At 55.5% G+C, this 230,686-nt stretch carries 195 protein-coding genes, 1 tRNA gene, 1 other RNA gene, 1 pseudogene and 6 riboswitches (2 of these 204 running past the window's edge); of the genes and pseudogenes, 86 read left to right on the top strand and 112 right to left on the bottom strand.

Annotation, left to right across the window (positions count from 1 at the left end; genetic code table 11):
* From GN112_RS28530 to GN112_RS28490, 9 genes are all read right to left on the bottom strand, one after another.
* Nucleotides 1–1,397, bottom strand: partial view of a sodium-translocating pyrophosphatase gene (locus GN112_RS28530; RefSeq protein ID WP_162459162.1) — the 5' portion only. It extends 604 nt beyond the left edge of the window; the window shows 1,397 of its 2,001 coding nt (coding positions 1–1,397); it begins with the start codon at nt 1,395–1,397; the stop codon falls past the left edge of the window.
* 40 nt (nt 1,398–1,437) lie between these two features.
* Nucleotides 1,438–2,019 carry an aminoacyl-tRNA hydrolase gene (gene pth / locus GN112_RS28525; protein WP_155313272.1) on the bottom strand — a complete coding sequence of 194 codons (582 nt, stop codon included), beginning with the start codon at nt 2,017–2,019 and terminating at the stop codon, nt 1,438–1,440.
* A gap of 169 nt (nt 2,020–2,188) precedes the next feature.
* Entirely contained in the window at nt 2,189–2,815 is a 627-nt protein-coding gene (locus GN112_RS28520) for a 50S ribosomal protein L25/general stress protein Ctc (protein WP_155313271.1), read from the bottom strand.
* Nucleotides 2,816–2,849: 34 nt separating this feature from the next.
* Nucleotides 2,850–3,803 (bottom strand): ribose-phosphate diphosphokinase, encoded by a 954-nt coding sequence (locus GN112_RS28515; RefSeq protein ID WP_155313270.1) that lies wholly within the window; start codon nt 3,801–3,803, stop codon nt 2,850–2,852.
* A gap of 30 nt (nt 3,804–3,833) precedes the next feature.
* Nucleotides 3,834–3,908: transfer RNA gene (locus GN112_RS28510), tRNA-Gln, on the bottom strand.
* Between the two features lie 48 nt (nt 3,909–3,956).
* Entirely contained in the window at nt 3,957–4,829 is an 873-nt protein-coding gene (gene ispE, locus GN112_RS28505) for a 4-(cytidine 5'-diphospho)-2-C-methyl-D-erythritol kinase (RefSeq protein ID WP_155313269.1), read from the bottom strand.
* Nucleotides 4,830–4,854: 25 nt separating this feature from the next.
* Complete coding sequence (locus GN112_RS28500) at nt 4,855–5,169, bottom strand: DUF1844 domain-containing protein (protein WP_155313268.1); 315 nt, start codon at nt 5,167–5,169, stop codon at nt 4,855–4,857.
* A gap of 58 nt (nt 5,170–5,227) precedes the next feature.
* A complete protein-coding gene (gene serA, locus GN112_RS28495; RefSeq protein WP_155313267.1) occupies nt 5,228–6,808 on the bottom strand; it encodes a phosphoglycerate dehydrogenase in 1,581 nt (526 codons plus the stop codon).
* 264 nt (nt 6,809–7,072) lie between these two features.
* Nucleotides 7,073–7,474 (bottom strand): hypothetical protein, encoded by a 402-nt coding sequence (locus tag GN112_RS28490; protein WP_155313266.1) that lies wholly within the window; start codon nt 7,472–7,474, stop codon nt 7,073–7,075.
* 191 nt (nt 7,475–7,665) lie between these two features.
* Between GN112_RS28490 and GN112_RS28485 the strand changes: the two genes are divergently transcribed.
* Nucleotides 7,666–9,240 carry a class I adenylate-forming enzyme family protein gene (locus GN112_RS28485; RefSeq protein WP_155313265.1) on the top strand — a complete coding sequence of 525 codons (1,575 nt, stop codon included), beginning with the start codon at nt 7,666–7,668 and terminating at the stop codon, nt 9,238–9,240.
* 108 nt (nt 9,241–9,348) lie between these two features.
* Here GN112_RS28485 and dnaK read toward each other — a convergent pair whose 3' ends face one another.
* The 3 genes from dnaK to ffs form a co-directional block, all read right to left on the bottom strand.
* A complete protein-coding gene (gene dnaK, locus GN112_RS28480; protein WP_155313264.1) occupies nt 9,349–11,277 on the bottom strand; it encodes a molecular chaperone DnaK in 1,929 nt (642 codons plus the stop codon).
* A gap of 45 nt (nt 11,278–11,322) precedes the next feature.
* Complete coding sequence (grpE, locus tag GN112_RS28475) at nt 11,323–11,940, bottom strand: nucleotide exchange factor GrpE (protein WP_155313263.1); 618 nt, start codon at nt 11,938–11,940, stop codon at nt 11,323–11,325.
* A gap of 389 nt (nt 11,941–12,329) precedes the next feature.
* An RNA gene (gene ffs, locus GN112_RS28470) (signal recognition particle sRNA large type) lies at nt 12,330–12,574 on the bottom strand.
* Nucleotides 12,575–12,942: 368 nt separating this feature from the next.
* Between ffs and GN112_RS28465 the strand changes: the two genes are divergently transcribed.
* The 4 genes from GN112_RS28465 (at nt 12,943) to folP (ending at nt 17,843) form a co-directional block, all read left to right on the top strand.
* Nucleotides 12,943–13,332 carry a DUF3568 family protein gene (locus GN112_RS28465; protein ID WP_162459161.1) on the top strand — a complete coding sequence of 130 codons (390 nt, stop codon included), beginning with the start codon at nt 12,943–12,945 and terminating at the stop codon, nt 13,330–13,332.
* On the top strand, nt 13,307–14,779 hold the full coding sequence (gene tilS / locus GN112_RS28460; RefSeq protein ID WP_155313261.1) for a tRNA lysidine(34) synthetase TilS: 1,473 nt from the start codon (nt 13,307–13,309) through the stop codon (nt 14,777–14,779). The genes GN112_RS28465 and tilS overlap by 26 nt, the downstream gene beginning before the upstream one ends.
* A gap of 70 nt (nt 14,780–14,849) precedes the next feature.
* Entirely contained in the window at nt 14,850–16,814 is a 1,965-nt protein-coding gene (gene ftsH / locus GN112_RS28455; protein WP_155313260.1) for an ATP-dependent zinc metalloprotease FtsH, read from the top strand.
* A 162-nt stretch (nt 16,815–16,976) separates the two neighbouring features.
* A complete protein-coding gene (folP, locus tag GN112_RS28450) occupies nt 16,977–17,843 on the top strand; it encodes a dihydropteroate synthase (RefSeq protein WP_155313259.1) in 867 nt (288 codons plus the stop codon).
* 230 nt (nt 17,844–18,073) lie between these two features.
* Here folP and GN112_RS28440 read toward each other — a convergent pair whose 3' ends face one another.
* The 8 genes from GN112_RS28440 to GN112_RS28405 all read right to left on the bottom strand — a co-directional run bounded on the left by GN112_RS28440 (nt 18,074) and on the right by GN112_RS28405 (nt 26,335).
* Complete coding sequence (locus GN112_RS28440; RefSeq protein ID WP_155313257.1) at nt 18,074–18,988, bottom strand: MBL fold metallo-hydrolase; 915 nt, start codon at nt 18,986–18,988, stop codon at nt 18,074–18,076.
* 357 nt (nt 18,989–19,345) lie between these two features.
* Nucleotides 19,346–20,002, bottom strand: a complete 657-nt coding sequence (locus GN112_RS28435) for a zinc-ribbon domain-containing protein (RefSeq protein ID WP_155313256.1) — start codon at nt 20,000–20,002, stop codon at nt 19,346–19,348.
* A 194-nt stretch (nt 20,003–20,196) separates the two neighbouring features.
* Nucleotides 20,197–21,360, bottom strand: a complete 1,164-nt coding sequence (locus GN112_RS28430; protein ID WP_155313255.1) for a type IV pilus twitching motility protein PilT — start codon at nt 21,358–21,360, stop codon at nt 20,197–20,199.
* A gap of 125 nt (nt 21,361–21,485) precedes the next feature.
* A complete protein-coding gene (locus tag GN112_RS28425; RefSeq protein WP_155313254.1) occupies nt 21,486–22,568 on the bottom strand; it encodes a type IV pilus twitching motility protein PilT in 1,083 nt (360 codons plus the stop codon).
* Nucleotides 22,569–22,645: 77 nt separating this feature from the next.
* Nucleotides 22,646–23,143 carry a DivIVA domain-containing protein gene (locus tag GN112_RS28420; protein ID WP_155313253.1) on the bottom strand — a complete coding sequence of 166 codons (498 nt, stop codon included), beginning with the start codon at nt 23,141–23,143 and terminating at the stop codon, nt 22,646–22,648.
* A gap of 176 nt (nt 23,144–23,319) precedes the next feature.
* The gene (locus GN112_RS28415; RefSeq protein ID WP_155313252.1) at nt 23,320–23,619 is read right to left on the bottom strand and encodes a YggT family protein; all 300 of its coding nucleotides are present in this window, start codon (nt 23,617–23,619) and stop codon (nt 23,320–23,322) included.
* 272 nt (nt 23,620–23,891) lie between these two features.
* Nucleotides 23,892–24,122: a sulfur carrier protein ThiS gene (gene thiS, locus GN112_RS28410; RefSeq protein WP_155313251.1), complete on the bottom strand. Its 231-nt coding sequence runs from the start codon at nt 24,120–24,122 to the stop codon at nt 23,892–23,894.
* A gap of 74 nt (nt 24,123–24,196) precedes the next feature.
* The gene (locus GN112_RS28405; RefSeq protein ID WP_155313250.1) at nt 24,197–26,335 is read right to left on the bottom strand and encodes an aldehyde ferredoxin oxidoreductase family protein; all 2,139 of its coding nucleotides are present in this window, start codon (nt 26,333–26,335) and stop codon (nt 24,197–24,199) included.
* Between the two features lie 269 nt (nt 26,336–26,604).
* Between GN112_RS28405 and proC the strand changes: the two genes are divergently transcribed.
* From proC to GN112_RS28385, 4 genes are all read left to right on the top strand, one after another.
* Nucleotides 26,605–27,459, top strand: a complete 855-nt coding sequence (gene proC, locus GN112_RS28400) for a pyrroline-5-carboxylate reductase (RefSeq protein ID WP_155313249.1) — start codon at nt 26,605–26,607, stop codon at nt 27,457–27,459.
* Nucleotides 27,460–27,788: 329 nt separating this feature from the next.
* Nucleotides 27,789–28,259 carry a MauE/DoxX family redox-associated membrane protein gene (locus GN112_RS28395; protein WP_162459160.1) on the top strand — a complete coding sequence of 157 codons (471 nt, stop codon included), beginning with the start codon at nt 27,789–27,791 and terminating at the stop codon, nt 28,257–28,259.
* 84 nt (nt 28,260–28,343) lie between these two features.
* Entirely contained in the window at nt 28,344–29,042 is a 699-nt protein-coding gene (locus GN112_RS28390) for a cytochrome c biogenesis CcdA family protein (RefSeq protein ID WP_155313247.1), read from the top strand.
* A gap of 13 nt (nt 29,043–29,055) precedes the next feature.
* Nucleotides 29,056–29,532, top strand: a complete 477-nt coding sequence (locus tag GN112_RS28385) for a thioredoxin family protein (protein WP_155313246.1) — start codon at nt 29,056–29,058, stop codon at nt 29,530–29,532.
* A 34-nt stretch (nt 29,533–29,566) separates the two neighbouring features.
* On the opposite strand, the gene GN112_RS28380 is transcribed toward GN112_RS28385, so the two are convergent.
* Nucleotides 29,567–29,827, bottom strand: a complete 261-nt coding sequence (locus GN112_RS28380; RefSeq protein ID WP_155313245.1) for a hypothetical protein — start codon at nt 29,825–29,827, stop codon at nt 29,567–29,569.
* A gap of 47 nt (nt 29,828–29,874) precedes the next feature.
* On the opposite strand from GN112_RS28380, the gene GN112_RS28375 reads away from it, so the two are divergent.
* On the top strand, nt 29,875–30,834 hold the full coding sequence (locus GN112_RS28375; RefSeq protein ID WP_162459159.1) for a ChaN family lipoprotein: 960 nt from the start codon (nt 29,875–29,877) through the stop codon (nt 30,832–30,834).
* 14 nt (nt 30,835–30,848) lie between these two features.
* Here the strand turns inward: GN112_RS28375 and GN112_RS28370 are convergent, their stop codons facing one another.
* Nucleotides 30,849–33,329 carry a vitamin B12-dependent ribonucleotide reductase gene (locus GN112_RS28370; protein ID WP_155313243.1) on the bottom strand — a complete coding sequence of 827 codons (2,481 nt, stop codon included), beginning with the start codon at nt 33,327–33,329 and terminating at the stop codon, nt 30,849–30,851.
* A 478-nt stretch (nt 33,330–33,807) separates the two neighbouring features.
* On the opposite strand from GN112_RS28370, the gene GN112_RS28365 reads away from it, so the two are divergent.
* From GN112_RS28365 to GN112_RS28350, 4 genes are all read left to right on the top strand, one after another.
* A complete protein-coding gene (locus tag GN112_RS28365) occupies nt 33,808–36,036 on the top strand; it encodes a ribonucleoside triphosphate reductase (RefSeq protein ID WP_155313242.1) in 2,229 nt (742 codons plus the stop codon).
* Between the two features lie 129 nt (nt 36,037–36,165).
* Nucleotides 36,166–36,861, top strand: a complete 696-nt coding sequence (locus GN112_RS28360; RefSeq protein WP_155313241.1) for an anaerobic ribonucleoside-triphosphate reductase activating protein — start codon at nt 36,166–36,168, stop codon at nt 36,859–36,861.
* 280 nt (nt 36,862–37,141) lie between these two features.
* On the top strand, nt 37,142–38,998 hold the full coding sequence (locus GN112_RS28355) for a choice-of-anchor U domain-containing protein (protein WP_162459158.1): 1,857 nt from the start codon (nt 37,142–37,144) through the stop codon (nt 38,996–38,998).
* A 65-nt stretch (nt 38,999–39,063) separates the two neighbouring features.
* Nucleotides 39,064–39,252 (top strand): hypothetical protein, encoded by a 189-nt coding sequence (locus tag GN112_RS28350; protein WP_155313239.1) that lies wholly within the window; start codon nt 39,064–39,066, stop codon nt 39,250–39,252.
* A 56-nt stretch (nt 39,253–39,308) separates the two neighbouring features.
* On the opposite strand, the gene thiD is transcribed toward GN112_RS28350, so the two are convergent.
* Complete coding sequence (gene thiD / locus GN112_RS28345; RefSeq protein WP_197743426.1) at nt 39,309–40,139, bottom strand: bifunctional hydroxymethylpyrimidine kinase/phosphomethylpyrimidine kinase; 831 nt, start codon at nt 40,137–40,139, stop codon at nt 39,309–39,311.
* A gap of 157 nt (nt 40,140–40,296) precedes the next feature.
* Here thiD and GN112_RS28340 point away from each other — a divergent pair, with 157 nt between their 5' ends.
* Nucleotides 40,297–40,857: a hypothetical protein gene (locus GN112_RS28340; protein ID WP_155313238.1), complete on the top strand. Its 561-nt coding sequence runs from the start codon at nt 40,297–40,299 to the stop codon at nt 40,855–40,857.
* A gap of 23 nt (nt 40,858–40,880) precedes the next feature.
* Here GN112_RS28340 and nifA read toward each other — a convergent pair whose 3' ends face one another.
* Nucleotides 40,881–42,404 carry a nif-specific transcriptional activator NifA gene (nifA, locus tag GN112_RS28335; protein ID WP_155313237.1) on the bottom strand — a complete coding sequence of 508 codons (1,524 nt, stop codon included), beginning with the start codon at nt 42,402–42,404 and terminating at the stop codon, nt 40,881–40,883.
* 393 nt (nt 42,405–42,797) lie between these two features.
* Here nifA and dinB point away from each other — a divergent pair, with 393 nt between their 5' ends.
* Nucleotides 42,798–43,973: a DNA polymerase IV gene (gene dinB, locus GN112_RS28330; protein ID WP_197743425.1), complete on the top strand. Its 1,176-nt coding sequence runs from the start codon at nt 42,798–42,800 to the stop codon at nt 43,971–43,973.
* Between the two features lie 372 nt (nt 43,974–44,345).
* Nucleotides 44,346–49,307, top strand: coding sequence for a diguanylate cyclase domain-containing protein (locus GN112_RS28325; RefSeq protein WP_162459157.1), 4,962 nt, complete (start codon nt 44,346–44,348; stop codon nt 49,305–49,307).
* 271 nt (nt 49,308–49,578) lie between these two features.
* On the opposite strand, the gene GN112_RS28320 is transcribed toward GN112_RS28325, so the two are convergent.
* The 5 genes from GN112_RS28320 to GN112_RS35460 all read right to left on the bottom strand — a co-directional run bounded on the left by GN112_RS28320 (nt 49,579) and on the right by GN112_RS35460 (nt 53,048).
* Nucleotides 49,579–49,866 carry an EthD family reductase gene (locus GN112_RS28320; RefSeq protein ID WP_197743424.1) on the bottom strand — a complete coding sequence of 96 codons (288 nt, stop codon included), beginning with the start codon at nt 49,864–49,866 and terminating at the stop codon, nt 49,579–49,581.
* Nucleotides 49,867–49,874: 8 nt separating this feature from the next.
* Nucleotides 49,875–50,273 carry a rhodanese-like domain-containing protein gene (locus GN112_RS28315; protein ID WP_155313235.1) on the bottom strand — a complete coding sequence of 133 codons (399 nt, stop codon included), beginning with the start codon at nt 50,271–50,273 and terminating at the stop codon, nt 49,875–49,877.
* Nucleotides 50,274–50,297: 24 nt separating this feature from the next.
* A complete protein-coding gene (locus tag GN112_RS28310) occupies nt 50,298–50,651 on the bottom strand; it encodes a rhodanese-like domain-containing protein (RefSeq protein ID WP_155313234.1) in 354 nt (117 codons plus the stop codon).
* Nucleotides 50,652–50,927: 276 nt separating this feature from the next.
* Nucleotides 50,928–52,238, bottom strand: a complete 1,311-nt coding sequence (locus GN112_RS28305) for an ISL3 family transposase (protein WP_155310574.1) — start codon at nt 52,236–52,238, stop codon at nt 50,928–50,930.
* Nucleotides 52,239–52,814: 576 nt separating this feature from the next.
* Nucleotides 52,815–53,048, bottom strand: a complete 234-nt coding sequence (locus tag GN112_RS35460) for a helix-turn-helix domain-containing protein (protein WP_414736132.1) — start codon at nt 53,046–53,048, stop codon at nt 52,815–52,817.
* On the opposite strand from GN112_RS35460, the gene GN112_RS28295 reads away from it, so the two are divergent.
* The 14 genes from GN112_RS28295 to GN112_RS28230 all read left to right on the top strand — a co-directional run bounded on the left by GN112_RS28295 (nt 53,011) and on the right by GN112_RS28230 (nt 69,593).
* Nucleotides 53,011–54,558: a TonB-dependent receptor plug domain-containing protein gene (locus GN112_RS28295; RefSeq protein WP_231717161.1), complete on the top strand. Its 1,548-nt coding sequence runs from the start codon at nt 53,011–53,013 to the stop codon at nt 54,556–54,558. The genes GN112_RS35460 and GN112_RS28295 overlap by 38 nt on opposite strands.
* Nucleotides 54,559–54,617: 59 nt before the next feature.
* The gene (locus GN112_RS28290; protein ID WP_155313231.1) at nt 54,618–56,414 is read left to right on the top strand and encodes an IS1634 family transposase; all 1,797 of its coding nucleotides are present in this window, start codon (nt 54,618–54,620) and stop codon (nt 56,412–56,414) included.
* Between the two features lie 405 nt (nt 56,415–56,819).
* Nucleotides 56,820–57,689 (top strand): hypothetical protein, encoded by an 870-nt coding sequence (locus GN112_RS28285; RefSeq protein ID WP_155310211.1) that lies wholly within the window; start codon nt 56,820–56,822, stop codon nt 57,687–57,689.
* Nucleotides 57,647–59,209, top strand: a complete 1,563-nt coding sequence (locus tag GN112_RS28280; protein ID WP_162458929.1) for a DDE-type integrase/transposase/recombinase — start codon at nt 57,647–57,649, stop codon at nt 59,207–59,209. The genes GN112_RS28285 and GN112_RS28280 overlap by 43 nt, the downstream gene beginning before the upstream one ends.
* Nucleotides 59,206–59,940, top strand: a complete 735-nt coding sequence (locus tag GN112_RS28275; RefSeq protein WP_155310208.1) for an ATP-binding protein — start codon at nt 59,206–59,208, stop codon at nt 59,938–59,940. The genes GN112_RS28280 and GN112_RS28275 overlap by 4 nt, the downstream gene beginning before the upstream one ends.
* 13 nt (nt 59,941–59,953) lie before the next feature.
* Nucleotides 59,954–60,412, top strand: a complete 459-nt coding sequence (locus tag GN112_RS28270) for a hypothetical protein (protein ID WP_155310207.1) — start codon at nt 59,954–59,956, stop codon at nt 60,410–60,412.
* 343 nt (nt 60,413–60,755) lie between these two features.
* The gene (locus GN112_RS28265) at nt 60,756–60,980 is read left to right on the top strand and encodes a hypothetical protein (RefSeq protein WP_155308746.1); all 225 of its coding nucleotides are present in this window, start codon (nt 60,756–60,758) and stop codon (nt 60,978–60,980) included.
* A 47-nt stretch (nt 60,981–61,027) separates the two neighbouring features.
* Complete coding sequence (locus tag GN112_RS34625) at nt 61,028–62,254, top strand: hypothetical protein (protein ID WP_231716912.1); 1,227 nt, start codon at nt 61,028–61,030, stop codon at nt 62,252–62,254.
* A gap of 277 nt (nt 62,255–62,531) precedes the next feature.
* Nucleotides 62,532–62,867: a TonB-dependent receptor domain-containing protein gene (locus tag GN112_RS28255; protein WP_155313230.1), complete on the top strand. Its 336-nt coding sequence runs from the start codon at nt 62,532–62,534 to the stop codon at nt 62,865–62,867.
* Between the two features lie 9 nt (nt 62,868–62,876).
* Nucleotides 62,877–63,623 (top strand): DUF2162 domain-containing protein, encoded by a 747-nt coding sequence (locus GN112_RS28250; RefSeq protein ID WP_155313229.1) that lies wholly within the window; start codon nt 62,877–62,879, stop codon nt 63,621–63,623.
* Nucleotides 63,620–64,348 (top strand): MotA/TolQ/ExbB proton channel family protein, encoded by a 729-nt coding sequence (locus GN112_RS28245; protein ID WP_155313228.1) that lies wholly within the window; start codon nt 63,620–63,622, stop codon nt 64,346–64,348. The genes GN112_RS28250 and GN112_RS28245 overlap by 4 nt, the downstream gene beginning before the upstream one ends.
* Nucleotides 64,349–64,353: 5 nt before the next feature.
* Complete coding sequence (locus tag GN112_RS28240; RefSeq protein WP_155313227.1) at nt 64,354–64,710, top strand: DUF2149 domain-containing protein; 357 nt, start codon at nt 64,354–64,356, stop codon at nt 64,708–64,710.
* Between the two features lie 187 nt (nt 64,711–64,897).
* Nucleotides 64,898–69,085, top strand: a complete 4,188-nt coding sequence (locus tag GN112_RS28235; RefSeq protein ID WP_155313226.1) for a cobaltochelatase subunit CobN — start codon at nt 64,898–64,900, stop codon at nt 69,083–69,085.
* Between the two features lie 43 nt (nt 69,086–69,128).
* Entirely contained in the window at nt 69,129–69,593 is a 465-nt protein-coding gene (locus GN112_RS28230; RefSeq protein WP_155313225.1) for a methyltransferase family protein, read from the top strand.
* Between the two features lie 177 nt (nt 69,594–69,770).
* Here the strand turns inward: GN112_RS28230 and GN112_RS28225 are convergent, their stop codons facing one another.
* Nucleotides 69,771–70,949, bottom strand: a complete 1,179-nt coding sequence (locus GN112_RS28225; RefSeq protein WP_155313224.1) for an ATP-binding protein — start codon at nt 70,947–70,949, stop codon at nt 69,771–69,773.
* A gap of 115 nt (nt 70,950–71,064) precedes the next feature.
* On the opposite strand from GN112_RS28225, the gene GN112_RS34945 reads away from it, so the two are divergent.
* From GN112_RS34945 to GN112_RS28195, 7 genes are all read left to right on the top strand, one after another.
* Nucleotides 71,065–71,187, top strand: coding sequence for a hypothetical protein (locus GN112_RS34945; protein WP_269434956.1), 123 nt, complete (start codon nt 71,065–71,067; stop codon nt 71,185–71,187).
* Between the two features lie 138 nt (nt 71,188–71,325).
* Nucleotides 71,326–71,542, top strand: a riboswitch (cobalamin riboswitch).
* A 113-nt stretch (nt 71,543–71,655) separates the two neighbouring features.
* Nucleotides 71,656–72,684, top strand: a complete 1,029-nt coding sequence (locus GN112_RS28220) for a helix-turn-helix domain-containing protein (protein ID WP_155313223.1) — start codon at nt 71,656–71,658, stop codon at nt 72,682–72,684.
* Between the two features lie 325 nt (nt 72,685–73,009).
* On the top strand, nt 73,010–75,070 hold the full coding sequence (locus tag GN112_RS28215; protein WP_155313222.1) for a TonB-dependent receptor: 2,061 nt from the start codon (nt 73,010–73,012) through the stop codon (nt 75,068–75,070).
* Entirely contained in the window at nt 75,071–76,351 is a 1,281-nt protein-coding gene (locus tag GN112_RS28210) for an MFS transporter (protein ID WP_155313221.1), read from the top strand. It begins immediately after the preceding gene.
* Nucleotides 76,352–76,480: 129 nt separating this feature from the next.
* Nucleotides 76,481–77,494, top strand: a complete 1,014-nt coding sequence (locus GN112_RS28205; RefSeq protein ID WP_162459154.1) for a methyltransferase — start codon at nt 76,481–76,483, stop codon at nt 77,492–77,494.
* A gap of 195 nt (nt 77,495–77,689) precedes the next feature.
* Nucleotides 77,690–78,142, top strand: a complete 453-nt coding sequence (locus GN112_RS28200; protein WP_155313219.1) for a hypothetical protein — start codon at nt 77,690–77,692, stop codon at nt 78,140–78,142.
* 17 nt (nt 78,143–78,159) lie between these two features.
* Nucleotides 78,160–78,702, top strand: a complete 543-nt coding sequence (locus GN112_RS28195; protein WP_231717264.1) for a helix-turn-helix transcriptional regulator — start codon at nt 78,160–78,162, stop codon at nt 78,700–78,702.
* Nucleotides 78,703–78,830: 128 nt separating this feature from the next.
* Here GN112_RS28195 and GN112_RS28190 read toward each other — a convergent pair whose 3' ends face one another.
* Complete coding sequence (locus tag GN112_RS28190; protein WP_155313217.1) at nt 78,831–79,085, bottom strand: DUF5615 family PIN-like protein; 255 nt, start codon at nt 79,083–79,085, stop codon at nt 78,831–78,833.
* A 200-nt stretch (nt 79,086–79,285) separates the two neighbouring features.
* On the opposite strand from GN112_RS28190, the gene GN112_RS28185 reads away from it, so the two are divergent.
* Genes GN112_RS28185 through GN112_RS28175 form a run of 3 tightly spaced genes read left to right on the top strand, consistent with a single transcriptional unit; the run spans nt 79,286 to nt 84,445 of the window.
* Nucleotides 79,286–82,975 carry a cobaltochelatase subunit CobN gene (locus GN112_RS28185; RefSeq protein ID WP_155313216.1) on the top strand — a complete coding sequence of 1,230 codons (3,690 nt, stop codon included), beginning with the start codon at nt 79,286–79,288 and terminating at the stop codon, nt 82,973–82,975.
* Nucleotides 82,976–83,007: 32 nt separating this feature from the next.
* On the top strand, nt 83,008–83,187 hold the full coding sequence (locus GN112_RS28180; protein WP_155313215.1) for a hypothetical protein: 180 nt from the start codon (nt 83,008–83,010) through the stop codon (nt 83,185–83,187).
* Between the two features lie 46 nt (nt 83,188–83,233).
* On the top strand, nt 83,234–84,445 hold the full coding sequence (locus tag GN112_RS28175) for an ATP-binding protein (protein WP_155313214.1): 1,212 nt from the start codon (nt 83,234–83,236) through the stop codon (nt 84,443–84,445).
* Between the two features lie 19 nt (nt 84,446–84,464).
* Here the strand turns inward: GN112_RS28175 and GN112_RS28170 are convergent, their stop codons facing one another.
* The 4 genes from GN112_RS28170 to GN112_RS28155 are packed head-to-tail and all read right to left on the bottom strand — an operon-like array spanning nt 84,465 to nt 88,349.
* Complete coding sequence (locus GN112_RS28170; protein WP_162459153.1) at nt 84,465–85,205, bottom strand: TIGR03943 family putative permease subunit; 741 nt, start codon at nt 85,203–85,205, stop codon at nt 84,465–84,467.
* Nucleotides 85,202–86,251 (bottom strand): permease, encoded by a 1,050-nt coding sequence (locus GN112_RS28165; RefSeq protein WP_155313212.1) that lies wholly within the window; start codon nt 86,249–86,251, stop codon nt 85,202–85,204. Before GN112_RS28165 ends, GN112_RS28170 begins: the two co-directional genes overlap by 4 nt.
* Nucleotides 86,211–86,597: a hypothetical protein gene (locus GN112_RS28160; RefSeq protein WP_155313211.1), complete on the bottom strand. Its 387-nt coding sequence runs from the start codon at nt 86,595–86,597 to the stop codon at nt 86,211–86,213. Before GN112_RS28160 ends, GN112_RS28165 begins: the two co-directional genes overlap by 41 nt.
* Nucleotides 86,598–86,606: 9 nt before the next feature.
* Nucleotides 86,607–88,349, bottom strand: coding sequence for a hydantoinase/oxoprolinase N-terminal domain-containing protein (locus GN112_RS28155; protein ID WP_155313210.1), 1,743 nt, complete (start codon nt 88,347–88,349; stop codon nt 86,607–86,609).
* A gap of 272 nt (nt 88,350–88,621) precedes the next feature.
* Here GN112_RS28155 and GN112_RS28150 point away from each other — a divergent pair, with 272 nt between their 5' ends.
* A complete protein-coding gene (locus GN112_RS28150; protein WP_155313209.1) occupies nt 88,622–89,590 on the top strand; it encodes a metal ABC transporter solute-binding protein, Zn/Mn family in 969 nt (322 codons plus the stop codon).
* A gap of 127 nt (nt 89,591–89,717) precedes the next feature.
* Here GN112_RS28150 and GN112_RS33710 read toward each other — a convergent pair whose 3' ends face one another.
* The 37 genes from GN112_RS33710 to GN112_RS27975 all read right to left on the bottom strand — a co-directional run bounded on the left by GN112_RS33710 (nt 89,718) and on the right by GN112_RS27975 (nt 131,093).
* On the bottom strand, nt 89,718–90,356 hold the full coding sequence (locus tag GN112_RS33710; RefSeq protein ID WP_162459152.1) for a cobaltochelatase subunit CobN: 639 nt from the start codon (nt 90,354–90,356) through the stop codon (nt 89,718–89,720).
* Entirely contained in the window at nt 90,347–90,691 is a 345-nt protein-coding gene (locus GN112_RS33705) for a hypothetical protein (protein WP_162459151.1), read from the bottom strand. Before GN112_RS33705 ends, GN112_RS33710 begins: the two co-directional genes overlap by 10 nt.
* Before the next feature lie 24 nt (nt 90,692–90,715).
* The gene (locus GN112_RS34940; protein ID WP_269434955.1) at nt 90,716–90,847 is read right to left on the bottom strand and encodes a hypothetical protein; all 132 of its coding nucleotides are present in this window, start codon (nt 90,845–90,847) and stop codon (nt 90,716–90,718) included.
* A 138-nt stretch (nt 90,848–90,985) separates the two neighbouring features.
* A riboswitch (cobalamin riboswitch) is annotated at nt 90,986–91,185 on the bottom strand.
* Between the two features lie 69 nt (nt 91,186–91,254).
* Nucleotides 91,255–92,910, bottom strand: coding sequence for a TolC family protein (locus tag GN112_RS28140; RefSeq protein WP_155313207.1), 1,656 nt, complete (start codon nt 92,908–92,910; stop codon nt 91,255–91,257).
* A 162-nt stretch (nt 92,911–93,072) separates the two neighbouring features.
* Entirely contained in the window at nt 93,073–94,287 is a 1,215-nt protein-coding gene (locus GN112_RS28135) for an ABC transporter permease (RefSeq protein WP_155313206.1), read from the bottom strand.
* Complete coding sequence (locus GN112_RS28130; RefSeq protein WP_155313205.1) at nt 94,284–95,498, bottom strand: ABC transporter permease; 1,215 nt, start codon at nt 95,496–95,498, stop codon at nt 94,284–94,286. The genes GN112_RS28135 and GN112_RS28130 overlap by 4 nt, the downstream gene beginning before the upstream one ends.
* Entirely contained in the window at nt 95,495–96,196 is a 702-nt protein-coding gene (locus GN112_RS28125) for an ABC transporter ATP-binding protein (RefSeq protein WP_231717160.1), read from the bottom strand. Before GN112_RS28125 ends, GN112_RS28130 begins: the two co-directional genes overlap by 4 nt.
* Before the next feature lie 36 nt (nt 96,197–96,232).
* The gene (locus tag GN112_RS28120; protein WP_155313204.1) at nt 96,233–97,456 is read right to left on the bottom strand and encodes an efflux RND transporter periplasmic adaptor subunit; all 1,224 of its coding nucleotides are present in this window, start codon (nt 97,454–97,456) and stop codon (nt 96,233–96,235) included.
* 28 nt (nt 97,457–97,484) lie between these two features.
* Nucleotides 97,485–97,769 (bottom strand): hypothetical protein, encoded by a 285-nt coding sequence (locus GN112_RS28115; protein ID WP_155313203.1) that lies wholly within the window; start codon nt 97,767–97,769, stop codon nt 97,485–97,487.
* Between the two features lie 8 nt (nt 97,770–97,777).
* Nucleotides 97,778–98,011 carry a hypothetical protein gene (locus tag GN112_RS28110; RefSeq protein ID WP_155313202.1) on the bottom strand — a complete coding sequence of 78 codons (234 nt, stop codon included), beginning with the start codon at nt 98,009–98,011 and terminating at the stop codon, nt 97,778–97,780.
* 341 nt (nt 98,012–98,352) lie between these two features.
* Nucleotides 98,353–98,553, bottom strand: a riboswitch (cobalamin riboswitch).
* A 109-nt stretch (nt 98,554–98,662) separates the two neighbouring features.
* On the bottom strand, nt 98,663–100,816 hold the full coding sequence (locus GN112_RS28105) for a TonB-dependent receptor (RefSeq protein ID WP_155313201.1): 2,154 nt from the start codon (nt 100,814–100,816) through the stop codon (nt 98,663–98,665).
* A gap of 203 nt (nt 100,817–101,019) precedes the next feature.
* A riboswitch (cobalamin riboswitch) is annotated at nt 101,020–101,201 on the bottom strand.
* A 235-nt stretch (nt 101,202–101,436) separates the two neighbouring features.
* Nucleotides 101,437–101,958, bottom strand: coding sequence for a cob(I)yrinic acid a,c-diamide adenosyltransferase (gene cobO / locus GN112_RS28100; protein WP_155313200.1), 522 nt, complete (start codon nt 101,956–101,958; stop codon nt 101,437–101,439).
* Between the two features lie 186 nt (nt 101,959–102,144).
* The gene (locus GN112_RS28095) at nt 102,145–102,498 is read right to left on the bottom strand and encodes a hypothetical protein (RefSeq protein WP_155313199.1); all 354 of its coding nucleotides are present in this window, start codon (nt 102,496–102,498) and stop codon (nt 102,145–102,147) included.
* 146 nt (nt 102,499–102,644) lie between these two features.
* A complete protein-coding gene (locus GN112_RS28090) occupies nt 102,645–104,819 on the bottom strand; it encodes a TonB-dependent receptor (protein ID WP_155313198.1) in 2,175 nt (724 codons plus the stop codon).
* Nucleotides 104,820–104,993: 174 nt separating this feature from the next.
* A riboswitch (cobalamin riboswitch) is annotated at nt 104,994–105,178 on the bottom strand.
* 42 nt (nt 105,179–105,220) lie between these two features.
* Entirely contained in the window at nt 105,221–105,391 is a 171-nt protein-coding gene (locus tag GN112_RS28085; protein ID WP_155313197.1) for a hypothetical protein, read from the bottom strand.
* The gene (locus GN112_RS28080; RefSeq protein WP_155313196.1) at nt 105,388–106,005 is read right to left on the bottom strand and encodes a MotA/TolQ/ExbB proton channel family protein; all 618 of its coding nucleotides are present in this window, start codon (nt 106,003–106,005) and stop codon (nt 105,388–105,390) included. Before GN112_RS28080 ends, GN112_RS28085 begins: the two co-directional genes overlap by 4 nt.
* A 12-nt stretch (nt 106,006–106,017) precedes the next feature.
* Nucleotides 106,018–106,719 (bottom strand): cobaltochelatase subunit CobN, encoded by a 702-nt coding sequence (locus GN112_RS28075; RefSeq protein WP_155313195.1) that lies wholly within the window; start codon nt 106,717–106,719, stop codon nt 106,018–106,020.
* Between the two features lie 70 nt (nt 106,720–106,789).
* Nucleotides 106,790–107,008, bottom strand: a complete 219-nt coding sequence (locus tag GN112_RS28070) for a cobaltochelatase subunit CobN (RefSeq protein WP_155313194.1) — start codon at nt 107,006–107,008, stop codon at nt 106,790–106,792.
* The gene (locus GN112_RS28065) at nt 106,957–108,249 is read right to left on the bottom strand and encodes a cobaltochelatase subunit CobN (RefSeq protein ID WP_155313193.1); all 1,293 of its coding nucleotides are present in this window, start codon (nt 108,247–108,249) and stop codon (nt 106,957–106,959) included. The genes GN112_RS28070 and GN112_RS28065 overlap by 52 nt, the downstream gene beginning before the upstream one ends.
* Before the next feature lie 124 nt (nt 108,250–108,373).
* On the bottom strand, nt 108,374–109,108 hold the full coding sequence (locus GN112_RS28060) for an ABC transporter permease (RefSeq protein ID WP_155313192.1): 735 nt from the start codon (nt 109,106–109,108) through the stop codon (nt 108,374–108,376).
* Nucleotides 109,109–109,178: 70 nt separating this feature from the next.
* Nucleotides 109,179–110,132, bottom strand: a complete 954-nt coding sequence (locus GN112_RS28055; protein WP_155313191.1) for an ABC transporter ATP-binding protein — start codon at nt 110,130–110,132, stop codon at nt 109,179–109,181.
* A gap of 182 nt (nt 110,133–110,314) precedes the next feature.
* Nucleotides 110,315–111,346, bottom strand: coding sequence for a magnesium chelatase ATPase subunit I (locus GN112_RS28050; RefSeq protein ID WP_155313190.1), 1,032 nt, complete (start codon nt 111,344–111,346; stop codon nt 110,315–110,317).
* Nucleotides 111,343–113,463 carry a putative cobaltochelatase gene (locus tag GN112_RS28045; protein WP_155313189.1) on the bottom strand — a complete coding sequence of 707 codons (2,121 nt, stop codon included), beginning with the start codon at nt 113,461–113,463 and terminating at the stop codon, nt 111,343–111,345. Before GN112_RS28045 ends, GN112_RS28050 begins: the two co-directional genes overlap by 4 nt.
* A gap of 60 nt (nt 113,464–113,523) precedes the next feature.
* A complete protein-coding gene (locus GN112_RS28040) occupies nt 113,524–115,293 on the bottom strand; it encodes a TonB-dependent receptor plug domain-containing protein (protein ID WP_155313188.1) in 1,770 nt (589 codons plus the stop codon).
* Between the two features lie 122 nt (nt 115,294–115,415).
* A complete protein-coding gene (gene cobN / locus GN112_RS28035; protein WP_231717159.1) occupies nt 115,416–119,225 on the bottom strand; it encodes a cobaltochelatase subunit CobN in 3,810 nt (1,269 codons plus the stop codon).
* A 9-nt stretch (nt 119,226–119,234) separates the two neighbouring features.
* The gene (locus GN112_RS28030; protein ID WP_155313187.1) at nt 119,235–120,503 is read right to left on the bottom strand and encodes an ABC transporter ATP-binding protein; all 1,269 of its coding nucleotides are present in this window, start codon (nt 120,501–120,503) and stop codon (nt 119,235–119,237) included.
* Nucleotides 120,504–120,679: 176 nt separating this feature from the next.
* The gene (locus tag GN112_RS28025; protein ID WP_155313186.1) at nt 120,680–121,729 is read right to left on the bottom strand and encodes a FecCD family ABC transporter permease; all 1,050 of its coding nucleotides are present in this window, start codon (nt 121,727–121,729) and stop codon (nt 120,680–120,682) included.
* A complete protein-coding gene (locus GN112_RS28020) occupies nt 121,726–122,844 on the bottom strand; it encodes an ABC transporter substrate-binding protein (protein ID WP_155313185.1) in 1,119 nt (372 codons plus the stop codon). Before GN112_RS28020 ends, GN112_RS28025 begins: the two co-directional genes overlap by 4 nt.
* Nucleotides 122,845–122,856: 12 nt before the next feature.
* Nucleotides 122,857–123,675, bottom strand: coding sequence for a hypothetical protein (locus tag GN112_RS28015; protein ID WP_231717158.1), 819 nt, complete (start codon nt 123,673–123,675; stop codon nt 122,857–122,859).
* The gene (gene ccsA / locus GN112_RS28010) at nt 123,663–124,460 is read right to left on the bottom strand and encodes a cytochrome c biogenesis protein CcsA (protein WP_155313183.1); all 798 of its coding nucleotides are present in this window, start codon (nt 124,458–124,460) and stop codon (nt 123,663–123,665) included. The genes GN112_RS28015 and ccsA overlap by 13 nt, the downstream gene beginning before the upstream one ends.
* A gap of 251 nt (nt 124,461–124,711) precedes the next feature.
* On the bottom strand, nt 124,712–126,034 hold the full coding sequence (locus tag GN112_RS28005; RefSeq protein ID WP_155313182.1) for a tetratricopeptide repeat protein: 1,323 nt from the start codon (nt 126,032–126,034) through the stop codon (nt 124,712–124,714).
* On the bottom strand, nt 126,031–126,753 hold the full coding sequence (locus GN112_RS28000) for an energy transducer TonB (RefSeq protein ID WP_162459150.1): 723 nt from the start codon (nt 126,751–126,753) through the stop codon (nt 126,031–126,033). Before GN112_RS28000 ends, GN112_RS28005 begins: the two co-directional genes overlap by 4 nt.
* A 37-nt stretch (nt 126,754–126,790) precedes the next feature.
* Nucleotides 126,791–127,210 (bottom strand): ExbD/TolR family protein, encoded by a 420-nt coding sequence (locus GN112_RS27995; protein ID WP_155313180.1) that lies wholly within the window; start codon nt 127,208–127,210, stop codon nt 126,791–126,793.
* A 10-nt stretch (nt 127,211–127,220) separates the two neighbouring features.
* The gene (locus GN112_RS27990) at nt 127,221–127,787 is read right to left on the bottom strand and encodes a MotA/TolQ/ExbB proton channel family protein (protein ID WP_197743503.1); all 567 of its coding nucleotides are present in this window, start codon (nt 127,785–127,787) and stop codon (nt 127,221–127,223) included.
* A 41-nt stretch (nt 127,788–127,828) separates the two neighbouring features.
* Entirely contained in the window at nt 127,829–129,265 is a 1,437-nt protein-coding gene (locus GN112_RS27985) for a MotA/TolQ/ExbB proton channel family protein (RefSeq protein ID WP_155313179.1), read from the bottom strand.
* Nucleotides 129,262–130,035, bottom strand: coding sequence for a DUF3450 domain-containing protein (locus GN112_RS27980; protein ID WP_155313178.1), 774 nt, complete (start codon nt 130,033–130,035; stop codon nt 129,262–129,264). Before GN112_RS27980 ends, GN112_RS27985 begins: the two co-directional genes overlap by 4 nt.
* Before the next feature lie 280 nt (nt 130,036–130,315).
* Nucleotides 130,316–130,500, bottom strand: a riboswitch (cobalamin riboswitch).
* Nucleotides 130,501–130,595: 95 nt separating this feature from the next.
* On the bottom strand, nt 130,596–131,093 hold the full coding sequence (locus GN112_RS27975; RefSeq protein WP_155313177.1) for a ferritin-like domain-containing protein: 498 nt from the start codon (nt 131,091–131,093) through the stop codon (nt 130,596–130,598).
* Nucleotides 131,094–131,341: 248 nt separating this feature from the next.
* On the opposite strand from GN112_RS27975, the gene GN112_RS27970 reads away from it, so the two are divergent.
* Entirely contained in the window at nt 131,342–132,109 is a 768-nt protein-coding gene (locus tag GN112_RS27970; protein WP_155313176.1) for a metal-dependent transcriptional regulator, read from the top strand.
* A 58-nt stretch (nt 132,110–132,167) separates the two neighbouring features.
* Here GN112_RS27970 and GN112_RS27965 read toward each other — a convergent pair whose 3' ends face one another.
* The gene (locus GN112_RS27965; protein WP_162459149.1) at nt 132,168–132,953 is read right to left on the bottom strand and encodes an AMP nucleosidase; all 786 of its coding nucleotides are present in this window, start codon (nt 132,951–132,953) and stop codon (nt 132,168–132,170) included.
* A 171-nt stretch (nt 132,954–133,124) separates the two neighbouring features.
* Here GN112_RS27965 and GN112_RS27960 point away from each other — a divergent pair, with 171 nt between their 5' ends.
* The gene (locus tag GN112_RS27960; RefSeq protein WP_155313174.1) at nt 133,125–133,709 is read left to right on the top strand and encodes a glycerol-3-phosphate acyltransferase; all 585 of its coding nucleotides are present in this window, start codon (nt 133,125–133,127) and stop codon (nt 133,707–133,709) included.
* A 45-nt stretch (nt 133,710–133,754) separates the two neighbouring features.
* Here GN112_RS27960 and GN112_RS27955 read toward each other — a convergent pair whose 3' ends face one another.
* Nucleotides 133,755–134,669 carry a DMT family transporter gene (locus GN112_RS27955; protein WP_231717157.1) on the bottom strand — a complete coding sequence of 305 codons (915 nt, stop codon included), beginning with the start codon at nt 134,667–134,669 and terminating at the stop codon, nt 133,755–133,757.
* Nucleotides 134,659–135,711, bottom strand: a complete 1,053-nt coding sequence (locus tag GN112_RS27950; RefSeq protein ID WP_155313173.1) for a radical SAM/SPASM domain-containing protein — start codon at nt 135,709–135,711, stop codon at nt 134,659–134,661. The genes GN112_RS27955 and GN112_RS27950 overlap by 11 nt, the downstream gene beginning before the upstream one ends.
* Before the next feature lie 424 nt (nt 135,712–136,135).
* On the opposite strand from GN112_RS27950, the gene GN112_RS27945 reads away from it, so the two are divergent.
* Nucleotides 136,136–139,111 carry an ASKHA domain-containing protein gene (locus tag GN112_RS27945; RefSeq protein WP_155313172.1) on the top strand — a complete coding sequence of 992 codons (2,976 nt, stop codon included), beginning with the start codon at nt 136,136–136,138 and terminating at the stop codon, nt 139,109–139,111.
* 79 nt (nt 139,112–139,190) lie between these two features.
* Here GN112_RS27945 and GN112_RS27940 read toward each other — a convergent pair whose 3' ends face one another.
* From GN112_RS27940 to GN112_RS27925, 4 genes are all read right to left on the bottom strand, one after another.
* Nucleotides 139,191–139,574, bottom strand: coding sequence for a RidA family protein (locus GN112_RS27940; protein ID WP_155313171.1), 384 nt, complete (start codon nt 139,572–139,574; stop codon nt 139,191–139,193).
* 221 nt (nt 139,575–139,795) lie between these two features.
* Entirely contained in the window at nt 139,796–140,389 is a 594-nt protein-coding gene (locus GN112_RS27935; RefSeq protein ID WP_155313170.1) for a flavodoxin family protein, read from the bottom strand.
* Nucleotides 140,390–140,618: 229 nt separating this feature from the next.
* Entirely contained in the window at nt 140,619–141,230 is a 612-nt protein-coding gene (gene wrbA / locus GN112_RS27930; RefSeq protein WP_155313169.1) for an NAD(P)H:quinone oxidoreductase, read from the bottom strand.
* Nucleotides 141,231–141,327: 97 nt separating this feature from the next.
* Complete coding sequence (locus tag GN112_RS27925) at nt 141,328–141,762, bottom strand: MarR family winged helix-turn-helix transcriptional regulator (protein WP_155313168.1); 435 nt, start codon at nt 141,760–141,762, stop codon at nt 141,328–141,330.
* A gap of 377 nt (nt 141,763–142,139) precedes the next feature.
* Here GN112_RS27925 and GN112_RS27920 point away from each other — a divergent pair, with 377 nt between their 5' ends.
* From GN112_RS27920 to GN112_RS27910, 3 genes are all read left to right on the top strand, one after another.
* Nucleotides 142,140–143,258, top strand: coding sequence for an IS110 family RNA-guided transposase (locus GN112_RS27920; protein ID WP_155309156.1), 1,119 nt, complete (start codon nt 142,140–142,142; stop codon nt 143,256–143,258).
* Nucleotides 143,259–143,919: 661 nt separating this feature from the next.
* The gene (locus GN112_RS27915) at nt 143,920–145,056 is read left to right on the top strand and encodes a beta-ketoacyl-ACP synthase III (RefSeq protein ID WP_155313167.1); all 1,137 of its coding nucleotides are present in this window, start codon (nt 143,920–143,922) and stop codon (nt 145,054–145,056) included.
* A gap of 9 nt (nt 145,057–145,065) precedes the next feature.
* Nucleotides 145,066–145,302 carry a septal ring lytic transglycosylase RlpA family protein gene (locus tag GN112_RS27910; RefSeq protein WP_155313166.1) on the top strand — a complete coding sequence of 79 codons (237 nt, stop codon included), beginning with the start codon at nt 145,066–145,068 and terminating at the stop codon, nt 145,300–145,302.
* Nucleotides 145,303–145,349: 47 nt separating this feature from the next.
* Here the strand turns inward: GN112_RS27910 and GN112_RS27905 are convergent, their stop codons facing one another.
* Genes GN112_RS27905 through GN112_RS27890 form a run of 4 tightly spaced genes read right to left on the bottom strand, consistent with a single transcriptional unit; the run spans nt 145,350 to nt 146,945 of the window.
* On the bottom strand, nt 145,350–145,592 hold the full coding sequence (locus GN112_RS27905) for a DUF922 domain-containing protein (protein WP_155313165.1): 243 nt from the start codon (nt 145,590–145,592) through the stop codon (nt 145,350–145,352).
* On the bottom strand, nt 145,555–146,193 hold the full coding sequence (locus tag GN112_RS27900) for a cyclase family protein (RefSeq protein WP_162459148.1): 639 nt from the start codon (nt 146,191–146,193) through the stop codon (nt 145,555–145,557). Before GN112_RS27900 ends, GN112_RS27905 begins: the two co-directional genes overlap by 38 nt.
* Nucleotides 146,194–146,239: 46 nt before the next feature.
* A complete protein-coding gene (locus GN112_RS27895) occupies nt 146,240–146,530 on the bottom strand; it encodes a 3,4-dihydroxy-2-butanone-4-phosphate synthase (protein WP_231717156.1) in 291 nt (96 codons plus the stop codon).
* A 22-nt stretch (nt 146,531–146,552) separates the two neighbouring features.
* A complete protein-coding gene (locus GN112_RS27890) occupies nt 146,553–146,945 on the bottom strand; it encodes a hypothetical protein (protein WP_155313162.1) in 393 nt (130 codons plus the stop codon).
* A 146-nt stretch (nt 146,946–147,091) separates the two neighbouring features.
* On the opposite strand from GN112_RS27890, the gene GN112_RS27885 reads away from it, so the two are divergent.
* The gene (locus tag GN112_RS27885; RefSeq protein WP_155313161.1) at nt 147,092–147,529 is read left to right on the top strand and encodes a hypothetical protein; all 438 of its coding nucleotides are present in this window, start codon (nt 147,092–147,094) and stop codon (nt 147,527–147,529) included.
* Between the two features lie 21 nt (nt 147,530–147,550).
* Here the strand turns inward: GN112_RS27885 and GN112_RS27880 are convergent, their stop codons facing one another.
* From GN112_RS27880 to GN112_RS27850, 7 genes are all read right to left on the bottom strand, one after another.
* Entirely contained in the window at nt 147,551–147,922 is a 372-nt protein-coding gene (locus GN112_RS27880) for a response regulator (RefSeq protein ID WP_155313160.1), read from the bottom strand.
* Nucleotides 147,923–147,925: 3 nt separating this feature from the next.
* Complete coding sequence (locus GN112_RS27875; RefSeq protein ID WP_155313159.1) at nt 147,926–148,579, bottom strand: 2Fe-2S iron-sulfur cluster-binding protein; 654 nt, start codon at nt 148,577–148,579, stop codon at nt 147,926–147,928.
* Nucleotides 148,580–148,655: 76 nt separating this feature from the next.
* Nucleotides 148,656–150,593, bottom strand: a complete 1,938-nt coding sequence (locus GN112_RS27870) for an NADH-ubiquinone oxidoreductase-F iron-sulfur binding region domain-containing protein (RefSeq protein ID WP_155313158.1) — start codon at nt 150,591–150,593, stop codon at nt 148,656–148,658.
* Entirely contained in the window at nt 150,590–151,114 is a 525-nt protein-coding gene (gene nuoE / locus GN112_RS27865; protein WP_155313157.1) for an NADH-quinone oxidoreductase subunit NuoE, read from the bottom strand. Before nuoE ends, GN112_RS27870 begins: the two co-directional genes overlap by 4 nt.
* A gap of 178 nt (nt 151,115–151,292) precedes the next feature.
* A complete protein-coding gene (locus GN112_RS27860; protein WP_155313156.1) occupies nt 151,293–151,760 on the bottom strand; it encodes a Crp/Fnr family transcriptional regulator in 468 nt (155 codons plus the stop codon).
* A 22-nt stretch (nt 151,761–151,782) separates the two neighbouring features.
* Nucleotides 151,783–152,211: a Crp/Fnr family transcriptional regulator gene (locus GN112_RS27855; protein WP_155313155.1), complete on the bottom strand. Its 429-nt coding sequence runs from the start codon at nt 152,209–152,211 to the stop codon at nt 151,783–151,785.
* A 158-nt stretch (nt 152,212–152,369) separates the two neighbouring features.
* The gene (locus GN112_RS27850; protein WP_155313154.1) at nt 152,370–154,841 is read right to left on the bottom strand and encodes a DNA internalization-related competence protein ComEC/Rec2; all 2,472 of its coding nucleotides are present in this window, start codon (nt 154,839–154,841) and stop codon (nt 152,370–152,372) included.
* Between the two features lie 155 nt (nt 154,842–154,996).
* Here GN112_RS27850 and GN112_RS27845 point away from each other — a divergent pair, with 155 nt between their 5' ends.
* The gene (locus GN112_RS27845; RefSeq protein WP_155313153.1) at nt 154,997–155,635 is read left to right on the top strand and encodes a hypothetical protein; all 639 of its coding nucleotides are present in this window, start codon (nt 154,997–154,999) and stop codon (nt 155,633–155,635) included.
* A 381-nt stretch (nt 155,636–156,016) separates the two neighbouring features.
* Here GN112_RS27845 and GN112_RS27840 read toward each other — a convergent pair.
* A pseudogene (locus GN112_RS27840) lies at nt 156,017–156,215 on the bottom strand (IS1 family transposase); the annotation flags it as partial.
* 38 nt (nt 156,216–156,253) lie between these two features.
* Nucleotides 156,254–156,682: a secondary thiamine-phosphate synthase enzyme YjbQ gene (locus tag GN112_RS27835; RefSeq protein ID WP_155313152.1), complete on the bottom strand. Its 429-nt coding sequence runs from the start codon at nt 156,680–156,682 to the stop codon at nt 156,254–156,256.
* A 344-nt stretch (nt 156,683–157,026) separates the two neighbouring features.
* Between GN112_RS27835 and GN112_RS27830 the strand changes: the two genes are divergently transcribed.
* Complete coding sequence (locus GN112_RS27830) at nt 157,027–158,271, top strand: tetratricopeptide repeat protein (protein ID WP_155313151.1); 1,245 nt, start codon at nt 157,027–157,029, stop codon at nt 158,269–158,271.
* A gap of 35 nt (nt 158,272–158,306) precedes the next feature.
* On the opposite strand, the gene GN112_RS27825 is transcribed toward GN112_RS27830, so the two are convergent.
* Nucleotides 158,307–160,277, bottom strand: a complete 1,971-nt coding sequence (locus GN112_RS27825; RefSeq protein ID WP_155313150.1) for a peptidase U32 family protein — start codon at nt 160,275–160,277, stop codon at nt 158,307–158,309.
* A gap of 372 nt (nt 160,278–160,649) precedes the next feature.
* On the opposite strand from GN112_RS27825, the gene GN112_RS27820 reads away from it, so the two are divergent.
* The 7 genes from GN112_RS27820 to GN112_RS27790 all read left to right on the top strand — a co-directional run bounded on the left by GN112_RS27820 (nt 160,650) and on the right by GN112_RS27790 (nt 170,194).
* A complete protein-coding gene (locus GN112_RS27820; protein ID WP_155313149.1) occupies nt 160,650–161,405 on the top strand; it encodes an ATP-binding protein in 756 nt (251 codons plus the stop codon).
* A gap of 7 nt (nt 161,406–161,412) precedes the next feature.
* Nucleotides 161,413–163,569 (top strand): DEAD/DEAH box helicase, encoded by a 2,157-nt coding sequence (locus GN112_RS27815; protein WP_155313148.1) that lies wholly within the window; start codon nt 161,413–161,415, stop codon nt 163,567–163,569.
* A 28-nt stretch (nt 163,570–163,597) separates the two neighbouring features.
* A complete protein-coding gene (gene asnA / locus GN112_RS27810) occupies nt 163,598–164,728 on the top strand; it encodes an aspartate--ammonia ligase (protein ID WP_155313147.1) in 1,131 nt (376 codons plus the stop codon).
* Between the two features lie 361 nt (nt 164,729–165,089).
* Entirely contained in the window at nt 165,090–166,046 is a 957-nt protein-coding gene (locus GN112_RS27805) for a substrate-binding domain-containing protein (protein ID WP_197743423.1), read from the top strand.
* An 11-nt stretch (nt 166,047–166,057) separates the two neighbouring features.
* A complete protein-coding gene (locus GN112_RS27800) occupies nt 166,058–168,340 on the top strand; it encodes a hybrid sensor histidine kinase/response regulator (protein WP_155313146.1) in 2,283 nt (760 codons plus the stop codon).
* Nucleotides 168,341–168,487: 147 nt separating this feature from the next.
* Nucleotides 168,488–169,717: a M24 family metallopeptidase gene (locus tag GN112_RS27795; RefSeq protein ID WP_155313145.1), complete on the top strand. Its 1,230-nt coding sequence runs from the start codon at nt 168,488–168,490 to the stop codon at nt 169,715–169,717.
* Between the two features lie 3 nt (nt 169,718–169,720).
* Entirely contained in the window at nt 169,721–170,194 is a 474-nt protein-coding gene (locus GN112_RS27790; protein ID WP_155313144.1) for a flavin reductase family protein, read from the top strand.
* A 13-nt stretch (nt 170,195–170,207) separates the two neighbouring features.
* Here the strand turns inward: GN112_RS27790 and GN112_RS27785 are convergent, their stop codons facing one another.
* The 7 genes from GN112_RS27785 to GN112_RS27755 form a co-directional block, all read right to left on the bottom strand.
* Nucleotides 170,208–172,751 (bottom strand): helix-turn-helix domain-containing protein, encoded by a 2,544-nt coding sequence (locus GN112_RS27785; protein ID WP_155313143.1) that lies wholly within the window; start codon nt 172,749–172,751, stop codon nt 170,208–170,210.
* A gap of 89 nt (nt 172,752–172,840) precedes the next feature.
* Complete coding sequence (gene ispH, locus GN112_RS27780) at nt 172,841–174,565, bottom strand: 4-hydroxy-3-methylbut-2-enyl diphosphate reductase (protein ID WP_155313142.1); 1,725 nt, start codon at nt 174,563–174,565, stop codon at nt 172,841–172,843.
* A gap of 6 nt (nt 174,566–174,571) precedes the next feature.
* A complete protein-coding gene (locus tag GN112_RS27775; RefSeq protein WP_155313141.1) occupies nt 174,572–174,766 on the bottom strand; it encodes a CooT family nickel-binding protein in 195 nt (64 codons plus the stop codon).
* A gap of 51 nt (nt 174,767–174,817) precedes the next feature.
* Nucleotides 174,818–175,258, bottom strand: a complete 441-nt coding sequence (locus GN112_RS27770) for a DUF3842 family protein (RefSeq protein WP_155313140.1) — start codon at nt 175,256–175,258, stop codon at nt 174,818–174,820.
* A gap of 97 nt (nt 175,259–175,355) precedes the next feature.
* Entirely contained in the window at nt 175,356–175,880 is a 525-nt protein-coding gene (locus tag GN112_RS27765) for an NYN domain-containing protein (protein WP_155313139.1), read from the bottom strand.
* A gap of 62 nt (nt 175,881–175,942) precedes the next feature.
* Nucleotides 175,943–176,866 carry a ParB/RepB/Spo0J family partition protein gene (locus GN112_RS27760; protein WP_155313138.1) on the bottom strand — a complete coding sequence of 308 codons (924 nt, stop codon included), beginning with the start codon at nt 176,864–176,866 and terminating at the stop codon, nt 175,943–175,945.
* A gap of 77 nt (nt 176,867–176,943) precedes the next feature.
* On the bottom strand, nt 176,944–177,720 hold the full coding sequence (locus GN112_RS27755; protein ID WP_155313137.1) for a ParA family protein: 777 nt from the start codon (nt 177,718–177,720) through the stop codon (nt 176,944–176,946).
* Nucleotides 177,721–177,834: 114 nt separating this feature from the next.
* Between GN112_RS27755 and GN112_RS27750 the strand changes: the two genes are divergently transcribed.
* On the top strand, nt 177,835–179,253 hold the full coding sequence (locus tag GN112_RS27750; protein ID WP_155313136.1) for a M48 family metallopeptidase: 1,419 nt from the start codon (nt 177,835–177,837) through the stop codon (nt 179,251–179,253).
* 106 nt (nt 179,254–179,359) lie between these two features.
* On the opposite strand, the gene fusA is transcribed toward GN112_RS27750, so the two are convergent.
* From fusA to GN112_RS27725, 4 genes are all read right to left on the bottom strand, one after another.
* Nucleotides 179,360–181,393, bottom strand: a complete 2,034-nt coding sequence (fusA, locus tag GN112_RS27745; RefSeq protein WP_155313135.1) for an elongation factor G — start codon at nt 181,391–181,393, stop codon at nt 179,360–179,362.
* 311 nt (nt 181,394–181,704) lie between these two features.
* The gene (locus GN112_RS27735; RefSeq protein WP_155313133.1) at nt 181,705–182,673 is read right to left on the bottom strand and encodes an electron transfer flavoprotein subunit alpha/FixB family protein; all 969 of its coding nucleotides are present in this window, start codon (nt 182,671–182,673) and stop codon (nt 181,705–181,707) included.
* Nucleotides 182,673–183,461, bottom strand: coding sequence for an electron transfer flavoprotein subunit beta/FixA family protein (locus tag GN112_RS27730; protein ID WP_155313132.1), 789 nt, complete (start codon nt 183,459–183,461; stop codon nt 182,673–182,675). Before GN112_RS27730 ends, GN112_RS27735 begins: the two co-directional genes overlap by 1 nt.
* 130 nt (nt 183,462–183,591) lie before the next feature.
* Nucleotides 183,592–185,658 carry a (Fe-S)-binding protein gene (locus GN112_RS27725; RefSeq protein ID WP_155313131.1) on the bottom strand — a complete coding sequence of 689 codons (2,067 nt, stop codon included), beginning with the start codon at nt 185,656–185,658 and terminating at the stop codon, nt 183,592–183,594.
* Nucleotides 185,659–185,903: 245 nt separating this feature from the next.
* On the opposite strand from GN112_RS27725, the gene GN112_RS27720 reads away from it, so the two are divergent.
* Nucleotides 185,904–187,592, top strand: a complete 1,689-nt coding sequence (locus GN112_RS27720; protein WP_155313130.1) for a long-chain-fatty-acid--CoA ligase — start codon at nt 185,904–185,906, stop codon at nt 187,590–187,592.
* A 72-nt stretch (nt 187,593–187,664) separates the two neighbouring features.
* Here GN112_RS27720 and GN112_RS27715 read toward each other — a convergent pair whose 3' ends face one another.
* Both GN112_RS27715 and GN112_RS27710 read right to left on the bottom strand, forming a co-directional pair.
* Complete coding sequence (locus tag GN112_RS27715; protein WP_155313129.1) at nt 187,665–189,482, bottom strand: acyl-CoA dehydrogenase; 1,818 nt, start codon at nt 189,480–189,482, stop codon at nt 187,665–187,667.
* A gap of 68 nt (nt 189,483–189,550) precedes the next feature.
* Nucleotides 189,551–190,213, bottom strand: coding sequence for a TetR/AcrR family transcriptional regulator (locus tag GN112_RS27710; protein ID WP_155313128.1), 663 nt, complete (start codon nt 190,211–190,213; stop codon nt 189,551–189,553).
* A 393-nt stretch (nt 190,214–190,606) separates the two neighbouring features.
* Here GN112_RS27710 and GN112_RS27705 point away from each other — a divergent pair, with 393 nt between their 5' ends.
* The 5 genes from GN112_RS27705 (at nt 190,607) to GN112_RS27685 (ending at nt 196,886) form a co-directional block, all read left to right on the top strand.
* Nucleotides 190,607–191,290, top strand: a complete 684-nt coding sequence (locus GN112_RS27705) for a methylenetetrahydrofolate reductase C-terminal domain-containing protein (RefSeq protein WP_155313127.1) — start codon at nt 190,607–190,609, stop codon at nt 191,288–191,290.
* Nucleotides 191,291–191,355: 65 nt separating this feature from the next.
* Nucleotides 191,356–192,279, top strand: a complete 924-nt coding sequence (locus tag GN112_RS27700; RefSeq protein WP_155313126.1) for a methylenetetrahydrofolate reductase — start codon at nt 191,356–191,358, stop codon at nt 192,277–192,279.
* Nucleotides 192,216–193,514: an FAD-dependent oxidoreductase gene (locus tag GN112_RS27695; RefSeq protein ID WP_331457548.1), complete on the top strand. Its 1,299-nt coding sequence runs from the start codon at nt 192,216–192,218 to the stop codon at nt 193,512–193,514. Before GN112_RS27700 ends, GN112_RS27695 begins: the two co-directional genes overlap by 64 nt.
* Nucleotides 193,511–195,142 carry a hydrogenase iron-sulfur subunit gene (locus GN112_RS27690; RefSeq protein WP_155313124.1) on the top strand — a complete coding sequence of 544 codons (1,632 nt, stop codon included), beginning with the start codon at nt 193,511–193,513 and terminating at the stop codon, nt 195,140–195,142. Before GN112_RS27695 ends, GN112_RS27690 begins: the two co-directional genes overlap by 4 nt.
* A gap of 421 nt (nt 195,143–195,563) precedes the next feature.
* Nucleotides 195,564–196,886: a (Fe-S)-binding protein gene (locus GN112_RS27685; protein WP_155313123.1), complete on the top strand. Its 1,323-nt coding sequence runs from the start codon at nt 195,564–195,566 to the stop codon at nt 196,884–196,886.
* Nucleotides 196,887–197,014: 128 nt separating this feature from the next.
* Here the strand turns inward: GN112_RS27685 and fdhF are convergent, their stop codons facing one another.
* Nucleotides 197,015–199,780, bottom strand: coding sequence for a formate dehydrogenase subunit alpha (gene fdhF, locus GN112_RS27680; RefSeq protein WP_155313122.1), 2,766 nt, complete (start codon nt 199,778–199,780; stop codon nt 197,015–197,017).
* Between the two features lie 231 nt (nt 199,781–200,011).
* On the opposite strand from fdhF, the gene GN112_RS27675 reads away from it, so the two are divergent.
* On the top strand, nt 200,012–201,418 hold the full coding sequence (locus GN112_RS27675) for a sigma-54 interaction domain-containing protein (protein ID WP_155313121.1): 1,407 nt from the start codon (nt 200,012–200,014) through the stop codon (nt 201,416–201,418).
* Between the two features lie 38 nt (nt 201,419–201,456).
* Here GN112_RS27675 and GN112_RS27670 read toward each other — a convergent pair whose 3' ends face one another.
* From GN112_RS27670 to thrS, 4 genes are all read right to left on the bottom strand, one after another.
* Nucleotides 201,457–203,424 (bottom strand): acyl CoA:acetate/3-ketoacid CoA transferase, encoded by a 1,968-nt coding sequence (locus GN112_RS27670; protein ID WP_231717155.1) that lies wholly within the window; start codon nt 203,422–203,424, stop codon nt 201,457–201,459.
* Nucleotides 203,425–203,954: 530 nt separating this feature from the next.
* On the bottom strand, nt 203,955–204,797 hold the full coding sequence (locus tag GN112_RS27665; protein WP_155313120.1) for a rhomboid family intramembrane serine protease: 843 nt from the start codon (nt 204,795–204,797) through the stop codon (nt 203,955–203,957).
* Nucleotides 204,794–205,204 (bottom strand): VanZ family protein, encoded by a 411-nt coding sequence (locus GN112_RS27660; protein ID WP_155313119.1) that lies wholly within the window; start codon nt 205,202–205,204, stop codon nt 204,794–204,796. The genes GN112_RS27665 and GN112_RS27660 overlap by 4 nt, the downstream gene beginning before the upstream one ends.
* Nucleotides 205,205–205,359: 155 nt before the next feature.
* Nucleotides 205,360–207,276, bottom strand: a complete 1,917-nt coding sequence (gene thrS / locus GN112_RS27655; RefSeq protein ID WP_155313118.1) for a threonine--tRNA ligase — start codon at nt 207,274–207,276, stop codon at nt 205,360–205,362.
* Nucleotides 207,277–207,401: 125 nt separating this feature from the next.
* Between thrS and GN112_RS27650 the strand changes: the two genes are divergently transcribed.
* The gene (locus tag GN112_RS27650) at nt 207,402–208,550 is read left to right on the top strand and encodes a ribonuclease D (RefSeq protein ID WP_162459147.1); all 1,149 of its coding nucleotides are present in this window, start codon (nt 207,402–207,404) and stop codon (nt 208,548–208,550) included.
* Nucleotides 208,551–208,656: 106 nt separating this feature from the next.
* Nucleotides 208,657–208,905 (top strand): calcium-binding protein, encoded by a 249-nt coding sequence (locus GN112_RS27645; RefSeq protein WP_162459146.1) that lies wholly within the window; start codon nt 208,657–208,659, stop codon nt 208,903–208,905.
* Nucleotides 208,906–209,097: 192 nt separating this feature from the next.
* Here the strand turns inward: GN112_RS27645 and GN112_RS35455 are convergent, their stop codons facing one another.
* Nucleotides 209,098–209,286 carry a BrnA antitoxin family protein gene (locus tag GN112_RS35455; protein ID WP_155313115.1) on the bottom strand — a complete coding sequence of 63 codons (189 nt, stop codon included), beginning with the start codon at nt 209,284–209,286 and terminating at the stop codon, nt 209,098–209,100.
* Nucleotides 209,287–209,460: 174 nt separating this feature from the next.
* Between GN112_RS35455 and cooS the strand changes: the two genes are divergently transcribed.
* The 18 genes from cooS to GN112_RS27550 all read left to right on the top strand — a co-directional run.
* The gene (gene cooS, locus GN112_RS27635; RefSeq protein WP_155313114.1) at nt 209,461–211,341 is read left to right on the top strand and encodes an anaerobic carbon-monoxide dehydrogenase catalytic subunit; all 1,881 of its coding nucleotides are present in this window, start codon (nt 209,461–209,463) and stop codon (nt 211,339–211,341) included.
* Between the two features lie 32 nt (nt 211,342–211,373).
* Complete coding sequence (locus tag GN112_RS27630; protein WP_155313113.1) at nt 211,374–211,880, top strand: 4Fe-4S dicluster domain-containing protein; 507 nt, start codon at nt 211,374–211,376, stop codon at nt 211,878–211,880.
* Nucleotide 211,881: 1 nt separating this feature from the next.
* A complete protein-coding gene (locus tag GN112_RS27625; protein ID WP_231717154.1) occupies nt 211,882–213,132 on the top strand; it encodes an NAD(P)/FAD-dependent oxidoreductase in 1,251 nt (416 codons plus the stop codon).
* A gap of 618 nt (nt 213,133–213,750) precedes the next feature.
* Nucleotides 213,751–214,023, top strand: a complete 273-nt coding sequence (locus GN112_RS27620; protein ID WP_155313111.1) for an AMP-binding protein — start codon at nt 213,751–213,753, stop codon at nt 214,021–214,023.
* Between the two features lie 405 nt (nt 214,024–214,428).
* On the top strand, nt 214,429–215,298 hold the full coding sequence (locus GN112_RS27615) for a hypothetical protein (RefSeq protein ID WP_155310211.1): 870 nt from the start codon (nt 214,429–214,431) through the stop codon (nt 215,296–215,298).
* Nucleotides 215,256–216,818 carry a DDE-type integrase/transposase/recombinase gene (locus GN112_RS27610; RefSeq protein ID WP_162458929.1) on the top strand — a complete coding sequence of 521 codons (1,563 nt, stop codon included), beginning with the start codon at nt 215,256–215,258 and terminating at the stop codon, nt 216,816–216,818. Before GN112_RS27615 ends, GN112_RS27610 begins: the two co-directional genes overlap by 43 nt.
* A complete protein-coding gene (locus GN112_RS27605; protein ID WP_155310208.1) occupies nt 216,815–217,549 on the top strand; it encodes an ATP-binding protein in 735 nt (244 codons plus the stop codon). Before GN112_RS27610 ends, GN112_RS27605 begins: the two co-directional genes overlap by 4 nt.
* A gap of 13 nt (nt 217,550–217,562) precedes the next feature.
* Entirely contained in the window at nt 217,563–218,021 is a 459-nt protein-coding gene (locus tag GN112_RS27600) for a hypothetical protein (protein WP_155310207.1), read from the top strand.
* Between the two features lie 191 nt (nt 218,022–218,212).
* On the top strand, nt 218,213–219,661 hold the full coding sequence (locus tag GN112_RS27595) for a class I adenylate-forming enzyme family protein (RefSeq protein WP_231717153.1): 1,449 nt from the start codon (nt 218,213–218,215) through the stop codon (nt 219,659–219,661).
* Between the two features lie 336 nt (nt 219,662–219,997).
* Complete coding sequence (locus GN112_RS27590) at nt 219,998–221,674, top strand: IS1634 family transposase (RefSeq protein ID WP_155310853.1); 1,677 nt, start codon at nt 219,998–220,000, stop codon at nt 221,672–221,674.
* A 70-nt stretch (nt 221,675–221,744) separates the two neighbouring features.
* Nucleotides 221,745–222,809 (top strand): acyl-CoA dehydrogenase family protein, encoded by a 1,065-nt coding sequence (locus GN112_RS27585; protein WP_269434954.1) that lies wholly within the window; start codon nt 221,745–221,747, stop codon nt 222,807–222,809.
* A 381-nt stretch (nt 222,810–223,190) separates the two neighbouring features.
* A complete protein-coding gene (had, locus tag GN112_RS27580; RefSeq protein ID WP_155313108.1) occupies nt 223,191–224,264 on the top strand; it encodes a 6-hydroxycyclohex-1-ene-1-carbonyl-CoA dehydrogenase in 1,074 nt (357 codons plus the stop codon).
* A gap of 26 nt (nt 224,265–224,290) precedes the next feature.
* Nucleotides 224,291–226,078, top strand: a complete 1,788-nt coding sequence (locus GN112_RS27575) for an acyl-CoA dehydrogenase family protein (RefSeq protein WP_155313107.1) — start codon at nt 224,291–224,293, stop codon at nt 226,076–226,078.
* 10 nt (nt 226,079–226,088) lie between these two features.
* A complete protein-coding gene (locus GN112_RS27570) occupies nt 226,089–226,844 on the top strand; it encodes an enoyl-CoA hydratase-related protein (protein ID WP_155313106.1) in 756 nt (251 codons plus the stop codon).
* Nucleotides 226,845–226,971: 127 nt separating this feature from the next.
* Nucleotides 226,972–227,412: an IclR family transcriptional regulator gene (locus tag GN112_RS27565; RefSeq protein ID WP_462477457.1), complete on the top strand. Its 441-nt coding sequence runs from the start codon at nt 226,972–226,974 to the stop codon at nt 227,410–227,412.
* A gap of 163 nt (nt 227,413–227,575) precedes the next feature.
* Complete coding sequence (locus tag GN112_RS27560) at nt 227,576–228,574, top strand: transposase (protein ID WP_155309800.1); 999 nt, start codon at nt 227,576–227,578, stop codon at nt 228,572–228,574.
* Nucleotides 228,575–229,198: 624 nt separating this feature from the next.
* Nucleotides 229,199–230,368 carry an acyl-CoA dehydrogenase family protein gene (locus tag GN112_RS27555; RefSeq protein ID WP_155313104.1) on the top strand — a complete coding sequence of 390 codons (1,170 nt, stop codon included), beginning with the start codon at nt 229,199–229,201 and terminating at the stop codon, nt 230,366–230,368.
* A 73-nt stretch (nt 230,369–230,441) separates the two neighbouring features.
* Nucleotides 230,442–230,686: the 5' end (the start) of an enoyl-CoA hydratase-related protein gene (locus GN112_RS27550; protein ID WP_155313103.1), read on the top strand. The gene runs 550 nt beyond the window's last position; the window shows 245 of its 795 coding nt (coding positions 1–245); it begins with the start codon at nt 230,442–230,444; the stop codon falls past the right edge of the window.

The raw sequence follows: 230,686 nt of genomic DNA, 5'->3' as shown, positions 1-230,686 counted from the left end.
GCGAACAGCACCAACGCGGCCAGACCGGCAGAACCGATGGCGTACCCTTTGGTGACGGCCTTGGTGGTGTTGCCGACGGCATCCAGCGGATCGGTGACGGCGCGCACACTCTCGTCCATCTCGGCCATTTCAGCGATACCACCGGCGTTATCGGTGATCGGACCGTAAGCGTCAATGGCGATGACCATACCGGTCATGGAAAGCATGGACATGGCGGCCATGGCGATACCGTAAAGACCGGCGAATTTGAAAGCCAGCAGAATGGCAATACAAATGGACAGGACCGGCAATGCGGTGGCCTGCATGGAGACGGCCAGGCCGGCAATGATGTTGGTGCCGTGACCAGTGGTGGAGGCCTCTGCAATGCTCTTCACCGGGCTGTAGATACCGGTGTAGAACTCAGTAATGATAACGATGACGACGGTCAGCACCAGGCCGATCAGCGTGCAGTAGTAAATCTGCATGGCGGTGATGTCACCCAGGCCGCCCATGTACTTGGTTGCCGCATAGTAGAAGGCGACGGCAGCCAAAATGGCGGAACCGAACATGCCTTTGTACAGGGCACCCATAATGTAACCACCACTGCCCAGACGGACAAAGAAAACAGCGATCATGGAAGCGATGATGGAGATCGCACCAAGGATCAGCGGAAACTCGGTGGCCATGGGGACTTTGGGGTAGAGCAGGTGGCCGATCAGCATGGCGGCTACGGCGGTAACGGCATAGGTCTCGAAAAGGTCTGCGGCCATACCGGCGCAGTCACCCACGTTATCACCCACGTTGTCAGCGATGGTAGCGGGGTTACGGGGGTCGTCTTCGGGGATACCCGCTTCAACCTTACCCACCAAGTCGGCACCGACGTCAGCACCCTTGGTGAAGATGCCGCCGCCCAGACGGGCAAAGATGGAAATCAGGCTGCCACCAAAGCCGAGGGCGACCAGGGCGATAACATCATGAGTAGCCGTGTAGTAACCGGCAACGGAGGTCAGAGCCAGGCCGGCGACGATCATACCGGTCACGCTGCCGCCTTTAAAGGCCATGGAAAGGCCGGCAGCCATGCCTTTTTTAGCCGCTTCGGCGGTCCGCACGTTAGCCAGAACGGATACGCGCATTCCGATATAACCGGCCATGAAAGAGGCGACCGCACCAATCATGAAACCAAAGGCGGTCTTGGCGCCCATGGTCGCAAAAATCACTGCAAAGATAATGATACCGGCAATGCCCATGCTCTTCAGCTGACGGTTCAAATAAGCGACGGCACCTTCTTGAATGGCACCAGCGATGGCCTGCATCTTCTCATCTCCAGCAGGAGCACCTTTGACGATGCCGGCAAGGATAATCGCGAAGAGAACACCAGCAACACCGACCAACGTACAAGCGAGCGGTAAGTTACTCATTACAACTTCCATTCTTTCCTCCATTCCGTGTTGGGTTAAATCAAGGTTTCCGATTAAACCGATTCATGGCCTCCTTTGCTCCTTGGCAAAGGATCACTTCCGCAGCCTCGACAGCCTGTGACAGAAATCGTTCGAGCGTTAATCGCTGGTCGGCGTCAAACTCACCGAGAACGTAGTCCACCACCCCAATGCCGGCGTCAGGCCGCCCGACGCCCATTCGCACCCTTACAAATGCAGCGGTCCCCAGGGCGTCTGCCAGGGACCTTAATCCATTGTGTCCTCCATCCCCCCCTTTCTCTTTGATTTTCAATCTTTCGTAAGCAAGGTCAATGTCATCGTGGATGACGACCACATCCTCGCATTGAAGCCCATACATGCGAATGATATCACCCACCGGGTCACCGGAACGGTTCATGTAAGCCTGCGGTTTGGCCACCATAACCATCCTTCCGGCAATGGCCCCCTCGGCCAGTTCCGCTTGAATCCGGCTGGTGCGAGCGATCAGCCCGTACTTGTCCTTCAGCCGGTCAATGACCATAAATCCAATATTGTGGCGGGTTGATGCATACGCCGGTCCCGGATTTCCGAGGCCGACGATCAGATGCTGTATTTTTTCTGGCATGATGGTGATGGTTCCCGTCTGGAGGAATCGGGATGGCCATCGGTCCCCAATCGCCGTGGGCGGATCGGTACTTGCACGGCAGGCTGATTTTCCGGTGCTGATCAGCCGTTAACGTCAACCTGCCGATGGTTTCCGAGCATGGCCGCTGCCGGCGTATAGGGTTGAAAAATTATTCTTCGGCCGATGCTTCAGCCGTCTCTTCACCCTCTTCTTCGCCCTCTTCTTCGCCTTCCTCTTCCTCCTGCTTGCTGGCGCCCAGGATGGTCAGAATCGTGAAGTTGACTTCAGCCGGCACTTCAATATCGCCCTCCAGTTGGAGCTCTTCGACGTGGAACGAATCGCCGACATCAAGGTCGGTCACGTCAATGGTGATCATTTCCGGAATCTGGTCGGGCAGGCAGAGGACTTCCAACTCCCGGCGGATAATCTGAAGCATTCCGCCCATTTCAACGCCCTTGCTTTTGCCCGTGGTGGCAACCGGAACCATGACCTTGATTTTCTGGCCCATGGACACTTCGTAGAGGTCAAGATGCAAAAGCGTATTGGAAACCGGATGGCGCTGCATATCCTTGACCATCACGTTGCGGCCTTGATCGGCCCCGCTGATTTCCAATTTCAGAAGCTTCTGAGCCACCGCACCACTTTTGAATATCGGTTCGAGCTCGAGGTTTTCGATGGTCAGTTTGATCGGATCGGTTTTGGGTCCATACAAAATGGCAGGAATTTTGCCATCTCTGCGAAGCACCCGTGAGGGTCCGTTGCCCACGGCTTCCCGCAGGGTTGCTTTAAGATTCATGATTTCCAACGATCTGTTCCTCCTTGAAAAAATATTACACAAACAGGGATGTTACCGAATCCCCGGTGTAGCTTCGAATAATCGCCTCCCCCACCAGGTTGGCGATGGAAAGCACTTTAATTTTATTACATTCTTGCTGTTTTTCACCCAGAGGGATGGTATCCGTGCAAACGACACTGGTAATCGGCGACGTATTGATCCGATCCAGCGCCGGACCGGAAAGCACCGCATGGGCACAGCAGGCATGCACCTCCCGGGCGCCCCTGTCCATGATGGCATTCACGGCCTCGGTGAGAGTTCCGGCGGTATCGATCATGTCGTCCTGGATAATCACCGTTTTGTCCGTTACATCGCCAATCACCGCCATGGCCTTGGCTTTGTTGGGTGACGAACGCCGTTTATCGATGATGGCCAGTCCGGCATTGAGCCGTTTGGCGAAAGCGCGCGCCCGTTCCACACCGCCGGCATCCGGTGAAACGACCACCAGATCGCCATTATCAAATTCGTTTTTTATGGATTCCAGCAGCACCGGTGCCGCATAGAGGTTGTCAACGGGGATGTTGAAAAAGCCCTGAATCTGTCCGGCATGCAGGTCCATGGTGATCACGCGGGTCACACCGGCGGTAGTCAACAGGTCAGCCACCAGCTTTGCGCTGATGGGAACCCGGGGCGCCACTTTCCGATCCTGGCGGGCATAACCGTAGTAGGGAATGACGGCGGTAATCCGGCGCGCCGAGGCCCGTTTGAGGGCATCGACCATCAGCAGCATTTCAACAAGATTATCGTTTACCGGTTCACAAGTCGACTGGACAATAAAAACGTCCTTCTGACGAACGTTTTCTTCGATCTCAATCTGGATTTCTCCGTCGCTGAAACGCTTGACGACGGCGCCGCAAAGCGGCATCTCCAGGTAGCGTCCAATCTTATCCGCCAAATCCGGATTGGAATTTCCAGTAAAAATACAGAAATTGTGTTTTTTCGTGGTCACTGTCTGAACGCTACTCCTGTTTGATAATATTGGCTGGGGCGGGAGGATTCGAACCTCCGAATGCAGGAACCAAAATCCTGTGTCTTGCCACTTGACGACGCCCCAGTAAAAAATGCCGGTGCCCCAATAACCATGGTTGGCAACAACCGGCCCTTAGATCAAAAGGTCTGCAATGTAAAGCGTCCAGTTTTGACGTTGCTGATTGCCACACAAGACCTTGTACGCTGATTCGGCTCGATCGCGATCGGCATACAACCCGAACACCGCTGAACCACTGCCGGACATCATGGCCCCCTTTGCGCCATGCGCTTGCAGCAAACGCTTTATCTCCGTTATGACCGGAAAAGCGCTTTCAGTCACCGGCTCCAAGTCATTGACCAAATGCTCGTCAAGCCTGAAAAATCGGCCGTTAAAGTGGAATTTACTAAGTTTTTTTTCGTCTTTTGTCAATCGTAAATTCAGATTTTTGTATACCCAGGCCGTGGAGATGGCCACCCCGGGATAGACCAGCAGGGCCGTCCAGGGGGCCAGGTAGGGAAAAGCAGCCAGCTGCTCACCGATTCCCGTTGCCAGCGCGGGGGCACCAAAAATAAAGAAGGGAACATCCGCACCGATGCGGGCACCCACCGCCTGGAGGGTGGTGTGGGTCAACGGCAATCCAAAATGGCGATTGAGTGCCACCAGGACGGCGGCGGCGTCACTGCTGCCGCCGCCCAACCCGGCGCCAACGGGAATGCGCTTTTCGATGTGGATCCGCATCCCTCCCCCAAGCGGCGGGCATCCGGCAAACGCCGTTTCGAAAAAAAGGGCGGCAGCCCGGGCCACCAGGTTGGAGGAATCCTCGGGAACCGCCGGATGCGCACAGGCAACCTGGATTCCGTCATCATCGCCAAAAGTGATGGTCACCGTGTCGTACAGGGCGACCGGGCACATGACCGAACTGAGCTCGTGGTAACCGTCGGAACGCTTGCCGGTAATCCGCAAAAACAGGTTGATCTTGGCTGGCGCGTGAACCGTAACGGTCACTGGGGTCGATGGCGGTCGCGTCGGCCTACCCCTTCTCTTTCACGTAGAGAATCCGCAAGTCATAGAGAATGTTCTTGATCATTGCCGCTTCATCACCATCCAGATTGCCGCGGGTCTTCTCTTCCAGCATCGAGATGACATCGATGGTCTGCTTGGCCATCGGCAGGTTCTTGGTCTTCTGGCCGGTCATGGGATCTTCCATCATGCCCAGTTGAACCAGTGCCGATGAATTGAGCGAAAAGATGAAAGTAGCAAAATTAATGGTCGGCAGCGGCGGGGATCCCGATGTCTGCGGTTTCCCTCCGGCGTCTTCCGTGTGCGCCTTTTTATCGTCTGTCATCGATAGATGCTCCTTATTGCCGTGCCGCCCCTGATACCGGGGTCGCCGGCCGGAAAATTTAAAACTCCAACGGGGTAACGGTTTTGACCAGGGCCAACTGGCGCATTTCGTCAACCACAGCTTCGGGTATCGGCGTATCCGTGGTCAGGAAAATAATATTGCGGTCACCCTCCTCTTCCTGTCCCACCTGCATCCGGCCAATGTTGATCTTGTGTTTCCCGAGGGTGGTACCGATTTCACCGATGGAGCCGGGTTTATCAATATTCTGAATCAGGGCCATATGGCCGTGGGGGATCATCTCCAGACGGAATTTGTCAATCTTGACGATCCGCGGATCCTTTTTCCCGAAAATCGTACCGGAAACCACGCTGGTCATTTCGGTGGTGATGGCCCGGACGGTAAACTGGTTGACATAGTAGTCCGACTCGGCGCTGCTGGTTTCGGTAACCTTGATGCCCCGTTGCTGGGCCATGACCTGAGCGTTGACGAAGTTGACGTCGTCCTTGACCACCGGGGTGAGGATCCCCTTCAGCACCGCCGTGGAAACCGGTGAAAGGTCAAGGTCCTTGAAATCGCCATGGAACTCGACCACAACCTCTTTGATCGGGCCCTGGACCAGTTGTGCCTGCAGGCATCCCATGCGCTCGGCCAGGGTCAGGTAGGGACCAATTTTTTCCAGGGCCTCTCCGGTCACCGACGGCATGTTCACTGCATTGGCCACGGTGCCGGCGGTAAGGAAGTCGATGATCTGCCGGGCGACGGCGACGGCCACGTTGGTCTGAGCCTCCCGGGTAGAGGCGCCCAAGTGGGGCGTACAGATCACCCGTTCATGGGCTACCAGCGGGCTCTCTACTGGCGGTTCGGTTTCGAAAACGTCCAGGGCCGCACCGGCCACCTTGCCGGAGACAAGGGCATCGTAAAGATCGTTTTCCGCCACGATACCGCCGCGGGCACAGTTGATGATCATCACCCCGTCCTTCATCTTTCCGAATGCATCCGCATTGATCATCCCAAGGGTGTTTTTCAGTTTGGGTACATGTACGGAAATGTAATCGGCCTGCTGGTAGAGCGTGTCCAGATCCACAGGCGTAAAACCGGCCTTCTGGATCTGTTCCGGAGTGACAAAGGGATCGTGGATAACCACGTTCATCTTCAGGCCGCGGGCCCGGTCGGCCACAATGGCGCCGATCTTTCCGAACCCGATCACCCCCAGCACCTTATTGAAAATCTCCCGACCCTGCAGTTTCTTCTTTTCCCAACGTCCGTCCCGCAGGGACGCCGTACCGGTGGGGATGTTGCGGGTCAGGGCCAGCATCATGGCAATGGCGTGCTCCGCCGTGGTGACCACATTGCCCGTGGGCGTATTCATCACCACCACCCCACGTTGGGTGGCTGCCGGAATATCCACATTGTCCAGACCAATACCAGCCCGTCCGACAACCTTCAGCCGGGTGGCCGCCTGAAGCAATTCTTCGGTCACTTTGGTGGCGCTACGAATCACCAACGCATCATAGTCGGCGATAATCGCCTTAAGCGCCTCCGGTGCCAGACCGGTTTTCACATCTACATCAATATTCGATGCATCCTGAAACATGCGGATGCCATCCTCCCCCAGATTGTCACTGACCAGCACCTTCATCGTGTGCGTCCTCGATTTGTAGGTTGATGATTCGCCTTATAGCTTGTGTCTCCCCGACCGATGGGACGGCGGCCCCTCACTTTCCGCCATCGGCGGGGAAAATGGTATCGGTGAAAAAATGACGGGAAAACCTTCGGGTCCGGAAAGACGTCCGAAGTTTAGCAGCGTATTTTAGAAAAAAGCGATTCAACATTCAACCCATATTTTGGGCGGATTGCCGCCGCCGGCATCTGGCGGGGGTGGATTCGGAAACGCAAGGATCGTCTATTCCGACGCCTGGAACCAGGGCGCCACGGCGTTTTGCTCGTTTTCCAGAATGGGCCGCCAGGTGATGGTATAATGAATGCCGGCATCGCCATAGCGGGGGGTGAAGACAGCCACAAAAAGCTGTTGGGGGACGTCGGGAAACGATTCAACCCAAAGCAGGTCGTCAACCTTGAGATCAAAGTCCTTGACGATCCGCTTTCCCAGGCTTTCGGCACAACTGGACTTGAAAATCCCACCGGCCTGTCGAACCGCCAGGACGGCGCAGGGCCGGATATGCGGGTGAGACGGATCGGACGACGAAAAATCGATAACCTTTACATTCCAGCTGCAGGCATAGGCGTGACTCGATCCGGGATCTTCCTTGCGTGCCAATGTATAGGTGCCGTCAAAACGAAGCATGTCCACCATCCTTAAAGTGAATCGTTTAATTTTTTTCAGTTTAAAGAATCCATCGTCCCCGGGCAAACTTTTTTTCACCGAATAGGGCGGTACCCGGCCATCGCCATGCTCAGCACCTTGACCCCTGCCGGCCATTTTGTTATTGCCCCTTTCGAAATCACCTCCGCTATCACTAACTAAGGACAAGCGCTATGCTGATTACCGAGATTCTTGCCCGCAACGCAAGAATGTATGGTCAGGAAACCGCCCTCATCGAACGGGAACCGGCGTTGGAGCGCCGCAGGGAAATCACCTGGAAAGCCTTTGACGAACAGGCCAGCACCATTGCTCAGGTATTGATCGCCCGAGGGGTCCGCAAAGGGGATCGCGTGATTCACCTGATGATGAACTGCCTTGAGTGGCTGCCCGCCTATTTCGGTATCTTGCGGACCGGTGCCTGGGCGGTGCCCCTCAATTTCCGGTTTGTGGCCGAAACGATCGCCAATTGCAGCCTCACTGCAGAGGCCAGGGTTTTTATCTTCGGTGAGGAGTTCATCGACCGGGTGGACCAGATCCGCGAACAAATCCAATCCTGCGTGCAGCACTTCATTTTCACCGGACCGGAAGAAAAGCGTCCCGACTGGGCCGAATCCCTGAAAACGCTGATGGCTACCCATCCGGCCGAGCCCCCCAGCGTTAAGATCGATATTTGCGACGATGCGGCGCTTTACTTCACCTCCGGCACCACCGGAACCCCAAAGGCCACCCGGCTGACCCATCGCAACCTTGAGCATGCCTGCTACGTGGAAAACCGTCACCACAACCAGGTCCACACGGACAATTTCCTGTGCATGCCGCCCCTGTACCACACTGGAGCCAAAATGCATTGGTTCGGCAACTTTATCGTGGGCGCCCGGGCGGTTATCTTAAAAGGCATCGATCCCCACTGGATCATCGAGGCGATCTCCGAGGAGCAGGTCACCATCGTCTGGCTGCTGGTGCCCTGGGCACTGGATCTTCTCTTCGCCATTGAAAGCGGCGAGTTGAAATTAACGAACTATCAGCTGGACCAGTGGCGGCTGATGCACATTGGCGCCCAGCCGGTTCCCTCGAGCCTGATCCGGGAGTGGCAAAAAATCTTTCCCAACCACCAGTACGATACCAATTACGGCCTGACCGAATGCACAGGGCCCGGCTGTATCCACCTGGGTCTGGAAAACATGCACAAAGTGGGTGCCATCGGCGTCCCCGGTTTCGACTGGGAGTATCAGATTGTCGACGACGACCACCAGCCGGTCATGCCGGGAAACCCGGGCGAGCTGATTCTGAAGGGGCCCGGTGTGATGAAAGAGTATTATCAAAACCCCGAAGCCACCGCCGCCACGATTGTCGACGGGTGGCTGCTTACCGGCGATGTGGCCCGGCAGGACGAGGATGGCTTCATCTGGCTGGTGGATCGGAAAAAGGACGTTATCATCACTGGCGGGGAGAACATCTATCCGGTGGAAATCGAAGCGTTTCTCATGGGGCATCCGCGCATTCAGGATGTTGCGGTCATCGGCTTGCCGAGCCTGCGACTGGGCGAGATCGCCACAGCCATCATCAAGGTTAAAAATGGCGCCGTATTGACCAAGGAGGAGGTGGACGATTTTTGCAGTGGCCTGGCGCGCTACAAGCGCCCCAGGAAAATCATTTTCGCGGATGTGCCCAGGAACCCCACCGGCAAAATTGAAAAGCCCAGACTGCGCGAGCAGTATGCCGGGAAAAAGGAGAGTTTCCAGGTCTGACCGCCGCAGAGGAACTTAAAACAACAGACAAAAAACCCGCGCCATTCACCTGACGCGGGTTTTTTAATGGCAATGCGAAAAGCACCGCCATCTTCAGGAAATTTCGATCTATTTTTTGTCTTTGACCTCTTCAAAGTCGGCGTCAACCACATCATCGTCGGCCGCCCCAGCACCCGCACCGGATTCCGCGCCGGCATCGGCACCGGGCGCCGCGCCGGCAGCGCCGGACTCGGAGGCCTGTTTGTACATGGCCTCGGCGACTTTGTGGGATGCCTGGGTGAGTTCCTCGCTCAGGCGCTGAATTTCCTGAAGATCTTCGCCCTCCATGGCTTTTTTCAGCGCTGCAGAGGCGGTTTCGATGTTGCTGCGGGTCTCGGCGTCCACTTTCTCCCCAAGATCCTTAAGGGATTTTTCGGTACTGTAAATCAGGGTATCGGCATGGTTGCGGGCCTCAACCAGTTCCTTTTTCTTTTTATCATCATCGGCATGCAACTCGGCATCCTTGACCAGTTTGTCAATCTCCTCTTTGGATAGGCCGCTGGACGCCGTAATCTGGATAGACTGCTCTTTCCCAGTGGCCGTATCCTTGGCAGAAACATTGACAATACCATTGGCATCGATATCGAAGGTGACCTCGATCTGGGGCACGCCCCGGGGGGCAGGCGGGATACCGACCAGTTCAAACCGGCCGAGAGTTTTGTTGTTGGCCGCCATTTCACGCTCACCCTGGAGCACATGGATGGAGACGGCCGGCTGATTGTCCGCCGCGGTGGAGAAAACTTGGCTTTTGCGGGTCGGGATGGTGGTGTTCTTGTCGATGAGTTTGGTCATCACCCCACCCAGGGTCTCGATGCCCAGGGAAAGCGGGGTCACGTCCAGAAGAAGCACGTCCTTGACATCCCCCTTGAGAACACCGCCTTGAATGGCGGCCCCCACGGCCACGACTTCGTCAGGATTGACCCCCCGGTGGGGATCCTTGCCGAAAATCCGCTTCACCCGCTCCTGAACGGCCGGCATACGGGTCATGCCCCCCACGAGGATAACCTCGTTGATGTCTCCCGTGGAAAGGCCGGCATCCTTCAGCGCGGTCCGGCAGGGTGCCTCCATATTATCCAACAGGTCGGCGACCAGCGCCTCCAGCTTGGCCCGGGTAATTTTAACATTGAGATGTTTGGGGCCACTGGCGTCCGCAGTGATGAACGGCAGGTTCACATCGGTTTCCATGGATGAGGAGAGTTCCATTTTGGCCTTCTCAGCCGCCTCTTTGAGCCGCTGCAGGGCCATTTTGTCGTTTCTCAGATCAATGCCCTGATCCTTCTTGAACTCGTCGGCCAGGTAGTCGATCAGCCGCAGGTCGAAATCCTCACCACCCAGATGGGTGTCGCCGTTGGTGGCCTTGACTTCGAAAACCCCTTCCCCTATCTCCAGGATCGAAATATCGAATGTCCCGCCACCCAGATCGAAGACGGCGATCTTTTCTTCAGCACGCTTGTCCAGTCCGTAAGCCAGGGACGCCGCGGTGGGCTCGTTGATAATCCGCAGCACGTTAAGCCCGGCGATCTTGCCGGCATCCTTGGTGGATTGACGCTGGCTGTCGTTGAAGTAGGCCGGAACGGTGATGACCGCATCGGTAACCGGCTCGCCCAGGTAGTCCTCGGCATATTTTTTGATATGCGCCAGGATAAACGAGGAAATCTCAGCGGGGCTGTGCAGTTTCCCTCGCAGATCGATGCGGACATCGCCATTTTCTGCCTGTTTGACGTGGTAAGGGAGGATTTTGACGTCCTTTTGGACTTCGGGAGAAGAGAACTTTCTGCCGATCAGCCGCTTGACGGCAAATACGGTGTTTTCCGGATTGGTGATGGCCTGACGCTTGGCAATCTGGCCGACCATGCGCTCACCGCTTTCGCTGACGGCCACGATGGATGGCGTGGTCCGCCCTCCCTCGGCGTTGGTGATGACTTTGGCATCGCCGCCGTCCATGATGGCCACACATGAGTTGGTGGTCCCGAGGTCAATTCCGATAATCTTGCCCATATGCTGTTCCTCCTTACCTTCGACAATATTCCTTGTAGTAATTCGTTATGCGTTCGTATCGACCGCGTTTTCGTTATCTTTTCCGTTCGTTGCCCCCGTTGAGACCACAACCATGGCCGGACGAAGCAGCCGGTCATGAATCAGATAGCCTTTCTGATACTCCTGAACCACCGTATTGGGCGGCTGGTCACTGCACGGTTCCTGACACATGGCCTGATGAAAGGCCGGATCAAAAGGCTGCCCCAAAGAATCGATGGGCGTTACGTGATTCTGTTCAAGGATTTTCTTGACTTCAGCCAGTGTCAGGACGACCCCGTCGACGACGCTTTGGCCGTTTTGTGGTTGACTGTCGTCGGTTGCCGATGCGACGGCCCGTTCAAGGTTGTCCACGACGGTCAGCAACTGGCTGATCAGTTTCTCCGTGGCAAACTTCCTTAAGTCATCCTGCTCCCGCGCCGCCCGTTTTTTGTAGTTTTCCAGCTCTGCCGCCATGCGCAGCATGCGGTCACGGTGATCGTTGGCATCCGCCTGGGCTGCCGCCAGTTGTGCTTCCAGATCAGCTTGCGAATCAGCGGCATCGGCCACCTCATTTTCCGTCGTCGATGCGGCCTCTGATTCCTGTTCGATTTCGTCGTCAATTACAATCTTCTTCTCTGGTGCCATCAGCGCCTGTTTCTCCTAGTTTGCCTGGATTTCATTTTGTTTGGCCGGTGGGCACCCGATCGCTGACAGCATTAATATCAAGCTGTTGAAGACGACCGGGACTGCAAAGTTGACAAAAAATAAGACCAGATGGTGGCTTGTCAAGGACGAGCGCGACCTTGTCGAAGACATGATAATTATTTGTAAATCTGATAGGTTGTATTGGCGTAAGACAAATTTCAGAACAACCGGTCATTCGCCGGCCGGGATGGAAAGCGATGAGCGAATGCCGGAAAACGCACGTCGACAATGGCGCCTGGGCATCCGATGACAACAAAGGATCAAAAAAAGAAACCGCCGGTGGGGTGGCGGGTCAGCAATGGCAGGGCCAGAACTGAAAGGAGAAATGGTTGTGCACCCCCCGTTGAACTGATCCTGAAAATCGAAGTCATCGTCTGACCGGGATCGATCCACGACACAGACCGCATCTCTTATCGCTGCTTCCTTCCGGACCTGACGAGGTTCGAGACCGTCTGTTGCGCGGCGGCCGGTCAAAATGACCCAATATTTTCGGGATCAATCCTATGGGGGGAATTCAGCCCCGCATGAAGCGGATTTCGGGTACAGGGCACCGCTGGCTCCCCACCTAGCACAACCGGGGCACCTATAGTATACTTGTTACCGCTTTTTCAAGGGTTAAGTGAGCCATCTTTAGCACTCATATGGTCAGACAAACGGCAGGACGATGGCGACCGCAAGGCCGTTCAATATCAAATGCTCAATGACAAATGGTGGAATCCTGTCCAATTTAAATCGATTTCATCCTTCAATTGACATTTGGATTTTGGTATTTGGCATTCATCGCTCCGAAACCGTGGGGAACCCATAACGCCACTCTCCGGATTCCCATTCAAATGCGGCCACCCTGACCAGTGATGGCTGCGGTATTGACTTCCCCGCTGTCATGCAATAGAGGGAATTGAACTGAGAGCCAATCCCATCTTCAACATGGAGGAACCCATAATGCACCGTACTGTTAATACAATACTGTTGCTGTCTGTCCTTGTTCTCACCACGGGCTGTGCCGCCCTGGTTGTCGGCGCAGGAACGGGTGCCGGGGTCTATACCTGGGTCAAGGGAGAGTTGATCCGCTCCTACGCCAGTGATCTCAAGCGTACCGAAAATGCCGTTCTCCAGAGTCTGGAATACCTGAAGATCCCCGTTGAGGAAAAAACCCAGACGGCCAGTGAGACCACCATCAAGGCACGCCAGAACGATGGCTCCCCGGTAAAAGTAAGGATCACCACCGTACAATACGACATGACCGAGGTCGCCATCCGGTGCGGCTATGTCGGCTATTGGGATCGTAAAGACGCTGAACTGATTCATGCCACCATCCTCGGCAACCTCTGATTCGCATCCGCTGATGGCCACCGTCCGACAGACGCTGGCCAGGCATCAAATGATTAATGCCGGCGATCGGATTCTGGTCGGTGTCTCGGGCGGCCCCGACTCCATGGCGCTTTTGCATCTGCTCCACCATCTGGCGCCCTCACTGGATATCCATTTGGGTGTGGCCCATTTAAACCATTGTTTGCGTGGCCTGGCGGCGGACGCCGATGCCGCCCTGGTACGCCGGGCATCCAGCGCCTTGAACCATCCCTGCCATGAGGGACGCGCCCATGTATCCAGGGTCAAACAAGGGTTGCACCTCTCCCCCGAAGAGGCTGCCCGGCGGGTCCGTTACGCCTTTTTCAACAAGACCATGCGGGATGGGGGGTATAACAAACTGGCCCTCGGCCACCATCTGGATGACAACGCTGAGCAGATGCTGCTCGCCCTTTTGCGCGGCAGCGGACCACGGGGGCTTTCCGGAATTGCACCGGTAAGGGACCGGCGAATCATCCGTCCGCTCATCAACGTCCGCCGCAAAATGATTGAGGACTATATCGCCACATCAGAAATTGCCTGCGCCTCCGATGAATCCAACACCGATCTTCGTTTTCTGCGCAATCGAATCCGACACCGGCTACTGCCGCTTCTGGCCGATGAATACAACTCGCGCATTCACCACCATCTGAGTCGGCTGGCCAATATCATGCGTTGTGAGGAGGCGTGGACCGAAGCGCTGACCGATGCCCCATACGCCGCAGCCGTGGTGAAACGGGATAACAATCATCTCGTCCTTTGCGTGAAACGCCTTCATCGGGCGCATCCCGCCCTGGCCCGCCGCTTGGTGCGTCGAGCCTTGGAAGTGTTGTGCGGTACGTTGCGACGGATCACGTTCGCCCATGTCATCGCCGTCCTCCGCCTTCTGGCCGAATCTGCCGATGGAAAGGAAGTTCATCTGCCCGGCGGCGTTCGGGTCCGGCGAAACGGTGATCGATTGGATCTTCAACGCTGTAGTGTCCATCGGCGGTGGCGGACGGACGGCCCCGCAACCATACCTCAGGGGTTGCCGATGCGGATCGATGCCCCCTTCCCGGAAACCATCCAGATGACCTCACTGGGATTCGGGCTGCGCTTTTCAACCTGCCGTGCCGACGCATTGCCCGATTGGAAAACCGTGGGGCCCCACCAGGCCTTTTTCGATCTGAAACGGATTTCAGCCCCGCTGACCCTGCGCCCCGTGCGACCGGGTGACCGTTTTACCCCACTGGGCGCTTCAGGATCGCAAAAGCTTAAAAAATTCTTCATCGATCACCATGTTCCCCAAAACGATCGGGCCATCGCCCCCGTGCTCACCGACAGCAATCGGATTATCTGGCTGGTGGGCCGGCGCATGGACGATTTCGTCAAGGTAACCCATGCCACCACCTGCGTTCTGGTGGTTGAATTTTTCTTGATTGACACCCGATGATGGTTAATATGATCCTATCAAAAATCGATATACCCCCGAAGCCCATATACGATAAAGGAGGACCCTGCATTTGAACCCATTTTATAAAAACCTGGCGCTGTGGCTGGTCATCACCCTGATGATGGTCATGCTGTACAACCTGTTCAACCAACAGCAATTGTCGCAAAATGACATCAGCTACTCCGAATTTCTGGCCATGGTGGAAGCGGACCGGGTTTCGGAAGTCACGATTCAGGGCCAGGAAATCCGGGTCACCGATCTTAATCGCAGCCATTTCAAAATTTACGCGCCCCAGGATCCGGCGTTGATTCAGCGCCTCAAGGACAAAGGCGTCACCATCATTGCCAAACCACCGGCGGAGTCCCCCTGGTACATGTCCGTGCTGGTCTCCTGGTTCCCCATGATCGTTCTCATCGGAGTGTGGATTTTCTTCATGCGTCAGATGCAAAGTGGCGGCGGCAAAGCCATGTCTTTCGGAAAAAGCCGGGCGCGGCTGCTCTCGGACCAGCAAGAGAAAGTCACGTTCGAGGACGTGGCCGGCATCGATGAGGCCAAGGAGGAATTGGAGGAGATCGTCAGTTTTTTACGCGACCCGAAAAAATTCACCCGCTTGGGTGGGCGCATTCCCAAGGGCGTTCTGCTCATGGGCCCTCCGGGTACGGGGAAAACGCTTTTGGCGCGGGCCATCGCCGGAGAAGCCGGAGTTCCCTTCTTCAGCATCAGCGGTTCTGATTTTGTTGAGATGTTTGTCGGTGTGGGTGCCTCCCGGGTGCGCGACCTTTTCGTCCAGGGAAAGAAAAATGCACCGTGTATCATCTTCATTGATGAGATCGATGCGGTGGGGCGTCATCGCGGCGCGGGACTGGGCGGCGGGCATGATGAACGCGAACAGACCCTCAACCAGCTCCTGGTGGAGATGGACGGTTTCGAATCCAACGAGGGAGTAATTCTCATCTCGGCCACCAACCGGCCCGACGTACTCGATCCGGCCTTGCTTCGGCCCGGCCGTTTCGACCGCCAGGTGGTGGTCTCCCTGCCCGACATCAAGGGCCGCGAAAAAATTCTGCGCGTCCACATGAAACGGACACCCATCGCCACGGATGTCAATCCGGTGGTGCTGGCCAAGGGCACACCGGGATTTTCCGGCGCCGATCTTGAGAACCTGGTCAACGAAGCGGCCCTGCTTGCGGCCAAACGCAACAAGGAACGCCTGGACATGGTCGATTTCGAAGACTCGAAAGATAAGGTTTACATGGGTCTTGAGAGGAAATCGAAAGTCATCAAGGAAGAAGACCGGCTGACCACGGCCTATCACGAAGGCGGCCACGCTCTGGTGGCACGCCTCATTCCCGGCACGGATGCAGTGAACAAAATCACCATCATCCCCCGGGGCCGGGCCGCCGGCGTCACCTGGTTTCTGCCCGAAGAGCGCGATTTCCGGTACAAAGATCAACTCGAAGCCGAACTGGCCATCGCGTTCGGCGGACGGGTCGCCGAAGAAATCGTTTTCAACCGCATCAGCACCGGTGCGTCCAACGACATCAAGAACGCCACCGAACTGGCCCAGCAGATGATTCGCAGTTGGGGCATGAGCGAGGCCCTTGGTCCGCTTTCCTACGCCAAGGAGGAGGAGCAGGTCTTTCTGGGACGCGAGATCGCCCAGCATCGGGACTACTCGGAGGAGACCGCAAGAAAAATTGACGCCGAAATCAACGCCCTGGTCATCGGCGCCTATGAACGGGCCCGGTCCGTGTTGACCGAACATATCGATGTGCTGCACAAACTGGCCAAGGAACTGATTGAGAAAGAGACCGTTCTGGGCAGCGAGCTGGATGAAATTATCCGCACGGTGAGACCAGACATTGATCTTCCGGAAAGGGCCGAAAACAAAGAGGAACCTTTTGAGGCGGCCGAACCGGAAAATTTACAGGCGGCCGAGGAGACTGAATCGAAAATCGAATCGGATGGTCCGCCGGAAGCACCGGACTCGGCTTCGCAAGCGGGTCCCGGCGAAACCGACGACAGGCGCGATTGACCCCCATTGCCGGACAGAACCGGAAAACGTCACCAACGCTGAACAACCGGCCTTTCATTCCGGCCGGCAAAAACCAGGCAGACTTAAGGGGCATGGATACCGATCATCTGTTCACGCCTCCTCAACGCCTAATACCCTTCACCCTTGAAATGAGTATATTCGATGCCGATTTACACCCTTGCCTGCGGCTCGCAATCACTGGAACTGGGACAACGTACCCTGATCATGGGCATTGTCAACATCACCCCGGACTCGTTTTCCGACGGAGGTCATTTTTTCTCCACCGATCGGGCGGTCGCCCAGGCCCTGCAACTGGTCGCCGACGGCGCCGACATTCTCGATATCGGCGGTGAATCCACCCGCCCCTATTCCGAACCGGTGAGTTCAGAAGAAGAACTGGAACGGGTGATCCCGGTGATCGAGCGTTTGGCCACAAAGGTCAACGTGCCCATCTCCGTTGACACCACCAAAGCCGCGGTGGCGAAAGCGGCGGTGGCCGCCGGTGCCACCATCATCAACGATATCGCCGCCCTTCGCATGGATCCCGAAATGGCCGCCACAGCCGCCCAATGCCAGGTGCCGCTGATTCTGATGCACATGAAAGGCACGCCAAAAACCATGCAGGCAGCCCCGACCTACACCGACCTGATCGGCGAGGTGAAGCGGTTTCTCGAAGATGCCGTGGCAGTGGCGATCAACGCCGGTGTGGCGCGGGAAGCCATCATCCTGGACCCGGGTATCGGGTTCGGCAAAACCATTGCCCACAACCTACAGATTTTGCGGGAACTGGACCGATTTCATGACCTGGGTGCGCCGCTGCTGGTGGGATCTTCCCGCAAGATGTTCGTTCGCCAGTTGGTCAAGGATCCGGCTGAAAAAGACATCGACCCACTTTCCCCCGAAGTGGCCTGGGGAACCCAGGCGACGGTGGCGGCGGCGGCCATGAAAGGGGCGCACATCGTCCGGGTTCATGATGTGGCCCGCACGCGTGCCACGCTTTCCGTGATCGACGCCATTCAATCCGCGTAAGCGCCCATGCGCATCATCGCTTTCCTATAGCATTCAAGATAATGTTTTTGGACGGCGTTATCGGTCGTCGCGGTATGATTGATACAGCTTCCTCCCTCTGGCCTTGCCAAAAACATTATCTTAAAAACTATAAAAATAGGCTATCGTAACTTCGTTATTGTGGCGTTTGGGGGAAAACCAACGGCGTGGCGGGCAAAGATATTCGGTCTGTGCCGTCGTGGATGCGGATTTTACGGCAGCCCGGCCAGATAACCGGCAAATCCCTTCACACTGTTCGTCAGGAAACTGCGTTCTCGCTGCTGGACGGCGGGGGGCAGTTGATGAAACCCGCCCATCAGCGGATCCGCTTCTATCATCAAATCCACCCACGAGGTGAAATCATCGATCGATTCCAGGGGCTTCCCCTGAATTTCAGCAGCCAGGGTGCGGTTCCAGAAAAGCAGCTGCTCACGATGCCGGACCAGCAGCGCCAAACCATCCCGGCGCATTCCGAAATGGCCGTAGCAAAGCATATCCGGTTTGGTCGCGATGAGGCGATCGAGGCTGGCCAAGGAGATATCCAGAAAAAAACGGGGCGGTGTCGCCGGTCGCAGGTAAATTTCTCCCGAAGGAAGCGGCAGACACACGCCACCGGCTTCACCGGCAAAAAGATAGCCATTTGCCGCAATGGCGAAATGGTGCGGAGAATGACCGGGGGTGTCCAGCAAATGGAAAGGGGCCTTTTTCAGCTGTTCGGGACCGGCAATGGCCAACGGATCCAATGGCAGCATGGGGCCATAGGCACGTCCGGTTTCCCCCAACGTCTTCAGCGTCCCCTGCCATAAATGCTCGGGATCCACAATATGAGCCACGCCTTTGGGATGACAGACAATCGACGCATCCGGAAAGCGGCGGCTCAGATGCCCCACGGCACCGGCATGATCCACATGGATGTGGGTCAGGCAGATGTAATCGAGGTGGTCGACACCCAACGTGCCGATCGCCGCGATCAGATGGTCGGCCGTGGCCGCCGGCCCCACATCCACCAGGCAGGTCGCATCCGGTCCCTTCCACAACCAGGCAGCGATAAAATTATCAAAGCCATCGATGGGGGGCACCAATCCAATCAGAAACAAATCCGGAGCGATCCGCTCAATCGTAGACACGCTTCAATCCATTCCCATCTGTTGCTCAAGCTCACGGACGCGCTCGGCCAGACGGATTCGTTCCGCATCCGACAGCTGCGGGTCGGCCAATTGACGTTTCAGACCCAGCAAGATCATCTCCTGGCGGTATTCCGTGCAAGTATATTTACTTTTGGGTGACATGCTTTCCCTTAAAGGCAGTTTGAAAAGCCCGGATTAGGTTGCCGGAAATAAATAATTCCCCCAGATCGCGATGGATTTGGGGTCGTCAACAAGGCGCCGTCACCGGTGCATATCGGGAATATGTGCCGGTGGCGGCCACGCGGTAGACGGGCACAAAGACAAGCAGGATGGAGGAATTATTTATTTCCGGCAACCTTACTCAAGACAATCTTTGTACGTTTGATAAAACAGGCCGAAATCAGCCAGACCGCGTCTCAGGATTTTATCGAAATCGATGATGTTGTCCACATTGATAATCATGTTGACACTCTTCTGAAAGGCCACCATGTGGTCCATGGTACGAAAACGGTTGGTCACCATGACCACAAAAATATTCCGTCGCACCACCATGTTGAGCCGTTCCAGATAAATCAGCACACCGTTGGCATCCGGATTTTTGGTGTCAAAAAACTCGTTGACCGCAATGAGGTCATAGCTGTGATAACGCATGGACTTCAGCGCTTCACGGCTGTTTTTCACCTCCGTAATATGGTATTCGAGGACTTCCAGCACCGGCACCAGTGCTTTTTTGATCGCCGGATCCAATTCGCAAAGCAGGGCGGTCTTGCCCTCCTCTTCCACAAAATCAAAGGGTTTCTCCGTCGCATCATAGCCGTCGTCTTCATCTTCATCAAAAGAAAAGAAATCCTCTTCAATGTCCGGTTCGCTGGCGGGTGGCGGAGGGCTGCCCACCGGCGGGACACTGATCCGGTGGCTGCATTTGGGGCATTTCAGGAAAGCGGTCTTGTCCTTGGGAAGCTTTTCGTCGGCAATCCTGAATTTGCTCTGGCAGCTTTCACAAATGATTTCCATGGGTTTGCAACCGATCCTTTCCCTGTCGCATCCTTCGGTGGTATTAGTTAGTGTCCATCCAGAAATAGGCAAATTGGGTTGAGATCAAGGCGCCCGAAAAATTTTACCACAGGCATATGGTTGATATTCCGAGGATAAAATTTTTCGCGCAACGCCGATATCGGGCAAATTGGTCATTTCTGGATGGACACTAGTTAGGCCTTGTCATAACTGCGGTCAATCTCAAGCTTGTCAATGTCGGTGGTGGATTCGCCGCGCGCACTTTTGACCCGGTCGATTCCGCGTCCAGCCACACCCTTGTGGGAGGCATAGGTCATGGCGGTCTCCTGAGTGATCAGGCCTTGCTCGTAAAGGCCGACGATATGCTCGTCAAATGTGGTCATCCCGAATGGCCGGCCGGCCTGCATGATCTCGTAAAAGGTTTTGCCTTCGCTCTCGCCGTGCAGGATGGCATCCTTGACCCGCAGGTTGGTGCCAAGTATTTCGAATGCCGCCACCCGTCCACCGCCAATCTTGGGCAGCAGACGCTGCCCGACAATCCAGCGCATCGTGTCGGCCAGCCGGATCCGGATCTGTCGTTCCTCCTCATTGGGAAACATGCCCAGGATACGGTTGATCGTCTGGCCGGCATCCACGGTATGCAGGGTGGTCAGCACCAGGTGGCCGGTTTCGGCCGCATTGAGGCCAATCTCAACGGTCTCGCGATCGCGCATTTCCCCCACCAGGATCACCTTGGGGGCCTGGCGCAAGGCGGCCCGCAACCCATTGGGGAAATTATCGAAATCGGCACCCAACTCCCGCTGGTTGAAGGTGGCCTTTTTATGGGGGTGCTGGTATTCAATGGGATCCTCCAGGGTCACCACATGCACTGAACGGGCCTCATTGACCTCCTCCAGAACCGCAGCCAACGACGTCGACTTTCCCGAACCGGTGGAGCCGGTGACAAAAACAATCCCGTTGAGTTCCTTGGCGATCGTATAGAAGGTATCCGGAAGATTGAGTTCGCGAATCGTGGGGATCTTGGATTCGAGCTTCCGAAGAACGATCGAGTAATGCCCTGTCTGCGAAAAAATGTTGACCCGAAAACGGGCTTTGCCGGGCAGTGAGTAAGAGAGGTCACAGGAACCGGTCTCGATCAGCATTTCGGTCAAACGGCGATCCTGGTTGATCAGGTTAAGGGCAAAGGTTTCCGTCTGAAACGGGCTCAGTTCCCTGATTTCCGGTTTGATGTCCACCGGCACCAGTTCCCCGCTGCTCTCCACCTGCAACGGTTTGCCCACGGTAATGTTGAGGTCGGACACGTTGCTGTGGGAATCGAGCATGCGTGTCAGAATATGGTCGACTTCCTGCTTTTTCATGGCTCCCCTTTGATTGCGGCCACGGGTCACATCGTCATGGTCTGAATCGTTTCACACCGCTTTCGGCGTCCCCCCGTGAATTTCTCAGCGGTGCCCAATCGGTCCGGACCGAAGGCACAAGCGCGTCAGGCTTCGGTAAAATCGGTGGGCGGAGACTTGAGCAGCGGCCGGAAGCGGGATTTGTCATTGGCCTTGGTATAGGCATCATCGGCAGAAATGCGCCCTTTGTTGTAGAGATCCATGATGGCATCGTCAAGCAGTTGCATGCCGTACTTCTTGCCGGTCTGCATCATGGACGGCAGCTGGTGGGATTTGGCCTCGCGGATCAGGTTGCGCACCGCTGGCGTGGCAATGAGAATCTCCAGGGCCGGCACCCGTCCTTTTTTGTCAATCCGCTTGAACAGGGTCTGGGAGATAATCGCCCGGATACCATCTGCCAGGGTGGAACGAATCTGGGCCTGCTCCTGGGCGGGAAAAACCTCCACGATACGGTCCACGGTCTTGGGTGCACTGGTGGTGTGCAGCGTACCGAACACCAAGTGTCCGGTGGCACTGGCTTCGATGGCCAGTGAAATGGTCTCCAGATCACGCATTTCGCCCACCAGAATGATATCCGGGTCCTCGCGCAGGGCACCACGCAGGGCTGCGCTAAATGACTTGGTATGTAGGCCCACCTCGCGGTGGTTGACCAGACAGCCACGGCTTTTGTGAACAAATTCGATGGGGTCCTCGATGGTAATGATATGATCGCTGCGGGTGCGGTTGGCCACATCAAGGATTGCCGCCAGGGTGGTGGATTTACCGGACCCGGTGGGCCCGGTAACAATAACCAGCCCCCTGGGAAGCGACGCCAGCTTGGACATGACCGGCGGCAACCCCAGCTGCTCGGCGGTCAGAATCGCACTGGGAATTTCCCGGAAAACGGCTCCGAGGCCATTTTTTTGCATGAAATAATTGGCCCGGTAACGGGCCAGGCCGGGAATTTCATAACCGAAATCCACATCGCCGGTCTCTTCAAAGTGTTTGATCTTGTCTTCAGGCGTGATCTCGTAAAGCATCTTGCGCAAGTCGTCGTTATCCAGCACTTTGTACTTTACCCGCTCGATGTCACCGTGAATCCGCAGGGCCGGTGGCTGGCCCGATAGCAAATGGAGGTCAGATGCATTCTGCTCGTGCATGAGTTTGAAAAAGGCATCGATTTTGGCCATACAGTTCTCCTGATGGGGGACACAAATGTGGATTGCCGCTGGAATCCGGTACACGCCCTTGACGGCCGACGCCGCTGCTATTGATTGAGCAGCTTGATTTTGGTGTCTTCGGCGTCCATGGCATCCATTCCTTCCTTGCCGATCTCAAGCAGCTTGGTATGCGCATCAATGATGGACTGGATCTGAACCTCGATCTGGACGCGCTGACGTTTGAGTTCAGCGATATCCTCATGGAGCTGGGAGAGCCGGCCATGGGCGCGATTGAGGATTTTCTCCGCTTTGACCTCAGCATCGGCAATAATAATCTCCGCCGATTTGCGGGCGTTGTCCTTCATCTGTTCGAGTACCTTCTGGGAATTGAGCATGGCCCGTTTGAAGGTCTCCTCGCGCTCCTTGTACCCCTGTTTTTCCAACTTGAGCCGACGAATCTCCTCCTCCTGGCGTTTGGCGGTTTCCTGGAGTGACGCAAAAGCATCGGCCGTCTGTTCGAGGAACCGATCCACCTCACGTACGTCAAAGCCGCGGAAACGGACCTTGAATTGCTGCTGCTGAATGTCCAAAGGCGTAAGTTTCATGACAACGATCCTGTTATCGGCAGGTTAGGGTGATGGAATAACAAAAAAATGCAATTTTAATGATTACCGGATATGGTGAAGCTCGGAGAACACCGACGATCTCGGGTTATTTCGGCGAAAGCGCCGTGGCCGGAACTATTGAAAAATAATGGGACCCATCCCGTTTTTGGTCGCCCTCAGATCAGTGAGGCCGCCATACGCAACAGGCTGTTGACCACAAATGTCCGTAAAAAAATAATCACCAGAAAAACGACGACGGGCGAAAAATCGATCCCGCCATAGTTTATCGGCAGCTTGGCGCGGATTGGATAGAGCACCGGTTCGGTGGCATTGTGAATAAAGCGTACGATGGCATTATAAGGGTCCGGATTGACCCAGGACAAAATGGCACGAAAAATCACCAGCCACATGAAAAAAAGCAGCACCACATCCATGACTTTGGCCGCGGCCATAAAAAAGTAGCCCACAATATACATCAAATATCATCCTCATCGGTAAGGGAAATCGGTGCTGCATGGCAGACCGCATGCATTGACGAATTAACAGCATGCAAAAAATACGACCTTTTGTTCCGATACGTCAAGTTTTTTCATAGGGTTGGATCGGAGCAACCGCAATTGGACCGTTTTTCTGTTTTTCGCGGGCATAGTCCGCTCTTACAACCGTCAATGACCTATCCATGGATGGCTTCCTGCAACCGCCGGCAGCATCGTTCGCACGGGCGATCCGGCGTTGATTCAAATCTGTGTCAGCCACCGGCAATCATGGGAATGAGATCGATTCGGGCGCCATCGGGTACCTGGGTTCCGGCAAACCGGGGCCGGCCGATCAGCCGGCCGTCCATCTTTACCACGGCGTAAAGGTGACCATCGGGCAGGCCGGCCAGCAGATCGGCCACACACATCCCGGCATGCCAGGGCATCGGTCTGTCATCGACGGTAATCATCTCGGCACCATCCCAAAACTTTACCACAGGCATATGGTTGATATTCCGAGGATAAAATTTTTCGCGCAACAAAGATATCGGGCAAATTGGCCATTTCTGGATGGGCACTAGGTCACGCCGTTTTCCGCCAGTACCGCCAGGACATCCGGGAAATCGATTCCTAGGCGTTTGACCGTAGCCACCGTGGGGATTCCCCGATCGGTCCAGCCGCGGCGCTTGTAAACCGCATCCTTGAGGGTCTCGTAGCGGGCCTCACGCCGGCTGCGCAACGCGGCCACTTTCCAGGGAGTGTCCTTACCGGCGATATCCACCTGATGGGTTTCGGTCAGCTGGCGGTCATAGCGCTCCTGGCGGGACTCGTACTCTTCAACGGTAACCGGGCCGACGGCGCGATAGGGCAATGTATCGTGTTCACGGGTGCCATACCCCATTTTAAGGCTGAAGATGCGCTGATAATTGTAAACCGTCTCGCTCATGGTGATGAGATCTTCCGGAGTGGCGTTGTTGCCGGTCACCGCTGTATAGTAGTCGGCATACCAACCGACGTGCTTCATGACCTTGGCCGGTTCCGGGGTCGCTTTGTTGTCTTCGGGAACAATGTCGTTCCAGGGCAGCTTGCACAGGCCGCACAGACCGAACCAGGTTCGGACCATGGGGAACCAATGCAGGGCCTCGGCCTTCTGTTCGAAGGTAGGCATGAAATTATGCACCATATCCAGAAAAATCAGCCAGGCTTCGTCGTGTTGAGGGCCTTTGAGGGCCAATCCGTACCCCCCCTGCTGGGCCAGCGATTCCTTGGTCATATATTCGGAAAACTCCAACCCCTTGGATTCCATGCCGATGTCCTTCAGCATGGCCGGATCGGCACCGAAGCGCTCGGCAAAGATGGCCTTCATGCGGCGGACGCCCTGCCCCACAATGGTGCCGAACCCCGTGCCGGCGGCCATCTGGTGAACCAGTTCCAAAGCGTTCAACCGGTTGCCGAAGGAGAGATCCATGCCTCCGGTGTGGTCACGGTTGATCAGCCCCCGTTCGAAACACTCCATGGCAAAGGCAATCGCCGTGCCCACACTGATCGTATCCAGCCCATAGGTATCGCAGTAAAAATTCATCTCCAGAATCGTGAAGGGATCGAAAATGCCCAGGTTGGAACCGCAACCAGCGATGGTTTCGTACTCCGGTCCGTCCACAAAGACCTTGCATCCTTTGTAGGCACCGGTAAAGGGCACAAAATCCCGGACCCCATGGGCACAGGCCACGGTGCACCCCTTCCAGCAACCGTCGAATCCCGGGTCGAAGAGTTTTTCAAACGCTTCGCGGCCGATCAGCGCCGCAGCCGGATGGGAGCCGTACTGGAAGTTATTGGTCGGCAGCAAATCAAAGTCGTTCATGATCGGCACCAGATGCGTGGTACCGATACGGGCCATTTCATTCTGCTTGGGATCCAACTCGACAATCTCACGGGCGTACCTCTTGGCCACGGCCCTGACCGCTTCCAGGTCGGCCGGCCGGTTCGTTTTCAGCGAGACCTGCTCCCAGCGGGCGACCACGGCCTTAAGTCCCTTGTCGGCGAATACCGTTCCAATCCCCCCGCGACCGGCCTGTTTATACCGCACCCGGCCGCGGCCATTGTCATACCAGGAAAAATTGAGGCAGCCGATCCGGGTGTTCGCCGCCCCCGGTCCACTGGAGACCACCGAGACACCGGTCTTCTTGTCCGCTGCGAAATGCTGCGAAAGCATGTCGGAAAGGGCATAGGCGTCGGATGGCAACCCGGTCATGGAGAGGATCTCGATTTTACCGGCCACTCCGTCGATAAAAATGACCGTGTCGCCTGCGGACTTGCCGGTGATCCGCAGGGCATCGAACCCCGAAAACTTCAAGTAGGGACCGAAATAACCGCCCACATTGGAATCAATCACCGACCCGGTAAGCGGCGAAATGGCCGTCACGATGCTTTTGCCGGAACCGGGGAAGGAAGGGGTTCCGCCCATGGGACCGGAAGCGATGCAGATGGCATTTTGAGGGTCATTCCAACGGGTCTGGCCGCTGACCGCCTGCCAGAGCAGCCACAGATCGAATCCTTTGCCGCCGATAAATGTCTGTTTGATTTTGGTATCGATGGTACCGATGGCAATCGTCGGCACGGACAGATCGATGTCAAGAAAGTGATCCGTGTATCCCCGGTGGGTTTCAGGGCGTTGATAGTTCAATGCCTTTAATGAAATGGGTTTTGGTGCAACCATGATGCCCTCCTTATGGGTACGAGGTGGTCATTATTTTCATTAAAATGGAATTAAAGGCTATTTTCAAGGGCTTTTCCAGGCAAGGGAAGAATTGGGAACAAACACCCCGCTTACCACTTCTTACAGCTGGGAGCGATTTCCTGAAATAATCACGGCCCATGAAACAGAAATCGTAGCCATTACCCGACGTGTGGATTTCCCTTGACAGGCAGAAGGGCGAAAACGTACTTGATCGTTTTACGCAACACAATCCAAAGGAGAATGCATTCATGCTGAGCAACAAAAAAATCGGGATGATCGGTGCCGGAAATATGGGCAATGCCTTAATTGACGGACTGATCGGTTCCGGTGCGACCGGGCCGGAAAATATTATCTGCTCCGATGCGAACGAGAGCCAGCTGGAGGTGGTGCAACAAAAATTCCATGTCGCCACCACCACCGACAATATCAAGGTCGTCAACGCGTCTGACATCATCATCTATGCGGTCAAGCCGCAGATCATCGCCAGTGTGCTCCGGGAAACGGCCGACCATCTGGATATGAGCAAGTTGATCATATCAATTGCCGCCGGCGTTCCCATGGCGGCCATCGAAGCCGTTCTCAACAAGGATCTGCGCCTGATCCGGGTCATGCCCAACGTTGCCGTGGCGGTGCGGGAAGGGGCCACGGCCGTGGCAGCCGGTGGACACGCCAGCAAGGATGACGTCCGGCTGGCCATGGCCATTTTCGACTCGGTCGGCAAATCGATCTTCCTCAAGGAAAACTACCTGATGGATGCCATCACAGGACTCAGCGGCAGTGGACCGGCGTACATTTTCCTGATCGCGGATGCCCTGGCCGATGCCGGTGTCAAGGTTGGCCTTTCCAGGAAAGATGCCCTGTTTCTGGCATCCCAGACCATCCTCGGATCGGCCAAGCTGCTCTTGGAGACCGGCTCCCATCCCGGCCCGCTCAAAGATTCGGTCACCTCGCCGGGCGGAACGGCCATCGCCGGTTTGCACACATTGGAAAAAGGAGGACTGCGAACCACCCTGATCAATGCCGTGGAGGCGGCCACCAACCGATCCAAGGAACTTGGGGAAATCGTAATTAAAAATTTTGCCAACGGGGAAACCAAAACCTGAGCGCCTGCCTCAGACACCGACAGGGTAACCGCACTTGGATGTATTGTTGTTGATGGTGTGATCAGAAACCCACCGCTCCAATTCAATCAATGCCAAATGTAAAAATCCAAATGTCAATTGAAGGATCGGATCGATTATAAATGGATAGAATATCACCAGTTGTCATTTTTCATTGGACATTTGGCATTTTCAACCAGTCACTACCGGGGAAAAAAGCAACAAAAAGTTAAATGCGGTTACCCTGCCTGCCACTGGCCGACGTGCTTGCCCGATGGACATCACGTGGTTATGGTAGGGGGAATCAGGATGAAAACCAATGGGACAGCGTCATGACATTACCATTGACAACCGGACGGGTACCGGTCTCCAGGGCCGTCAAGATCATTCTGGGTATTGTCTTCCTGTTCTCCAGCGCAGGAAAAATTATTGATCCCGGCGCCTTTGCAGCCATCGTGGCCAACTACCAGTTGCTTCCCCCGCAACTGGTCACCGCAACGGCAGTCGTCTTTCCTTGGGTCGAGGCGCTGTGCGGGCTGGCGCTGGTCTGTGGATGGCTTGACGAGGGAGCGGCGCTGTTGATCGGTCTGATGATGGTGGCCTTTATCGGCATCACCATCTATAACGGGTATCGGGGACTTGACATTGCCTGCGGCTGTTTTTCCCTCTCCGCCCGGGAGCCGTCCAGCATCTTGTGGAACACGCTGCGCGATCTGGCGATTCTGGCCGCTGCCGTGTGGGTCCTGGCCGACTCGGCACACCGGCACCCCGGCGTCGCATCTCGCCCCTCACGCCGGGTGTAACCATTTCGGGCGTCTGCGGATCACCAGTAAAGGCGGTCCCGTGCGGGGCCCGGCAACCGATACCAGGGAGTTGATCAAACACGCATGTTCACCGAAACGATCTCTTATCCGGCCGCGCTGCTGGCAGGCCTGCTATCTTTTTTCTCCCCCTGCATCCTGCCGCTGATACCGGCCTATTTTACCTTTATCACCGGGCTTTCCCTGGAGGAACTGACCCAGGCAAAAAGCTCTGCGGTTCGGATTCGGGTGGTTCTGGCCACCTTGTGTTATGTCCTCGGATTCTCGCTGGTTTTCATTCTCATGGGAGCATCGGCCTCCTACATGGGCGGTCTTATTTTTCAATATCGGGACTGGATACGGGTCATCGGCGGAATTCTGATCATCGTACTGGGGATTCACATGACCGGGCTGCTGCGGTTCAAGGCCCTGGAATTCGAACACCGCTTCCAGGTTCAGAAAAAGCCGCTCCATTTTCTGGGCACGTTTATGGTAGGAATGGCTTTTGGTGCCGGATGGAGCCCGTGCATCGGACCACTTCTGGGATCGATATTGATCGTTGCCGGCAACCAGGCAACCGTTGCCAATGGCATCGGCCTGCTGGCGGTCTACGCCGGCGGTCTGGCACTCCCTTTTTTGATGCTTTCCATCTTTGTGGATTCTCTGTTAACCTTGATAAAAAAGGCCGCCTGGTCGATAAAGTATATCAACATCACAGCCGGCGGGCTGCTTTTTATCATTGGCCTGCTGCTGGTAACCAACAACCTGAGCCTGATGAGCGTATAGGAAACAACTTGTTATGAATAAAAAACAGATATTGACCGCCGTTGTCCTCATCCTGGTGACCGCCGTGTTGGGCGGCAGATTCCCCGTGGAGGCGGCCCAGGCGGGTGACGGCATCCAGTGGATGTCTTACGATGAAGGCCGCCGGAAAGGCGAAGATGAAAACAAGAAAGTGTTTATGGTCTTCAGCGCAGACTGGTGCCGCTACTGTCATCAGATGGAAAAGGAGACCTTCCAAAACCCGGCGGTCATCGCCTACGTCAACCGCAAGTTCGTACCGGTCAGCGTCAACTCGGACCGGCAGCAGGATATCGCGACCCGATACAGAGTGCAGGGCCTGCCCAGCACCTGGTTCATTTCTGAGAACGGTGAACGGATTGGCAGCCGGCCCGGCTACATTCCTGCCGACGAAATGCTGAAAATCCTCAAATACGTCGGTTCCGACAGCTACCTGACGATGAGTTTCCAGGCCTTTCTGGAAAAAAGTCCCTGATCCGTGTGGCTGCCGGTCGACGGCCAAACGGCGGTCAGTCTCCCCCGATCGACCACCGCCGCATCAGGCGGATGAGCGTGGAAATAGTAATGATCATGGAAAAGCTTCCCAGCAGGCAGGGAACCCAGATATGGGATTGAAAGCGCGGATCATCCAGAGCTGCGGCAACACCGACCATACTGAAAAGCAGGACCACGACGGAAAAAACCAGGGTCATCAGCATGACCAGTTCGGTATCGTACCAGGGGATAAACGCCTTGCGGAAGAGCAGTTCGTTTCTGAATTTGATTTTCACCGAAACCTCATAAGCCACCGATGATACGATCGAAAAAACCAGGCCCATTGCAACGCACAGCGCCAGGCCGGCGTTACCGGTGTGGGACGCTGTTTTTTCTTTTGTTGCTGCTGGTCAACACCGGTTGTGCCGTGAAACCCCGGACATTGGCCATCCGCGACAACCCCACCCGACTGATGAAAAACACCATCCTAAAAACGGCCACCGGTACGGTTGTATCACCAGAGCAACTGATCGCCGAACTGTCCGATACGCGGGTCATCTATGTGGGCGAAAGCCACACCAATCCGGCGCACCATGCCATTCAGCTCCAGATCATTAAGGCCCTGTCCGCACAGACACCGGATCTGGCTATCGGCATGGAGATGATCGACCACACCTACCAGCCGGTACTGGACCGGTGGCGTGCCGGCCGGTTGGACGAGACCACGTTTCTGGAGCAGACTCACTGGTATGCCAACTGGCGTTATGACTTCGGTCTGTATCGCGATATCCTTGAATATGCAAAAGAAAAAAAGCTGCGCCTCATTGCGCTGAACATTCCCTTTTGGATTCCGCCCAAAATCAGTGTCGGCGGTATCGAAAGCCTTTCCGAAGCGGATCGTCGGCAGCTGCCCCACCATATCGACCTGACCCATGCCGCACACCGCCGCTATGTCGAAGCGATTTTCAAAATGCACGCCATTTTGGGGCGCACGAACTTTGAATTCTTCTACGAAGCCCAATGCACCTGGGAGGATGGGATGGCCGCCGCCGTGGCCGCCAATCTCGGTTCGGGAAAGATGGTCGTTCTGGCGGGCAACGGTCACATCATCCACAAATTCGGTATCCCCGACCGCGCCTTCGACCGCAACGCCGTCCCTTTCAAAACCATCTACCTGGCACCGGTGGGCGAAGAGGCCGAGTTGGACTGGGCCGACTACCTGTGGGTGACGCCGCAGACGCCCATGCCGCGGATGCCGCATGGCATGGCCAAAATGAAAATGCCGCCTCCTGCCTCGGATTGATTCAGGCCAGGTCATTACCCGCATTTGGTATAGCCGCAGAAGTGGCAGGTCATGCATCCCTCTTCGAAACTGATCGTCTGACCGCATTCCGGGCAGACCTCACCCATCAGGCTGCTCGCCCCCCTGCGCTTTTCCGCATCTTTGAGGTAGCGCTCCTCCAGCACCCGCGCAATGGCATCGGGGATGGACAGCACCAGCCCGCCGTTTTGAAAAATCGGATGCTCGCCGCCGATCCCCTTGAGCTGTTCGACCACCGTGTCCACCGTCACCCCGGACCGGAACGCCAGGGAGACCAGGCGACCGATGGCCTCGGTTTTGGCAGTGGTCGAACGCCCCGACTTGCCGATGGTGGCAAACACCTCGAACGGTTTGCCATGGTACTCGGTGACGGTGACGTACAGCTGGCCCAGCCCGGTCTTGACCCGGGTGGTGAAGCCTTCCAGGGTGGCGGGCCGCTTGCGCACGGCGGTCATAAAGGCATCCTCCGCCTTTTTGGCCGACAAGAAGGAGAGCACCTGATTTTCCTTGCTGCCGTCACGGTAAATGGTCACCCCCTTGCATCCCAGCTTCCAGGCCAGGTCGTAGATTTTGCGGACATCGGTAACCGTGGCATCCCGGGATAGGTTAACGGTTTTCGAAACAGCGTTATCGGTATGTTTTTGAAACGCCGCCTGCATGCGCAGGTGCCATTCGGGGGAAATATCGTGGGCCGTGACAAACACCTGTTTCACGGCATCGGGGATATCGTCGATATGGGCGATGCTCCCCGTGCCGGCAACCGTTTCCATCAATGCCCGGGAATAAAAGCCCTGCTGTTTGGCCACGGCTTCAAAATGGGGGTTGACTTCCATCAGTTTGTCGTCGTCCATGACCGTGCGCACGAAACTGAGCGCAAAGAGCGGTTCGATCCCCGACGAACAGTTGCTGATGATGCTCAGCGTGCCGGTGGGCGCGATGGTGGTGGTGGTGGCGTTGCGATAGGCCGCATTGCGGTCACCACTGAAACGGCTCTGTTCATAATTGGGAAAAGGTCCGCGCGCCTGGGCCAGGGCCAGCGACGCCTGGTGGGATTCACGCTGGATGAATGCCATGAGTTCTTCGGCGACCTCCAGGGCCTTTTCGCTGTTGTAGGGGATCTGCAACTGAAACAGCAGGTCGGCAAAGCCCATGATTCCCAGGCCGATCTTGCGGTTCCCCTTGACCATCCGATCAATGGCCTCGAGGGGATAACGGGACATGTCGATGGTGTTGTCCAGAAACCGCACGGCGGTCGAGATGGTGGTTTTAAGGGCCGTGTAATCGACACGCGGTCCGGCGTCATCGGCAACCACGAATTTGGACAGATTGATGGATCCCAGGTTGCAGGCCTCCATGGGCAACAGCGGCTGCTCGCCACAGGGGTTGGTGCTTTCGATATCCCCCAGGGCGGGGGTCGGGTTGTCCCGGTTGATCCGGTCCAAAAAGACAATCCCGGGGTCCCCGTTTTTCCAGGCCTGTTCCACCAGGGCTTCATACACGTCCCGGGCCTTGAGCGCACCCACGGCCTGGTGGTCCCGGGGGTCCATCAGATCATATTCGACATCGTCCTTGACCGCGTTCATAAAGGTTTCGGTGATGCCCACCGAGATGTTGAAATTGTTCAGTTCGGTGTTGGTGGTTTTGCAGTGAATAAACTCCATGATGTCGGGATGGTCGACCCGCAAGATGGCCATGTTGGCGCCGCGGCGGGTTCCTCCCTGTTTCACCTGTTCGGTGGCCGTATTGAAAATTTTCATGAACGAAATCGGACCGGAGGCAATGCCGCCGGTGGTCCCCACCATAGAATTTTTGGGCCGCAGCCGGGAAAAGGAAAACCCCGTGCCGCCGCCGGATTTATGAATAATGGCTGCATTTTTCAAGGAATCGAAAATCCCTTCCATGCTGTCATCGATGGGCAGAACAAAACAGGCCGCCAGCTGTCCCAACCGCCTTCCCGCATTCATCAGGGTTGGCGAGTTGGGCAGAAACCGAAAATCCGTCATCAGAGCGTAAAATGTTTCGGTGAAATGCCTCACATCGGCGTCCTTGTCATAATTGAGCTCCGCCCGGGCGATGTGCCGGGCAACCCGGTGGAACATCTCGGCCGGCGTTTCCTGGATGGTGCCGTCCCGATCCTTTTTCAGGTAACGCCGCTCAAGAACGGTATGGGCGTTGTCGGCAAGATCCAGTCCATTGCGCACGAACATGTCACAGGTCAGCCGGATGGGATTTCCGGCATCCAGCCCATATTCGGCCAGCTTGGCCTTGACCATCTCATCCACCATGGGAGAAGTGATGTGCCGCAGGTCCATGCGATCAATGGTCGAGCGGATAAATGCGACGATTTCCTTGGCCTGGCGATGATCCACCGCTTTGGCGCCAACCAGATTCTGACAGAAAACCGGGTCATTCCAAACGTGGGTATTCAGGTTCACATGGCCATCGTCGACAATAAGGATTTTCTCTTTCTGTGCCATCGAGCAAAGACTCCAGTATAAGCCGTGTAGGTTGATTTGTAGTTATTTGGGTGCTGCTACGGGATCAGGATAGTCGGTTCCGGTTGCAGGTATTCTGAGTGTTTAAACAAATTCCCACACAACATCTTGTATGTCAACAAGCTTTTATCCCTACATATGCCAAATAACAAAAAGATTGAAACCAGACCGAGTTTATCGGCCGAATCCAATCGCCCCAACGGTTTTACATGCAAACACAACGGGTTGCCGATTGTCTGGCTCCCTCGGGCGAATCTACCATATATGGAAAAAGTGGCTTGACAGACAACAACATCTTGATGTATCTATGGGTTCAACATCCAACTTTGCCATAAAGTTGAAATTACACCATATCCTGAAAATACCCGTTGTGTTGCACCCCCTGGAAAAATGCCGGCAATGGCATTTTTTCGTCGCTTCGAATCGTCGCAACCTGACAGTCATACCCGAGGAGAGCCCTGTGATAGAAGAGATCAGAAAACGTGATGGTCGTATTGTCGAATTCGATTCCTCAAAGATTACCGCAGCCATTACCAAGGCCGGGCTGGCAACCGGAGAGTTTGGTGAACGGGAAGCCAGGAAAATGACCCTGCGGGTGTTGACCCTGGCCCATGAACTCCGCCTGGGCCCCACCCCGGAGGTGGAGGAGGTTCAGGATATTGTTGAGCGGGTGCTTCTGGATTCTCCCTACTACAAAACCGCCAAAGCTTACATTATCTACCGTGAGCAGCATGCCCAGATCCGCCGCATCGCCACCAAGGCAAACGTGGATCTGGTCGAGCACTACATTCGCAAGCTGGACTGGAAAATCAAAGAGAACAGCAACATGTGCTACTCGCTGCAGGGACTCAACAATTACATCTCATCGGACGTCACCTCGGAATACTGGCTCAACAAAATCTACCCCCCGGAAATCCGGCGCGCCCATGCCGACGGCGACCTGCACATTCACGATCTGAGCCTCCTGTCGGTTTATTGTGTGGGATGGGATCTCACCGATCTTTTGCGCAACGGATTCAAAGGGGTGGAAGGCAAGGTGGAAAGCGCGCCGCCCAAACACCTACGCTCGGCCCTGGGACAAATCGTCAATTTTTTCTACACCCTCCAGGGAGAAGCGGCCGGCGCTCAGGCCCTTTCCAATTTCGACACCCTGCTGGCGCCATTCATCCGTTACGACAAGCTGAGTTACAACAAGGTCAAACAGGCCCTGCAGGAATTCGTCTTCAACATCAACATCCCCACACGGGTGGGTTTCCAGACGCCCTTTACCAACATCACCATGGATCTTTACGTGCCCCACACCCTGAAAGACCACCCGGCGATCATCGGCGGCAAAGAAAAAAAGGCCACCTACAGCGACTTTCAGGCGGAGATGGACATTTTCAACCGGGCCTTTGCCGAAGTGATGATCGAGGGTGACGCCAAAGGCCGCGTCTTCACCTTTCCCATCCCCACATACAACATCACTCGGGATTTTGACTGGGACAACCCCAATCTGGAGACCGTCTGGCAGATGACCGGCAAATACGGAATCCCCTACTTCTCCAACTTTGTCAATTCGGACATGTCGCCCGAAGACGCCCGCTCCATGTGCTGTCGCCTGCGACTGGACAACCGCGAACTGCTTAAACGCGGCGGGGGTCTGTTTGGCGCCAACCCGCTCACCGGCTCCATCGGCGTGGTCACCATCAATCTGCCGCGCATCGGCCATGTGGCCAAGGATGAGGCGGAATTTTTCGATCTTCTCCAGGAGCGCGTGAACCTGGCCATTGAAAGCCTGGCCATCAAACGCAAGGTGCTGGAGCAGTTTACCGACAAGCACCTCTACCCGTATTCCAAATTCTACCTGCGCGACATCAAAAACCGTTCGGGTGTCTACTGGAAAAACCACTTCTCGACCATCGGCATCGTAGGTATGAACGAGGCCTGCCTCAATTTTCTCTCCGACGATATTACCACCGCCCAGGGTCAAGTGTTTTCCGTCAAGGTCATGGACACGCTGCGCAACATGCTCGCGGAAATTCAGGACCGCACCGGCGATATTTTCAACCTGGAGGCCACACCGGCCGAAGGAACCTCCTACCGCCTGGCCATGATCGACAAAAAGCGTTATCCGGATATCCGGTGCGCCAACGAAGAGGATGTCCGTAAGGGAGCCGTGCCCTACTACACCAACTCGACGCAACTGCCGGTCAATTACACTGACGATATCTTCGACACCCTGACGCTTCAGGACAACCTGCAGACCAAATATACCGGCGGCACGGTCCTGCATCTCTTCCTCGGTGAGCAGGTCAGTGATATCGAAACGGTAAAATCGATCATCCGCAAGGTTTCGGGCAGTTATCACCTGCCCTATTTCACCCTGACGCCCACCTTTTCGGTCTGCCCGTCCCACGGCTACCTCAATGGCGAGCAGAGCCGCTGCCCCCACTGTGACCGCGAAACGGAAGTTTACTCCCGGGTGGTTGGATACCTGCGGCCGGTCAAGCAGTGGAACGACGGCAAACAGGCCGAGTACCGTCGGAGGCAAACCTTCAAGATTTCCCAGGAAGCGGCACCGGGGGTGACGGCCGCCATTGCCGTCAAAGAAGCGGTCCCCTGCCCCCTGCCCATCGATGAGGGCGTCGGAACCGATCTGCCGCTTCCGCCAGAAAATGACCTGCAGCGCCGGGCCGGGTCGGTGTAACAAGACTGTTGATCAAGGGTGCCCGCCAATGGCAATGAAACGCCGCGCCGGGCGGGCACCGGGAAGTCGCTCAACTCATCCATCAAGACGTCATTTCCCTTAACCATCGCCGAAAACAGAAAAACGTCCATGATCTTGGCGGGCTTTCAGAAAAATTCGTTTATCGATTATCCCGGGAAAATCAGCTGCGTCCTGTTCGTCACCGGGTGCAATTTTATCTGCCCCTACTGCCACAATGCTGACCTTGCCCGGGGTGAATACCCGGAGCGGATCGAGCTGGAAACCGTGCTGGATTTTTTAGCATCCCGCCAGGGCATGCTCGAGGGCGTGGTGATTACCGGCGGTGAGCCCAGCCTCAACAAACGCATTGCCGATCTGTGCGGATTGATCAAGACCCTTGGATATCCGGTCAAACTGGACACCAACGGCAGCCGGCCCGATGTGCTGGGCCGGCTGCTCGACGAGCATCTGGTGGATTTTGTAGCCATGGACATCAAAGCTCCCCTTGACCGCTACCACCCGTTTTGTGTTCAGCCGCAGATCGCCGACCGGCTGATGGAGAGCATCCGCTTGATCATGGCCTCTGCCCCGGCCTATGAATTTCGCACCACCTGTGTCAAACCGTTTGTTGACGCGGCGGCCATGGCAACCATTGCCCAAACGATTCAAGGGGCCGACCGCTATGTGCTTCAGCCGTTCAACCGCCGGGCGGCATGCCTCGATCCGGCATTCAACGGGGAACCGGATCCGACCCTGCTTCCCGACGCCATGGGTGAGTTAAAGGTGGTCGCCGAACCGTTTGTCGGCCACTGCGCCATCCGCTGATCAACCGCCGCGAACCACCTGCCCCTGCCCTGCCGGTTACGTTTTTTGCACAACCCGGTTACCACCCTTACCCGTCATCTTTTCCCAATGCCCGGACACAGCATCGCTATTTCTTTGAAATAGAAGTTATCATCTTCAATATCAGTCAGATATCAGAGATTCTCCGTATTGCTGATCAACTGGCAGAACAATTGCTTTGCTTTTTGTTACCCGAACTCTTCGGGAAGGTGGTGGTATGCACCAACACAAAAAAAATCGATCCGGAAAACCACCCTTGCCCATGCAAAAAAAGCCACTCCATTTGACAGGTATTGCCCTCGGCCATATCGCCTTTATCCTGGCCGTATTTCTCAGCCCACTTTCCGCCATTGCCGCCAACGTCACCTTGGCGTGGGATGCCAATGACCCCGAACCCGAAGGCTATCGGGTTTTTGCACGCGAAGAAGGGCAGAGCTATGATTATCAGTCCCCCCTCTGGGAAGGTGACGAGACCACCTGCACCTTGACCGGACTCGTCGAAGGAACCACGTATTACTTTGTCGTTCGTGCCTATGACGGAACGCTCGAAAGTGCGGATTCCGAAGAAGTTTCCTACACGCCGGCCGCAACAGTTACCAATCAGGCCCCCAGCGCCTCCGCCGGTGATTCCCAGACGGTTTACGAAGGCGATGCGGTAACGCTGGACGGAACCGCTTCCAGTGACAGCGACGGTTCGATTGCCAGCTATTTGTGGGAACAGACCGGTGGAACCAGCATCACCATCAGCGGAACAGCGCAGGCTCAGGCCACGTTCACCGCCCCGGTCGTCGACACCGATGGGGAAAGCCTGACCTTCAGCCTGACGGTAACCGACGATGACGGCAGCACGTCTGTTGCGACCACCACGGTCAACGTCCTTAAATCCGACAGCACCGACAGGGATGGCGACAATGTCCCCGACGTTCTGGACGCGTTTCCCGAAGATCCGACGGAGTGGGCGGATAACGACAGTGACGGCATTGGCGACAATGCAGACAGTGACGATGATAATGATGGGATGCCCGACCAGTGGGAATCGGAATATGGCCTGGATCCGTACACGGATGATGCCGGGCTGGATGCGGACGGGGACGGCGTGAGCAATCTGGAGGAATACGAAGCCCAGACCGATCCTGTGGCCTCAATGGCCAACACGGTTCCGGATACACCGACCATCGAGTCCGTCTACGCGGATGAATTCGTCGGTCTTACCCCGGTACTGATCTCGGGCGCGTACTTTGATCCGGACAGCGATGATCACTATCAGTCCCAATGGCAGATCAGTACCGAAAACGATTTTTCCGAGTTGGTTCTGGATGAAACCAGCACCACCCAGTTAACCGCCTACCAGGTGGGAGACATGGTCCTGGATTACGATACCGTCTACTACTGGCGGGTACGGTTTATCGACACGCGCAGCGGCGAATCGGAATGGTCGGAGGTGTCGAGCTTCATCACTGCGGAAAGCTCGGACGACACGGATACCGACGGTGTTCCGGACGATCAGGAAGTCAGCGAAAGCGTTGATCTCAATGAGAACGGGATCGACGATGCTCTGGAAGACGACCTCAAACCGATCAATACAGTGGAGGGACAAACCGTTGTCGGGGTCAAGGCGGTTTCCGGCAACATTACTCTGTTCTCGGTCAAATCCATCTCTTCGGAGACCGTTCCGGACCAGAGCGTGGATATGATATTCGGACTGATCGGCTTTAAGCTCTATCTTGACGAAGTGGGCGCGGCAGCGACGGTGACCATCTACTTCTCAACCACTGTGGATGAGAGTTCACAGCTTTACAAATACGACAGCGATACCGGATGGGAAGTTTACGAGGATTCGGTTTTCGCGGAGGACCGCAAAAGTGTGACCTTGACGCTGGTCGATGGCGGTACCGGCGACGAAGATGGCGTCGCCAACGGCATCATCGTCGACCCCTCTGGAATCTCTTCTGTGGGTTCGGACACCGCTTCGGTTTCTTCCTCAAGCGAATCTTCTTCCTCCTCTGGTGGAGGCGGTGGCGGTGGGGGATGCTTCATCACCACCATCACCCAGGAAAACGGTCCATGGATCGACATGGCCTGGCAGTGGCTGAAAAGAAAATTCCGTGCATGGCACTAACCAATTCGACGCGATCGTCTCTTAACATAATTGAGCGTGAAAAAGATAAACCAGGAGAACCGAAGATGCTCACCAAGAAGAATCATCGCCAGCAATTGAAACCGGTCATCAACGAACGGCGGGCAGGGATTGACCGCCGGGTATTGACTTACGACTGGTATATTCCCGAACGCCGGACCACCACTGACCGCCGTCAGGGCCAGTGCGAGGATGACAGCCATGGAGAGTGGCGCGACAGGCGGCGTTATGCCTGATTAATGGGTGCGCTCTTTGCGCAGTGCTGGTGGTGGGGGCGGCTGGCCCTCACCATTCAGCCGATCTCCATTCCTGCCCGCCGGTATAGATCGTAAAAATGGTGGGTGGGTCCACATCCCCGGCCCAGCGGCAGGGCATGGGCGATGGCGCCGGTGATATAGGTTTTGGCCCGGGCCACCGCATCGAAAAACGGCACCCCGCGGGCCATATGGGCGGCAATGGCCGAGGAAAAGGTGCATCCGGTGCCGTGAGTATTGACCGTATCGATCCGTCGGCTATCGAGCAACTTGAAGGCCGTCCCGTCGAAAAGCACATCCGTCGCGTCCTGATCGCCCAGGTGCCCCCCCTTAACGACAACGTTCCCGCCCCCCAGGGATGCAATTTCCCGGGCCGCATCCTTCATCGCTGAAATATCGGAAATGGTTCTGCCGAGCAGGGCTTCGGCTTCAGGCAGGTTGGGGGTCACCACCCGGGCCAATGGAAACAGGTGCCGAACCAGAGCGGTCCGGGCGTCGGGCTGCAGCAGAGCGTAACCGCTTTTTGAAACCATTACCGGGTCCAGAATCACCGGTGGCAGGGTGCCGACCGATCGCAAGGCCCGGGCAATGGCCTCGATCAACGCTACGCTGGCCACCATCCCGATTTTCACCGCATGGATGGGCAAATCGTCGAATAGGCAGGTGATCTGGTCATGAACGATCTCCGGCCGCACCTCCTGAATGGCAAAAACTTTCTGTGTATTCTGCACCGTTACTGCCGTGACAGCACTCATACCGAACACCCCCAGGGCCTGGAAGGTCTTCAGATCCGCCTGAATTCCCGCCCCGCCCGACGAATCGGAACCGGCAATGGTCAGGGCCACACGCAATGACGTTCTCCTTTTCATATCCCCTTTTGCAATCCAAGGCGCAAAAGCAATTCAGGTTTCCGGCCACCGACCGATAATTGTTGTGAACCCCGGTTCGGGCAACACGGATCTTTCGGATTTTTTAACATTACCGGTTGGATAAAAAACCAGCCATCAGCTATCATCGAAAACGATCATGCGAAACGACATATGCAATGCACGTAAATTGATCAATAACGCCCGCGGCGGAGCCGCCGGGGTTCTCATCGCCCTGGTGCTGGTCCTCGCCATCGCCGCCGGTGGGGGATATTACGCCTATACCAAGTATTATAAAAAGGAGCCGCTGCGCACCAAACTCGGCGCCGTAAAAATGAAGCCGGAAATTATCCGTTTCGTCCATGACGCCGTATCACCGGCCCTGTACCACAATCTGATCACGCTGGACGATATCGTGGTGATGATGAACAAAGAAATGGATCGGCTGAAACGCATCGCCAAGCAGTTCCCCGACCAGCGCGGAATTATCGATCCGCAGACCCAGTCCCTTACCGAAGCCCATGCCCGCCTGGCAAAGTCACTGACCGAAACGGGCGCACAAATCGAGAAAATGTTTGTGTCCTGGCTGGTGGACCGGAAAAACAGCATCGCCAAAATCAATTCACAAAAAGGGACCCTCACCCGACAGCTGGCCAACGCCATCCGCGGCGAAAACGAACTGGTCAGCCGTATCCGCGCGAATCCGGACAGCGCGTCCTGAAGCGTCCCTCAAAAACATCTTCCTTATCTATAGGTCCGATAATCCACGCCGAACTTTTTTGCCTTGTAGGCGAACTTGCGCACCGTCGTTTTCAACACTTCGGCGGATAGGGTGATATTGCCACGGGTATTTTTCAGGGCATCGATGATCATCTCTTTCTCCAGGGCAGCCACGGCGTCTTCCAGGGAGAGGTCCGGCAACGTCCCGCTCTCCTTGCCCGTCTGCAGGGAAGGCGGCAGGTGATAACTGTGGATGGCGCCTTCCTCACAAAGCAGCACAGCCCGTTCGACACAATTTTCCAGCTCGCGCACATTGCCGGGCCAGTGATAGGCCATCAGCATGTCGATGGCCGGGGTGGAAAGCCGTTTGACCTCGCGCCCGTTCTCCTCGGCGTAGCGTTCCAGAAAAAAATCCGCCAGCAGCAGGATGTCGGTCTTGCGCTCCCTTAAGGGCGGCATATAAATGGGAAACACGTTCAAGCGGTAATACAGATCGCCGCGAAAAGAGTCCTCATCAACCGCCTGTTCCAGGTTCTTGTTGGTCGCCGCAATAATGCGCACGTCCACCTTTATGGTCTTGTGTCCACCGACCCGTTCGAACTCCCGCTCCTGCAGAACCCGAAGCAGGCGCACCTGCACGTCGGGTTCGATACTGCCGATCTCATCCAGGAAAATGGTGCCCTTATGGGCCAGTTCAAAACGCCCCGGCTTCTGTTTGACCGCTCCGGTAAAGGCCCCCTTTTCATGGCCGAACAGCTCGCTCTCGATCAGATTATTGGGGATCGCCGCACAGTTGACCTTAACAAACGGCCCCTTGGAGCGGGTGGAGCTGTAATGAATCGAGTTGGCCACCAGTTCCTTTCCGGTGCCGCTCTCTCCACGGATCAACACGGTGGCATTGCTGCGCGACACCTGGCTGATCATCTGGAACACCTCCCGCATCTTGTTGCTGTTACCGATGATGTTGTTGATGCGGTACTTGTTTTCCAACTCGTCACGCAGCCGTTTGTTCTCGTCCCGCAGGGCCTCCTTCTCCAGTTGGATGGTCTCCAGATTGATGGCATGGCGGGCCAGCATGGTGGCCACGACCGACAGCAGCTTGGTGCCGTCTTCCAGGGAATAGTCCGGATCAAAAGTACGGTCCACGCTCAAGGCACCCACCACGTGGGTGCCTTTTTGAACCGGTACGCAGATAAAGGAGATCTCTCCCATGCCCTTGATTTTACGTGACGCCGTCCGGTTGAGAAACAGCGGTTCCTGACTGATCTTGGGAATCGCAACCGCCTCGCCGGTTTCGATGACCCGGCCGATAATTCCCTCACCCAGTTTGTACTTGACCCGCTCCATGGCACTTTTGGAGAGACTGTGGGCCACCTCGATACTGATTTCGTTTCTCAGCGGATTGAGGATAGAGATGGTGCCACGCTCCATCTGCAAGGCTGTGGAGAGAATGTCCAGCACCTTGTACATCGATTTTTTCAGGTCCAGATGTTCGTTCAGAGCATTGGAAATCTCGTAAAGCAGGGTAACCTGTTCAATGGCTTTCATCGCATGTCCTTTTTCACGATCTTACGCAGCAACTCGCAAATTGTACAATCGCATGCTGCTTACAACATTTTTGTAAACTCTGGCAAGTCCGGAAAACCATCGGCCCCCATATATTTCTGTGGGCGTCATGCCGTTGACCAACCCAGTGGTGATTGAAATGCGCGCCAGGCATTTGATGAACAACGGTATTATATATTTTTTCAGTATATTAAAATATTCCCAGCCGGATCGGCGTCGAATCCCGGTCCCGATGGCGGATGCACCAGGATGGCGGTGGTCAACATACAGAAATGAAAAAACGATGCCCCCCAGGGGCGGAGTCCGTTGAAGCACGGTACCACTCTCCCAGGCTGCTGTCTTGAAAGCCGGCAATGAACACGATAGAGTATCGCCATGATCATGCACATCGATATGGATGCCTTTTTTGCCGCTGTGGAGCAGCTCGACCATCCCGAATTGGCGGGCAAGGTCCTGGTGGTCGGTGGCGCTTCGGGTCGCGGCGTGGTGGCGGCGGCCAGTTATGCCGCCCGCCGATATGGCATTCACAGCGCCATGCCCATGTTCATGGCCAAGCAGCGCTGCCCGCACCTGACCATCGTGCCGCCGCGCAAAGCCCGCTACGGCGAGGTTTCCCGAGCGGTCATGGCCATTTTGCACCGCTATTCACCGGTGGTGGAACAGGTTTCCATCGATGAAGCCTATCTGGATGCCGCTGGCTGCGGGCGCCTCTTCGGACCACCGAAGACCATGGCCCGATTGATCAAATCCGAAATCCGGAACCAGGTATCCCTGACTTGCTCCATCGGCGTAGCCCCGCTTAAATTCCTGGCCAAGGTTGCCTCCGACCTGAACAAGCCGGACGGTCTGACGGTCATCCCCCCCGAACGGGTAACCGGACTGATAGGTAGCCTGCCGGTGGAAAAGGTGCCCGGAGTGGGCCGCCAGGCCCTGGGACAGCTCAACCGTCTGGGGATCGTCCACCTTGGTGATGTGTGCCGGTATGCCCCTGCCCTGCTGGTTGAACGGCTGGGCAAATTCGGTCACCGGCTGGTGGATCTGGCCCATGGTCGGGACGACACCCATGTGATTGCCCATGCCCCCGCCAAATCCATTTCCAGTGAGCGGACCCTGCCGGCCGATACCCAACATCGCGACCGGTTGCGCCAGCACCTGCTGGCCCAAAGCCAGGACGTGGGACGCCAGTTGCGCCGCCAGGGATATCTGGCCCGCACCATCACCCTCAAATTGAAGCAGTCCGATTTCAAACAGATCACCCGCAGCACCACCCTTGAGCACCCCAGCCAGTCATCGGAAACGATTTTCCGTACCGGCGTGGGCCTGCTGGATCGCCAGCCCTTAGGCACCCCAATCCGATTGATCGGCATCGGCGCCTCGACGCTTATCGCCGACACCACGCCCCAACAAGTCAGTCTATTTGAAACGGCCGATCCCACGGCCAAAGGATGGGAAACCGTCGATCGGGTGGTGGATCGCATCGCCGACCGGTTCGGTCAGTCCGCCGTTCACCGGGGCAGCCTGCAGCCACCGGACGATATGGCAATGGACTGAAGAAACCAATCAAGAACAATCTGCATACCAACCAAATTGCTTGACGATGGCAGCATTTAGCGCCTTATGGCCGAATGAAAATCCTGCGCATCCTGGTATATTCTTTTCCGCCAATCGCCTAATCAAAAGACAGGCCAGCAGTTTTTTTGCGGCGCTTCATTTTCTTTACCGTCTGTTCTTTCAGCATCGCACCCAATTTTTGAATATTCCGGGACAATACTGCCAGCCCAACTTGTTCACTGTGAAACGATAGTAACAGAACCTTGTCGTAAAAATTACTTGCAGAAGATCGTATGGTCGTCTATCGAGATAGATGAATCGATCATGGGTCGAAGACGACGACATCGGCGCCGAGAGAGGGATGCATTGAGTATGGACGTACTGTTTCAGGGTGACCGCACGCTGGTGTCACGGATCTCGACGACAACCGGTAACGTGATCCGTAAGGAGATGCGTGGGCCGGGGAGGACGGCACGGCGCAGGCACGAAATGTCGATTTTACGCCGATTGACCGACGTCGAGCGAATTCCGCAGATAATGGTTGGGGCAGATGAGAAGGATGCCGTTCTCCTTGAGGACTCCGGCGGTGTCATATTACCGGAGTTGGTGGAGACCGGCCCGATGCGGGTGGACGACCTGCTCGCGTTCGCCGAGGATCTATCCGGGATCGTCGAGGCAATCCACCGTCATGGCGTGATTCACAAGGACATTAACCCGAACAACATCGTGGTAGCCGGCGACCCTGCAAGGCCGATTCTCATTGACTTCGATCTGGCGACCACCTTCGCACTGGAGCGTCCGGCGTTTACTCACGTGAAGGATATCGTCGGCACCCTGCCTTACCTGGCACCCGAACAGACCGGACGCACCGGGTGGGCAGTGGATCAGAGAGCCGACCTCTATTCGCTGGGCGCCACTTTGTACGAGCTGGCCACCGGAGAACCGCCCTTTGGTGACGGGGATCTGTTGCAACTGGTCCACGATCATCTGACCCGGGTTCCGACCCCGGCCTGGGAGCGCAACCCGCAGGTGCCGCCGGCGTTGTCGCGCATCATCGGCAAATTGTTGGAGAAGGAGCCGGACAACCGCTACCAGAGCGCCGTGGGGGTGCTATACGATCTGCGCCGGCTACGCCGGGCCCTGGTGCGGGAAGAGGACACAAACTTCATTCTCGGGGAGCGGGACTTCCCGTGGCGGCTGGCTGCGCCCTCCCACTTGGTCGGCCGCGCGCCGGAGATCGAAATCCTGCGCGCGGCCCTGGATGACGCGATCGCAGGACGTTGTCGGGGGCTGCTGATCGGTGGCGCACCCGGCGTCGGCAAGACGTCGCTCATCGACGAGTTACGGCCGCTGATCACCGCTGCCGGTGGCTGGTTCGTCAGCGGCAAGTCCGATCAGTACCGCCAGGATGCCGCCTCGGATGCGCTGTGCCAGGCCCTGCGAGGCGTGGGCCGACTGCTTCTGGCCGAGCCCGAGAATGAGCTGACAGCGCTTCGGCCGCGTCTGCTCGAGGCGCTGGACGCCAACGCCGGCCTGATCGCGGCGATGGTACCGGAGATGGCCACGGTACTCGGTGTGCCGGCGGAGGCCGACGACGACCCCGTGCGTGTCCAGGCCCGGCTGCAGCAGGCTGCTCTGAGCATGCTTCGAGCGCTGGCCCGGGCGGAACTACCGATCGTTGTGGTTCTGGACGATCTGCAATGGGCCGGGTCGATACTGATGGGCTTCATGGACGCCGTGATCGCCGACCACGGCCTGCACGGGATTCTGCTGGTGGGGGCCTACCGCGACAACGAGGTGGACGCGACGCACCCACTGTCCGCGGTACTCCAGCGGTGGCAAAGCCTGGAGGACGGTCCGAGGTATGTGCGCCTGACCAACCTGCCGGCAGCGGACCTCGGGACGCTCCTGGGCGACATGTTACGCATCACCGGGCCCGCAGCCGCGGCACTGGCGGACGCAATCCAACCCCACTCGGGGGGGAACCCGTTCGACACGGTGGAGTTCGTCAACGCTTTGCGCCGGGAAGGTGTGCTCACTCTTGAGGACGATGGCTGGACCTGGGACGCTGCCGCGATCCGTCAGCACATCGACCTTGGCGACGTGGTGACGCTGCTCACCCAGCGGATTCTGGCGCTGCCGGAGCCGTCCCAGGATATCCTGCGCCTCATGGCCTGCCTGGGCGGCGATGTCGAGTTGTCCCTGCTGCAGGCCGCCGCAGGAACCGGGCCGATCGAGACGGACGCATCGGCGGCCCGGGTCGAGGCCGCACTCACCCCGGCGCTCGAAGACGGTCTGCTGGTCATGGAGCAAGGGGGGACGGTGCGCTTTCGCCACGATCGGATTCAACAGGCCACCTACGGGGGGCTGACGCCTTCGGATCGGCGAGTCCGGCACCTTGCTGTGGCCCGCCAACTTGCCGATGTGCCCGGATTCAGGGTGGTCGCGGCCGAGCAGTACCTGGCGGCGCTGGCGCTCCTGACTGACCCGGCGGAGCGAATCCGCGCCGCGCTGTTGTTTCGCCAGGCCGCCGGTCACGCCCGGCGGCTGGCCAACTACGCGCTCACCGAGCGCTTCCTTGCCGCAGCCATCGACCTGGTCGAGGACACCGACGCGTCGCAGAGCGAGCGTGCCCGGCTGCGCGTCGAGCTGACGGTCGAACGGCATGCCGCGCTGCTCGGTCTCAGCCGGTTCGAGGAGTTGGACCGTCTCTGGGAAATCATCGAGGCGATCTGCGACGATCCGCTGCTACGGGCTGAGGCGGCCAGCGCGCAGATGATGAGTCTGATGAACCGCGCCCGGCCGGAGGAGGCCACGGAACTCGGTCTGAGCGTTCTTGCGGAGCTCGGGAACCCGGCCCCGGCCGCCGGCGACCTCCTGCCGGAGATTGAACAGGGACTGGACGCTCTGCGGGACTGGGTGTCCAGCGGGAGCGTCGACGAGGATGTGCGGCGGGGCCCGAACCCCGATCCGTGTACCAAGGCTGTGGCGAAGATCATCGACAAGCTGGTACCGCCCGCCTTCTTCGCTGGCGCCCCGGTAATGCCATGGATAGTGACCTCGGCCGCGCAGTTATGGGCGCACGGCGGACCCTTGCCCGGGCTGGTCACCCCCCTGTCCCACGCCAGCTTCGTGACCGTCGCCCTGCGCAGTGACTACCGGACCGGATTCGCCACCGTCAGCCGGGTGCTGGCGGTTGGCAAGGCGCTTGGCTTCGAACCGCAGACCTCGACGGCGCGCATGCTCTACGGTCTGAGTGCGGGGCACTGGTTCGAGCCGCTGGAGGACTGCCTGCGGACGCTCCGCCGCGGCTTCGAGGGCCTGGTACGGGGCGGCGAGATGATGTACTCCGGGCTCAGTTTTTACGGCTCGATCTGGGAGGCCCTGGAGTGGGGCCCCACGCTCGACGACGCTTTAGCGGAGATCGAAACTGGCGAAGCCTTCACGGAGCGCACCGGCAACAGCCTTGTCAGGGCCTTCATCCATTCGGTACGGCAGGCAGTGCAGGCCTTGCAAGGCAGGACCAACGCACCGGGTGCGTTCAGTGACGGCTCGTTCGATGATGCCGCCTACCGGGCAACCCTGGATGCCAACCCGGCCGCGTTGGCGCAGTATCACCTCACGCATGCCATCGTCGCAGACGTGTTCTGTGACCGGACGGCGCTGGCCGAACATGCAGGCAGCGCGATCGCGCTTCTTCCGGTCTATGAGAGCAGCATCGCCTCCCTGTGGGGACGCCTGGTCCAAGGTCTGGCGCTTTCCGGGCAGGTCGCGGCGGCGGCCCCGCAAGCACGGAAGGACCTGCTGAATGAATTCGACCAATATCGGGCCTGGATGGCCGCCCGCACCGTCGAGGCACCAGCCAACTTCGCCCACCTTCTCGCCCTGCTCGACGCCGAACGCGCCGCCGCGATCGGGGACGTCGAAGCGGCGATCCGGGCCTACGACAGCGCCCGGCATGAAATCGAACACCGGCAGCGTCCTTGGCACCGAGCGATTATCGCCGAACGCAGCGGGCGGTTCTATTTGGCCCAGAATATCGAGCACGCGGGTCGGGCGGCACTGCGCGAAGCGCGACAGTTCTACCAGGCTTGGGGAGCGACCGGGAAGGTTGACCATCTGGAACTTGAGTTCCCGTTTCTGAAGGCACAGACGGCCAAATCGTGCGGCTCTACCCAACGAGGCACCTGGAGCACGATCGGTAGCAATTCCTCATCCAATCTATCCGCGGATTCGGTGGACGTCCTCGCCATCCTACGCGCTTCGCAGTCACTCAGCTCCGAAACGAGCCTCGCCCGGTTGCAAGTACGTGTCGCCGACCTGTTGTGCGGGCTCACCGGCGCCACCTCGGCCCGCATGCTGCTGCGCGACCCGAACCAAGGCGGCTGGTACCTGCCGCATCACAAGGGTCATGAACACCTCTCGATCACGCAGGAAACGGCCGCCGGACGGGTGCCGCTCTCGGTGGTCCGCTACGTGGAGCGCACCCACCAGCCCTTGCTGGTCGAAGACGCCACCCGTGACGACCGGTTCGCCCACGACCCCTACCTGACCGCCCTCGACAGCTGTGCCCTGCTGGTCGTTCCGCTCCAGACAAGGGATGAGATCAGCGCGTTGCTGCTGCTGGAAAACCGGCGCAGCCGGTCGGCGTTCGGCACCAACCGCCTCGACACCGTCCGGCTCATCGCGGGACAGCTGTCGGTCTCGCTCGACAACGCCATGCTCTACACCGAGCTCGAGCGTAAGGTGGCCGAGCGCACCCAGGCCCTGCAGGCGGCCAACGGTCAGCTCGAATTGCTCGCCGTCACTGATGCCCTCACTGGCCTGTCAAACCGGCGGCGCCTCACCGAAACACTCGACATGGAATGGCGGCGCGCGATCCGGCCTGGCACCCCGCTCGCCCTAGCCATGATCGATATCGACGAGTTCAAGCGCTACAATGATCACTACGGGCATCAAGCCGGAGACGACTGCCTGCGCGAGGTCGCGGGGGCTATGCAGGGAGCCGTCCGCGACACGGACCTGGTCGCCCGCTACGGCGGCGAGGAATTCACCATCGTGCTGCCAAAGACGGATCTTACTACTGCTCACAAGATCGCTGAACGTATCCGCACCACAATAGCGGCCCTCGCCGAACCGCACGTGAAGGCGAAGCACCGAATCGTGACCATCAGCATCGGCGTCGCTGCGACAGTCCCCGCCCCGACCACTATCGCCGAACAGCTCCTCAAGGCAGCCGACAACGCACTCTACGAGGCGAAACGAACAGGCCGTAACCGGGTGGTCGCAGCCGCCAACATCATTGATGGGAAGGAAACCCAACCTTGTACATAAGATAAAGCAAGAAGACAAATACTTCTGTTTTACGCCACCGGCAAAGCCTGCATACGGATATCGGTGCTCCCCTTGATTTCAAAGATCCCATCAATCAGCGAATCCAGACGATTGCGCATTGTGGGATAAGGTCTTCCGCCTAGTTTCAAAATTCATTGTGGTGGTGCTGAAATAAAAACACAAGACGACCTCAAGAAGTGAAGTACGCCTTACTTTCTGTCTCGATGAAGATGAACATTTAGAAATCGCAAGTCCCTTTCAGCCGATTATTCTAAATTTTCACTTCGCTTATTTGAATAATAGGTTGAGTATTGGTAAAATTGGGAATATCAGCCAAAAATTCCTCAGTATTCGGGCCAAAAGAATTTTGAAAATCCTCTACCGAGTCGAAATAAAGATGGCACATAGCGAGATAAACAGCTTGTGATCCTGGTTCCGCTCCACTAAGTCCTTGATCAACATCAGCCTTTTTCAATGCATCCCCTAGTTTCCCCTGAGCCATGGAAACATGTTTGTTGTTGATAAAAATGATCGCACCAAAATTAAAAAATTCATACAATTAAAAAATCATCTAAGGATATAAACATCAGGGTAATCCATCAGTTTAAGTGTTGCTGCAATGACACCTGCTACAGCTTGGTCATCATGTATGATTACTAAACTATTGCTCTTATTCAACTCTTCCATCATGGGTTTGGAAAACATATCAGCATAGTCTACATGATTGGCCCCCTTGATGTGGCCTTTGTCATAGTCCGCATTATCCCTGAAGTCGACAAAAGTACAGTTTTTCAGTTTTCTTGCGTCTTTTTCGCAGAGGCAGAGGGCTTTGAAATCATTTTTGTTCAGGGCAATCAGGTCATCGAGGAGCTTGGCATCACCTACAACCTGGTATCCTGCCTTTTTCCAGCCCTTGATACCATCTCTCATCCAATATACATTTTTATAGCCGTTTTTAACCGCCAACCTGGCGGCATGATAGGATTTCCATCACGTACCAGACGCACAATATGTCATGATTGGCGTATTTTTATCCGAGGGCAATTGCGCTATGTCAAAATCTACCTCACTTAATGGCATATCGACTCTTTTATGATCTTTTGGAACCAGGCAGGTTATATGAATGGTTCCTTCTGGGTGCCCTTTCATAAAATCGGTCGTATGGCTATGACAGGCAACAACCGTTACTCCCTCATCAAAAAGTTGTTTTGCCTTTTCCAATGTTACAGCCGTAAAGCCATCCCCCCCCTTATCAGGGGCTGGCACTTTGGCCGCAATCCCAAGCCCTGCAAATACAAGAACCAAATGCAGGGAAAAAATTAGAATAAACAGTTTTTTGTGCATAAACCATTTCCTCCTTTTTTCAGCGATTAATTAATTTATGGTGCGATCATCTTGCAGGTATCCCCTGAGACACCACAGACACTCGCAATTGAGATGCTCGTTTTCAAAACCGCACAAGAAAAGCCATGAAAGTACCATCTCCCAGGTTGGGAAAATGGATCTTGATGCCTTAAATTGATTCTCCCACGGTACTACCGGCGAAAGTAATCTTGCTGTTTGAATCCGATCCTTCGTGGAAACTTTTTTTCTATCGGGGTTAGATCAAGTTGTCTTGGCTCATCGCGGATTAGTGTGAAAATCACCTAATCCTGCGAGTACCCGTATCCTAAAGTTGTTGAAATTTCTGTAGCCGAATGCCATGCGTATAATAGCCCTGAGGGAATTATTGGTACCTTCAACGAACCCATTTGTAATTCTTTCGATGAAGTAATTTAAGATCTGCTCTCGCCAGTTCTTCAAGGTCTTACAGAACTTTGAAAGATATTTATCACCTGTACGTTCGGCCTTCAAACACCATACATCAAGAAATCGGGCTGCCTTTTCTCTGCATCTGACTTTCTCAAAAATCGTGCGGAACTCCTCCTTTAAAAGGTACAATGCGCGAAGATCAGGACACAATTCCAATATTTGATCCAAGTGATCAGCTTGCTTTGTCGACAATTCGGATCGGTTACGCACGATGAGCCAACGGCTACCCTTGAGTATCTTTTGTGTTTCAGGATCGCACTGCCTTTGAAATCTGGTTCGAAGTTGGGTCAGACGGTGGTTGAGTTGTTTCATCACATGGAACCGGTCGACCACCACCTTGGCATGGGGAAGCTTGTTGCAAGCGGCTTGATAATAGGGCGCCCACATATCGATGGAAACAAATCGGATCGCCTTTTTTTGTTGATCACTCAGCGATTCGATCCAATTTTCCAGTGTCTGTTTCTCCCTGTCAGGCAGCACTGCGAGAATGCACTTTCTGGAAATATCCGAAATCACGAGAACGAATTGCTTGTGGCGTTTTTTAAGCGAAATTTCATCGATTCCCAGCACCCGGGTCAGGCCGTCAACGCCAACACTCTTTTTCAATGCCGCGAGACGATTGAAGATCTCTTTAACCGTGGATTGGCTTAACCCCTCACGTTTAGCAACATCCTTACGTGTACTGGTAAGGCAAGATTGATAGACACGCATCTCAAAAGCAGAAGATTGCCTACGATGGGAATCAACGAATGGTAATTCCTCGGTGAAAACCTTACCACATTGATCACATTCGAAACGGCGGGACAGGAAATGCAAAAAGGTCTTTTTACCCCAAACATCCAAATGTCGTACGCAACGAGGCTCCTCCTGATGAACTTTTGTTGAAAGAGCCCCACAATGGGGACACAAAGCAACCTCTTCACGATGGGCACATCGAAGATGCAGCACGTCTTCATCCCCTTCGCGACGAAGGGCATACATAGTAACGAACAAGGTCGCTATGCCCAGCAATTCTGTCAATGTGTTATCTGCGACACTTGTGAATTCCTGCTGGCTAATTCGTTTCACGGACTTTGCGGCGTCCTTTACAAATGATGTTATGTACGGCAGTAGTTTCATGGGAAATCCTCCAAAGAGTTTTTCCCATTACATATAGTCACAAGCAGTTCCTGATGTCCAGTAAAATGTACCTGTATATCTCGGAATCACACTATTCCGCGATGATCCGTTGTCTTTTTGAACCAGGCACTTCATGATGCCCATTTGAGAATTGATTCTGTTACATGCTGTTACTTAACATGTCAAGGAATTTTTTGAGATTATGCTCAGATTGAATAGCTTGCAAATATCCCACAGAGCCTTAGTTCTATTGGGATATTCTGGTCTTCCCCCAGCCATCCGGCCCAATGTTATTGCGATGGCCTGTAATGACGGCTTTTCAATAAAACAGACTCAAAACCCACTTTTTTATCCTTCCAGCAGGCCGTTCAAGATACGCTCCAGCAGCCAGAGCGCTCCGCTCGCACCCAGTTGGCAGCGATCGGAAAAACCGGCGCTCTCCAAGGCCAGGCAGGAACCGGCAGCCCGGCGGCGGTGATGAAGCGGTCCAGGTCATCGCCGATCAAGGCCACCCCCGGTGAGTTGACCACGGGGGTCTTCGGGACATAACGGGGATGAAATTATGCATTTCTTTTGTTAAGGAAAAGAAATATCCAATTCACGCATTATCTTTTCTTCCCGCGTTACCGCGCGACTTATGGTGGATTGCCCCACTCCCATCCGCCGTCCTACCGTTGTTCCATCCATCCCTAACCGTTTCACCGCAAGGTAGGCCGCTACGCTGCGGGCCTTAACCCGCTGGGGATGCTTTCCTGGAAACAGGATGTTAGCAATGGAAATTCCGAAATGCTCGCTTACCTGCTCAATCATCCGCTCAAACGTATACAGCTCCCGGGTATTGGTGCTCAAGGACGGGGTCCCCCTGAACATGGCCTATGGCGGTTCGGTGTCGATCCTGAACACACTGTCTCTGGAAAACATCGAGAAGATCGAAATCGTGCGGGGCGCTTCCTCGGCGCTTTACGGATCCAGTGCCATGGGCGGCGTGATCAATATCATCACCAAGCGGCCCACCAAGAAACTGTCGGGTAGCGTCAGCTTCGAGGGTGGCAGCCTGGATACCTATATCGGCAACGCCTCCATCGGCGCGGGCACCGACCATTACGCGTTCAGGGCGTCGGCCGGCCATAAGCACACCGGCGGTTATGAGTACTACGAAAATGAGGACTGGAAGGACTATTATAAAAAACCGGAAAACGATCTGACCAATGTATCCCTCGGCGGCGATATCTGGCTGGGAGAATCCCTGCTGCGGCTGGATTACGAGTACCTTCTGGAAGACTCGCTGACCACCACAAGTACCCAATACGACAGTGATCAGACCAACAACGACTACATGGCCAATTGGAGCGTGCCCTTGGGCAGCCGCTTCGACCTTGGCATCAAAGCCTACTATTTCGACAGCGATAGCACCTCCGAGGCCCGCAAATACAGCAGCGCAACGGGCAGACATGCAACCTACTATTACGATTCGTCGATCCCCAAGGACGAATATGGCGCCCTGATCCAGGTCGATACGGAATGGGGGGGACACCGGCTGAGCCTGGGCAGCGATTTGAAATGGGCCGAATGCGAATCCGAATACGCCTATGCCGAGGGTGATCGCAATTTCAGCGGAAAACAAGATTTCTACTCCTTTTTCGTCAATGACGAATTTGCCATGGCCCAGGACCGCCTGACCCTGAACGTGGGCGTGCGCTATGACAGTTGGGAAAATCATTCCGGCGAATTCTACGACACCACCACGGATTCGATGATAACCATCGACTATCCTGATAAATCCGAAGATGCCTTTTCTCCGCGGGCCGGTGCCGCATATAAAGTCAACGATAAATTCAAGTTGCGCGCCTCCTTCGCCACCGGTTTCAAGGCACCGTCCCTGTATGACCTGTATAAATCCGGTCCCCACGGATCGACCCGCTTCGATCTGGCCAATCCGGATTTGGAGGCGGAAACCATGACCTGGTCCTACGATGTCGGATTCGATGCCAAGCCCAACGAACATCTTTCCATTAACATTACTTTCTACCAAAGCCGCTTCAAGGATTTCCTCGGGGAAAAGACGCTTTCGGCGGACGAGGTGCCGAGCTATTTCACGCCGGACGAAGGCATGGCGGTAATTCAATCCGTCAACCTGGGTCGGGTGGACATTTACGGTGTCGAGGCTGCTGTCGAGTATAAATTCGACAGTCAGTGGTCGGTATTCGTCAACCACACCTATAACGTTTCCACCATCGAATCCTATCCCATCTTTGTCACTTTTTTCCGGAAAATTGCTGAAGAACCGCGTTTTTTACTACATATGAAATTATTTTATTAATAATTACAATATGTTGAAATTTTGCCGGCCAAAGTAGTGCCATAAAATTCACCGAAGTATTGACAATCGGTGTTTTTTCTGTAATTCAAGATGGCATGTATATCCGACGAACAACAATTAAGAGCAAAAAAGATGGCGAAACATATTTCACTCATCGCCTTGTTGAATCAGTTAGAGTTGGAAATAAGGTGAAGCAGCGCACTATTATAAATCTCGGTAAAAATTTTCCTTTTCCACGAGAACAATGGCCAGATATTGCTTGTCGTGTTGAGGGAATTATTAATGGTCAATCAAGTTTGTTTAAATTGCCGGAAAAAATTGAGCAAGCCGCACAGCATTATGCTGCACAAATCATACAAACCCGGTCGAGTCAAAACAACAATACAGACAAAAACGATAGTATAGATGCCCCCGATTACCGTTTGATTGATATCGATAGTCTTGAACTTATAAGACCGCGTAGCGTTAGTATTGAACATGTATCACATGAAACATTTCTCAAATTACAATTGGATAAAATATTTGAAGGTCTTGGATATAATAATCATCAAATAGCAGCTGCAATCGGAAGTATAGTTGGTCGAATGGCGGTTCCCGGCAGTGAGTTATCAACGCATTACTGGCTGCAAAATCGAAGCGGTTTAGGCGAATTAATCGGCTATGACTATGAAAGTATGTCGCTAAAACGAATCTATGAAATATCTGACCGTATTTACAAAGACAAAGAAGCGATTGAAAGGCATTTATACAACCGAGAACGTTTTTTGTTTGGTTTTGAAGAAATAATTACACTTTATGATTTGACAAACACATTTTTTGAGGGAAGCTGTAAGTATAATGAACTTGGCAAGCATGGAAAATCAAAAGAAAAACGCTCAGACTGTCCCTTGGTAACTTTGGCTTTAGTTTTGGACAGTAGCGGCTTTCCAAGAAGAAGTAAAATATTTTCCGGAAACGTTAGTGAGCCATCAACACTGGAAGAAATGATTTCAAGCTTGAATAAACCATCAGAAAGTTCATTAGAAGACGATAAGCAGATGAGTGTTTTTGATAAAAAGAAACCAGTTGTCGTAATGGATGCCGGGATAGCAACAAACGATAATGTACAATGGTTGCAGGCGAATCATTACCGATACCTTGTTGTCAGCAGGAAAAGATATAGAGAATTTGATCATGATAAAGCTGTTGAAGTAAAAAGAGATAAGGATTACATTGTTAAAGCGTACAAAAAATATGTCAAGGAAACAGAAGAGACTGAAATTTATTGTCATTCAAGTGAGCGAGAAAAAAAGGATCAGAGCATTCAAAATCGATTTTCAGAAAGATTTGAAGCAGACTTAAAATCATTGAACGATGGTTTAAATCAAAAAGGTCGGCTAAAGATTTATGAGAAGGTTGTTGAAAAAGTAGGACGGCTGAAACAAAAATATACCAAAGCTGCTAAAAATTATGAGATTACCATCCATAAAGATAAAGGATCAAAGAAGGCGACAAAGATTACCTGGAAGATAAAAAAAAATTCTGACTCTTCAGATTCAAATCCAGGCGTTTATTGTTTGAGAACAAACTTGAACGATCTGGATGAAACTATTCTTTGGCGTACATATACGATGTTGACTGATCTTGAAGCTGTATTTCGAAGTTTAAAATCGGAGTTGGGTTTACGGCCGGTGTTTCATCAAATAACGAGGAGAGTAAAAGGACATCTCTTTATCACATTATTAGCTTATCACCACGTTCATACAATCAGGTTTAGACTTAAAGAAAATGGGATTCATACAAGTTGGTCCGATTTGAGAAAAGAATTCGAGCTGTGCGGACCATGCCCAGGATGGATATTGCACAAAGTGTCGTAGCTCACGAACTCAGAGACTCGCATCTCACGGACTCAGAGACTCAGAGCTCACTGACTCAGAGGCCCACGGACTCAGAGACTCAAAGCCCACTAACCCACTGACTCATTTTCAATTGTAGAAAAAAATATAGAACAAATAATCACGGCTCAGTCCTCCTCACCTCACTCACTCCGAACCTCCCATCACATACCTTGGCAATCGCATGTCCGCCCCCTTCAATTTTCATTCAGAGAGTTATCAAAAACAAAATCCGGTGCTCAGCATTTTTCACTGAAGCACCAGTTCATTTGTTCACCCGTAGAAAAAGGGTATTATACAGGGAGTTACAAACCGATTAGGAGGCGGGCTACAGAATTCGTCGATAAGGATGAAGGGGGCATTGGCCTGCCCCCTTCGGCAACCAAGATGGAGGCACCCATCCCGATCACCATAGCAATTACCAATGCTACTTACATTTGCCTTTATTCGCAAGGACTTCTTGACGATTATCTGGCCGAGACGATCTGTCCAAAATGTTCTGTCGATTGCGCCTGCCAGCAACCACCGCCATCACTTGAATTGACCAGATCCACCGTTTGTCGGACCTCCTACAAACTTGAAAAGGATCAAGAGGGTATCGATACGGTGGTCAAGGATATGGCCCAGATTGTTCTGGTTAGATGCCCCATATGTAAAAGCCGGTTCCGGTTGCTCCCGGCGGATATTCTTCCCTACAAACTTTACTCACTACCGGTTATCGAGCGTTCGGTAAGCCTATACAATCGAGGAGACATGGCATTGCGCCAAGTGGTTTGGAATCATTTTTACGGTGATCAAACCCCTGGGCACACGACACTTCACGCATGGACAGAAGGTTTGGGTGCTTGGTGGCTGGGCAGGCCGATGGGGGAAACGACCTTTTCCATACCGGCCACTCGGATCCAGGCGGAGTTGGAAATCCGTTACCCACAAATGTGTTCATTGCATGGTCAACCGGTTTGGATCAACCCGCATCGTTACCGCAGCCAGGGGCGCCGGGAACGTCTTGAAGCCTGCAAAAAATTTGAATTTGTCGGTTCGCTGATCGCGTCCGAAAATCCGCCAAACTTCGTTGAACTCGACTGTCTCATCGTCAGTTGGGGCAATTCGTTCGGCCTTGGCTTTAAAACCGGCATTCGCTGCACGGCGGCTGAACACATCGATTTTAAAAATATGCTAGCATGGGGCCAAATTCTTCCAGAGGAGCCCTTGTCATGTCCGATTCATGGGAGATCGCCGCCTGGCGGTTCGAAATGATCAGTCCACTTGTGGACGACAAACTGACCGAAGCGGAAAAACGGCGCATTCTTAGCGATCGTACGCGGAAGTCTGTTCAATGGCCGTGTTCGTCCCCAAAAAGGCCCATCGGCAGAAGCACACTGTTCCGGTGGATGAAAGATTACCGCGAAAAAGGCTTTTTGGGGCTGATGCCCAAGGTCAGAAAAGACAAGGGGCTGGCCCGCACCGACCGCAGTGAACAGGTGAACTACGCCCTGGGGCTTTTGTACGAAGAGCCCGGGCGCTCTTTGACCCAGCTGATGATTTACCTCGAATTGGAGTTCGGTGAGCTGTCCATGAGTCGCTCGACCCTGAGCCGTGATCTTCGCGCACACCCGGCATTTTTGGGCATTTTGCAACGCCGAAAGGCAGCAGGCAAAAAGCTGCGGGACCTGTACGAGACAGATCAGCCACACGAGATCTGGCAGATGGACGCCAAAGGCCCGTTTTCGGTAATGTTGACCGACGGCCAAACGATCCGGGTCCATGTGCTGTCGATCCTCGATGATTTTAGCCGATACATTCTGGCCGCCATCATCGCACAGGCTGAAAATATCCAAGCCGCCGTCAGGGTCTTTCGCCTGGCCGCATCCAAGTGGGGGATTGCCCTTCGCATGCAGTTTGACCGCGCCTCGGCTTATGACTCCGAAGTCTTCCGCACCGGCCTTGCCTTTTTGGGGGTTCATCGAAACTGGGTAAAATCCCGCAACCCAGAGGCACAAGGGAAAATCGAAGCTTATCACAGATCCCTGAAAAGATGGTTCGTCAAAGAGCTGCCAAACCAGGAAGTGGTCGATATCCATCATCTGGAGGCTCTGCTTCAGGCGACGATCGCTTTGGTCTACAACCGGCACCACCATCGTGAAATCAAGATGACCCCGGAACAAGCCCTGGCCCGACGCCTCTCAACACGGCGCGTCGGTGCCGAACAACTTGCCCAGGCATTTAAAATCGCCGTCCAGGCCAAAAGCCACCCGAAAACCGGCCAGGTGAATCTACCCAACGGCCTTTTCCGTGTGCCGACCCGCTTTGCAGGAAAAGAATGTGATTTTCGCTACGATCCGGTCAACACAGACCAAGCCTTGCTGATCATCGATGATGCGCACCAGATCCCGCTTGAACCCTTCACCAAAAAGCACCCCTTCGATTTTCAAAAGACAGAGGAAAAACGGGGCACCGGACAGCTGCAAAAACTTTTGGATGTCTGGCAGGGTCACTGCCGACCCAATGCCCAGCCCGGCTTCGGTTTGCCGGAAGTGTTTCGTGAGTTAAGCCGGCTGCTGCAGCGCCCCGTCCCCATCGACCAACGCGAAGCCGCGGCCATCGAAGCCTTTTATCGACAAAACGGCCCCTTGCCCGCACAGCCGTTTCACCAAGCGATCGACAAAACCGCCGACGCCCTTGGACCCAACCGTGCCCTGAAAACCTATCTGCAATACCTGGAAAGGCTTGTAAAGGCACAGGCAAATAAACCCGATCCCCAGGAGGACTCTCTATGAACCCATCGTCCTACTTTGTCTTTGACGACTTTGCACGGGCGCTTGAAAACCTTGAAAACGCCTTTCGAAACGAAAACGACCGTTATCTCATGTTAACCGGTGAGACCGGTGTCGGCAAAACCTGGCTGTGCCGGCAGCTGAACACCGTCCTGGACCGCTGCAGGCATCGCGTGCTGTATTTTTCTCACGCTCGTCATCTGAGTGCAACCGCCCTGGTCCGCGTGCTGGCCACCTGGATGAGGCTGCCCACCCGACGTTCTCACAGCGAAACGCTCCAGGGCCTGATATCCGCGCTTGGCGAACAACCCCACCAGTTACTGATATGGTTCGACGAAGCACACGAATTGGCCGATGAAACCCTGCTGGAGGCAAAGGCGCTGGCCGAAAGCAATCTTGACGACAGCTGCCCGGTACGCATCCTGCTGATCGGTATGCCTTTGCTGCGGGACAAAGTTCAGGCCATTGCCCCTTTGTGGCGACGTATCGTGGTTAGGGAAGAGTTGACCGGTTTGACATTCGATGAACTGCCTCCTTTTATCGAATATCACTTCGGCCCCGAAAATTTGCAGCGCATCTGTCAGCAGGGGATGCATATCCTGTTTGAACGCGCCAGAGGCATCCCGGGCCTGGTTGTCCCTATGCTCAAAAAAATCTTGGCCGAAAGCAAACCGGACGGCCCCATCGATCCCTTTACCCTCGACGACATCCTCCAACGCTGGGAACTGACATGAAAGGAGATATGCCATGAACCCGCAGCAAGCCGAAATCCTGCGTGACATCGTACAGCGCATGATGGCACGCTACATCACCGTCAAACCTCTGGGCATCGATCTGGGTGACAAAAGAAAACTGATCCCAGCGCTTGACTGCCGGATCCTTGATTACGGCGCCGCCAGAACGCTCTACCGGAACCGACGCCCTGTCTGCCGATCTCTGGATGCCGTCAAACCCATCAATGATCAGGAAAAACTCTGCCAGAAATGTATCGATAGAGAACCATGTACCGGCCAGGTGCGCTTGGATCTGTTGTTCGACAACACCCCTTACAGACTCCTGATCGCCTACACTTCCGCTAAAAACTTCCTGATCTACACCGGTAAACTCGTTGAAAAAAAACTTGAAATTCGATCCATCAATACCAAGATCGTCGTTGTTAACAGAGGCTCATGGGGTGAGTTGCGCTTCTGCCTTGCTAATATGTAGAGGAAAAATATACTGACTTCTTGTTGTAAGTCGGTTTTTTACGGTAGTTGCTTTTTGCATAGTTGGCGAAACGCCATCCACGCGGTAGGCTGTATCATCTGGTCATTTGAATCCGTCTTTATTATGGTCGATATGATATATGCTAACGTGACGATATCGAATGCTACCTGGATGGTCTCATGAAACGTGGGATGACAGTCTCAAAAAACGTGGCACACGACAGCACAAAGGGCTAACCAAAAATTAAGATATGAAAATAGGTTCGGAATTGACTGAACATCATTAAAGATAAATGCGATGTTTTGGTAGATCACTATCTCAAACCCCGAGACGGAGGCTACCAATGAGCAAATACAAAATCGAAGTCATGGTGAACCTGGTTGAATGTGATGAGGAAACGGACGATAAGCCCATTGAACTGGAAGATGGATGTTATCAATACACTGTAAACGCTGATGCCGGTGAAAATATAGACGACTGCGAAATAGCAATTTTAAATACGGCATACCCTGCAATAAGAGCCGCCATAGCACGACACATGGAAAAGGTGTCTAAAAAAAAGTCCTGACTTTCAGTGGGGCTAATCAAATTGAGGTAAATGAAAGCCCATATCTGGTGGATGGCGCCGTGGGGCGTTTTGCGTTTGAAACCCACTTCGCATTTGATGAAAATGGCGTTCGGTTTGACAGTAGTCAATCGATATTTGCCCCATTAGGAACGAATCAGTTTTATTTGACCACGGGCTTTAAGGAACGGGCCATGATTATGGGTAATACGGAAGGATCCTTCCGGAAAACATCAAAATGGCTCAACTTCATACGGCACCAAATAGAAGGCGGTACGCCACATCGCACATTGCATGATCAGACCCAGAAAGAAGGTCGGGAATTGATCGACCATTTAAAGCAAAAGGCCGATGATTTGAATCATGGCAACTTCAGCGCTGACGGATGTTGTATCAACCCAGATATTCCCAGGGGCGGAGAACCGATATCAATTCCCATGGATGAAGTTCACAAGGCCCTTTCTAAAGGATCTTTCGACTATAATCCGATTGAACTGTTGAATAATCCCGTCATTTACGAAGAACCCAGTCAAACGGTCAACATAAGCATAGACGACGTAACCCCCAAAAGGCAGAAGGGTACACGAGAAAGCCCAAAAATCACTGAGCATACGCGAAAATATGTACATGATACCGTATGCCACATTGAACATGGAGGCCCAAAATACGTATTGGCAGCTGATGGCACCAAATCATGCTTGTGGTTGCTAATCGCGTTTCTTTTGTCAAATTTTCTATTCGGCAAACGTCTTCAGATTTTTACCGACGGCCATAAGGCGCTAAATGCTGCCATCGTCAAGCAATTTGGTTGGTACAATAATATGCAGATTGTTCTTGATTGGTTTCATCTATGCAAGAAGTTCAAAGAAGAATTGAGCATGGGGATGAAAGGCAGAAAGTTGAGAAATGAAACGCTTCGCGCGGTTATGCCGTTGTTGTGGCACGGCCTTACAAACAAGGCCATATCATATCTTGAAAACATCCCGGCATCCGAAATCAAGGATGAGAATCATATTCAAAAGCTCATTGACTATTTGGGTCGGAATAAATCCTCGATTCCCAACTATGATATGCGCAAACGGTTAAATCTTCGGAACTCGAGTAATGTGGGTGAAAAGATGAACGACCTCGTCGTTTCAAATCGCCAAAAGAAGAATGGAATGAGTTGGGCGAAGAAAGGCTCTCTCAATCTGGCTATCATCACAACTTTGAAAATCAACGATGAGTATCACAATTGGTTCAGCAATAAGGAAGTAAAATTTAGCTTAGCTGCTTGACCATTTAAGATATCTTCGTCCGCACAGATCGAAAGAATTAGACGGCCAAAATCGAACAACAGCAGTAATGAGAAGTAAAAATGGCGAGACAATACATGTTAGAAAAAGCACAAAAGCAGAGTCTCGTCAACTAAAAATTTATGATGCACTGGGTGTGCCTCATAGTCCAGGAAAAGTGGTAAAATATGAGGTATAAAAAATAAGTAGTGCCATAAACGCCTTAGCGTATGACTCAACTATTAGAAATTACAGTAAATATTAAATTCAAGCGGAAAAGATGGGCTATGACGAAGATCCTTCCATCGAAGGCAACGAGCTGTCTTACACCCCTCGGCATATGACCAAAATCGGTGTGGTTTACGACAATCCGGAGCTTTTCACCCTGGGTGTTTACCTGAGCAATGTCGGTGAGCGCTACGGCGACCTGGAGAACTCGGACGACAAACGGCTTGAGGGATACCAGGTTGTGGATTTGAAGGTTTCGCGCAAGCTCTTCAAGGAGCTTGAAGTCTTCGGCTACATAAACAACCTCACCGACGAGAACTACAAGGAGTATTATACGACCACCAATCCGCCGCTTACCGCGATGGTTGGAGCGAAATATAGCTTTTAAGGAAGAGAGATGATTACTTACTTCTGGGCCGTCGGCATCGGCTTCACCATCCTCATTTTTGCCGGCAAGGCCGGACTGGTGGCGGGATCGGCCAATCTTAAAACTTCCCGGATCGTGGTCCTGGCTCTGGCATACGGGCTGTTGGCCTTCTCGATGGGGGTATTGCTGAAAATCGTTAATCCGTTAAATTACTTCGAGCTGTTTCAGAAGTTTATGACCCATGGGGTGATCCTGCATTTTTTTCTCTCCCTAGGGTTGATGGCATGGGGGCTTTATACAATGAAAACGGCCTTCGATGAGCGCCTGCGGCAACAATCGAAGGTCGGTTATCTGCTGATGCTGCCATGTCCCGTTTGTCTCACGGCCATGCTAATGAGCTGTTCCATCTTCGTGGCCCTGACCGGCAGCGACCCCTTGAAGGCCGGCGGAATGATGGCGATCCTTTTTCTGGCGGTGATCGTCGGGCTCGCCTTTCTCGCCAGAGGCCAGATGCGCAAGGGCGCAAAGGGAAAACAAGGCCCGGTATTGCTCGGTTTCATCATGATGATGGCCGGTCTTTATTTTGTGGTCTCGATTATCGTGGTTCCGGTCTATTCCAAGGCCAAGGCCCTTTTGTCCATGACCGCCGCCGGCTCCGGCGCGGATCTTTCGCTCGGGCAGGCAGCGGTCATGCTGGCGATCGTCGCCCTGATTTTTAGTTTGGGTTTTTTAAGAGGCCTTCGAAGCCAATCATCAACAGCGAGGAATAACAAATGAATATTCTCGGTTTAATGCAATCGGCCCATTACCTAATCATGAACGCCCTGCTTTATCCGGTCATGGGATTGTTGCTTTTTCTCGTCGTCGCCGTGCTTTTCATTTCAGGAAACTTTGTCTCCGAATTTGTCTACCGCCGAAAACGCCATCCCGGCGGGGATCGGCATTGCGAGAAGCTTGCCGGTAGGGTTTCGAAAAATATCCTGCAGGCCCAGCATGAGGCGGCCGCCGAAAAGGTCAAGGACTATCTTGAGGAATCCATCGGCCAAAGCCGCTCGATGCGGGATTTCTTGAGCGATTTTGCTCGGCTGGTGGCGGATGGCCGCGACAACCTGGAGATCCGGGCCGAGAAAGTGCTTCAGCAGTATGAGATCAGGACATCCGAAGCCTTGGACAAGAGCCGGGTGATGATCCGGATCGGGCCCATGCTGGGCCTGATGGGCACCCTGATCCCCATGGGGCCGGCGCTGCTGGCCCTGACCAAGGGTGATTTGACCCAGATGGCCAATGGTTTGATCATCGCTTTCGGCACAACCGTGTCGGGCCTGACCATCGGCGTGCTGGCCTACGTGATCTCTGTCGCCAGGGAGCGGTGGTATGTCCAGGACATGCGGGATATGGAGTATATCGTCGATCTGACCCTTGGGAACGTTGACCGTCATACCCAATCCGCTGGCAACGGCCAGGAACCGGGGGCCACCGTGCTGCCCATGAGCAGGGGGTGAAAAGGATGCGTTCGCCAAGAGAAAAGAGAAGAAACCGGCGTCCGGCCAGTGCCATCCACCAGGAAGATCCCATGAGCGCGGCGGCCAATCTGTTCGACGTGGCCATGGTCTTTGCCGTGGGCCTGATGGTGGCCATGGTCAGCGCCTATCATCTGCACGAGCTGTTCACCGCCGATGAGCTGACCATGATCAAGAACCCCAACCAGCCGGGCAAGATGGAAATCATTACCAAGAAGGGCAAGGAGATCAAGGTTCAGAAGCTGACCAAGGAGATGGCCCAGGGCCAGGGCACGCGCCTGGGCACGGCCTACCGACTGAAAACCGGCAAGGTAGTGTACATCCCAGAGGAAGAGGAAAGATAGTTAGTGCCCATCCACGAATGGCCAATTTTCCCGATATCGGCGTTGCACTAAAAATTTTATCCTCGGAATATTCCTCTCGTTGCCATGCTCTGCGTGGGAACGTACAGGGCCAAATGTTCCCACGCAGAGCATGGCAACGAGGGTTACGTAGGCAAAGTTAGAACCAAGCACAAAAAGAGGAACCGACATGAAGATTGAAAAGCGCATCATCGAATTTTTTATATCTATCTGCATTATCACGCTGTTGCTGCTTCCGGTGAGCGCCGGTGCATCACCCCCAACGACAATTGCTTTCATCATCCCCGAAACATCCACCAAGGTCATGGCGGAAGGGATATCGGCGTTCGACAAAGCATATCCTGCATTGGCTGAAAAAGTAAACATCGTCGTCTACCCCGGCAAGGATCTGGAGGAGAAGACGGTCGAGCCCGATATGACCGTGCCGGATATTATTTTCCTCTATCATATCGGCTACAAGGTCATGCTCGACCTGGAAAATCCCTTGAAGCTGGCCAGGGCCAGGGGCGCCAAAGTGATCGGGATAGGCGGATACGATATCTTCCGGGCCAAGGGGTATTACAATGTCGACCTCTCCGCCCATCCAAACATGGAGGTGTACTGGCACCATGGCGGACCGGAAAATGTGAAGCGCCTGATCGCCTGCCTGCTGAACGAGCTTTCCGGCATGGCGGATATCGCCGTCGAGCCGCCCGTTGAAACACCCCTGGAGGGAATTTACCATCCGGATGCCCCCGGCTCAAAGATCTTCGACTCGCTTGAGGAGTACCATAAGTGGTATCGGGAAGCTGGACATCTCAAGGATGCCGCCTGGGCCGGGCTTTTGGCCTACAACACCCTGAAGGTCGGCGACAACAAGATCGAGGACGCCATCATCCGGCAACTCGAAAAGGAAGGGATCAATGTGATCTGCGCCATCGGCTACCCGGCGGCGAAGATGTTTCAACATTATTTCCTGAAAGACGGCGTGCCCCAGATCGATATCGTGGTCTCGCTGATGTTCTCCCATCCCAAGGAAAAATCGGTGGCGCTTTTGGAGAATGCCAATATCCCGGTGATCAGGGCGATTTCACTCTACAACGAGGTGACGGAATGGGAAAAAAAACCCCAAGGCATCACCCCAGTCCAGCTGGCTTCCCAGATCTTTCTCCCGGAGATGAGCGGGCTCATCGAACCGACGGTCGTGGGCGGCAAACGAATCTTTTTCGATGAGAGGACCGGCATGAAAATCACGGAGCGAGTCCCCGTGGCCGAGCGGATCGAGAAAGTGGTCAAACGGACAAAGGCCTGGCTAAGGTTGAAGCACCTTGCCAACGACCAAAAGAAAATTGCCGTGCTTTACTACAATCACCACACCGGCAAGCAGAACCTGGGGGCCAGCTACCTCGATCTTTTCGCCAGTCTGAAGGTTCTTTTGGATTCCCTTGGTAAAGCGGGATACAACCTGGGAGAAAATGTTTCCCTGACCCAAGAGACGCTCAAGGAGATGATCATGATGCAGGGGCGCAACATCAGCACCAAGGCGCCCGGAGAGCTGAAGAAAATGGTTGACACCGGCAAGCTTGTGATGATTCCGGTAGCGGATTATAAAAAGTGGTACAATGAGCTTCCCCAGGCTTTCCGGACCGGCGTCGAGGAGAAATGGGGCACGGTCGACCAGACCACGCTCATGACCTGGGGAGACAAGGCAAAGCAAGAGAAGTACATCATCATTCCGGGGCTGATTTTGGGCAACCTGTTCATAGGTCCCCAGCCCACGCGCGGCTGGCTCGAGGAGGCGGATCATCTCTACCATGACATCACCCTGCCTCCCCATCACCAGTATCTGGCCTTTTATCTCTGGCTGAAGCACGCATTCAACACCGACGCAGTAATTCATTTCGGAAAACACGGCACCCTGGAGTGGACGCCGGGCAAACAGGCGGGCCTGAGCGAAACCTGCGCGCCTGATGTACTCATGCAGGATATCCCGGATATCTACCCCTATCTCATGGATGACGTGGGCGAAGGCACCCAAGCCAAGCGGCGCGGGTACGGGGTGATCGTCGACCACATGATTCCGGGCATCAGGATGTCCGGTCTTTACAAGGAGTACGCCAAAATCAACGAGCTGATTCCCCTTTACGAACAGGCCAAGGACCAGACGCCGGCCGTGGCGGAGAAATACCAGGAGGAAATCCTGCAACTGACGGATACGCTTGGCATCGGCAAGGATATCGGCGTGGAACTGAACAAGGATCATTTCGATGAGCTGCTTGACGTCCTGCACGACTATCTCGCCGAAATCAGAAGCGCGAGCATGCCTTACGGCCTGCATACCCTGGGGGTTCCCCTGACCGGCGAAAGCCTTGTCAGCATGGTGATGGCCATGCTGGCTGTCGAAACCGACATTCCGGCCCTGGATGAAATCGTTGCCGGAATTCAGAAGCTCGACCTGAAGAAAATGAAGCAAAAACCGGGCAAATACATCAAGGAGATGGAAGCCATCGATACGGTCAGCGAGGTGTTGCTGTCAAAGGCGATTTTGGAGAAAACGCCCCTGGAGAAAATATTTAGCGAAAGCCTGGGGAAACACTATGCCGCGGCATCACCCAGGCAAAAGGTCTGGCTGAAGCAAATCATCCAACGGGGCATCGGGTATGCGACAAGCCTCGGCCAGTGCGACCAGGAGATTAAAAGTATCCTGAATGCTCTGAACGCGGGCTATGTCCTGCCCGGTCCGGGCAATGATCCGATCCGTGATCCCGAAGCCCTGCCCACGGGCAGGAATTTTTACGGCTTCAACCCGGAGAAGGTGCCCACCCAGGCAGCCTGGAAGGTCGGCAAAAAACTGGCTGACGATCTGATCCAAGGCTATCTGAAGAAGAACGGACGCTATCCGCACAAAACCGCCCTGGTGTTGTGGGCTACGGAGACCCTGCGGCATCACGGCGTGATGGAGTCGAAGGCCCTTTACCTGATGGGCGCCAGGCCGATCTGGGATGGCCGGGGCTATGTGAAGGGCGTGGAACTGATCCCGGAATCAGAGCTGAAACGGCCCCGCATCGATATCCTGGTCTCCGCCTCCGGCCTGTACCGGGATGTCTTTCCCATCCAGATCGGTCTGATCGACGATGCCGTGCAGATGATCATCAAGGCGGAAGATGAGAAATACGAGAACTTCGTTCGCCTGCATACCCTGGAAACCGAACAGGTCTTCAAGGAACAGGGCTATACGGAAAAGGAGGCTGCGGAATATGCCCGCTTCCGTATCTTCGGTGCTCCCAATCAGGGATACGGCACGGGACTGAACGAGGCCATACCGGCCAGCGGCACCTGGGAAAAGGATGACAAGCTGGCGGATCTTTATATCAACCGCATGAATTATGCCTACGGCCGCAACGTGTGGGGGAAGAAATCCCAGGATGCCTTCAAACAGGCGCTGAAGGGAACCGACATGGTGGTCCACAGCCGCTCCACCAATCTTTTCGGAGTGGTGGACAATGACGACGTGTATCAATACATGGGCGGGTTGGCCATGGCGGTGAGAAACGTTTCCGGCGAGACTCCGGATCTGTTTATCGCGGATGCCAAAAACCCCTCGGACCCCAAGATGGTCGATTTCGCAAAAGCTCTGGGCCTTGAGGTCCGCGCCCGGAATTTCAACCCCAAATGGATCGAAGGCATGCAAAAAAACGGCTATTCGGGTGCCCGCGAGATGGCCAAATTCGCCGAAAACCTCTGGGGCTGGCAGGTGGTCACGCCGGACGAAGTGTCCAAGGAGATGTGGGAGCAGACCTATCAGGTCTATGTGGCGGACAAGTACGGGATGAAGCTCAAGGAGTTCTTCGAAAAGAACAGCCCGCACGCCCTGCAGTCCATCACGGCCAGGATCATGGAAGTGGAGAGAAAGGAATATCAGAAATTCGATGAGCAAATGCTCCGCAAGGTCGCCGTGGACTATGTGGAATCGGTGGCCCGCCAGGGCATGGCCTGCTGCGAGCACACCTGCAACAACATCGCCATGAACCAGTTCGCCGCCAATATCCTCTCCGTGCCGGGTTTGGTCTCGCCGGCCACCATGCTGAAATTTCAGCAACAGGTCAAGCTGGCCACCGGCAAGGATGTACGAACTCCGGAATGGGTCAAAAAGGCGGAAACCAAGGAAACCAAAAGCGCCAAGGCGCCGGATGAAGCCGCTGGCGAAGCCGGCACACAAAAGGCAGAGGAGGTCAAGGGCTATGAGTTGAAGGAGAAGAAAGAGGAGAAGGCGACGGAGATTTCCTCATCCGGGGCGTCCCTGGCCGCGGTGCTGCTCGTGGTCGCCATCGTAGCCGTTATCGGGCGCGGCTTTTGGAAGGGGATGAAGAGACGGTAATAAAAAAACATGAGCCTTCAAAACCCAAAAAAAGGGGTACGCCGTGAAACCATTACCCGATTTAGATTTGCAATTGCATGCGTTGTTCGACATCATTAACGGCCGCACAAAAACCCAATTGCTGCTCACCGCCATTGAACTGAACATTTTTGATTTTCTCTCGACATCGCAATCCGCCGAATCAGTGGCCGCCGAGCTGGGCACCCATCCGATGGGCACGCGATTTTTGCTCGACGGCCTGGCAGCTTTGGATCTGGTGGACAAGGAAGATGGCCGTTACCGCAACCGCCCGGGCACCCAAATGGCCCTCCATCGCCAGAGCCCGGCCTATGTGGGCCGGATGTTTTCCATGATGGGATCCATGGCCTGGATGCTTTCGGGTCAGGACCTGATGTTCGACAGTGGAGAAGTTGCCGAGACGATGAAGCGTGTCGGTTTTTCCTCCGTGGAGAGTTCTGTCGTCGGGACACCCATGATGCTCATGGAGCTGGACATTGCAAGGAAATAATTATCTTTGAGAGTGTCCATCCAGAAATAGGCAAATTGGGTTGAGATCAAGGCGCCCGAAAAATTTTACCACAGGCATATGGTTGATATTCCGAGGATAAAAATTTTCGCGCAACGACGATATCGGGCAAATTGGTCATTTCTGGATGGGCACTTGATAGCATGATCTCGAGCACTGTCAACACGATCCAAGTTCTTGCACAAACCGAGGCAGTGAGATTACGGTTACACCGCTGCCGACTGAGAATTCATCATCACCGCCGTAAATTATGTATTTCCGGGTAGCGCCGACATCATCGCAGATTGCGCTGTAATGCCGGCCCAATTTGGGAGCTGTACCATATTTGATTTCCACGGCCCAGATTTCCGATGACGGCATCCTGATGACCAGGTCAATCTCCGCTCCTGCGGCGGTGCGGTAAAAATAGGTTTCGGCACGACGGGGCAATACCGAATGGATATTTTCCACCACAAAACCTTCCCAGCTTTTGCCAAGCACCGGATTGGAAAGCAGGGCATCATACTGGTCGATTCCAAGCAGCCGGTGTAAAATGCCGCTGTCCCGGATGTAGTAGCGTGGAGATTTTATCAGCCGCTTTTTGACATTGGCATGCCATGGCTCCAAACGTCTGACCAGTAACAAATCCGAGAGGATGTCGATATAGTTGCTCACGGTTTTGCCATCAATTTCAAGGTTTGCACCCAGCTTTGAATAGTTAACCGGTTCGCCCTGCAGATGGGCCAGCATAGTCCACAGGCGGCGCATCCTGATCGCTGGTACACGATAACCCAATTGTGGAAGATCCCGCTCAAGATAGGTGCGAATCAAATCCTCAAGCCAATCCATGGCAATATTGTCGTCAGCGGCCAGGTAGCTTTCGGGAAAGCCGCCTCTTACCCAGAGCTTGTGTATTGTTTGGCTTTGGTGGCCGGTCTCGATGACGTTCAGGCCGCCCATGTAGATGTAACTGATTCGACCGGCAAGGCTTTCGGACGTTTGCCGCATCAAATCCATGGAGGCTGAGCCAAGGAAAAGAAATTGCCCGGATTTACGTCCCTGCTCCCTATTTTTATCAATAAGGCCCCGCAACACCGGAAATAGGTCCGGTGCACGTTGTATTTCATCCAGTATGACTAGTTTATCACTGTGGCCGCGTAAAAAAATGGCGGGATCCCTGAGTTTGAGCAGATCTTCCGGTGCTTCCAGGTCGAGGTAGACGGAATCCAGCCCCTTTGCAATAGTTTTGGCAAGTGTGGTCTTACCCACCTGACGAGCGCCAAGCAATGCGACCGCCGGCACCTGCGCGATTTTTTTCTTTATTTCGTTGGTAATCCATCGGGGAATCATACCTTGCATTTTAGGATGCTTGCTACAAAATTACAAGGTATATAATGAGGGTGGATTATAAAATGGCCTTTGCGATGACTTTATTGCTCCTCTCGCATTCAACAGCGGAGAAGTCGCCGAAACGATGAAGCGTGTCGGTTTTTCCTCCGTGGACGTGGAGAGTTCTGTCGTCGGGATACCCATGATGCTCATGGAGCTGGACATCGCCAGAAAAAGGATTGACATCGTACCATATGAGATGTTTTAAATATTTTCAATTTGTTAATTTGCAGGCGTTCGCAAGAACCTAAGAGCCTGTTTGAGAAGTCTGGATCAGGCTCGATAACAAGGCGGAAAGTGGCTCAAAAGCGGAGCATATATATAATATGTGAGCATTTTGAGACACTTCCCAACGCCGTTAGCGGGCCTTAGACGGATTTATCAAACAGGCTCTAAGAGGGAATCCCGTTAAAGTCGGGAGCGGACCTGCCGCTGTAACACATATGCTTTGAATGGTTCAAAGCGGGCATCTCGGCAATTCGTGTCACTGTTCGACATTGTGAATGGGAAGACCGTCGGGATGGATGTGAAGCCAGAAGACCTGCCTGCTGATTGGTTTGGAATCGCTCCCGGGTAGGGAGTAGATGAAAACTCATCGTTGCACCGTCAGGGATTGAATACGGTATCCCCGTTTCCACTGTGGAAGCGGGGATTTTTATTTCGAGGACATGTCATTATGCACCAAATTACCATAAAGGCGATAAACGGCTATGAAATGAACCTGCCCGGCGATACCTGTGCCGATTTCACGAGGCACGGTGAAGCATGCTGGCAAATCCCGGAGATGATCGGCACGGGTATTTTCAAACAAATTGAATTCCGTTCTGGATTTTATCTGTTTATCGCTGACTACCAGGTGAAACAGCACTGTGAATGGGATATCGTCTTCAACCGATCTGGGTTTGGAATCGAATTTTGCGTATCCGGCCAAATGCAAGGCCGGTATACGGGGATGGACCTATCAGTGCTATTACGCGAAGGTCACAGTCCGCTTTGTTATTTCCCTTGCCTGTCCGTCACTGGGGAGGACATCAAGGATACACGCAGATTCTCTTTTTCGATCATCATTGAACCCAAAGTATTTAATACCCTGGTGGGTGGCGATTGCAAACATTTTCCCATGGCATTCAGATCAATTGTGGATGGGACCAGAGAATATAGCTATTACCAGCCCGGCGAAATCACGCCGGAAATCCTCTCCACCCTTGAATCCATTCTTCGCTGCCCGTTAACCGGACCTACCCGCCGGTTGTTTCTTGAGAGCAGGATACTGGACTTGATTGCCCGCCGGTTACAGCAACTTGATGAATGTTCAAATACTTACCCGGATGACGGTGGGATCACCTTGTCGGATGTAGAGAAAATACATCAGGCGGCATCGCTCCTGGCCAAAGATATGAAAAATCCGCCAACGTTATTTAACCTTGCCAGATCCGTGGGGATATCCCACGCCAAAATGAACCGGGGGTTTCATCAAGTGTTCGATACCACTGTTTTTGGGTATCTGAGAAAAATACGACTGCAACAGGCAAAGCAACTGCTGGAAAACCATCAGATGAATGTTACGGAAGCAGCGTTCGGGGTCGGATACAACAGCCTGTCCTCCTTTTCCAGAGCTTTTTTCAAACAATTCGGCAAAAATCCCCATAGGTTCATCCGAAATAGATTTGCAGGTAGATTGACCAATTCAAAACCATCCTCCTGACAAAAATAATACATCCCGGACATCCATACGAGAAATGTACGCGAAGCAGACTTCAATGCTTTCCGGTTTTATTCACCGAGCCCTCCCCTTTGTTCATTTCGAACAAAAAAAAGATCAAATGGGATTCGCACGGAAATCCATTTTAATGTAAGAGCACGACGATATCTCAATCGTTAACCATCGGCCTTGTAAGGCCATGAAAACAAGCCGGTTTGGTGCTTCGCTGCTAATAATATCCCAAGAGACTTAGAATTGAGTTGTGTCCGGTTTCTTTGTTTGGTCTGTGAATCTTGCCGTTATTATTTGTCGATGAACAGGAGAGCGTATGAAAAACCAGTGTGGTTGGGCCGTTACAGGTTTTCTGATGGTTTGCTGTATCGCCATGTCGGCTGGAGCCGAGGAGCAGAAGTATATGACGTTGGGAACCATGACGGTTACGGCTCAGAAGCAGGAGGAAAACGTTCAGGACGTGCCGATGTGCATAACGGTGTTCAGCGATCAAGATATTGATGATAAAAAAATCAAATCAATCAGCGAAATAGCCGATTTTGTCCCCAATTTTATGGTTTTCAATGAAGGTGGACCAGGCATCAATTCACCATCCATGCGCGGTATTCATGCACCCCATCTCTCCTATACGACGTCGGTGGGACTTTTCATCGACGGCATCCCTATCTTATCAACTTTTGGATATGAAGATGCACTGCTATATGTAGAGCGTGTGGAAGTACTCAGGGGACCGCAGGGCACCCTGTATGGGAAAAACACCCAAGCCGGCGTCGTCAATATTATCACATCGCAGCCCAACAACCAACTCACTGGAAAAATCAGCGCTGAATTGGGGCGCCTGCTTTCCGGTGAAACAGGAGATAAACTAAAAAAAGAAATTTCGTTCAATGTGAGTGGCCCGATACAAAAAGATAGCCTTTTTATAGGCCTGGCCGGGCAATTTTATCAAAGAGATGGATATATTGAAAACACCATTACCGGCGATACGGTAGATGACAGAGAACACTGGTTGGGAAAGGCTCATCTTCGATGGACGCCGACGGATCAACTGGATATTTCATTGATTGCTTCGATGCTTGAACACGACGATGGGGGAGCAAATATAACCCTGGGAGAATACGGAGCCGCGACATACGGGATTTCCGTTCCAGGGGATCGCAAAGTTACCTCCAACCTAGAAGGCAATTATAAACCACGTGAAAATTCGCAAGCACTGAAAATCAACTATGATTTTAGTGAGTTGTGGACATTAACATCGATTACCACAAGAAGGTCGTACAATGACGAAGCCGTGGACGATTTTGATTATACCGGCGAGACATTATCACATATCTATAAAGATGACCAATTAAGAACCACGGCACAGGAATTCAGACTGAACTATGCCTCAGAGCAGTTAACATGGCTGCTCGGCCTGTATTATGACAATGACTATAAACATAAAAAAAGGGAGACCATATCTAGTTATTCAAGCATGAACAGTTCTACTGATCGGGAGATCGATGGGGACACCTATGCAGCCTTTGTCCATGTTACTTATGGATTGGCCCCTCACATCAATTTGATTGCCGGCTTGCGATATGAACAGCAGGATCAGGAATTTGAAGATAATCTTAACGATAAACAATTAGATGATTCCTGGGATGCATTCACACCTAAGATAGGTGTGGAATACCATTTTACATCCGATGTTTTGACCTATGCAACCGTGTCAAAAGGATATCGTTCCGGTGGATTCAATGCGCTGGCCGATGAGGCTTCACCCTATTACAGCTATGATGAAGAGGAGTTGTGGTCCTATGAAATCGGAATGAAAAATACCTTGCTGAACAAAAGATTGATTCTGAACGGTGCTCTTTTTTATATGAATATCAGCGACATGCAAGTCACGGATGCTGTCACGCCTGCCACCTCGTACCTGACCAATGCCGCCAAGGCCACGGCTAAGGGAATAGAGGTGGAAGCCACGGTCAGGGTAACCCAGGGCCTGAGCCTCATGGGCAGTTTCGGGTATACCGATCTTGAATTCGAGGACTTCGAGGACGCAAAAGGCGATTACGAGGGCAATCGGAATCCCTATACGCCGGACTACACCTACAACATCGGCGCTCAATACCGGTATCCCGGTGGCTTGTATCTCAGGGCGGACTTGATCGGCTACGGCAAGATGTATTTTGACCGGGCAAATGAGTACTCACGGGATTCCTACCAACTGGTCAATGCCAAAATCGGTTACGAAACGGAACGCTTCGATGTCTACCTCTATGGAAAGAATATTTTTGACGAGGAATACAATTCCTATGGCTATTACAGCGGTTTTTACACGATCTACAGCGATCCGGGAGAGGTCGGCCTGCAAATGACCTGGCGTTTCTAAATGCCTGATGACGGTGGCGGAACTGAGATAAGATTAACGGCTACGCAAATGACGCGTAAGCCGCTGAGAATCTGGCTGTTGTTAGCCAGCCTTTACATGACCCAGTTTTTGGGGTTGAGTTTTTTCTGGATCGCATTGGTGGTCATCATGCGTCGGCAAGGCGCCCCCATGGAACGGTTAGGGGTGATTTACCTTTTAGGACTCTTTTGGGCCATCAAGTTTCTATGGGCGCCATTGGTCGATCGTTTTGCCTTTGGTCGATTGGGGCATTATCGGGGCTGGCTGCTGTTGACCCAGAGTGGCATGGTGCTGAACCTTATCATTATCGGCTGCTTCGACATTTCAACACAATTTGGCGCTGTTCTGACCGGATGTGTGGTCTTGGCCTTTCTTTCTTCAACCCAGGATATCGCCGCCGATGGCTTGACCTGTCGCCTGCTTTCTGCAAAAGAGCGAGGCTTGGGCAACGGGATCCAATACGCCGGCGGGATGCTCGGCAACGTGCTGGGAGGTGGCGTTGTTTTGATGGCCTACCCCCATATCGGATGGAAAGGGTGTATGGCTATCCTGGCGTTATGCACATCGGTCTCCCTATTCCAGGTCTTGTGCTTCCGCGAGAAAACATATTCGGTTGCCTGCCAAAACAGCCCCGTGCCGTTGCGCCGATTTTGGAGCTTCTGGCAAACTTCCGGGCACAAACAATGGTTCTTGTTGCTATTGATTTATCCGATCGGCAGCACCCTTGCCCATGCCATATTGGCGCCTATGATGGTCGACGTTGGGTGGTCCATGGAGCGCATCGGCATGGTCATGAACATCCTCGGTTCTATCCTTAGCGCCTTGTCTTCTCTTTTTACGGGCTGGCTGCTTCGCTGGAGGGCACGTTCTTCCGTTTTGATCGGTGCCGCCACGGTTCAGGTGATTGGTTTGTTGGCGATAACATTGTCGCTGATCGGCCTGCCGGACGATTGGCGTGTTCATTGTTCAGTTGGTGCCTGTTTCTTGATCCATGGTGTTTTATTGACCCTGATCAGCACAATGATGATGGATCGCGCTTCGTTGAAAAGCCCCGCCACGGACTTCACCTTGCAATTCAGCGCCTATTACTTTCTCAAGTTTGTCGCGGCTGCCGGCAGCACAATATTGGCCGGACAGCTGGGCTACCTTGCCGTCTTGATGGTGGCTTGCGCGTTTGCATGCCTTGCGCTTGTGCTTGCACTGTATTTCAAGCCGACGGCGGAAAAACGGATGGATCGTGTGGCATTGGGAAATGTTCATTGAATCTATGTTGATGGTCTTGTACCTCCAATGAATGTTGCAACATTGAGGGAAACAAGTTGCCGTATCGTCATGCCGGGCTTGATCCGGTTTCATGAAAAATATTAATTGGAAAATAAAAAAGGAGGCGCCGTGAAACAATTACCCGATTTAGATCTGGAATTGCATAATCTGTTCGACATCGTCAATGGCCGCACAAAAACCCAATTGCTGCTCACTGCCATTGAACTGAATATTTTTGATTTCCTCTCGACATCGCAATCCGCCGAATCAGTGGCCGCAGAGCTAGGCACCCATCCGATGTGCACTCGGTTTCTACTCGACGGCCTGGCGGCTTTGGACCTGGTGGACAAGAAAGATAATCGTTACCAGAACCTTCCGGACACCCAAATGGCCCTCCATAGCCAGAGCCCGGCCTATGTGGGCCGGATGTTTTCCATGATGGACGGGATGTCGGCCGGCATCATGGCGGATATCGGCCACGCGGTGCGTCACGGTCCCCCTGATACGCCTGCCGATTTCGGCAATGAAGCCGTCTGGGCGGCCCATGCCCGGTCCATGGCCAACTACCAGCGGGGCGGCCCGGCCCAAAAAATGGCCGCCACAGTATCGCAAATCGATGGGTTCGCATCTTTTGAGAAAATGCTGGATCTGGGAGGCGGGCCGGGGCTTTACTGCATTGCCATGGTGGCCGAACATCCCCGTATGCGTGGGGTGATTTTTGATCAACCGGCGGTAACCAAGGTCGCCGAGGAATTCATCGCCGAATACGAGATGGCGGATCGGGTGACGACCATGGCCGGCGATTATGTTAACGATCCCATCGGCGAAGGATACGATCTGATCTGGGCCAGCGCGACACTTAATTTCGTGCGCCCCGGCTTGACCGCAATGCTCGAAAAGATCCATCGCGCCCTGAAGCCGGGGGGCGTATTTGTCAGCCATGCGGATGGGCTTACCCACGAACGGACCCAGCCGGCGGCATATGTATTAGGCAGCATGGCCTGGATGCTTTCAGGGCAGGACCTGATGTTCGACAGTGGTGAAGTCGCCGAGGCCATGAAGCGTGCCGGCTTCGCCTCCGTGGAGAGCACAATCGTGGAGACACCCATGATGCCCATGGAGTTGGATATCGCCCGAAAATGAAACGGTTGACAAACCGGCAAAAAATCTGTGAATAGAATAGTTTAATTGTTTTAGTGGTTACTTACGGCGCGCGGCCGCTTAGCGGTGCGCGCGAAGTGAAGGTGGTTGCGAACCGCAAACAGCGGTAGCGCAAGCGCCTTTTTTTATGGTGGGATTCGCCTTAATGCCGAATTCGAAGCAGATCGGATTTCTCAAATGGCCGAGCGATACCATTTTTGTTACACGCCCCGGGACGGTATATGCTCTCCGACAGCGCTGGATATCAGGCGCGACACCCCGGAACATTTCGAATATCGATGGCAGGGATCCGGAGATTTCGGCGATCTCCGGTTTGCCAGAACCGAGATCCGTCCGGGTTTCGATATCTGGATGAGTGATTGCCTGTTTCACGAAGATATCCACTTTTCCATGGCCGATCACCCTGCGGCCTTTTCCTTTAGCTTCTGCCTGTCCGGCAAATCCATGGCCAGATACGGCAACAAGCAGGAGCCCATTGAAATATCGTCTGGAAAGCAGGGTATTTTTTATTGCCCGGATCCCAATGGAACCAGTTGCATGGGCATAGACGTACCCCAGCGCCAGGTGCGGATCATTATTTCGCCGGAGCGGCTCCGTTTCTATTTCGAATCCGATCTGAACGCGATCTGAATGCGATCCATCCGGTGATGAAGAACATCCTGGAGGAAAAGCAGGACGACCTGTTTTACCGGCTCCGTACGATTACCCCGGCCATGCGCGCGGCGTTGCAGCAACTGGTTGGCTGCCCATTCGGCGGCGTAACCCGCAAATTATTCTTCGAGAGCCGCGCCCTGGAGCTGATCGCCCATCAACTCCACCAGATGTCGGATGTCCGCAAAACACCGGCCACTCACGAGCATCGCCTGCACCCGACCGACCGAAAACGCACCGAGCGGGTCAGGGAGCTTTTGGTCAGCAACCTGGAAGACCCACCAGGGCTTAGCCAGCTTGCCCGGGAGGCCGGCATGTCCCATCCCAAATTGAACCGCTGTTTCCGTGAAATGTACGAAATGACGGTCTTTCAGTATCTGCGCAACGAAAGACTCAACCGGGCCAGACAAATGCTTGACCATGGCCTCAACGTTACCGAGACCGCCTATGCCGTGGGCTATGACAGCATCAGTCATTTTTCCCAGGCCTTTAAAAAACAGTTCGGTGCCTCTCCCGGCAGGTGCATGGGCACGTTATAAACAATTCGATAATGCTTTCTTACCTACTGCTCTTTTTGGATAGAAATTCGATAGTATATGATTCCAATCCCTGGGGATGGTTTTTCGCATACGTCATCAGCAAAGCGGCAAGCTTACCAAAATCGGATTCAGATATGGTATGAGGGACAATGATAAGCCCCTTGTGAGGTCTTAGCCGCTTCAAACGCCTGAACCGTCAAAGTGATAAAAGCATCCCTGTTGCGAGTCACCATTGCTCGTTCTTTCGCAGCCGCAAAGGCAAGCTGCTCTTCATCCGATGCCCCCAGCATACCATCTTCGTGGGCACTCACAGCATCGATTCCATTCTTTCTTAAAATCTCCGACACTCTGGGACTGATATCTTTATCCAGATACAGCTTCATTCTTTACCCGCCGGAACTGATCTGTGGGTCGCTTAGCCAGTGGTAAGTTTCCTTCAGTTTATCGTAATCCTCATCCAAACCTTTTAATGTAGCAATAAACTCCCAGACATCAATTCCTGTACCAGCTATTCTGGCTCGTCTTCCGGTCGGGCCATCGGCTGAAAAAAAATAAGCAGATCAAGAAACTGATCGGCCCGGCGTTGGAAGATGAAGGCGGCTGGGAGAAACACAACGAAGAAGATGAACTCAAAACCATTGACGTAACGCTTCCGAAAACGATGCTGCCGTTAAGGATCGCGATTCTACGCGATTTTGAAATTCGAAAACACATTCGCTGTTTTGGAAGTACCCATACCGAGTTGAACGCATCGGAAATGCTTCAAAAATACCGTTATCGCTGGCTTGTGGAAAACGGTCTGAAGGACTTGGTTTACAGCTATTTTTTGGATGAAATGACTGGCAGTGACCCTGAAAAAGTTCAGCACTATTTCCTGAAGGACGGCGTGCCCCAGATCGATATCGTGGTCTCGCTGATGTTCTCCCATCCCAAGGAAAAATCGGTGGCACTGCTGGAAAATGCTAATGTCCCTGTGATCAGGGCGATTTCACTCTACAACGAGGTGGCGGAATGGGAAAAAAACCCCCAAGGCATCACGCCTGTCCAGCTGGCTTCCCAGATCTTTCTCCCGGAGATGAGCGGGCTCGTGGAGCCGACGGTCGTGGGCGGCAAACGGATCTATTTCGACAAGAAGACCGGCATGAAAATCACGGAGCGGGTCCCCGTGGCCGAACGGATCGGGAAAGTGGTCAAACGGACAAAGGCCTGGCTAAGGTTGAAGCACCTTGCCAACGACCAAAAGAAAATTGCCGTGCTTTACTACAATCACCACACCGGCAAGCAGAACCTGGGGGCCAGCTACCTCGATCTTTTCGCCAGTCTGAAGGTTCTTTTGGATTCCCTTGGTAAAGCGGGATACAACCTGGGAGAAAATGTTTCCCTGACCCAAGAGACGCTCAAGGAGATGATCATGATGCAGGGGCGCAACATCAGCACCAAGGCGCCCGGAGAGCTGAAGAAAATGGTTGACACCGGCAAGCTTGTGATGATTCCGGTAGCGGATTATAAAAAGTGGTACAATGAGCTTCCCCAGGCTTTCCGGACCGGCGTCGAGGAGAAATGGGGCACGGTCGACCAGACCACGCTCATGACCTGGGGAGACAAGGCAAAGCAAGAGAAGTACATCATCATTCCGGGGCTGATTTTGGGCAACCTGTTCATAGGTCCCCAGCCCACGCGCGGCTGGCTCGAGGAGGCGGATCATCTCTACCATGACATCACCCTGCCTCCCCATCACCAGTATCTGGCCTTTTATCTCTGGCTGAAGCACGCATTCAACACCGACGCAGTAATTCATTTCGGAAAACACGGCACCCTGGAGTGGACGCCGGGCAAACAGGCGGGCCTGAGCGAAACCTGCGCGCCTGATGTACTCATGCAGGATATCCCGGATATCTACCCCTATCTCATGGATGACGTGGGCGAAGGCACCCAAGCCAAGCGGCGCGGGTACGGGGTGATCGTCGACCACATGATTCCGGGCATCAGGATGTCCGGTCTTTACAAGGAGTACGCCAAAATCAACGAGCTGATTCCCCTTTACGAACAGGCCAAGGACCAGACGCCGGCCGTGGCGGAGAAATACCAGGAGGAAATCCTGCAACTGACGGATACGCTTGGCATCGGCAAGGATATCGGCGTGGAACTGAACAAGGATCATTTCGATGAGCTGCTTGACGTCCTGCACGACTATCTCGCCGAAATCAGAAGCGCGAGCATGCCTTACGGCCTGCATACCCTGGGGGTTCCCCTGACCGGCGAAAGCCTTGTCAGCATGGTGATGGCCATGCTGGCTGTCGAAACCGACATTCCGGCCCTGGATGAAATCGTTGCCGGAATTCAGAAGCTCGACCTGAAGAAAATGAAGCAAAAACCGGGCAAATACATCAAGGAGATGGAAGCCATCGATACGGTCAGCGAGGTGTTGCTGTCAAAGGCGATTTTGGAGAAAACGCCCCTGGAGAAAATATTTAGCGAAAGCCTGGGGAAACACTATGCCGCGGCATCACCCAGGCAAAAGGTCTGGCTGAAGCAAATCATCCAACGGGGCATCGGGTATGCGACAAGCCTCGGCCAGTGCGACCAGGAGATTAAAAGTATCCTGAATGCTCTGAACGCGGGCTATGTCCTGCCCGGTCCGGGCAATGATCCGATCCGTGATCCCGAAGCCCTGCCCACGGGCAGGAATTTTTACGGCTTCAACCCGGAGAAGGTGCCCACCCAGGCAGCCTGGAAGGTCGGCAAAAAACTGGCTGACGATCTGATCCAAGGCTATCTGAAGAAGAACGGACGCTATCCGCACAAAACCGCCCTGGTGTTGTGGGCTACGGAGACCCTGCGGCATCACGGCGTGATGGAGTCGAAGGCCCTTTACCTGATGGGCGCCAGGCCGATCTGGGATGGCCGGGGCTATGTGAAGGGCGTGGAACTGATCCCGGAATCAGAGCTGAAACGGCCCCGCATCGATATCCTGGTCTCCGCCTCCGGCCTGTACCGGGATGTCTTTCCCATCCAGATCGGTCTGATCGACGATGCCGTGCAGATGATCATCAAGGCGGAAGATGAGAAATACGAGAACTTCGTTCGCCTGCATACCCTGGAAACCGAACAGGTCTTCAAGGAACAGGGCTATACGGAAAAGGAGGCTGCGGAATATGCCCGCTTCCGTATCTTCGGTGCTCCCAATCAGGGATACGGCACGGGACTGAACGAGGCCATACCGGCCAGCGGCACCTGGGAAAAGGATGACAAGCTGGCGGATCTTTATATCAACCGCATGAATTATGCCTACGGCCGCAACGTGTGGGGGAAGAAATCCCAGGATGCCTTCAAACAGGCGCTGAAGGGAACCGACATGGTGGTCCACAGCCGCTCCACCAATCTTTTCGGAGTGGTGGACAATGACGACGTGTATCAATACATGGGCGGGTTGGCCATGGCGGTGAGAAACGTTTCCGGCGAGACTCCGGATCTGTTTATCGCGGATGCCAAAAACCCCTCGGACCCCAAGATGGTCGATTTCGCAAAAGCTCTGGGCCTTGAGGTCCGCGCCCGGAATTTCAACCCCAAATGGATCGAAGGCATGCAAAAAAACGGCTATTCGGGTGCCCGCGAGATGGCCAAATTCGCCGAAAACCTCTGGGGCTGGCAGGTGGTCACGCCGGACGAAGTGTCCAAGGAGATGTGGGAGCAGACCTATCAGGTCTATGTGGCGGACAAGTACGGGATGAAGCTCAAGGAGTTCTTCGAAAAGAACAGCCCGCACGCCCTGCAGTCCATCACGGCCAGGATCATGGAAGTGGAGAGAAAGGAATATCAGAAATTCGATGAGCAAATGCTCCGCAAGGTCGCCGTGGACTATGTGGAATCGGTGGCCCGCCAGGGCATGGCCTGCTGCGAGCACACCTGCAACAACATCGCCATGAACCAGTTCGCCGCCAATATCCTCTCCGTGCCGGGTTTGGTCTCGCCGGCGACCATGCTTAAGTTCCAGCAACAGGTCAAGTTATCCACCGGCAAGGATGTAAAGACCCCGGAGTGGGTCAAGAAGGCGGAGACCAAGGAGACCAAATCCGCCATGGCGCCGGATGAAGCCACCGGCGAAACCGGCACTCAAAAGGCGGAGGAGGTCAAGGGCTACGAGTTGAAGGAGAAGAAAGAGGAAGAGGCGTCTGAAATCTCCTCGTCCGGGGCATCGCTGGCCGCCATCCTGCTCGTGGTCGCCATCGTGGCCATCATCGGGCGTGGTTTTTGGAAGGGGATGAAACGATAAAACATGAATCCATTTAGAAAAGGAGATGATCCTTGCAAATGTCCATCTCCGGCATGGACGCCTTTGCCGCCGTCGGCGTGGCCCTGAAACTCGCCGAGGCCATCGGGTATACCAGTGTGCCGACCGTCTGTATCGGGCTTGGCCCTGCCGCAATGGTTGTGATTTGGCATCATGATGGAATATTTGTTGTTCATATCCAACAAATGTTGTAATCATAGTAAAAGTATTGATTATAAATGCCAAATAACGGTGGCCATAATGAAAACTCCGGATTACATTCAACGCCCGCTCTACCTGGACCGTGTAATGCCCTATGCCCGGAAAGATATTATAAAGATCTTGGTCGGCCAGCGCCGGGTGGGAAAAAGCTACATGCTGTTTCAGTTGATGGACCGGATGTCGGAGCAGGATCCGGAGGGGCAGCAGATTTATATCAACAAGGAACTGCATGAATTCGCGGACATCAGACGCGCCGACGACCTGCTGGAATATGTTGCGCACCAGCGCAACCCGGACCGCCGCCTGTCCGTGTTTATCGACGAACTGCAAGACATCGACGGGTTCGAAACCGCCTTGCGAAGTCTCCAGGCCGAAGGGAACGTGGATATCTATGGAACCGGGAGCAATGCCAAACTGCTTTCCGGTGAACTGGCGACCTATCTGTCCGGACGATACATCGAAATAAAGATTTATAGCCTGACCTATGGAGAGTTTTTAACATTTCACGGGTTGGAAAAAGGCCAGGAAAGCCTGCAAAGCTACCTGAAGTTCGGCGGGCTTCCCTACCTGCGCCATTTGCCTCTGGATGACACGATCATTTTCGACTACCTGCGCAATGTTACCGATGCAATTCTGCTCAAGGACATCGTATCCCGTTATGACATCCGCAATGTTTCCTTTCTGCAACGGCTGGCACGATTTCTGGCTGATAATGTGGGCAGTCTGGTTACCGCCCGCAAAATCAGCGAATATCTTAAGTCTCAGAAACTGAAAATTTCTCACAACCTGGTGATCGACTATTTGTCGTATCTCTCCAATGCCCTGCTGGTATTGCCGGCAAGACGCTTTGACATCCCCGGGAAAAAGATTTTCGCGATCGGTGAGAAATACTATTTTGAAGATCTCGGAATCCGGCATGCCCTGGTGGGATTCCGGGCCATGGATATCGGCAAGATATTGGAGAATATAATTTTCATGCACCTGAAGACCGCGGGCCATGATGTCACTGTCGGTCAGATCGGCAAGCAGGAAGTGGACTTTGTCTGCGAGAAGAACGGCGAACGAAGCTATGTCCAGGCAGCCTACGTGATCCCTGATCCCAAGGTCCGGGACCGCGAATTCGGCAATCTTCTGGCGATCCCCGATAATTTCCCGAAAAAGGTGGTGTCCATGGATGCGGTCACCGGTGGGTCATATCAGGGAATCGAGCATGTCCATTTGTTGGATTTTCTGCTTTCCATATCGAAGTAAGGCTGGTGGAAGAAAATAGTCAGAAAAGATACGGATTCCTGGGCGCATCGACTGGAACAACGATAGCGTCTTCGACCATCGGGATCGCGTCGTCACCCATGCGGCGCAAGTGAAAGACCCCTTCCACCCGCACCCACTGGTCGGTAGCCAAATCTTTGGCCTGCTCGGAATCCACGGCCACGGCCAGGGGCAGTGCGTCGGCGGCGCAGCAATTGATCAGGAAGCGGTAGACGGCGGTGTCATGGCCGTCGAAGTATTTTTTCAACACCCCGTCATGCAGCATCATTCCCGTGAATACCACCCGCCGGCCGTCATGCGGCTCCGGATTTAACATCAGGTCGAGGATGGTCAATTCACCGTCCGCGTGGTACATGTCTGTTGCGCGTCGGGCAGGAGGCTTGGTCTTTGCCGGTTTGCCGGCCCGCGTGGCGGTCATGTTGGACGTGCCGACAAAGCGATTGGTGAACGCGCGGCTGCCCAAGGTGGCCGTGGGCAGGCTCAATAGGTAGAGGATGGGGACCAGGAGCACGAGAACACGCAGCGCACCGCCGATGTCCACGATCGCCGGCCGCTCCCCCGGCAGGGCGGCGATCATGAACCCCATGGCGATGAAATGGGCCAGCGCCAGCAGCAGGCCGAATCCGGGACGCAGGAACATGGTGTATCGTCCGGCAACGAGAAGATAAAGCAGGGCGGCGGACCAGACACCGAACAGCAGCGGCCCCAGCCAACGCAGGAGGAAATGATCCGCGGCGTTCATGGGCACGTCCCCTCGATCCATCCGAGGCCGATTGAAGCGACGAAGACGACCAGCAAGATGAAGGTTACCAGGATCGTGATGACCCGGCGGCGGAAGATTCCTCCATACATCAGCAGCAATTTGAGATCGAACATGGGACCGGTGAGCATGAAGGCCATTTGCGCCGACAAGGGCATGATGCCTTGCATGGAGGCGGCGATGAAGGCATCCGCTTCGGAGCAAAGATTGAGCAGGATGGCCAGGAGCATCATCAGCCCCTCGGCGAGAAACGGTGCGCCGGTGACGGTGAGGAAGGTGGACCGTTCGATATATGTCTGGGATAGGGCCGCGATAAAGGCGCCGATCACCAGGTAATGCCCCACGGCCAGAAAATCGTCAATTGCATGGCAAAAGGCCGATCCCACTTTGCCCAGCCAGTCATCCGCCGCCATCGCATGGGAGCATCCACACCCGCATCCTTGTACCATTGTTGTATCCATTATCCCCAGAATACCAGGCGGCGTGGAGGCAAAGATCCGCCCCATTACCAGTCCGATGATCACCGCGATGACGTATCCCAAGGCCAGGCGCAAGGCCACCACCCGCCAGTCAAAGGCATAGGCCAGGGCCGTCGAGACGGCCACCACGGGGTTGACGATGGGACCGGCCAGAAGGTAGGCGATGGCCGCCGAGAACGGCAGCCCCTTGCCCATCAACCGGCGCACCACCGGCACCACGGCGCATTCGCAGACGGGAAAGAGGATCCCGGCGGCCGCGGCGACGCAGACGGTCCGCCATCCGTTTTTGGGAAGCATGGCGGCCAGGCGTTCGTGGCTCACGAAGGCTTCGATGAGGCCGCCGACAAGGGCGCCGACCAACATGAAAGGAATTGCCTCCAGGACAATACTGACGAAAACGATGGCCAGGGAGTTCAGCGCGGGCGAGTCCGACCCGGCCGGCAGACAAAAGAGAGCCGTCACCAGAAACAGGACGGGAAGAATGTCGATGTTCCGTGCGTGGGTCGGCTTACTTCTCAGTCGATGGGCGTGAATGGTGATTGGTTTCAATTAAAGGATCCTGAGCGGTGATGGGCGCAAAGAAAAAATCCGTGTCAAACGGCCCGAAATGACCATGCTCCGCCACCTGGGTGAAAAACACCAGCCGCGTATAGCGCACGGTTCGCTCGGGGGTGACGCCCATGATTCGGTAGTAGGTGGCCTTGTCGATCATCTCATGGGTTTCGGTCAGGTCGATGACCGCTTCATCGGTTTCGCACCAGGCATGCAGAATCCATTGCCGGCCATTGAACAACCAGCCATTGACAACACTCACGTTATTGTTTTCGCTGGCGACCTCCAGCACGGCATGGAAACAATTGGGCGCATGGGCTTGTTTGGGGACCAGGGATACCATTGTTGCTCCTCAGGCTTGCCGGGCAATCAGGATCGCGCCCAAGGCATTGCCGACTTCGAAATGGGGTGGCAGAATGAGTTGTGTTTGCAGCCGCCTGGCCACATCAGGGAGGATTTCACGGGCTGCGGCGCCGATGCCAACGATGGGGACACCCAGTTTAAAGGAAAAGGAGAGCAGGGCCTCTTTTTGGTTCGTGCCGGTCAGATTGCTCATGGGCTTGCCGGTTTGCTGGTGATAGACGTAGCCGATAATGGTGTCGGCGATTTTTTGCTGCGTGAGGTCGATCACCCGGCGGCAAAACGTTTCGAGCGGCTGGTTGTCAAGTCCGGCCAGTACCGCCGCGCCGGAAATGCTACGTGCCTTATCGCCGATATGAAGCTTGCCAAGAGCATGCAGCGCGTCGGTGGGGGTGAACCCGATTTCTCTTGCCTGATGGTTAAATGTGAGCGCTTCGAGTCGGCGATCCAGACCCAGGTCTGACATGCCCAAACCATCCATCACGTCGGCGGGGGTGGCACCGCGGGGTTTCAGGTACGTCAGGATCGGATCGGTTGGTGCAGCTTCATTCTGCCTGCGATCGGTAGCGAGAATCCAGCGGTTGCGGTCGTCCGCACCGATCCAGTCTGCCGGGTCGGGAATGCCGTTTGCCATGCACAGCGGTTGAACCCGGCGGGGGCCGACGGTGATCCCTCCCGAACGGTTCACCGCAACCAGGCTGTCTCCGCCAATTCCCACCGTGTGCATATCCACCGCGTCAACATGGGTCCGCCAGCGATCGATAAGGCTGCCGTCGCATGAAATCAGCGGTCTTCCGTCTTTGATCAGGGTGATATCCGTGGTGGTGCCGCCGACGTCGACGACCAACGCCGTTTTGGCTACGCTGGATTTTGCGCCGAAATAGGCCGTTGCCGCCGGACCGCTGGCCACGGTGCTGGCGGCGCGCAAGGCTGCCTGGCGCAGATCGATGGCCGTGGCGTCGCCGTGAATCATCCGTATTTCAGCACTGATGTGTCGATGCTCCAACAATTGCTCGGCATGGTCGACGAATGCCTGGATAACCGGTCTCAGGCGGGCGTGGAGAACCGCCGTGGCAGCGCGCTCGCGGATGCCCGCCCGGGAACTGATGGCGTGGGAACAAAAAACCGGTTGGGGATCGGTCAGTTCCACCGCCTTGGCCGCTACTTGCTCATGGGCCGGGTTCTCGATGCTCATGGCACCGGCAATGGCATAACCGGTCACATGGCTCTTCATTCCGGCCACCGCGTCAACGATCCGTTCGATATCCAGAGGCTTTACTTCTCTTCCCATGTGGTCATGCCCCCCATCCACATAGCAAGTTGAAACCACCGGTGCCTCGAACGGTTTTACCTGGCCGATGACGATCAGGCCCACGTCTGCGCCGCGTCCCTCGACGATCGCATTGGTGGCCAGGGTCGTGGAAAAGGCGATCGTCCTGATTTGTTCGGTTTCCTGGCCGGAAACGATATCGTCCAGCACATCGATGATTCCCTGCCGCAGATCATGATGCACGGTCGGGCGCTTTGCGCTTCTGACCACTGCCCGGCGGGAAAGATCGAAGAGCACCGCATCGGTATAGGTGCCACCCGTATCGATACCGATGCCGTAGGCTGGCTTGAGCGTTGCCGTTTGCATTGTTTCCGGTCTTTCCTCTCCAGTGACGGTTGTAAGGGGGGGCATGCCCACGAAAAAAACGATCCGAATGCGAATATCCCACTTTTTCCACGGGTACATATTGCAAATTCCAATTTAATGCAATAAATTTGCATATCAACCATTTCATCTTTGGTTTGGGTTAAGACGCATCTGAATCGTCCCTGGATTCTTGTTTGGAATTGGATAAAAAAATAAATAAAATATAGTCATTTTCCATCATCTGAGAGACGGCTTTCAAGCCGTTTGTCCCTTGACCCAAATTTTAAAAATGGGAGATGCAAGGTATACGCAAAAAAGTTGCAGATACGGTCACCATCACACAGCAACACCAACGCTAACAGGAGAATCAAATGAACCGCCGAATTGTCGTTATCTTTTTCTATATGTTTATATTCTTGTTACTTTCAAGTTACGGGTATGCCGTGGAGAAAATTCCCGTTTTCGTCAGCATCATTCCCCAGAAATTTTTTGTGCAACAAATTGGCAAGGATCGGGTTGACGTTCAGGTCATGGTTCAGCCGGGCGCCAGTCCCGCCACCTATGAACCCAAACCCCGACAGATGGCCGAGCTTTCGAATGCCAGGATTTATTTTTCCATCGGCGTACCCTTTGAGAACGTCTGGCTGGCCAAGTTCGCCGCCGCGAGTCCCGACATGACAGTGGTGCATACGGATAAAGGCATCGAGAAGCTTTCCATGGTCGGCGATCATCACCATGAGGAGGATGAACACCACGAAGCGGTCGAAGCGGATCACAATGAGGGGCATGATCATCATGAAGATGAAGGCCATGCAGACCTGGACCACGGGGGAGGGCACCATCATTCTCAAGAGGGGCTCGATCCCCACATCTGGCTGTCCCCACCGTTGGTAAAGATTCAGGCGCGCACGATCATGGCTGCCCTACAGGCGATGGATCCGGCCCACGGAAGCGTTTACGAGGCAAATTATCGGCGTTTCGAAGCGACCATTGATAAACTGGACACGCAGTTGAAGCAGACCTTTGCCGGCCGGCAAGGGTTTCAGTTCATGGTTTTTCACCCGGCCTGGGGGTATTTTGCCCATGCCTACGGACTCCGCCAGGTGCCCGTCGAAATCGAAGGTAAAGCCCCCAAGCCCGAGCAATTGCAGCACCTGATCGAACATGCCCGAAAAAGCAGGATCAATGTTATTTTCGTACAGCCTCAGTTCTCCACCAAAAGCGCCGAGCAAATCGCCAGGGCAATCCACGGTCAGGTCGTACCTGCCGACCCGCTAGCCGAGGATTGGGCGGCCAACCTGCTCATGGTCGCCGAGAAATTCAAGATGGCATTGCGATGAGAGGTCGCAGGCAAGGTGAGCGGTTAGCCTCGATCAATCGCTTATCGTGCTCCCATGCTCTGCATGGGAGCACCCGCCCTTGATCGATCATTTCAGTAGTGGTTTGCACGGCTTATATTCCAGGACGCTATTTAACATAGCAAACCAGTTGGCTTTTTCTCAGCGCGTAGCGATCGGCAAATCTCAATTGTTTTTTGATGTAAGAGCCAACCTTTTCGGTAAAAATGCGGAAACGCGACTGGGTTTCGGCCTCTTTTTCGCCGATGCCCGCGTCCATCAGTGCTTTTTTAATGATCGCCTTGTTTTTGGCGAGCAAATTCTCAATATCCGTCTGAACCATGGCTTTTTGAACCGCCTCGTCCAGGAAGATCAGCTTGTCGGGAAACACATCCCGGTAAAGTCCCGACGGATTAATCAGCACATCGATACGCGGACGCCCCAGCCGGGATCCCGGAATGACCCGCCTACCCTTGACGCGACCCATGGCGTCCCAAACCGGTTCCACCCCTATCAAATAGAGGATGGCGACCTTCTTCTCGGAATTGGGCTTACGTTGCAGGACGACCCATTTCTTCAGGCGCGGGATGAAATGATCCACGGTCTCGTCGATGGTGTCGTGGACCATCAGGCGGCGTCCGGTGTCCGGATCGAGGATTTGGGTTTTTCCGATCAGGGGGGTGGGTTCGATGGTCCCGGAGAATTCCGGGGTGGCCACGGCCCAACTCACTTCAAAAAGGGTCCAAATCCCACCTCGCTTTAGCACCACGCATCGATGCTTTCGAGATAGGGGCGAATGACATTGACCACCGGAACGTTCAAGTCCACCAGCCCCTGCCGCAGCTCGTCGGTGATGGTGGAGGCGAACTTCAAGCCGAAGGTGATCAGAATCTCCACCGGCGGCTTGCCATCCATGGGCTTGAAAACCTTGGGCAAGGGGACGGCGGACATGTCCATGGGCGCGATGTCGCTCCTGCCGCTCAACCGCGCAGTGACGGACGCGCAGGTGGCGTCCAGTAAGGTCAAATCCTTGATGAGGCCGGTTCGGTATGCATCGCTGATCGCCAGGGCGGATTCCATGAAGGATGCATAAGTTGAAGTCACATCCTCGATTTCTTCCGCAACTCTTCAGGCGGTCACCACCATCGTGTCTAGTTCGGAAACCGTCTCTTCAGCACTGTCACTATTCTCACCAAAGGCAGGAGAAACGCACAACATCAACCCCGCGACAACCCATCGGACGACTTTTTGCAGATTCAAGAAACAACCTCCTATAGATAAATGTAAGCCGGTTGGTCCGGGGAAAACAAAAATCCCCGGACCGATCAACGATTCGATCCGGGGATGTCCCTTTTTTATCCTCAAGATCCTGGCGTGCGTACTTCCACCCCGGAAGTCTACGCCTTAATATCTCAGGCAGGTCTTCTGACTTCCCCTCCCCGACCGCGGCCTTCCATCCCATTGGAACAGTGGCGCATGAAAGCGTTCGGGTTCCGGCGTATTTCCTGCCGGCAAGGGGTTACAGCAGTGGGCCTGTCCCCGATTTTCACGGGGTTCCCTATTAAGCTCCGCAGAGCACCTGAAATTGTTTTCTCGTATTGAGCCTGTTTTCTTCTGTCAAGTCCAAAGGGCTTGGGGTTCAGGGTAAGCGCATAAAGATGCCCTGATCAGGGCATCACCCGGGAAAAATTTACTGTTTCCCTCCCAGGAGCGACAACACCCCGACGTTCGAGCAAGGATCCATCCTGCTGATAGAGATGAATCAGGGCTTTGATGTAGTTGACAAGGGCTTCCACTTCCGAAATCCTGTTGATCAACAAATCCCTCTGGGCCCGCGCCACCAAAAGACCGGTCGATTTTCCCACGCGCAGTTTTTCTGTTTCAACGCGAAGGCTTTCCTCGCTGAAAAGCCTTGTGGTAGCGGAGGCCTTGATCTGTTCCCTTGCCCGGTTGACTTCCACATAAGCGGTGCGAACATCCAGTTCCACAAGCTGCGATAGGTTATCCAAGGCTTTTTGCGCCTGTTCCCGGTTCAACATGGCGCGCCGATAGTCGGATTGCGGCGCCCGGTTGAAAAAAGGATATTGAAATCGCACGCCCACATATGCATCGTAATCGTCCTCGTCCATGTTCTGGACAGATCGGCCGAAGGAATCGGCATACCCACTCTTACCCAGGCTGACGAACAGATCCAATGCCGGCAAAAGACCGTTCCTGGTCTTGACCACCTCAAGGTCATCTCGCAGCAGTTGCAGCCGGGCTTCATTTAAAAGGGGACGTAACCGGTTGGCCATTTCCATATACGCCTGAACCGGGTCCAGTTTGACGTCGGGCAGGGTGGGTTGATAGATCAGATCGACCTCCCTTTCCCAGAGATTCGCGCCCGGTGGATTGAGCAGGCGCAGCAGCTGCAACCGTGTGGTCTTCCGCTTGCTCCGCGCGTCGATCAGGCCCTGTTCCTGGCTGGCCAGTTCCGCCTGACTGGCGGGCAGTTCGGATTCTGCCAATCGTCCCACCTCAATCAGGGTCAGGGTCTCGTGCAACTGGTCTCGAGCGACGTTGAGCGACTCCTCATAGATTTCCACCTGACGTTTTGCCAGCGCATAGTCCCAATAGGCTTCTTCCGTCTGTGCCACCAGCGACTGGGTGAACCCCCGCAGCTCATATTCCGACATGCGGGTATCCAGGCGGGCCTGCCGGAGTCGTGCCAGGTTTACCGTGGTTCCCGATCCCCTCAGAAGGGCCTGATTGACCGTCAATCCCAGCCGGGACCAGTATAAGGCGTCTCGATAGAGGGAGTAGTCATCCAGTTCGGCCTTGCCTTCAAGGGTTACGGTGGTGCCCGTGGGGAAGTATTGCTCAAGGGAAATAACGCCCAGTGCCTCAACCTCGGAGAAATCCCTGATCCCGGCACTCGTACTTGACTGGCTTTTTCCGTCGGTTCGCCCGCCGCTTATTTCAACGGTGGCTTCAGGATCGAAAACCGCCCGTTCCGTATCCTCAAAAGTATTTTGAACGGCAGGATTCAGCTGCTCGACCATCAGCGCCCAGTTGTTTTGGAGTGTCAGCAGGATGGCATCGGTGGTGGTGAGCGTCAAGGGAAGCGACACTGTGAGAGACGGCGACGGGGGTGGAGAGACAGGTAAGGGTGCGTCATCGGTTTGCATGGTCACGCAAGTGTCCGCAGGAAAAACCGGACCGTCGACGGTTCGGTCAATGCCGCTTTCCACAACGGCGCATGACGACATGGTGAGACACCCCCCCAGCACCCCGACGAACAGGAGCGGGCGAAATGAGAAAATCGATTTGGATAGAGGTTTCATAGGTGAATAGATTTTCTTTGGATCCTGTTTGAGAAATCTGGATCAGGCCCGCTAACAAGGCGGAAAGGGCCTCAAAAGCGGCGCATATAAGTAATATTCGAGCATTTTGAGACACTTTCCAACGCCGTTAGCGGGCCTTAGACGGGTTTATCAAACAGGATCTTACAGTTTCAAGGCCACGACCGGGCTTAGTCGTGACGCTTTGATGGCCGGATAAACCCCGCATGCAAACCCCAGGAAAATGGAAGCGCCCACGGCCAGAAAAGCCGCCGGCCAGGGGATCAGCGTGGGCCCCCAGCCGGCCGCATGGGTGATCCAGATGCCCACAAGGCCCAGTATGAACCCGCTCACGGCGCCTGCCAGCGCCAGGATGACGGCCTCGAAAACAAACTGCCACAATACGTCCCCGGCCTTTGCCCCCAACGCGCGCCGAAGACCGATTTCCGAACGTCGTTCCCTTACGGCCATGAGCATGACGGCCAGAATCCCCACGCCGCCCACCACCCAACTCAAGGCGGCCACGGTGACGATCAACAGGGTCAACGAACGGGCCGTCTCCTTATGCAGGCGGATGAGGTCCAGTTGGTTGTAAACGGAGAAGTCATCGGCCCGGTTACCCAAACGATGCCGCTGACGCAAAACGGTTTTGATCTCCTCTTCGGCCACGTGCAAGGGGACGCCATCGGCGGCTTGGGCAAATATGGTGTCCAGATAATCGACGTTCACCAGACGTCGCATGGCCGTGGCCAGGGGCACAAAGACCCTGTCGTCCATGTCGGTACCGTTGAAGTCGGCCCCTTTGGGAGCGGTGCGTCCGATGCTGCGAAACGGCTGCCGTCCGAGACGAACGGCTTCACCCACCCCTGTTGCGCCCCCAAAGGTGTTGCCGGCGGCCGTCGGGGCAAAGACCGCCACGCGCCGCCGGGATCGCTCTTCGGCTGCGCCGTAGAGACGACCCGCTTCCGGCACCAGGCGGCAAATGGAAAAACCGTCGGGCGCCAGGCCCACGAGGGTGGTTTTGACCGTGTTGCCTTTGTAGCGCAGGATGATGGATCGCCGGATGGAACCGGCCGCCTTGCTCACGGATGGGCACCGGGCCGCAATGGCGCTGACATCGCTCTGTTTGAGGGTCTTTGCCGCTTGGATGCGTCTGACGGTGCCTCCGCTTTTGCGTGTCTGATCGTTGGTTACCACGATCAGATTCGTGCCCATGGCTTCGATTCTCTCGATGACCTTTCTTTCGGCCCCCATACCGACGGCAATCATGATGATCACCGAGGCGACACCGATCACGATACCGGACAGACTCAACGCCGTTCTCAGCCGGTGTCCGGCCAAAACCTCAACGGACAATGCCGAATTGGCCAGCCAGTTCACCGAATGGCCTCCACCGGATCCAGATTGGCCGCCCGGCGGGCCGGCTGCAAGCTAAACACAAGGGCCACGCCCACGGAGAAGACGCCACCCAACACAAAGGACAAGACGGAAGGCGCAACCGGGATTTGGGTAAACCGGGCAATTATCCAGGCCGTCAGCATGCCAAGGCACCACCCCAAAACCAGGCCCAGGCCGTTTACGGCGACGGCTTCCATCAAAAACTGCACCAGTATGTCCCGGCGGGCGGCACCCAGGGCCTTGCGCAAGCCGATTTCCGCCTTCCGCTCCGCCACCGAAATGAGCATGATGTTCATCAGTACCAGGCCGCCCACCAGAAAAGAGAGGCCACACAGGGCAATCAGAAGCCGGGATACGGTTTCGGAAACCCCTTCGAATCGCTTGACCAGACTGTTGGTGGAAAAAACCGTGAAAACCGATTCGATGGCGGGATCGATGTTATGCCGTTGATAGAGCAACGCCTCGATGGATCGGGCCGTTGCGTCCAGATCGTAATCCGCGTTTACCTTGACCCGGATATTGCTGATGTGCTGCTGGTTGAAAAGCCGTCTCATCCCGGTACTGAAGGGAATGACGATCCGCCGGTCCCGGTCATGCCCGGTTCCGGTGATGCCCCGTGACGCCAGGACCCCCTTGACCTTGAACCAGACGTTGCCGATCAGGATTTCAGTCCCGATGGGATCGGCGTCACCGAAAAGTTCCACTTTGGGCGTGGTGCCCAAAACACAGACCCGGGACAATTTATCCACGTCCGTTTGCGTGATGGGCGCGCCGGACGCCACGGGCCAATCCCAAACGAAATGCCAGTTGGCCTCGACCGCGTCCACGTTGGTTGTGGTCTGGACCGCGCCCGCCTTGACCGGTTGGCTGTACCGCGACGTTGAGGCCGAAATCCCCTCCAACCCCTCGATCTGGTCGGCAATGGCCTTTGCGTCTGCCATTTTCAGTTTGGCTTCCGCTGATTTCCCGCCGACAGCCTGGCTCATTTTACCGTGGGCGGGAACGATCAGAATGGCCCGGGCGCCGAAGCGTTCCGCTTTCTGCGCCACCTCCCGCTTTGTACCGGCGCTGATAAAAAGGATGACGGTCAGGGCACCGATACCCACGATGGTCCCCAGCGCCATCAGAAATGTTCGGGTTTTGTTTGACATCAAGGCCGTCATTCCCTCCCTGAAGAGTCGCCCTATTCTCATGATCGTTCTCCTCTCGCATGAAGACCTCGCTGATCCGAAACGATCCTGCCATCTTCAATCACCACGACTCTTCCCGACTCCTTGGCTACCTCCGAATCATGGGTGACCATGATGACCGTCCGCCCATCGCGGTTGAGTTTCTTGAAAATGTCGAGGATTTCTCTGCCGCTCTGTTTGTCGAGGTTGCCGGTGGGTTCGTCCGCCAATAGGATAGAGGGCTCATTGATCAGGGCCCGGGCAATGGCCACCCGTTGCTGCTGCCCGCCCGAAAGTTCCCCCGGCTTGGCAGCCAGTTTGTTTTCCAGCCCCACCGAAGAAAGCGCGGCCGTGCCCTTTTCAAGGGCGTCGGATGGATATTCCGGTGCATAGATCAACGGCAACAAAACGTTCTTGATGACGCTTAAGCGGGGCAGAAGATGGAATTGCTGAAATACGAAGCCCAAAACTTCATTGCGCACTTTGGAAAGGGCTGTGTCATCCAGGGTCGATACGTCGCGTTCCGCCAAGAGGTAATGGCCCTCGGTGGGATGATCCAGACATCCCAAAATGTTCAGAAGCGTGGACTTGCCCGAACCGGAGGTCCCCATGATGGCCACATATTCCCCGGCGTCGATGGACAGATCGACCCCTGACAGGGCCCGCATTTCCTGCGGCGGGACACCGTATAATTTACTGATTCCTTCCAACCTGATCATCATCGCTCCTTCTATAGGGTTTAAGGAAATGTGGCTATATTACTTGATATCCGTTGGGGGTGAGAGAAGCACCACCTCCCCTTCCGAAAGCCCTGACAGGATTTCCACCCGTGTGTCATCCTGCCAGCCGGTAGTTACCGAGACGTCTTCTATCCGGTCGCCCTTGCGCCGCCAAACCACGTTTTGACCGGCACGGTGTTTAACGGCACCGACGGGGAGGACCAGAACATTTTCCTTGTTCGCCACCATGATGGTCACGGTGGCGGTCATCTGGGGACGAAGCAATCCGTCGTATGGCGTGTCGATGCTGATAATGCAATCATAGGTAACCACATCGTTTTGAATCACCGCTTGCGGATAAATGGCGGTCACCCGACCATGAAATTCCTTGCCCGGAAATGCGTCAACGCTGAAAAAACCTTTTTGGCCCACCTTGACCCGCCCGATGTCCACCTCGTCCACATAGGCATCCAGTTGAAGACGCTTCAAATCCACAATGGTGACAAAGGTGGGGGCACTGAGCCCCGCAGCGACGGTTTCGCCCTCACGGGTTGAAACAGAGCCCACCACACCGCTCAAAGGGGCGTGGATAGCAGCGTAGGATAACTTCACCAGGGCGTTTTTAAGCGATGCCTGCGTGCGGCGCAATTCTGCAGCCAACTGCTTCAACCCCTCATCAAAGTTGGTATTGGCCAGTTGGAGTTTCCTTTGGGCCACCTCGTATTGAGCACGGGCCGCCTTAAAGTCACTGGACGTCTCCTCCCAGTCTTCATTGGAGATGAGGGCTTTTTTAAGGAGTTGGTCATCGCGGCTCAATTTGCAGCGAACGAATTCAAGTTTCGCTTTGCGTTCCGCCAGTTCAGCTTCCTTCTGAGCAATTTCTTGCGGGCCTTCCCGCTTGAGCGCCTCCAGTCTGGCCTCAACGAGAGCGACCTCGGCCTCTTTTTCGGCCGTTGTCGCCTCCAAATCCTCTTTTTCGATCTCGGCAATGATCTGCCCTTTGCCCACGGTATCGCCTACGTTCACATAAAGCTTATCCAATCTCCCCGATATCCGGGCCCCCACATTGACCTCTGCCCCGACCTGGGGCATGACTTTGCCCGTGGCCAGAATCGTGTGAACCACATTTTCCAGGGAGACCCTTGCGGTGGCCGGCCCATTGCGTGTCTTCTTGGGCGCGGCCTTCCAGGGTTGCCAAATCCATAAAACCGTCATCAATACGATGACGCATGCCATCAAAACCCAGCGAAGCTTCTTTTTCATTTCCAACACCCGCGACGTTTATAGGTCATCATATCCCTTTTCTTTTCACTGCCGCCCGCGGCGGATTCCCCAGGCAAACAATCCCGGCACCAGCACGACAAACAAAAGCCGCCGCCCACTGGATGCCCGACGATGTCAAAACGCTGGTATCCGCCTGGCTGTTCATAATTCCCGGCAGGGAGATAATATTGAGCACCAACTGGTTGAACAAGAGATTGTTGCAGGTATGGTGGCAGCATGCAACGCCTTTTTCGATCACGTTGAGCGCATATTCCGCGGCCAGCCGGTTGACGGTTTGCTCAGGAGAATTCATGGCTTCTCTTATTCGGTTTCGTTGCCGGTAATGCCGGCCACCAGGGCGCCCAACGCCTTGGCCATCGCCTCGGGCAAGGGGACGGCGGATATGTCCATGAGCGCGATGTCGCTCCTGCCGCTCAACCGCGCGGTGACGGAGGCGCAGGTGGCGTCCAGTAAGGATGCATAAGTTGAAGTCACATCCTCGATTTCTTCCGCAACTCTTCCGGCGGCCACCACCATCGTGTCTATAGCATTCAAGATAATGTTTTTGGGCGGCGTTATCGGTCGTCGCAGTATTACAATACGACTTCCTCCCTCTGGCCTTGCCAAAAACATTATCTTAAACACTGATATGGTTCGGAAACCGTCTCTTCAGCACCATCGGTATTCTCTCCAAACGCAGGAGAAACACATAACATCAACCCCGCGACAACCCATCGGACGCCCCTTTGCAGCTTCATGAAACAACCTCCCATAGATAAATGTAAGCCGGTTCGTCCGAGGAAAACAAAAATCCCCGGACCGATCAACGATTCGATCCGGGGATGTCCCTTTTTTATCCTCAAGATCCTGGCGTGCGTACTTCCACCCCGGAAGTATACGCCTTAATATCTCAGGCAGGTCTTCTGACTTCCCCTCCCCGACCGCGGCCTTCCCATCCCATTGGAACAGTGGCGCATGAAAGCGTTCGGGTTCCGGCGTATTTCCTGCCGGCAAGGGGTTACAGCAGTGGGCCTGTCCCCGATTTTCACGGGGTTCCCTATTAAGCTTCGCAGAGCACCTGAAATTTACTTCTCATATTGCACTTGTTTTCATCCGTCAAGCATAAAGACAATAGCACCTTATTCCTCAATTTCTGTCGAAAAAACAGGAAATTGAGAAAAGGCACATGATTGCGGGTTTCCCGCGTTAGAACTTATAGGCTACGCCGATACCGACATATCGGCCGTCCTGGGGATAGAAACCCGAACCCGTGGTAAGACGTGAATGGGCCTTGCCAGTCGCATTCACCATCCGATTCCATTCCTTGTCAAAGAGATTGGTACCACTCAGATAGCATTGAAATCCTTTATAATCCCAGGTGATCTTGGCATCCAGAAAATCAGCGGCAGACATTTCAAGATTGTTGTTATAGTCTTCATACTGCTTGCCAAAGCCTCGAAGATCCAAGGCGATGGTCAAAGATCCATACTTGGTATCTTTAAAAGGATAAAAATCCAGGCCGGCGGTATATTCGTACTCAGGCACATAATTCACGGTTTTACCGGAAAGATCGCTCACCGATGTGCTGGAGGCATCCGGCGTTGCATAGGCCTTGGCCGTGCCTTCGTCCCATTCGGCATCGATTGTGGTAAAACTGAGCCTGTAACCAATCCATTGTCTTGGACGCCCATCGATCTCAACTTCAACACCTTTGTGGATACTGGTGCCGGCATTGCGACGGCCCTGAAAAGAGGTGCCTTCATAGTAAGATACGATTTTATCGTCTACAACGGTGTAGTACAGGATCAGGCTGTAGTTGAAAGCCTTGGACATCTGGTGCTTCCAGCCGGCCTCAATGGTATCGTAGGTTTCCGGGTCCAAGTCCTCTGGCCGGGTATACGCATTGTCGTAAGACATATTAGAACTGTAATATCCCATGGGCAGATAGTATTTGGAATGGTTCCAAGTGATAAAAAGGTTGGCATTGTCAAGAATGTTCACCGAGGGGGAGATACTCCAGTCAATATCGCTGTCATAGTCCACACTGATGGATTGGGGCACCCGGTTGGTCAGGTCGTAGGAAACGTAATTGTAACGCAGGCCTGACTGAAGCTTGAAAATATTCCAGCTCAATTCATGGTTAAAGTTGGCTCCGAACATCTTTTTCTCAGCGTCTATATCCGCAGCCGCCTCTGAATCATCATTGTTTCCTTCTGTATCATAGGGATAAACTCGGTCCTGCTCAAAATCGCTGTACCGGTAATCCAGACCAAAGGTCAACGTATTTGACACGCTTTGCCCGCTGAACACCTTTCCCACGCTGGCCTTGAAATCATAAAGGTTTTCAACCCGATCGTCTTCGTAGTTGTCGTCAAGTTTTGTTGAATCGTTCAGATATTTGTTGTAGCTAAGATCCTGATGATCCCGGCTGAAACCAACAGAGGAGTTGATCAGCAGATCGTTCTTGTCATAGTCAAGCGTCAAAATGGTGTTGAAAAGATCCTCATCAGATTCATTGGGCAGCATTTCATAGCCGCTGCCGTCCTCCTTGGTATTGGCGGAGACCACGGTGGGGTCCCTTTCCACCTGCCATTCGGCAAGCCCGATGGGGTATTTGTTGAACGACTCGTTATACCCGGTGATCCAGTCAATCCGGCCGCCGTCAAACTGCCATCCCACCCGGCCATCAATATTTTTGATGTCCCGGTCATCGTTTCGGTAACCGTCAGATTTTTCGGCAAAGGCTGACAGGTCATAATCAAATTGCTCCTGTTTTACCGAAATAGCGGCATCTCCCTTTCTGGTATTCCATGATCCGTATTCAGCCGAAACATGGCCGCTAAGCGATTTTCCAGATTGGGTTCCTTTTCTGGTGGTGATCAGGATCACCCCCCTGCCTGCATTGGGCCCGTATTTTGCCGTGGACGGAGATTTGATCACCTCTATCTTTTCAATGCTATCCAGAGGAATACTGTCTATCTTGCTGTAGCCGTATACCCCCACATTGATGGGACGCCCGTCCACATAGATCTGGGGCCCTCCTGACATTCCTGATCTGGTTCCGCGGATACTGAAATAGGTCTGGGAGCTTGATTTCTGGTTAACGACCCCGGGAATGGATGAAATCAATTCGGCGGTGTTGCCCAACCCTGAATTCTCGATATCCTTTCTGTTGATCACATGGATCGACGCATTGGTATCAAGCAGTTTTGTTTTCTGCCCGGAACCGGTTACGATGAGGGTTTCAAGAACCGTGGTTTCCTCCTCAGGCGCCCCAGAACCCGCCCATACATTTGACCAGAGTATACAGCTTGCCATCACCACACTTAAAAATAACTTGACGTTTGTTCCGGTTTTCATCTTTCTCCTCAAAAAAAGATTGCAAGCCTCCTGTCTCCTGTGAATCACAGGCAGCAGAGAACTTTGAGTTTGTGTGTGGACACTCCAAACGATGATTGTCAGAGGCAGGCATTAAAAAACCGGACCCCTTAAAAATACATGGCGATCCGGGATTTCCCTTTTTTATCCGGAAGGATCTGCACCCTTCCCTCTGTCCACGAGGAAGGATGCGTTATTTCCAGGCAGGTATTCTGACTCTCGGTTCATCCTACTTGCCGCTCCTTCCCGGATTCTCTCCAGTGGTATCCTTGCAGCGTTCGTCACCGATTACAGCGGCGGGCCCGTTCCGGAATTTCACCGGATTCCCGTATTATGCCGGTTTGGCACCTGAAAATAGCTTACTTAATTGAAGTTATTTTTACATAATAAAATTTTATGACAATGTCAATTTTGATTAGGTTGCCGGAAATCAAAGGCATAAAGGCCAACCGCCATGACCAAACCGGCCATGTTTTTACGAGTCCATCTTCGCAGGCAGCGGATCAAACCGGGATCATGAAAATGGATAACCTCTCCCAAACAGTCCAAATCGTTTTGTACGCGCCAATATAAATGCATCGTTCATTCCTCCCTTCGCCTCCTTAGAATTCAATGCCTTTTTGCGCTTTTATGCCAGCTTGCAACGGATGCTTGACCGGCTGCATCTCGGTCACCAGGTCGGCGATCTCGATGAGTTCCGGCGGTGCCGCCCGGCCGGTCACGACCACGTGCAACCCCTCAGGCCGGTTCGTCAATGTTTCCAGAACCGACGGCAAATCAATCATGCCATACATCAGCAGATAGGTAAACTCGTCAAGCACCACCATTTGATACTGGCCGCCGGTCATGGCCGCCTGGGCGAATTTCCAGGCATCACGGGCCGCAGCCCGGTCTTTTTCCAGATCGTCCGACTTCCAGGTGAACCCCTTGCCCATGACATGGAAATCGATGGTATCCGCGAATTTCTTCACGGCCTCCAACTCGCCGTATTTCCAACTCCCCTTGATGAACTGGATAAAACAGACCTTGAGTCCATGCCCGGCGGCCCGCATGGATAGTCCCAAGGCTGCCGTGGTTTTTCCCTTGCCATCGCCTGTATTGACGATGAGTAGTCCTTTTTTCATATTATTCCTTCTTTATTTTCGTTTAGCTTAATCACTTAACACTTATTAAGTATTTCCTGGGTCGGGCCTGATTTTAATTTCGCCCATTGTTAGCCATTAAATAAAATAGAAATATGTATTTATAAAAAAATCAAAATGTTGACTACGGACCATCAAAATTTGTAGGTCCTCTGGGCGAAGTTAGAATCAAGCCCAACACCCAACAATAGGTTCCACCTGCTCAGCGGCATATCGGACCAAAGCTGCCGATGTACTTGGTTCCATGCCGTTCAACTTATTGTAGATTGAGGTAACTGAAACGGCAATATCCTCTTTTGAAGCCTGGAAGGCTGCGTGAATTGATCGCTGGCTTCCCTGAACGACCTGGCTCATCAGGTAAAAAAGCGTCGAAAACAAAAGGTCCCTTGTGTATTGTTCTTTAGCGGTGTTCTCGAACCATTCGTCAAATTGCTTAGGATTCAGTACCTTCTTCATCAAACCACGAGCCATGACAGAAATCGGAGAATTCTTGATGAACGCCGTAAAAACAGGACTCAACATGATGTCACCTCCCCAAATAATACAGTTTTTCTTTTTTACTGTATATTTTGGAGATGGGTTTGTTCAGCATTTATTTAATAAGTTCATCCAGTTATGAATGGTCTTTTAGTGCTACCTTGAAAGGGCTGATCTGATGGAACCAATGGCTAAAAGTTGAACCTTAGGCCTGCTCCTATAGTACGGTCCGTTGCAGGATATCCCTTTGTATCCTGATATTCTTCATTAAATAGGTTTTTAACGTATATTTTAAAGATACACTTTTTAATGTTTCGCCATTGATTAAACAGGACCTGTTCTACTGCAAAATCCACCACATGGTAGGAATCCAATGCAATTTGATGGAATTCATATTCTCCCGCATCGACCTCTTCGGCAACTTCTATCACCTGATCATCCTGGTATTTATAATCGAAAATCAAAGTTGTGGCATCCAGCAACTTCCAGCTTAACCCAGCATTGACACGGTTTTTGGCTCGATCATCCAGCATGGTCTCTCCTGCAGGTTCACCCCCTTTATTTTCAAATTCCTGCCAAGCCCAGCCTATCCTAAAATCGATACGGTCGGTAAGGCTGCCGGCAAACTGAAGTTCAATGCCCTGGCGGATTACTTCCTCAAGATTGATCAAATATTCATACTTGTCATCCGTAAATTTACTGTTGCTGGCAATATAGTCCTTAATCTGAGCGTAAGAATAATTCAACTGCATCTGGATATCTCCTGCAAGGCGCCGGGAAAAAACAAGATCATAACCGATGCCGTGCTCAGGATCGAGCCAGCCGATATTGGGTATTCCAGACGCCTGTGTTTCCCACAGCGGGCCAGGGTCCCGCCAGATACGGCTGATACCAACTGAAACGGAAGTGTCACGGAGGCTCTCCGCCAGGTTATCGAGCTTATACGTAAGAAAGGATTTGGGAACCAATTGGTTATATTCCCTTTCAACCCACAATCCCTCCCCGTCAATATAATACTTGCCTGTCTTTGGAACATAATTACTTGAGCAATGGGTATTGTCCTCATAACGCAAACCTGCTGTGAGTGACAGCTGCGGAAGGATCTCCCATTTATCCTGAACAAAGGCAAACAGACTTTCATGTCTTTTTTTATAGGAATCCCAGGAACTCAATCTGAAAGATGTTGCGGCATTGTAAGAATCTTCTTTGTTGTAAAGCTGTTCGATTCCCGCGCCAATTGTGGCGGTGTGCCCGGAAATCGGCTGGAATTCATTGCTGACCTGGCTCCCTAAAAGTCTCCAATAGACCTGATGCCACGCATCTCTGAGACCTTCGGAATGATCTTTACTGTTGACCCAGACTATACTGGGGTTTTCGTAATCACCATCTTCAAAATACGCATCAGCCATCCATGTCCCCAACGAAGTCGGCAGATTGAAATCCAATCGAAAACGGGTTGATGTTGTTTCTTTTTTCGGCGATTGCCAGGAATAATAACTCGCGGTGTCCGTGGAGACTTCTGGATACCCCCCGTCATAATTGCTTTCCTGGTCATTGGGGTCGTTGATTACCGCGGTTTCGCGCTCAACATCTGCGTGTGATACGGTAAGGGCGATATATCCGCTGTTTAGCAAAAGGTAGCCCAGCCGGCTGATAAAGTTATCAATATCAGTCTTATTGTTGCGCAGATATCCATCAGTATGATATTTTTGATATCCTACATCGTAGGTAAAATTATGAACACCGCCGCTGAAGCTCAGGTTGTGTTGCTGCGTATTATACCTCCCGTAAGTTGTCGATAGGGTTGCATCCGGTTTTAGGGTTTCATATTGCTTTGGCGCCCGGACTTTAAAATTCACCACACCGCCGACAGCCTGACCTGGATAAAACGCGGAATGAGGACCGGGCAAAACGTCAATGGAATCGATCAAAAACGGTGGAAGAAGAGCATAATCAGTCATTCCAACTCCGTATCCTCCCATATTGCGAATGGCTGAGCCGTTGAGAGCAGTTACAAAGCGTCGGCTGGAAAAGCCTCGCATGTACAATGTATCTTCCCCTGGAACCAGATCGCTTTGACCCTGGTAATCCATGATCACAAAATCCTTTAAATAATCTCCCACGTTTTGCGAAGTGGTCGGACTATAGTAATTCTCCAAATCAATGGTTACTTTTCGTGGTTCTATCTTAACAGACGATGAGTCTTTTTTACCTATAACAGTAATCTCTTCTATTTGCTCTATCGATTCTTCACCATCATTCGCGTCTGCCGGTTCTGTGGCTAATGCAGAATTTAAAACAAGGAATGCTAATACAGCCACACTAAAAAACATCTGCCGGGCAAAATAAACAATCTGTCTTCTCATTCACTGTCTCCTATAACATTAAGATATCGGCCTTGTTCATTTCTCAGTTTTTCTAGATCGGCACTACCTTTAGTCATGAAAAAACAAAAGCCTTGAATCGTTAAAAAACGACCCAAGGCTATCCCCTCTTTATATCCTCAGATTCAAACAGATGCCGACATTGCCGTGCACAGCATCTCTATAGTTGTTCAGGTAGGTCTTCTGACTCTTGGATCACTCTACTAGCTGCGCCTTCCCATCCATAACATCGACAGTGGCATATTGCAGTCTTCGTCCCCAATCACAGCGGCGGGCCCGTTCCGGATTTTAACCGGATTTCCTTTTATGCAAAGTACTGCACCTGATCATTGCTACTTACTAATTAATAAAATCTCAAAAGTCAATCACCTAAAAAGAGATGTTCATAGCAATCCATACCAACCGGGCCTTGGCGTATTCTTGCAATCCAGGTTGGCCGACGGAAAGATCGGCCACCAAAGGGCAACATCAAAGAGATTGGCCACCCCGTTCATGGGGTCCAGGTCGGCACTGCGCCGGAGACGGTCCAGCCGGGAAGCGGTGATAAATCTCATGGATTGATTCCTTTTGCCATGGCTTCGGTGATCAGGTTGATCTGCCGCAGATCATCCATGACCCATTGTTCCCGGGTGGTTGAAAAATAATGGGCGGTGATGCCCAAAGCCAAGCCCACCACCGTGGTTGTAAAAGCCAGGATCAGATTGGAGGAGAGCTGGGCCATGTTGCCCTGGGTCAGGCCCGCAAGCCCGGTGCCCATGGGGATCAGTGTTCCCATCAGGCCCAGACTTGGCCCCACCCGGACGATGAGCCGCATCCGGTCCACCTCCTTGAACATGACCAGCTGGGTTTCCTGGTTGAAGGATTCCAGCTTTTCCATCAAAAACAGATCACCGGTTTGGGAAAGTGCCGACACCTTGTCTGCATAGTCTATCACACAAAAAGGCAATTTCCCGGTCAGTTCTTTGGGCAAATGTTTTTCTTTGTGGATAAAGCTCATGGCCTGTTCCACATTGCCGGTCAGCCGCCGGCGTTTCACCCACTCAGCAAAAAAACCGCCCGTATAAATGAGCAGCCACAGGCAAAGTAAAATCAGTGCCAGCACCACCGGATAGAGCAGTGCCGTTGAAATGGTATATAAAACAGTTTGAAAGGCGGGAAACAGGTTCAAGAATGTTCTCCTTTAGCCTTTGCGGTCTGCTTCCAGCATGCGTGCGGCCAGGGATTCCCGGGCCCAGGGATTGTTTTTGTCAAAGAATTCCTTGAGCTGCATGCCGTATTTGTCCTGGATATAGACCTCATAGATCTGCTGCCACTCGGTGCCGTCCACGGCAAAGGGGGTCACCACCTTCCAGCCCCAGAGATGTTCGGTAAACCGGTTCATCTCCCGGGCACCGGCATAGTTCTCCTTTTTCATGCCCTCGATCCACTTGGGATTGAGATATCGGGACCGAAGCTCCTTGCCGATGGCGGTCTCAATGTCCTCCACAAAGGCATTGTCCGGATCTGCCTGATTGGAAAGCACCACGTCCGGATAGCTGCCCTTGACCCGTTTTACCGCCAAAGCCAGGCCGCCGAGTTCGGAAAAGACCCCGTCCGTATCCAGGCTTTTAAAAATATTGGAGGAGCGGCTGTGCATGGTGATGTCCACCCCTTCCAGATTCTTCTTGTATGCGGATTTCAAGGGTTTCCCCCAGATGCCTTGGCCATAGCCAAAGGAGACGAAATTAATAAAGACATCGGCGATTTCATCATCATTTTCCCAGGTGCCCGAGGCCGGCACCAGGTCTTCAATGGTGTTGCCGTAAGAGCCGGGCTCGTTGGAAAAAACCCGTAGTTTTTTTAGCCGTTCCGCATCTTCTTCGGAATAGCCCTTTTCTACCAGATAACTTCCAGCAGGTAATGCTCCACTTTTTCCACGGCCTCCTCATCAAAGGTGGCGAGTTTGAGATCTTTCAGCAGCCCCAGTTTTTCCACCATCTCCTGGATGCGCACCCGTTTTTAGCAGCCAGCTGCGGATTATTTTCCATGGTCTGGCTGTACTGGGAGATCAGATCGGAGAGTTCCGAATACTCGGCATACGACCCCGCCTTTTTCATGGGCGGGATCAGATAGTCAATGATCACAGCCCTCCCCCGGCGTTTGGCCTGGACCCCTTCGCCAATGTCATCCATGACGTAGGGGTAGAGGTTCTGAATACATTGAGGTAGGTGCCCCCGACATTTTGTTTGCCGGGGGTGTGGTTCCAGAACATGATCACTACTTTTTTATCTTTATTGGCCTTGGTCTTCAGGTTGAGCCAGGCCTGGACCCGGGTGATGAAAAAATCTAAATTTTCGTCAATGGCATCATAGGTGTAGAGGTTTTTTCCGGTCAGCGCATCCTTTTGGACCACCTTGCCTCCGATGGCAGAGGGCTCAATCAGCCCATACATCTCCGGATTGGCCATGGCATAACTCACCTCCATGGGACCTAAGCCCTGGGGATCATCCCGCCATTCGGGTACCGTCAGAAAGTGGACCCGTAACGGGTTAAGTACCGGGACATTGAGCCGGGAAAAGAGTTCTTTTGCAAATTGTGCATCATGGGGCGAGAATTTAAACGCCATGGAGGCCACCAGATCCACCCGGGGGCGCGTGGTTGCGGGATCAAAGAAATAGGTATTCACCGACTTGGAAGCGGGGTAGGAGTAGATCGGCAGCACATTCATTCCGTCGGATTCCAGTTTGGTGACAAGTTTTTCCACCACTGCCCCGGTCTCTCCGGGGTAGACGTAGGTGTTCATCTCGGGAATACCGATCCAGTATCCCTTAGGATGATATAGGCCGGAGGTCTTATACCACTTGAGGTACTCGTCAAAATCGGAAAAAACTTTTTCACTTTGGGGATGGAAGATCCCCTGGCCGGGTACGACCTGGGGCGGGGCGTATGCAATGGATACACCCAGTTCCCGGTGCATGAGAAAGTAGAGCAGGTTGCTTAAATTTTTTCGGGTCAACGGATGGTTGTATGCTTTGACCTTTGGATCGGAAATAATTTTATCCGGATCGTTGGGAACCGTGGAGAGCCCGAAGATTTTGGTGCTGGAAAAATCAGCCTCCTTGATGGCAAACTCCCGCAGGGTTCTGAACATATCATCCACAAGAAGTATTTTTGAATTTTTGATAACTGCCAGATCAATGGCGCCTGCGGCCAGATCCTCTTCCGTGTAATACCGGACCTCCACGGCGTTGGTTTCAGGATTCTGCCGGACCTGTTCCAGGGCACGGCTTATTTTCCAGGAATAGGTGGAACCTCCCAGAAAGGTAATGATTTCCTTGTTCTGACCGGCAGACGCGTCTGTCCATCCGATGAACACGGATGTTATGACCAACAGACAAACCAGGACAAACGCCCTAAAATAATATTTTTTCATTGAAGATTTTCCATAGGTGATTCAATCTACCGTAGGGGGCACGGCGCGCCGTGCCCCCTACCCCAGCATTCAAATCAAAGTGATGAAACGCGCGCACCTCTTCTCCCGCTCTCCCTCATCTCAATCAGTCCCGCGCCTTGTTAACCGTCCCCAACGCCAGCAAAAAAAACAAAAGGCCCGCAACCGCCAGCACGACATAAGACTGCCAATCGGGACTTTGTCCAAAGGCCGTACTGCGAATGGCATGCGAAGCGTGGGTCAGCGGCAAAACCGACAACACCGTCTGTGCCCATGCGGGGAGACGATCAAGAGGAAAAAAGGTCCCGCCCAGGAAGGCCATGGGCGTGATCACAAAACTGGTCAAGAGACTTTGGTCCGCGTGGGATTTGACCAGCATGGCCAGGGCCACGGCCAGGGAGGCGAAAACAAAACTGTTGAGCAGCACGGCAACCCAGAGCAGTGGCCCGTAATTCAGCCGGACACCAAAAAAAAGACTCAATATGAGGATAACACCGATGGCCAAGAGCGCCCGGGTCATGCCGGCCAGCACCTCTCCGGCCACATAGGCGACGTTACGAATCGGCGCGGCCTGGAACTCTTCGAAAATATACCAGTAAAAGCGGGCCACATTGATGTCCGTGGCGATGCCGAAGCTCTGGGTCATGCTGCTCATGGCAATCAGGCCGGGGATGAGGAATTCCAGGTAAGAGCGACCATCGACCCGCACCGCCCCTCCCATGGCATAGCCAAAGGCGATCAGATAAAGCAAAGGCGATACGGCCATACCGGCGATCTGGCGTTTGAAACGGCGTTTGAGAATCAGTACTTCGCGTAAATAAACGGCGATGAATCCTTGCATGGTAATGCCTTGTGTTATGGGTAACAATATAAATCGATAGAATACCTTTACTTAATAAAATTCCCGATCCTTAATGTGCGCCATGGCCGGCCTCGGCTTTATTCGCATGCCCACCGTGCCCGCCGCCACCATGGGAGTTATGTCCATGCCCGTGGCCACCATGGACCGCCTTTGTCTCGTCAGTGCTGGTTCCCACCTTCTTTCCGGTCAGGGACAAAAACGCATCCTCCAGGTTGACCCGCCGCAGGGTGAAGCCGCTGTTGCCGGCGGCCGCCGATGCCTGGGCCGCCTCCCGGCTGGGGAAGTAGGCGGATTGCATACCCTCCTCGGTTACCCAATCAATCGCCCAGTGGCCCACACTGTCCATCAATGCCGTGGGCGTATCCACGGCCACGATCCGGCCGTCATCCAGAAAGGCCACCCGGTCGGCCAGAAACTCGGCTTCCTCGATGTAGTGGGTGGTGAGGAAAATGGTCGTGCCCTGTTTTTGAATCTTCTTGATCAGCGACCAGATGCGCCGCCGGATGCTGGCGTCCAGCCCCACGGTGGGCTCGTCCAGGAATAAAATGCGCGGATCGTGCAGCAGCGCCCGGGCGATCATGACCCGGCGCTTCAACCCGCCGGATAGCTGTTTGATCAGGCTGTCGATCCGATCGTGAATTTCAATATACGTCAACAGTTCCTCAATCCGCTGTTTGCGCTGCACTCCGGACATGCCGAACAAACGGCCGTGGATGTCCAGGTTCTCCTTCACGGTCAGCTCGCTGTCCAGGTTGACATGTTGAGGCACCAGGCCGCACTGGCGTTTGGCCGCCATGGATTCCTCCCTGATGTCATGCCCGTTGAGTGCTGCCGTTCCCGCGGTCAGCCGGGTCAGGCCGGTAAGAATCCGGATCGTGGTGGTTTTGCCCGCCCCGTTGGGCCCCAGATAGGCGAACAGCTCACCTTCGGGCACATGCAGATCGATGCCGGATAGGGCTTGGTGATTGCCGTATGATTTTTTTAAGTCTTTTAGTTGTATCATTTCATCTCAATCTTATGAGTCGACTACGCCTCTCGAAATCGAAATCGGGATCGCTATCGAAATATAAGCAATGTAATGGATTTCGATACCGATTTCGATACCGACTAAAAAATGGAAATCTAATTCAAATCGACAGAGTTCCTCAACTTAGCACTTAAAACGTAACCACTTAACCCTTTTTTTTATCCCGCCCTTCGCGCTTTCAACTTCTCGACATTATCAGCGATCTCCATCAGCGGCTGACGGCGTACCCGATGGGGCAGGGCCAGTTCGGCGGCGGCCTGGATATCGCGCGCTGCCACCTCGCTACGGCCCTCAAAGGCGGCCAGGGTCTTGGCGGTCTTGAGAATGATGATATCTCCCCGGTGGCCGTCCACGCCCACGTCCAGGCAGTATCGGGCGATCTCGTAAAGCCGATCCCGGGCAACCGTGACCTGCGGGTAAAGGCGTTTGGCATCCAGAATACGTGCGGTCAGAGCTTCGGACTCGGCGGCCCATTGGGCGATGAAATCCTCCGGGTGGTCGTCGAAGGCGGCCCGCCGCTCCATGACCGCCACGCGGTCATCGGCAGTGGTGATGCCCTCGATGTTGACGCACAGCCCGAAACGATCGAGCAATTGCGGGCGGAGTTCGCCCTCCTCCGGGTTCATGGTACCCACCAGGGTAAAGCGTGCCGGGTGGGCAAAAGAAACCCCTTCGCGCTCGATGCTGTTGACCCCCATGGCGGCCGAGTCAAGGAGCACGTCGACCACATGATCGTCCAGCAGGTTGACCTCGTCCACGTAAAGGATGCCCCGATGGGCCGCGGCCAGAAGCCCCGGCTCGATCCGTTTTTCTCCCTTCTTGAGGGCGTGCTCCAGGTCCATGGTGCCCACCACGCGGTCCTCGGTGGCGCCCACGGGCAGTTCGACCACCTTTACCTTGCGCTTTTGGACGGCCGGCAGGCTGTCGCCGGCAATTCCCAGCAACTTTGCGATTTCAAGATAGGCGGCCTCTTCTTCACCGGGGGTCAGTTGAAAGGGATCGTCGGTGTACACCTCGATTTCGGGCAGGATATCGGCCAAGGCCCTTACCGCCGTGGACTTGGCGGTGCCTTTCTCGCCGCGGATCAACACGCCGGAAAGTCCCGGGTTGATGACATTGAGAACCAGGGCCAGTTTCATCTTCTCCTGACCGACGATGGCGGTGAAGGGATAGATCGATGCGTTTTTCACTGTTGTTGTCCTTTCACGATATTGACCAGGCTCTGGGCCTTGAGGTCGTCGATTTTGAAATAACGGGCCTGCAGGGCCGTGGCCAGGCGCAGGGCCAGGCCGAAGGTGACCAGCCCGGCTTCCTCGGTATCCACCACGATATGCTGAACCCGCTCGTCCCGCCCCATGGCCGTGGCCAGGCGCAGGGCCTCGTCCACCGGTTTTTCCTCGCCAAAGGCCACATTGCTCTTCCCGTCAGTAATCAGAATCACGATGGGACGGGAGGAAGGGTCCTTGAGCAGCACGTTGCGCACCTGCTCGAAGGTTTTGGCCAGGCCGGCCGACAGGGGAGTACGGCCGCCCACGGGCATTTCGGCGAGCAGTTTGCCGGCCAGGTCCACGGAGGTGGTGGGCGGCAGGTTGACAGTGGCCTCATTTCTCCGGAAGGAGATCATGCCCACCCGATCCCGTTTCTGGTAGGCATCCAGCAACAGCGACATGACGGCGCCCTTGGAAGCGGCCATGCGCCCCCGGGCACCCATGGAACCGCTGGCATCCACGGCGAACAGGAGAAAGTTGCCGATGCGCTTTTCGCGGATTTTCTCGCGGATATCCGCATCGGCCAGTTTCACGCAAAGGCCATTGCCGTTGCCGCGTGCTTTCTGATACGGCGCGGCGGCCCGCAAGGTGGCATCCAGGGCGATATCGCCATATTGCCGATTCAGGCAACTTTTGACGTAGCGCCCCTGTTTCTGGGACACCCGGGTACGCGACCGGCGCCCGGAACCCCGCCGGAACAGGCGGTCCTTGGGTGCCGACAGCGGTTTGACCTTGAAGGTGGCGCCGATCTCGAAGATACGATCCTCGCCAGGGGCCGGTTGCGGCGGGCTCTGATCGGGCGATGGATTTTCGCCCTCGCCTTGATCGGCCGGGTCGGGCGCAGCCGATTGGGGTGGCTCGCTTTGCTGCTGCTCCTGTTCCCGAGCCGGCTCCTCGTTCTCGGGCGCTGGATCCTCCTGGGACGGATCTTCGTCCTCGTGAGAATCCTCCGGCGGTGGTGGCGGCGGGGGCGGTGGAGGGGGCTGGGCATCCCGGCGACGGTGCACCAGCACCATGGGGGCCACCTGCCGAATGTGGTCCACGGTCACCTCGGGTGCCGATTCAAGGGCCGCCACGGCCAGGGCCGCCTGTTCCATCACCAGATCGGCGCGGTGGCCGGCAACAAAATTCTCGGTGCCCAATTCGCTGATAAAGCTACGCAGATGACGGCGCATGCGCACGCCGGACAGGTTCTTGCGGCCGGTTTCGATACGGCGGGCGATGGCCCGGTTTTGTTCGGCCATGCTGCTCATGAAAGCGGCCGGATCGCTGTCGAACGCCTCCCTTCGCAGCATGAGCGTCACGCGATCGTCGGGCGAATCGGCGCCGGTGGTCTCCACGCACAGGCCGAACCGGTCGAGCAATTGGGGACGCAGTTCGCCCTCCTCGGGATTCATGGTGCCCACCAAAATAAACCGCGCCGGGTGGCAAAACGAAATTCCCTCCCGTTCGATGATGTTCTCGCCCGAGGCCGCCGCGTCCAGGACAATATCGACGATGTGATCGTCCAGCAGGTTGACCTCGTCCACATAGAGGATCCCCCGATGGGCCGAGGCCAAAAGCCCCGGCTGCAAGGCCCGGCGGCCCTTTTGGATGGCCAGCGAGAAATCGATTCCGCCGACCACCCGGTCCTCTGTGGCGTTGAGCGGCAAATTGACCACCCGCACCCGTCTTTTGGCCGCCTTCACCCGGTCACCCAGTTGGCGGCAATGATCGCAGCAGGCTGCGGGATGGTCTGGACGGCATGCATAGGCACACCCCTCGACCACGTCTATCTCGGGCAAGATGGCCGCCAGGGCCCGCACCGCCGTGGACTTGGCCGTGCCTTTTTCTCCCCGGATCAACACACCGCCGATGGCCGGATTGACGGCGTTCAGGAGCAGGCTCTGCTTGAGATCGTCCTGACCGATGATGGCGGCGAAGGGGAAGACGAATGGACGGGGTGACGCGGAGACAGGGGGACAGGGGGATTGCGTTTTGAATACGCAGGAGTCTTTTCGCCGAGAACCGGTGTTTGTATTGTTTATTTTGGACAACATTAGTTGATGGTCCATTTCTCTGGCTGATTGAGCATATTGACAATTTTTCCCTGGATATTCTCAGATTCTCCAATTCACCCCCACCACCCAACAAAGCGGCGGTGCCAGCAAGCCGTCGGCATAGTAATAGGTTTTATCGAAAAGGTTTTCGATGTCGGTGAACAGGCTGAAACGCTGGAAGGCGTACTCGGCCCTGAGACCGGTAAGCGTGTATTCAGGCGCGGTTTTGGTATTGGATGTATTACGATAAACCTTGGAGACATATTTATTGGTGAGCACGATGGAAACCGGCTGGATGGGCTGCCAGTAAAAGTCCAAATTGACGGTGTGTCTGGCCTTGGATGTCAGCCAGTGATCGGTTTCCTCATCCACGGCTTCCATATAGGTGTAAGTGGTTTTTACCTTGATCGTGTCGTGGGGGGTCCAGGTGGCTGCAAAATCGCCACCGGTGTAAGTGACCAGACCGAAATTCTGGTATTGGCCGATGCCGTCGTCACCGGTGACATAGGTAATCCGGTCGGTCAGCCGGTTATGGAAAATGGAAACGCTGCCGGACAAGGTTCGGTAAAGCTGGCCAAATAGGGAGAGGCTGTAGTTGTCAGATGTCTCCATGGTCAAACTCGGGTTGGGACGGGTCGAACTGGTCTCGTTGTACCGTTGATAGAAAGAAGGCGTGTTGCTGGACCGGCTGTAGGCAACGGTGGCCCGCCATTTTTTCCACTTGTAGGACAACTTGATCTCCGGATTGAGCGCATCGTCAAAGGCGGAATTGATGTTGGCCCGGAGCCCCGCCGTCAGGGAAAGGCGTCCATCCATCCGGTGCAGCGTTTCTACGGCAAACAGAGAGTAGGTTTCCTCCTGCTGATCGTCGAAATTGCTGCCGCTGGCCCGGTCCATCTGGAAGGCACCGCCGGCGTTCAGTTCTCCCCAATCCCCGGTGCTGAATGTTGCCGACAGATCCTCACCCCACTTGGAAACCCGCAAGGTCTTGTCGATGCTCCGGCTGGGGTCGGTATTGTGATTGCGGCCCTCATTGTAATAGGTGGTGCTGGCCACCGGACGCCAGGTTGCCCGAAAGGAAAGGCTGGTGTTTTCGGTTTCTTTTCGTGAAAAGGGGGTGGGATAATCGGGCTGTCCGCTGGATCCTCGCTCGTCCTCGATATAGTCGGCAGAGAAAGAGAAGTTTTTGCCATCGTCTATCGTGTAGATCGCGCTGGCCCCGGCCTTCCAGCGCTCCTTGTCGTTGTTGACCTTGTATCCGTCGGTGGCCTCGAACCCGCCGGTCACCCCTGCCGTCCAGGATCCTGTGGTCATTTGCAGGTTGGCGTGTCCGTACCCGGTGCCGTGGTTGCCGGCATAGGTTTTTACGTTCCCGGTCAGGTCCCGGGTCCTTTTGGTGGTAATGAGAATCACTCCGCCGGAGGCATCCTGGCCGTAACGCGAGCTTCCCTTGCCGCGCAGGATTTCGATCCGTTCCACCTGGTCCGGCAGAATGAGGTCCCATTTGATGGCACCATAGCTGGAGGTGGGATCGTTGATGGGACGGCCGTCCACAAAAACCTTGACCTTGTAAACGCCGTGAATCCCCACCGATGAATCACCGGCGGTCACACCGGGCACATGGTTGAGCACATCGGCCATTTTATGGGCCTGCATGGCGCCGATCTCCTCGGCGGTAATCACGATGGTATCACCGTTTTCGGTGATCGGTGATCGGCGGTCGGTGATGGATGACTGGGCCTCATCATCAGATGGGGTTTGTTCATCGGCAAAAATATCTATCGGTTGTATCAACATAACAACAAGGCAGATCAACAAGGATCGAATCATTACGAGGTCAACTCTCTTCCGGCATACAATTAATTATCACCCAGCTATCGGTTACCAATTTTTTCTTCTCTTCGCGGTCATGGACCGCTCCTACAACCACCCTGCATCACCGTGTCTCCCCCTCACCGATCACCAACGACCTGATCACTGGTCACTGGTTCCTGGTCACTCCACTCCTCTATGTCCCCCTCCATCTCCAGATAGGCATTGCGAAGATCCTCGGTCATCTCGTCACCGGCATCCCACATGCCGCGGTGGATGGCCTCCAGCAGCTTGTCGAGGATATTCTGCAGGGCAAAAGGGTTGACGGCCTTCATCCATTCCTGCATTTCGTGGTCCAGGGCATAGGCGTTGGCGATTTTCTCGTACATCCAGCCATCGATGATCTCGGCGGTGGCATCCCAGCCCAGCACCACGTCCATCATATGGGAAATATCGCCGGCCCCCTTGTATCCGTGCCGTTTCATGCCCGCCAGCCATTTGGGGTTGACCAGCCGGGATCGCAAAACGTGCTTGGCCTCCTCGAAGGTGGTGCGCATTTTGACCCGCTTGGGATCGGAGGAATCGCCCATCATGGAAAAGGGCAGGCTGCCGCGCACGGTCTTGGCCGCCACGATCATGCCGCCGTAGTAATTGTAGTAATCGGTGCACGACATCATATCGTATTCGCGGGAATCCTCGTTCTTCACGGTCACGTCCATACGTGCCAGGTGCCGGCGGTAGACGTCGGGTTTCTGCTGGCCATAGCTGCCTTGCCCATAAGCGTGGGAGGAGTAGCGGATGTAGTTGTTGCCCAGGTCTTCCTGGGTCTCCCAGTTCTTGGATTCTACCAGCTCGGCCACACCGGCACCGTAAGTGCCCGGCGGGCAGCCGAAAACGCGGAAGGTGGCTTCGCGATAGGCGTCCTCTTCACTCATGCCCATCCGGCGGTACTCCTCAAGATCTTTATAGACGTTGCGACGCACAAAATTGGACTCCGGCGGCTCCTTGAGGGCCGCGACCATGCGCACGGCCTCGTCGATACGCGCCACCAGGTTGGGGAACGAATCCCTGAAAAGCCCGGAGATACGCGGTGTCACATCCAGCCGGGGGCGTTTCAGCTCGCTTGCCGGAATTACTTCCAGGCCGGTCACATTGCCGCTGCCCCTGGCCCATACCGGACGCACGCCCATCAGGTAGTAGACTTCGGCAATGTCGTCGCCACGGGTCCGCATGGTGCTCGTCCCGTAAATCAGGATGCCGATGTTGTCCGGATACCGGCCGGACGCCTGCATATAGCGCTCGATGAGTGCGTCGCCCAGACGCATGCCCACCTCCCAGGCGGCCGGGGTGGGTATCTTGTTGGGATCCACACTGTAAAAATTGCGCCCCGTGGGCAGAATGTCGGCCTGGCCGCGGGTGGGCGCCCCCGAGGGACCGGGCGGCACGAACCCGCCGGTAAACGCCGCGACGCTGTAGTCGATCTCTTCCGCGCAGCGCCGGACGTTGGGCACCAGGATGTCGGCGACATAAGTGAGAACGGCCTCGGCTTCCGCCGACGGCCGCTCCAGCAGCGCCTCGATCAGCGCCGGGATCGCTTCGGTCCGGTAGTCCATGGCGGCCAGGCCATGGGCCAGGGCCAGGGCCTTTTCGTGAGCCTGACGGACGATCTCGGCCCCGCTCAGGCCACCAAAACGCGCCGGGCGCTGGCCGCGGTGGTCGAGCACATCGTCATAATCGAATCCCATGGCGCGCACCATGGCTTCACGCAGGGAGGGTACGCTGCCGTTGGCCAACCGGGTGAGCTGAACCACAAACTCCTCCAGCCGGGCGTCTTCGGGCGGGGTGCCCATGGTGTGCAGCCCGTCATTGATCATGGTGTCGGAAAGCTCTTCGATGTAGGCGTGCAGCCGTTCCAGGAACCCGTCGAAATCGCCCAGGGCGGTCTCCCGGTCAATCTCCAGGTCCTTGTCCAGGCTGGCCGCCTCGACCGCCTCCCAGATCATGGGGCGCAGGATCTCCACCTTGGCCGGATCTTCGCTGACGGCCACGGCATAGTCGGCCACCAGACCCTGCACCGTGCCCAGGTCGTCGTACAGATCGGCATTGGTGGTTGCCGGGGTCAGGTGATCGATGATGCAGGCATAACTTCTCCGCTTGGCCTGGGTGCCCTCGCCGGGGTCGTTGATGATATACGGGTAAACATTGGGCAGTTCCATGATCGCCAGATCCGGGTAGCAGGTCTCGGACAGGCCCAGGGATTTTCCCGGCAGCCATTCCAGGCTGCCATGCTTGCCCACGTGCATGACGACATCGGCCTTGAACACATCCCGGATCCAGCGGTACTGGGCCAGGTAGTGATGGGGCGGCGAAAGGACCATATCGTGGTAAATCTTGTCGATGTTCTCCAGGTAGCCGCGGGGCGGCTGGATGGTCATGAAGACATTGCCGTTGAGGATACCGGCAAAATGCATCTGGTGGTCGTGGACGAACAGGTCTCCGGGAATCGATCCCCAGTCGGCGGTCATCTTCTCGCGGATAACGTCGGGCAGGGCGGCATGCCAGAGGGCGAACCACTCCGCCCCGGCATGGGCCTCGGCCCGGGCGGCAAGCTGGTCCGGTGCCAGCCAGCGCCGGTCGCAGGTCATGCGGCTGAGGATGTCATGGGCCAGCTCGTCGCCGTCCGCATAGGTGTTCTCAATCCGGTAACCCTCCTCGCGCATGTGGTCCAAAAGCTTTTTGACGCTGGCAAAACTATCCAGTCCGGCGGCGCAGCCGATGCGGTCGTTGCGCGGCGGATAGTGATGGAAGACGATGGCCACCTTGCGCTCGGCATTGGTTTTGGCCTTGAGCCGCCCCCAGTTAAGGGCCAGCCGCACCATCTTGTCCACCCGCTCTTCGATGGGCATGGACTTGGATAGTAATGCGCCGGTGACGGGATCGACGGTATCCTGCTCGCGGGTGGCCACGGGCACGGTAATCAGTGCCCCGTCGAACTCGGGTTGGGCCACTGCATAGGAGACATCCATGGCGTGCATGCCCTGGAGGCTCTCCTTCCACTGAGCATAGGGGTTGAGAGAAACCATGGCCTGGATGAAAGGTACGTTCAGACGCGGCAAAAGCGTCTTATACTCCGGTGCCGCCACGGTAAGGGAGAACAGCAACGGGTTGATCAGCACCTGGATGCGGGGCCGCTCGCCATCCATGAAATAATGCGCGACAATATGATCGGCCCCGTTGTTGCCGCGATCGGCATCCTTGTAACGCTGATGGAAAACCGGAATCACATTGGCACCCCGGGATTCCACTGCACGAATGATGGCGTCGATGTGGGCCAGGTTGTTGTTCAACCAGTAGGTCTGGTAGAACCACAATCCCACGGTGGGCCTGGCCGGATCGATCTTTTGCGCCAGATAATCGTCAAGATCGGGAATCCCGGGCATGTCCGGATGGTAGAGGCCTTCGTTGGGCAGGATCTCGGCCGGCCGGCAGGGCTCTTCCGCGGAGAACAGGTGATTGTACAAAAAAACCAGAAGTTGATGATAGTTAATGTGGCCGCCCTGTTTCAGGTAGCCATGAATGGTGTCCCACACCGGAGTGCCGAACCCCGGAGAGTGCTCCCGGGCCGCCACCACCGAGTCTTCGTCCCCGCCGGTGGGCTGGATGTGCAGGTAGGGCCGGTTCTCTTCATCCAGGCCGGCCAGCGCAGCCATCAGGCAATCGAAGGCCGGGAAGGAGGGCTTGCCCCCATGCAGGCTGACGATGATCGCGTCGGCCCCCACGGCCTGATCCACAAAGGCCTGCTGGCGGGCCTGGTCGAACAGCTGGGTCTGGGTACGGGCGTGAACGCGGATATCACCACCGGCATCCAGATATTGACGCACGCCCTCGCTCAAGGAGGGCATTTCCATGGCCGTGGCGGAATAGTAACACAGGGTGTAGGGTCGCATCATGCCTCCTTCTTATACCGCCGCCAATATCTCAGGTTGCGGGTTCCGCCCTCCGGCCATTCCGGGAAAACATTGATCGAGTGCCTCCAGCAGTTGGGCCACATCGTCGCAGCGAACCATCCGGTCGGCCGCCGGTGACGGCAACCGGCCATCAGCCCCGTTCTGGCGCAGGCTCAACACGGGTTTGCCTTTCTCCAGGGCGGTGTGCAGCAGGTTGACATTGCCCTGATTCATGGCGCCCACCTGAAAACCGCAGTCGATGACCACATCGCAACCGTCAAGCCGGGCATCGGCTTCGGCCAGGGCCGGCTCGCCGATGACCTGCATGGCCTCCTGGCTGATGCAGGCGGCCCCCAGGGAACGCGCAACATAGTAGTCCAGGTCATTGGTGTGCAGCACGCCGGTGGCAATGGAGAACCCCCGCTTGGAGAGCATGCGGTAAATCAGCGCCCCGCTGCCCATGCCGGCCAATACGAACACCCGGCCGCGCTGGCCGTTGCCGCGCAGTTCGATACTGCCCAGGTGATGATCGAAGTCCGCACCGTCGAAATCGTACAGTCCGGCCACCGCGTCGCTTTTCAGTACCGTTTCGGGAATTCCCCAATCGACCACGGCGCCCGATTTGATCAGGGCCACGCGGTCGGAAACCTTGGCGGCCACATCCACGTCGTGCAGGGAGGCAACCACGGTGATGCCATCGCTGTGGCACAGGTTGCGCAGAATGCCCATCACCTCCACCCGGTGTTTCAGGTCCAGGTGCAGCGTGGGCTCATCCAGCAGGAGCAGTCGCGGCTGTTGGGCCAGGGCCCTGGCCACCAGGGCCTTCTGACGCTCGCCGTCGCTCAGGTCGTTGAAGGCACGCGCGGCCAGGTCATCGGCATGCACGGCGGCAAGGGCGTGGCGCACCGCCTGGTGATCGGCGGCACCCAGGCGGCCGAGAAAATCGGTGTGCGGATAGCGGCCCAGGGCCACGAACTCGTATACCGAAAAAAGCGGCGGCGAAACCTTGTCGGTCAATACCACGGCCATGACCGCGGCCAGTTCCATGGCGCGCATCCCGGAAAGCGGCCGCCCCTCGATCTCGATCTGGCCGGCAAGCGGATCCAGATGCCGCGACAGGGTACGCAAAAGGGTGGTCTTGCCGGCACCGTTGGGTCCCAAAAGAGAGATGAACTGTCCGGCCGCAAAATCCAGATTCAACCCGCTGAGAACGGCCTTCTCCTTGTAGCCGACGGTCAGGTTGCGGCAGGATAGGATAGGATTTGCGGTTTTGTCACGCATGTATTCACCTCATATTACCAATGGTTGTTGCAACAAAGGATGCGAAAGAAGGGGAGACAGGGTGATGGGGAGAAGCGGAGATAAAAACCGTTTCCCATTCTCCCAGTCTCCGTTTCACCGTTTCTCCCCCTCTCCCTCTCTCCCTGTCTCAGATTCTCCCCGTCTCATTAGTCCCCTCACATTTTAACGCTCCGTTTGAGCAGCAAAGCGATCACCACCGGCGCGCCGAAAAAGGCCGTAATGGCCGACAGGGGCAGTTCCACCGGCGAGAGCACCATGCGGGCAATCAGGTCGCACAGGCTGGTGACCAGGGCACCGACCAGGCAGGCACCGGGGATCAGGATGCGGTTGTCCGATGTCTGGAAGATCAGACGCGCCATGTGGGGCACGGCCAGGCCGACAAAGGCCACCGGTCCGGCCACCGAAGTGATCATTCCGGCCAGGGCGCAGGCACACAGCAGAATCAGCACGCGGAAGCGCCGGATATTGACGCCCATGGAAGCGGCGTAAGTTTCACCGAGCAGAAAGGCGTTCAGCGGTTTGCTCAAAAAATAGACCAGGGCCAGGATCAGCCCGCCGCAAAGGAGCATGACACCGATCTCGCTCCACTTGAACCCCGAGAAGCTGCCCAACTGCCAGAGCACGAAGCCCTTGATCTTCTCTTTTTCGGCCAGCGCCGTGAGCACGCTGGTAACCGCATGGCACAGGTATCCCATCATCAGGCCAACGATCAGAAGGGTGATCCCGTTTTTGACCTTTGAGGCCACGGCCACCACGATCAGCATGACCCCATAGGCACCGACAAAGGCCGCGATGGTGGTCATGAATGGCGAGAGCACGGTCATGCCTACGGTCAGGGTGGTGAGCATGACCAGCGATACCATCACCGTGGCGCCATGGGAAATCCCGAGGATAAACGGTCCCACGATGGGATTGCGGAAGTAAACCTGCAGCAGCAGCCCCGAGGTGGCCAGAAAAGCGCCGCCCAAAATCGCGGCAATGGCACGGGGAATACGGATTTTCCAAACGATCGATCCCGTGGTGGCACTGAGTTGGGGGTGAAGGATCGCCTGCCAGACCTCGGCCGGAGAAAAAGAGACCGATCCGATGCCGATGTTGAAAATCAACAGGACCAGGGTCAGGAATCCCCAAACGGTGAACCCGACCACCGGTCGACGTAAAATCATCGGGCTCAGGGCGGAAAGGCTTTGCTCAGCGGTGGTCATGATGGTGCTCCACTTTCTTGCGGATCCGTATCGGGCAGTTCCATGAAATAGCGATAGCGGTAATCCGGATAAACCTCCGGGTGAAGGATCGCGGCGATCTCGGTGAGAATGTCATCCAGATGGTCACCGGACTGGACATAATGGGGCAGCGGCACATATACCTGGCCTTCCTTCAATGGCCGGATGTCGGCCAGAAGGGGGTTCATGCGCGCCAGGGCGGCCTTTGACGTCGCACCGCTGTTCCGGGTGCGGTAGGTGAAAAAGATGTCGGCGGTTTCGCCGCTGTACAGGAAGCGTTCCACGGAAATTTCGATGCAGGAGGTCCCGTAAACATCATTGAACAGATAATCGCTTTCGGCCAGTCCGATCAGTTCCCCGACCCAGGCATTCCCCGGTTCCACCAGCACCCGTTTCTCATAGATATCACCCCACATTACCTTGGGCGGCGAGCCGCAGCCTGCCGTGCGATCCCGAATCGCGATCAGGGCCTGATTGACACGATCGAAAAAGGCGTTGGCCTCTTTTTGGCGATTGAAAAACGGCGCCAGAAACTGAACGAAGCGCATGCGGGCGTTCAGGCACATGGCTGTCGGCGTGGAGGTAACGGCACAGGGGATGCCCAATTCATCCAGCATGGGGATGGCCGCAAGATCCCAGGTGAGTACCAATTCCGGCTGCAGCTGGTTGAGGCGTTCGAAGTCAATGCTGCTGGCGTCACCCAGAAAAACGATTTTACCGGCCGCCAGCCCATTTTTGACATCGTCGACATACCAGCGTTTGGCCGGGTAGGTGACCCCGACCAGCGTGTTCTCCAGAACGCCCAGGGCCCGCATGATGGCCACATCGAAAAATCCATAGGCCACCACCCGTTTTACCGGCGTGCGCACCAGGCGGTGGGGATCCACATCGTCGGGCGCCGGCGCACCTCGGGGGACCAGGACCAGTGTGCGGCCGGCTCCGTCGCGGACCTCGGTGCGCTGGTCAGAAATGCGATTGACGGTAAACTCCCCGATCTGGATGAAATCAGCCTGTTTTTCTTCTCCGGAATTCGAACACGCGCAAACCAGCCATAGAAAAATCGGGACCGCCATCATGGCGCGAACAAATGGTTTCATCTATTGTTTTCCTCAATTTGGGATAAACCGTTCCATCAGATACATGGCCAGGCCCAGACTGAACAGCAGGATACCGGCCAGATACAAACGGACACCGGGATCATTGCGAATCGTAATATCCACGCGCACGCAGCGGTTCATTCCGCCATCCTTTTTCTTGGGTGAAAAATCTTTGAGAAAAATACCGTACCCGTTGAATCGCAAGGGACGCGTTGCCGTCAGTACGGCGCGGCGTTGGCCGGAGGCATCGATGAGCTGCAATATGGCTCGTGGAGAAAGGACCCGCCCCTTGAACGCGGGCAGGCGATCGGCCTCGTAATAAACCGGTTCAAAGTCCGTCATGACGATCCGGGCGGAGCTGTTGCCGGGCAGGGAAATGGCGACGCCGGGAATCAGGGTCCGCACATCAAGCACCTGGGCAAACAGATAACTGCACAGGTACCCGGTCAGAATCACGATCAGGGCATAATGCATGATGTGGGGCGCCAGTTTGAAAACAAACCGGTACCAGCGAAAATGCCTCCGCCGGGCAACCAGCCACACCATGCGCTGGGTGGTACAAACCAGGGTGTTGATGGCCAGCAGGGTCAATAACCCCAGCAAAATGAAGAACCATGCCGTGTGGATAAAATGATGTCTGCCGTAGGTCTGAATCCAGGAGGCCAGCCCGATGTCGTTCAACGGCTGGAATATAAACGTTTTTCGATTCAGGCAGGCATATCCCACGGCCAGATCGGCGGTCAGCGCGAGACAGACCCCCACCGTCAGATGAATGCTGCCCAGTTTGTGCCACAATCGGGAGAGCGGATGCATCCTGTTCATAACGGCCATCGAAAAGGTCCCAGGTTCGGCAGACAATTCAGACCAATGACGACGACCACACCGGCGGCGGCATAAAGATTGCGGCTGCGTGCCGACCATGAACCGGTCAGGTGCAGGTGGAGCAGGCAGATGTAGAAAAACCAGGTGGCCATCGTGGTCGTGATGGTCGGGTCATCCCAGACCACAGGCGTCCCCCATCCCAGGTAGGACCAAATCTCACCGCTGAACATGGAAAACGTCCATAAGGCAAACCCCCAGACCGTCCAGCGCATGTAGTGAAGATGGGGAACGGCTGCTCCCTCTTGCCGCGCCCCTCCCCGTCCATTTTCCGATGCTTCCTTTTTCCATCTCAATTCCACCGTGGCCCAGGCGCCGGCAACGAGAAAACAGGCCTTGCCCACCTCGCCGAACCAGAAGAAAAGATGGGCCGGCAAGATTCGGGATTTGATGAATGGGATATAGAAGTCCTTGGGGAAAACAATCGCCGCCGCCATGAGTATCGCGACCAGCGCCAGGACCCGTTGCCGGACGCGAATCCCTTCTCCGGATGGGGGCCGGCTGCAGGCCGCCATTGCGCCGAGAACCAGCGGCAGTACCGCGGAGCCGAAATACATGGGCAGCATGGGCCAGGCCAGCCGATAGCGCAGCACCACTGCCGTGGCGTTGAGCAACAGGCCGGCATAAAGAAAGTACCGCCCCGCTCCGTTTCGCCGGGCCCAGATGACTGCCGCAAAAAAACTCAGGCAGTAGAAAACCGCAGCACCGAAAAGAAGAATTTTCGGACTGATCAGCAAGACAACCCCTCACGATCGATTAGCGCTTTGTTGCTCACACAACATATGCATTTTTCTTTGTGTTTCTAAGCATTAACACCAAATGAAACCCTTTTCACCGTCATGGCGCACTAATAGTGTCGGAAGACATCCGCCGCAAAAGCAACACTGCGGTGTCATCTCTGACAGGCAGGCAGCAGCCTTCCTTGCAATGGCGGCCAAAGAAGAATTTATTTATGTAAGATTAAACGTGATCGTCCGGTCACGATAGCTCAGTTGGCTGATTGTTGCGCCAGTTGGCGCAGTGCATTGGTGGCTGATCTCTTTTCAGCCTTATATTCGGCAGCGTGGGCAAACGCGTTTTTGCTGGCCGCCCAGTCGTGCATCTGCCAGGCGGCGTACCCGGCCATCAGCCATGCCCTTCCGGCATGGCGGCCTTTTGCTCTGGCGACCTGCCGGTAGACGACGACGGCCGCGTCATATCGTTTTAGCTCATAAAGCAGTTCTCCCCTAAGCAACTGCAGGGCAGGATCGTGTGACCGGGACGCCAAGGTGTCGATCCTGGCCAGGGCCGTTTCCGGACGGCCCATTTGCTGGAACGCCGTGGCCAGGCGTTCAAGCACCCGTGGATTCGGTTTCTCCTTGAGATACGCTTCGTATAAGGGCGCGGCCTTGACCGGTATGCCCAGTTGCAGATTGAGATCGGCAAGCAGTTTTTTCTCATCCAGGGACAGCGGCGTCAGGTAGCTGTATATGGTCAGGGCGGCCAGGGCCGCCGCCTCCTTTCTAGCAGACAGCTGGACATGGGCCAGCGCTTTCCACCACTTGGCCACGGTAGGCGCCTGGCGGGTCAGCCGCTGGGCAAGGGCGATGGCCGCCTTGGGCATATCGAGCTGCACGTATTGATAGAGCAGGATCTCCTGCCATTGGATCTTCTTTTCTCCCGTATAGACCCGGGCGAGGTCACGGATGAGCGGAAGGGCCTGGCGCGGCCGGTCCATGGCCAGCAGGGACTGAACCCAGTTTTCCTTCCATTCGGGTTTGAGCGCATCGGGGTGCGCGTCCGCCAGGCGCCTGAAAAGATCCACAGCGCGGGCGTTATTCCCGGCCAGCATATGCGCGACCGCGCTGTAGTACAGGGTCTGCGGTGATTTTTCGGTGGCCGTGGCATACCCTTTTTCAAAAGCGCGCCCGGCATCGGCGTACTGCTCCAGCTCATAACAGGCCTTGGCCATGTTCAACCAGGCCGCTGTATGGGTTTCATCGCGGGCCACCACCCGCTTGTAAGCGGCAACGGCAGATGCATGCTGCTCCAGCATCAGATAGCAATTGCCCAAGGCAAAACCGATTTCCGGATGATCACCGTCGGTACCACCGGACGATTCTGCGCGGGCTTTAAACGCTTTCAGGGCCTCAACGGCATGCGGGTAATCCTCGGCCTTGATCATCGGACTGATCCTGGCCAGCACCAGCCGCACCGCCGGCGGCATGGGCTGCCGGGAGGAGTTGTCAACGGCCGACACCCCCACCGGAAACGCCAGCATGATCAGCAGTAAAGCGAGCCGCCATCCACGATGAAGTTTTGGCATGCTCATGACTGCTCCAGTTCAAACCGGATGGTCGTTTCCACGCTGGTCCTGACCGGCATGCCGGACACCGTGCCGGGTTTGAAACGCCAGGCGCTGACACAGCGCTCCACACTGCGTTCAAAAAGCCCGGCCGGCTCGGCCGCCAGAATCGTGATGTTGCCGACCTGACCATGCTCATCGACAACAAAGCGAACCTTGACCCAGCCTTCGATGCCGCGCCGCCTGGCGCTCATGGGATAGACCGGCGGGATACGGGTCAGTGTCGTCAGGGGGGCGTCCAGCTGCCCGGCGGAGAAAGGGGCCGACAGTGCACCGGCATCCACCGGTGGTGCACTTTCCATTGGTGGCAGGACCAAACTGTTCGGCGCTCCGGGAAGACGCGGGTTGATTTCAAACGGCAACGTCAATTTGGCGCGCAGCGGCCTGCGGGGAGACGCGTCCGGCTGGTGAACCGGCTTGGTTTCCGGTGGTTTCGGGGGCTTGACGGTCTGTTTCTTAACCGGGCTGTCCGGCCGTTTGATCCGGACCACATTGATCAGGGGCACCAGTGCGTCCATGGCCGTCCTTGACGGCGTGGAGTCCACCAGGTGAGGCATCAGCAGAAAAAGCACCAGGTTCAGCCCGGCGGCGATGACACCGGAGAAGAGCCAGGTTGCCCATTGGCGGCGGGCAGCGCTTTGAAAATAATTGTTATTCCCGGGCTGCCGGGTCATTGTGTCCTGCACGCCAAACCTCTTCTGCGCCATTGTTGAGACAACCGCATCACTGGTCCTGGGGAACGCTGGCCGCCAGGGCAACATTTTTCGCACCGGCCATGCGGCAGCCGTCCATTACCTGGATGGCCATGCCGGTGCTGCTGGCTTTATCGGCCACCACCACCACGGCACCTTCCGGATTTTCGGCCAGCGCCCGTTCCACATTGGCCCGCACGGCCCGGGGATCGACCTCCCGGTGGTCCATGAAAACCCGGTTGTGCGAATCGACAGCGATCAAAATCGTGGCCTTGTTCTTGACCACTGCCGTGGAGGCCGTGGGGCGGCTGACATCGATCCCGGTTTCCTTGGTGAAGCTGGTGTTGACCAGAAAAAAGATCAGCAGGATAAACACCATATCGATGAGTGGCGCGATGTTCAGTTCCGTAACGGCTCGGTTCCTGCGGCGAGCCGCAGAGATGTTCATCATCGTTTCGCTCCTAGATCTGTCTTCTCAGGTAATAGCCGGTCCGCGCGACACGCTGCTGCAAGTTACGTGCGCGGCGATCCAGAAACCCCTTCATATACAGGCCGGGAATCGCCACCAACAGGCCGGTTTGGGTCGTGATCAGGGCTTCCGAAATACCGCCGGCCATCCCTTTGGCGTTGCCCGTGCCGAAAACGGAGAGGATATCGAAAGTGTCGATCATGCCGGTGACCGTGCCCAAAAGCCCCAAAAGCGGCGCAATGGCGGCCAGAACACCGATGACGGCCAGGTGGTCGTTCAGTGACCGGTTGATGGTCAAAACGGTTTCATCAAGAATAAACCGGTCCAACCGTCGGTCATTGCTGCGCCGCTGGATAAAACCGGCCACCACCATGGAAACGGCACCACAATAACGACGCGGGTCCGGCATGCGGTTTTCCCGCAGATGGACGCTGGCGATGTTAAGGGGCATGTTCTTGCGGTACAGGCGTCTGAAAAAGAGGGCCCGGTCCACGATCAGCAGCCACATGGCCAGGCTGACCAGGGCCAGCGGCAGCATGGTCACCCCGCCGGCGCGCATATATGCCTCCAGGCGAAAGTACTCGATGGACAATGCGTCGATCACCGCTTCCCTCTGCTTTTATGGATGATGTTGACCAGGGCGACGGCCTTTTCTTCCATTTCGCCGATTTTCTTGTCCACGGCCCGGCTGAGCAGTGTCTGGGAAAGCATCAGGGGAATGGCCACCGTAAGTCCCAGCATGGTGGTGACCAGGGCTTCCGAGATGCCTCCCGACATCAGGCGCGGGTCGCCGGTGCCGTGCAGGGTGATCACATGAAACGTATCGATCATGCCGGTCACCGTACCCAAAAGGCCCATCAGGGGGGCGATCGCTGCCAGCATCCCCAGGGTAGAGAGAAACCGCTCCATGGGTGGGATCTCCCTCAGGATGGCTTCCTGAAGCGCATTTTCCATCTCTTCCCGTTGCATGTCACAGCACGTCAACCCGGCTTTGACCACCCTGGCCACCGGTATATTGGCATGCCGGTCACACACCGTTTCACAGGCGGGCCAATCTTCCTTAAGGCAGTGCGATTCAATGGTGCGAACCAGCCCATCGGCATCCAGGTGTTTGCGCACCAGGAAGATAATCCGTTCGATGACGATCAGAATGCCCACGGCCAGGATGAGCAGAATCGGCCACACAATCGGACCGCCCTTGGGGACCTGTTCCCAAAGCTTGAGTTCATGGGTCAGTTGACGCAACGCTCCGCCGCGGGAAATATCCATGGGAACCACATCGCTCTCCCCATCCATATAGCGTTCGAGATGGTTTTGCATGCGCCCGGTGGGCAGGCGCGAAAGGGCGTACAACTTTCTGCCGGCCGCGGAATAGTTGCAAAAACCCGTTTCATCACCGATCCGGTAGGCTGCCGTAAACGGCCCCAGGAGCAGCACATCGGCGTCGACGTCCCGACCGGCCCGGTCGATGATGGTCCCTTTTTGCATCGCCACCTCACTGGTCGTTTCGATCTGATCGAGCAGTCCCCGGGCCAGGGCGCGGACGTCGTCCATGCCGGGAAACCGCGACTCCTGCGCAACCGCCTGGAGAAACGATGGGGGGGTGCCACCCATGGCGGATTGCAGATTCTGGGTGATCAACCCGTCGACGTCTTTGGCGTTGACGCGGATCACACCGACCAGTTCGTTGATCATGCTGTCCGTCCGGGTCAGCTTCTCGGAAAGCTGCCCTTCCCTGTCGACCAATTGACGATATTCCGCATCCATGGTGTCAACCGTTTTTTCCAAACTGCGGTTGGCCGATTCAAGTGCGGCAATGGCCGCTTCCAGCGACACCCGGTCCTTCATGATCCGTGCCCGGCTCTCGGCCGCCGCCGCTTCGGCAGCCGCCTTTTCCGCCGCCGCATCCCTAATCAGTGTTTGCCGGGCTTCCTGGGCCTGGATCTGAAGTTCCCGCATGTCACCGGCGGCAGCGGGGAGCGCCATGGCGATCACCATCAACAGCACCGGGAATCGGCTAAAAACGATTTTTTTCATTTAACCACCAGCCTTCCCAATGGCAGATTGATCAGTTCCACCGGCTTGCGTTTGGCCGCCATATCAATGGCGGCATGAATGTCCGGATTGTAAGTGGCGGGAAGGGCCTGCCACCCGCCGGTGGCGACATTGTAAAATCCACAATGCTGGCGATCCAGGCACTGATAAAAAAGACTGATCCGGCCCAGGCGAAAAATGTCGACCAATACGCGCTGACCGTCGACGGAAATGCTTTCCTGGTAGGTTTCGATGGTACACCCGTATTCCGCCTCCACCAGCAGCGCTTCCATGACTTTGCGGTACTTCTCGCTGACGGAGACTTCCGGGTCGTTCATCAAATGATCGAGGTTGCCGATGCGTTTCTCCCGCTCAGCCAGCAGGAATGGACTGCCGCCGGCAACGGTCTCCTTCAGCACTCCGACCATCTCACCCAGAAACGGCTGGATCTGGCTGGATATCTGTTCGATATCGGACAACTGTTTTTCCTTGGCCGCAATTCTCGCCCGGGTCGATTCGAGATCCCCGGCCAGGGTCGCCTTGCTTGCCTCAAGCTGCTTCTGCTCTGCCTGCAACTTTTCGAATCGAAGAGTCAGTTTCTCCTTGTCCTGGCGCCACTTCGCCTCGGCGTCCTGCGTGGCCTGACGGGTGTCGATGGATTGCCGCACCGGTCGTTCGATACGTGCTTCGGTATCGCTGCCGATAGCCGGCAAGACGGTCGAAAATAAAAGCGAACCGGTCAACATGACCAACAGGATCTTTTTTCTGAACATTAATCACGCTCCTGATCCGTAATTAATATAGCATTCAAGATAATGTTTTTGGGCGGCGTTATCGGTCGTCGCGGTATGACTTATACAGCTTCCTCCCTCTGGCCTTGCCAAAAACATTATCTTAAACACTATAGCGAATATAAAATCGATGGGGCACAACCGACCATGCTACGCCTCAAAATAAAAATCCCGGGCCGTATAAACCATACGATCCGGGATATCCCTTTTTTACCCACAGATTGAAATTCAATTGAGGGACCACGCTGCCGTCCACGCTAACGTTTCCTCATTTACCCAGGCAGGTCTTCTGACTTTCGGATCAATCTAATGGCTGCGCCTTCCCGACCTTTCGGCCAGTGGCATTGTTGCAGCGGTCGTCCCCGATCACAGCGGTGGGCCCATCCCTGATTCTCACAGGGTTCCCTATTAAGCTTCGTTATGAGCACCTGAACAATTTGCATAAATAGCGGAGTGGAAAAAAATGTCAACATAAATTTGGTAACAACAGACCCCGCATTCCTCGCCCGATCTTTTTTTACGGGCATCCGCATCCGGGTCGGTCAGAACGGCCAGAAGCCGTTGTCGTTCCAGATCCGCTCCTTAAGTTCCGCATCGATGGCGGCGAGAAATTCAAGATGCTCCTTTTCCCATTCGGCCAGCCACCGGTACAGCTTTTTCTCTTCCGGATCCTGGGCAGACTGTCCGCGGCCGGAATAAAGGGCAATGGACCGCTCTTCCATCAGCATGGCCGCCGAAATGGCCGCGGCTTCAAAATCCGCAGCAGCAATCCGTGCCTTGACCTCCGGGGTCAATACGTTCCGGCTGATGGTTCCGGTACTTGCGGTTTCCGGTGCCCTGAATTTGCCGGTCTCTCTGAACGCCTTGTACTGATCGGAAAGGATCTTGACGTGCTGGACCTCCTCGTCCGCCATGGTCTCAAAAAAGGCCTTCACGTCGGCATTGGTGGATTGGCCGGCCGCCATGCGATAAAACGCCTTGCCCCGCTTTTCCAGCAAGATGGCGTTTTTCAGAATATCCAGGGTATTGCTTTCCGTCATGGAATCCTCCTCGGTGGATGGGCTGGTGCAATCGACCCGGTATGCAGCACCGGATTTATGGGCACACCATGATTTTTAGGAACGCCAAAATCGTCTTGACACGCTTTTGTCTGCCCATGTACTATCCCGCCATGATAATAATGGTTCCGTAAAAAGTTGCCATTCAATCTCTTACCCATAGGTCGCGGCAGAAGTTGCACAAAACGCGGTCGCCCTGCCCGACCCTTTCAGCGAACATAAGTGATGCCATGCCGAAAAGCAAGCCACTGAGCGCCAACATGGAAGATTACCTGGAAACGATTTACCATATCGTTTCCGAGAAGAGAGCCGCTCGGGCCAAGGATATTGCCGTTCGCATGGCGGTCAACAGTGCATCGGTCACCGGTGCGCTCAGACTGCTGGCGGAAAAAGGCCACATCAACTACGCCCCCTACGATGTCATCACCCTGACGCCCGAAGGCGAGACCCTGGCCCGTGACATTGTCCGCCGCCATGAAATTCTGAAGGATTTTTTCACCAAGGTGCTGGACGTGGATGACGCCGAGGCGGAAGAGAGTGCCTGTAAGATGGAACATGCCATTTCGCCGACGATTATCGACCGGCTGGTACGGTTTGTGGAATTCATCCAGATCTGCCCCCGCGGGGGTGAGGAGTGGATGGGCGGTTTCCGTCAGTTCTGCGAAAAGGCCGACGCTTTTTCCGGATGCGAGAACGCCATTTCCAAATGCCTGGATGATCTGAAAAAGCGCCAGAAGCAGTTCCAGGCGGCCAAACGGGAAGTCATCACCCTGGAAAGCCTCGAGTCCGGGCAGGTCGCCCGCCTGATCCGCGTCAAGGGAAAAGGGTCCATCGTGGAAAAGCTGAAGGAGCTGGACATCACACCGGGCAGCATCATCGAGTTGGAAAATGTTTCAGGCATTGATGAACGGGTCAGTATCAAGGTCCGCGGTTATCATCTCTCTTTGCGCAAAGACGATTTTTCCAAAATTGAACTGGAAGTCATCCCGCCAGGCTGAGTCTTTCAGCAAGTTCCCTTGGGTAATTGAAAGCGCGGCCTTGACCGCACCAATGCGCCTACCATTCACTGTGCAGCTGACGCTCCACATCCGGCCAACGGGCCTTGAGATTGGCAATCGCATCCAGGGCGATGTTCAGATGCGTGTCCATGTGGTTTTTGTAAATCTCCTCGTGCAGTTTCTTGTCCTTGATCCCACGCCGCTGCAGCGGCATGTCCGACACCAGCATGATCGAGCCGATGGGGACCTCGTAGCGGTAGGCCACCGAAAACAGAGTGGCCAGTTCCATCTCGATGGCCAGAATCCGCTGGCAGCGCAGGTAATCCACGAAATCTTCATCAAACTCCCACAGGCGGCGGTCCGTGGTGTAAACGATACCGCAACGGGGCGTGAGCTTGTGCGCCTTGACCGCACCGATGCACAGCAAATTGACCGACATGGCCGGCTGGGCCGGAAACTCGATGGGCAAATAGTGGCGGCTGCAACCTTCACCACGGATGGCGGCCGTGGGGACCACGAAATCGCCCACCTCCAGAATGTCATCGATGCCACCGCACATGCCCAGCATGACCACCGATTTGAGATTGTCCAGGTAGGCCAGGCCGTTGACCACCAGCGCCGCCTGGGGCGATCCGATACCGAAATCGATCATCGTGCAGTCCAGTTCCGGGACATTGACGATCCGGAAGTTGTTTTCGTGCATTGCGCAGCCGGTGCGGTCGGAAAACGCTTTGATATACTGCCTGAAGTTGGTGATCAGGACGTGACTGCAGAAATTTTCCAGTTTGCAGTTGGTGTAGCGCTCCAGTGTCTGCCGGATGTACTCGTGTTCTTTAAGCCCCATCGTTGCTCCCATGGTTGTAAATTGTTGCAAAGCCGCCAACCGGAAATAGAACGCTTTTGCCGGGCGATTGTCAAGTCTGCGACGGGGTTGACGACTGCGAGCCCCTTCGGCTATGAAGGCGCTTGGACAATTACCATATCGGCCTGCACCACCATTTAATCAAGAGGTGTCGTGAACAACAGCCTGCCCCTCCTTGCGATCCTGTTCGTGACGGCTTATGCTGCCGGCTCGATCAATTTTTCCATCCTCGCCTTCCGGTTTAGCGGCCGGGAGGATCCGCGCCGCCACGGCAGCGGCAACGCCGGTGCCACCAATGTCTATCGACAGGCCGGCATCGGCTGGGCTGCCGCCGTTCTCCTGCTGGACATGGCCCGCGCCATGGGGATGGCCCTTCTCGCGGTAAGCCTGCTCCCCCCGGACCCGGTCCCCTGGGTCGGACTGGGCCTGGTGCTGGGCAACCGGTTTCCCTGCTTTCACCGTTTCAAGGGCGGCAAAGGCGTGGCCAACTACCTGGGTTTTTCCGTGATCGTGGCGCCGGTATGGGCCGGTATCGGCGCCCTGGCCTGGGGAGGCGCCTTTCTGGTATGGCGCACACCGTTTCTCTCATCCTTTTCCCTGGTGGCCTGCCTGGCTGTGGGAACCATCGCCGACCCGGCGATACACGGGCCGGGAATGGCGGGGACCATCGTCACCGTTGGATTGATCGTTGCCTGTCACCACCAAAATATTCGCCAACGCTGGGGCCATCAGCCATGAAGGCACCGGAAGCGGGCCTTCAGCAGTCGGACCGCTGCCTGCGCCTCAACGCCCCTTGCGGGCAGTCAGCACCACATTGGCCCCGAAAATCAGCAGCGCGCCCAGCCAGCCGACCACTCCCAGCGGCGGATCGGAGGCCAGCCAGGGTCCCAGCAGCGCTGCCAGCAGGATTCGGGTGGAGGAGATCACCCCGCCCTCCACGGCCGTGACATACCGAAACCCCAGCGTGATCAGGAACTGCCCCGCGATTCCGCTTACCCCGCAGATCATCAGGTAGTAAAATTCGGCGGCGGAGGGCCAGGTGATACTGCGGTGAAAAACGGCAAACATTATCACCGTTCCCAGACCGAACATATAAAACAGCACGGTGTTGGCGTCATGGTGCTGCCGGCTGAGATTGAGGTAAAATATGGCGCCGCCCGCACTGATGGCTGAGAAAATGCCCCAGAGACTGCTGAGCCCAAGCCCCATCCGTTCGGGTCGCAGAATCAGCCATACCCCGGAAAATGCCACCACAACCATGATCAGGGTCACCGGATCCCGCTGGTCGCGCAGCAGTACCCATGACAGGAAGGCAACGAAAATGGGGTAAGTCATGTTCAGGATGTTGGCCTCGGCCACGGAGGTATAACGCACGGCCTGGTAAAAGCAGAAAACGGCAATGCAGTTGCCGATGGTCCGGCCGACAAGCAGGTGATAGCGTTTCGGGCGGGGCCCCTCGCGTTTGAGGATCATCACCGCGCAGACCACGAAAAATCCGAGCAGAAAACGGAAAAACACGAAATAGGCGGAATCGATGGAGACCACCTCCCGGGACCAGCGGATGGCCACGGTTGAAAAGTAGAAGCAGAAGGCGGAGGCAAAAACGGCCACACATCCGAGCACACCCAGCATGGCACGCGAACGAAACCGAATGGTGGGGAGAGTGATATCGGGCATGAACGGATCGTCAATCTTCATGGGAATGACAGCGCCAGCACAGGGGGTCGGACGCCAGGTAGTCGCCGGTGATCTGGTAGGCGGCGCCGCGGCATCCATAGCATCCATCGGCTTTCTCACAATTGCGGCAGGGGCCTTTGATCGTCTGGCGGTAGTTGCGTAAATCATCGAGAACCGGGCTGGACTGAATGATCTGTTGTAATGTGTGACTGCGGATATTGCCAATTGGCAGGGTAACGCCAACACAAGGCGTCACGTTGCCACTGGCGGTTACCAGACAGGAAAATTGGTGGCGCAAACAGCGATTGCCCACCAGCGGCGGCTGAATTTCCCATGACCGGCCATAACGCTCCCGGTCGATTCCGCAAAGTGTTTCAAAGACCCCCTTGAGGGTCGTCGGATCCACGGAAAGCCACGGGTTCTGGTTGGCACTGCCTTGGGGGGTAATGATTTCGAAATAGGGCGCGATGCCCTGATCGCGCAACCAACACCACATCCGGGGCAGTTCGGAAAGATTGGGACGGCAGATGATGGTGCTGATCGCCAGGAAGGCCTCGCCGGAAGGATAACCCGCCGTTTTCAAGTGTTTCAGGGCAGAGGCGATCAAACCGGCGGCACCCTCGCGGCCGGCCAGGCGATCCTGCAGCGCCGGGTCGAAGGTGTTCATTTTCAAGACCACCCGAACCCGGCGCGCGTGGAGCCATTGGGCAAAATCGGCGCTGATGCCGCTGCCGTTGGTGAACATCTCCACCGCCATGCCGTGATCGAGAATAAAATCGATCATCTCCCGGATCCGGGGATAAATGCTGGGCTCACCGCCAAGGATGATGATGCGCCGGGCACCCAAATCCCTGGCCTGGACCAGGACGTCGCGAATCTCGTCAGGGGTCAGTTCCATGTCCAGCTCCCGCTGGGTCGGAACGTAGCAATACGGGCAGTGAAAATTGCAGCGCAGGCTGAATTCGATCTCCATGGTCAAAAGTCGCTTTTCCGAGGCAGCACGGGCAATAGCACCCCCATCAATCTCAAACTCATGCAATCGGTTGTTGATGCTGCACGCCATTCATCGGTCCTTTCCGGGTTGGTTGTGCTGCGCCTCGAAACAGATGGTCAAGCTATTCAAAATCAACCGCCGTGTCAAGCCGCCACCCCATGGCCGACAGGGCAATCGCATTTGGATGTATCCTGGTCGGTGGTGTGATCGCAAACCCATCGCCCTGATTCAATCAATACCAAATGCAAAAATCCAAATGTCAATTGAAGGATCCTATCGATTATAAATGAACAGAATACCACCATTTGGCATTTGGTATTGGTATTTAACCTTCAAAGGCGCTAGGTTCAGGAGGAAAGGGATGCGAAAACCAAATGCGGTCACTCTGATCATTTACTCACAATACCTTGACCCTGATCCTGTGGTGTATTAACAGCGAACTTTGCTCCAAAGGACCGTTTGATCGAACATAAAGAAGGAACAAGCATCTGAAATGTCACCAGCGAAAGCAAGACCAGCGGGAAAAGACACGATTTCAATCATGATCGCCGGGCTCCTGGCCGGCCCTTCGCGGCCCGGCCAGGCATTCACCATGCCCGGGGTGAACTATGACGGCCTTTATAAAATGGCGCGCCGGATCAAAGCCTGCTTCGACAAAGACACCGGCAGCGCGCCGGTCTGCCTCTGCACGGACGACCGCGCTGTAATGGCCGCAACGCTCCTGGCCACCCTGGCGGGCGGTCCGGACCTGTTCATCCCCCACGATCTTTCGCCAACCCCCCTGGACGAAATGCACGCTCAGGCCGGTTTTGACCGTGCCATCTGCCCCACCGGCGATCCCCTGCCGGAGGGGGTCAAACCCATTGATGTGACCACTCTATCCGACGAAACGGAAAGCCTGGCTGGCAGGAATGACCCGGACCCCGATCGTACCTGGGTCCATCTGTCCGGCAAAAACCCTTCCGGTGAAACTCGCCTGTGGTCCAAAACACCGCGCAACCTGCTTGCCGAAACGGCGTATCTGAGCGACAGGTATAAAATCGGCAGCAACGATCGTATCCTGGCGACGATCCCGGCCCTTGGTGGCTATGGCCTGCTCTTTTCCCTGCTGCTCCCGCTGACGGTTTCGGCCCGCGTGGTGGCCGGGCACCCGAATTCAACCGACACGCTGGGTCGTCAATTTGCCGATGCCCAGCCCACGATCCTGGTGAGTGTACCGGAGCATTACCGCGACCTCAAAGCGGCCTGGCCGGCAGAGGGAGCCCTGCGTTTGGGATTTTCCGCAGGCGAGCCGCTGGCCAAGTCCGACAACGCGGACTTCCTCAACGCCACCGGAGTAAATCTGGTGGAGATTTACGGCAGCACGGCAACCGGGGGCATCGCCGCACGCTGCCGGGCCGACGGCGAGTCGGCCTTTGTCCCTTACAACGGCATCCAGTGGCGCGTGGTCGGCGAGCAACTGGACATCCGCTCACCCTTTCTTTCCGCTGAACTGCCGACGCGCAGCAGCGGTTGGCTGACCCTCGACGGACAGGTCAAGCCCAATCGCGGCAATGGATTCATGGTGGCCGAACCCCGCAGGCCGGAAACGGACAGCCCCCTGAAAGAATCGGACCGGAAGGCACCCCAGCCGATCGTCACCTTCGAACCGTCCGGCCTACGGTTGCCCCTGCTGGCCAACCGCACGCTCCATGAGCTGGCCGCCGACAACGGGATTGACATCCGTGCCGATTGTGGTGGCAGCGGGGTTTGCGGAAAGTGCCGGGTTCTGGTCGATCCGGCCGAAAATTTCTCGTCCCTTACGCCGGCCGAGCTGAAAATGCTCACCCCGGAGCAACTGGCCGACGGCTCCCGCCTGGCCTGCCAGGCCCGGGCCACCGGGGAAGGAACCGTCACCATCCCCGACACCCTTGCCGAAAGCGCCGAAACCCGGGGCAAAACCGGCATCAGCGGCAGCTATCCGGTGGATCCGATGATCCGGCGCCTGACCGTGGCATCCCCGTCTCCGGGTGTGAAAAGCGACAACCTCCCGGAAAGCTTGCTGGACTGGATTTCCAACAAGGCCGGGGAGTCGCTGGCCACCACCATCGATGTCGCCGCCCTGCGCCAGCTGGGCCGATACCGGGGAAACCTGAAAGGGTTTACCCTGGTTCTGCACGAAGAGGCCGGCATGCGCCGCATTCTCGAAGGCGAGCAGACCACCAGCCTCGGCTTTGCCGTGGATCTGGGCACCACGTCGGTGGCCGGCTACCTGTGCAACCTGGTCACCGGCGAACTGCTGGCGGCCGATGCCTGTGTCAATCCCCAGCGGCGCTTTGGCGAGGACGTCATCAGCCGCATCTGCCGCATCAACGAAAAGGATATTTACCTGGATCAGTTTCAACGCCTGGCCGCCGAGGCAATCAATTTTCTCATGCAGCGCTGTGTGAAGCAGATCGGGGTCCGCATCGATGAAATCGATGAAATCGCGATCTGCGGCAACACCACCATGCAACAGGTGGTCGCCGGCTTGCACCCCCATGGTCTGGGCGCATTTCCCTACTTTCCCCTGATACTGACCCCACCGGTGTTCAGCGCCGGTGATCTGGGTCTGGGTAGCGACCCCGCCGTACCCGTTCTTCTCATGCCGGTGGTATCCGGCTTTGTGGGCGGGGATACCATGGCGGCCATTCTGGCCGATCGGCCCCATGAGCGGGACGAGGTCACCCTAATCGTGGATATCGGCACCAACGGCGAGTTGGCGCTGGGCAATCGGGACGGCCTGTGGGTCACCAGTTGCGCCACCGGTCCGGCCCTCGAAGGGGCCCAGATCTCCTGCGGCATACGCGCCGTAACCGGTGCCATCCACCGCGTGTGGGCCGAGGATACCGGCCGGCGGATCAACTATGAGGTTTTGGGAGAAGAAGGCAAAAACCGGCCCTTGGGCATCTGCGGATCGGGAATCATCGATGCCATCGCCAGCATGCGGCAAATCGGGGTCATTCTGCCCAGCGGCCGGCTGGATGAAACCAGCGATCAGGTGGAACGCGACGAGAAGGGCGTCGGGCGTACCTATACCCTCGTGCCCCGAGAGCAGAGTGCCACCGGCAGCGATATTTCGATGACCCTGAAAGACATCCGCCAGATCCAGCTGGCCAAGGGGGCGCTCTCCGTGGGAATCGAGTTTCTCATGCGCAAAGCGGGCATCGACCGCATCGACCGCACGGTACTTACCGGTGCGTTCGGCGCCCATTTCAACTGGGAAAACGCCCTTGCCATCGGCATGCTGCCACCGGCCGTGGCCCAAAGCCGGGTCGTGGCCAAAGACAACCTGGCCGGCGTCGGGGTGGTCATGGCCCTTTTGGACCGCAAACTGCGCGTCGAGGCACGCGACCTGTGCCGCCGCCTGCGCTATCTGGAGCTGGCCACCCAGTCTGACTTCGCTATGGCCTTTGCCCAGGCGACGATGTTTCCGGACAACGATACATAGTGCCCACCCAGATGTTAAACAGGGCGCTACGGCCTTGATTTGGCATTTGGAAACCGGGTCGTCGATACAGTCGTCGGGATTATTCCACCGCGGCCGTGCATTTGATCTCCACGCATGCCCCCTTGGGCAGGGCGCTGACCTCGATGGCGGCGCGAGCCGGCCGGTGTGCGGAAAAATACTCGCCATAGATGGCATTGAAATCGGCAAACCTACCCATATCGGTCAAAAACACCTCCACGACGGTGGTCTTCTCCAGGCTGCTGCCGGCAGCCAGCAGAATCTGCTTGAGGTTTTCCAGGGCCTGGCGGGCCTGGCTCTCCAGATCGTCCCCCACCAGTTCACCGGTGGCCGGGTCCATGCCCAGCTGCCCGCTGACAAAAACAAACGGCGGAGCCACAATGGCCTGAGAATAAGGGCCGATGGCGGCCGGGGCGCGATCGGTATGAACGGTTTCCAAGATCATTGTAAACTCCTCTCGTCCTCGAATCCCAATTTTCGTCAGTTCAGGCAGGGTCCTGCAATCCCCCACCATTCGATAAGGTTGCCGGAAATAAATAATTCCCCCAGATCGCGCCGGATCTGGGGTCGTCTACAAGGCGCCGCCACCCGTGCATATCAGGGAATATGTGCGAGTGGCGGCAACACGGTAGACGGGCGCAAAGACAAGCAGGATGGGGGAATTATTTATTTCCGGCAACCTAACTCCCGGGCCAAGGCAATCCCCGCGTCATAGGCATCTTTCAGCATGTCCGGATGCTCCAGAATATCCCCCTCGCTTTCGATATGGCGAAAAACCAATGACTGCCACAACTCCATATACAGCGCATCCATGAAATAGCGGACACTCAAAATGGCCCCATCAAACAACCGTTTTCCCCCGGTGGAACCGACGGAGACAAACAGCCCTTTTCTGGGATATGTCTTTTTGCCAAAAGGCTTTTTATCGATCCAGTATTTTTTAACCCAGAAGGCGTTGCAACGGTCCATAAAGGCCTTGGTGTGGGCACTGACCGCATAGAAAAAAATGGGTGACGCCAGCATCATGCCATCCATGCGGTCCAACAGCGGTTCGATCTGCCTGAAATCGTCCTTGATCACACACCGCCCGGTCTGCTTGCACCCGTATATTTCCAGGCAAGGAGAAATTTTCAGGTCGCGCAGTACGATTTCGGTCACATCGGCACCCGCGTCACGGGCGCCTTCAACAGCATGTTTGAGTAAATTGGCGGTGTTGCCTTTACGGCGTGGGCTGCCATAAACGGCGGCGATTTCTGCCATGGAGCGATCTCCGTTTCATCATTTATAATTGAGGAAGAGACAATCTATCACTTCGCGCTCCGATTCGCAAATCCAATGACGCACCGGGGTTGGCCTTGCCACGAACCGTGCCGGCAACCCCGATGGCAAAAAAAACCGGGGGGAACCTGGCGGTCCCCCCCGGCAATCAATGGATCATGATTGTTTTTTGTTTTTAGCGTGGAATCCGTGCACCAACGGTACCGTCTTGCTACCCTTTCAGCTTGGCCGCGATCTGGGCGACATGTTTGCCCTGGAATCTGGCTCCGGCCAGTTCGTTTTCACTGGGCAGGCGCTCTCCCTGGCCACCGGCGATGGTTGACGCGCCGTAGGGGGATCCCCCGGTAACCTCGTCGATGCGCATCTGGCCCTGGAAGGCATAGGGCAGGCCCACAATAACAAAGCCGTGGTGAAGCAGCGAAATGTGGGTGGACAACAGGGTCGCTTCCTGGCCGCCGTGCTGGGTTGCCGTGCTGGTGAAAACACTGCCTACCTTGCCGATCAGGGCGCCGCTGGCCCAGAGCTGTCCGGTGGCATCCAGAAATTGACGCATCTGGCCACACATGTTGCCGAAGCGGGTCGGCGTACCGAGGATCACGGCATCGGCTTCGGCCAGTTCTTCGACGGTACAGACCGGAACATGCGCAAAGGCCTTCTGCGCCTCGAGGGCGCCCATCTGCTCCAGGACCCCCTGGGGAAGGGTTTCGGGAACGCGGCGCAGAATCGCCTCGGCGCCGTCGACGTCCCTTACGCCTTCGGCAATGGCTTCTGCCATTTGATGAACATGACCATAGGTTGAGTAATATGCAATCAGTACTTTCATAATCGTCTTCTCCTTCAAATCATTCTATTTCTTGTCGGTGTATTCCATGAACGAACAGAAAAAATCGTTTCCGGTTCAGCCATTGCCCGTCCGGTTGTCATCCCATGGCCACCGTCTGGGCATGATGGCCCAATTTTTTCAACAGCCTGACCAGCTCACAGCGTTCCTGGTCACTCAAAACAGCGGCGATCGATTCAAGGTTGCGGGCATGCTTGGCATAAATGCCTTCGATCAGTCGGCGCCCGGTGGAGGTCAGGTGCAGTTGAAAAGAGCGTCCATCGCAAGGATCCTTGATCCGTTCGACCAGGTTCCTGGCCATCAGCCGGTTGGCCGCCGCGGTCATCGACCCGCTGGTCAACAGCACTTTCCTGCCGATGGTGTTGATGGGCAGCGGCCCCTTGTGCAGCAGGGCCTCGAGGATACCGAAGTCACTTGGGATCAATCCGGATTGAGCAATACTGGTGCGATCCGCTTTTTCGACGGCGCTGGCCGCCCTGGCCAGTACCAACCGTATGTGTGATCCTGTTTCCATGGTCGGAAAGGTAACCGCATATATCTTGATGTCAAGATATATCCAGCTTTTTTTTAACCCGCGGCCAACCTTCAGCAGGCCCTTGATACAGCGTCAACCGTTGCCGGATGGCCCGGATTTTGTTACCCATAAGTAGAGATCCGGAACGACCAAAAACTTTGCCCATCTGCCCTTTGAGGTGGCGTTCATGGGCATTCTGGTGTAAAGGCAGGTCGACAACCGCATTGATCCAATGCGAAAAGGCATTGTCTATAGACAATATGGTTGAACGTTAACCAAGACGGCAATAAAAAGGCCTGCCAAACCTTGAAAACGTGGGTTATAGTGAGCGGTCCGTAAAAAACCTAACTACAGAGCCAAAATCAAGGAGGCAGGCCATGAACAAGATAGTAAAGTATGTTGGTTTAGATGTCCACAAAGATTCGATTACCATTGCTATCGCCGATGAAGGACGTGACGGAAACGTTCGAGTGTATGGAAAAATCAGCAACGACCTGGGGCAGATTGATAACGTCATGCGAAAACTGATTTCACAAAACGCCGAATTGCATTGTGTTTACGAAGCAGGTCCGTGCGGATATCCGATCTATAGGCATTTAACAAGCAAGGGGATCGATTGCGTTGTCGTTGCTCCAGCGTTGATCCCCAAAAAAACAGGTGATCGGGTTAAGAATGATCGCCGTGATGCAACCCACCTGGCGACGCTCCACCGTTCCGGAGAACTGACGCCGGTGTATGTCCCCGATCAGGCCGATGAAGCGCTTCGTGACCTGGTACGTGCACGAAAAGACATCCAAATATCGCTCCGCAAAGTCAAACAACAGATCAATGCCTTTTTATTGCGACAAGGAATCAGTTATCCAGGTAAAAGCAAATGGGGTAAAGCTCATTTAAATTGGCTGGCGGAGCTGAAAATGCAGCATCCTGCCCAGCATATTGCCCTTACCGAATACCTGGACGCCATGGAAGACCATGAGGCCCGCGTTAAGCGCATCGAAAAAGCGATTGAGCAATGTTGCCAAACCAGTCGACTGCTTCCGGTTATCGAGGCTCTGCAAGCGCTCAGGGGGATTTCTTTGCTCAGCGCGGTGACCGTCGTCGCTGAACTGGGGGATCTGAGCCGTTTCGATACGCCGGCACAGCTGATGGCCTATTTGGGTCTGATCCCATCGGAGCATTCAAGCGGTGGCACCATCAAAAAAGGCCCCATTACCAAAACCGGCAATACCCATGCCCGCAGGACGTTGATCGAATCGGCTCAGGCCTATCGTATGCCGGCCCGGAAAAGTAAGGCGATCCGTAAACGCCAGGAAGGCTTGCCGGACGATGTTTTGGATATTGCCTGGAATGCACAGCTACGACTATGCCACCGCTACCGCAGGTTGATTGCAAAGGGCAAAAACCATAACGTGGTCATCACCGCGATTGCACGCGAGTTGGCCGGTTTCATCTGGGCCATTGCCCGGGCTGTTCCAATCGTGGCCGCTGAAAGATGATTTGTTATAGCGTGGAAACCCAGGCCTATCAAGGCCAAGCCCTAAAGGGTGCTCCCTAAGGTCGCAGCCTTGACAGCCCTGACTTTCCACGCTGGGTGGGAATTAGCGACGGCGAGAGAAGCGCGACTGTTGCTCCGGCTCAAGAAGCTGGATAAGTACTTCTCTATAATCGATGATGCAAATAGAAAAAGAACTTATTGATTTTAAAAATGCTCAAGAAAGGATCGGCTTTATCAAAGAACAAATATAGCCATCGAGCTTTTGGATAGGGGCGCGGTCGCGGTTTGGAGAACCCTCGAAAAAGCTATCGGAATAGGCCTTCAGGCCGAAACTCCCGTCTTTAGACCGAGGCAGCTCCACGACGAAGCCTAGTCAGGCGGTATCCAACCCGCGAATATCAGAGTGCTCTACCGTCGTTATTGCAGACCCCGCCTCTATCCAAACGCTCGATGAAAATTATTGGCCCAAGTTTTTTGGGTATGGATAGGTTTTTCTCTTGACAAGTGTTCAACCATATCAGCTTTTACGATAATGTTTTTGGCAAGGCCAGAGGGAGGAAGCTGTATAAACCATACCGCAACGGCCGATAACGCCGCCCAAAAACATTATCTTGAAGGCTATACTAACGCAACACGAACGTTGCAGAGCATAAAGGACCGATATGGCACCATCCGCCCAACCCCGGGTCGTTATCAGCGGCAGCGGCCTGTGGACCCCCGAAAATGTCGTCACCAATGAGGAACTGGTCGCCAGCTACAACGCCTGGGCCGCCCGATACAATCAGACCCACGCCGAGGCCATCACCGCTGGCGAAATGGACGCCAAGCCCGAGGGGTCAGAGGCCTTCATCGAAAAGGCCGCCGGAATCAAACAGCGCTATGTGTATGTTAAAGAAGGCATCCTGGACATCGACCGCATGCGCCCGATCATCCCGGAACGACCGGAAGAAGCTCTCTCCGATCAGGCTGAAATCGCCATTCAAGCGGCGCGGCAGGCCATGTCGGCGGCCGGCAAAACCGGCGCTGACATCGATGCGGTGATCGTCTCATGCGCCTATACCCAGCGGGCCTACCCGGCGATTGCCATCGAAGTGCAGGCGGTTCTTGGCATCGACGGTTTCGGATTCGACATGCTGGTGGCCTGCTCGGCGGCGACCTTCGGACTGCACCGCGCCTACGAGATGGTAGCGGCCGGCACGGCCCACTGTGTGCTGGCGATCAATCCGGAACTGATGACCCCTCAGGTCAACTACTGCGACCGGGACAGCCATTTTATTTTCGGCGACGTGGCCACGGCAGCCATCGTCGAACGCGCCGACACCTGCACGGGCCGGCACAGCTTCGATATCCTCGGCGTTCAGGCTCAGACCCGTTTTTCCAGCAACGTGCGCTCCAATTTCGGCCACCTCAGCCGGGCCAATGATGTGGCCCCCTTCGGGCCCGACAAGTTGTTTCACCAGAATGGTCGCCGAGTCTTCAAAGAGGTCTGCCCCCTGGCCATCCGGCACATGGCCGATCATATCGACCGGCATGGACTGAGCGTGCCCGACATCAAACGCTGGTGGCTGCACCAGGCCAACATCCGCATGAACCAAATGATCTGCACCAAGCTGATCGGACGTGAGGCCACCTTCGACGAAGCACCGATTGTGCTGGACCGTTATGCCAACACCGCCTCGGCCGGCTCTCTGATCGCCTTTCACCTGTACCACGCAGACCTTCAGCCCGGCGACCACGGGGTGATCTGTTCCTTTGGGGCAGGCTATTCCGTCGGCAGCCTGGTGGTGCGCAAGCGCTGACGGTGTTCGGTGTGTCCATTAGGGGTCAATGGCCTCAGCGCCGCCCACAAGCATCTGCCCCTTCCCATTTTCGTTCGCGTTACCAACCTCTCCAACCGGCGCAGCATCGTCGTGCGGGTCAACGACCGGGGCCCCTTCGTGGCCGGCCGCATCATCGACCTGAGTGCCGGCGCGGCCAAACGCCTGGGGTTTTACGACCAGGGGACCGCCCGGGTACGGGTGGAAACGGTGGAGCTGGAAGGCTGAATCCCACAGCCTTCTCCCTTTCTCCAATGCCCAAATACACTTGATTTCTATTGGAAATCGGCGCCGTCCAGGGCGCCATGGCCGCTTTGCCGGTCGAATTGGATTTCGCTCTGTTTGACCGCGTCGATGATCTCCCGGGCCAGGGCATTGGCATCCGCATTGAGCCGTTTGCAGAAAGGACGCCGCCCCATGGTGGCGACCCGGTCCTCGATTTCCTGGGCAGCCTCCACGCCGAAGGCGGCATGCCGGTCTTCATGGCAGTATGGCGACGGCCCGCACGGGCGAACCATCACCGTCCTTGATATTCAGCGGCAGGCAGCTGAAAAGGAAACGGTCGGCAGGGATCGCGGTCAGGTTGGTCAGGTTCTCCACAATCACCATGCCGGCCGCCAGCAAACGATGGTGCACCGGCAGTCCCGGTGCATCCAGCGGGTCGGCCGACAGGGTATCCAAGCCCACCCCCTTCAGCCCGGCATGGGCCAGCCAGTCGGCAGCCGCCAGGCTGACCACGGGAAAATCGGAAAAATAACGGGCACCCCCCCAGTAGCGGCTCCAACCGGTGTTCAGGATCAGGTAGTCGGATCCCAAAATGGCCTTTTCGTGGACCGCCAGATCGGCCGGTTGAATCGGGCCATCCTCCGTCCGTGACCGGTCCAGAATAAAGGCCAAACCGCAGAAGGTCTCCACAGGCAGCTGATCCAAGGTCTCTCCGGCTGCGAGGATATGCGCCGGGACATCCAGATGGGTACCGGTATGTACGCTGAAAGTAATGCGTTTTTCCCGGTATCCATCGGTGTCGATGCGGGCGCTGTCCGCGAACCGCGGCGGCTCAGTGCCGGGGAAAAGGGGCATTTGCGCTTCAAGAACATGGCTCAGGTCGACGATCCGCATGGTAGATAACCTCATCTATGGGGTTGAGGGCCTACCGGACAATGGATTACCCCGCCTTTTTCATCAGGCTCCGGCGATAGGCCACCAGGTCCGCAATGGTGAGAACGGGCATCTGATGTTTTCCCGAAAAGGCCACCACTTCGGGAAGGCGCGCCATGGTACCGTCCGGGTTGGTCAGCTCGCAGAGCACTCCGCAAGGCTTCAGGCCGGCCAGTGCCATCAGGTCCACACTGGCCTCGGTATGGCCGGGACGTTCCAGGACGCCGCCGCTACGGGCCTTCAGCGGGAAAATATGACCGGGGCTGTTCAAACTGTGGGAACCGGCATCAGCGGCCACCGCCGCCCGGATGGTGGAAAAATTATCGGGAAAAACGGATGGTCGCCGCCGTCGTCACCCCCCATACCCAACCATACACCAGCACCAAGACCGGCGTCCACATGCCCAGGTTCATGCCCAGCATGCCCTTGTGCATTTTAAAGGGATAGAGAAAAAAGAGCAGGACCGCCGTGGGGACCAGACTGATCAGGGTCCCCTTGAGCAGAACGCGGGATTTCAAAAACGGCAGCACGAAGAGCAGGCCCCAGAGACCGCCCCAGACAATCCGCGGGTAGAGCCATCGGGCACTCAGGGCAGGAGCCATGGCCACACCGGCCCATCGGGCAAGCCCCAGTTCGCCGGCCTGCCAGACCACCAGACTGTTCACCAGGGCGCCCAGACAGCCGGCCGCAAAGCAAATAAGGATCTTTTTCACGGATGATGGGTTCCTTTCCATCGGTGTTTGGGGAATACGGGTTAAAGGTTGCAAGGCGGAAGCCATGCCGCTATGATGAAAGAAAAAGGCCGCCTACGCTAAACGGTATCGGCGGAAAAAGGAATCGCCCAAAGGAGTTTATCATCATGGCCCGGTGGAACATGCCCGTCGAACCCGACGAACTGTTGTATGCCCTGAAGGTGGGCAATGCAGCGGCCCTGAACCAGATGCCCCTGGCACACACACCGGGGGAAGGGCTGGAGATCGTCGATGAAGAGACTGGACAAGTTCAGACCGTCCATTTTGCCGACAATGCGGTTAACCGTTTTGGCGTGGCTATTGCTCGGGAGTTCGACAACCTGGGGTCCAAGTTCTTTTCGCTGATGACTCGCATCGGGGCGCTGATGCGGCTGCTCGAGGACGAACGGGCCAGGCCCTATGTACAACTCGAGGGCGAATTCACCAAAATCCGCAACGCCATGATCGAAACGATGGCATCCTTTCCCATCACCCCCGAGGGGTTTCTTGATGCCGACCAATTTTTCAATCAGCTTGATACAATCGGTGAGAAGCGGTTCGATTAACCTTTTTTTGATCTTGTCGAGCTATTGGGTTTGCAGGAGTTTCGCTACCATATCCAGCAGCAACTGGATATCGAAGGGTTTGCTTAGTGACTGGTCCGCTCCCACCCGCTCGGCGATATCCAGATACGCATCCGGATCCATGCGACCGCCCCCGGAGATCGAGATGATTTTTGTATCGGGATAATTGCGCCGGATTTCGTCGATGGTCTCGATGCCCTCTTTTTCAGGCATAAAGATATCGGTAATGACCAAGTCGAAGGAACCGGCACGCATCAGGGCGAGCCCCTCCTCCCCATTGGCCGCTTCGGCAACGTCATAATCCGCATCTTCCAAGGTCAGACGCAGAGAAAGGCGAATCGTATCGTCATCATCGATAACAAGGATTCGAGCCATGGGTTATCCTTCGGCGGGCTCCCGGATAACCAGTGCACCGGTGGGACAGGCGTCGACACAGGCCCGGCATTCGCTGCAATGGGCGGCGGCAGTCGGATCAACGTCAAAATACCCCACCACGGTATCGAATCCCCGGCCGGCAAAACTCAGTCCGGAGACCGCACCAGCCTGATCGCAACGTCGCACGCAAATGCCGCACAGCACACACCGGTTGGGGTAATAGTCGAAAAACGGATGGCGGCTGTCGACCTCCGGTTCTTTGAAGACCGACTCAAACGGTTTGCAGGTCAGGCCGGTTCCCAAAAATTTGGCGATCGCCTGCAGGCCGCAGGCCTTGTTGGCCGGACAGTGCTTGCAGTCCACGCGGTGAACGGAGAGCAGCAGTTTAAAGGCGGTCTTCTGGAGTTCGCGAACCGCGTCAGTGTCGGTTCGCACGGTCATGCCGTTTTCCACGGTCTGACTGCAGGCGGTCACCGGCTGGGAAAAGCCCTCAATTTCCACCAGGCAGAGGCGGCAGGCGGCCGGTGCATCATCCGGCGTGTCTCCCTCCAGCCAGCAGAGGTGGGGAATGTAAATATCGGCAGACAGGCAGGCCGCCAACACGCTGCTTCCCTCAGGTGCCTGGATGGTCCGGCCATCCACGGTCAAGGTCACCATTTTATCGCTTCGGTCCTTTCATGCCGGATACATCGGCCGGCAATGCTTAATCTTCAGGTGCAACACAAAGGGAACATCAATCCTTTTTCTCCGGTGGCCGTTCGATGACCGGAGCCAGATGGGCCGGCGAAATCTTAACCACGGCATCGTAGTCCGGCGGGCAGGCGACCATGCACTCGCCGCATTTGACACACAAGGACTGGTCAATGCCTTTCTTGCGATTGCTGGTGGTAAACACCGCATCCACCGGGCAGCATCCCACGCAAGCATCACAACCACGGGCACATTTTTCCAGGTCAATGTAAAACGCGGTTAACGGGCGGCAGGCTCTTCCCGGGCAGCGCCCCTCCTTGATGTGAGCCTCGTACTCGTCACGGAAGTAGGCCAGGGAGGTGAGCACCGGGTTGGGTGCGGTCTTGCCCAGACCGCACAGGGAGCCCGCTTTGACGGCCCGGCTCAGGGACTCCAACTGTTCAATGTCCCCCTCGCGGCCTTCGCCGCGGGTGATCCGGCGCAGAATATCCAGCAGATGGCGGGTTCCGATGCGGCAAAAAGTGCACTTGCCGCACGACTCTTTCTGGGTGAAGTCGAGAAAAAACCGCGAAACATCCACCATGCAGGCATCCTCGTCCATCACCACCATACCGCCGGACCCCATCATGGCACCGGCCCGGGTCAGGGCATCGAAATCCACCGGAGTGTCCAGGAAATCAGCCGACAGGCAGCCCCCCGAGGGACCACCGATCTGTACCGCCTTGAACTTTTTCTTGTTGGGAATACCGCCGCAGATATCGAAGATCAGCTCCCGCAGGGTCACCCCCATGGGAATCTCCACCAGTCCGGGATGGGTCACGTTGCCCACCACGGAGAAAACCGCCGTCCCCGGGCTGTCAGCCGTGCCGATACCGCGGAACCAGTCGGCCCCTTTCTCAACGATGGGCGGCACCGTGGCCAGCGTCTTGACATTGTTGATCACCGTCGGCCGGCCGTCCAATCCCCGCTCCACCGGAAAAGGCGGACGGTGCCGGGGCATGCCGCGATATCCCTCCACCGAATGAATCAGGGCGGTCTCCTCACCACACACAAAGGCACCGGAACCCTGGAACAGGTCGATATCGAAATCCATACCGCTGCCCAGAATATTCTTGCCCAACACCCCGCACTCACGCGCCTGTTCGATCGCCTGGGTGAGAATGCGAACCGCCAAGGGATATTCGGCACGCACGTAGAAGAGCCCCCCCGTCGCCCCCACGGCGATGGCTGCAACGAGCATGCCCTCGATCACCTGGTGGGGATTGCTCTCCAAGAGGGTACGATCCATGTAGGCACCGGGATCGCCTTCGTCAGCGTTACAGACGATCAGTTTGTCCGTGCCGGTCGCGGCCCGGGCGAACCGCCATTTCCTGCCCGTTGGAAATCCGGCGCCACCGCGTCCCCGGAGCCCGGCCGCCTCGATCGTGTCAATCAGCGCCTCGGGTGGCTGGCACAGGGCCTCGACCAGCGCGTGGTATCCGCCGTCGGCGAGATACTCGTGGATCTGCTCGGGATCGATCCGTCCGCAGCGGTCCATGATCACCCGTTTTTCACGGTTGAAACGGGCAAACTCGGTCACCGATGGAATCATCTCGTTTTCCACGGTGGCCCCCATGATGTGCTCGAATCGCGGATCGCCCTCTTCCAGAAAAAGTTTCACCAGCATCTTGGCCTTGCCCGGCGTCACCTCGGGATAGAGAATCGGCGGGAACCCCGAATCGGGATGGTCGATCACCACCACCGGTTCGGCGTAACAGTGGCCCACACAGCCCACGGTATGGACATGGGCCTCGACACCCCGCTCGGCCAGGGCCGTTTCGAACGCCGCCTGGGTCTCCAGGGCGCCGGAGGCAATGCCGCAAGTGGCCATGCCGATATGAATCTTGGGAAGCGGGCTCTGATCAAAAGCCTCCTTGCGGGCGGTCGCTTCGTCGGCAAGGACCTGGTAGGCCGTACGGATAGGGCTGTCATCTGCAGTCATGATCGGGCGGCCTCCCTTTCCGCTTTTTCTTTTTCCAGGCGAACGCGAAGAACCAGTCCCTCCACCTTACTCGGAGCCATATGGCCGTGCAGGGTATCCCCCACCAGGGCCACCGGCGCCAGGGCGCAGCAGCCCACACAGGCCACCCGTTCGATACTGAACTCACGGTCCGCGGTGGTCTCACCCTCGGCGATTTCCAGTTTGCGCTCGAAATTCTCCAGGATGATCTCGCCGCCACGGACGTGGCAGGCCGTTCCCATGCAAACCTTGACCGGATTCCTGCCCGGTGGGGTAAAGCGGAACTGGTTGTAAAAGGAGGCAACCCCATAGGCCTCGGACCGGGTGATTTCCAGATGATCGGCCACCATGGCCAGGGCCTCGTCGGGCAGGTAGCCGATGGTTTTCTGGGCCACCTGAAGCAGCGGAATCAATTCTCCACGACCTTTTTGCGCCATGTCGATCTGCGTCCTCAGGTCGTCCAGGCGGGCCTTATCTTCAGCGGTAAGTGTATGATGCGTCATGGTCACTTTCAACAATGGCTTCAAAACCAGAATATTCTTCTGCGCCGGTTTGCGCAGACAGTGAACGCCGTGCCCTCAGGGGGGAACCCAGCCGGTGAATCCACCCCTCGGATGTGGCAATACCCTTCATTTTTGTAAATGGTATTATCTCAAAACTAGTTGGTAGTTATCACAACGATTAAATTTTGTCCATGGCTCCATAGGCGGCCTGAATGCGCTCACGCAACAAAAAGCTGAGCCGCTCGAGCATGAAAAAGCCGAACGGGGTATCTTCCAGCATGCATTTGCGCAACTGACTGCCTTTGATCCGGATCACCGTCGAATCTTTCTGACAGTTGGCCGATGACATGAGCACGTGCGGCTCGCCGAGAAGCGTCGACCAGCAACCCAGCGTACGCCCTTTCCCAAGGGCATCGATGACCACCGAACCTTTGTGACTGCCGATGTCCATGGCGCGTTCGAGAAAAACATAGCCGTCGGCGATAATAAATAGATCATCGCCAAAATCCCCCTGCCTGAAAATGTATTCGCCGGCCGCGTATTGGTCGATATCGCAGAATGCTGAAATCGTCTCCAGGTGCGCCGGAGAGATGTTTTTAAGAAATCCGCAAGATTGCAGGGTATCCCGAATATCTGGATTTTGCATAATTTCCTTTCGTGGTTCGGCATCAGCCGGTTGAAGGCACCTGCTGGCACGCCTGGACCAATCGGCATCCCAGGGCACAGGACAGATGCTTGAAAAAAAGGTAGCCGCTTTCCATGTCGCTGTCGAACAGCTTGAGCAACCGTTCCCGGTCAATACGCAGGACCACCACCGGCGTTTCACAAACGGCACTGCCGCCATAGGTGTCGCAATTGACGAGGCAGCCCCAGCCGAACGCTTCGCCGACCCGGTTACCGGTATAAACACATTTGCCGGATTCATCCATGGCGATCTTCACTTCGCCCTGGGCAAGGATGTAAAGAAATCGGGCGGCATCACCGTGGTGAAAAAGCACATCGCCGGGGTTGAACACCTGGCGCTCGGCAATGGCCATGACGCGGCTGACCACATGCTGATTCAATCCCCAAAACAGCTCTGTCTGCGGGATATACATGGCACACCTCTATGGGTTAGACAAAATATCAACGGGCAGTATGACAAAACAAAATCAAAAAATCTGGATGAGACTGATATATCTTTTTTAATATTTTTGAAAAGCGGATGTCAAATCAAGCTTGAAAATGAGAAATCGCAGCTTCGGTCGGTTGGTTGTCAGAAGCGCCGTTGATCACCCGCCGTCACAACCGTATCGACCTCCAAAGTCCTGCCGTCAGTGCGCATCAGAGCGGCGCCATGAGTGCAGGTACAGACGATCCGGCAACCTGACCGCCGGTAGCGGTCGATGACCTCCGGATGGGGAAAGCCGAAGCGGTTGCCAGCGCCGGCGCTGACCAGCACCCAATCCGGTCTGACCGCATCGATCAGCACCGGAGAACTGGATGTCCGCGAACCGTGATGGGGAGCGAAAAGGACCGTGCTGGCCAGGTGTTCGCCAACCTGCGTCACGAGGACTTGTTCGGCCGGCATGGTAATATCACCGGTGAGCAGAAAGCTGACCGTCCCGAACGTCGCCTTCAGTACCAGCGAATCGTCGTTGCGATCGGCCCGATCGATGGCCCGTGGCTCACCGGGAACTCCCGCCGGTGGATGCAGGACCGCCAGGTGGACCCCGCCGACGACGGTCCCGCATGCATCGGCGGTCATTTGCCGCACCTGGATCCCATTTTCCCGGCAGGCCGCCATCAGCGCCTGGTAGCCGAAGGTGGCGTGGGCATCCCCGTTGGTCCACAACTCCCGGGCGTTGAAATGCCGGGCCACATAAATCAGACCGTTCAAGTGATCCGCATCGGGATGCGAGAGAACCAGGATGTCCACGGTGGCGATCTTTTTGCGCCATAAAAATGGTGCCACCACCCGCTGGCCCATGTCGAAAAGGCGATTGTCGGAAAAACCGCCGCCGTCCACCAGAAAGACCTGGCCACCGGGCAGTTCCAGAAGCGTGGCACCGCCCTGCCCCACATCGATGGCCGTCACCCTGAGATCCGAATGCCAGAATCGGACGGTTGCCCAGTACAGGCCGTCGGCCGTGGCCATGAGCAGCGACGCGGCCAGGACCCAGGGCGCCGGTCGCAGATTTCGAAGGTTCAGCACAGCCCAACCGGTAAGATAATATAAAGTGATCTCCAGGAATGAAGGCGTAACGGTTTTAAAAGCGGCAAAGGGAAGGCCCGCAAAAACGTCGACCCCCGCCAGGGAAATCTCGATGGTCTCGAGCGCCAGGCGGAACCCCACTTGGGCCGCCGGTTCGAAAACCCAGGCAAGAAGCGCGGAGAAAAGTCCCAAGGGTACCGCCAAAAATCCGGCCAATGGAATCAGCACCAGGTTGGCCGCAATGCCCACCAGGGAGGTCTGATTAAAGTGGGCCAGCACCACCGGCGTGGTGCCGGCGATGGCCAGGGCCGACACCAGAATGAAGGCCGCCACCCGTTTCAGCGGCCGCCTCCGGCCGGCCGGTTCCGCCATCGGAGCGATTTTGCGGAGGCCATAGGCGATGGCCACGACAGCGGCAAAAGAGAGCTGGAACGAGATGGAAAAGAGCGCCGGGGGAAAAATCAGCAGGATGATCAGGGCGGCCACGGCCAGGGTATTTAAAATGTCATGACCGCGCCCGATGATCAGGGTTCCCAGAAACGCCCCCACCATGATCTCGGCCCGCTGGGTGGAGGCGGACATACCGGCAAGAACCCCGTAGGCCAGCACCGGCAAAAGGGTTGCCGCGGCAGCCCAACGTCGCCCCCACCCACGCCACAAAAGCGCGGGGAAGAGGGCAAACAACCACCGGAAGCCGGCGAAGGCCACGCTGGCGACAATACCCACATGCAGCCCGGAAATGGCCAGCAGGTGGCCCACGCCGGCGCGGTTGAACCGCTCCCGCAAGTCGTTGTCGATGCCCGACCGATCCCCATATACCAGCGCCTTGAGCACCGCCCGGGCCGCAGCGGCCGACCGTTCACCGGCCGTGTCGATCAGGCGGCCGAGGCGATCACGGATGGCGTCGAGCCGTCTTTGGACCGGAGAAACCGTCCGCCGCTCCTCCCGTTTGATCCGCTCGGCCCGCACCCAGGCGCTGGCATGAATGCCCTGGAAAGCCATATGGCGCCGATAATCGAAGGCGCCGGGATTTTGAAAATTACGAAAGGGGCGCAGCCGGGCCGGGAAACAAATCCGATCTCCGCGAGCCAGCTCCGATCGCCCCATCACGGTTAGGCGGATCCGGCCCCGGACGGACCGCGAAACATGATCACGGCTGAGGCAATCGACCGCCACTATGCTGCGGGCGCGCCCCAGACGCGCCACGGCAGGCTCGACCACGGTGGCCTGAACCCGCCAATAATCGTCGTCAAGATAGTGGACGATGTGATCCGGCGCATAATGCGGTGAGATCCAGGGCACCATGGAAAGGTACCCGGCCGCAGCGACGGCCAGCAGGGGGGCCCAGCACCCTGGTTTACGCTGCCGCAGGCGATGGAAAAGAAAAAAACCGGCCACCAGCAGCACCATGAGGGCCAATGGTAAGTATCCGGGCCGATGCGCACCCCATCCAATACCGGCCAACAACGCCAGGGTGACGGGGATGACCGGCCGGAGATAGGGTGTTTCAGGGTTGGTGAGTGTCAAATTCACCGGTTAACCATACTCCAGAAAGGGCTGTTACTCAAATTTGAATCTTATATTCAAAACCATTCTTGATCGTACGGAATATGATTTTATCAATAGTTCCTTTTTCAATGATTTCCCACAGCGATGTCACTTTTTGTTGGGAATAAGTCGTTGACAAAATGGTCGTCAAGGAGGAGCCACTTCTCGTCGATCCGCATGAGAGCGTCCGACTCGGCGTTGACGCCGTCGAAACCGATGATACGCCGGAGGCGAAGTCTGCCCTCCGGGAGGCGCTCATGCGATCGCACCTGCGTGCACGGCTCAGGACCAACGGTCGAATTGTGGAAGCTCGGTTCGGGCCGTCGGGGGAGCGGGTCCTGGGCACGGTCTGCGGTGCGGACGATGGGGATGAATGCATGCAGGCGCTGTGGGAGGCAACCACCGGTCGACTGATTTGCTCTCTCCCCACGGGGGAGCGTGGACGGTTTAGTACCGATGGCGACCGGATCGTCGGTGAAGGTGGGCACGTGTTCACAGCCGACGGTTGTGCGCCGGTCGCCGTCGACCCGACCACCGTTTCGCCGGCCGTGGCGCCGCCGCCACGATATGAGCTGGCGATCATAGAGGGTCGTCCAGTGATCCGCGATCTGGAAAGCGGAAAAACGCGTTCGCTCTCGCCCTACCTCGATCCTGTGGCGGGCGCCGCATTCGATCACGAGGGGCGCTTCGCCGTGACGTGGAGCGCTTCTGATGTGTATATGGAGTGGCACTGCCCGCTCTGGAGGGGAAGAAACAACCGGCCGAGGTTCCCAAATTGAGCGCCGACCGCAGTACGGTGATCGCCCTGGTATCCACAACGGAGATCGGCGCCTGGGACATGCGGACCGGCCGTCGGCGGGCGCTCATCACAGAGGAACGTTACAGCTCGCTCTTCGTAACGATAAGCCGTGATTCCATGGGAAGGATCTGGAGCGTGCCAGATGGCTTGCTCGTGCACGAGCTCTTCGGTCACGCCGATGGGGTTCTCGGGGCAGCGTTCAGCCCCGACGACGCGCTCGTCATCACGGTCGGGAGCGACCACACGAGGGTCTGGGACGTCCACACGGGACAGCAGATCGGTGACTTCGTTGGATCGGAAGCATATTCCCTGTTCATCTTGCACGACTGCTCTGCGCTCGTCACGGTTTCTGATTTCGGGCCCCCTTTTTCAACACTTTTCGAGGACGACCGCGCATACCAGTTTGCAAAAGCTCGTGGCATATTTCAAAGAGAATTTTTCCGTATCGACGTTCACCATCTGTCAGATAGGGTTATGTCTTCAGTTTGATTGACAAGTTCTGCCAGTGTCTTGATTGCTTTTTCAAAAAGGGACCTGTCCTTTTTACCGCAGCTCATTTCTCAAATGAAACGGCCAGGGTGTGAGAATGATGCCGAAATCAAACACCAATCAACGTCACTTCAATTGAACGCTTCCTGGCTCTATTATCGTGATTGATCGCAACGACTTGTTGCCACGTCCCCAATTTCAAACAGGCTTTCCTGATCGGCAGGGCGATTGACGGCCCCAACAATGCCGCTCGGACATGGGAATGGCCATTGCCGTCGTGCCAGGCCAATTCGTGGGCGTAGGCAAGGTTTTCCGGCGCGATCCTGTCAATCGCATCTTTCAGGTCCTGAACAACCCCCGGTTCGAACTCGATTGTGGTCAAGCTGCCCGTGCTCCCCACGATACAGGCATTGGCAATTCCATTTTCAATGCCGGAGCGGCCAATGATGCGGTTCAGATCGTCGGTTATGTCCTGGATATCAATTCCGGTATTGAGATCGACCTCAATCGTTGTGATATGAAATATGGTGGCGGCCATTCAAAGCTCCTTCACTGATCAATAGAATTTTAAATTTATCAACGATATGCCGACCAGAATGACGCGATTTCTTATTCTGAAGCCCACCATACCATTCCAGTGCTCCAATTCAATGGGATTTTGGTTCCCACGCAGCCGCTGGACCGGAATTACACAAAGTTACTCGCGTGTAACCCAAAATCCCTAAAGTCATTTTTGAAACAGTCGAAACCAGAATCAAGTGGTTTCCGGTACATTGGGGAGTGTTAGATGGAAATCACCTGCCCGGCTGAAAACGGCCCGGCAAGCGGATGAATCAATAACCATCCGCCCTGGCGAATGACATCAAGGCAGGAGGCCCATCAATGAGCGGCATAGAAGACGTATTGGCGAATTCACTTTCCTGGTCGACATCAACCGGCACCGTATTGGACGAACAGGATGCCACCGACATTTTTTCCATCCTGGCCAGCGAAGAAGACGGCCTGGCGGAAATGGCCGAAAATTTCCTGAACAGTGGCATCACGTATTACTCCAATGGCGATTATGAAGAGGCCGCCAAAGCGTTTGCAGCATCCATCTCCCTCGATCCGGATTCGGATTACAGTTCCGATGCCACCAAATATCTGGCCCAGACCTACATAGAACTGGATGAAACCGACAAAGCCATCGAAACCTATGAAGCGGCCGTCATGCGGGATCCCGACAATGCAGATTTCCGCACGGCGCTGGGCCAGCTCTATTATTCGGAAGAACGGTATGAGGATGCCGTGGTCCAGTACGGCAAGGCAGTGGAAATCGATGACTCCGCCGAAAACCGTTACGCCTATGGTGAGTCCCTGCTGAAAGTCGAAGACTACGAAGAGGCGGAATACCAGTTTAACAAGGTAAAGCGATCCGATCCCGACAGCTATGCCGGCGACTACGGTCTGGGGAAAATGTATGCATTGATGGAAGATTATGAAACCGCCATCGAGCACTTCCAAGCCGCCCTGGAGATTGATCCGACATTTTACGATGCCTATGCGGAAATGGGGTACGCTTACGCCGATGTGGGTGAATTTGAGGTGGCAAGGGAAATTCAGGAAGGCCTGGAAGAGCTGGATGAAGATCTGGCCGAAACGCTCGAGTTGTATATCGATCAGGTCGAAAATCCGGAAATTTCCTTTGCCTACGCGACCAGCACGTTTCCCTACCAGACATCCTCGGGATATCCCGTGTCGGCCATCGACAGTTACCTGGAAAACGCCGGAGCCGAGTTGAGCATGACCATGGTGTTCCAGTTCTCCAAGGGCATGGACATCGCATCGGTCACCAACGTTTACAACTGGAGCATCACCCGCGCGGATGGTGACAACGTCGCGACCACTTATAACTACGGAGACGAAATCCCCTCCACGGAGATCAGTCTCGATTACTACCCCGACTACGTCATTTACGATCCCGACACCTACACGGCCACCGTCGGCTTTACCGTGCGGCAAAATGAAACCGCGGACGGCACCATCGATCCTTCCCACATCGTTTTCTCCTTTGACGGCGAGGACGTCTACGGTGTGGAAATGAGCGAGTACGGTGACGAATACAGCGGCTTCAGCGGTTCGGCCTGAAGCAAATTCCAGTTTTCAGATTAAAAATCCACAATTCATTTCAGCCCGATGCTCCAATTCCACAACCCGGGTCGCTTTTTAAGCGTCACCGTGGGCGGCACCGGCTCGTCCAGGTGGACAAACATCTGCATGCCGGCCTGTTCAAGCAACCGGCGCTTTTCGGTGATGTCCAGTTTCCAGTTGGGAAAAATCCAGTAGTCCGGTCCGTGCTGCTCGGCCCAGGCCTGTTCTCCCCGCGGACTTTCAAAGGGCACACGCAGTTTCATCCCGTCGGCCAGGGTACGGGAAATACAAAGCGGCCAGTGGCCGGAAAGCACGATGCCCAGGGGAAGCGGCCGCTGGCGGCACAGGGTGAGGATACCCGTTTCCCCCAGTTCGGGGCTCACAAAGGCGCCGGCAAACCCCAGGGTGCGGAAGCTTTCCAGGCAGAGGGCATTAGCGGCATTGCAAAACGGCCCGGCCCACAGGGTCAGTCCCTGGGGACGGTTGAACAGGGCCATCTGCCAGGGCATGTTGAGAACAAACCGGCGCACGCCTTTTTCCAGACTCCGGCTCACCAGACCGGCGACGCGGTCCTGGTCGTCCGGCCAGAGCACCGGCGGCAGCCAGATCCACAGGTTTTCGCCAGCCGACCGGCCGATGTTGGCCACGGCGGTCTCGGAAAGCCAGATGCCCGTGGCATGGCGGCCTGTGCTGCGGGTCGGCGTGCGCCCCACGCGCATCTCCAGTGGCCGCTGTTTTTTCAGCATGGGCGTGGGAAGCGTGGTAGTGAACGTGGACGGCCCGATCTCCTCTGGCGGTGCCCCCCCCGCCTCCACCTCGGCGATCATCGCTTCCAGCGCTTTTTCGCGGCGATCGGTGAGAAACACCGGTGCCCCGGACCGGGGCGTCCGCGTTCCGCCCAGCTTCAAGGGATAGCGTCCTTTCTGGGGCACATGCCGGGTCACCCGGCAGATGCTGTGGACCGCCTCGTCCTCGTAGCCGATGCGCAGGACATCGCCAGGCAAAAGCGTGTGGCGGACGACGACCCATGGGTTTTTGGCCGGTCCCTGCACCTTGCCCATGAAAAGCCCCGAGGCGGTCTGTCGCCGGGTATCGATGGGGGTCTGGGGACGCTGGGGCAAAAACCGGTAGTGCGACCGCTCCCGACCCAGCGCCTGGTCCAGCAGCGCCAGTGCATCGCGTTTGATGTTCACGTCGTGCCCCTGGTCCCGAAGCATGCGATAGGCAGTCACCGTGTAATAGACGTAGTGGGGCCCTTTTTTGCGCCCCTCGATCTTCCAGGAAACCACTTTTTTCACCTGCCCCAGAATCTTGACCAGTACGTCCACGGAAAAATCCTGGCAGGAGAAGGTCCGGACGGCCTGCCCGCCCTGACGATAATAGCGCCGGCAGGGCTGGACACACCTTCCCCGGAGCCCGCTTTTGCCGCCCATGTAGCTGCTCCAGTAACAACGGCCGGAAACACCGTAGCAGAGTGCCCCATGGATAAAGGCCTCAATGCTCAAGGTTTTGGGGCAGGCGCCGGCCATGGCCTTGATCTCGTCAATGGAGAGTTCCCGGGGAACCACCACGCGGTCCACGTTCAAGTGGCGGGCGACGAATCCCAGGGCCCTGGGGAAGCTGACGTTGGCCAGGGTGGAGAGATGAATTTCGCCGTCGAATCCCGCCTGGCGGGCCAGCCCCACAACTCCCGGGTCCTGGACGATCAGGGCGTCGGGCCGGACCTGGCGGCCGAGAATATCGATGATCTGGCCGGCCGGCTGCACTTCATCCGGTTTGATCAGTGTATTGAGCGTCACATAAACTTTCGTTCCCCGATCATGGGCCAGTCGCACCAGTTGGGCAAGTTCCTCAAGAGAGAAATTCTTGGCCTCCATGCGCGCCGACATGGATTTGAGACCGCAATAGATGGCATCGGCGCCGGCGGCCAGGGCGGCCAGAAAAGCGGCCCGGTTGCCGGCCGGGGCCAGGATGATCGGTTGGTGGGCGTTGGTGGCATTCACAGTAATGGTTGTCCGTTCAGTCAATGGGTAAGGCGCAATATGGCGGGTGCCATGGGGTCGCGCAAAGCACGTTTACATATCCGCTCTGGTACTCAAGATAATGTTTTTGGGCTGCGTTATCGGTCGTCGCGGTATTCATTATACAGCTTCCTCCCTCTGATCTTGCCAGAAACATTATCTTAAACACCATATCCGGGGAAACGGTCAAGCGGGTCATTTTTCTGTTCGCTGGTTTTCCTTGCTCAACTGGCAACCTGTCTTATATTATCCGCATCGTTTGATTTGGCGCGCAAACGGTTTTTCAATCATTTGTGGACGCCCTCTCTCTTCAACGAACCATGGCCATGTGCACGGGCATGAAAGGATAGACATATGAAACTGGCAGTCAGCGGCAAAGGCGGGGTGGGCAAGACGACATTCTCGGCACTTTTGGCCCGGACCCTGAGCGACCGGGGGAAAAAAGTACTGGCCATCGATGCGGACCCGGACGCCAATCTGGCAGCGGCCTTGGGCATCGTCGACGCCGACAAGATCACCCCCATCGCCGAAATGAAGGAAATGATTTTCGAGCGCACCGGCGCCCAACCCGGGACCATCGGTGGTTTTTTCAAACTCAATCCCAAAGTGGACGACATCCCCGACACCCTCTCCACCCAGTTGGACAACATCAAATTGATGCGTCTGGGAAGCGTTAAAAAGGGCGGTGGCGGTTGTTTGTGCCCGGAGTCGACCCTGCTCAAGGCCCTGGTCACCCATGTGGTCCTAGGCCGTAACGAAGTGGTGATCATGGATATGGAAGCCGGCATTGAGCATCTGGGCCGGGCTACCGCCCAGGCCGTGGACAAACTGATCGTCGTCGTCGAACCCGGACGCCGCAGCATCGAGACGGCCGAGCATATCAAACGCCTGGCCGGGGAAATCTTTTTGAAAAACATTGCCGTGGTGGGCAACAAAATCCGCAGCCCCAAAGACGAGGAGTTTCTCCGTACCCATTTGAATGGGTTTGAATTTCTCGGTTTCCTGCCCTACGACAACGATCTCATCGAGGCCGACCTTTCCGGAGCCTCCCCCTACGAAACCGCATCGACGGCCAAGGATGTGGTCGCCGACATTATCGATAAATTATGAATTACTGATGAACAGACCTCCCAAAGGCGCCCCCCGGGGGCGCCGACGGTATCCCTCGCGGAAAAAGCATCAGGGCCGGCGATCGGCCCGGCAATCCCACTTCTCTCCCGATGCCGACCCGCAGCTCAAGTCGGTCTTTTCCGACATCGGCACCCCGAAAAACCGGCCCTTCCGCCCCGATCGGTTCCAGACCGAAGCCGTGGCGGCAATGACCGAATCGGACTGTCTGGTCACTGCCCCCACCGGCGCCGGAAAAACCTGGATTGCCGTCCAGACGATTCGCCGTGTCTTCGATGACGGCGGACGCGCATGGTATGCCTCACCGCTCAAGGCCCTGACCAATGCCAAATTGATCGAGTTTTCCGAGATTTTCGGTACCAACCAGGTGGGCATTCTGACTGGTGACCGCAAGGAGCGGCCCGACGCCCCCGTCATTGTCGGTACCACTGAGATTCTGCGCAATCAGCTTTACGATGCCATGCACCAGGGTGTTTCGTTGAATACGGACCTGGTCGTTCTGGACGAAGCCCATTTCCTGGGTGATGAGGAGCGCGGCGTAGTCTGGGAAGAGACCATGATCTACCTGCCCCCGCGCATTCCCCTGCTGATGCTCTCGGCCACGGTGGGCAATGCCGGTGCCATTGCCGACTGGCTGACCGCCATCCGCGGCCGGCCCTGCCGGGTGGTGGCCGAACGCCGCCGCCCCGTTCCGCTTTACCCCATGGTCCTCGATCCCGGCGGCACCCTGTTGCCCCTGAAAGCCAAGGGGGAACGCAGTGCCAGGCGGCTGCACAAAAAAGTCGAACGCCTCGTCAGTGGGAAAAAGGAACCGGAATTTTCGCGTCGTCGCGGATTACCACCCTTTGGCGATATTTTGCGGGTACTGAAAGCCTTTGATCTGCTACCGGCCATCTTTTTTCTCAAATCGCGCAGCGACTGTGATGCAGCCCTGAATCTGTGCCATGGGGCCGTTCCCCTGACCGACGAAAAAAAGGCCCGCATCTTCGATCGGATCAAAAGGTTGACCGACAATTCACCACATCTGGCGCACCACCGCCAGCGCATCCACCTGGAGCAGGCCGGAGTAGCCGCCCACCACAGCGGGCATCTGCCCGGCTGGAAACTGGTGGTCGAAAGCCTGATGACCGAAGGGCTCCTGACCGCCGTGTTCGCCACCTCCACGGTGGCCGCCGGTGTGAATTTCCCGGCCCGCACCGTGGTTTTTTTCAACTCCGATCGCTTCAACGGCGTCGAATTCATACCCCTGGACGCCACCCAGCTGCACCAGATGACCGGCCGTGCCGGCCGACGCGGCATGGATCGCATCGGTTTTGCCCTGGCCGTCCCCGGTCGCTACATGGACCTGCGCCTGGTGGCGCGACTGCTGGCCTCGCGGCCGGACAAGGTGGTCAGCCGCATCCGCATCAACTTCTCCATGGTGCTCAACCTGCTGCTCTCCCACACTCCCGGCCAGGTGGAGGAGCTGCTCAAGCGCTCCTTTGCCACTTGGCTGCTCATGGCCAATGCCGAGGAAAGCCGCCAGAAAAGCCGCATGGCCGGTGTCCACGAAGTCCTGTGGGAGAATTTCCAGCGCCACCTGGCCTTTCTCAAGGAGACTGGCTTTGTGGATACGGATGACCGCCTCACCAGCGACGGTGTCTGGGCCTCCCAGCTGCGCGTGGACCAGCCCCTCCTGGTGGCCGAGTGCCTGCGTCAGGGGCTTTTGCCCGACACGGATGCGGCCCAGATGGCCGGGGTTTTCGCCTGTTTCGTCAACGAAAGGGAGACCGACGACCGCCTCGAAGGCCGGCTGGTGCCCAACCGCCTGAAAAAAACGGTCACCCGCATCCAAAAAAAGCTGACCGGATTTTCCCGCCATATGAAATCCCGGGGATTCGATGTCCGCCAGCTCTACCTGCGCCCGGCGGCCATGACCCACGCCTGGGCGTCGGGATATCCCTGGGAGAACGTGGCCGGAGATTATGGCATGGCCGAAGGCAACCTGGCCATGCTGATGATGCGCACGGCCGACAATCTGCGCCACACCGCCAACCTGCTGAACGTTTTCCCTGACGCCGCGGTCACGGCCCGGGAAGCCATCGGTCTGATCATGAAGCCGCCGGTGGTGGAGGGAAGCGATGCGGATGAAGGCGATGACGCCTGAAAGCGTTATCTCCAGGAGAAGAAACAACATGACAGACAAAACAACAGATTTGGCAGGGCCGGGAATCGGTGATTATGGCAGACTCATTCACGAGCTGCCCGACAACTACCAGTCCCTTCTTCCCCCCATGGAGAGAATGAAGGCTGTCTTTGCGATAAAGAATTACATCGAGACCCATCTTTGCAGGGAGCTCAATCTGAATATGGTTCAGGTTCCGCTTATCGTGGATAAAAACAGCGGGGTGAACGACTACCTGGATCGCGACGGATCGCGAACGCCGGTGGAATTTCCCTGTGGATTGGGACTCGAGGCCCCCATCCAGGCCCAGGTCGTACAGGCCGCCACAAAGTGGAAGCGCATGGCGCTCAATCAGTTTGGCTGCAAGGTCGGAGAGGGCATCTGCACCGATATGCGGGCCGTGCGCAAGGACTACTTCCTTGACCATGACCATAGCGCGTACGTGGACCAGTGGGATTGGGAACGGGTCATCAACCGGGAAGAGCGTACCATCGACTTTCTCAAAACCATCGTTACGCGGATATGGAAGGTGATCCGGGGGGCAGGCACCATGGTTCAGGAGATGTATCCCCAGCTAAGGACTTCCAACTACCCGGACTTTCCGGAGAAGCTCACGTTTCTCCACGCCGAGGAGATACTTGACCGCTACCCGGACCTCCCCCGGAAGCAGCGTGAGACCCGGATTCTTATGGAGCACGCGCCGGCGGTCTTCATCATTGGCATCGGTTGGCCGTTGAAGGACGGCTACCCCCATGAGATGCGCGCCGCCGATTACGACGATTGGGCCAGCGAGACGATCGTCAAAGACGGAGAACCGTATCATGGGCTGAATGGTGACATCCTGGTCTGGAACCCCGTGACCAAACGACGTCACGAGTTGTCGTCGATGGGCATCCGGGTGACGAAGGAAACCTTGAAAATACAGCTTAACATGTCAGACCAGGAAGATTTTCTCAGTCTCCCGTACCACCAGGCGATTATCAATGATCGGATTCCACTCAGTATCGGTGGCGGTATCGGGCAGTCCAGGACCTTTATGTACCTATTGCGGACGGCGCATCTTGGGGAGGTGACCGTCTCGGTATGGCCCAAGCAGCTTAAGGATATCTGTATAAAGAAGAATATCCATTTACTCGAATAGAAGCCGGTGTTGTTTAAAAACAGACTCCGATGTTGCAACATTGGGGGTAGATGGACCCATCGGGTAGTCATGGGTTTTCCCCTCAGCCATTACCACAGTCAGCAACTGAATAATATTCATCGTTTAGATGGATTTATTTTTCTTCTTTACATCGGGCTGTTTCAAAAATAGAATCTTACCAATGACCTCTATCACAGCGGTGCCCTGGCGATTCCTTCTGTGCCGCATCGGCCCGACATCCGTTTAGGGACCGAGAAAACGAGACGCAACGTTCAATATTGATTTCTCCGGCGATTGCCCCCCCCCCAAACCGTTTGATAAAAAGACCGCAGGCCCCCGAGGCTGCCGAAAAGAAAATGCGATGCGTCTCCTCCATCATGTGTTGCGTCTGTTTGTCATTCCCCTTCTGATATCGGTCATGTTCCCGGCGTCCATCGTCTCCGGAGATGAGGGGATGCGGGAAATCGATAAGCCGCCGGTCCCCATTGACTTTACCGACGTTATCGCAAAACCGGACTCCCCGGCCAGCCGCGCGACGCTACGGATTGCCGTCGCCGCCATGATTTCGCCCAAATATACCTACCGCTACTACATCTCCCTGCTGACCCTGATTGGTGAACGCATGGACCGGACGGTGACGTTCGTACAAAAAAAGACCTATTCCCAGGTCAATGCCATGCTCAAACAAAAAGAGCTCGATGTGGCCTTTGTCTGCTCGGGCCCGTATGTACGCGGGAGAGAAGACTTTGGCATGCAGATCATCGCGGTTCCGATCTGTCACGGGAAAACCGTCTATTACGCCAACTTCATCGTATCCCGGAAAAGCGGTCTCGCCTCCCTTGCTGATCTGAGGGGCAAAACCTTCGCCTTTACCGACCCGCTTTCCAACACCGGATACCTGGTGCCGACCTACTACCTGGCCGTGCGCGGTGAGACGCCGGAGACCTTTTTTGGGAAAACATTTTTCACATACAGCCATGACAATTCGATCCAGGCAGTGGCCGATGGACTCGCCGATGGCGCGGCAGTGGATTCATTGATCTATGAATTCATGCAGGCCGCCCATCCGTCCGCCACGGCAGAGACCATCGTGATCGAGAAATCACCACCCTACGGCATCCCCCCCGTTGTGGTACATCCGGCGATGGATCCGGCGATTAAAAAGAAACTCAAGACCATTTTTCTCTCCATCCATCAGGACCAGGCCGGCAAAGCGATTCTGGCGAGCCTGAAAATCGATCGTTTTACCGAAGGCGATCCGGAGCAATATACAACGGTTCGAAAACTGCAAAGGTTCCTCGAATCCAACAGGCGCTAAATGATCACCGTATGAAATTTGCCACCAAAATATTTATCACCGTCTTTCTATCCACAGCGCTGATTATCAGTGGAATGGTCATTGCTGCGCATTTCTGGATCTCGAATCATCACATGCAGACGCACCTCCGCTTCGCCAGGATGCTGGCCCGACTGGCGGCACTGAAATCGGAGAATTACATCCTGAGAAACGATCGCGTCGAACTCTACCGTTTCTACCAATCCATTCTTCAGGTCAATCCCTCCGTCGACTACATTTTTGCCGAAAAGGCGGCCGAAATTCTGGTCCACACCTTCGAAACCGGGGTACCCAAAGGACTGCTGCGCCTGGGCGCCATCAACACGCCCGACACCGCCATCATCACGCCGGTCGCCAATAACCAGGGCGATCTCATCTACCACATCCGGGTGAAACTTGGCGCCCCGGCGGAAACGATATTGCACTTCGGACTTTCCGATAAAAAAATCCGTGCCGAACTGCATTCGTATCGCATGCTCATGCTGATTGTTGGCATCATTATGCTGGCAACAGTTCCCGTCGGCCTGGCGCTGTTTCTCTCCCGGTTCATATCAAAACCCCTTTACGCCCTGAAAAACGGGGTAAAGCGTATCGGTCGCGGAGAGCTGGATTATCGTCTCGCCCTGACCACCGGCGACGAAATCGAACAACTGGTCCATGAAATCAATACCATGGCAGCAAAACTGGAGAAAGCCCGCAACGGCCTGCAAGCCGAAATCGACGAGCGCAAACAGGCCGAGCGGGAACTGGCCAACCAGACCGAACTGCTCAACAACATTTTAAACAACGTTCCGCACCACATCTTCTGGAAAGACCGGGAATCGATCTTTATGGGCTGCAATGCGGCCTTTGCCCGGATGGCCGGTCTGACCACACCGGCAGAGGTGGTCGGCAAAAGCGACGATGACCTGCCATGGGAAAAAACCGAATCGGATGCCTACCGTCAAATCGACAGGCAGATCGTCGAGACGGGCACCGCCATGGTAGATATCGAAGAGGTCCTGACCCGGGCAGACGGACAAAAAAAAACAGTCATCACCAGCAAAGTCCCGCTTCACGAGCCCAAAGGCAATGTATCCGGCATTCTGGGCATTTTTTACGATATTACCGAACGCAAACGAATGGAAGAAACAATCAAGCAGACCCAGAAGATGGAAGCCATCGGAACCCTGGCGGGTGGAATCGCCCACGATTTCAACAACATTCTCGGCAGTATCATCGGCTACAGCGAACTGGCCATCGACGATATCGCTTGTGACGACCGCACATGCGGCTATCTGCAACAGGTTCTCAAATCGGCCATGCGGGCGAAAGATCTTGTGCGCCAGATCCTCACCTTCAGCCGCAAAAGCCGGGAAGAGAGAAAGCCGATTCCCCTTGCCGCAATTGTCAAAGAGGAGGCCAAACTGCTGCGCTCGACCCTGCCGAGCACCATTGAAATCCGGCAGCACATCGATGACAACGCCGGCATGGTCAATGCCGACCTCACCCAGATGCATCAGATCGTAATGAACCTGTGCACCAACGCCGCCCATGCCATGTCCGTGGGGGGCGGTGTGCTCGACATCACCCTGGCCCCGATCGACCTTACCCCGGAACAACTGGAAGGCTATCATGGGGTTTCCCCCGGACCATTCCTGGAGCTTAAAATAGCCGACACCGGAACGGGTATCCATCCTGCCGTTATCCACCGCATCTTCGAGCCTTTTTTCACCACCAAGGAGAAAGAGAAAGGGACCGGCATGGGCCTTGCCGTGGTGCATGGCATCGTCAAGGACCATGGCGGCGACATCACCGTACAGAGCCATCCCGGCCAGGGGACGAGCTTCACGGTCATTTTGCCCAGGGTGGTATCGGACACCGAAAAAAAGGTGTTTCAGTCCTATACGGCGCCGGGCGGTAATGAGCGGGTCCTTCTGATCGATGACGAAACAACGCTCCTGAATCTGGGGAAAAGCATGCTTGAATCGATGGGTTACCAGGTAACGGCGGTCAACGGCAGCCTGGAAGCACTCGAGATCTTTCAGCACGCAGCGGATGCATTCGATCTCGTGATTACCGACCAGACCATGCCCCACATGACCGGATACCATCTGGCCAGGCGGATGATGGCGATCCACCCTTCCACCCGCATCATCCTGTGTACCGGGTACAGTGACGCGATCACCCCCGAAAAAGTCTCTGCCGCCGGGATTCGGGCGCTGCTTTTCAAACCAATCAGCAAAAATGAGTTGGGCCGTACAGCTCGGGATGTTATCGACGGAAACGAAAAATGAGCTTTGACAAAACGGCCTTGCCCCGCTAAGATCCCCGGAAGGTCGGATAACGGTTTCGAATTCACACTTGAAAAGTTGACAATTGGAACGGTGGTCCCGGCATTCGCAAGATGACCGGCACGAAAATGGTTGGCGGAGGAGTGGAAAATGGAAGCACAGCACGCACGATCGGACTACGGGCTGGAGCGGGTTCCGGGGAAGGATATCCAATCCCGCATCACGGCACTTCAGGAATCGCTGGTTGCGGAATCGCTTGACGGCGCGTTTCTGCTTCAGAATGTCGATGTCTATTACTTCAGCGGCACCCTTCAGCGTGCGATTCTGTTCGTGCCTGCCAGCGGAGAGCCGGCGTTGATGGTCATCAAGAGTTTTCAGCGCGCCCGCAACGAGTCCCCCCTCGAAGGGGTTTACCCGTTGAGCGGACGCGAGGCAATATTGCCGCTGTTGGCCGATCTGGGTCATGGCGCCTTCAAACGGGTGGGCCTGGAGCTGGATGTCCTGCCGGCGGCCCAGTACATCTGGTTTCTCAAGAAATTCCCGCAAACCGCGTTTGTCGATGTCTCCCCCGCCATCCGCAGCCAAAGAATGATCAAGTCAGCCTATGAGATCGAACAGATCCGACGGGCCACCACCGTGGTTGATGGGGACTACCGGGAAATCCGCGGGCGGATCCGCGAAGGCATGCCTGAAATCGAGGTGGACGGCCTGCTGGCCGGCCTTGCCCGTCGGGGAGGCCACATGGGCGTCATGCGCATACGCGGGTGGAACCAGGAGATGCCAACCGCCCATGTACTGGTCGGAGAGACCGGGGCCGGGCTCTCCTGTTGTGAGACCCCGGTCAACGGGATCGGTATCACCCCGGCCATGCCCCAGGGGGCCAGCTTCGGGCGGGTGGTCAGGAACCAGCCGATCTATATCGATCATGGGGTAGCGATCAACGGCTATCACAGCGATCAGACCCGTACCCTGGTGATCGGAAAACTCGATGCGACCCTGGCAAGGGCGCATGCCTGCAGCGTCGAAATCCTGAAACAGCTGGAAGCGGAAATCCGGCCGGGGATCGCCTGTTCGGAGATTTATACGATGGCCAAAACCATTGCCGATGCACATGGGCTGGCCGCCCACTTCATGGGTCATGGCGAAGGGCAGGTCAATTTTTTGGGGCATGGCATCGGCCTCGAAATTGACGAACTTCCCGTCATGGCCCCCCGCTTCAACCTGCCGGTTCAGGAAGGCATGGTCTTCGCCCTGGAACCCAAGTTCATCTTTCCGGCCTTAGGCACCGTCGGCATTGAGGATGACTACCGGGTCACCGCCGATGGCCTGGAACGGTTGACACTGACCGAACAGGACCTCCTTTACATCCAACAGGAGTAAATCATGCAAGACGCCCTTTTGAAAAACATGGCCCACATGACCTATGGCATCTACGTGCTCACCACACGCGCCGGCGAGACGATCAACGGCATGATCGCCTCCTGGGTAAGCCAGGTCTCTTTCGACCCGCCGCTCTTCATGGTGGCCGTCCACCCCAACCGCTATTCCCACGAATTGCTCGTCAAGAGCGGCCATTTTGCCCTGCATATCATCGATAAGCGACAGCGCGATCTGCTGGCCCGCTTCAAGGGCCCGGTGGCCCGGGAAAAATTCGACGCCATCGCCTGGAGCGACGGAACGACCGGCTGCCCGATCCTGACCGACTGCATCGGCTGCCTGGAATGCCGGATCACCCAGCACCTGGCGCCGGGCAACCACACCCTCTTTGTGGGCGAGGTGGTCAACGCCATTTTCAATGCCGAACAGACACCGCTGTGCACATTGGATTACGACGGGTGTTACCTGGGCAAAAAATGACCGATCCAGGCCGTCAACTTTCATCAGCAGGGGTACGATCACCGATTGGACCCGCTGATGCAGCGGATTGACGGTTGTCACCATCGGCCGACAGGAATTTCAGGTGAGCCTGGACGAATTTAAGCTCGGCGTAGCTGGTCGCCTCTCCCATGATCTCCTTGACCGTCCGCAACGACGCGGCCCCGGCCTGGTCAAAAGCCGCTTGGATGACCCTACGCTTTTCGGCTGACGGAACCAGGCGCTCCACGGCCACGGTTCCCGTTTCCACGTGGTGGGCCATGTGCCCCTCTATGGTGGATACCGCCAACCCGCGGGTTTCGGCAATCTGGTCCAAGGTCGCCCCCTTTTCGAACAGTTCCAGGCTCACCTGGCGGGTACCCCCGTCCCGGGAAGATGGCGGCGCCTGTCTTTTTGCCTCCTGCGGCGGCGGGTCCGGCAGCGTCACCGTTTCGATGTTGTGCTGCCGGCGGTAATCGGCCACCATGGCAACCAGTTCCTCCCCATACCGTTTGGCCAGCTGGGGACCGATTCCCCGGATCTGTTTCATTGCGTCCAGGGTATCGGGCAGGTGCACGGCGATCTGAACCAGGGGTTTCTGATGCATCACCTGAAAGGCGGGCACCCCCGATTCACCGGCTTTGCGGCTGCGCCAGTTTTTTAAGCGCTGAAACAGATCGGCATGGGCGATGTCCGATTCCCGGTAAGTGACCGCCGCCTTCTCGGTTTTCTTCTTCTGCGGCGCACGCTCGGTTTCAGCCCCGGAAACCGCCCGGAAATAAACGGCCGGAGAGAATCCGTCGGCACAGCTGCCGACAGCGGCCAGCTTTTCCTGGATCGATTGCAGCGCCAAGCGACGGGCCTGATTGATCTTTTTCAAAAGTGCCTGGTTGTCCGTATCAATGGTCAGTTCAGGAATCAGCCGAGCCGGGCCGGCGGCCAGCTTTTCCTGGAAATAGGCCGACGCCTTGGCAATCCGTTCCAGAATCGCCGGGTCGGCCGAAGGAAGCCCGGCGCTTGAAAAAAGCCCCTGCAACTGGCGGCCGAACTTGTCGCCAACGCTGCTGATGTCCACTTCGGTCTGCCGCTGCAGCGCCCCCAAATCGTCGATGCCGCTAAAATGCACCACGCTGGCATTGCCGAACAGCAGGGACACCAGCCGGCGCAGGTGCCGGCGCAACCGCCCGAAATCGAAACATTCCAGCAACAGGCGCTGCTGGTACTGGATCCTGGCCGCCTCGAGCTGCTCCGGGGTGGGCGGCGTCTCTCTACCCTGCTGGCTGAACTGGCGCACCGCCGCATCGGTTTTGATGGCCCGCGTGGAAAGCGGGGTGGAAAGCACAATGCCGTCTAAGGTCCGGCAACGGCTCAGGGCCACGTAAACCTGCCCGTGGGCAAAGGCGGCCTGGGCGTCGATGATGGCCCGGTCAAAGGTGAGTCCCTGACTCTTGTGGATGGTCACGGCCCAGGCCAGGCGCAGGGGATACTGTTTGAACTCGCCGATCTTGTTCTCGGAGATCTCCTGGGTTTCCCGGTTGAGCTTATATTCGATGTTGTCCCAGGTGATCGGTTCAACCTCGATCAGCGCCGCATCCTCCGGGCAGCGGATGCGGATGTGTTTGGACGAGATGTCCGTAATCGTGCCGATCTTGCCGTTGAAATAGCGTTTTTCAGGGGAGAGGTCGTTGCGCACGAACATCACCTGGGCCCCCTTTTTCAGCTCCAGGGATCCGGCCGTCGGATAGGTGTGCTCGGGAAAATCCCCATCGATTTCCGCCTTGAAGGTATGGGTCTTGCCCGTGATGGCGGCCAGCCGGGCATCGTTGATGGCATCGGCGTTGCGGTTATGGGTACACAGGGTGATATAGCCCTCCCCGGCGTCGGGTTCGAAGCCGGGAATGTGCCGGGCATTGAGTTCATCCATTGCCGCCGGATCAACCCGGGCATTGCGGACCTGGTTGAGCAGGTTGATAAAATGGCCGTCGGCCTGGCGATAGATATGCTTGAGTTCGATCGTGATCAGTTCGCTCTGCTGAAGGGCCTGGCTGCCGAAAAAATAGGGCGTGGCATAATAGTCCGAAAGCAGCTGCCAATCCTCGTCCCGGACCACCGGCGGCAGCTGGTAGAGGTCGCCGATCATCAGCAGTTGCACGCCACCGAAAGGCTGCTCGCGGCGCCGGTAGCGCCGCAGGACGCTGTCGACCCCGTCGAGCAGGTCGGCACGCACCATGCTGATCTCATCAATGACCAGCAGATCCAGGTTTTTGATGATGTCGACCTTCTCCCGGCTGAAACGGTACTGGGAATGGGTCGCTTCACTGCCGGGCAAAAAAGGGCCGAAGGGAAGCTGAAAGAACGAATGCAGGGTCACCCCGCCGGCATTGATGGCTGCCACGCCTGTGGGAGCGGTCACCACCAGCCGTTTGGGGCTGTCGGTTTTCAGCGAATGCAAAAAAGTGGTCTTTCCCGTTCCGGCCTTGCCGGTCAGGAAAATATGGCACCCGGTATCGCGCACATAGGCGCCGGCAAGCTGCAATTCGGGGTTAACGGGGGTTTGCATGACCATGAAATCCTCCATCGGGCGATGACCTGTCGCCGTTACTGCCGGTGGAAATGGACGGGGAAAAATGAGTGCCGGTGCGGTCCCGGTCAGAACCAGCCCACCAGCAGGGTCAACAGACCGGAGAGCAGGAAAAGGCTTTCCACCAGAAACTCCAATCGCATGCCGGGCAGCATGCGGCCCTGCTCATGGGCCGTCACCAGAACCAGCATGATCCCCGGACAAAGGGTCAGGAGAAACCCGAGTGGAGCGACCAGTCCGACGGCGGCGGCCAACGCGACCAGGAGGATGGCGGCGGTGAGGATCCCTTTCAGGAGAACGACGGTTTTAACACCACCGAGCAAAATGGGCAGGGTTTCTTTACCCACCATACGATCCCCCTGGACATCCAGAAGGTCGAAAAATGCGGTGCGCGAAAAAACCAGTCCGGTGGCCCAGGCAAACACCAGCAGGATATCGGCGGAAAGGTATCGTTTTGCCGCGATGCCGGGCAAAAGTGCCACCACCACCCCCCAAGCCGCGGCGATAAGGATCGTTTTGGAACCCGGAATATCCTTGATGCGCCGGAATCGGAAATCCAGCCCGGCCGGGACCAGGTAAAGGTTGTAGGTGAGTCCCAAAAGACTCATTAATAAAAGAATCACAAAGGCCGTCGTACCCATCATTGCGGCACACAGGATTCCCGCGGCGCCGGCGGCAATGGCCAGGGCGGACAGCCGCAACCGGTGGGTTTCGTAGAACCGAGCCCGCTCGGGATCGTTGTATTGATCCTCGGCCGTACCGGTGAGGTGGTTCAACAGGTGCATGGAGAGCACGTAGAGCATGGCCGCAGCCACCGGGGCCGAGGCCGGTGTGATCCCCATAAGGCGTGAACAGGCAAAGGCCAGGCAACCGGCACCCAGGGCCACATACCCGTTGGTCAGCAGCAGGGGCTGAACGATCCGGAAACATTCACCGAAGGCGTCGCTGGACCGGGTGGCCGGCAGACGTTCCAGCTCACGGTAGACCCGCTTGATAATCCAGTTGGGAGTGGAGGCACCGGCGGTAATGCCCACGGTCCCAAGCCCATCCAGGCCGCAGCCGCCCAGCTCCGCTTCGGTCTCCACATGGAACGTCGGCTTACCGCTGTCGGCGGCGATCTCCGCCAGCCGTCGGGTGTTGCCACTCTGACGCCCACCCACGACAATCACGGCATCCACCCCTTCGGCCAGCCGTTTGACCTCTGCCTGACGTTTTTCGGTTGAATCGCAGATCGTATCAAAGGCTTTGTAATGGGGGTGGGTTTCGGCGGCCCAGGCTTTGATCGTTTCGTAAAAACGCATGTTCTGGGTGGTCTGGGCCACGATGATGGCCTGGTCGAAGGCCGGCAGCGCATCAAGATCCGCCTGGGTGCTGACCACGTGACCGGAGACCCCGGCGTATCCCATCAGCCCGACCACCTCCGGATGATCCCGGTCGCCGACAATAATGGTGTCAAAGCCCTTGCGGGCATGCACGCGAATGATGGTCTGCACCCGGATGACCCGCGGGCAGGTGGCGTCCACAACATTGAATCCGGCCGCCGAGAGCCGTTTTTTATCCGCCGGCGGCACACCATGGGCCCGGATCAGGACGGTGCCGCAGCCCCGCTCCGGGATTTCGTTCAATACGCGAATCCCTTTTTCGGCAAACAGGGCAAGCACCTGGGGATTGTGGATCAGCGGCCCGTAGGTGTAAATGGGCGCGGCATGCTTGCCCGGTGCGTCCAGGGCCAGTTCCACGGCCCGACGGACGCCCATGCAAAAACCGGCGGTTTTGGCAATCTCGATCTTCATGAACGCTTATGGGGCCAGTTCCCTGAGAAACACCTTGTGATCGACCAGGGAGAGGGAGTGGACCGCGGCCCGCAGAAATTTTTGTTCGCCGAAGATATTGACCAGTTTCAGCCCGTCCTTCTCGGGCGAGACTTCGTCCACCGCCTCCATGACCAGGGTTTCACCGCCATCGGTGATGAGATAGGCGTTGGCTTCGCACATGGTTGTTATCCTTTTTTTCCGGTTGTGATCTATTATTTTACGAATCCGTCGTTATTCGGTGCTGACAATCGGCTTCAGGTAATCAAGAATCAACCGCTCCACCAAATGCGGCAACGGCTCATCCGACACGCCGACAACAGCCACATTCTCCTGGGAGAGCGGCAAAATCAGTTTTCTGGCCGCAGAGCCGGAGACCGCCGCAGCCATCCTCGGTGTCACCTCCCCCATCATGGAATGGGCCAGCAGAATCCCCATGGTGCCGATCACCACATCCACCCGGGACACCGTCTGCACAATGGCATTTTCCCCAGAGGCCCCGCGATTGGCCCTGGCCTTGAGCATCTGGGCGGTGGCAATGGCATTGGTCCCCAGGGCGATAATTTCCACCGACTCGTTGAAATGCTCCTTGATTTTGCGGATGATCGTGCTGCCGATGCCGCCCCCCTGCCCGTCGATGACACATATTTTTTTCGGAAAAAACACTTCAGCCATACGGACTCCTCATGCTTGTAACCGGCCGGCAACCCGCATCCAGCGCCAGATGCTCCGGGAGCGGACTGAAAAAATGATGGGCCTTATCTTTACGTCCCTACAGCTTCTCCATCCGCTGCCTCGTCTTGCGTTTGCGCTTGGGCAGCCGCCGGCCGGGACCTTTCTTACGGGTGGTCGGGACCCATCCTGTAGACTCGATCGGCTCTCCATCCCCCTTGACCGACAGATACCGGGCCATGGCGATCTTATCCTCAAAGGCCGGCGAGGTCATCACCGTCGCTCCGGCCGCCTCGGCGGCGTCCATGACCTCACGGTCACTGCTGACCACCAGCGCCTTTTCCTTTTCACGCCGTGCCATACGCCGGATCACATCGTCGGCACTCTCACCGCCGCTGGAGTAACGAATGGCAATCCCCTTGGCGTGATCCCGGGAGCCGTACAGGGAGGGTTCGTCGGTTCCGTCGAAAACGATGGTGATTTTATGATGTTTGATTTTTTTATACGCCGCCAGAAGATCCACCAGGGCGTCACGGCCCAGTTGCAGATCCTGACGGTCCAGTCCGGCCAAATCACCGGATTGGCGGATCAGGTTGTAACCATCGATAATAATATGGATCGCCATGAATTTAAAGCATCAATGACCGCGTCAACGCGGGTAACGGTTTGGGAAGAATCCTCATCCGATCAGCCGTTGCGCAGCATCCCCAGCAACCGGTCCAGGTCATCGTCGCTGAAAAAATCGATTTCGACGCGCCCTTTCTTGCCCTTGCGCTGGATGCGCACCCGGGTGCCGAAGTGCCGGGACAAATCTTCGGAGACATCGTTGAAGTAGCGCTGATCGGGCGTCGGTTCGGGGGCCTGCGCCGGTTTTTCTTCGGCATTGAGGCGTTTGATCAGAGCCTCGGTTTCGCGCACGGAGAGTTTTTTGGCCATCACCTCACGCCAGGCCACCTGCTGTTTGGCCGGCGTATCGGCCCCCAGGAGGGCCCGGGCATGCCCCATGCTGAGCGCCCCTTCCAGAATGCTCGTCTGGATCGGGTCGGGAAGCTGACGCAAACGCAGAAAGTTGGCCACCGCACTGCGGCTTTTGCCCACCCGCTCGGCGGCTTCCTCCTGGGTCAGGCTGAATTCGGTAATCAGCCGGTGGTAAGCCTCGGCTTCTTCCATGGGGTTGAGGTTTTCCCGCTGGATGTTTTCGACAATCGAAATCTCCAGCATTTTGGCGTCAGAGATATCCCTGACCACCACCGGCACCCGGTCCAGGCCGGCCAGAACCGCGGCCCGCAGTCGCCGTTCGCCGGCCACCAGTTCATAGCCCACATCGTCCCGGCGCACCAGAAGAGGCTGGATAATGCCCTGGCTGCGGATCGATTCGGCCAGTTCGGCCAGTTCCGCATCGGCGAACTGGCGGCGCGGCTGGTAGCGATTGGGCCGCAGCATGTCGATTTCACATAAAAAATAATCTTTGGGTCTCGATGAGGATGCGCCGGAAACCGCGTCCACAACGCTCAGGTCGGGAATCAACGCATCAAGGCCCTTTCCCAGGGCCATTTTCCGTCTTTTTTTGGCACCGGGTCCGGCGCTGCTGTTTTTTGGATTATCTGGCATGCGATGTCCTGAATGAGGGTTGGCTGGTCCGGATCGGAATGAACACACCCGGATGTTCAGCATTACCGGATAACCTGTCAGGCATGTCCGGTATGATTCGCGGCCAGGATCTCCTTGGCCAGGGCAAAATAACTGGTGGCGCCGACCGACATGGCATCGTAAAGCAGGATGGGCTGGCCGAAGCTGGGTGCCTCGCCAAGACGGACATTGCGGGGAATCATTGTTTTATACACCAGAGTCTTGAAATGGCTTTCGGCATCTTCGGCCACCTGGTGGCTGAGATTGGTACGCCGGTCAAACATGGTCAGCAGGACACCGGCAATTTTCAGTTTCGGATTCAGGCCGCTTTTGATTCGCTGGTAGGTCTGAACCAGCTGGCTGAGGCCCTCCAGGGCATAGAATTCACACTGTAGCGGAATCAAAAGCGCGTCGGCCGCGGTCATGGCATTGACGGTAAGCAGACTCAAGGATGGCGGACAGTCGATAATGATGTAATCAAACGCCTTCACCACCGGCTTCAGCAGGTGCCGCAGGGCCTGTTCCCGGTCCGGCCGATCCATCATCTCCACATCAAAGCCGATCAGTTCGACCCGCGCAGGCATCACCTTGAGAAACTCAATCTGACTGTCGACAATAACGGCATCCGCGCTGGCATCGCCGATCATTCCATGATAAAGGGTTTTAATCAAATGGGATTTATCCAATCCCACCCCCGTCGTGGCGTTGGCCTGGGGGTCGCAGTCCACCAGCAGGGTCCGCTTTTCACAAACGGCCAGTGCGGCGGAGAGGTTGACAGCCGTGGTGGTTTTGCCCACGCCCCCCTTCTGATTGGCGATGCAGATGATTTGTGCCATGGCGCTCAGCTTTAACACAAAACATGCTGTTTGAAAAGTAGATTAGAATGTGTCATCCTAAGATCGAAAAAGCCTTCAAACAGCTCTCTCAAAACGTTCTGGAAGAAACCCAATATGCTGATATATAAAAAAATTATTACCGTTTTAACTCTCGGCGCATTTCTCTTCGGCACAAGCCTGATCATCGTACCCGAAGGGCGCTGCATCACCATCCAGGAGGAGCGTGAACTGGCCAAGGAGTTCATGGCCGTCCTCAAGACCACATACACCCTGATCGACGACCCGGTGATTGTGGATTATGTCAATGCGGTGGGCAACCGCATCATGGCCGCCATCCCGTCACAGCCGTTCAAGTACAAATTCTACGTGATCCAGGAGGATGTCTACAACGCCTTTGCCACGCCCGCCGGCCACATTTTTATCAACAGCGGCCTGTTTGCCGCATTGGCGTCCGAAGAGGAACTGGCCGGTATCCTCGGCCATGAAATTGCCCATGTGGTCTGCCGGCACATCTCCCAGCGCATCGAAAGCTCCAAAAAAATCGGAATGGCCAGCCTGGCCGGCATGGTTGCCGGTGTGCTCTTGGGTGCCGGCGGTGCCGGTGCCGCCGCCAGTGCCCTTACCGTGGGGTCGGTGGCCGCCGGCCAGACGGCGGCGCTGGCCTACAGCCGTGAAAACGAAACCCAGGCCGATCAACTGGGACTGGGCTATCTGACCGGGGCCGGCTACACTGGTGAGGGCCTGCTGACCTCCCTGCAGAAAATCCGCAGCAAGCAGTGGTACGGATCCAAACAGATTCCCACCTACCTGACCACGCACCCGGCGGCGGAAGCCCGCATGAGTTATATCGACAACTGGCTCCACCAGAACCGAACCGAATCTGCCCCGGCACGGGACGAGACGGGGGGATTTCCACTGGCGCATACGCGAATTGTCGCCCTCTACACCGACGCCAAAAGTGCCCTGGCCTATTATGCGTCGAGCGTGGCCGCATCGCCAGGCGACCCACTGGCGCATTACGGCTACGCCCTGGCCTTGACTCGTTCCGGCAAATGGAATGAAGCCATCGACCACATGCAGCGGGCCATCGAGGGCAACGCCATGGCCACGCACATGCTCCAGGATCTGGGCAAAATCTATTTTCAGGACGGGCAGTATAAAAAAGCCCTGAACACCCTGGCCGCCAGCCGCTCCGAAACATATCCCGAAGGCCAGCTCTACCTGGGCCGCAGTCAGCTTGAACTGGGGCAGCTGGCCGCAGCCCGGGAGACCTTCGACAATCTGGTGCGCTACCATGAAGACTACACCCAGGCGTATTACTATCTGGGGGAGAGCAGCGGCCGCCTGGGAGACATGTTCGCGGCCCACTACAATCTGGGCCGGTTCTATGGGCTGAAGGGGGATCGGGAAAATGCCAATTTCCATCTGAATCGGGCCATGAAACTGGCCGCCAGCGACGCCCAGCGGGAACAGGTTGAACGGCAGATCGAAGATCTGGACCCCAAGAAAGACAAAAAATCAAAGGCCGGATGATGGAGCAACCGAATTTTGGTTTTGGATACCGGCCAAGGCAACGAAAAACCGCTCGCTGAGGAGGGGTTTTTGGGCAACGGTGTTAATTGATCTTAATTGATCAGAATCAGCCGCGATCAAAACGCGAAAACTGCATCGAAAAGGTTCCCCGGCCCTGGGTGGCGGAACGCAGGCTGGTGGAGTAACCGAACATCTGTTTCAGGGGAACCGTGGCCTTGATGATCTGAACGCCCAGTTTGGGCTCGATGGCCTCAATCTTGCCGTTGCGGGCGTTGAGGTCGCCGATCACATCGCCCATGAAATCCTCGGGGACAATGACCTCAACGGCCATGATGGGATCCAGCAAAAACGCGTTGCCCTGATTCAGTGCCTCGCGTACGGCCATGGAAGCGGCCACGGTGAAGGCGAGTTCCGTGTTGCCGGATTCCCGTGTCGTGGCCGCGTCAAGGGTCGCTTTTACATCAACCACCGGATAGCCCATGAGGATACCGCTCTCAAGGGATTCCATGACCCCTTTCTCCACCGCCTTGACCAGGGCCGGCGCCAGTGCGTCGTCGGCCAATCGTGAAGCGAACCGGTTTCCCTCACCCCGGGGCAGCGGCTCGAGGGTCAGGGTCACCTCACCATAGTGGCGATTGCCGGCCATCTCCTTGTCGAACACGGCACTGCCCGTTGCACGGGTTTCGATGGTTTCACGGTAAACCACCTGGGGCTTGCCCACGTTGACCTGGGTGTTGAACTCCCGCTGCATGCGACTGGTGATGATCTCCAGGTGCAATTCACCCATACCGGAAAGGATCATCTGGCCGGTATCCGGATCTTCGCGCACCCGCAGGGTCGGATCTTCGGCCATGAACTTGTCCAGCACCTGTACCAGCTTCTCCTGGTCGCTGTGGGTTTTGGGTTCCACAGCCACAGAAATCACCGGTTCATAGAAATCCATCTGCTCCAGCAGGATGGGATGGTCCGGCTGACACAGGGTTTCGCCGGTGGATGAATCCTTGAGCCCCACCACACCGACGATGGCCCCCGGGCCGACACTGTCCACCCGTTCGCGTTTGTTGGCGTGCATTTTAAGGATTCGGGAAAGCTTCTCTTTTTTATTGCGACCGGGGTTGTAGACGTCGCTACCGGCATTGAGCCTGCCGCTGTAGACCCGGACAAAGGAGAGTTTGCGGCCTTCAATCATGGAGACTTTGAAGATCAGGGCCGCCAGGGGCGCTTTTTCTTCGGGGGGGCAAAGGATCGTCTCACCGCTTTCCGGATGAACCCCCTTGATCGCCGGCACATCCAGCGGGCTGGGCAGGTACTGGACAATGGCATCCAGAAGCGGCTGAATGCCCTTGTTTTTCAATGCGCTGCCGCAAAGTACGGGAACGAGCTTCAAGGCGATGGTGGCCTTGCGAATGGCGTCCACGATAGTGGCGTTGTCGATGGGCTCTTCGGCCAGATAGGCCTCCATAATGCCATCGTCCACCTCGGCCAGGGTCTCGAACAGTTGCTCGCGGTACATGTCGGCATCGTCTTTTAATTCGGCATCGATCTCGCCAACGCTGAAACTGGCCCCCAGGGTGTCGTCATCCCACCGGATTTGCTGCATTTCGATCAGATCGATGACACCGGAAAATTGGTCTTCGGTCCCTACCGGAATCTGGAGGATCAAAGGCGCGGCCTTGAGTCGGTCCCGCATCATCTGAACCGTCCCGAAAAAATCGGCACCGATCCGGTCCAGCTTGTTGATGAAGGCCATCTTGGGAACTTTGTAACGATCAGCCTGCCTCCAAACGGTCTCCGACTGCGGCTCCACGCCACCCACGGCACAAAAGACGCCCACGGCACCATCTAAGACGCGCAGGGATCGCTCAACCTCAATGGTAAAATCCACGTGTCCGGGCGTGTCAATGACCTGGATGTCCCGTCCTTTCCACTGGCAGGTGGTGACTGCGGACGTAATCGTGATGCCGCGTTCCTGTTCGTCGACCATCCAGTCCATCACCGCTTCGCCGTCGTGGACCTCGCCGATCTTATGGGAACGCCCGGTATAGTATAGCACTCGCTCGGTGACGGTGGTCTTTCCGGCGTCGATATGGGCAATAATGCCGATATTGCGAATATTATTGAGTTTGTCTGTTTTTTTCATCGTGTCAGCAGCATATCTGCAGTTAAAGGGAACCCAAGTGATAAATGACCGCTCAATGTCTTTGCCGGCGCTCCATCGATCAAAATTCTCACCCGCGCGATGTCTGGGATGTTGAGCACCAGCGTGTTGACCACAGAAAATAGTGTCAATTGTCCTCAACGGCAACTGCCGGGATGATTTTCTTGAATCGCGGCACTGAAATCAACCACCGCAGTCCCATCGTCCGATACGAAAAAGACGCGGAAAACTGAATCGGCGGATTCCGATCAAAACCGGAAATCCGCCGAATTTCGTTGCTTACCAGACTGGTTTTAGAGTTCGCCGATCGCCTCGGTCAGCTCGGGCAAGAATTCGAGGATGTCGGCCTCGATGCCCACGTCGGCCACCTGGAAGATCGGGGCCTTGACGTTTTTGTTGATCGCCACGATGAACGGCGAGCCCTTGATCCCGCCCATGTGCTGGAAGCTGCCGGAGATGCCGCAGGCCATGTACACCTTGGGCTTGACCGTCTGACCACTGGTGCCCACCTGGCGGGATTTCTCCAGCCATTTGGCGTCCACGATCGGACGCGAGCAGGAGACCACCGCGCCCATGGCGTCGGCCAGTTCCTGGGCGATCTCGATGTTCTCTTCGTCCTCGATACCGCGGCCCACGGAGACCAGCACGTCGGATTTGGTGATGTCCACGTCACCGACTTCGGCTTCCACGACTTCCAGGAAGGTGCGGCCCGTGGAAAGATCGCCGGCGTCACCGGACTTGTCCTCAACGGTCCCGCCGGCAGACTTGCTCTCGTCCGGCGCAAAGCAGCCCGGACGCACGTTGATCACCGCACCGGCAGAAATGTCGCAGGTCACATGGGTGCTCACCATGCCCGAGTATTCCTGGCGGATCACCTTCAAGGTGCTGCCGTCGACGCCTTCGATGTCGGCCACGTCGGAAACAAAGGCCGAATCCAGTTTGATCGAAAGGCCCGGGGAAAGGTCCATGCCAAAGGTGTCGTGGGCCACCAGCAGGATCGCATCCGCGGGCAGTACGTTCACCAGCAGTTTGCACACCACTTCGGCGTTGGGATAGGCCAGTGCGTCGCTTGCGTATTTGAGTACTTTGGGATAGGTCGCGGCCACAGCATCGGCCACCTGGTCCAGCTCACTGCCCGATCCGGTCACGATGGCGGTTACCGCCGCGCCAGCGTCGATCTTCTTGGCGGCCTCAATCAGTTCCAGGGCCGAATCGTCGGCCACGCCGTTTCTGTGGGTGATGTATGCGTAGATGTCAGCCATTATTTCAGTCCTCCTTTGGCCTTCAGGTGTTCAATCAGTTTGGCAATGATCTCTTCGGTGCTGCCCTCGAGCATCTCGGCCCCCTCGCCCAGCTCAGGCACGAAGTAATCCACCCGTTTCACCTTGGCGGCGCCTTCGCCCACCACGCCCGCGTCCACGCCCAGGTCGCCGGCACCCAGTTCGGGAATCTCCACCGAGGCCACCTTGCGGATCCCGCGGATACCCACGTAGCGTGGCTCGTTGATGCCGGTCTGGATCGACAGCACGCAGGGCATGGATATTTCGTTCATCTCCTGGTTGCCGCCTTCGATCTCCCGGCCCACCTTCAGCTTGTCACCAGCCACCTCGATCTTGTTCACCAGCGAGGCGTAGGGAACGTCCAGCATCGCCGCCAGCATGCCGCCCACCTGCCCGGCACCGTCGTCCGCCTGGGCGCCGGTCAGGATCAGGTCGTACTTGCCCTTTTCCACCGCCGCCTTGAGCAGGGTCGCGATGCCCTTGCCGTCCGAGCCCTCGAAGGCATCGTCGGTCAAGAGAATCCCGTTGTCCGCGCCCATGGCCATTTCCCGGCGCAGCACCTCTTCGGACTCGTCGTCGCCCACCGTGACCACCGTCACGCTGCCGCCCACGTTATCGCGGATCTGAATCGCCTCTTCCACGGCGTAGTTGTCCCATTCGTTGACCGAGTACACCAGGTCGTCACGTTCGATATCGCTGCCCGAGCCGTTGACCTCGATCTCGTTCTCCGCGGTATCGGGTACCCGTTTGACGCATACCAAAATCTCCATGCTAATCCTCCTGTCTTGAAAGAACTCAATGATGAATGCTGAATTTTGAATTTTGAATGAATGGATTCTCTCATTTTAAAAGAGACCGCCTGCCTTCATTCAAAATTCATCATTCAAAATTAATAATTTCCTACTGTATATGCTGGGCGATCAGCTCCGACAGATCGATGGCCTCCATCTGCCCTTCCAGGCCGGCCACCTTGATGGCATCCTCCATATTCACCAGGCAGAAGGGGCACGCCGTCACGATCACGTTGGCACCGGCCTTGGCCGCCATCTCCACCCGCAAAACGCCCATGCGCTGTTCCTCTTCGGGTTCGTAGAACAGCATCAGCCCGCCGCCGCCGCAACAGAACGAACGGTCACGGCTGCGCTCCATCTCCACCCGCTTCAAACCGGCAATGGCGTCCAGCGCCTCCCGCGGATCCTCGTAGACGTCGTTGTGGCGGCCCAGGTAGCAGGGATCGTGATAGGTGTAAACCTTGCCGTCCCCATTGGCGCCGGTTAGCTTCAGGGCGCCCGATCGCACGCTGCGGGTGATGAACTGGCTGATGTGCTCCACCGGCGGCAGCCCGCTGTAGTCGTTCTTCAGCACGTTGTAGGCGTGCGGGTCGGCCGTGACGATCTGCTTGACACCGCTGCCTGTGATCGCATCGGTGTTCATCTCCTTCATGGTCTGAAAGAGCATCTCTTCGCCAAAGCGCCGGATCTCGTTGCCCGCGTCCTTCTCCGCCTTGCCCAGGATACCGAAGTCCGCACCCGCGCGCGAAAGGATCGTCGCCGTAGCCCGCCCCAGATCCTGCATGCGGTCGTCATAGCTGGTGATGCTGTCCACAAAATACAACGTCTCGGCCGAATCCTTGGTCAGGTCCTTCACCGTCACACCCTCGGGAAGATCCTTGGTCCATTCGGCGCGTTTCTTCTCCATCTTGCCCCACGGGTTGCCACGCTTCTCAAGGGCCTTAAGCGGCTTCTGCAGGCTCTGGGGAACCATCCCCTCGTCCACCATGCCGCGGCGCAGATCCACGATCTTGTCGATATACTCGATGCCGATGGGACACTCCTGCTCACACGCCCCGCAGGTCGTGCATGACCAGATCTCGTCCTCCTCGTAGACCGTGCCGATCAAGGGTTCACTCTTCTTGAACGGCGATCCGTACGGGTAGATGGGGTAGTTCTTGAAAAGCGTGTCGCGCCCCTTGATGGAAATGAAACGCGGCGACAGGGGCCGCCCCACGGCGTTGGCCGGGCAGTTGTCCGAGCAGCGCCCGCAGTCGGCACACGAATAAAAATCCAGAAGATGCTTCCAGGTAAAATCTTCGATCTTTTTCACCCCGAAGGATTCCAGGTCGTCCAGTTCCTCCGCCTTGATGCCGTGACGCACCGGTTTGATGTTCCCCCGGTCGATACGCATGAAAAAGACGTTGAATATCGAGGTGATCACGTGAAAGTGCTTGCCCAGAGGCAAAAAACAGAGGAAAAAGAAGAAGGTCAAGTCGTGAATATAGTAGGCGATGATGTGGATCGCCTGCAGGGTCCCTTCCGAGGAGAACATCAGAAAATTCTTGAACAACCAGACCAAGCTCAGGGGCGCCAGGAACTCGGCGTGCAGCCCCGACTGGGCGTTGGCCGCCACGCTGCTGGCCTCGAACAGGCTCTCGGAAATCATCAGGGTCGAGATCAGGCCCAGTACAAACAGCGCCTCGGCCGTGTGATCATGGCCGTACTTGGCCGGCACTTTGTACCTCTCCGGCTTGACCACGGCCCGGCGCCAGGCGGCGATGCAGCAGGCCACCAGTACGGCCGTGGCCGCGTAATCCTTGAGAACATTGTAAATGTCGCCGATGACGCCGCCAAACCCGGGCAGCACAAAATCCTCGGACAGGCCGATGATCACCAGTGACGTCGACCGGACGCTCAGCACCAGAAACCCGGCGAAGATGATGATGTGAACTACGCCGGCAACGCGGTAACGCGGCTGGCGGTACTGGCCCAGCCAGATCTTGAACACATTGAAAATACGCTGCGGGATGCGGTCAAAACGCTTGTCCGGGGCTGCTTTGACCAACGGGGCCGCCCGCAGGGCCATGATGTAGGTGAATACGGCAATCCCCACGACAGGTATCAGTAATGAAAAAAGGACCGTGGGGATAAAAAGAAAGACATACTCGGCTGGAGCGATCAACGCGGTTTCCATGTTTTACTCTTGCTCTCCCTTCGGTTTCATAATAAAATGAATAAAAATGAATGAGTACTCATTCAGTCCTTACTAAGCCCGTTGTTTCCTGTCAAGAATAGCATGACAGGCGTTTCATCTCATGTAATGCGGTGGCAACACCCCGGCGGTGGAAAAAACGGCCGTTTTTGCACCGCGGATATTCAGGCAAGAAGATTTTCACTTATTACGAACGCCAACGAAAAACAAGGAAAAAGGAGAGTGCCGTGACAACAGACAATCCTTACCGCACCAAACCTTGGTTGAGCCACTACGAAGCCGGCGTTCCCGAACACGTGAAATACGAATCCATCTGCCTGCCCGACTGCCTGAAGCGTTCTGCCAGCCGATTCCCCGACAAAATGGCACTGACCTTTCAGGGTTACCGGATCACGTTCAAGCAATTGAACGCCATGGTCGATCGATTTGCCACCGGTCTGGCCGATTTCGGGATCCGCAAGGGGGACAGTGTAGCGATTCTGTTGCCCAACGTGATCCCCTGCGTGGTGGCTTACTACGCCATTTTGCGCATCGGCGCCATTGCCGTGATGAACAACCCGCTTTACACGGACCGAGAACTGGAACATCAGTTTACCGATTCCGAATCCAAAATGCTGATCACCCTGGACCTGTTGACCAATCGGATGATCGATCTGCGGCCCGTGACGCAAATCCAAAAAATCATCTACACCAGCATCGGTGACTATCTGCCGTTTCCGAAAAACCTGCTTTTCCCGCTGGTCGGCAAAAAAAAGAAACTCGCCGCCGATGTCAAACCGGCCAAGGACGTGTATCGCTGGAAAAAGGTGCTGGCCCGCTATCCTGCCACGCCACCGGCGGTGACGCTCGCTTTTGATGACGTGGCCATGTACCAGTATACCGGCGGAACAACCGGTGTTTCCAAGGGGGTCATGCTGACCCACGGCAACCTGAGCAAACAGATCCAGCATATCATGGCCTGGTTTCCCACCTTCGACAGCAACGAAATCATGCTTGGCGCCCTGCCTTTTTTTCATGTCTTCGGCCTGTCGACAAGCATGAATCTGGCCATTTACACCGGCTGGGGAAACATCCTGGTCCCCAAGCCCCAACCCCCGCAATTGCTCGAGGCGATCAGCAAGTTCAAACCAACGTTCGCCCCACTGGTTCCCACCATGTACATCGGTATGCTCGAGCATCCCGATATCGGGGAAACCGACCTGACCTCCATTAAGGGCTGCTTCTCCGGAAGCGCCCCCTTGCCCGTTGAAGTGATCAACAAATTCGAGGAAAAAACCGGGTCGATCATCGTCGAAGGCTACGGATTGACCGAATCCTGTCCGGTAACCCACGTCAATCCGTTCAAGGGCCGGCGCAAGGTCGGCAGCATCGGGCTGCCCATCCCCGACACCGAGTGCCGCATCGTCAGCTTGAAAGACGGCCTTAGCGACGTGCCTGTGGGGGAAAGTGGTGAACTTTTCATCAGGGGCCCGCAGATCATGAAAGGCTACTGGAAGCGCCCCGACGCCACTGCTGAAACGATCACCGACGGCTGGCTGCACACCGGAGATATCGCCAAGATGGATGACGACGGCTATTTCTATATTGTCGACCGCAAGAAGGACATGATTCTTTCCAGCGGATACAACGTCTATCCGCGGGACATCGAAGAGGTCTTTTTTGAACATCCCAAGGTGATGGAAGCCTCGGTAATCGGGCTGCCACATGCCAAACGCGGTGAATTGATCAAGGTATTTGTGGTCCTCAAGGAGGGGAAGACGGCCACGGCCGAAGAACTGATGACTTACTGCCAGGGGAAACTGGCCAAATACAAATGGCCGGCGGAGATCGAGTTTCGCAAAGAACTTCCCAAAACCAATGTGGGCAAAGTGCTGAAAAAGGATCTTCGGGCCATGGAACTGGAAAAACGCCAATAAAAGCAAAAGCGGGGAACCGGTTTGAATCGGCTCCCCGTTTTTATGGCCTCTCGCCCCGGCGTTTAACAGGGCTTATTTGCCGCCAAAGGCATCTTCGGAGATCTCAACGGCAGCGGTACAGGTGGTCATGATGGCGTCCATCTTGCCCATGGTCACGGGAAGAACGGCCTGGGTAAAATAATGGGCGCTTTTGATCTGCCCTTCATAGAAATGCTGATCCTTTTTCTTGGCCCCCTTCTCCAGCTGGGTGGCGGCGATCACCGCCCGCCAGAGCAGCATCCAGGCCATGACCACATCACCGGCGGCTTCCATGAACGGGTGGGCGAAGGCAAAGGCATTCATCACTTTGGGGGACATGGCGGTGGCCCCCAGATGCATGGCCACTTCGGCCAGCCGGTTAAGGGCCTTTTCCAGGCGTGCGGCAAAATCGGCAAGTTCGTCGATGGCTTTGGCCTGGGCGAGCGTCTTTTGGATCTCTCCCATCAGGTCCATGATCGGCTTGCCCTTGTTCATCCCCAGCTTTCGGCCCAGCAGATCCATGGCCTGGATTCCGTTGGTGCCTTCGTAGATCATGGTGATGCGGCAATCCCGCAGGAGCTGCTCCTGGGGGTACTCCCGGATGAATCCGTACCCGCCGTAAACCTGAACCCCCGTGCTGCAGACGTCGAAGGCCCTGTCGGTCACATACCCTTTGCAGATGGGGATCAAAATATCGATCATTCCCTGGAGCCGTGCCTTTTCGGCCTCATCGTCGCTGACCGCGATCCGGTCGGTGAGAAAACCGGCGTAATAAAGCAGGCTGCGCATGCCTTCCACATAGGCTTTCATGGAAATCAGCATCCGACGCACATCCGGATGCTGGATGATCGGCACCGACGGCGCATCGGGATCCATCATCTGCAGCAGGTTCTTGCCCTGAACGCGCTCCCGGGCGTAGTTGACTGCGTTCATGTAGGACGCACTGGCGCAGCAGAACCCCTGCATCCCCACCAGCAGGCGCGCTTCGTTCATCATCAGAAACATGGCGCGCATGCCCTTGTTCTCCTCCCCCAACAGCTCCCCCACACAATTGCCTTTGCCGCCCAGGGTCAGTGAACAGGTGGCGTTGCCGTTGATGCCCATCTTATGTTCGATCCCGGTGCAGACCACATCGTTGAATTCCCCCAGGCTGCCGTCGTCGGCCACCCGATACTTAGGGACCAGAAACAGCGAAATTCCCCGGGTGCCCGCCGGCGCGCCTTCGATTCGGGCCAGTACCGGATGGACGATGTTTTCGACCATGTCGTGTTCACCGGCGGAAATAAAAATCTTGCTGCCGGTAATGGAATAAGTGCCGTCGGGATTCTTTTTGGCGCTGGTGGAGAGGTTGCCCACGTCGGAGCCGGCTTCGGGTTCGGTGAGCAGCATGGTGCCGGTCCATTTGCCGGTAAACATGTTTTTGAGGAACCGTTTCTTCTGCCGTTCGGTACCAAACGCCTCCACCAGCAGGGCCGCCCCGTGGGTCAGGCCCGGATACATCATAAACGCGCAGTTGGCACCATTGAAATAGTCACCGGCAGCCAGGGCCACCGTCCTGGGCATCCCCTGCCCGCCGTAGGCCGGATCTTCGGGCATGGCCAGCCATTCTCCTTCGACAAAGAGATCGTAGGCGCGTTTGAAACTCTCCGGCACGGATACCTGGCCATTATCAAACCGACACCCCTGTTCGTCTCCCTCCCTGAAGGTTGGCAGGATCTCCTTGATCGCCAGATTGCGGGCCTCGCTGACGATCATGTCGATGGTTTTTTTTCCGAATTCGGCATACTTGGGATGTTTGCTCAACCCATCGACGATCAGTTGTTCATGCAGCACGAAATCGACGTCTCTTCGATCAGCAATTACTTGTGCCATGGTATGATTCTCCTTATTATGGCAGAATTATGGCGGACGGCGTGCCGGAACGTCCCGGGCATACGGCGCTATCCGGTTGGATGGTCGCCTGTTGATCCGGTATTGCGGCAACCCCCGATACCGCTGATGAAAAGATCCACCAGCGGATCGGCCATGGTTACCAGATCATATTGCCCGCCGGCATGGATCCACGAATTGATCACTTCGTCCACCGCACCGTTGATAAACCGTTTGACCAACCCCATGTAGAGATCTTTGCGGATGGCCCCCTCTTCCTGTCCCAGTTCCACCACCTCCGAAATGATATCCCGGTACATTTTGGACATCTCTTTGAGGTTTTCGTCATTGCGGCGGTAATACTGATGGGTCTCGGCCTGGTAGACGATGGCCATGTTGCGATCCTTCTGGAATTCCTGGAGGTGGACCCGGATCAGGCAGCGAAGCTTCTCTTCCGCAGTTTTCGATCGGTTGACCACGTCGCGGAACCGTTCAAAAATCTGGCGCGTCTTATATTGGTAAAATTGAACCAGAATATCGTCTTTGTTCTTGAAATAAAGATAAATCGTTCCATCTGCAACGCCGGCCGCCTTGGCGATCTGGGCGATGGTCGACTGAAAGAAGCCCTGCTCGGCAAAAACCTTGATGGCGGCGTCCAGGATGCGCTGGTATTTGTCGGTATTTTTCTTTTTTGCGATAATAAACCTCTCGATCAAATATGAATGAACATTCATTCATATCTAACAGAGGCCAAAAGCGCCTGTCAAGGGTTAACCGCCACGTGCTGAAAAAAGCGGGATCCGCGCGCTATTTAACCAGCTCGAATAATAGCGCATTGATCTGTTTTGAGTCCCAAACCGGGCCACCGCCTGCAAGGAAATGCCACGCAGCCCGCCAAAAAAATGAAGGGATATTCATTTAACGGTTTGCAAATCCCTCCAAACAGCTGATTGGGGCCCAGATTTTATAATGAATCCTTTATATATTGACAGAATTGCTTCGCTCTGCTTAATTTCGTTTTTTGGCTCACCCTTACATTTCACGCTCGCCCCTTTTTACATCATGCGTGCGGTGTATCACCCAGCATGGCAACGACCCCGTGCCATGACAAACAGGAGGAATGTCAAATGATTGTTGCGGAACGAAAGCCCATTGAAGAGATCAGGGCCATGGTGAAAGACTTTAAAAAAGTCCTCACCGTGGGATGCGGCACCTGCGTGGCGGTATGCCTGGCAGGCGGAGAGAAGGAGGTCGGGGTGCTCAACTCCGAACTGAAAATTGCCCGTCGCATGGAGGGCGATCCCATCGAAACCGGCGCGATGACGGTGGAGCGGCAATGCGACATGGAATTTCTGGAGGAACTGGACGGTGTGGTGGATGAATACGATGCGCTCATCTCCATGGCCTGTGGCGCCGGCATTCAGTTCCTGGCCGAACGGTTTCCTGAAATCCCCGTATTTCCGGCGGTGAATACCTCCTTTATCGGCGTCAACCGGGAAGTGGGATGGTACGAGGAAAAATGCCGGGCCTGCGGTACTTGTGTACTGGGAATGACCGCCGGCATCTGCCCGGTAACCATGTGCGCCAAGGGCCTTTTCAACGGTCCCTGTGGGGGGACCAACAAGGGCAGCTGTGAAATCAACAGCGACCAGCCTTGTGCCTGGTACAAAATCCACGAACGCCTGGCCAAACAGAACCGCCTGGCCAATATCCTGGAAATCTGCCCGGCCAACGACTGGCGCAACCAGACGCCGCGGACCATCGTCCAACCGGGTTATCAAGAGCGCCTGACCGCATTGGGGATCAAGTAGCTGAAGCGGCGCGGCAACGAAACACCAACATGGAACATGTCAATCGCAAATAGAGGGATTACTACATGAAATCAGGAAGCAATCTGGAAAAAATATTGCGCGCCGGTCATTTTGCCTTCACCGGAGAACTGGGTCCGCCCCGCGGATCCAACGTAGAGGCGGTGCGCGAAAAGGCAAAACCGTTGGTCGGCAATGTGGATGCCGTCAATATCACCGACAACCAGACCGCCATGGTGCGGATGTCCAGTTGGGCGGCCTCGCTGATCGCCATTGAAGAGGGACTGGAACCCAACTACCAGATGGTCTGCCGCGACCGCAACCGGCTGGCCATGCAGGCCGACATTCTCGGTGCCTCGGCACTGGGCATCCGCAACATGCTCTGCCTGTCCGGCGACCACCAGCAGTTCGGCGACCACCCTCAGTCCAAGGGTGTTTTCGATATCGATTCCACCCAGCTCATCGGCACGGTGAAAAAAATGCGTGACGAGGCCAAATTCCTGGGCGGTGCCGATATCGACGGCCCCCCGAAACTGTTTATCGGCGGCGCCGCCAACCCCTTTGCCGAACCCCACGAGTGGCGGGTGCACCGCCTGGCCAAAAAAGTGGCCGCCGGCGTGGATTTCGTCCAGACCCAGTGTATCTTCAATATGGAACGGATGCGCACCTGGGTAAAGGAAGCCGTCGACATGGGTCTTACCGAGAAGGTATACATCCTCGCCGGCGTGACCCCCATGAAGAGCATCGGTATGGCGCGCTACATGCAGCTCAAGGTACCTGGCATGGACGTTCCCAACGAAATCATCAAACGCCTCCAGGGCGTCGACAAGAAGAAGGTGGCTGACGAAGGCATCAAAATCGCCTGCGAACAGATCGAAGAGTTCAAAGAGATGAAGGGCGTCGCCGGCGTTCACCTCATGGCCATCGAATGGGAACACAAGGTGCCGGAGATTGCCGAACGCGCCAATGTCCTGCCCAGACCCGTGGTCTGATCACTACCGACCATCCATTGTCAACCAACGATCACCAAAGGAGTTTTCACGTGAGTACTGAATCGAAAAAAGTCATGGTCATTGGGGGCGGGATCGCCGGTCTAACGGCAGCCTGGGAGCTTGCCGGCCTTGGCGCAGAGGTTGCGCTGGTTGAAAAGGCCGACTTCCTTGGCGGACACGCCATCCAGTACGCCTGTAAAGCCACGGACGAATGCCGCCAGTGCGGGGCCTGCGCCGTGGAAAAAATGCTCAAGAACGTGGTCAACGAACCGGCCATTTCCGTCCACCTGGCCACAGAGGTGACCGGCATCAATAAAAACGGCAATTTCAAGGTCAGCTTGAAAAAAGGCGATGTCAGCAAAGACACCGCGGCCTGTGCGGACGGCTACACGGCCAACCCGGCGGGTTGCACGGCAGTCAAGGGCTACTCGCTGAACAACGCCAAATTTTATCAGGCCGACGGCAGCCTCAATCCGGAAACCACCGGCAATGCGGACGCCCTCGAGGTGGACGCCGTGGTCGTGGCCACCGGTTTCAACGCCTTTGATCCACGCATCAAATCCACCTATCGCTACGATGAACTGGATAACGTCATCAGCGGCCTGGATCTGGAAAAAGGCAAACGCGCCAATGGTGTTGTGCTGCGCCCCTCGGACGGTCAGCCGCCCAAGAAAGTCGCCTTCATCCAGTGTGTGGGCAGCCGCGACGAGCGTTTGGGCAACCTGTGGTGCAGCCAGGTCTGCTGCCCTTATGCCCTGCGAACGGCCCAGTCCATGAAACACAAGGACCCGGAACTGGAGATCACCATTTTCTACATGGACATCCAGAACACGGGCAACGATTTCCCTGTTTTCTACCAGCAGTGCAAAGATGAAATGACGTTTGTGCGCAACATCCCCGTGGACATGTATAAAACCGACGACGACCGCATCCGTACCCGCTTCATGGCTGCCGAAGGCAGCAGTGAAGCCATCCAGGAGGTGTTCGATCTGGTGGTGCTCTCCGTGGGCATTATGCCGTCCGCCGACAACGCGGCCCTGGCCGAGACGGTCGGCGCGCCGCTGAACGGTGACGGTTTCTTTGCCTGCGCCGAGAAATTGAACCGGGTAACCACCGGCCAGGAAGGCGTTTTTGTGGCCGGTACCGCATCGGGACCGAAAACCATTGCCGAATCCATCGTCCATGCAGGTCAGTCTGCCGGCGAAGTGATGAAATATCTGGGGAGGGCCTCATGACAGAACAAACGCAAATGGAAACCATCAACCTGTCCACCGACGTCCTGGTGGTGGGTGCCGGCATGACCGGCGCGAAAGCCGCCACCGAAATTGCCGCCAGCGGATACAAGGTGGTGCTCATTGACGGGGGCGCTGCCGCCGGTATGGGTGTGGCCGATGTTGACGGTGAAGAGCAGGCGGCTCTGGACGCGCTCATGGAAACCGTCAACGGGTCGGAGATGATCGAAATGCTGCCCGGCACGCGCATGGATGGCGCCGCCGGCGTTCCCGGTGACTTCCGGGTGTGGCTGTCGGGCAATGACGACATTGTCGAAAAATCGGTAGGCGCCATTGTCGTGGCCTCGGAGCTGGTCTCCTCCCCGATGAACGACGCCTATGGTCTGACCCTTTCCGAAACGGTGCTCAGCCAGAGCCAGCTGGAAGCCGCCCTGAAAACGGATCCCGCCGCCTTTTCCGGCAAGTCGGTGGCCTTTCTCATGGGACTGGCCCAGGACGGCAATCCCCTGGTGCTGGAACGGGTGCTGAAAAGCGTTTTGGCCATGGAAAACATGGCCGACACCAGCGCTTACGTTCTGGCCGGCGATCTGAAGGTTGCCGAAGACGGCCTGGAACGACTCTACCTGGAGTGCCGCGACAAGGGCGCCATGTATATCAAACTGACCGGCATGCCGCAGGTGGCCCAGGAAGGCGCCGCCCTCTCGATCACCTATGAGGATCCGGTGCTGCAGCGCAATGTGGAACTGGCTCCGGACATTGTTGTCGTCGAAGAGGCCATCGGTGCCGATGAGGTCAACGCCGCCCTGGCCGACATGCTGAAAATCGATGTGGGCCCCATGGGATTCCTGCAGACCGACAATGTTCACCGCTACCCGGTTTCGACCAATCGCGAAGGCATCTTTGTGGTCGGCGGCAGCCGCCGGGTGAAAAAACGCTACGGCGCCCTGATGGACGCGGAAAACGCCGCCCTGCGGGTGCGTGGCCTTCTGGGCGACGGGACCATCAGCGTACCGGTCGACAAGGCGGTCATCGATACGGGCAAATGCACCTTCTGCCTCACCTGCTACCGCTGCTGCCCCCATGGTGCCATTTACTGGGAAGCGGAAAATAAACCCGTTATCTCCAAAGTGGCCTGCCAGGGCTGCGGGATCTGCGCCTCGGAGTGCCCCATGGACGCCATCCAGATCGGTGAATTCAACGATGCGGCCATGATCGAGACGGTGAGCCGGTCGGCAGCCGAAAAATCCGGCGATGCCCCCACGATCGTGGCCTTCTGCTGCCAGAACAGTGGTCTCGAGGCCGCTAAGATGGCAGAATCCTTCGGCATGCCGCTGCCCGAGGGCCTGAAAACCGTTACCGTACCCTGTGCCGGCAAGGTGGATGTGGATTATGTCATGCGTGCCCTGGCCGAAGGCGCCGACGGCGTGGTGATCATGGCCTGCCATAACGGCAACTGCAAGTCGGAAAAGGGCAGCCTGTACGCCGGCTGGCGTGCTGCCAATGCACAGAACATGCTTGAAGCCATCGGGGTCGAAAAAGAACGCATCTGTTTCGCCACCACGGCATCGAATATGGGGGCTGACTTCTCATCCATCGTGATGGCCATGGAAGCCCAGTTGAAAGCCAAATAAATCCCCGCTAAGGATCGGGGATGAAATTAATTGAACGTAATTGCGCCGGGCTTGTGTTCGTCTTCAAGGCGCATCAAGGGTTGCATACCGGGAGTATGTGGCCATTGATGCAACGCGGAAGACGGGCGCAAGAACAAGCAATTTCGTTTAATTAATAAAATTTCCGATCCTAAGAAATCCCGATAACGCGCGTTCCTGCAGATTCAGACTGCAGGAACGCGCGTTTTTTTCAGGCGAACCGATCCCCCTCCCCAACACACTCACCGCTCACTCGACGGTGGCAACCGGCAACCGACCACCCTGCCGTTGAAATATTTTTTCCTTGTATTTTGCCGTTTAATTATCAATAAATACAAACTTGACTATTTTTGTCGAATATGGAATCGTCGATGGTAAACCAACAACGGAGGAAATAACAGAAATGGCTGATGAAGCGATCAAGCTCGGCGGCAAGAAACGATCCGTTTTCATCGACAAGGTAAAGGAGATCCTCCCCGAGGGGGGAAACCTGAACTTGTGCCTGACCTGCGGCGCCTGCTCATCAGGCTGTCCGGCAACGGGTCTGGAGGGAATGGATCCCCGGAAATTTTTACGCATGGCGGCTCTGGGCATGGACGAAGCAGTCCTGAGCACCAAATGGATCTGGATGTGCAGCATGTGCCAGCGCTGCATTTATGTCTGCCCCATGAAAATCGACATCCCGCAACTGGTTTTCAATGCACGGGCCCAGTGGCCCCGTGACCAGCGGCCCAAGGGGATCCTCGGGTCCTGCGACGTGGCCCTGCGCAATGACACCTGCAGCGCCATGGGTGCTACGGAAGAAGATTTCCAGTTCGTCGTCGAGGATGTTCTCGAAGAGTACCAGGAAGCCCAACCCGAGTTCGCTGAGATGCAGGCGCCGGTCAACAAACAGGGTGCCGAATTCTTCCTCAATCAGAATTCGCGCGAACCGGTTACCGAGCCGGACGAGATGGTGCCCCTGTGGAAGATCCTGCACCTCGTCGGTGCCGACTGGACCTATGGCACCAAAGGGTGGGCGGCAGAGAACTACTGCATGTTCCTGGGTGACGACGAAAGCTGGAAGCACATCGTCGAAGTGAAAAAAAAGGCGGTAGAGGACCTGGGCTGCAAGGTCTGGCTCAATACGGAGTGAGGGCACGAACTCTTTGCAGTCCGGGCCGGACTGAAAAAATTCAACCTCGAACCCAACTTCGAAGTCAAAAGCATCATTCAATACTACGCCCAGTGGATCCGCGAGGGCAAACTGAAGGTCAGTTCCGACTGGAACAAGGATCTTAAGATCAAGTTCACCGTCCAGGATCCCTGCCAGCTGGTGCGCAAGAGCTTCGGCGACCCCGTGGCCGAAGATCTGCGTTTCGTGGTCAAATCCGTGGTCGGTGAAGAGAATTTCGTCGACATGTATCCCAACCGGTCCAACAACTTCTGCTGCGGTGGAGGCGGCGGTTTCCTGCAGTCCGGCTATCCGGACGAACGACGGGCCTACGGCAAGCTCAAGGCCGATCAGATCCTGGCGACCAAGGCGGCTTACGCCATCACCCCCTGCCACAACTGCCATGCCCAGGTTCATGACCTGAGCGATCAGTTGGGGCACCCTTGGCAGACCGTCCACCTGTGGACCCTGATCTGCCTCTCCCTGGGCATCCTCGGTCCCAACGAACGCGAATACCTGGGAGACGATCTCAAAGAGGTGAATGTGTTCCACCCCGAATCGTCCAATTTCTGATTCATCCCGGGCAAGCGACAAACAAAACCGGCTCTCCATTTGGGGAGCCGGTTTTTTTATCCGATCCCGATAAAAAAACGGACGGGATATCCTTTCCCCGTCCGTTTCGTTAAATCTAAGATCTTCTCTTATGCGGCCTTGGAGACCTTCACCGCACACACCTTGAACTCCGGGATTCCGCAGACGGGATCCAAGGCCGCGTTGGTCAGTTTGTTGGCCGCAGCTTCTGCAAAGTGGAAGGGAATGAAAACAGTGCCTTCCACGGCCTTGGGTGAAACATGCACCCGGACCTTGATCTGCCCGCGCCGTGAAGTAATGGTCGCCCGATCACCATCCGCAATCCCCATGCCCACCGCATCACTTTGGGTGATCTCCACAAAGGATTCCGGTGCCCGTTCGTTGAGCCCATCAGTCTTCATGGTCATGGTGCCGGTATGGTAATGGTAGATCACCCGGCCGGTGGTCAGATAGAGTGGATAGTCGTCATCGGCCACCTCTGCCGGAGCCTTCCATTCGAGATCGTGAAACAGGCCCTTACCCCGGGTGAATTGGGCACCATGCAGAATCGGCGTCCCCGGATGTTCAGGAGTCGGACAGGGCCAATGGATGCCCACCTGTTCGATGCGGGGATAGCTGATCCCCGCGTAGGAGGGGGTCAGACTGGCCAGTTCGTTGAAAATGGTCTCGCTGTCCTTATAGGACATGGCGTACCCCATGCGGGTGGCAATCTCGCAGGTGATCTTCCAGTCGTCCTTGGCCAAACCCGGCGGGTTGACTGCCTGGCGAACCCGCTGCACCCGCCGCTCGGTATTGGAAAAGGTGCCGTCTTTTTCGGCAAAACATTTGGAGGGCAGCACCACATCGGCCATCTTCGCGGTTTCGGTGAGAAAGATATCCTGCACCACCAGGAAATCGAGATGCTCGAAACAGTGTTCGGCGTGGTTCAGGTCGGGATCGGAGACCAGCGGATTCTCTCCGATGATATACAGGGCCTTGATTTCGCCGGTGCCGGCCATCGGCACCATGTCCGTGACCTTGAGCCCGGGCGTGGTGGGCAAGCCGGTCACGTTCCAGGCCCGCTCTATCTTCCCGATGGCGTCGAGATTGTCCACCGTCTGATAGCCGGTGAGCACATTGGGCAGCCCGCCCAAGTCGCAGGCGCCCTGAACATTGTTCTGCCCGCGCAACGGGTTGACCCCGCCGCCGCGAATGCCCATGTTGCCGCACAGCATGGCCAGGTTGGCCAGGGATTTGACATTGTCCGTTCCCGTGGTGTGCTGGGTGATGCCCATGCAGTAAAGGATGCTGCCGGCCGGCGCCCCTGCATAAAGCCTTGCTGCGGTGATCAACTGCTCGGCCGGGATACCGGCAATCGTTTCGACATATTCCGGCGTGTATTTCTCAACAACGGCCTTCATGGCCTCGAAATTCTCGGTACGCTGCTCGACAAAGGCCTTGTCGTGAAGATCTTCTTTGATGATCACGTGCATCATGCCGTTGATCCAGGCGACATCCGTACCCAGGTTGGGCCGAATCCACTGCTCGGCAAACTCGGTCATCTTGATCCGCCGCGGATCCACCACAATAAGCTTGGCCCCCCGACGGGTCACGGCCCGTTTCACAAATGTAGAGATCACCGGATGGTTCTCGGTAGTATTGGAACCGACAATGAGGATCACATCGGCTTCTTCGATATCGCCGATGGTGTTGGTCATTGCGCCACTTCCAAACGCTGCGGCCAGCCCGGCCACTGTGGAGCTATGTCAGAGCCGGGCGCAATGGTCGATGTTATTCGTTTTCAGCACCGCCCGGGTAAACTTGTGGGCAATGTAGTTCTCCTCGTTGGTCACGCGCGCCGAGGTGAGCACCCCGAGGCTGTCGCTGCCGTGGGTGTCGCGAATGGTTCCCAGCCGCTCGGCCACCAGATCCAGGGCTTCATCCCAGCTGGCCTTGCGGAACTCTCCATTCTCCTTGATCAGCGGGTCGGTCAGCCGCTCCGGGCTGCCAATGAAATTGTAGCCGAAGCGTCCCTTGACGCACAGGCTGCCGTGGTTGGGGGCCTCGTCCACGCCGGTCACCTTGACCACCCGGTTGTCCTTGACGTGCAGGTAGAGCTGGCAGCCCACCCCACAGTAACTGCAAGTGGTACGAACCTTTTCGACCTCCCAGGGACGTACCTGGTAGCGCACGTCCTTTTCCACCAGTGCGCCCACCGGACACGCCTGCACGCATTCGCCGCAGAACACACAGTCGGAGTCTTTCAAGGGCCGGTCGCCGGCGGCGATGATTTTGGTGGCCGCTCCGCGGTAGCCGAAGCTGATCGCATTGTTCACCTGCACCTCGTTGCAGGCCTGAACACAGCGGCCGCAGAGAATGCAGCGCGAAAAGTCGCGCACGATGAAGGGGTTGACCGTTTCCATGGGATATTTCTCTGGCGTGCCTTCAAACCCCTCGCCGGTCACCTGGTAGCGGTAAGCCAAATCCTGAAGCCGGCAGTCGCCCCACACCGGACAGAGGGCATCGCTTCCGTCGGCGCGCTCCACCCCCAGCTGAAACTGGGTGAAATCCCCGTCATCCCGGCCACGAACGGCGCAGTTGTGATTGCCCGAAGATAGCATCAGGCGCAGGATTTCTCTGCGCGCGGCCACCACCTCCGGGGACTCGGTGCGCACCACCATGTTGGCGGACGCCGGTGTGGAACAGGCCGGCAACAGGGTGCTGGCACCCTCCACCTCCACCACACAGATCCGGCATGCCCCGGTCGGCGTGGTTCCTTTGAGATGGCACAAGGTGGGGATATCGATGTTCCCGCGTCGGGCCACATCAAGAATGGTCTCCCCTGTTTCAAAGGGAAGTTCGTTGCCGTTGATCACCATCAGGTTCTTTGGTTCCATAAGCAGGGCTCCTTTGGGAAGGGTCCGGTACAAGCACGCGGATGTCGCTGTTAACCTCTCATTTAAGCCTCTTTTTCCTATAGAGAAAAAGCGCTTTTGTCAATCCACGAATGCCCGCTGACAGGGAAAGTCTGGACAGGCAATCATTTTATGTGTATCAATATGGCGACATGTCGTCGATTGGATACATAATCTATTTTAGCCACGCCAGCAGAAAAAAGGGGACGGTCAATGGCAAAACCGCGACCCGGTGACCTTCAATATCTCCAGGAGCAACTGGAACTGTTTGGGCTGATATTCGACAGCATTCACAACGGGGCCATTGTAACCGATACCAAAGGCATCGTCACCCATTTGAACAAACCGTATGCGGATTTTCTGGGCGTTTCCGTTGCCGACTGTATCGGCAAGCACTGCACCGATCTGGTGGAAAGCAGCCGCATGCATATTGTTGCCCGCACCGGACGGCCTGAAATCAATCACATGCAGATGATCCGTGGACAAAACATTGTGGTCTACCGGTTTCCCATAAAAAAAGAGGGACGCGTGATTGCCGCATTCGGTCTGGTCATGTTTCAGGATGTCGGCGAGATGGTCAAGCTGGCCAAGCGGATGTACGATCTCGAATCCCAGCTCAAACGCTACAAGAAGGGATTGGTCACCCTTCGATCCACCCATTACACCCTGGATAGTATTATCGGCAACAGTCGCACCATCGCCGAACTGAAACAGGATGCCCTGATGGCGGCAACAAACGACTATCCGGTGCTGATCGTCGGGGAGAGTGGAACGGGAAAGGAACTTTTTGCCCAAGGCATCCACCATGCCAGTCTCCGGGCGATTCACCCTTTCGTCCGGATCAATTGTGCCGCCATTCCCAAGGACCTTTTGGAGGCCGAGCTGTTCGGTTATGATCGCGGTGCTTTCACCGGTGCCCGATCGGCAGGCAAACCGGGAAAGTTCGAACTGGCCCACCATGGGTCGATTTTTTTGGACGAAATCGGCGACCTGCCCCTTGACATGCAGCCCAAATTGTTGCGCGTGCTCGAGGAAAAGGTCTTTGAACGGGTCGGTGGAAACACCGTGATGCAATCCGATTTCAGGATTATTGCCGCCACCAACCAGAACCTGGAGCGACGGATCAGGGAAGGCGGCTTCCGCCGGGATCTTTATTACCGGCTGAATGTCATCTCATTGAGCATCCCACCGCTGAGGGCACGGACGGAGGATATCGTGCCCATCGCCCGGCACCTGCTGCGGCGTTCATCGCAGCAGACCGGTAACTCTGAAATCGGAATCAGCCCGGCGGCGGTTGATGCCCTGCTCAGCCATTCGTGGCCGGGCAATGTCCGCGAGCTTTCCAATGTTCTCGACCGTGCCCTGGCCACCATGGGTGGGGAAACCGTCGAACCGGGAGATCTGCCCGTTGGGCTCAGGCCAAAAGCGGCCATGCCCGCCGATGCGGGCACGGCCCCGATCCACCAGATTCAAGCCGATGCGGAGAAAGCGGCCATTGTCGCCGCCCTGAAAAAATCCGGGAACAACAAAGTCAAGGCCGCGGCCCTGCTGGGCATTCACCGCACCCTGCTCTATAAAAAAATGAAAAAGCATGCCATCGCCCTGGACGGCAGGGAGTAAGTGTATCCCATTTGATACAGTAGCGGCTGTTTATCGGTTCATCCGCAGGCCAACGCACTGCGGGCTTCTTCCCGGCTTTCATAGATGTGCGGGGCGACCCCCCGCCGCTCCATTTCATCGCCGAGCTTCATCCTCAGAAAGGTGCTGGTGGTGTAGCGGGTGACACTCTCATAAAATCCCGCCGCGTATTTGACCATTTCCACATATTCATCCACCAGGTGCGGAGAGACATTGAAATTGTCGTAGTTAGCGATGGTGTGGACCTTTTTGTCCAGCAGCGCCAGTGAATCGTCCACAAGCGCCCTCATCTGCTGAATCTCTTCACTGGTTTTGATATAGTAGTTCTCGAGGTTGATGAAAAAGATGTTATCAGCCTCTTGGTAGATGAAGCGTTCCTCAAGGGGAATGGTCAACAGGTCTTCCTTGATGCCCATGCGGCCGAAACGGAAGATCCGCACGTCCATGAGCTTGGGCGGTCGTCGCATGACGGGTTTGAAATCCATGAGCGCCAGGACCTGGGTTTCCAGGTCTATCCCCGGGGCGATTTCGATGAGTTCCAGGCCTTCCTCGCACAGGGAGAAAACGCAACGCTCGGTGATGTACAGCACCCGCTGCCGGCTTTGGGCCGCATACAGCCCGCTGAAGGTTTTCTGTTCCACCTGCGCGACGAACTTTTTCTGGCGGCCTTCCTGAAGAATTCTGAGTCGATCGTCTTCCACGGAAAGCTCGAGGCCGCCGGCGGTAAACATCCCCATGAAACAGACCGTCTTGGCATTCTGGCTGATGTCGATGAATCCGCCCGGACCGGTAAAACGGGGCCCGAATCGGCTCACGTTCACGTTGCCTTCCGCATCCGTCTCGGCCATGCCCAGAAAGGCGATGTCGAGCCCGCCGCCGTCGTAGAAGTCAAACTGATAGTTCTCCGTGATCAAGGCGTCGACGTTGATGCCGGCCCCGAAATCCAATCCCCCCATGGGAAGCCCGCCGATGATCCCCGATTCTGCCGTCAGGGTGCAATACTCCAGGATACGCTCTTCGTTTGCCACCCGGGACACCCCTTCGGGCATGCCGATGCCGAGATTGACAATGCTGTTCGGTTTCAGTTCGAATGCCGCGCGTCTGGCGACAACCTTGCGGCCGTTCAATTCCAGGGGGGGCACCGCCTGCATAGGCACCCGGTGTTCGCAGCTGAATGCCGTGCTGTATGGCTCGCCAAAGGTCTGCCAATGATTTTCGGGCTTGGCCACGACGACACAGTCAACCAGAATGCCGGGAATGATCACCTCGCGGGCATTGAGTGTTTTCAGGTCGGCCAGCCGTTCGACCTGAACGATCACCACACCGCCGGAGTTCCTGGCGGCCTGGGCCATGCTCAGGGCATCGAGAACCATGCTCTCTTTCTCCATGGTGATATTGCCGTCCGGATCCGCCGTCGTGCCACGCAGGAAGGCCACATGGATGGGGAATGATTTGTAAAGCAGATAATCTTTCCCGTCTACCTGCATTAGCGTGATGAGGTCTTCTCCTTCGGATTTGGTCAGGTCATTGAGCTTGCCTCCGTCGATGCGCGGATCGAGAAACGTGCCGAGTCCCACATGGGTCAGATTTCCCGGTTTGCCGGCGGCGATGTCGCGATAAAGCTGGGTCACGGCGCCCATGGGAACGTTGTAGGCGAGGATCTTGTTATCGTTGACCAGTTTTCCCAAGCCCGGTGTCAGTCCCGTATGCCCGCAGATGATTCTACCCACCAGGCCTTCAATGGCCAGATGGTTCAGGCCTTTCGTTTTTCCGTCCCCCTGACCCGCCGGATAGGTTAGGGTCAGGTTGCGGGGCCTGCCGGTTTTCAGGAATCGCTCCTTGAGCGCAATGGCCAGTTCCTCCGCAAAGCCGGCCCCGACGAACCCGGCCGTCACGATCGTGTCGTCGTCACGGATCAGTTCGATGGCCTCCTGGGCGCTGACGATTTTGCCTTTCTTCATCTTCATGGCCGCAATGGGGTCGACCATGGGGTGTTTGATATCGATGAGATGCTGTTTGCCGATTAAGGGATGGGGTTCTTTGACGACGCGATCCCCCGCGCCCGTTTTGCTTTGGCCAGCTGCAAATGAAGTGATTTTTTTTCCATGAAGACGCTCCTTACCAGTTTGAATTCACACTTGGGGTGGATGGTTGAAATGCAGGGGTGCGATGACAATCACCACCATACACGCTTCCGTACAGAATTTCTTGAGTCCCAGAAAGATAGCAAATACCATACCGTAAAGTGCAAGCAGCGGCGGGCAACGACGGGTTCAATCCCCGACACGGTTTTCGGCCAAGGTGGTGGGCCGGCGGACCTGCGGAGCGCATGGGCAAGGGATACGGTCAGGGTGACGGGTATTTCGGTGAAGCAGGATTCACACCAGGGCAATCGCATTTAACCTTGGTATGTGATGTGCTTTACAGGGCGATCGAGTACGGATCGTTACCCCAATGTTGCAACATTGGGGTTTACCGGCCACGCGCAACAACAGACGGCAAGCGCTGACGAAAGCCGTCAGTGAATGGTCGGCCGGTCGTCATCATCATTTTTCTTCCCCTTGATGACGGTGAACTTGGCACGGTGCTGTTTCTGTTTGTATTCGAAATATTTCCAGCGCCACCAGTTCATGTTCAGCCATTGGGAGGGGGACCGGAAGGTGAGCCAGGCCAGGCCGATGCCGCCCAGGTGATAGGCACCATGGGGATTGGTGCGGGCCAGGAAGGTCAGGGCGGTGACAACGACAGTGCCGTAACTGATGTATTTGGCTTTGACGGGCAGCACGAACATCAGCAGAATGGTAGTTTCGGGCTGCAGCAGGCCGAAAACGACAATCAGGCCCAGCAGGCTGGGCATCATTCCGGCGTAAGGGATGCCCACGCCGAACAAAACGCTGAAGGCCAGTCCGCCAATGGCCGCACCCACGGCAGCCATCAGGTAAAGCCGCAAAAATCCGGCGGTGCCCAGCGACAATTCAATGGTGCCGGCAAAAAAATAGAAGACCAGGCAGTCGATCAGAAAACCGATGGGTGCACTCGGATCATGGACCAGAGGATGGGTGACCAGCTGCCAGAATTGAAAATACCCGCTTCCGGGCGGGCTCAGGGCCAGCCACTGATAGAGGGGAATCCCCATCCAGTGTTCGGCAAGCAGTTCCAGAACGTACACCGCCGCGTAGGCGATAAGCATGGCTTTGCCGGTCGGTGTCAGGGAGATACCGAATCCAATGGGTTGACGCTGTCCTTGTGCAAACATGATGATGGGGTCTTTCCGGTGTTGGTTGTTTTTCAGGCCGGCCGGCAAATCATTTTCACGCATCACTTCCGGTGACGGCATCCCATCCATGGGCGAAATAGTCAAGGGGTGGACGGCCTGGCTGTCGCTTTGGGCGGTCGCCGGAAAATCGTCAGGTAGATGCCGCCGCCCACGAGGCTGCCCACCAGATCCGCCAGCAGATCCAATGCATCGGCCTGCCGGGTGGCCACAAACGCCTGGTGCAGTTCATCGCCGGCGCCGAACAGGGTTGCAAAGGCAACGCTCACCACCAGGATCTGGATCGGGGCGCGCCAGGCCGGCCAGGTCAGCCGGCAGGCCCGGAAAACGAGTCCGGCCAGCAGGGCATACACGGCTGCGTGCAGCGCCTTGTCTTTCAGCGGAAACGAGGGACCGATATCCGGGGATGCGAAACAGGACTGAAGAAAAATCGCCGCACACAGGGCCGCCACCGGCAACCAGGCAAAAAAATCGATTGATCGGGCAGTTCTCATGGCAATCAACGTGACCAATTTATCGTAACATATTGATCTGTAATCGTTTACAGGGTGCCTCAGATGCGCGGCGCCGGGCACGCCGACGACCTTGTCGTACTTCAAGTGCCCGGGAACAAAGCAGATGAGGTGCCCTGTGAACGCTTACCAGAAAACTATTCGTCAAACAGGTCCAGCGCCAGGCACCGCTCGGCCACATGGGCGGTCACCTTTTGCATGAACTGATCCATGGGAATGCCGTAGCGCACGGTGCCGTCAAGGGTACGAACCGATACGGTACCCGCCTCCTTCTCCTTGCCGCCGCAGGTGAGAATCAGCGGGGTCTTGGCAAGCTGGGCCTCGCGGACCTTGCGGTTGAGACTTTCCGTACGGTCGTCCACCTCCACCCGCAGGCCGGCGTCGCGCATGGTTGTGGCCATCGATTCGGCAAAGGGAATCAGGTCGTCGTTGATGGGCAGGATCGCCGCCTGAACCGGTGCCAGCCACAGGGGAAACTTGCCTTCGAAATGTTCGATCAGGATGCCCAGGAACCGTTCGATCGAGCCGAACACGGTCCGGTGCAGCATGATCGGCCGGTGCTTCTCGTTGTCCCGGCCCACGTAGGTCAGGTCGAAGCGTTCGGGCAGGCTCATGTCCAGTTGGATCGTCCCGCACTGCCAGGTGCGGCCCAGGGCGTCCTTGATGTGCAGGTCAATTTTGGGGCCGTAAAACGCGCCGTCGCCTTCGTTGATGCGATACTCCTTGCCGTAAGCGTCCAGGGCCGAACGCAGGCCGTTGGTGGCCGTGTCCCACTGCTCGTCGGAACCGATTGATTTTTCCGGCCGGGTGGACAGCTCAAGGTGGAAATCCAGGCCGAACTTGCTGTAGACCTGCTCCTCCAGACGCAGCAAATCGAGAATTTCCGCCTGGATCTGCTCCGGCATCATGAACAGATGCGCATCGTCCTGATGAAAGGCGCGCACCCGGAACAGGCCGTTGAGCACACCGGACAGTTCGTGGCGGTGGACCAGGCCGATCTCGGCCGCACGAATGGGCAACTCGCGATAGGAGTGCGGCCGGGTGCTGTAGAGCAGCATGCCGCCGGGGCAGTTCATGGGCTTGATGGCATAGGCCTGCTCGTCCACCTCGGTGGTGTACATGTTCTCGCGGTAATTTTCCCAGTGACCGCTCTTCTCCCACAGGGTGCGCTGGAGAATGATCGGGGTCTTGGTCTCCACATAGCCGGCCGCGCGGTGGGCGTCGCGCCAGAAATCGAGCAGGGCGTTCCACACCGCCATCCCCTTGGGATGGAAAAAGGCCATGCCCGGGGCATCGTCATGGAAACTGAACAGATCCATGGCCGCCCCGATCTTGCGGTGGTTGCGCTTCTTGGCCTCTTCGAGAAAGTGGAGATACTCCTTGAGCTGTTTTTTGTCGAAAAAAGCGGTGCCGTAAATACGCTGCAGTTGGGCCTTGGACTGATCCGCGCGCCAGTACGCGCCGGATACACGCATCAGTTTGACCGCGCGCACAAAACCGGTGTGGGGCACATGGGGCCCCCGGCAAAGATCGGTAAAATCGCCCTGTTTGTAAAAGGAGATCGTGCCGTCGGCCAGAGCGTCGATCATTTCGGTCTTGTACGGCTCGTCCTTGTAAAAGGTGAGGGCCTCGGCCTTGCTGACCTCGTGGCGCCGGATGGGAATCTTTTGCTTGATGATGCGTTTCATCTCGGCTTCGATCTTGGGAAACGCCTCTTCGGAGAGGGGCGGCATGTCGATATCGTAGTAGAAGCCATCCTCCACCACCGGCCCGATAGTCAGTTTGGCATCAGGATAGAGGGCCAACACCGCCTGGGCCATCACGTGGGCGGCGCTGTGGCGCATAATTTCCAGGGCTTCGGGATCGCGGGTGGTGATCAGGCGGATTGAGGCATCGGCTTGGATCGGCCGATCCAGGTCGACCAAGTTGCCATCCACTTCCATGGCAACGCAATCCCGGGCCAGGCCTTCGGAGATACTTTTGGCCACCGTCAGGCCCGTGGGATAATCCTCAAAGGGTTTTCGACTTCCATCGGGAAGTGTGATATGTATCATTTCCTTTAAACAACCTTCCGTGAATTGATTGTGCACTGTCGTCAGACGGGTTGTCCAACAATTCATTGATAAAAAGATAACTTATGGAAAGTAGGGAAAAAGCCCTGCCGGGTCAAGCAAAAAATATGAACAACCTCGCCGTACCGCCATACCGGCTCATCCGAACCAATGACGATCTCAAGCAGTTTGCCGGCAAGATCGACCGGGAACCATTTCTGGCCGTCGATCTGGAGGCGGACTCCATGTTTCACTACCAGGAAAAAGTGTGTCTGGTGCAAATGGCCGGCAACGGGGAGAATGTGGTCATCGATCCCCTCGAAGTCAACGACCTTGCCCCCCTGGCACCGCTTTTTAAAAATAAGCGGATCTGCAAGGTATTCCACGGGTCCGACTATGACATACGCTCCTTGTACCGGGATTTCTCCATTGAAATCAACAATCTGTTCGACACCCAACTGGCCAGTATGTATCTGGGCGAGAAGGAGACCAGCCTGGGGGCGGTGGTCAACAACCGGTTTGGCATCCAGTTGGACAAGCGTTACCAGAAAAAGGACTGGTCCCAGCGGCCCCTGCCCGACGGGATGATCGAGTATGCGGCATCGGACGTTTTCTATCTGATCCCGTTGGCCAAGGCGCTCATGACCGAGTTGGAGGCCAAGGGAAGATTGGCGTGGGTCGTGGAGGAGTGTGAATACCTGTCCGGCGTCAGGCCGGTGGAAAACGGCGATGACCCGTTGTTTCTGCGTTTTCGCGGCGCCGGTCGCTTGCAGCGGCGCAACCTGGCGATTCTGGAAGGCTTGCTGCAGTACCGCAAGGACCTGGCCATGAAAAAAGACCGTCCGCTGTTCAAGGTCTTTTCTAACACCTCGCTGCTCAAAATCGCCAATGAAATGACCGACACCCCCCAGGCCATGGAGGCCGGCCGCTGCCTGAGCCCCAAACAGATCCGGATCCACGGCAACAGCCTGGCGGAAATTGTCAAACAGGCCAAGGCCATCCCTTCCGACAAGCTGCCCGTCTACCCGCGCAAACGGCGGCCCTCGGTATCACCAAAGGTTCCCGACCGGGTCAAGGCGATCAAGGCGTGGCGCGATAAAATCGCCGAGGATCTGGAACTGGACCCTGCCCTGCTCTTCAACAAGGCCCTGCTCACTGCCATTGCCGTCAAGCGGCCCACCACGAAAAAGGAACTGGCCGGGATCGAGGGCATCCGCAACTGGCAGGTGAAGGATTTTGGAAAAGACCTGCTGACGGTTCTGTCAACGGTTCCCTGAAGCCCTATAAATTAAAGGAAAACATGGTTAAAAAAGCTAAAAACAAGAAAAAAAGAAACAGCTTAAGTCAGGCACTATTCAACAAAACGCCCCTAAAAAAATAATTGTGAACGAAGAGTTTCTTAAACAAGCTATCGCGAAAAGTAATATTGATGACCAATTTGAAAGAATTTATAAAATTTTGGGTTTAGATGATGAGGTTGAAGATGAAGAGGGGTTATCTGTTGAAGTTCGAAGAATTGATGATAAGAAAAAATTCACTTTAACCCTTGCGGATTTGAAAACAGTCGAAGAAAATACCAAAAGTGCACAACTTCTTGATGATTATGCTGTTTGGCATACAAATTTTAGATAAAATTAGGCAGTTGATCGGGATAGGGAGTAGCCTCACGACGCCCCCCTCCCACACCACCCGGTATACGGATCCCGTATCAAGGCGGTTCAGCTTACGCTTTTAGCTTCACAAGGGACAAGTAGGCTGATCAGGAAGGTTGTTGGACAAAATAGAAAGGGTTCTCGTTTTTTCAAATGCGTCTTGTCCAATATATCATCCCCGATCCTTAGCTGCCCGATCCAATTCTTCTCGAATTACTTGGCGAATAACCGTTTCGTCAAGAAGCTTTCCGTTCTTCGTAAGATATTCCCTGAGGGCTTCATTAATCATTGTCTGATATCCATAGCCAGCCTTTTCCGCTCGTGTACGGAAAACATCAATGATATCAGTGTCAAGATACATTGTAGAGCACCGATCGCCACATTGGTAAAGGCGATCGGTGCTGGGATCTATCAGAAAAACCTTTTTGCTTGACGCGGGGTATTATTTTTTTAATTCTAATGAGATAAAATTCACAACGTTCAACAAAACACTTTCAGCGTATCGACCTGTCAATTACCACTCGGGAGGAAAAGCATGGCCTTCGACGACAAAATTATGGAAAAGAGTATTGACCCTGCAGTTCATCAGATGCTTGACCGGGCCGAACAACTCGGCCTTGAAACGGTATGGGACCGTTACGAAAAAATGCTTCCCGAATGTGGTTTCGGTGAATTGGGGGTATGTTGCCGCAACTGCAACATGGGCCCCTGCCGGATCAGTCCTTTTGAAGACGATGGCCCCCAGCGGGGGATCTGCGGGGCCACGGCCGATATCATCGTGGCCCGCAACCTCATCCGCATGATTGCGGGCGGTGCGGCGGCGCATTCCGACCACGGACGTGATCTGGCCCATACCCTGCTTCTCACCGCCGAGGGAAAAAGCGGGGGATACGAAATCAAAGACGAAGCCAAGCTGGCCGCACTGGCCGCAGAATATGGCATCGCCACGGACCAGCGCAGCAAGGAGGCTATCGCCGAGGACCTGGCCAAAGCGGTTTACGCCGAATTCGGCAAGCAAGAAGGACCGTTGCAGTTCACCCGGCGGGCACCGCAAAAGCGGGTGGCCCAGTGGCAGAAAATGGGTATCGATCCGCGTGGTATCGACCGTGAGATCGTCGAGATCATGCACCGGACACACATCGGTGTCGACAACGATCCGGTCAACCTCATCCTTCAGGGCCTCAAGGCCTCCATTGCCGACGGCTGGGGAGGGTCGATGGTGGCCACCGAAATCTCGGATGTTCTCTTCGGCACGCCTATGCCGGTGAAATCCGAGGCGAACCTGGGGGTGCTCAAGGAGGACCATGTCAACATTATCGCCCACGGCCATGAGCCGGTACTTTCAGAGATGATCCTGGCCGCAGCCGGCGACCCGAGCCTGGTGGCCAACGCCAAGGCCGCCGGTGCCAAAGGGATCAACGTCGTGGGCATGTGCTGCACCGGCAACGAAATCGTCATGCGCCACGGCATTCCCCTGGCCGGCAATTTCATGCAGCAGGAACTGGCCATCATTACCGGCGCCGTGGACGCCATGATCGTGGACGTGCAGTGCATCATGCCGGCGTTGGGCGACCTGTGCGAATGTTTTCATACCCGCTTTATCTCCACCTCTCCCAAAGCCAAGTTCCCCGGGGCCGTGCACATGCAGTTCAGTGAGGAAAGTGCCCTGGCGATCGCCAAGGAGATCGTTGGATCGGCAGTCGAAAACTATGCCCACCGGGTTCCGGAAAAAGTATTCATTCCCGCCGATAAGACAGCCTGCATGGTCGGTTTCAGCACCGAAGCCATCCTCAAGGCATTGGGGGGATCGCTCGATCCGCTGCTCGACGCCATAAAGTCCGGGGCGGTGCGGGGCATTGCCGGGGTGGTGGGGTGTAACAATCCCAAGATCAAACACGACGAGGGGCACGTGGGACTGGTGCGCCATTTGATCGAAAACAACGTTTTGGTGGTGACGACCGGATGCAACGCCATTGCCTGCGCCAAGGTGGGCCTGATGCTGCCCGAGGCGGCCGATGACGCCGGAGACGGGCTGAAGGGTGTTTGCAAGGCACTGGGGATTCCGCCGGTATTGCATATGGGCTCATGCGTCGACATCAGCCGCATCCTTTCGGTATGTGCCGCCGTGGCCAATGCATTGGGGGTCGACATCTGTGACCTGCCGGTGGCGGGTGCCGCGCCCGAGTGGATGAGCGAGAAGGCGGTCAGCATCGGCGCTTACGTGGTTTCTTCGGGGATATTCACCGTGTTGGGTACCGTGCCACCGGTCCTCGGCAGCCCGGTGGTGACCGAGGTGTTGACCCAGGCGGCCAACGACGTCGTGGGCGCGGCCTTCGCCGTGGAAACCGATCCGGTAAAAGCCGCCGGCCTGATGATCGACAACATCGACAAGAAGCGCCAGGCACTGGGTATTTAGTGTCCATCCGGACAGACATAAAGGAGGAGGCTATGTCACAGCCCAAAGAAATATTCGTCAGAACGGATCGTTGCGTGGGATGCCGTTCGTGTATCAATGCCTGTGCCGTGGAGCACTCGGAGAGCAAGACCCTGTTTGGCGCCGTTATGCAGACCCCGCGTCCCAAAAGCCGCGTTTACGTCGAATGGGTGGCGCCCGACCGCAAAGTGCCGCTGGTCTGCCGGCAATGCGAGGAGGCGCCCTGCATGCATGCCTGCATCAGCGGCGCCATCCACAGGGATGACGATGGGGTGGTGCGAACCGACAGCGATAAATGTATCGGCTGCTGGACCTGCGTCATGGTATGCCCCTATGGGGTGATCGGACGCCATCTCGAGGAACACAAGGCCTACCGGTGTGACCGCTGTCCGGACAGAGACGTTCCGGCCTGCGTCAGTGCCTGTCCCACCGGCGCATTGATCTACCAGAGCGTGCCGGCATACGCCAAAACAGTCCGTCAAAACGCTTCGCATGAGCTTGTCAAAGCGGAAAGGGGATAATGTGGGCCGGGAGCAAAGCCAATATGTAATCGTCGGTGGCAGCGCGGCCGGCATGGCGGCCGCGCAGGCCATCCGGGAAAAAGACCCAACCGGAACGATCACGGTAATTTCCGAAGAACCGGACGCCCCTTACTTCCGGCCCCTGATTCCTTTCCTCGTCTCCGGAAAAAAACAGGCGCACGAAATGGTCCTGGAAGGCTGCGGGCCTTACCAGGCAGCGGGCATCACCGTAAATACCGGCTCCCGGGCGGCAGCGCTTGACGCCAACAACCATTGCATCGTTCTGGAAGACGGAACACGCTTGGGTTACAAAAAGATTCTACTGGCCACCGGCAGTCGTCCCTATGTGCCGCCCGATATCGAGGGGGCCGACGCAACGGGTGTATTCGCCCTGCGGACCCTGGACGACGCGCGCCGGATGGCGGCCAGGATCGATCAAACCGAGCATGCTGTTATGCTGGGCGGGGGACTGCTGAACCTGAAGGCCGCGTTTGCCCTGCTGGAACGGGGGGTGAAGGTCACCCTGGTGGTCTATTCACCGGAAGTGCTCAGCCAACTCATGGATCCCGAAGACGCGACGCTGATTCGCAAGGCCCTGGATGACGCCGGTCTGGCCATTATGACCGGCGTCGCCGCCGTCGGGATTCAATCCGATGCAACGGGGGTAACCGGGGTGGTTCTGAACAACGGCCGCGAACTGGCCAGCCAGATGGTCTGCATCGGCAAGGGGGTACGGCCCAATGTCGAATTCCTGGCCGGCAGCGGCATCCGGGTGACCGAGGGCATCGAGGCCGATCGCTACACGGCGACCAATCTGACGGGCGTTTACACCGCCGGGGACGTTGCCGTGACCCATGATCCGGTGGCCGGAACGCCCATCATGACGGCACTTTGGACCAATGCCGTGGAAATGGGGCGCTGCGCCGGACAGAACATGGCCGGCCTCAAGACCGCCTACTGCGGTACGTTCGGTATTCTCAACGCCACCCAGGTGGCCAATGAGCCGTTCGTGGCCATGGGAATCGTCCACACCAAAGACGGAGACTATGAAATTCACCGCAAAGCGGCCACCGGGTCCTATCGCAAGCTGGTATTTGACAAGAACGGCGATCACCTGATCGGGGCCGTCTTTGTCGGCGACATCACCAATGCCGGGCTATACCGCTACGTCATCCGTGAAAAAATGGCAACGGCGGCAATCAAGCGCCAAATTATCGAGCATACCCTTCATTACGGACATTTTTCTTTTTAATAGATTGTTTTGTTGTTGAATTTGGTATGGAATTGCCCAAACCCGATGAATCGTGTTCAGGTAGAACTGCGGCGGGTAAAAGAATAAGATGATAGGAAACAATCCCGGAGATGGGCTCTTAGTTTAGCAGCAAAAAAATTGAACGTAGTGTTCCGTTGGCATCAGTGATTTCAAAATCCGCACATCCTACTATTGGCAAGCCTCCTCGGTGTCGTGTAGAGTGATCCTGCCCCTGATGTTTACCTTCCGACCTCATCATGTTTTATCTAATATTTTTTAAGGTGTTATTACTGTATCACAGTTAGACAGTTGTTCTTTAACCACACAAGCCAAAAAAATGTAATCCCACATTTTTCCCCTTGACATATACCATAATATTTTTTAAGTACCATATATGGTTTTTTAAAAAACATATATGGTACTTAAATGGCAATAGTAAATTAAACGCCTCTTATTGCCTGCTGAACATCTTATAATGCTTTGTGGCTGTGTGTTTCCGTCTTTTCCTTTCTGCCCGATCGTCTCTCATTTTTCGGATGGCAATATCGCCTCCGATAATTTCTGAATAGTGGTGAGCAGCCCTATATCCACCGAAACTTTAACAGAAGGAGCAAATAAATGCCGGAGGAAAAGTTAACCTATAACGCAAAGATGTTTAAGGAAACCTTTCAAAACGACTTCACCTATCTTAATGGTTTTTTGAGAAATGTGCACCGTTTTGAAGAAAGAACAGCGTTGATCTGCCCGAGCAGAGACCTTTCCTGGACCTACCCGCAGGTCAACACAGAATGCAACCGGCTTGCACATGCATTAATGGAAGACGGCGTTAAAAAGCAGGACCTTGTCATGTACCAGCTTCTAAACAGTGCTGAGTTCGTTTTTCTGTCGTAGCTCACGAACTCAGAGACTCGCATCTCACGGACTCAGAGACTCAGAGCTCACTGACTCAGAGGCCCACGGACTCAGAGACTCAAAGCCCACTAACCCACTGACTCATTTTCAATTGTAGAAAAAAATATAGAACAAATAATCACGGCTCAGTCCTCCTCACCTCACTCACTCCGAACCTCCCATCACATACCTTGGCAATCGCATGTCCGCCCCCTTCAATTTTCATTCAGAGAGTTATCAAAAACAAAATCCGGTGCTCAGCATTTTTCACTGAAGCACCAGTTCATTTGTTCACCCGTAGAAAAAGGGTATTATACAGGGAGTTACAAACCGATTAGGAGGCGGGCTACAGAATTCGTCGATAAGGATGAAGGGGGCATTGGCCTGCCCCCTTCGGCAACCAAGATGGAGGCACCCATCCCGATCACCATAGCAATTACCAATGCTACTTACATTTGCCTTTATTCGCAAGGACTTCTTGACGATTATCTGGCCGAGACGATCTGTCCAAAATGTTCTGTCGATTGCGCCTGCCAGCAACCACCGCCATCACTTGAATTGACCAGATCCACCGTTTGTCGGACCTCCTACAAACTTGAAAAGGATCAAGAGGGTATCGATACGGTGGTCAAGGATATGGCCCAGATTGTTCTGGTTAGATGCCCCATATGTAAAAGCCGGTTCCGGTTGCTCCCGGCGGATATTCTTCCCTACAAACTTTACTCACTACCGGTTATCGAGCGTTCGGTAAGCCTATACAATCGAGGAGACATGGCATTGCGCCAAGTGGTTTGGAATCATTTTTACGGTGATCAAACCCCTGGGCACACGACACTTCACGCATGGACAGAAGGTTTGGGTGCTTGGTGGCTGGGCAGGCCGATGGGGGAAACGACCTTTTCCATACCGGCCACTCGGATCCAGGCGGAGTTGGAAATCCGTTACCCACAAATGTGTTCATTGCATGGTCAACCGGTTTGGATCAACCCGCATCGTTACCGCAGCCAGGGGCGCCGGGAACGTCTTGAAGCCTGCAAAAAATTTGAATTTGTCGGTTCGCTGATCGCGTCCGAAAATCCGCCAAACTTCGTTGAACTCGACTGTCTCATCGTCAGTTGGGGCAATTCGTTCGGCCTTGGCTTTAAAACCGGCATTCGCTGCACGGCGGCTGAACACATCGATTTTAAAAATATGCTAGCATGGGGCCAAATTCTTCCAGAGGAGCCCTTGTCATGTCCGATTCATGGGAGATCGCCGCCTGGCGGTTCGAAATGATCAGTCCACTTGTGGACGACAAACTGACCGAAGCGGAAAAACGGCGCATTCTTAGCGATCGTACGCGGAAGTCTGTTCAATGGCCGTGTTCGTCCCCAAAAAGGCCCATCGGCAGAAGCACACTGTTCCGGTGGATGAAAGATTACCGCGAAAAAGGCTTTTTGGGGCTGATGCCCAAGGTCAGAAAAGACAAGGGGCTGGCCCGCACCGACCGCAGTGAACAGGTGAACTACGCCCTGGGGCTTTTGTACGAAGAGCCCGGGCGCTCTTTGACCCAGCTGATGATTTACCTCGAATTGGAGTTCGGTGAGCTGTCCATGAGTCGCTCGACCCTGAGCCGTGATCTTCGCGCACACCCGGCATTTTTGGGCATTTTGCAACGCCGAAAGGCAGCAGGCAAAAAGCTGCGGGACCTGTACGAGACAGATCAGCCACACGAGATCTGGCAGATGGACGCCAAAGGCCCGTTTTCGGTAATGTTGACCGACGGCCAAACGATCCGGGTCCATGTGCTGTCGATCCTCGATGATTTTAGCCGATACATTCTGGCCGCCATCATCGCACAGGCTGAAAATATCCAAGCCGCCGTCAGGGTCTTTCGCCTGGCCGCATCCAAGTGGGGGATTGCCCTTCGCATGCAGTTTGACCGCGCCTCGGCTTATGACTCCGAAGTCTTCCGCACCGGCCTTGCCTTTTTGGGGGTTCATCGAAACTGGGTAAAATCCCGCAACCCAGAGGCACAAGGGAAAATCGAAGCTTATCACAGATCCCTGAAAAGATGGTTCGTCAAAGAGCTGCCAAACCAGGAAGTGGTCGATATCCATCATCTGGAGGCTCTGCTTCAGGCGACGATCGCTTTGGTCTACAACCGGCACCACCATCGTGAAATCAAGATGACCCCGGAACAAGCCCTGGCCCGACGCCTCTCAACACGGCGCGTCGGTGCCGAACAACTTGCCCAGGCATTTAAAATCGCCGTCCAGGCCAAAAGCCACCCGAAAACCGGCCAGGTGAATCTACCCAACGGCCTTTTCCGTGTGCCGACCCGCTTTGCAGGAAAAGAATGTGATTTTCGCTACGATCCGGTCAACACAGACCAAGCCTTGCTGATCATCGATGATGCGCACCAGATCCCGCTTGAACCCTTCACCAAAAAGCACCCCTTCGATTTTCAAAAGACAGAGGAAAAACGGGGCACCGGACAGCTGCAAAAACTTTTGGATGTCTGGCAGGGTCACTGCCGACCCAATGCCCAGCCCGGCTTCGGTTTGCCGGAAGTGTTTCGTGAGTTAAGCCGGCTGCTGCAGCGCCCCGTCCCCATCGACCAACGCGAAGCCGCGGCCATCGAAGCCTTTTATCGACAAAACGGCCCCTTGCCCGCACAGCCGTTTCACCAAGCGATCGACAAAACCGCCGACGCCCTTGGACCCAACCGTGCCCTGAAAACCTATCTGCAATACCTGGAAAGGCTTGTAAAGGCACAGGCAAATAAACCCGATCCCCAGGAGGACTCTCTATGAACCCATCGTCCTACTTTGTCTTTGACGACTTTGCACGGGCGCTTGAAAACCTTGAAAACGCCTTTCGAAACGAAAACGACCGTTATCTCATGTTAACCGGTGAGACCGGTGTCGGCAAAACCTGGCTGTGCCGGCAGCTGAACACCGTCCTGGACCGCTGCAGGCATCGCGTGCTGTATTTTTCTCACGCTCGTCATCTGAGTGCAACCGCCCTGGTCCGCGTGCTGGCCACCTGGATGAGGCTGCCCACCCGACGTTCTCACAGCGAAACGCTCCAGGGCCTGATATCCGCGCTTGGCGAACAACCCCACCAGTTACTGATATGGTTCGACGAAGCACACGAATTGGCCGATGAAACCCTGCTGGAGGCAAAGGCGCTGGCCGAAAGCAATCTTGACGACAGCTGCCCGGTACGCATCCTGCTGATCGGTATGCCTTTGCTGCGGGACAAAGTTCAGGCCATTGCCCCTTTGTGGCGACGTATCGTGGTTAGGGAAGAGTTGACCGGTTTGACATTCGATGAACTGCCTCCTTTTATCGAATATCACTTCGGCCCCGAAAATTTGCAGCGCATCTGTCAGCAGGGGATGCATATCCTGTTTGAACGCGCCAGAGGCATCCCGGGCCTGGTTGTCCCTATGCTCAAAAAAATCTTGGCCGAAAGCAAACCGGACGGCCCCATCGATCCCTTTACCCTCGACGACATCCTCCAACGCTGGGAACTGACATGAAAGGAGATATGCCATGAACCCGCAGCAAGCCGAAATCCTGCGTGACATCGTACAGCGCATGATGGCACGCTACATCACCGTCAAACCTCTGGGCATCGATCTGGGTGACAAAAGAAAACTGATCCCAGCGCTTGACTGCCGGATCCTTGATTACGGCGCCGCCAGAACGCTCTACCGGAACCGACGCCCTGTCTGCCGATCTCTGGATGCCGTCAAACCCATCAATGATCAGGAAAAACTCTGCCAGAAATGTATCGATAGAGAACCATGTACCGGCCAGGTGCGCTTGGATCTGTTGTTCGACAACACCCCTTACAGACTCCTGATCGCCTACACTTCCGCTAAAAACTTCCTGATCTACACCGGTAAACTCGTTGAAAAAAAACTTGAAATTCGATCCATCAATACCAAGATCGTCGTTGTTAACAGAGGCTCATGGGGTGAGTTGCGCTTCTGCCTTGCTAATATGTAGAGGAAAAATATACTGACTTCTTGTTGTAAGTCGGTTTTTTACGGTAGTTGCTTTTTGCATAGTTGGCGAAACGCCATCCACGCGGTAGGCTGTATCATCTGGTCATTTGAATCCGTCTTTATTATGGTCGATATGATATATGCTAACGTGACGATATCGAATGCTACCTGGATGGTCTCATGAAACGTGGGATGACAGTCTCAAAAAACGTGGCACACGACATTTTTCTATATTTGGCTCCGCAAAAAATTGGCGCCATTAACTGCCCTATCAACTTCCGCCTTTCCTATGGTGAAACCGCTTACATTATCGATGACAGCAAGCCAAAAGTCTATTTTTACGACAGCGAATTGAAGGATGTTGCCGAGAAGGCCCTGAACAAAGCAATGCACAAACCCGAAAAAGTCGTGATGGTCGATGTTTCGGGAAAAGAAGTCCCGTTTGCCGGTTCCATCGGGTATGAAGAATATGTCCGTGACAAGGCCGAAACCGATCCCGAAATCTCCCGTCCGACTACGATTTATGACGAAATAACGCGGCTGTACACATCCGGGACCACGGGCATGCCCAAAGGTGTGCCCCTGAATAACATCAACGAAATCTTAAGCGCCCATGACGTATTGATGCATTTTCCCCTGTCCCCGTTCGACAGGACCATGAATATGACCCCATGGTTTCATCGGGGCGGACTTTACGCCGGAGGCCCCAATCCCTCCTTATACGCCGGTGCATCGATGGTCGTTCTTCGCGCATTCGATCCACAAATGGTAATCGATTATATCGAAAAGTATGCGCTGACCTTTTTGATCGGTGCGCCGGTCACCTTGAAGGCCCTTTGCGAAGCACAGCAGAAAAATCCCCGCAATTTAGAAAAATTAAAGGGTATCGTTACCATGGGCTCCCCGTTGGAAAAGCAGGCTTGCATGGTTTTCCAGGAGGTTCTTACAGAAAACATCTTCAATGGTTACGGCTCTACGGAAGCATTCTGGAACACCTTCCTGCGCCCGCAGGATCTACCCGAAATGGCCGGTTCGGCGGGTCGCTCATGCACGGACGATGACATGGCGGTGGTGAATGTCTATCCGGATCGCTTGGCCGAACCGGAAGACATTGTCGCCAAAGACGGAGAGTCCGTTGGAGAAGTCGTTATCCGGGCGGCAGGCAAGTGCTCCTATACCTATATCAATCGGGAAGAGGAGGCAAAAGCCAAATATTATCGTGGCTGGCTGTATATTGGCGATCTGGCGACGTGGAATGAAAAAGAGTTCGTTACAATTGTCGGCCGCAAGGATGACATGATCATTTCTGGAGGAGAAAACGTTCAACCGGCTCAGGTAGAGGAAATTCTTAATGAGAATCCAATGATCACCGACTGTATCGTGACCAGCGTACCCGATGAAAAATGGGGAGAATTGGTGGTGGCTTACGTTATAAAAAGGGATCCCTCTTTGACTGTCGGGGACCTGGACAAGTTCTGCAGGGAGCACCCAATGCTGGCGACCTACAAACGTCCCCGGTACTACCGTTTCGTAGAGGCACTGTATTTGACGGCCACCGGCAAGAAAGTCCACTACAAGGCGAAACAGAAGGCAGAGATCGAAATGAAGGAGGGATTGTTCGAAAAAGCGTCGTCGATTTAATTGAATTAAAAATAGTCAATTGTCTTAAATAAGGAGACATAGAATGAATTTTGAACTCAATCAATCCCAAAAAGCCATCATCAATGCCGCACGTGAATTTGCGACCAAAGAATTTGATTCGGAATTGGCCTATGAATCTTACATTTCGCACGAGTGAAACGGTAATTATCAAATTTATTGCTCAAGGCGGGGCAAGTCTATAACATATTGAAAAAATGAATTAAATAAGCACTGGACAATTCCGGCCTTATCTGTTATGCATACAATGTATGAGGCTGGTAAAATGATTCCTTCATCTATATCCAAGCGCCTCATAACCGAGACTACGGAGGCGTTATGGAGCAATTTGAAACTCGATTCAAGCAAGTTGATGTATTGCCAATGGTCAAGTATTTCATGGATCAGCTTGACCTTTTCAACCTTTTTTCCAAGTATGTTCCGGCATCCGACGGAAGTCTTGCGGAGCATGCGCAAAGCTTGTGTATCTTAATTGCCAACATCATATGTGACAACAAACCACTATACAAGATTCAAGAATGGTTGTGCCAATATACAGATGGACTTGTAACAGAACCGGTCGAGCCAAATTTTTTTAACGATGATCGTCTTGCCAGGGCACTATCAGCATTATTTCATGCAGACCGCCATACGCTGATGACCGAGGCTTCTTGCAATGCCATATCGGTACACCAGTTACTTACGGAGGAAATACATAATGATAGCACATCCGTGACTTTCATCGGCAAATACAAAACTCCCGATCCGGAAGCGGTCAAGCTTAAGCATGGGCACAACAAGGATTTTCGACCCGATTGCAAACAAGTTGTATTTGGTCTGAATATCACGGCGGACGGACATGTTCCACTCAGTTATCAGCTATTTGACGGGAATACGACCGATGATGTGACCCATATTCCCAACTGGAACGGCCTGCGCACATTGTTGGGAAAAGAGGATTTCATTTACATCGCCGACTGCAAGTTGAAAACCGAAAAGAATCTAAAGCACATCGCTGGTGAAGGAGGGCTGTTTATCACCATCGTTCCGAAGAATCACAAGGAATACATCCAGTTCATCAAATATCTGAAAAAAAACGAAGTGCCTTGGGAAGACGCCGTTAGCGTTGAAAACTCACGGAAGAAAGGTGAGTTTACCGTTTACCGCACCTATGAGACCGAACTGACCGAAGAAGGCTTTCGGGTCATTTTTGTTCACAGCAGTTCCAAACAAAAAGAGGACGAAGCCAAAAGACAGAAAAAGATCGATAAGGCCATTGAACAGTTAGAAAGCCTGTCACCTAAACTCAATGCGTATCATTTGAAAACCAAAAGGGAAATCAAGGCCGCTATCGATAAGATTGTCAAGGATGTTAAAGAGTTTGTAGAGGTCCGGATAGTAACCGATCGCAAACAGATCAAGGTGAAAGTATCTCCCGGCAGACCGTCTCCACAAAGCATCTACAAAAATAAATGGAAATATACCCACCGCATTGAGTGGCAGTTAAACGAACAATCTCTTACCGAAGCATCGCGAACTGATGGCGTTTTTCCCTTGATTACTAATACGCAGCTTGAAGCCAGTGAGGTATTAGGAAAATATAAAAACCAACCATTCCTTGAAAAACGGATGTATACCAAAAAATCGATTCTGGAAGTAGCGCCTGTTTTTTTAAAAAAGGAGCACCGTATTGAAGCCATGCTCTTTTTATATTTTATAGCCTTGATGATTGTGTCCCTTATCGAACGAAAGATACGGATGAATATGACAGCCGAGGAGATAGACAAGCTGCCCATATTACCCCAAGGGATGAATACAAAAAAGCCGACTTGGAATAACATCCGTTATTTCTATCGTAATGTCCACTTCTCGCAGATAATCCGGAATGGCGTATGTATACAATCAGTGGTGAAGGGAATCGGTGACATGCACAAACTTATCAACCGGTTGTTGGAGATACCCGAGGCGATCTACAATTATTTTCAAGATGGCTGGTGGCAATTTAAAGCTACCTGATTGATTTTAAAAAACAAAAACATAAGAAAATTAAAAAATTATTCGCCCGCCATGCGAAATGTAAGATGAATTGGAAAAAAAACATGAATTTCCCATGGGAATATACAAGAAGGCCGCTAAGTTAGGCTTTGTCGCGCCCTATGTGGATGAAGACTATGGGGGTGATGGCCTGGGTATTCTTGAGAATGCAATGATCGTAGAGGAGTTTTGTAAAGCGGACTCCAGTATCGGTCTCGCAATTGATTTGGCATCGCTGCCTTGTAAATTTCTTTATCGTTTTGGGAATCATGATCAGAATGAGCGGTATCTTTCCAAAATCACATCGGGCGAGTTCGGTGCGGCAATTGCTCTAACCGAGCCGGACCATGGCAGTGACATTACCCAGATGGATACCGTAGCCGTTAAAAAAAATGGAAGTTATTTGCTCTCCGGCAACAAAACCTTCATCACCAATGGTACGATCGCCGATTTTTACACGGTTCTTTGCCAAACGGACCCAGATGCTTCGCCCAAATACAAGGGGATGAGCATCCTTATTGTCGACCGTGATATGATCGGAAAGCACTTCCAGGTGAATGAGCTGGGAGAGAAGATGGGTATCCGGCTGACCAGTTCCGCCGAATTGGTTTTTGACAACCTCGAGGTTCCTGAGGAAAATCTTTTGGGTGAGGCTGGCAGAGGTTTCTACCAAGCCATGGGGTTTTTCGAAGAGAGCAAGATAGAGATCGCCGCCCAGGCCGTGGGTGTGGCCCAGGGAGCGTTCGATCTTGCCTATCAATATTCAAAAGAACGGAAACAGTTCGACAAGCCGATTGCCTGTTTTCAGAGCATGCAACACAAATTCGTTGATATGTACCTGAAAATCGAAAATGCCCGTCACCTGGTTCACAAAGCGGCATTCAAGTTTGACCAAGGGCAGCGTGATCACCGGGCGGCGGCGATGGCAAAATACTATGCCGCCAATATCGCCAATGAAGTGACCTACGATGCCTTGCAGGTATTTGGAGGATATGGCTATTTTCAGGAGTATAAGGTGGAACGTTACTACCGGGACGCGCGGATACTATCCATTTATGAAGGAACCGCGGAAATTCAAAAAAACATCATCGGCACATCACTTTTCCCGGGTCTCTAATAAAGCACCCGGCACATGGCATCCAACCTGAAGGTTGAAGTCTCATCAGCTTAGGTTGCCGGAAATAAATAATTCCCCCAGATCGCGCCGGATTTGGGGTCGTCTACAAGGCGCCGTCACCCGTGCATATCAGGGAATATGTGCGGGTGGCGGCAACGCGGTAGACGGGTGCAAAGACAAGCAGGATGGAGGAATTATTTATTTCCGGCAACCTTAAAACTCATTTATTATCCAGATAGGAGGCAATCTTCATGTCCCAGGAGCATTCATTTGCATCTTCGGCGCCAAAAAGTTATCATCCCGATTCTCAGCCCATTCGTCAAATAATACGGGATAGTTGAACGCCTTTCACTTACTTTCGATATAAAAGGAGCAGTTATCATGGCAACAATGATATCCTGGCAGATGGTGGAAAGAAACAAGCCTTTGGTGCGCGTCGAAGCCCCTATTCCCGAGCCAGGCCCCGGTGAAGTGGTCATCAAAGTCGCCGGATGCGGTGTTTGTCACACCGATCTCGGGTTTTTCTATGACAACGTTCCGATGAAATCCGAGATGCCGATTACCCTCGGCCACGAAATCAGCGGAACCATCGAAGCCACCGGCCCCGGCACCGAAGAGTGGAGCGGGTGCGCGGCGATTATCCCGGCGGTCATGCCCTGCGGCGAATGTGCGGACTGCAAGGAAGGCCGGGGAAACATCTGCATGAAACAGAAGATGCCGGGTAACGACATCCAGGGCGGGTTTGCCAGCCACATTCTGGTGCCGGCCAAACAGCTGTGCAAGGTGCCGGTGGACGAAAATATGAATCCGGTGTCCAAGACCGACATCACCCTGGAGGAACTGTCCGTGGTGGCCGATGCCATTACCACGCCCTATCAGGCCATTATCGAAGCCAAACTCAATGAAACCGACATTGCCGTTTTCAACGGTGTCGGCGGTGTGGGCGGATACGGCGCCCTGCTGGCCAAGAGTTTCGGTGCCGCCGTGGTGGCCATCGATGTGGACCAGCCGAAGCTGGACAACCTGGCGCCTTTCATGGATGCGACCTTCAATGCCAGGGAACTTTCGTTCAAGGATCTGCGCAAAGCGGTTTACGGGGTGGCCAAAGAGACCGGCCGGTCGCGTACCCACCTGAAGATTTTCGAAACCTCCGGCACCTCCGCCGGCCAGAAGACCGCTTTCGGTCTGATGACCTTCGGCTCCCATCTTTCCGTGGTCGGTTTTACCCTCGACACACTGGAACTGCGCCTGTCCAACCTGATGGCCTTCAACGCCACGGCGCGGGGCAACTGGGGCTGCATTCCCGAGTACTACCGCCCGGTGGTGGATCTGATCCTGGACGGCAAGATGCCCCTCAAGCAGTTCGTCAAGACTTTTCCGCTGGATTCCATCAACGATGTATTTGAGAATGCTCACCAGCGAAAGTACAACCAGCGTCCCATTATGGTTCCATAGTAACTGAAAGAGGGAAAGAGAAAAGCATGACTGATTTTAAAATCGACACCAGGGATGTTTTTTACATTCTCAAAGAACAGCTCAATTACGCGGCCCTATGCGATCTGGCGCCATTTGCGGATCTGAACGAAAAAACCCTTGACCTCATGGTAAACGAAGCGATTCATTTCGCCAAAGGCGTCCTCGACCCCCTGAATCGGATTGCCGAAGAGACTCCGTTGGCATTCACAAATGGGGAGGTCCGCTGCCCGGCTGAATTCAAAGAGGCGTTTTGGCAGTATGGAAACGATGGCTGGACCGCCGCAGTCGGTGATCCAGCCTACGGTGGCCAGGGATTCCCGCTGATGATGCGCATTGTGATCAATGAAATGATGTATGGTGCCTGCCAGGCCTTCAACAGCGCCCCGAGTCTGACATTCGGCGCGGCCCGGTTGATTCACAGCTTCGGCAGCGAGTCGCTCAAGCAGCTTTTTGTGTCTAAAATGTTTAGCGGCACCTGGAGTGGCACCATGTGCCTGACCGAGCCCGCTGCCGGGTCCAATCTGGGTGCCCTTGAAACCATGGCCTACCCGGAAGGCGATCACTTCCGCATTAAGGGATCGAAGATTTTCATCTCTTGGGGAGAACACGATCTGACCGAAAACATCATCCACCTGGTACTGGCCCGCATTGACGGTGCACCGGCGGGCACTGCCGGGATCTCTCTTTTCGTGGTTCCCAAAATTCGCGTCAATACCGATGGTACACTATCCGGCCCCAACGATGTGGCCTGCACCGGCATCGAGCACAAATGCGGCCTGCACGCGGCCCCCACGGCTGCCCTGACCTTTGGCGGCCGCGACGACTGCATCGGCTATCTGTGCGGAGAGAAAAACAAGGGTCTGGCGCACATGTTCCAGATGATGAACGGCGCCCGCATCAATTCCGCGGTCAGCGGCATGACCATGGCCGGCAGTGCTTATCGCAATGCCTTGGCCTATGTCCAAGATCGGGTGCAGGGTCGTGACATCGCCGGCCGATCGGAAGGTGACGTCACCATCATCCATCACCCGGATGTTCGGCGTATGCTGCTGTGGATGAAAGCGACCGCGGATGGGATGCGCTCGATGGTTTACACCGCTGCCTTTTGGGAAGACCTGTCCAAGGGGCTGCCGCCCGGGCCTGAAAAAATACGCTACCAGAACCTGATCGACTTTATGACTCCGATTCTGAAAGCCTACTGTTCGGATACGGGTTTTCGCGTTTGTGAAACGGCCATGCAGTGCCTGGGCGGGTACGGATACTGCCGGGATTATCCCATTGAACGCTATCTGCGCGACGTCAAAATCATGTCCTTGTACGAGGGAACCAACGGCATCCAGTCAATGGATCTAATGGGACGTAAGATGCTGATCAGAGATGGCGGCTGCCTGAAAGCCTTTCAGGAGGAGATCGACGGCTTTTGCGCCACTCACCGGAATCACCCTGTCCTTAAAAATCAGGTCGCTCAACTGGCGTCCACCGCGGGCGAGCTCTGGTCGTGCGCCATGGAAATGCGCACGCAAATGAAAACCGACCCGCTCCAATGGGCCTCGACCACTTACCCGGCGCTGCTGGCGTTCGGAGACCTGACCATGGCCTGGCGGCTATTGGATATGGCGGTCATTGCCTCTGACCGGGCCGCTAAAAACGGAAGAAAAAATGATTTTTTCAAAGGCAAAGTGTATCAGGCGACCTGGTTCGTTGACACCACCCTGCCCCACACGATAGCCAGAATCGGCACCTGCCTGCGCCAAGGCCGTGAAATCGTAGATATTCCGGACAATGCTTTTTAAGGAGAAGCCGATGCAACCGGAAATCAAAGACAAGATTGCCCTGATCCGCATCGACCACCCACCGGCCAATGCCTGGAATCTTACGACCATGCAGGCCTTTGGCCGTGCTGTCGAACAGGTGAAAACCGATTCAGCGGTTCGTGTGCTCATTATCACCGGTGCCGGTGAGAAATTCTTTTCCGCCGGCTTCGATGTTAGCGATGCCGCCAACACCGAAGCCATCAGCAATATCGGCCGGGACCTGTGGCAGCAGATCGATCGCTTTCCCAAACCCACGATCGCGGCCATCAATGGATACGCTCTGGGTGGCGGGTTGGAGTTGGCCCTGGCCTGTCACTTTCGGCTGCTGGCCGACAATCCGAAACTTAAGCTGGGGCTAACCGAACTCAATCTCGGCATCATTCCAGGCTGGGGAGGCACCCAGCGCCTGCCCTGGCTGGTCGGACGGGCCAAGGCCCTGGAAATGATTCTGTTCAGTCAGACGCTCGACGGCCGCGAGGCCTTTGATTGCGGTCTCGTCGACCGACTGGTCCCACCGGATCGGCTTCTCGATGACGCCATGGCCATGGCCCAGCGACTGGCCGAGCGGCCACCCGTAGCCGTGCGCTGTGTACTGGAAGCATTCTCGACCGGAATTTACGAGGGGCTTGACCAGGGGCTATTGAGCGAAGCTGAAGGGGCCACCATTGTTCGGCAGACCGAAGACCGCAAAGAGGGCTTTGCAGCGTTCAAGGAAAAACGGAAACCACAATTTTCCGGCAAATAAGATCGAATTTCAAGGTTGCTTATTTATAGGATTTTCAATATCGTTGCGCTGCATCTTGCTACCGATGGTGTAACTATAAGTTTCTTATGTGAACTGGCGACATTGGACCGTGATCAACTGATCCTTCTTGGAGCAAATACGTGGAAGCGAGAGCATGGCGCTCTATTCTCGTGTTGGAAGTGTATTTCCCTATCTTCATGCCGTTAGTGTCGGTAAGGTTTATCTTTCCCTGATGAGCGAAGAAAAAAGGCACCAAGTCATTCAAAAAATAGGTTTGCCTGCCATTACGAAATATACAATTACAGACCCTGAAACCCTTGAAGCTGAGCTTATGCAGACAAAAACCTGCTGTTTTGGATTCGAGGACCAGGAATTAAGAGAGGGTGTCAGAAGAATTGCCGACCCAATCTTTAACTTTTCCGGAAAGCATGTGGGCTGCATCGGGATGTCCGCCTCCATATTTAATTTTGATCTTAAGGATAAAAAGAAATATGGCGAAATGGTGGCCAATGCAGCCCGAAAGACTTCAGCTGATATGGGATACCAATCTAATAATGGACCAGCATAGTATTCCATTTCATGTGGGATACTTGTTTATCTGTTTTTCACTACCGTACACTTTTAAAAAACTTATAACTATATGATATAGTAGAATATAATAATTCTGGACATTCCACCAGTCATTTTATATATTAGGCTTCCACGATTATCTCTTATAATATGGAGGCCTTATGAATGACTGCAAATCGATTTATAGAAAAGTCAACGATTTTGTCAAACTTTTCTACCCGGTGGAACTCAAAGGAAATCTCCTGAGAAACATGAACACGCTGGCAACAATGATCACGGGCATCATTATCGGCAAAGAAACCCAGTTACCAAAGATCGCACTCAATGTACCCGAAAATATTAAAGTGCCCAGCACCGAAAAACGCATCAAGCGCCTGCTCATCAACGAAAAGGTTACCGAGCAAACCTACTTTCTACCCTTCATACAAAACGTATTGGCCCACCTTGGTCTTGAAGAAATCGTCCTGGCCATTGACGGCAGTCTGGTTGGACGCGGGTGTATTTGTTTGATGATCAGTTTGATTTACAATGGCCGCGCGTTGCCACTAGCCTTCAAAATCGTTGAGGGTAAAAAAGGCCATCTGCCTGAAGACATGCATGTTGAGGTGGTAAAGAAACTGCATCCATTGATCCCCGAATCCACTCGTCAGGTAATCTTTCTGGGAGATGGTGAGTTTGACGGCACAACGCTTCAGCAAACACTGGCCAAGTTTGGGTGGAAATATGTTTGCCGCACGGCATATAATATTACCATCTACGCCGATAATGAATCTTTTCAGATCGACATCCTTGCCACTATACTGCCCAAGGGCCATTGCAAAGGGATGAAAAACTGCCAGTTCACCAACAAAAAATATGGCCCGGTAACTGCGGTGGCCTGGTGGGGGAGCGATCACAATGAGCCCATATTCCTGGTAACCAATTTTAAATCGGCTGAAAAAGCATGCGACTACTATGCGAAGCGCTTTACGATTGAAACGTTTTTCAGTGATCAAAAAAGCCGAGGGTTCAATATCGCCAAGAGCCATCTTTCTTGTCCCAAGCGGTTAACCCGACTGATGATGGCCAGTTGCCTAGCATACTTATGGGTCATTTTTTTTTGGGATTCTCGCTTTTTCGACTGGCTTGTACAAACAGATCCATCGTTCGGATCGATGTGACCTCAGCCTGTTTCAGCTTGGCCTCAGGATGATAACCTATCTCGCGGTGCGAGGTTTGCCGTTCTCACTTCATAACGGACCAATACCTGATGACTTGCAGACATTTCACCAGAGGGATAAACGAGACCTGCAAAATTTTTCTCATTAGATCAAGGTGTTGTAAAATGTGTACGGTAGTGAAATCTGTTTTCCCGATCTATAGACAGTGTTTAAGATAATGTTTTTGGCAAGGATAGAGGGAGGAAGCTGTATAATCAATACCGCAACGACCGATAACGCCGCCCAAAAACATTAGCTTGAATGCTATAGCGTTCCACATATCTTGTGGCCGCCCATTCTTTTGGTGCCGACATAACAGACCGTCGGCAGATCGTTCGAATTCTCTGCCAAATTTCTTTCCGTTAGAAGTTCAACCCGTTTACAGGGACTGTTTCTTACCCTCTTTTGGGCGCGGCCACATTTTTCCTTTTGGGCTTCTCATGCGATTTTATCGCTGTAAAATCTCGATTATTTTTTTCTTGACACAAAAAGGCAATCAGTTTAAGTACCATATATGAGTTTTTTAATATCATATATGGTACTATAATATATAGGTCAGCAAACCGCAAAGCAGGAGGTTTTTACATGGATTTTGAATTCAGCAAACACCAAAAAATGATCCAAAAGGAAGTACGGCACTTCGCCCAGGAGGAACTGGCGCCAAGGTATCAGCAGTGGGACCGGGAGAAACGGTACCCCCGGGAGTTGGTCAAAAAAATGGGTGATCTGGGATTCATCGGCGTATCGGTGAGTCAGGAGAATGGAGGGCTGGGCGAGTCGTTTGTCACCGAGGGGATCGTATGTGAGGAGATTTCCCGTGGGGACTGTAGTATTTCAATGTCAACGAATGTGGCCAATCATCTCTGCGGAGGCCTTTTGGAGCAAGGACATAAGGAGGCAAAGGATACATTTCTCAAGCCATTTCTGGCCGGTGAAAAGATTCCGGCCTTCTGCCTGACCGAGCCCGGATGCGGAACAGATGCCGCCGCCCTTCAAACGCGAGCAGAAAAGAAGGGTGCCGCCTATGTTTTAAACGGAGAGAAGTCGGGTATCACCGCCATCATGGACGCCGATTTTGCCCTGGTTTTCGCCAAGACCGATCCCGATGCCGGCGCCCAAGGCGTCAGTTGTTTTGTCATTCCGATGGACCTTCCCGGCGTGTCGACCCAATCCTACGAAGACCTTGGATGCAACGCCGTCGTTCGAGGCTCCCTCTTTTTACAGGACGTGGAGATTCCCCAAACCTATCTGATCGGCCAAGAGGGCAAAGGGTTCAGACTGGCCATGCAGGGATTTGACCAAAGTCGCATCCTGCTCTGCCTGGAGGCCCTGGCTCCCGCCTTTGTATCCCTTGAAGAGACCATGGACTATGTCAAACAGCGCCAGGCCTTCGGCCGACCACTGGCGACTTTTGAAGGCGTTTCTTTCCCGATCATTGAACACGTCAGTCTCCTGGAGGCGGTGCGGCTGCTGTGCTACAAGGCATTGTGGTTGAGAGATCAGGGCCGCTCCAGCAGTAAAGAGGCTGGAATGGTGAAATGGATGGCCCCCCGCTTTTCAACCAATGCGATCAGGGATTGTATCGTGCTGCATGGTCATTATGGGTACACTAAGGATTATCCGTTGGAGCAGCGTTTGAGGGATGTGCTGGCCATCGAAATCGCCGATGGCACCTCCCAGGTCTCCAAGCTGGTGGTTCATCGGGAAATGATGGGGAAAAAATTTCTGCCCTACAATTATCGGTATTATCGGTAGATGAATCACCGTCTTTTGGGCCACGTCAAGGCCAAACGATTAAACTCTTGCTATTATTTAACGAGGAAATAAAATGAATTTTGAAGAGATCATCTATGAGAAAGAAAATGGCGTGGCGCGGATCACCATCAATCGGCCCGAAAAATACAATGCCTGTACGTCTCTGACGCTTCTGGAGCTGAACAAGGCGCTGACGGATGCCTGGGTAGACGCAGCCGTTGGAGTTGTGATATTTACCGGTACCGGCAAAAAGGCCTTTTGCACCGGCGGCGATCAGTCCATCAGGGATAAAAGCGGGTATGCCGGCACCATTGCGGC

This window comes from Desulfosarcina ovata subsp. ovata (assembly GCF_009689005.1).
Lineage (GTDB): Bacteria > Desulfobacterota > Desulfobacteria > Desulfobacterales > Desulfosarcinaceae > Desulfosarcina > Desulfosarcina ovata.
Note: the sequence above shows the minus strand (reverse complement) of the source record. Positions and strands in the feature narration are given on the sequence as shown.

What these genes read in the sequence shown, in the direction of transcription:
- pth (WP_155313272.1), bottom strand. Translation starts at nt 2,019, where the DNA reads ATGCCAGAAAAAATACAGCATCTGATCGTCGGCCTCGGAAATCCGGGA.
- GN112_RS28520 (WP_155313271.1), bottom strand. Translation starts at nt 2,815, where the DNA reads ATGAATCTTAAAGCAACCCTGCGGGAAGCCGTGGGCAACGGACCCTCA.
- GN112_RS28500 (WP_155313268.1), bottom strand. Translation starts at nt 5,169, where the DNA reads ATGACAGACGATAAAAAGGCGCACACGGAAGACGCCGGAGGGAAACCG.
- serA (WP_155313267.1), bottom strand. Translation starts at nt 6,808, where the DNA reads ATGAAGGTGCTGGTCAGTGACAATCTGGGGGAGGATGGCATCCGCATG.
- GN112_RS28490 (WP_155313266.1), bottom strand. Translation starts at nt 7,474, where the DNA reads ATGCTTCGTTTTGACGGCACCTATACATTGGCACGCAAGGAAGATCCC.
- GN112_RS28485 (WP_155313265.1), top strand. Translation starts at nt 7,666, where the DNA reads ATGCTGATTACCGAGATTCTTGCCCGCAACGCAAGAATGTATGGTCAG.
- dnaK (WP_155313264.1), bottom strand. Translation starts at nt 11,277, where the DNA reads ATGGGCAAGATTATCGGAATTGACCTCGGGACCACCAACTCATGTGTG.
- grpE (WP_155313263.1), bottom strand. Translation starts at nt 11,940, where the DNA reads ATGGCACCAGAGAAGAAGATTGTAATTGACGACGAAATCGAACAGGAA.
- GN112_RS28465 (WP_162459161.1), top strand. Translation starts at nt 12,943, where the DNA reads ATGCACCGTACTGTTAATACAATACTGTTGCTGTCTGTCCTTGTTCTC.
- tilS (WP_155313261.1), top strand. Translation starts at nt 13,307, where the DNA reads ATGCCACCATCCTCGGCAACCTCTGATTCGCATCCGCTGATGGCCACC.
- folP (WP_155313259.1), top strand. Translation starts at nt 16,977, where the DNA reads ATGCCGATTTACACCCTTGCCTGCGGCTCGCAATCACTGGAACTGGGA.
- GN112_RS28435 (WP_155313256.1), bottom strand. Translation starts at nt 20,002, where the DNA reads ATGGAAATCATTTGTGAAAGCTGCCAGAGCAAATTCAGGATTGCCGAC.
- GN112_RS28430 (WP_155313255.1), bottom strand. Translation starts at nt 21,360, where the DNA reads ATGAAAAAGCAGGAAGTCGACCATATTCTGACACGCATGCTCGATTCC.
- GN112_RS28425 (WP_155313254.1), bottom strand. Translation starts at nt 22,568, where the DNA reads ATGGCCAAAATCGATGCCTTTTTCAAACTCATGCACGAGCAGAATGCA.
- GN112_RS28420 (WP_155313253.1), bottom strand. Translation starts at nt 23,143, where the DNA reads ATGAAACTTACGCCTTTGGACATTCAGCAGCAGCAATTCAAGGTCCGT.
- GN112_RS28415 (WP_155313252.1), bottom strand. Translation starts at nt 23,619, where the DNA reads ATGTATATTGTGGGCTACTTTTTTATGGCCGCGGCCAAAGTCATGGAT.
- thiS (WP_155313251.1), bottom strand. Translation starts at nt 24,122, where the DNA reads ATGCCTGTGGTAAAGTTTTGGGATGGTGCCGAGATGATTACCGTCGAT.
- GN112_RS28405 (WP_155313250.1), bottom strand. Translation starts at nt 26,335, where the DNA reads ATGGTTGCACCAAAACCCATTTCATTAAAGGCATTGAACTATCAACGC.
- proC (WP_155313249.1), top strand. Translation starts at nt 26,605, where the DNA reads ATGCTGAGCAACAAAAAAATCGGGATGATCGGTGCCGGAAATATGGGC.
- GN112_RS28395 (WP_162459160.1), top strand. Translation starts at nt 27,789, where the DNA reads ATGACATTACCATTGACAACCGGACGGGTACCGGTCTCCAGGGCCGTC.
- GN112_RS28390 (WP_155313247.1), top strand. Translation starts at nt 28,344, where the DNA reads ATGTTCACCGAAACGATCTCTTATCCGGCCGCGCTGCTGGCAGGCCTG.
- GN112_RS28385 (WP_155313246.1), top strand. Translation starts at nt 29,056, where the DNA reads ATGAATAAAAAACAGATATTGACCGCCGTTGTCCTCATCCTGGTGACC.
- GN112_RS28370 (WP_155313243.1), bottom strand. Translation starts at nt 33,329, where the DNA reads ATGGCACAGAAAGAGAAAATCCTTATTGTCGACGATGGCCATGTGAAC.
- GN112_RS28360 (WP_155313241.1), top strand. Translation starts at nt 36,166, where the DNA reads ATGATCTTGGCGGGCTTTCAGAAAAATTCGTTTATCGATTATCCCGGG.
- GN112_RS28355 (WP_162459158.1), top strand. Translation starts at nt 37,142, where the DNA reads ATGCAAAAAAAGCCACTCCATTTGACAGGTATTGCCCTCGGCCATATC.
- GN112_RS28350 (WP_155313239.1), top strand. Translation starts at nt 39,064, where the DNA reads ATGCTCACCAAGAAGAATCATCGCCAGCAATTGAAACCGGTCATCAAC.
- thiD (WP_197743426.1), bottom strand. Translation starts at nt 40,139, where the DNA reads ATGAAAAGGAGAACGTCATTGCGTGTGGCCCTGACCATTGCCGGTTCC.
- GN112_RS28340 (WP_155313238.1), top strand. Translation starts at nt 40,297, where the DNA reads ATGCGAAACGACATATGCAATGCACGTAAATTGATCAATAACGCCCGC.
- nifA (WP_155313237.1), bottom strand. Translation starts at nt 42,404, where the DNA reads ATGAAAGCCATTGAACAGGTTACCCTGCTTTACGAGATTTCCAATGCT.
- dinB (WP_197743425.1), top strand. Translation starts at nt 42,798, where the DNA reads ATGATCATGCACATCGATATGGATGCCTTTTTTGCCGCTGTGGAGCAG.
- GN112_RS28325 (WP_162459157.1), top strand. Translation starts at nt 44,346, where the DNA reads ATGGACGTACTGTTTCAGGGTGACCGCACGCTGGTGTCACGGATCTCG.
- GN112_RS28310 (WP_155313234.1), bottom strand. Translation starts at nt 50,651, where the DNA reads ATGCACAAAAAACTGTTTATTCTAATTTTTTCCCTGCATTTGGTTCTT.
- GN112_RS28305 (WP_155310574.1), bottom strand. Translation starts at nt 52,238, where the DNA reads ATGAAACTACTGCCGTACATAACATCATTTGTAAAGGACGCCGCAAAG.
- GN112_RS28295 (WP_231717161.1), top strand. Translation starts at nt 53,011, where the DNA reads ATGGAAATTCCGAAATGCTCGCTTACCTGCTCAATCATCCGCTCAAAC.
- GN112_RS35460 (WP_414736132.1), bottom strand. Translation starts at nt 53,048, where the DNA reads ATGATTGAGCAGGTAAGCGAGCATTTCGGAATTTCCATTGCTAACATC.
- GN112_RS28285 (WP_155310211.1), top strand. Translation starts at nt 56,820, where the DNA reads ATGGAGGCACCCATCCCGATCACCATAGCAATTACCAATGCTACTTAC.
- GN112_RS28280 (WP_162458929.1), top strand. Translation starts at nt 57,647, where the DNA reads ATGTCCGATTCATGGGAGATCGCCGCCTGGCGGTTCGAAATGATCAGT.
- GN112_RS28275 (WP_155310208.1), top strand. Translation starts at nt 59,206, where the DNA reads ATGAACCCATCGTCCTACTTTGTCTTTGACGACTTTGCACGGGCGCTT.
- GN112_RS28270 (WP_155310207.1), top strand. Translation starts at nt 59,954, where the DNA reads ATGAACCCGCAGCAAGCCGAAATCCTGCGTGACATCGTACAGCGCATG.
- GN112_RS28265 (WP_155308746.1), top strand. Translation starts at nt 60,756, where the DNA reads ATGAGCAAATACAAAATCGAAGTCATGGTGAACCTGGTTGAATGTGAT.
- GN112_RS28255 (WP_155313230.1), top strand. Translation starts at nt 62,532, where the DNA reads ATGGGCTATGACGAAGATCCTTCCATCGAAGGCAACGAGCTGTCTTAC.
- GN112_RS28250 (WP_155313229.1), top strand. Translation starts at nt 62,877, where the DNA reads ATGATTACTTACTTCTGGGCCGTCGGCATCGGCTTCACCATCCTCATT.
- GN112_RS28245 (WP_155313228.1), top strand. Translation starts at nt 63,620, where the DNA reads ATGAATATTCTCGGTTTAATGCAATCGGCCCATTACCTAATCATGAAC.
- GN112_RS28240 (WP_155313227.1), top strand. Translation starts at nt 64,354, where the DNA reads ATGCGTTCGCCAAGAGAAAAGAGAAGAAACCGGCGTCCGGCCAGTGCC.
- GN112_RS28235 (WP_155313226.1), top strand. Translation starts at nt 64,898, where the DNA reads ATGAAGATTGAAAAGCGCATCATCGAATTTTTTATATCTATCTGCATT.
- GN112_RS28225 (WP_155313224.1), bottom strand. Translation starts at nt 70,949, where the DNA reads ATGCAAGGTATGATTCCCCGATGGATTACCAACGAAATAAAGAAAAAA.
- GN112_RS34945 (WP_269434956.1), top strand. Translation starts at nt 71,065, where the DNA reads ATGAAGCGTGTCGGTTTTTCCTCCGTGGACGTGGAGAGTTCTGTCGTC.
- GN112_RS28220 (WP_155313223.1), top strand. Translation starts at nt 71,656, where the DNA reads ATGCACCAAATTACCATAAAGGCGATAAACGGCTATGAAATGAACCTG.
- GN112_RS28215 (WP_155313222.1), top strand. Translation starts at nt 73,010, where the DNA reads ATGAAAAACCAGTGTGGTTGGGCCGTTACAGGTTTTCTGATGGTTTGC.
- GN112_RS28210 (WP_155313221.1), top strand. Translation starts at nt 75,071, where the DNA reads ATGCCTGATGACGGTGGCGGAACTGAGATAAGATTAACGGCTACGCAA.
- GN112_RS28200 (WP_155313219.1), top strand. Translation starts at nt 77,690, where the DNA reads ATGGCCGAGCGATACCATTTTTGTTACACGCCCCGGGACGGTATATGC.
- GN112_RS28195 (WP_231717264.1), top strand. Translation starts at nt 78,160, where the DNA reads ATGAAGAACATCCTGGAGGAAAAGCAGGACGACCTGTTTTACCGGCTC.
- GN112_RS28190 (WP_155313217.1), bottom strand. Translation starts at nt 79,085, where the DNA reads ATGAAGCTGTATCTGGATAAAGATATCAGTCCCAGAGTGTCGGAGATT.
- GN112_RS28175 (WP_155313214.1), top strand. Translation starts at nt 83,234, where the DNA reads ATGAAAACTCCGGATTACATTCAACGCCCGCTCTACCTGGACCGTGTA.
- GN112_RS28170 (WP_162459153.1), bottom strand. Translation starts at nt 85,205, where the DNA reads ATGAACGCCGCGGATCATTTCCTCCTGCGTTGGCTGGGGCCGCTGCTG.
- GN112_RS28160 (WP_155313211.1), bottom strand. Translation starts at nt 86,597, where the DNA reads ATGGTATCCCTGGTCCCCAAACAAGCCCATGCGCCCAATTGTTTCCAT.
- GN112_RS28155 (WP_155313210.1), bottom strand. Translation starts at nt 88,349, where the DNA reads ATGTACCCGTGGAAAAAGTGGGATATTCGCATTCGGATCGTTTTTTTC.
- GN112_RS28150 (WP_155313209.1), top strand. Translation starts at nt 88,622, where the DNA reads ATGAACCGCCGAATTGTCGTTATCTTTTTCTATATGTTTATATTCTTG.
- GN112_RS28140 (WP_155313207.1), bottom strand. Translation starts at nt 92,910, where the DNA reads ATGAAACCTCTATCCAAATCGATTTTCTCATTTCGCCCGCTCCTGTTC.
- GN112_RS28130 (WP_155313205.1), bottom strand. Translation starts at nt 95,498, where the DNA reads ATGAGAATAGGGCGACTCTTCAGGGAGGGAATGACGGCCTTGATGTCA.
- GN112_RS28125 (WP_231717160.1), bottom strand. Translation starts at nt 96,196, where the DNA reads ATGATGATCAGGTTGGAAGGAATCAGTAAATTATACGGTGTCCCGCCG.
- GN112_RS28120 (WP_155313204.1), bottom strand. Translation starts at nt 97,456, where the DNA reads ATGAAAAAGAAGCTTCGCTGGGTTTTGATGGCATGCGTCATCGTATTG.
- GN112_RS28115 (WP_155313203.1), bottom strand. Translation starts at nt 97,769, where the DNA reads ATGAATTCTCCTGAGCAAACCGTCAACCGGCTGGCCGCGGAATATGCG.
- GN112_RS28105 (WP_155313201.1), bottom strand. Translation starts at nt 100,816, where the DNA reads ATGAAAACCGGAACAAACGTCAAGTTATTTTTAAGTGTGGTGATGGCA.
- cobO (WP_155313200.1), bottom strand. Translation starts at nt 101,958, where the DNA reads ATGAAAAAAGGACTACTCATCGTCAATACAGGCGATGGCAAGGGAAAA.
- GN112_RS28095 (WP_155313199.1), bottom strand. Translation starts at nt 102,498, where the DNA reads ATGTTGAGTCCTGTTTTTACGGCGTTCATCAAGAATTCTCCGATTTCT.
- GN112_RS28090 (WP_155313198.1), bottom strand. Translation starts at nt 104,819, where the DNA reads ATGAGAAGACAGATTGTTTATTTTGCCCGGCAGATGTTTTTTAGTGTG.
- GN112_RS28085 (WP_155313197.1), bottom strand. Translation starts at nt 105,391, where the DNA reads ATGAGATTTATCACCGCTTCCCGGCTGGACCGTCTCCGGCGCAGTGCC.
- GN112_RS28070 (WP_155313194.1), bottom strand. Translation starts at nt 107,008, where the DNA reads ATGGATGACATTGGCGAAGGGGTCCAGGCCAAACGCCGGGGGAGGGCT.
- GN112_RS28065 (WP_155313193.1), bottom strand. Translation starts at nt 108,249, where the DNA reads ATGAAAAAATATTATTTTAGGGCGTTTGTCCTGGTTTGTCTGTTGGTC.
- GN112_RS28060 (WP_155313192.1), bottom strand. Translation starts at nt 109,108, where the DNA reads ATGCAAGGATTCATCGCCGTTTATTTACGCGAAGTACTGATTCTCAAA.
- GN112_RS28055 (WP_155313191.1), bottom strand. Translation starts at nt 110,132, where the DNA reads ATGATACAACTAAAAGACTTAAAAAAATCATACGGCAATCACCAAGCC.
- GN112_RS28045 (WP_155313189.1), bottom strand. Translation starts at nt 113,463, where the DNA reads ATGTTGTCCAAAATAAACAATACAAACACCGGTTCTCGGCGAAAAGAC.
- GN112_RS28040 (WP_155313188.1), bottom strand. Translation starts at nt 115,293, where the DNA reads ATGATTCGATCCTTGTTGATCTGCCTTGTTGTTATGTTGATACAACCG.
- cobN (WP_231717159.1), bottom strand. Translation starts at nt 119,225, where the DNA reads ATGATGCGACCCTACACCCTGTGTTACTATTCCGCCACGGCCATGGAA.
- GN112_RS28030 (WP_155313187.1), bottom strand. Translation starts at nt 120,503, where the DNA reads ATGCGTGACAAAACCGCAAATCCTATCCTATCCTGCCGCAACCTGACC.
- GN112_RS28025 (WP_155313186.1), bottom strand. Translation starts at nt 121,729, where the DNA reads ATGACCACCGCTGAGCAAAGCCTTTCCGCCCTGAGCCCGATGATTTTA.
- GN112_RS28020 (WP_155313185.1), bottom strand. Translation starts at nt 122,844, where the DNA reads ATGAAACCATTTGTTCGCGCCATGATGGCGGTCCCGATTTTTCTATGG.
- GN112_RS28015 (WP_231717158.1), bottom strand. Translation starts at nt 123,675, where the DNA reads ATGGCCGTTATGAACAGGATGCATCCGCTCTCCCGATTGTGGCACAAA.
- GN112_RS28005 (WP_155313182.1), bottom strand. Translation starts at nt 126,034, where the DNA reads ATGAGCATGCCAAAACTTCATCGTGGATGGCGGCTCGCTTTACTGCTG.
- GN112_RS27995 (WP_155313180.1), bottom strand. Translation starts at nt 127,210, where the DNA reads ATGATGAACATCTCTGCGGCTCGCCGCAGGAACCGAGCCGTTACGGAA.
- GN112_RS27990 (WP_197743503.1), bottom strand. Translation starts at nt 127,787, where the DNA reads ATGCGCGCCGGCGGGGTGACCATGCTGCCGCTGGCCCTGGTCAGCCTG.
- GN112_RS27985 (WP_155313179.1), bottom strand. Translation starts at nt 129,265, where the DNA reads ATGAAAAAAATCGTTTTTAGCCGATTCCCGGTGCTGTTGATGGTGATC.
- GN112_RS27980 (WP_155313178.1), bottom strand. Translation starts at nt 130,035, where the DNA reads ATGTTCAGAAAAAAGATCCTGTTGGTCATGTTGACCGGTTCGCTTTTA.
- GN112_RS27975 (WP_155313177.1), bottom strand. Translation starts at nt 131,093, where the DNA reads ATGACGGAAAGCAATACCCTGGATATTCTGAAAAACGCCATCTTGCTG.
- GN112_RS27970 (WP_155313176.1), top strand. Translation starts at nt 131,342, where the DNA reads ATGCCGAAAAGCAAGCCACTGAGCGCCAACATGGAAGATTACCTGGAA.
- GN112_RS27965 (WP_162459149.1), bottom strand. Translation starts at nt 132,953, where the DNA reads ATGGGGCTTAAAGAACACGAGTACATCCGGCAGACACTGGAGCGCTAC.
- GN112_RS27955 (WP_231717157.1), bottom strand. Translation starts at nt 134,669, where the DNA reads ATGAAGATTGACGATCCGTTCATGCCCGATATCACTCTCCCCACCATT.
- GN112_RS27950 (WP_155313173.1), bottom strand. Translation starts at nt 135,711, where the DNA reads ATGGCGTGCAGCATCAACAACCGATTGCATGAGTTTGAGATTGATGGG.
- GN112_RS27945 (WP_155313172.1), top strand. Translation starts at nt 136,136, where the DNA reads ATGTCACCAGCGAAAGCAAGACCAGCGGGAAAAGACACGATTTCAATC.
- GN112_RS27940 (WP_155313171.1), bottom strand. Translation starts at nt 139,574, where the DNA reads ATGATCTTGGAAACCGTTCATACCGATCGCGCCCCGGCCGCCATCGGC.
- GN112_RS27935 (WP_155313170.1), bottom strand. Translation starts at nt 140,389, where the DNA reads ATGGCAGAAATCGCCGCCGTTTATGGCAGCCCACGCCGTAAAGGCAAC.
- wrbA (WP_155313169.1), bottom strand. Translation starts at nt 141,230, where the DNA reads ATGAAAGTACTGATTGCATATTACTCAACCTATGGTCATGTTCATCAA.
- GN112_RS27925 (WP_155313168.1), bottom strand. Translation starts at nt 141,762, where the DNA reads ATGGAAACAGGATCACACATACGGTTGGTACTGGCCAGGGCGGCCAGC.
- GN112_RS27920 (WP_155309156.1), top strand. Translation starts at nt 142,140, where the DNA reads ATGAACAAGATAGTAAAGTATGTTGGTTTAGATGTCCACAAAGATTCG.
- GN112_RS27915 (WP_155313167.1), top strand. Translation starts at nt 143,920, where the DNA reads ATGGCACCATCCGCCCAACCCCGGGTCGTTATCAGCGGCAGCGGCCTG.
- GN112_RS27905 (WP_155313165.1), bottom strand. Translation starts at nt 145,592, where the DNA reads ATGGTTCGCCCGTGCGGGCCGTCGCCATACTGCCATGAAGACCGGCAT.
- GN112_RS27900 (WP_162459148.1), bottom strand. Translation starts at nt 146,193, where the DNA reads ATGCGGATCGTCGACCTGAGCCATGTTCTTGAAGCGCAAATGCCCCTT.
- GN112_RS27885 (WP_155313161.1), top strand. Translation starts at nt 147,092, where the DNA reads ATGGCCCGGTGGAACATGCCCGTCGAACCCGACGAACTGTTGTATGCC.
- GN112_RS27880 (WP_155313160.1), bottom strand. Translation starts at nt 147,922, where the DNA reads ATGGCTCGAATCCTTGTTATCGATGATGACGATACGATTCGCCTTTCT.
- GN112_RS27875 (WP_155313159.1), bottom strand. Translation starts at nt 148,579, where the DNA reads ATGGTGACCTTGACCGTGGATGGCCGGACCATCCAGGCACCTGAGGGA.
- GN112_RS27870 (WP_155313158.1), bottom strand. Translation starts at nt 150,593, where the DNA reads ATGACTGCAGATGACAGCCCTATCCGTACGGCCTACCAGGTCCTTGCC.
- nuoE (WP_155313157.1), bottom strand. Translation starts at nt 151,114, where the DNA reads ATGACGCATCATACACTTACCGCTGAAGATAAGGCCCGCCTGGACGAC.
- GN112_RS27860 (WP_155313156.1), bottom strand. Translation starts at nt 151,760, where the DNA reads ATGCAAAATCCAGATATTCGGGATACCCTGCAATCTTGCGGATTTCTT.
- GN112_RS27855 (WP_155313155.1), bottom strand. Translation starts at nt 152,211, where the DNA reads ATGTATATCCCGCAGACAGAGCTGTTTTGGGGATTGAATCAGCATGTG.
- GN112_RS27845 (WP_155313153.1), top strand. Translation starts at nt 154,997, where the DNA reads ATGGTCGTCAAGGAGGAGCCACTTCTCGTCGATCCGCATGAGAGCGTC.
- GN112_RS27835 (WP_155313152.1), bottom strand. Translation starts at nt 156,682, where the DNA reads ATGGCCGCCACCATATTTCATATCACAACGATTGAGGTCGATCTCAAT.
- GN112_RS27830 (WP_155313151.1), top strand. Translation starts at nt 157,027, where the DNA reads ATGAGCGGCATAGAAGACGTATTGGCGAATTCACTTTCCTGGTCGACA.
- GN112_RS27820 (WP_155313149.1), top strand. Translation starts at nt 160,650, where the DNA reads ATGAAACTGGCAGTCAGCGGCAAAGGCGGGGTGGGCAAGACGACATTC.
- GN112_RS27815 (WP_155313148.1), top strand. Translation starts at nt 161,413, where the DNA reads ATGAACAGACCTCCCAAAGGCGCCCCCCGGGGGCGCCGACGGTATCCC.
- asnA (WP_155313147.1), top strand. Translation starts at nt 163,598, where the DNA reads ATGACAGACAAAACAACAGATTTGGCAGGGCCGGGAATCGGTGATTAT.
- GN112_RS27805 (WP_197743423.1), top strand. Translation starts at nt 165,090, where the DNA reads ATGCGTCTCCTCCATCATGTGTTGCGTCTGTTTGTCATTCCCCTTCTG.
- GN112_RS27800 (WP_155313146.1), top strand. Translation starts at nt 166,058, where the DNA reads ATGAAATTTGCCACCAAAATATTTATCACCGTCTTTCTATCCACAGCG.
- GN112_RS27795 (WP_155313145.1), top strand. Translation starts at nt 168,488, where the DNA reads ATGGAAGCACAGCACGCACGATCGGACTACGGGCTGGAGCGGGTTCCG.
- GN112_RS27790 (WP_155313144.1), top strand. Translation starts at nt 169,721, where the DNA reads ATGCAAGACGCCCTTTTGAAAAACATGGCCCACATGACCTATGGCATC.
- GN112_RS27785 (WP_155313143.1), bottom strand. Translation starts at nt 172,751, where the DNA reads ATGCAAACCCCCGTTAACCCCGAATTGCAGCTTGCCGGCGCCTATGTG.
- ispH (WP_155313142.1), bottom strand. Translation starts at nt 174,565, where the DNA reads ATGAAGATCGAGATTGCCAAAACCGCCGGTTTTTGCATGGGCGTCCGT.
- GN112_RS27775 (WP_155313141.1), bottom strand. Translation starts at nt 174,766, where the DNA reads ATGTGCGAAGCCAACGCCTATCTCATCACCGATGGCGGTGAAACCCTG.
- GN112_RS27770 (WP_155313140.1), bottom strand. Translation starts at nt 175,258, where the DNA reads ATGGCTGAAGTGTTTTTTCCGAAAAAAATATGTGTCATCGACGGGCAG.
- GN112_RS27765 (WP_155313139.1), bottom strand. Translation starts at nt 175,880, where the DNA reads ATGGCGATCCATATTATTATCGATGGTTACAACCTGATCCGCCAATCC.
- GN112_RS27760 (WP_155313138.1), bottom strand. Translation starts at nt 176,866, where the DNA reads ATGCCAGATAATCCAAAAAACAGCAGCGCCGGACCCGGTGCCAAAAAA.
- GN112_RS27755 (WP_155313137.1), bottom strand. Translation starts at nt 177,720, where the DNA reads ATGGCACAAATCATCTGCATCGCCAATCAGAAGGGGGGCGTGGGCAAA.
- GN112_RS27750 (WP_155313136.1), top strand. Translation starts at nt 177,835, where the DNA reads ATGCTGATATATAAAAAAATTATTACCGTTTTAACTCTCGGCGCATTT.
- fusA (WP_155313135.1), bottom strand. Translation starts at nt 181,393, where the DNA reads ATGAAAAAAACAGACAAACTCAATAATATTCGCAATATCGGCATTATT.
- GN112_RS27735 (WP_155313133.1), bottom strand. Translation starts at nt 182,673, where the DNA reads ATGGCTGACATCTACGCATACATCACCCACAGAAACGGCGTGGCCGAC.
- GN112_RS27730 (WP_155313132.1), bottom strand. Translation starts at nt 183,461, where the DNA reads ATGGAGATTTTGGTATGCGTCAAACGGGTACCCGATACCGCGGAGAAC.
- GN112_RS27725 (WP_155313131.1), bottom strand. Translation starts at nt 185,658, where the DNA reads ATGGAAACCGCGTTGATCGCTCCAGCCGAGTATGTCTTTCTTTTTATC.
- GN112_RS27715 (WP_155313129.1), bottom strand. Translation starts at nt 189,482, where the DNA reads ATGGCACAAGTAATTGCTGATCGAAGAGACGTCGATTTCGTGCTGCAT.
- GN112_RS27710 (WP_155313128.1), bottom strand. Translation starts at nt 190,213, where the DNA reads ATGAATGTTCATTCATATTTGATCGAGAGGTTTATTATCGCAAAAAAG.
- GN112_RS27705 (WP_155313127.1), top strand. Translation starts at nt 190,607, where the DNA reads ATGATTGTTGCGGAACGAAAGCCCATTGAAGAGATCAGGGCCATGGTG.
- GN112_RS27700 (WP_155313126.1), top strand. Translation starts at nt 191,356, where the DNA reads ATGAAATCAGGAAGCAATCTGGAAAAAATATTGCGCGCCGGTCATTTT.
- GN112_RS27695 (WP_331457548.1), top strand. Translation starts at nt 192,216, where the DNA reads ATGGGAACACAAGGTGCCGGAGATTGCCGAACGCGCCAATGTCCTGCC.
- GN112_RS27690 (WP_155313124.1), top strand. Translation starts at nt 193,511, where the DNA reads ATGACAGAACAAACGCAAATGGAAACCATCAACCTGTCCACCGACGTC.
- GN112_RS27675 (WP_155313121.1), top strand. Translation starts at nt 200,012, where the DNA reads ATGGCAAAACCGCGACCCGGTGACCTTCAATATCTCCAGGAGCAACTG.
- GN112_RS27670 (WP_231717155.1), bottom strand. Translation starts at nt 203,424, where the DNA reads ATGGTCGACCCCATTGCGGCCATGAAGATGAAGAAAGGCAAAATCGTC.
- GN112_RS27660 (WP_155313119.1), bottom strand. Translation starts at nt 205,204, where the DNA reads ATGAGAACTGCCCGATCAATCGATTTTTTTGCCTGGTTGCCGGTGGCG.
- thrS (WP_155313118.1), bottom strand. Translation starts at nt 207,276, where the DNA reads ATGATACATATCACACTTCCCGATGGAAGTCGAAAACCCTTTGAGGAT.
- GN112_RS27650 (WP_162459147.1), top strand. Translation starts at nt 207,402, where the DNA reads ATGAACAACCTCGCCGTACCGCCATACCGGCTCATCCGAACCAATGAC.
- GN112_RS35455 (WP_155313115.1), bottom strand. Translation starts at nt 209,286, where the DNA reads ATGTATCTTGACACTGATATCATTGATGTTTTCCGTACACGAGCGGAA.
- cooS (WP_155313114.1), top strand. Translation starts at nt 209,461, where the DNA reads ATGGCCTTCGACGACAAAATTATGGAAAAGAGTATTGACCCTGCAGTT.
- GN112_RS27630 (WP_155313113.1), top strand. Translation starts at nt 211,374, where the DNA reads ATGTCACAGCCCAAAGAAATATTCGTCAGAACGGATCGTTGCGTGGGA.
- GN112_RS27620 (WP_155313111.1), top strand. Translation starts at nt 213,751, where the DNA reads ATGCCGGAGGAAAAGTTAACCTATAACGCAAAGATGTTTAAGGAAACC.
- GN112_RS27615 (WP_155310211.1), top strand. Translation starts at nt 214,429, where the DNA reads ATGGAGGCACCCATCCCGATCACCATAGCAATTACCAATGCTACTTAC.
- GN112_RS27610 (WP_162458929.1), top strand. Translation starts at nt 215,256, where the DNA reads ATGTCCGATTCATGGGAGATCGCCGCCTGGCGGTTCGAAATGATCAGT.
- GN112_RS27605 (WP_155310208.1), top strand. Translation starts at nt 216,815, where the DNA reads ATGAACCCATCGTCCTACTTTGTCTTTGACGACTTTGCACGGGCGCTT.
- GN112_RS27600 (WP_155310207.1), top strand. Translation starts at nt 217,563, where the DNA reads ATGAACCCGCAGCAAGCCGAAATCCTGCGTGACATCGTACAGCGCATG.
- GN112_RS27595 (WP_231717153.1), top strand. Translation starts at nt 218,213, where the DNA reads ATGACAGTCTCAAAAAACGTGGCACACGACATTTTTCTATATTTGGCT.
- GN112_RS27590 (WP_155310853.1), top strand. Translation starts at nt 219,998, where the DNA reads ATGGAGCAATTTGAAACTCGATTCAAGCAAGTTGATGTATTGCCAATG.
- had (WP_155313108.1), top strand. Translation starts at nt 223,191, where the DNA reads ATGGCAACAATGATATCCTGGCAGATGGTGGAAAGAAACAAGCCTTTG.
- GN112_RS27575 (WP_155313107.1), top strand. Translation starts at nt 224,291, where the DNA reads ATGACTGATTTTAAAATCGACACCAGGGATGTTTTTTACATTCTCAAA.
- GN112_RS27570 (WP_155313106.1), top strand. Translation starts at nt 226,089, where the DNA reads ATGCAACCGGAAATCAAAGACAAGATTGCCCTGATCCGCATCGACCAC.
- GN112_RS27560 (WP_155309800.1), top strand. Translation starts at nt 227,576, where the DNA reads ATGAATGACTGCAAATCGATTTATAGAAAAGTCAACGATTTTGTCAAA.
- GN112_RS27555 (WP_155313104.1), top strand. Translation starts at nt 229,199, where the DNA reads ATGGATTTTGAATTCAGCAAACACCAAAAAATGATCCAAAAGGAAGTA.